The organism is Billgrantia sp. Q4P2 (assembly GCF_052806135.1).
Genome location: NZ_JBRBAI010000002.1, coordinates 281,415 through 506,562 on the forward strand (window position 1 = coordinate 281,415; position 225,148 = coordinate 506,562).

Here is a 225,148-nt window from a genome sequence, read left to right on the forward strand (position 1 = left end):
CTTAGCGAGGCCTACGACAAGGCGTTCGCCACCGATCCCACCAGCGCCTTCGGCGGCATCATTGCCTTCAACCAGCCGCTGGATGCCGATACCGCCCGCGCCATCATCGACCGCCAGTTCGTCGAGGTGATCATCGCCCCCGGAGTCGATGAGGCGGCTGCCGCCATCGTGGCCGAGAAGCAGAACGTGCGCCTGCTCGACGTCAGCGATAACTGGCCCGGCCAGCGCGAGCACGCCCACGACTTCAAGCGCGTCACCGGGGGGCTGCTGGTACAGGACCGCGACCTGGGCATGGTCGGCCGCGATGAGCTGACCGTGGTCACCGAGCGCGTTCCCTCCGAGCAGGAAATGCGCGACCTGGCCTTCGCCTGGAAGGTGGCCAAGTACGTCAAGTCCAACGCCATCGTCTATGCCAAGGACGGCCAGACCATCGGCGTCGGCGCTGGCCAGATGAGCCGCGTCTACTCGGCCAAGATCGCCGGCATCAAGGCCGCCGATGAAAACCTCTCCGTGCCCGGCTCGGTGATGGCCTCAGACGCCTTCTTCCCCTTCCGCGACGGCATCGACGCCGCGGCAGCGGCCGGCATCACCGCGGTGATCCAGCCCGGCGGCTCCATGCGCGACCAGGAAGTGATCGACGCCGCCAACGAGGCGGGAATCGCCATGGTGTTCACCGGCATGCGCCACTTCAGGCACTGACGCTCGCCGAGCCGCAAGGAGCAAGGAGCAAGGAGCAAGTCACACGCAAAACCCCACCTGGGCTAGACGCCCGTGTGGGGTTTTCGCGTTATGCTTCTCTACCTCGAGAAACGGTGCGAGCGACGGTCAGACAAGGCGAAAACTGGCGAAGAAGCGGAGCTTACTGTTGTAAGTGAGCATTCTAAGCCAGTTTTCAACGCCGTATGACCGAGCGCAGCCCGTTTATTAACCAAGATCGATGCAGAGGTACTTGGTTTCGAGAAACTCATCGATCCCCTGGTGGCCGCCCTCGCGGCCAAGGCCCGAGGCCTTGACGCCACCGAACGGCGCCGCGGTGTTGGAGATGAGCCCAGTGTTGATACCTACCATGCCGTACTCCAGCGCATCGGCGACGCGCCACACGCGCCCCAGGTCACGCGAGTAGAAGTAGGAGGCCAGGCCGTACTCGGTGTCGTTGGCCATCTGCACGGCGTCTTCCTCGTCCTCGAAGGGAAACACCGCCGCCAGCGGGCCGAAGGTCTCCTCCTGGGCCACCTTCATGTCGCCAGTGGCGAAGCTGATCAGCGTCGGGGTAAAGAAGTTCCCGCCCAGCGGATGGGGGTGGCCACCGAGCAGCAGCTCGGCCCCCTTGTCGACGGCATCGTGCACGTGCTCGCTGACCTTGGTTACCGCGTTCTCGTCGATCAGCGGCCCGATATTGATGTCCGGCTCGGTACCGTCGCCTACTTTCAACTCGCTATTCATCGCCACCGCCAGCTTCTCGCAGAAGGCGTTGATTACGCTCGACTGCACCAGGAAGCGATTGGTGCAGATGCAGGTCTGGCCGGCATTGCGGAACTTGGCGGCCATGGCGCCCTCTACCGCTGCGTCCAGGTCGGCATCCTCGAAGACGATGAACGGCGCGTTGCCGCCCAGCTCCAGCGAGATCTTCTGGATATGCTGGGAGGCCCGCGACATCAGCTCGCGGCCCACTTCGGTGGAACCGGTAAAGGTGATCTTGCGCACCAGGGGCGACTCGGTCATTGCCGCGGCGATCTCGCTGGCACGCCCCGGCACCACGTTGAACACGCCACGGGGTACGCCGGCACGCTCGGCCAGCAGCGCCATGGCGGTGGCCGAGAACGGCGTCTGGCTGGCCGGCTTGATGACGATAGTGCACCCCGCCGCCAGCGCCGCGCCGGCCTTGCGCGTAATCATCGCCGCAGGGAAGTTCCATGGCGTGATCGCCCCGACTACGCCGACCGGCTGCTTGGTGATCACGATGCGCTGGTTGGGCTTGGCTGCGGGAATGGTTTCGCCATAGACCCGCCGTGCCTCCTCGGCAAACCAGCGCAGGAAGCTCGCCGCATAGGCGATCTCGCCAGCCGCTTCCTTGAGCGGCTTGCCCTGCTCGTGGGTCATGATCATCGCCAGGTCGTCCTGATGCTCGAACATCAGGTCGTGCCACTTCATCAGGATGTCGGCACGCTCCTGGGCGGTGAGCGCTCGCCAGCCGACGAGCGCCGCATCGGCAGCGGCGATGGCGCGCTCGGTCTCGCCCCGGCCTAGCCTTGGCACCGTGCCGAAGGTCTCTCCTGTCGCCGGATTGATGACTTCGATCTGTTCGCCACTATCGGCCGCTACCCAGCTGCCGTCTATATAGGCGAAAGGACAATAGAGCTGTGTTTCCTTGAGGGCTTCCATGTTGTCTCTCCTGGCCTCAGCGTGGTCTGTACCGAGTGAAAGTGAAGTCGTGCCGAGTCCTGCCCAGTCACTGGGCCTCGACGTTGCGCTGCTCGGTTACGTTCTCGGGAATGCCTTCCTGTGTTGGCGGCTGAAGCATAGCGTTAAGTATGGCAAGTATCAGGACCAACGCGATGGCAATCCAGCAGAAGGCACGGCCGATGTAGCGTTCGGGCTGGCGCTGGACCTGACGCAAGCCCATCACGGCGAAGATGGCGGCAGCAAGATTCAGAGGCATCAGGCTGCCCTGGAACAGCAGGGCGATGAGCGCCGTGACGATGGCTGTCATGGCCCAGGGGGCATAGCGACGCCGCGGCGAATCCGGGGAGGAGCTGTCGCGTTCCAACGAATCGTCTCTCTCTGTCGGCTCAGCAGTAGGCACCCATGCTAAGCGCAAAGGCCGATTGCTACCAACCCCGAGCAGAAAGAGGCGAAGCTTTTCAGCGGTTTCGACGCGGTTCCCGGCTTGCCGAAAGGGTAATGGAAACCGAATCGGCAAAACGCAACGCGTGCGGCTTGTCGATCTCGACCTGCGCCGTGAGCACCTGTTCGTGGCTCATGATCAGATCGAGAACCTCCCGTGTCATGCGCTCCAGGAGCAGGAAGCGGCTCTCTTCCACCAGCTCGATCACTTCCTTGCTGATCGTACGATAGTTGAGCGCCTGCTCGATATGGTTGAACGCCACCGCCTTGTCGGCTCGATAGCGGATCACGGCGTTGATCACCACATCCTGGCGGTTGTTGATCTCATCATCCTTGATACCGATGAAGGTACGCAGGCGCAGGTTCTTGATGCGAATCGTGGCCAGGTCGTGATCGAGATGCTGATCGTCCAGGGCATGCAGCGTCATGGCGTTGGCTCCAGGGAGGAACGTCGTTGGCACGGGACACGCCCCGTCAGCGGCCGTTGACCAGGGTGAGGAATTCCTGACGTGTGGGCTGGTTATCGCGAAAGGACCCCAGCATCACGGAAGAGGTCATACTGGAATTCTGCTTCTCCACGCCGCGCATCATCATGCACAGGTGTCGCGCCTCGATCACCACCGCCACGCCGCGCGCGCCGGTGACACGCTGCACGGCCTCGGCGATCTGGCGCGTCAGGTTTTCCTGAATCTGCATGCGGCGGGCATACATGTCGACGATGCGCGCAAATTTGGAAAGCCCTAGCACCTTGCCGCTGGGCAGGTAGGCGATATGGCACTTGCCGATGAAAGGCAGCAGGTGGTGTTCGCACATCGAGTAGAGCTCGATGTCCTTGACCACTACCATTTCGTCGGTCTCGCTCTTGAAAACGGCGCCGTTGATGATCTCCTCGAGGGTCTGGGAGTAGCCACGAGTGAGAAACTGCATCGCCTTGGCGGCCCGTTTCGGCGTATCGCGCAGGCCTTCTCGCTCCGGGTCCTCACCCAGCTCGAGAATGATCTGGCGGTAGAAGTTGGCAAGCTCATCGTTCATGGTCAGGCCCTGCGACTCCGTGTACCGTTCGTCTCGCGATGGCCCGGCCATCGTCATGGATTCGTACAAATATTATGCGCAATATTTTCTTTGTACAGCTTTTTTACGCCTCTGGACGACATTCTACCGTAACCCGAGGTTTGCCGCAGGCGGTATACCTGAAAACGACATCCTGCGACATTCGTGCCACTACTACGCCTGGGCGGCTATGGTAAAATAACGGCCTTGAAAACTGCCGATACGCGCAGCCTGGTCCCTCCGAGAGCCCGATATGATCAAGATTCCAGACGCGATACTGACAGCCAGCGGACTGGCCTTTCTCCTCTTGCCCCTGCACGCCTTGGCAGACACCCTTACCGTGCCCGGGGATGCCGTCATCGCTGCCCAGGTCATCGATGAACTCGAGCTGCAAGGGGAGAGCGAACGCCACGACGACATCCTGCTTCGCCCCGTCAGCGGTATTGGCGATGCCGTCCATGAGCTGCCCGAATATTGCGTCGTGGTGGGCGATGCCCGCATGGATGGCGATCGCCTGCGCATCACTACCAAGGCGCTGACCTGCATCGAGACCGATGGCGGCGACAGCGACATCTACAGCGGCGAAATCTCCGCTGCCGCATACGAATTGGATGGCAGCTACGGGTTGGCAGTATGCGAAACCGGCCACTGCAAACTGTCGAGCGATCACGTCTTTCACCTCAAGCTGGCCAGTCGCCTGGAGATCGAAGAGCAGGACAACCCCTCTGCCCGAATCAACGAGCAGCGCCGCCAAGCCGAAGGTGCCGGCGTGGCCAACCCGATCCCCGCCGAGCGTCCCGACCCCGACAGCGACTGACCCCTCCTGCTTTGCGCACCCTGGGTGGGTGCGCGTCCTTCCACTTCAGGCCAGCCAGCGCGGCGACCGAGCCAACGCCAGGCGCTGCTGCTCCAGTTGGCGAATGTGTGCCTCCCAATAGCCGGCATCGGCGACCCAGGGAAAGGCCGGAGGAAAGGCCGGGTCGTCCCAGCGCGCCACCAGCCAGGCGCTGTGCCGCATCAGGCGCAGCGTACGCAAGGGTTCGATCAGCGCCAGCTCGCGGCGGTCGAACTCCCGGTGCTGTTCGTAGCCCTCCAGCACCTCCGAGAGCTGCATGTGCCACTCCGCTTCATGCTCGGCGGTGAGAAACATCCACAGGTCCTGTACAGCAGGCGCCATCAGGGCGTCGTCGAAATCGACCAGAGAAAAGGCGTCGTCGCGGCCGAGCAGGTTGCCGATGTGACAGTCGCCTTGCACCCGAATCGTCTGCTGCGGCGTCCAGGTATGGGCCTGCAACTCCTGATGCAACACCTCGGAGAGACGCTCGTAGGCCTGGCGCTGACGGCGGTCCAGCCAAGGCGCTGTCAGCACACGCTGCCGGGCCTCACGCACCATGCCATCCAGATCGAGACTCACGCGATGGCGAAAGGTAGAGCGCTCGCCAATGGCGTGCACGGCGCCGATCAGCTCGCCCAGCGCAAACAGGTGGGACGGATTCTCCAGCTCCGGCGCCTGCCCCGACAGCTGCGGGAACAGCGCCAGCCGAAAGCCCTCGGCATGATGCAGGCTCTGCCCCGCCGCGTTGCGCCAGGGTGCCGCCACGGCCACTCCCTCTGCTACCAGCTCATCCAGGAAATCGTGCTCTTCCTGGATCTGCGCATCGCTCCAGCGGGCCGGGCGATAGAACTTGGCCACCCAGCGCCGCCCCTCGTCGTCATGCAGCAGGAACACCCGATTCTCGTAACTGTTCAAGGTGAATGGCTCACCTGGCAACCAGAAGCCGAGCGACTCGATGGCCGCCACGACACGGGCAGGCGACAGGGCTGCGAAGGGATGTGGCGTGCTGTGCATGTGCTTCACCGGCTGAAGAAAGCCCCCATGGTAACAGCCTAGGCGCAGCAGCGGATCATTCGTCCAGCAGCGGCGTGCGGGCCACTGCCCAGGCCTCCACCTCACACGCACCGGCCGCCCGGCAAGCCTGCGCCAGCGCGTCCAGCGTGGCGCCGGTGGTCATTACGTCGTCCAGCAGCGCCACGCGCGACGGCAGCGTGCCCCTGATCTCGAAGCCGTCGCGCAGGTTGCGGTAGCGCTCGACGCGATCCAGGCCGCGCTGCGAGCGGGTGTGCTGCCGTCGCTGCGCCTGTGAAAGCCGCAGGCCATGGCGCGCCGCCAGGCGCTGGGCCAGCCAATCGGCCTGGTCGAAGCCGCGCTCCCGTGCTCGTGCAGGATGCAGCGGTACCGGAATCAGCGCCTCGGGCCAGGCCAGGGCCTCCCCCGGCAGCCCGAGCTCCAGGAGTTCGAGCAGCACGTTGCCGGCACGTGGAGAGGCATGGAACTTGAAGCGCTGGACCAGCCTTACCACCTCATCCTCGTAGCGCAGCGGCGCCCGCGCACGAACGAAAGCCGGCGGTCGGGTCAGGCAGTGGCCGCAGCGCTTGCCCGAAAGCGACCCGGAAGGCTGCGGTTCGGCACAGCTCGGGCAGGCCGGCAGGTTCCACGGCAGCGCCTCGAAGCAGGCCTGGCACCATGGGCGTTCCGGCTCGGCAGGCGCCAGGCAGAAGCCGCAGCGCCCCGGCAGGGCCCGGCGCAGGCCGCGGTCGATACCCTGCCACAGCGGCCGCAGCCAGCCGCTCAATCGTGCGAACCCTGGCGGCCCATCCCGCAGCGCATCGCGCTTCCGTTCCGATTGCATGGGTGGCTATCCCTGTCACTCCTTCTGTATTCGAAGAAGCTTATCATCTCCCTCATGCTGGCGTTCCTCATTCGCCGGTGCCATCTCGTCAACTCAGCCACCCCACCAGGTTGACAGAAAGCCAATTTCACGTACGCTCACAGTCAACGTTCAAGTACCACCAAGTTGACCAAGACGAGTCCCTCCATGTCCAACGCCCTGCATGCCAGCCTGAACGGCCAAGCCCAACGAGAAGCCGAGATTCGCCACGACTGGTCGCTGGCCGAGATCGAGGCGCTCTTCGCCCTACCCTTCAACGACCTGCTGTTCCGCGCCCAGCAGGTGCATCGTGCCCACTTCGACGCCAATGCCGTGCAGGTCTCCACCCTGCTGTCGATCAAGACCGGTGCCTGCCCGGAGGACTGCAAGTACTGCCCGCAGTCGGGCCACTACGCCACCGGACTGGACAAGGAGAAGCTGCTGGAGATCGAGAAGGTGGTGGCCCAGGCCAAGGCCGCCCAGGAGGCCGGCGCCAGCCGCTTCTGCATGGGTGCGGCCTGGCGCAGCCCACGCGAGAAGGACCTCGCCGTGGTGCTGGAAATGGTGAGCCGGGTCAAGGCGCTGGGGCTCGAGACCTGCATGACGCTGGGCATGGTCGACGGCGCACAGGCAAGCCGCCTGGCCGAGGCCGGCCTGGACTATTACAACCACAACCTCGACACCTCACCGGAATACTATGGTGAGATCATCACCACCCGCACCTACGCCGACCGCCTGGAGACCCTGGCCAACGTGCGCGAGGCGGGCATGAAGGTCTGTGCCGGCGGCATTCTCGGCATGGGGGAAGCCCCTCGCGACCGCGCCGCCCTGCTGCAGCAGTTGGCCCGCCTCGAGCCGCATCCCGAATCGGTACCGATCAACATGCTGGTCAAGGTGCCCGGCACGCCGCTGGAAGACGTGGAGGACCTCGATCCCATCGACTTCGTGCGCGCCATCGCCGTCGCCCGGATCTTGATGCCGGCAAGCCATGTGCGCCTCTCGGCCGGCCGTGAGCAGATGGATGAATCGACCCAGGCGCTGGCCTTCCTCGCCGGGGCCAACTCCATCTTCTACGGCGACAAGCTGCTGACCACCGGCAACCCGCAGGCCACCCGCGACCGGGCTCTGTTCGACAAGCTCGGGCTGCATCCCGAACGGCGCGATACCTGTCACGACGACGACCGGCAGCAAGCCGCGCTCGAGGGCGCCCTGGCGCGTCAAACGACTCAAGCCCGCAACGCCGGGCTGGCCTACGACGCCACCCAGGCCTGAACGCGATGTCGCCTCCCCCTCACGCCTGGCCCGAGCGTCTCAGTGAAGCTGCAGCCTGGCGCCGCGCCCAAGGGCTTTGGCGCGAGCGTCACACGCGCCAGGCCGGACTGATCGACTTCGCCGGCAACGATTACCTTGGCCTGGCCAGCGACCCTCGGTTGGCCGAAGCCCAGGCCGCAGGAGCACGCGAGTTCGGTGCCGGCGCCGGCGCCTCGCACTTGGTCAGCGGCCATCTGGAGGTCCACGAGGCCCTCGAACGGCGCCTGGCCGAACTCGTCGGGCGCCCCCGCGCCCTGCTCTTCTCCACCGGCTACATGGCCAACCTGGGCACCCTGCAGGCGCTGTGCGACAACGACACCCAGGTCTTCCAGGACCGCCTCAACCACGCCTCGCTGCTCGATGGCGCCGGGCTTGCCGGGGCGCGCTCGAAGCGCTTCCACCATCGCGACCTCGACGATCTCGACCGCTTGCTTGCTCGGTCGCCGACGGACTCGGCCAGGCTGGTGGTCAGCGACGGCGTGTTCAGCATGGACGGCGACGTGGCCAACATCGGCGGCCTGGCGGAAGTCAGTGCCCGGCATGCCGCCTGGCTGATGATCGACGATGCCCATGGGCTGGGCGTTCTCGGCGCCCATGGCGACGGCTGCGTCGGTCGAGCCCATGGAGTCGATCGCGTGCCGATACTGGTCGGCACCTTGGGCAAGGCGCTGGGTACCGGCGGCGCCTTCGTCGCCGGCAGCGAGGCATTGATCGAGTATCTGATCCAGTTTGCCCGCCCCTATGTCTATACCACGGCCCAACCGCCCGGCGTGGCCGCCGCCACCCTTGCGGCGCTCGACGTTCTAGCCACCGAGCCGGAGCGCCGCGGGCGCCTGCGGGACACCATCACGTACTTCCGCCACGAGGCATCGCTGCTCAACCTGCCGCTGGCCGACTCCTTCACCCCCATCCAGCCGCTGGTCCTGGGAGAGAGCCAGGGGGTAATGCGTTGGGCCGTTCGGCTGCGTGAAGCAGGCCTGCTGGTCGGCGCCATACGCCCACCGACCGTGCCGCGGGGCGAAGCCCGGTTGCGCATCACGCTGCGCGCCACCCATGGCCGGGAAGACCTGGATCGCCTGCTCGAGACACTGGCAGGCCTGCAACGGGAGGGCGTGCTTTGACGACGCTGGTTCTGCTCTCCGGTTGGGGGATCGATGCGCGCATCTGGCAATCGCTCGCCCCCTACTGGCCAGAGGGGGTCGCGGTACGCACTCCCGATTGGCCGGGCTACGGTGAAAGAGCCCACGATACCCTGCCGACGCCTCTCCCAGCCCTGGCCGGCAAGATGCGCGATGACCTGTCGTGCGATACCGTCTGGGTCGGCTGGTCGCTCGGAGGCCTGCTGGCCGGCGCGCTACTGTCTCATCTGCCGCCTCCCCGCGGCCTGGTGCTGGTGGGGACAGGACCACGCTTCTGCAGCGAGGACGGCGTCAGGCCTGCCGAGCTGGCTACCTTTCGCCGCGCCTTCGATCGTGATCCACGTGCGACTTGGCAGCACTTCCTGCGCTGGCAGCTGCAGGGAGAGCCTGCCCCACGGTTGGCACACCGCCGCCTGCTCGACCTTCAGGACCAGCACCCCAGCGCCTCCAGCCAGACCCTGGCCACGGGCCTCGATCAGCTGGCTCGTCTCGATCTCAGCGACCTGCTTGCCGCACCGCCCTGCCCGATCCATCGACTCGCCGGCGAGCGTGACAGGCTGATGGGAAAGGCAGCGCGGCAAACAGCCGATGTCATTCTCGCCGATAGCGGCCACTGCCCGATGCTGTCCCGTCCAGAGGCCCTGGCGAGCCTGCTCGTCGAGCTGGCACACAAGATCGACCTCGATCGCAGCGGACAGAGCGTGAGCGTCTCATGAGCCCCACTCTCGCGCCCACCGCCTGCCATGAGGCAAGCGCGCCAAGCGTATGGCGGCGACACGTTGCCAGGGCCTTTTCCCGGGCGTCGGGCCAGTACACCCGCCTGGCCCAGGCTCAGCAACAGATGGGCGAGGCACTCTGGCCACTGTTACCCGATCGGGCAGGTTGCGTGCTCGACCTGGGCTGCGGCCCAGGGCACTGGTGCCGCCGCCTGGCGGCCCGCTTTGGCCCGGGCTGCCGGGTGCTTGGGCTCGATTTGGCCCCGGGCATGCTCGATGTCGCTCGCCGAGAATCCCCGAGGGGCATCGGCTGGCTGTGCGCAGACGCCGACGCCCTGCCTCTCGCGGACCGACAGGCGGACCTGGCATTTTCCAACCTGGCCATCCAGTGGTGCCCGGACCTCGACGCCGTGATGGCGGAACTCTACCGGGTGCTGCGCCCCGGCGGTCGCGCAGTGATCAACACCCTGGGCCCAGGCACCTTGCACGAGGTCGCTCACGCTTGGTCGTCACCTGACGCCCTGCTCGAATTTCGCTCTCGGGAGCGACACCTGGCCAGCGCACGTATGGCCGGCTTCCCACATGCCCACTGCAGCGCCATCACCGAACGCTTCTTCTATCACGACCTGGCGGCGGTGATGGCCTCGATCAAGGGAGTCGGCGCCCAGACCCCGCGCCCCGCTGCCCGCCTCACCCGCTCCGACCTGGCCGATGCCAAGCGCCGCTACGAGTCGCTGCGTGAGCCTGCGGGGCTGCCGGTCAGCTATCAACGACTGACCCTGGTCCTCGACAAGGAGCCAGTAGCATGACCCGTTATTTCGTGACCGGCACCGATACCGATGCCGGCAAGACCCTCGTTACTGCCGGTATGCTGGCATTGGCCCGCTCACGAGGGCTGACCACCCTGGGGCTCAAGCCCATCGCTTCGGGGTGCCGCCGCACCGAGACCGGGCTGCGCAATGACGATGCCCTCGCCTTGCTGGCACGCAGCGTGCCGCCGGTGGCCTATGATCAGGTCAACCCTTTCGCCTTCGAGCCCGCCATCGCACCGCATCTGGCCGCCTGCCAGGCCGGTGTGGATGTCGATCTTGCCCAGCTCTGCGAGCACGTCGCGCCCCTGCTGGACGAGCCTCGTGACCTCATCCTCATCGAGGGCGCCGGGGGCTGGCGCGTCCCCCTCAACGACAGCGAGGACCTCTCGGGCCTGGCCCTGCGCCTGCGCCTGCCGGTGATCCTGGTGGTAGGCCTCAAGCTCGGCTGCCTCAGCCATGCACGGCTGACGGCAGAGGCCATACGCGCGGATGGTGTTCGACTGGCTGGCTGGGTGGGCAACTTGCTCGATGCCGACTTTGCGCGTGACGCTTCGCTCTATGCCGACAACCTGGCCACGCTGCAGCGCACCCTCGCGGCCCCCTGCCTGGGCGTGGTACCACGCTTGCGTCGAGTTGCCGCAGCCAGGCGACCCGACGCCACCGTCGCCCATCTCGTACTGCCCGAAGGCGATTGACTTGCGACCGAGGGTCCGTACAATGTGGACGCCTGCCCAACCCTGCGGATGTGGTGGAATTGGTAGACACGCCAGATTTAGGTTCTGGTGCCTTCGGGCGTGGGAGTTCAAGTCTCCCCATCCGCACCATCACGGCTCGCCTTCGTCGAGCTGCGTGACACTCCCGGTGACCTTACCTTCGCTTTTCCTTACGACGGCGCTTCATCTTTGCCGCGCCTACGCGTGCCTGCAGTGCAGGTTCGATAACTCACTCTTCGCACTCACGGAGGCATGATGGCATCCCCCGTCTGGCATCCCTATGCCCACCTGCTCACCCAGCAAGCCACCCCCAAGGTCGTCGGCGGCGAAGGCCCTCGCTTTACCCTCGAGAACGGTGAGACGCTGCTCGATGCCACCTGCTCCTGGTGGTGCATGATCCACGGCTACGCGCATCCGCGCCTGGTGAACGCCATCAAGGAGCAGGCCGACACTCTGTGCCACGTGATGCTGGGTGGCCTGACCCACGAGCCAGCCGACCGCCTGGCACGCGAACTGGTACGGATCACGCCACCCGGGCTCGAACATGTGTTCTTCTCCGACAGCGGCTCGGTGGGCATGGAAGTGGCCATGAAGATGGCGGTGCAGTACCACCACCTGCGTGGCAAACCCGGCAAACACCGCATGTTGTCGCTGATGAAGGCCTACCATGGCGACACCAGCGGCTGCATGGCGGTGTGCGACCCCGAGGAAGGCATGCACGGCCTGTTCGCCGGCTACCTGCCCAGCCACCATTTCGCCCCGGCGCCCACGGCCTCCTACGACGCCGAGCCTGAAGCCGTGGCACGGGATCTCGCCGCCCTGCGTGCGGTACTGGAGCAGCATCACCATGAGATCGCCGCACTGCTGATGGAGCCGCTGTTGCAGGCCGCCGGCGGCCTCAACATGACCTCGCCGCTCTATCTCAAGGGGGCGCGCGAGCTATGCGACGAGTTCGACGTGTTGCTGGTGTTCGACGAGGTGGCCACCGGCTTTGGCCGTACCGGCAAGCTGTTCGCCGCCGACCACGCCGCGATCACTCCGGACATCATGGTGCTATCCAAAGGGCTGACCGGCGGCTACCTGGGCCATGCGGCGACCCTTGCCACCGATCGGGTGCACGACGCCTTCATCGGCGACACGCCGCGGCATGCCTTCATGCACGGCCCCACCTTCATGGGCAATCCCCTGGCCTGTCGCGTGGCGCTGGAGAGCCTTGCCGTGTTCGAGGAGGAGAACTACCTGGAGAAGATCGCGGCCCTCAACCGCGTGCTGCGCGAAGAGCTGCTCGCAGACCCGGCGCTTCGTCGCCACCCTCGGGTGCGTGACGTCAGGGTGCTGGGCGCCACCGCCGTCATCGAGGTCAACGATGCTACCGACCTCGATGGCGTTGCGGCATTTGCACGCACCCAGGGCGTCTGGCTGCGTCCCTTCGGCCGCTGGCTCTACACCATGCCCGCCTATATCACGTCGCGCGAGGACATGCACAACATCACCCAGGCGATGAAAGCATGGTTCAACTGACGAAAAACGCCGCCCTCGTGGAGGGCGGCGCATTTCACTTCGTCATCGCGTCACTACAGGCAGCCAAGCAGCCAACCATCAAGCCTCAGGCCATGGCAGGCTGGGCGTAGGAGATCGGCGCCAGCTCGCGCTCGTTCTCGAAGGTGACGATTTCGTAGGCATCGGGCTGGGCCAGCAGCGCCCGGCACAGCTGGTTATTCAGCGCATGCCCCGATTTCACACCGCGGAACTCGCCGATCAGGCTATAGCCCAGCAGGTAGAGATCGCCGATGGCATCGAGCACCTTGTGCTTGACGAACTCATCCTCGTAGCGCAACCCGCCCTCGTTCACGATTCGGTAGTCGTCCACGACGATGGCGTTGTCGAGGCTGCCGCCCAAGGCCAGGTTGTTGGCACGCAGATGCTCGAGATCGCGCATGAAGCCAAAGGTCCTGGCGCGGGAGACTTCCTTGACGAAGGAGGTCGTGGAGAAGTCCACCACGGCGGTCTGCTTCTGGTCCTCGAATACCGGGTGATCGAATTCGATGGCAAACGACACCTTGAAGCCCTGATGCGGCAAGAAGCGTGCCTCCTTGCCGTCCTCCTGCACCACTATCTCACGCTTGATGCGGATGAATTTCTTGGGTGCTTCCTGTTCGGCGATACCCGCCGACTGGATCAGGAACACGAAGGGGCCGGCACTGCCGTCCATGATCGGCACTTCGGGCGCGCTGATATCGATATAGGCGTTATCGATCCCCAGGCCTGCCAGAGCAGACATGAGGTGTTCCACGGTCGCCACCTTGACGTTACCCCGCGAGAGCGCGGTGCACAGAGTCGTATCGGTAACCAGGGCGGCACTGGCCGGCACCTGCACCTCAGGATCCAGGTCCGTACGCACGAACACGATACCCGTGTTCACCGGCGCCGGACGCAAGGTCAGGTACACCTTCTTGCCGGAATGGAGGCCAACGCCGGTGGCGCGGATGGTGTTTTGCAGGGTGCGTTGTCTGATCATGGGCAGTAGCCAGGCCGTTGTAAGTTATCAAACACCGTTCACTATAACACCGAACGAGCGTTTCAACAAAAAAACATCTCCTGGCCCTGCCTATGCACGCAATAGCTTTTGTCAATCAGCCTGTCGACGCAGGAAGGCCGGGATATCGAGGTAGTCATCCAGTTCCTGGGGCGAGCGACGCTTCTCCGCCTGAGGCTTGACCGTTTCCTGGGGCTCGGCCTTGGCCGCCACACTCTGCTGTCGCATGGCCGGCTGCGCACGCTGGCGATATTCACTGCCTTCATTGCGCTTGACGGTCTCACGACCTGCAGCGGCGGCCTTGACCTGGCGCCCTTCGAGCCCTGCAGCCACTACCGTGACCCGCAGCTCGTCGGTCATGTCCATGTCGATGGAGGTACCCACGACGATGGTCGCGTCCTGCGAAGCGAACTCCTGGACCGTGGCGCCGACATCGTTGAATTCGCCGATCGACAGGTCCGGTCCAGCAGTGATGTTGACCAGGATGCCACGTGCGCCGTGCAGGTCGATATCTTCCAGCAACGGGCTGCGAATGGCCTTCTCGGCAGCTTCGCGGGCGCGGTTCTCGCCGGTGGCGCCACCGGTACCCATCATCGCCATGCCCATCTCGGACATCACGGTGCGCACGTCGGCGAAGTCGACGTTGATGATGCCCGGGCTGGTGATCAGTTCGGCGATCCCCTGCACGGCACCCAACAGCACGTCATTGGCGGCACTGAAGGCGGTCAACAGGCTGGCGTTCTTGCCCAGCACCGAGAGCAGCTTCTCGTTGGGGATGGTGATAAGGGAGTCGACATGTTCCGACAGCTCCCTCATGCCCTCTTCGGCCACGCGCATGCGCTTCGGCCCTTCGAAAGGGAACGGTCGGGTGACGACGGCCACGGTGAGGATGCCGAGCTCCTTGGCTACCTGGGCCACGACCGGCGCGCCGCCGGTGCCGGTACCGCCCCCCATGCCGGCAGTGATGAAGACCATGTCGGCACCGCTGATCAGCTCGGCGATACGCTCGCGGTCCTCCATGGCGGCCTGGCGACCCACGTCGGGGTTGGCGCCAGCGCCGAGCCCCTTGGTGATCTCGTTGCCGAGCTGGAGCACGGTCTTTGCGGCCACCCGCTTGAGCGCTTGGGCATCCGTGTTGGCGCAGATGAACTCGACGCCTTCGATATTGCTCTCGACCATGTGATTGACGGCGTTGCCGCCGCCGCCACCTACGCCGACGACCTTGATGACCGCACTGCTCGAGGGTGCGCTATCTACCAGTTCGAACATAAGCCCCGTCTCCTGGACCGCGCCGCGGCCCTATTAGAAATTTCCTTTCAACCAGCCCTTGAGTTTTGCCAGCGCCGGAATCCCTTCCCATCCTCCACGCTGGGAGACGTCGTCGCGCCTGGGTGGCGCTGCCACTACCCTACCCTCACGGCCATGCCCTTGCCGAGCCTCCTGAAGGGCGTAATGTAGCAAACCTACACCAGTGGAATAAATCGGGTTGCGCACCACGTCGGAAAGCCCACGCACGTTGTGGGGACAGGCGATACGCACCGGCATGTGAAAGATCTCCTCGGCCAGCTCGACGACCCCCTCCATGCGAGAGGTGCCGCCGGTAAGCACCACGCCGGCTGCCACCAGGTCCTCGTAGCCGCTGCGCCGAAGTTCATCGCGAATCAAGGTGAACAACTCCTCGTAACGCGGCTCTACCACTTCGGCCAGGGCCTGGCGTGAAAGATCGCGAGCAGGGCGATCACCGACGCTGGGTACCTTGATCATTTCATCGCTGGCAGCCAGTTGGGTCAGGGCGCAAGCGTACTTGACCTTGATCTCTTCGGCGTACTGGGTCGGGGTGCGCAGCGCCATAGCGATGTCGTTGGTGACCTGATCGCCGGCAATGGGAATCACCGCCGTATGGCGAATGGCCCCTTCGGTGAATACGGCGATGTCGGTGGTACCGCCGCCGATGTCGACCATGCAGACCCCGAGTTCGCGCTCGTCTTCGGTCAGCACCGCCATGCTGGAAGCGAGCTGCTCGAGAATGATGGCGTCGACCTCCAGGCCGCAGCGCCGTACGCATTTATCGATATTCTGCACCGCATTTAGCGCGGCGGTAACCAGATGAACACGCGCTTCGAGACGCACGCCGGACATGCCGAGCGGCTCACGAATGCCGCCCTGAGTGTCGATGGCGAATTCCTGAGGCAAAACGTGCAACACGCGCTGCCCTTCGGAGATGGCACGCGCTCGAGCCGAATCGATGACACGATCGATATCGGTAGACATCACTTCGCGCTCTTTTATCGCGACCACGCCGTCCGAGTTCATCGAACTGATATGGCTGCCCGCCACGCCGACATACACCGAATGGATGTCGCAGCCGGCCATCAATTCGGCCTCTTCCACGGCGCGCTGGATCGATTGAACCGTCGACTCGATGTTGATCACCACGCCCTTTTTCATGCCACGCGAGGGGTGCGATCCGATCCCGGCGATCTCGATACCGCCGTCATCGGTAGGCTGTCCGACGATGGCCACTACCTTGGACGTTCCGATATCCAGTCCGACTACCATGTTGGATGAGTTGGAAGTGACTGCCATGCGCCGGAGTGTCTCCTGAAACTAGACCTGCTGGGAATCCCATTATTCTGATAAATGGCCATTGCGCCCATTATAGAAACAACTTGCGTTAAACCACCAGTCCATTACGAAAAACCTGGTTCACGATACGGGTTATTGAGGACAAAGAAAATAGCGCAATGGCTGCAAGATGACGTCTGTACGTGACGAAAGGTTTCAACCCGTACCGTCATCCTCCTCCACGATGTCGGTTTCGCCATGCCAGGCCACGGCCACACCGTTGGGATAGCGCAGGTCGATGTAGCGAATGTGCGCCGCTTGCGGGCCCAACTGTCGCTGCCATGCGGCAGCCAGCCTGGCCAGCCGCGCTTCACGATCGCTGCGCCCCAGCATCACCCACACGCCATCGTCGAGCTGAAAGCGCCAGGCGCCACGAGGCTCCAGTCGCAGCTGGGTGATGGCCAGCCCCAGCGCTTCGAAGCGAGGAGCCAGCCGGTCGTGGTAAGCCAGAACCTCGGCACCGCTACCAACCGGCCCGGCCAGGTCCGGTAAGCCATCGGGCGGCTCCACCGGGGCAAAGGCAAACGGCTCGCCGTCAGGGTTGAGCAGGTAGTCGTCGTTCCAGCGCGCCACCGGTACCTGCTCGACCAGCTCGAAGGCCAGGGCATAGGGCCACTCCCGGGCCACCCGGACCTCGGCCAGCCAGTTGATGTTACGTGCGCGCCGGCGCAGCGCTGGGAGATCGGCCGACAGCCAGGTCTGGCCCTGCAGCAGGGGAGCCAGCTGCGAGCGCAGGTAGTCGGCGCTGACGTGATGCAACTCGCCGCGGATCGACACTCGCTCGATGGGTCGATCGAGCCAGGTCCACAGAGCGCGACCGCCAGCCCCCAACAGGATCAGCAGCAGCAATATGCCCAGCGTCGAGCCACGGGTGCTCATGCCTGGCGCGGCTCCAGCGTGGTGCCGAGGATGCGCAGCACCAGCTCATCGAAATCGATGCCGGTATGGGCAGCCGCCTGGGGCACCAGGCTGTGGTCGGTCATCCCTGGCGCGGTGTTGACCTCGATCAACCAGAAGCGCCCTTCGCCGTCACGCATCACGTCGACGCGCCCCCAGCCTTCACCGCCAACGGCTTCGAAGGCCTGGCGGCACAGCTCACCCAGCGCCGCCTCCTGCTCGGCGTCCAGGCCACACGGCAGGTGGTAGCGCGTATCGTTGGAGTTGTACTTGGCTTGGTAGTCGTAGAAGCCGCTAGGCACCTCGACGCGTATGGCCGGCAGCACGCGCTCGCCCAGCAGCGACACCGTGTACTCCTCGCCGTGGATGAAGCGCTCGGCCATGATCCGCGCGTCAAAGCGCGCCGCTTCCCGATAGGCCGACCTCAAGGCTTCCCTGCTCTCGACGATGCTGATGCCCAGGGTAGAACCCTCGTGCACCGGCTTGACGATCAGCGGCAGCCCCAGCCGAGCGACGATGCCATCCCAGTCGGCGTCTTCCGTCAGCATCAGCGATTCCGGGGTCGGCAGCCCCAGCGCCTGCCACACGAGCTTGGTGCGTTGCTTGTCCATGCCCAGCGCAGAGGCCAGCACGCCGCTGCCCGTATAAGGAATGCCCAGCAGTTCGAGGGCCCCCTGCAGGGTCCCGTCCTCCCCTCCGCGGCCATGCAGGGCGATGAAGACGCGGTCGGGAGCGAGCGCCTCGAGACCGACCAGACCATCGCCGGCCGGATCGTAGCCGATCACGTCGACGCCCCTGCGTTCGAGCGCCGCCAGTACCGCCGCTCCGCTTCGGAGGGAAACCTCGCGCTCAGCGGAATTGCCACCATACAGCACTACGACCCGCCCAAATTCGCTCGTCTGCGTCATAGCTCCACCTCATCGAGAATCAAACGGCTCTCGGCCAGCCCAAGCGCGATACCGCCCACGTCCCCTGCCCCCTGGGTGATCAGGATGTCGTCGGCACGCAACACCTTGGCCAGCAGCGCCGGCAGCTCGGACTTGTGCTGTACGAAAATCGGATCGAGAGTGCCGCGCTGACGGATGGAGCCCGCCAGGGTCTTGCCATCGGCACCGGGAATCGGGGTCTCTCCCGCACTGTATACGTCGAGCAGCAGCAGCACGTCGACCCCGGCAAGCACGCGCACGAAATCCTCGTAAAGGTCGCGGGTGCGGGTGTAGCGGTGCGGCTGGTAGATCATCACCAGTCGCCTGCTGGACCAGCCAGCCCGCACCGCCTTGATCACCATCTCCACTTCACGCGGATGATGCCCATAATCGTCCACCAGCATGACCTCGCCGCTGCCGCCAGGCGGCGCGAAGTGGCCATGCACCTGGAAACGGCGACCCACACCGGCGAAGCCCGCCAGGCCACGCAGGATGGCGGCATCGTCGACGCCGGCGTCGGTTGCCACGGCGATCGCCGCCAGAGCGTTGAGCGCATTGTGCCGCCCCGGCATGCCCAGGCGCACCTCCAATGGTGCCAGACCGTCGGGGCGCAGGGCGGTGAAGTGAACCTCGCCGGCCTGCTGGGTGAAATCGGCAATCCGATAGTCGGCATCCTCGCTGAAGCCGTAGGTGACGAACTGGCGATGGATGCGATCGAGCAGGCCACGTACGTGCTCGTCATCGATGCACAGGATGGCCAGCCCGTAAAAGGGCAGGTTGTGCAGGAATTCGATGAAGGTGCCCTTGAGCCGTTCGAAATCACCGCCGTAGGTGCTCATATGATCGGCGTCGATGTTGGTGACGATGGACACCATTGGCTGCAGGTGGAGGAACGAGGCGTCGGACTCGTCGGCCTCGGCGACGAGGTAGTCGCCCTCGCCCAGTCGGGCGTTGGTCCCGGCGCTGGTCAGCTTGCCACCGATGACGAAGGTCGGGTCAAGCCCACCTTCGGCCAGCAGCGTGGCCGTCAGGCTGGTGGTGGTGGTCTTGCCGTGAGTGCCGGCCACCGCGATGCCGTGGCGAAAGCGCATCAGCTCGGCAAGCATTTCGGCACGGCGCACCACTGGCACACGGTGCTCGTGGGCCCAGCGGATCTCGGGGTTGGCGGGGTCCACGGCGGTGGAGACTACCACCACGTCGGCACCCGCCACGTTGTCCTCGGCATGGCCGATGGTCACGCGAATGCCGTGTTCACGCAACCGGGTCACCACCGGCGAGGCCTTCAGGTCGCTGCCGCTGACCTGATAACCCTGGTTGGCGAGAACTTCGGCGATACCGCACATGCCGGCACCGCCGATACCCACGAAGTGGATGTGCCGAATACGGCGCATGCCCAGGCCCCGCCCGTGGCGGGGCAGCGCTGCCTGACCGGGAACCGGCCTCAAGGTGCTATCGCTCAAGTGCTGTCTCCTTGCAACCGGCCACCAGGCGTTCGACGGCATCGAGGTGCGCACAGCGGCGCGCCTGCCGGGCCATGGTGGCAAGAGTGTCGGGGTCGAGCAGCGTCGCCAGGCTCTCGGCCAGCGTCGCCGCGGTCATGTCTTGTTGCGGCATCAGTTGGGCCGCGTTCGCTGCCACCAGAGCGCGGGCATTGGCGGTCTGGTGGTCGTCGACTGCATGGGGCAAGGGCACGAACAGCGCCGGCTTGGCTGCGGCAGCCACTTCGGAAACGGTCAATGCCCCGGCCCGGCACACCACCAGGTCGGCCCAATCGTAGGCCGCCGCCATGTCGTCGATGAAGGCGCTCACCTCGGCTGCGACACCCTGTGCCGCATAGGTCTCGCGGGTGACCGTGTCCTTGTCGCGGCCGGCCTGGTGACGCACCTCGGGACGGCTCGCCTCGGGCAGCGACGCCAGCGCCTCGGGCAGGCGCTGATTGAGCGGCAGTGCTCCCAGCGAGCCACCCACCACCAGTAGCCTCAAGCGCCGCTCACGCATCGCCGCGGCCTCGCGCGGCGACTCACCCAGGGCGGCAATCTCGTCGCGTACCGGGTTGCCGACCACTTCTCCACGCGCGCCGAATGCCTGCGGAAAGGCGGCATAGACGCGTCGGGCCAGCCGGGCCAGGGCACGATTGGTCAAGCCCGCTACGGCGTTCTGCTCGTGGATCACCAGCGGCCGGCGCAAGAGCCAGGCTGCCAGGCCGCCAGGACCGCTGGCGAAACCACCGAGCCCCACCACCAGCACCGGATCCAATTGGCGAATGATGCGCGCCGCCTGCCACACGGCACGCGTGAGGTTGAACGGCGCCTTGAGCCAGCCGGCCAGGCCGTTACCACGCAGGCCGGCCACCGAAATGCGGTGAAGAGGCAATCCGGCCGCCGGTACCAGGTGGTTCTCGATGCCCCGCGGGCTGCCCAGCCAGTGCACTTCCAGCGCTTCGGCCTGTAGTCCATGAGCCAGCGACAGCGCCGGGATCACGTGCCCACCCGTGCCTCCTGCCATGATCAGCACCCGCGGTGTCCTGGCCTGCGTCACTTCACGACTCCTTGTCCGTTGATGCGCGGTTCGCGGCGCTCCGAGACCTCACGCGGTGCGGTCGGGGTGGCACGCCGCAGCGACCGGCGAGTATCGATGTCCGCACGCAGCAGCAGCCCCACCATCGCCGCACTTACCAGCAGGCTGGAACCGCCATAACTGAGCAGTGGCAGGGTCAACCCCTTGGTCGGCAGCATGCCGGTACTCACGGCGATGTTGATGAAGGCCTGGGCGCCGATCACCATGGCGATGCCATAGCTGATATAGGCGGCAAAGGCCAGCCCCGCCAGCTCGGCACGCCGCCCTACCGCCATCGCCCGCCAGATCAACAGCGCGAACAAGCCCACCACGCCGATGGCACCGAACAGGCCAAGCTCTTCAGCCAGTACGGCGAAGACGAAGTCGGTATGCGCTTCAGGCAGGTAGAAGAGTTTCTGCACGCTGTTGCCAAGCCCCATGCCCAGCCAATGCCCGCGCCCGAAGGCAATCAAGGCCTGGGTCAACTGGTAACCGCTGGCGAACTGGTCGGCCCAGGGATCGGAGAAGCTTGTCAGGCGCGCCAGGCGGTAGGGCTCTGCAATGGCCACGTAGAAACCGAGCAGGCCGACCGCCGCCAGGATGAAGACGAACCGCCCCCATGGGGCCCCCGCCATCAGCAGCACGCCCATCACGCAGCCGGTCATGACCACTACGGCACCGTAGTCGGGCTCGAGGATCAGCAGCACGGCGATGACGCCCATGACCAACAGCGGGCGCAGGAAGGCGCCCCAGCTGCGGCGTACCTCGGGCAGGAACCGTTCCAGGTACCCGGCGAGGTAGACGATAAGGCACAGCTTGGCGACTTCCGACACCTGCAGATTGAAAGGCAACAGCGGAATCGACAGCCAGCGCCGGCTGCCGTTGACCTCGCGCCCGATCAGCAGCACCAGCAACAGCAGCGCGATGCTGACCAGCAACAGCAGCGGTCCATTGGCGCGCCACCAGGCTAGCGGGGAGCGCAGCGTCGCGGCAGCCGCCAGTAACGCCATGGCGACGAACAGGGCATGTCGCTGGCTGAAGTACCACGGGTTACCGGTAAGACTGGCGGCCACCTCGGTGGAGGCCGAGGTAACCATGACCCAGCCGATCAGAATCAGTGCCAACGCGGCGAGCAGCAGCCAGCCATCGAACGGTTGGTCCCGGGTCGAGAGCCCCTCGCGCAGCCGACGCAAACGGGCAAACCTGCGCGCGGAAGGCGCTTTGGTCTTAGCCATGCCCACACTCCTCGACGAGTCGCTGGACCCACTGCCGAAACGCCTCGCCACGGGCCAGGTAGTTGGGAAACTGATCGAGGCTGGCACAGGCCGGAGAGAGCAGTACACAGTCGCCCGGCTCGGCTATCTCCCGCGCTCGCCGCATGGCGGTCTCGAGGTCGGCGACCCGGGTCACGGCCACGCTGTCTTGCAAGGCAGCTGCGAGACGAGCGGCATCGGTACCGAACAGGATCGCCTCGCGCCCATAGCGGGCCATGGGCTCGGCCAGCGGCGCAAAGTCGGCTCCCTTGCCCAGTCCGCCCGCCAGCAGCACGAGCCGCCCCGGAAGCGTAGGGCCAAGCCCTGCAATCGCGGCCAGCGTCGCACCGACGTTGGTGCCCTTCGAATCATTGATCCAGCAGATGCCGTCGTGTTCGGCGATCAGTTCGCTGCGATGGGCCAGGCCCTTGAAACGCCGCAGCACCTCGCACATGGCGTCGAGCGGAAAGCCGAGATGGCTGCCCATGGCCAGGGCCGCCAGCGCATTGGCCTGGTTGTGCCGCCCCGCCAGCCCTAGCTCGTCGGTCGCGATCAGCGCAGTGCCGCCATGCATCAGCCAGTCGCGGCCGGCCTGCCTGGCAATGCCCCACTCATCCGATTCGGGAGGCAGGGTCGTGAAGCGATCCATCATCGGGAGTGGCTCGAGCGGCCAGGTCATGGCGTCCTCGGCGTTGACCACGGCGTGCCTGGCACCGCGAAAGATCCCCAGCTTGGCAGCACGATACCCCGTCAAGTCGCCGTGCCGGTCGAGGTGGTCCTCGGAAAGATTGAGAAAGGCGGCGGTTTCGGCACCCAGGCAGGGCGTGGTCTCGAGCTGGAAGCTCGAGAGTTCGAGCACGTAGAGTTCCGCCTCGGGCACTTCGGCCAATAGATCGAGAGCTGGCGTGCCCAGATTGCCGCCGACTGCCACGCGCCTGCCGGCCGCTTCGGCCATGTCGCCGAGCAAGGTGGTCACGGTGGACTTGGCATTGGACCCGGTAATGGCGGCGATCGGCGCACGCGCTGCACGCACGAACAGGGCGATCTCCCCCACCACCAGCGGCTCCCCGCTGTCGCGGCGACGCTTCAGCATCTCGGCCAGGCCCGGGGTGTGCGGGTCGACGCCCGGGCTCACCACGATCTCTTCCGCTTCGCTCATGTCGAGCGCCGTGAGCGCTCCGCAATGCAGGGCCACGCCGGGGTGGGCGGCGCGGAATTCATCGAGCCCCGGCGGCGCCTCGCGGGTATCGGCCACCATGAAGGGCACCTTCTCCCGGGCCAGATGCCGGCAGATGGCCCGGCCCGATATGCCAAGCCCGACCACCAGTGTCTCCCCCTTCGCCACCTTGGGCATTGCAGCCTCCTCGCGCAGTGGGATCGGCGCCACCTGGCTCAGCGAACCTTCAGCGTGGCCAGGCCGACCAGCACCAGTACCACGGTGATGATCCAGAAGCGCACGATGACGCGCGGCTCCGGCCAGCCCTTGAGCTCATAATGGTGATGCAGCGGCGCCATGCGGAAGATGCGTCGCCCGGTCAGCTTGTAGGAGCCGACCTGAAGGATCACCGAAATGGTCTCCATCACGAAGATCCCGCCCATGATGAACAGCACGATCTCCTGGCGCACGATGACGGCGACCACGCCCAGCGCCGCCCCCAGCGCCAGGGCTCCGACATCGCCCATGAAGACCTGGGCCGGGTAGGTATTGAACCACAGGAAGCCGAGGCCGGCCCCGGCGATGGTGGCGCAGAACACTGCCAACTCGCCGGCACCGACGATGTTGGGAATCTGCAGGTAATTGGCGAATACCGCATTGCCGCTGGCATAGGCGAAGATCGCCAGGCCCATCGCGACCATGACGGTGGGCATGATGGCCAACCCGTCGAGACCGTCGGTGAGGTTCACGGCATTGGAACTGCCTACGATCACCAAGTAAGTGAGCACCACATAGAACACGCCCAGCGGGATCACGATATCCTTGAACAGCGGGACGATCAGGCTGGTTTCCACCGCACTCGTTGCCGTCAGGTAGAGCATCAGGGCGGTGCCCAGGCCAATCACCGACTGCCAGCAATACTTCCAGCGCGCCGGCAGACCGCGCGGGTTCTTCTCGACCACCTTGCGGTAATCGTCGACCCAACCGATCGCCCCGAAACCCAGTGTTACCACCAGCACGACCCACACGAAACGATTGGCCAGGTCGGCCCACAGCAGCGTGCTGACGGCAATCGCCATCAGGATCATTGCCCCACCCATGGTCGGCGTACCGGCCTTGGACAGGTGCGACTGCGGACCGTCGTCGCGTACCGCCTGACCGATCTGTCGCTCGACCAGGCGGCGGATCATCCATGGACCCAACCACAGGCACAGCAGCAGGGCCGTCATGGTGCCCAGGATCATGCGCAGGGTCAGGTAATTGAAAACGTTGAAGGCGCTCTGGTACTGCGCCAGGAAATTAGCCAGAAAAAGCAGCATGTGTTGCGTTCACCTTGATGCGTCAGCTCGTAGCGCCGCCACAACCCGTTCCATGCCAGCGCTGCGCGAACCCTTGATCAACACGCTGGCACCGGTGGGTAGATGGGTCAGGACATGGCGCGTCAGCGCCTCGTGATCGTTGAAATGATACCCGCCGTCGCCGAAAGCCTGGCTCGCGGCCAGTGCCGGCCCCCCGCAGGTCATCAGCACGTCGATCCCCAATTCCCGTGCATAGTGGCCGACTTCTTCATGCAGCCGGTCCGAATCCGCCCCCAGTTCTCCCATGGCGCCCAGCAGGCACCATCTGGGGCCGGGCAGCTCGGTCAACAGCGCAAGCGCCGCCTTGACTGCCCCCGGATTGGCATTGTAGCTGTCGTCCAGCAGGCGACACTCCCTGATGCCCTGTAGCGGGCTCAGCCGCCCCGGCATCGGTACCGCTGCTGCCAGTCCTGCCAGCACACGTTCGTCGTCCAGCCCCAGTGCGCATGCTCCCGCCGCGGCAGCCAGCGCGTTGGCGACGCTGTGCCGCCCCAGCAGGGCCAGTTGCACCCGGCCAACCCGACGGCCATCCACGACAAGCGTGAAAGCATAGCGCCCCAGAGCGTCGCAGGCCAGCTCGGTGGCCCGCACACGGCACCCCTCGGCAAAACCGAAGTCCAATACCTCCCGCGGTGCGGCCAGCCGCGCCCAGAACGGGAAATAGACGTCATCGCGATTGAGCACCGCCACCCCGTCGGCGCCAAGGCCGGCGAGGATCTCGGCCTTGGCCTGAGCGATCTGGCCCATACCGCCGAACTCGCCGACATGGGCACCGGTGACGTTGGTGATGATGGCCACCTGCGGCTCGGCCAGACCCGTGGTCCAGGCGATCTCGCCGAGATGATTGGCTCCCAGCTCGATGACCGCCTGACGATGTTCGCCGGTAAGGCCAAGCAGCGTGAGCGGCGCACCAATATCGTTGTTGAGGTTGCCCAGCGTGGCCAGGGTCTTGCCACGCTGGGCGAGCAGCCGGGCCAGCAGCTCCTTGACGCTGGTCTTGCCGCTGTTGCCCGTCACTGCCACCAGCGGGCCACCCCAGGCGCGGCGGCGTGCGCGCCCGAGCAGCCCCAGCGCCAGGCGGGTATCCGGCACCACCAGTTGCGGTAGCGGGTCATCGACAGGTCGCTCGACCAATGCCGCGACGGCTCCCGCCTCGCGCGCCTGGGCGATAAAGTCGTGAGCATCGAAGCGCACGCCGCGCAGCGCCACGAACAGGCTGCCGGGCGACAATCGGCGCGTGTCGCTGACGATGTCGCCAAGTTCGAGGTCACGATCGGGCGCCGCCACGCCGAGCGCCTCGGCCACGGCAGCCAGGGTCTGCAGGCCGGATCCGCTCATTGCCCCTCCTTGCGTCGCCCCAAGGCGGCTTCGGCTTCGGCGATGTCGCTGAAGGCATGGCGTACGCCGGCGATCTCCTGATACGGCTCATGGCCCTTGCCGGCGATCAGTATCACGTCCTCGTCCCCGGCTGCCTCCAGGGTACGGGCAATGGCTTCGCTTCGCCCGGAAATGGTCTCGGCATGCTGCTGCGCCTCGGCTGACAATCCGCTGAGAATCTGCTCGCGTATCTGCACCGGATCCTCACTTCTGGGATTGTCGTCGGTGATCACCAGCCGGTCGGCATACCGCTCGGCGGCAGCCCCCATCAGCGGACGCTTGCCGCTGTCGCGATCGCCACCGCAGCCGAACAGGCACCACAGTCGGCCATCCCCGGGCAGGTGCTCACGCAGCGCACCCAGGGCATTCTCCAGCGCTTCCGGAGTATGCGCATAGTCGACGATCACGGCCGGCCCGCCCGCGTGTCCCATCCGCTGCATGCGCCCCGGCACCGGGGTCAGCCGCGGGGCCGCATCGAACAGTGCATCGAGCGGCTCACCCAAGCCATGCAGGCTGGCGATGGCCAGCAGGACATTGTCGAGATTGAATCGGCCCATCAGCGGCAGCTCGAGCGAACGCTCCCCCTGTGGGGTCGCCACCAAGGCCAGCTGGCCGTTGCGGCTGGGCTGCCAGTCGATCACTCGCAGGGTTGCCGCCGGGTCGTCGCCGACCGCCAGCACACGCACGCCATTCGGCAGGCCAGCCAACATCAGGCGGGCCAAGGGGTCGTCGGCGTTGACCACCGCAAGCGCCAGTTCGGAGCGGCGAAACAGGCGCGCCTTGGCAGCAGCATAGGCCGCCATGCTGCCGTGGTAGTCCAGATGGTCGCGGCTCAGGTTGGTGAACACTGCCGCGGCGACAAAGCAACCATCGAGACGCCCCTGCTCCAGTGCATGGGAAGAAACCTCCATGGCCACTCGGTCGATCCCACTTGCCGCCATCTCACCGAGAGCCTCCTGCAACGCCAACGGCCCAGGTGTCGTCAGCCCGGCATCCTCGAGATGCCCCGGGCGTCCAACACCCAGCGTGCCGATGAGTCCGGCATCACGCCCCAGGGCCGCGCTCAGCTCAGCAATATAGTGGGTGACGGAGCTCTTGCCGTTGGTCCCAGTCACACCGATCAGCTCCATCGAATCGGGCACCTCGAACAGCAGGCGGCCCAGTTCGCCCAGGCGCTGGCGCAGGAACGGCAGACCGAGTACCGGCCTGCCCTGCGCCGAGTCGGGAAGCGTCTCGTCCGGCTCGAGGTGGTAGAGCACCTGGACGGCTCCCGCCTGGAGCGCCTCGGCCAGGTAGGAACGACCGTCGCCGTCCACCCCGGGGACGGCCACGAAGACGTCGCCCGGCGCGATCCGACGGCTGTCGAGCACCAGGCGAACCGACGCATCGCCGGTAAAGCCTGGTTCCGTCAGGCTGGGCCAGCAGTGGCGCAAGGCCGCCTGGAGACGAGAAGCACTCACCTGCATCGACACACCTCTGTCGTAGGAAAGGCAGGGTTCATCTGGCACGCTGGTCCGGTGGCACATCGAGCAGACGCAGGGCGCTGCCCGTGACGCGCGAGAACACCGGCGCCGCCACGGCACCGCCGAAATAGTCGCCGCCCCTGGGGTGATCGATCATGACGATGGTGACGATACGCGGGTCGGAGACGGGAGCGATGCCGGCGAACAGGCTGCGATAGGCATTCTCTTCGTAACCGTGCACCGACGTCTTGCGTACTGTACCGGTCTTGCCGGCCACTCGGTAGCCCGGCACCCCTGCGCGCCTCCCCCCGGTGGTAGGCTGGACGGATTGCTCCATGATGCGCAGCAGCTCGTGGGCCACCTGCGGATCGATGGTCGGCGTTCCTTGCGGAGCCTCATCCAGCTTGAGCAGCGAAGGCGGCATGCGCACCCCCCCGTTGGCCAGCGCGGTATAGGCGCTGGCCAGCTGCAGGGCGGAAACCGACAGGCCGTAGCCATACGAGAGCGCCGCCCACTGGCTGCGCGACCAGCGCACCGGGGCCGGCATGTGCCCTACGGCTTCGCCGGGGAAGCCGGTCTCGGTGCTCTGGCCGAAGCCGAGCCGCCGGTAGAGGTCGGGGACCAGCGGGTCGTCGAGTTCCAGTACCAGCTTGGACATACCGATATTGGACGACTTTTCCAGGATACCGGCCAGATCCAGCCTGCCGTAGTTGCGGATGTCGCGAATGGTGAAGCGGTCGATGCGCATCCAGCCTGGCGATGTGTCGACCACCACGTCGCTGTCGAAACGCCCGCTCTCCATGATCGCCGCCATGGCCAGCGGCTTCATGACCGAACCCGGTTCGAAGACGTCGACGATTGCCTGGTTGCGCAGGCCCCGCGGGTCCAGACCGGCGCGGTTGTTGGGGTTGTAGGAGGGCTGGTTGGCCATGGCCAGCACTTCGCCGGTGCGGGCGTCCATCATCACCACGACGCCGCCGTCGGCGTCGTGCTCGGCGACCGCGGCCTTCAGCTCACGATACGCCATGTACTGCAGGCGCTGGTCGATGGACAGGGTGAGTTCACCGCCCGGCTGCGCCTCGCGCAGAATCGCCAGGTCACGCACCAGGCGTCCGCGCCGGTCCTTGATCACCCGGCGCTGGCCCGGGGTGCCGGCCAGGTAGGGTTGGTAGGCCAGCTCCACCCCCTCCTGACCCGTGTCATCCACGTTCGTCACACCCAGCAGTTGGGCCACCACCTCGCCGGCCGGATAGTAGCGCTTGTACTCGTGCTGGGCGTAGACACCCGGCACCCGCAGATCGAGTACACGCTGGGCGGCCACGGGCGTCAGCTGACGCCGCAGGAACATGAATTCGCGTTCGGCGAAGCGCTCCAGCCGGGCGTCGAGATCGTCCAGGCCCATGCCCAGCGCCTGCGCCAGCATCAACCGCTGGATACGATCCTCCGGCAATTCCTGTGGATTGGCCCACAGGGTCACCACCGGCGTGGAAATGGCCAGCGGCTCACCGTTGCGGTCGGTGATCATGCCACGATGGGCCGTGAGCGACTCGGTGCGCAGGGTACGCGCATCACCCTGCCCCTGGAGGAAAGGACGGTCGACGACATGCAAGGTCACGATGCGGCCGGCCAGCAGTAGCATCGCTACCAGCACCAGGCCCAGCACCACCACATAGCGCAGCCCGCCCATCGGCGCCATGGGCGGTCGGCGACGCGGCGTCACACCGCCACGTACATCGGTACTCATGGCCGGATGACCTCGACTTCGTTGACGTGGGGCAGGCGCATGTCGAGCCGCTCGACGGCCAGGCGTTCGATGCGCGCCGGCGACGACCAGGCGCTCTCTTCGAGCAGCAGCTGCCCCCACTCCGTCTGCAGCTGATCGCGCTCACGCTCGAGCTGCTGTAGCCGAACATACTGCGTGCGGGTCTGGTGGCTGGCGTTGATCACTGCCGTGGCACTCGCCAGACAAGCCAGCAACAGACCCAGAACCAGCAGCAGACGCCAGCTCGGCAGCCGGGCGGGACGCCAGGCTGCGCGCAGCATTTGGGAAGACAACCGTCCTTGCGCCATGCCGTTCCTCAAGTCAGCTTGCGTGCCGCACGCATCACCGCGCTACGCGCGCGCGGGTTGGCCTCGACCTCGGCCGGGGTGGGCCGCTGCGCCTTGCCCAGCATCTCCAGACGCTTGGCGAGCTGCTCCTCTCGCACCGGCACGCCCCGCGGCAAGTCGGTATCGCCGCGCACATGTTCACGGATGAAGCGCTTGACCCGGCGGTCCTCCAGCGAGTGGAAACTTATCACCACCAGATGGCCGCCCGGCGCCAAGGCCTCCAGCGCTGCCGACAGCGCCTTGTCCAACTGCTCCAGCTCAGCGTTGACGTGGATGCGCAGGGCCTGGAAGGCGCGTGTCGCCGGGTGTTTGCCCTTCTCCCAGGCGGGGTGAGCCACCTTGAGCACTTCGGCAAGGTCGCCGGTGCGCAGGAAAGGGCGTTCGGTGCGGCGGGTCACGATGGCTCGCGCCAGACGCTTGGCGAAGCGCTCCTCGCCATAGGCCTTGAAGACATGAGCGATATCGGCCTCGCGGGCCCGGGCCAGCCAATCGGCGGCACTCTCGCCCTGGCTGGGGTCCATACGCATGTCGAGAGGACCGTCGCGCAGGAAACTGAAGCCCCGCTCGGGATCGTCCAGCTGCGGCGAGGATACGCCAACGTCCAGCAACACCCCGGCAAGGCGGCCATGCAGCCCATGGCGCCTAGCGATCTCGCCCAGTTGGGCGAATTCGCTCTGCTCGATGGAAAAACGCGGATCGACCAGGCTACGCGCCTCGGCAATGGCCTGGGGGTCGCGATCGATGGCCAGCAAACGCCCTTCAGGATTCAACCGTTCCAGGATGGCACGCGAGTGGCCACCACGCCCGAATGTGCCGTCCAGATAGACGCCGCCAGCGTCGTGAACGAGCGCATCCACGGCCCCGTCCAGCAGCACGCTGGCATGACGAAAGCCATGTCGGCTCGGTTCAGCTGCGGATGGCGGCATGCGCTTTCCTGATGTCTCGAATTCGAATGAATGCACCGGCCGCAGCCGGTAGCGGAGGGTATGTTTGGGGGAGTCGGCCGATAAGCCGGGTTCTGTCGAGGACAGCCATTCATCTAGGAGTCGCGTCACCGCGACCCTCCAGCAACCTACCCGAACCCGACGCGGGCCACGCCATTGGGTTCCTATTTGGTCTTGCTCCGGGTGGGGTTTACCGTGCCACGCACTGTTACCAGGCGCGCGGTGCGCTCTTACCGCACCCTTTCACCCTTGCCGGCCTCCCGTGGGAGACGTAGGCGGTCTGCTCTCTGCTGCACTTTCCGTCGGCTCGCGCCGCCCAGGCGTTACCTGGCACCCTGCCCTATGGAGCCCGGACTTTCCTCCCCCCGCAGCACTCGCAAGCGCTGCCGGCGGCGACTGTCTGGCCGACTCCGAGCGCAAGAATACCAGCGCGCCCGAGGCCTCTCAATGTCTTTCCGCAGCGGATCAGCGCGCTTCCTTCAGCGCCTGGGCCCGGCCATACCACACCTTCTTGGCACCGCCCAGCAGTCGCGCCGCCACCGCCGCGGCCTGCTTCACCCCAACACCCTCGGCGAGCAGCGCCTCGAGCACGGCATCGGCCTCCAGGCTGGCAGCATCGGTGCTTTCCCGTGCCTCGGCACCAGCCACCATGATCACGAACTCACCACGGGCCTGATCGGGGTCGGTCTCCATGCACGCCAGCAGCGCCTCGGCGCTGCCGTCGAGAAACGTCTCGAAGGACTTGGTCAGCTCCCTGGCCAGCACCAGGCGCCGCTCGCCGAATACCGCAGCGATGTCCACCAGGGTGTCGCGTATTCGGTGTGGCGATTCGTAGAAGACCAGCGTCTCCTGATTCGCCGCGAGCCCCTCGAGCCGTTGGCGCCGCGCTCCCGTCTTGGCCGGAAGAAAGCCCTGGAACAGGAAGCGATCGGTCGGCAGGCCTGCAGCGCAAAGCGCCGCCACCAGGGCACAGGCCCCCGGTACCGGCACGATGCGGCGCCCGCGCATGCGCAGCTCGCGCACCAGCACGAAGCCCGGGTCGCTGATCAATGGCGTGCCGGCATCGCTGACCAGGGCAATGCTCTCGCCACGCCGCAGCCGCTCATCGAGCTGCTCGACCCTGGCCGCCTCGTTGTGCTCGTGCAGCGAGAGCATGGGGGCCGATAGGCCGAGGTGACGCAACAGCCGAGAGGTATGGCGGGTATCTTCGGCGGCGACCAGTGCCACCTCGCCCAATAGCCTGGCCGCCCTGGGGCTCAAGTCCTCCAGATTCCCAATCGGTGTGGCGACCACGTACAATGTGCCCAGATCAGTGTCAGACATGGCGGTTCCTCAGGGAGACTGTCGGGCTTGGCCGAATGTGGTTGATCGTCGGGCCCAGAGACAGGCCTTTGCCTCTCCGAGCCTGCAGACAAGGAAGGATACATGCTGAAATTGCCCCGCGGCCTGCTGGCCATCGTGCTCTTCGCCCTCCTCATGGCCGGCTGCGCCCCTCCCGGTATCGTCGAGCGCGTGCCCGACGACGACCCCGGCCAGCTTCTCGAGCGAGCCGAGCAGCAAGCCCCCGAGCAGGCCGCACTCAGCCGGCTCGAGGCGGCGGATATCCTAGCACGACGCGGCCAGCGCACCCAGGCGCTGGAGATCGCCAGTGAGATCGACGATGCCCGGCTGCCTGCCGAGTACCGCTTGCATTGGGCCATGCTGCTGTCGGAACTCGGTGAAGAACTCGAGGAGCCCTGGGCCGTGGTCCAGGCCGGCCAACTGCTAGGCGAAATCGATATGCCACGCGACGCTGGCCTGATCCTGCGCGAGCGCATGGGGCGCGCCCTGGCACAGATCGACGAGCATCGTGCCGCAGCCGAGATGCTGATGTACGTCCAGGCACGCACCGACCGCGAAGCACTCAACGACGCCATCTGGACGTCGCTTTCACGACTCGAGGGCAGCGAGCTGGCCAGCCTGCGCGAGGGAGCCGACGAACTCACCCTCGGCTGGCTGGGACTTGCCAGCCTGGTGCGAGAAAGCGACGGTGACATCGAGCGCCTGTTCGCTCGCCTGGAGTCCTGGCGCGAACGCAACCCTCAGCACCCGGCAGCCCGCAGCGTGCCCGCCGAACTCCTGGCGCTGCGTGAACTGCGCGGCAAGGAAGTGCGTCATATCGCCGTTTTCCTGCCCAATAGCGGCCCTTTGTCCGGCGTTGCCGAATCCATTCGCGCCGGCATCCGCACCCATCACCTGCACAGCGCCGAGCGCAATGGCGGCGTGCGGCTCTCGTTCCTCGATGCCAGCCACGGCAACCTCGACGCGCTCTATAGCGAAGCGCGCAACATCGGCGCTCAGGTGGTCATTGGCCCGCTCGACAAGGATCAGGTCAGCGAACTCGAGACCCGCGACAGCGTTCCCCTCCCGACACTGGCCCTGAACTACGGTGCCGGCCCGGCAAACCAGGCCAGGGGACTGTTCCAGTACGGCCTGTCGGCCGAGGACGAAGCCCGCCAGGTCGCCCGGCGCGCCCGCGAGGATGGCCATCGCCGCAGCGCCCTGCTGGTACCAAACAACGAGTGGGGCGCCCGGGTCGGCCGCGCCTTCGAGGAGGAGTGGCGCAGCCGCGACGGCATCATCACCAACACTGTCACCTACGACCCCCGCGGCTCCGCCACCGAGAGCACTCGTCGGGTACTCAGCGGCGGCCGCCCCGACATGCTGTTCCTGCTGGCCCTGCCCAGCTATGCGCGCCAGGTACCGCCAACGCTCGACTACTACGATGCTGCCAACCTGCCCATCTACGCGACTTCACACCTCTACGAAGGACGCCCGCAACCGCTGCTGGACCACGATCTCGACGAGGTCAGCTTCGTCGACATTCCCTGGCAGATCCCGGATGCCGCCGTGGGCGGAGTGGAAGCACTACCCTACCTCGCCAGCTTTCGCGAGCTGCACGAGGATGCAGATCCCTCCACCTTCCGGCTGATGGCAATGGGCGTCGACGCCTACGAGCTGGCTCGCCGGCTGCCGCAGTTCCAACTGCTTCCCGAGAGCGAGATGTTCGGCGCCACCGGCTTGCTGGTGTCAGGGCGTGACGGTCGCATCGAGCGGCGGCTGCCCTGGGCACGCTTCGAGCGCGGCGTACCACGCCCCATCCTGACCTTTGATCTCCTCGACAATGGCCAGCTCCGCTGACGCTCGCGCCCGCGGCGCACGCATCGAGCGCCTCGCCGCCGAGTGGCTCTCGGCACGCGGCCTCAAGCTCATCGCCAGCAACCAGCAGTTCAAGGGCGGTGAGCTGGACCTGGTGATGGGCGATGGTGAAACCCTGGTCTTCGTGGAGGTTCGCCATCGCGCCGACGTGCGTCACGGCCATCCGCTGGAGACGGTTACCGGCTCCAAGCAGCGCCGGCTGGTCCATGCGGCGCGTTTTTATCTGGCGCGTAACCGGCTATCATGTCCCTGCCGTTTCGACGTGCTGGCCGTGACCGGCACCCCGCCCGCGCTCGACTTCGAATGGGTACAGGGCGCCTTCGAAGCGTTCTGACCAGCCTTATCGTTCGTTCCGCGACAGGATTCGACAGAATGGATTTTCAGCAACGTATACTCGGCCATTTCAACGCCAGCATCGACACCAAGACCTATGCCAGTGAGGTATTGCCTCCCTTCATCGAAGTCGCCAGCCAAATGATGGTTCAATGCCTGGTCAACGAAGGCAAGATACTGGCCTGCGGCAATGGCGGCAGTGCAGGCGACAGCCAACACTTCTCCTCCGAGCTGCTCAACCGCTTCGAACGGGAACGCCCCAGCCTGCCGGCCCTGGCGCTGACCACCGATACCTCGACGCTGACCTCGATCGCCAACGACTACAGCTACAACGAAGTCTTCTCCAAGCAGATCAGGGCACTCGGCCAGCCCGGTGACATCCTGCTGGCCATCTCCACCAGCGGCAACTCGGGCAACGTGATTCAGGCTATCCAGGCGGCCCACGATCGCGACATGGCCGTCGTCGCCCTGACCGGCCGTGACGGCGGCGACATGGCCTCCCTGCTTGGCCAGGACGACTGCGAAATACGCGTCCCGGCCACTTCCACGGCGCGCATTCAGGAAGTTCACCTACTGGTGATCCATTGCCTGTGCGACCTCATCGATGAACAACTCTTCGGCAGCAGCGAGTAACCCCACATGACCTCAACCAGACTGTTCGCTTGTCTTCTGGCCTCCCTGGTTCTGGCCCTCGGCGGCTGTACCACGGTCACCGGCGTCGCCAACCCCGGCACCATCGACGAAAACTATGGCAGGCGCACGCTTGGTGCCCAGGTGGAAGATGAAAGTATCGAGACCAAGATCGCCCACAACCTGCGACGTAGCGATGCACGTCTTGGCGATGCCCGCATCAACGTCGACAGTTACAACGGTATCGTGCTCCTCACCGGCCAGGTACCCAGTGAAGAGCTGAAGCAGAAGGCTAACGAAGTGGCACTGGAGGTTCGCAACGTCCGCGACGTGCATAACGAACTGTCCGTCGCCGCCAATCTGCCGGCAAGCCAGCGTCTCTCCGATACCTGGATAAACACTCGCATCCGCACGACCCTGGCAGCCGACCAGAGCATCGACACCGGCCGCCTGCGCTTCGTCACCGAGAATGCCACGGTCTACATCATGGGCATGGTCAGGCGGGCCGAGGCCGATCGCATCGTCAACGCCGTTGCCGACATCGGCGGCATACAGCGCATCGTCAAGGTTTTCGACTATCTCGACTGAACGCGCATCTCAGCGCAAAACGCATAACGGCAGGTCATTGACCTGCCGTTATGCGTTAGCGCCTACATGGTGACTCGATGAGCCAGCGGCTACTTGATCACCCGCAGCGAAGGCCGCTTTTTGGATGACGACACCTTGCCGGCAGAGGACGACTTCTTGTCGCGCTCTTGCTTCACGCCATCGTCATCCCGCCCTTCATCAACGTCGACGCTACTCAGCTCGGGCCTGTCCGCCGCAGCCCCCTCTTCCCGCTGAGGCATCGGCATGGTCGGCTCATGACCGAACACCATGCCCACCCCGTTCTCTCTTGCATAGATGGCCACCAGGGCCGGCATCGGCACGACGACCTGCATGGGCTGCCCGCCAAAGCGGGCATGAAAACTGACGGCGTCGTTCTCGATGCGCAGGTCCCGCACGGCGGTAGGTCCCACGTTCAGTACGATCTGGCCATTCTGCACGAACTGGCGCGGCACATTGACGCCGGGTTGCTCGGCATCGACCACGATGTAGGGAGTATGGTCATTGTCCAGGAGCCACTCGTAGAGGCCTCTGGCTAGATAGGGGCGGCTCGACAACATGGCGTTCTGCCCTCCAGTCTATTGGCGTCGGGCAGGCCCGACGCCAGGTTCAGGTACGCATCTCGCGCTCGTTCTCGCTCAATGACGACACGAAGGATTCACGCTCGAACAAGCGCTCCATGTAGGCAACGAGCGGCTTGACCTGCTTCTCCGGAAGCTCGATACCCAGCACCGGAAGGCGCCACAGTATCGGCGCGATGCAGCAGTCCACCAGCGAAAACTCCTCGCTCATGAAGAAAGGCACGTCCTCGAAAATCGGCGAGATGCCGACCAGGCTCTCACGCAATTCCTTGCGTGCCTTTTCCACTTCCTTCTTGCCGCCGCTCTCGATCTGCTCGACGAGGGGGCACCACTCACGCTCGATGCGATGCATCCACAGCCGGCTCTGGGCTCGCGCCACAGGGTATACCGGCAATAGCGGCGGATGGGGAAAGCGCTCGTCCAGGTACTCCATCATCACCTTGGATTCGTAGAGCGCCAGATCGCGATCGACCAGAGTCGGCACGCTATTGTAGGGGTTCAGGTCGGCGAGTTCCTCGGGACGCTGGTCACCATTGACCTCGACGATATCGACCGCCACGCCCTTTTCGGCGAGTACGATGCGTACGCGATGACTGAAGTGATCATCGCTTCCCGAGTAGAAGATCATCGACGACCGCTTGGCCACTACACCCATGTAACAATCCTCGCATCAATTCGAACCAGCATGATAGCACGCGCCCCCGGCTGCGGGGGGTGGCATGTACTCTTGGACTTGGAACAATACGCAGGGGGCGCATGGCATGATGGCCATACGCCCCCTGCGGCACAACGGACCGATTCGATCGAATCAGTGGATGTCGCGCCAGTACTCGCGCTTGAGCAGGTACGCCAGCACACCGAAGATGAAGATGAAGATCAGCACCTTCGGCCCCAGCACCTGGGCCTGCAGCTTGGACGGCTCACCCACGTAGGCCAGGAAGTTGGTCAGGTCATAGACCGCCTCCTCGAACTCGTCGGGCTCCATGCTCCCCGGCCGGGTCACCTGCAGTACCTCGCAGGACTGGTACTTTCCGGTCAGCGGATCGAGCTCAGCCCCTTCGACGGGACGATCCGTCTCGGCGCAGACCTTCTCCTGCACGCCCTGCAGCGACTCGAGCACGTTGGGCATGGCCACCATGGGGAAGACCTCGTTGTTGACCCCATTGGGACGACTCGGGTCGCGATAGAAGGTCAGCAAGTAGGAGTAGATCCAATCGGGGCCACGCAGGCGTCCGTGCAGGGTCAGGTCGGGTGCCGCCGAGCCGAACCAGTTGGCGGCATCGCCATGATCCATGGCGATGCGCATCTGGTCGTTGAAGGCCAGGCTGGAGGAGAAGATCAGGTTCTCCTCGACCAGGTCCTGCGGCATGCCGAAGTCCTCGGCGGCCCGCGCGAAGCGCTGGTGCTCCAGCGAGTGACATCCCATGCAGTAGTTGACGAAAAGCTGCATGCCGCGCTGCAGCGACTCCTCGTCGTGCAGATCCGGTGTCATCGAATAGGGCACGTCTGCCGCCGGCGCAGCCATCGCCGTGAAGGGCACCAGCGCGAAGAGCAGTGCGAACAGTTGCTTTTTCATTAGCCAGTCACCCTTTCCGGTAGCGGTTTGGTCTTCTCCATCCTGGTGTAGAACGGCATCAGCAGGAAGAAGGCGAAATAGACCACGGTGCAGAGCTGCGCCACTGCGGTACGCATCGGCGTGGCTGGCAGTGCCCCAAGCACCCCGAGGATCACGAAGCTGATGGCGAACAGCGCCAGCATCACCTTGGATAGCCAACCCTTGTAGCGCATGGAGTTGACCGGGCTACGATCGAGCCAGGGCAGCACGAACAGCACGGCAATGGCACCGCCCATGAACACCACGCCAAGGAACTTGGCGTCGAGCCCGAACAGGTCGAAGGTGATCGCCCGCAGGATGGCGTAGAAGGGGGTGAAGTACCACACTGGCGCGATGTGATCCGGCGTTACCATCGGGTTGGCCGGCTCGAAGTTGGGTCGCTCCAGGAAATAGCCGCCGCCCTCGGGGAAGTAGAACACCACCGCGGCGAACACGAACAGGAAGACCGCCACACCGAACACGTCCTTGACGGTGTAGTAGGGGTGGAACGGAATGCCGTCCAGCGGCTTGCCGGTCTCGTCCTTCTTGGCCTTGATATCGATACCGTCAGGATTGTTGGACCCGACCTCGTGCAGGGCGATCAGGTGCAATACCACCAGCGCCAGGATCACGATGGGCAGCGCCACCACGTGCAGGGCGAAGAAGCGGTTCAGGGTGATGCCGGAAATCAGGTAGTCACCGCGCACCCACTGGGCGAGGTCAGGACCGACGAACGGAATCGCCGAGAACAGCGAGATGATGACCTGAGCCCCCCAGTAGGACATCTGGCCCCAGGGCAGCAGGTAGCCCATGAAGGCTTCGGCCATCAGCAGCAGATAGATGGCCATGCCGAAGATCCACACCAGTTCGCGCGGCGCCTTGTAGGATCCGTACAGCAGGGCGCGGAACATGTGCAGATAGACCACCAAGAAGAAGGCGGAGGCACCGGTGGAGTGCAGGTAGCGGATCAACCACCCCCACTCCACGTCGCGCATGATGTATTCGACGGAGGTAAAGGCACCCTCGGCCGAGGGGTTGTAGCTCATGGTGAGCCAGACACCGGTGAGAATCTGGTTGACCAGCACCAGCAGCGCCAGCGAGCCGAAGAAATACCAGAAGTTGAAGTTCTTGGGCGCGTAGTACTTGGACAGGTGGTCCTGCCACATCTGTGTGGCGGGAAAGCGGTCATCCACCCAGCGCATGATGCCGCTTTCAGCCTTGGCACGATTCGGGTTACCCATCAGGCGGCCTCCTCATCTTCGCCAACGACGATCACGTCGTCGCCATCAAAGCGGTACGGCGGCACCTCGAGGTTGAGCGGCGCCGGCACATTGCGGAAGACACGGCCCGACAGGTCGAAATAGGAGCCGTGACAGGGACAGAAGTAACCGCCGGGCCAGGCCGTCATGTCGACGTCTTCCGGCTCGGGGCGGAACAGCGGCGAGCAGCCCAGGTGCGTGCAGATACCGATCAGCACCGAATACTCGGGCCGCACCGAGCGCAGCGGACCGGTCACGTAGCTCGGCTGCTGCGGCTCGCTGGAATCCGGGTCGGCCAGACGGGAAGGATCCAAGCTCTCGGTGCGCTCGATCATATCGGGCGTGCGCCTGACGACCCAGACCGGCCGTCCACGCCACTCGACGGTCATGCGCTGCCCTGGCTCGAGCTTCGAGACATTTGCACTCACTGGCGCGCCCGCCGCCCTTGCCCTGGCACTCGGCTGCCAGGAAGCCACAAAGGGAACCGCCACTCCCACGGCACCCACCGCTCCTACGACGGTGGTGGCACCAAGGAGGAGACGGCGCCGCCCTTTGTTCACGCCGTTGTCTGCCATTTTATGGTTTCTCCCATCAGCTTACCCGTTGATCCCGCACGGAATGAGTTCCGCGGCCACGGATACCAAATCCGCCATATCTTAAGGAATCGAGCCGCTACGCACAAGCCGAGGCGGCCCTGACCAAGGTGGAATTATTTTTGCAATTTCTTGAAATAGAAACCAAAAAACCCGGGCAAACGCCCGGGTTTTTGCCAGCGACTGAGCAGAAAATCAGCGCTTGGAGAACTGCGGGCGACGACGCGCCTTGCGCAGACCGACCTTCTTGCGCTCCACCTGACGAGCGTCACGAGTGACGTAGCCAGCGGCGCGAAGCGTCGGACGGAAGTCCTCGTTGTACTCCATCAGTGCACGAGTGATGCCGTGACGAATGGCACCCGCCTGAGCAGAACCGCCGCCGCCCTTGACGGTGACATAGACGTCGAACTGACCGGTCGTTTCAGTCAATTCGAGCGGCTGGCGAACCACCATGCGGCCGGTAACACGACCGAAATACTGATCCAGGTCGCGGTTGTTGACGGTGATCTTGCCGGTGCCCGGCTTGAGGAAAACACGAGCGGTGGAAGTCTTGCGGCGCCCGGTACCGTAATACTGCTGTGCCATGGTGATGATCCCCTCAGATGTTCAATTCTTGCGGCTGCTGGGCGGCGTGCGGATGTTCGGCGCCGGCGTAGACCTTGAGCTTGGAGTACATGGCGCGCCCCAGCGGTCCCTTGGGCAGCATGCCCTTCACGGCGGACTCGATCACGCGCTCGGGTGCGTGCGCGATCATCTTCTCGAAATTCATCGAGCGAAGACCACCCGGGTAACCGGTGTGACGGTAGTAGGTCTTGGCCTTGGCCTTGTTGCCGGTAACCTGCACTTTCTCGGCGTTGATCACGACGATGTAGTCGCCGGTATCCACGTGAGGGGTGAACTCGGGCTTGTGCTTGCCGCGCAGACGACGAGCGATTTCGGTGGCCAGGCGACCGAGCGTCTTGTCCGCCGCATCGACGACATACCAGTCGCGCTGCACGCTCTGCGGCTTAGCTGTGAACGTTTTCATGGAGAAATCACCACAAAATCAATCAAGTGTATTGGACCCCGCGCACCATCGTGCATCGGGATCATCCCTATTTTTCTTGGTTGTCGCCCCCAGAAGCAGCGACAACGGTCGAGAAGCGCGCATTCTACATGATTTACGCGCCCAGGTTAAAGCCTTATCGAGCCTGCCTCATGGCTTGTGCGGCAGGGCGAGATACTCGTGCGACTGCATCTCCTGCAGTCGCGACAAGGTACGCTGGAACTCGAATTCAAGACGCCCGCCGGCATAGAGCGACTCCGCCGGCGCCTCGGCCGACATCAGCAGCTTGACGCCGCGGTCGTAGAATTCATCGACCATATTGATGAAGCGGCGTGCCTGGTCGTCGGTCGCCGCTCCCATCCGGGTCACGCTGGAGACCAGCACGGTATGGAACTCGCGGGCCAGCTCGATATAGTCGTTCTGGCTACGTGGCCCGTCGCACAGTTCTCGGAACTCGAACCACACCACGTCGTCATGCAGGCGCCGCGCTCGCAGCACGCGGTGATTGATCTCGATTGGCACGTCGACCTCTCCATCGTGCCTGGCGATTTCACGAAAGCTACGCACCAGCTCCCGCTCCGCCGCATCGTCCAGCGGCGCATGGAATATCTCGGCACGCTCCAGGGCACGCAGGCGATAGTCGACGCCCGAGTCCACGTTGACCACGCGGCAGTGGCGCTTGATCAGATCGATGGCCGGCAGGAAGCGGGCTCGCTGCAGGCCATCCTTGTACAGTTCGTCGGGCACGATGTTCGAGGTGGCCACCAGCACCACGCCGCGCTCGAACAGCGCTTCGAGCAGGTTGGCCAGGATCATCGCATCGGTGATGTCCTTGACGAAAAACTCGTCGAAGCAAATGACCCGCGCCTCGGCGGCGAACTTGCCGGCAACCAGCGTCAGCGGGTTCTTCTCGCCCTTGTAATGCTCCAGCTCGTTGTGCACACGCTGCATGAAGCGATGAAAATGGGTGCGCATCTTGTCGGGAAAAGGCAGGGACTCGTGGAAGGTATCGACGAGATAGGTCTTGCCACGCCCCACCCCGCCCCAGAAGTAGAGCCCTTGGATCGTAGGCAAGACAGGCTCTTCGCCCCCCTTGTCGCGCTTGCCGAACAGCCCCGCCACCCGGGACTTGAGGCCGCGCCCCGTGGTCACCGCTCGCGGCTCGGTCCTGGGCGAGGCCACGAGCTGCTCGTAGAGACGCTGCAGGTGCTCAACGGCCTGCTCCTGAGCAGGATCGTAGTGAAAGTCGTCGCGCTCGAGGTCGGCCCGGTAGCGCGCCAGCGGTGTGCCGGCATCGGCCGAGTGGGACCCCGCAGGCGTCACGGTCGCGCACATGGAAGATTCCTTGCTGATCTTGGCTCGTATCGTTGCAGGCCCCGCATTATACGCATCCCACGCGCTGCGCGCAGAAAAATGGCTGGGCCACCCATTACCACCGATCGTTGACCCGCCGACGGCCAACGCTTCTATAATGGGCCGGCCAGCCATGACTCGAACCGGGAAACGGCACTGGCATCGGCGTGTATCTGTATCAGGAGAACTTCGTGGATTACGGCAATGTGAACTGGATCGTGGCTATCGTCAGCCTGCTGGCCGGCCTTGGTATCGGCGCCATCGGCTATCGCATGCTCGGCGCATCGGCAACCCGCACGCAGGAACTGCGTCGCCAGGCTGCCGAGCGCGAGCGCGAGCTGAACGTGCTCCGGGAGGGCATGAACGAACATTTCAGCCAAGTAGGCATGATGGTGAGCAATATCCAGCGCGAAATGCGCACCCTCGAGCACCGCCTCACCGAGGATGCCAGTACGCTGCACTGCGATACTCCCAGCAACCGCCAGCTCAAGTCGGCCGAGCAACTCACGACGGCCGACCGACCGGCCCTGACAGGCAACGATGACGACATACCGGCACCGCGTGACTATGCCGATGGTTCCGGCGGCACCCTGTCGGAGGATTTCGGCCTCAAGCCCAGCGACGACAAGAGCGAGGCCCCACAACCCCCGCGCTACTGATCGCCCATGTCCCGCAAGGTCAGGCCGGATTGTCGATATCGACGAAACGATGCTCGACGCCGTATTCCCGTTCGAGCCATGCACCCAGCGCCTGAACGCCGTATCGCTCGGTGGCATGATGCCCCGCGGCCAGATAGTGAATGCCGAGCTCACGCGCCAGGTGCGTGGTGCGCTCGGAGATCTCGCCCGAAATGAACGCCTCGGCGCCGGCCTCCCAGGCCTGGGTGATCATGTCCTGGGCACCGCCGGTGCACCAGGCGACACGACGAACCTCCCTCGCACCAGGTGCCTCGACGAGCAGCGGCTCTCGCCCCAGACGTTCGCCGACATGACGTGCCAACGCCGTGGGCGAAGTGGCATCGGGCAGACTGCCGAGCCAGATCAACCCCTGGCCCAGCTCGCCGTCGGCACAGCCCTCTACGCGCAGGCCGAGCCGCCGCGCGAGCATGGCGTTGTTGCCAAGCTCCGCATGGGCATCCAGCGGCAGATGATAGGCCAATAGGTTGATGTCGTTGAGCAGCAGCGTACGAATGCGCCGCTGCTTGATTCCGGTGATGGGCACCGGTTCGTTCTTCCAGAAGTAGCCATGGTGGACGAGCAGCAGGTCCGCCCCCCAGGCTACTGCCTCGTCGAGCAACGCCTGACAGGCGGTCACGCCGCTCATCACACGCTGGACCTCGTCTCGTCCTGCCACCTGCAATCCATTGACGGTGTAGTCCTTGAAGGCGGGCGCATCGAGCAGGGCATCGCAGGCTCGCACCATGTCGTTTCGTAATATCATCCTGCCTCCGGACAGCGCTTCGATGTCGATGTTACAATCGCTCTTATTGTAACGACTGAGCGGGCCACCATCGACTGCCCGCCGACCAGGAAACGCCGCATGCGTCGTTCTTTCATCGCCTATGCCCTGCCCGCCCTCATCGGCGTGCTGTTGGCCATTGTCTTGCTCAATACCTTTCCACAGCTGCTTCGTGGCCCTTCGGCGCCAGAGGGGACCACCCAGCCAGCGCTGCCAACCGAGGTGCAGCAGGTATCGCGCCCCTCCCCCGAGCTCCAGCAGGCCACGCCCCTGGCGCGCCAACAGGGCCCGGTCAGCTATTCGGCAGCCGTCGAAAAGGCCGCTCCAGCAGTCGTCAACATTTACTCGTCACGGGTCGTGGCGCGCGAGGAACATCCGCTGATGTCGGATCCTTTCTTCCGCCAGTTCTTCGCCGACGACCTGCCAACCCAGCAGCGCCTGCTGTCGAGCCTGGGCTCAGGCGTCATCGTCAGCGAGGATGGCTACGTGCTGACCAACCACCATGTCATCGATGGCGCCGACGAGATCCAGGTGGCCCTGCGTGACGGCAGGGAAACGCTCGCGGAGGTGATCGGCACCGACCCGGAGAGCGATCTCGCCGTGCTGCGCATCGACCTGGACCAGCTACCGGTGATTCATCTCGCCGATACCGAGGACGTAGCGGTAGGGGATATCGCCATGGCCATCGGCAACCCCTTCGGCGTGGGACAGACCGTCACCATGGGTATCATCAGCGCCACGGGGCGCAGCCACCTGGGCCTGAGCGCCTATGAAGATTTCATCCAGACCGATGCCGCCATCAACCCGGGCAACTCAGGCGGCGCCTTGATCAACGCCGAAGGTTCGCTAGTGGGAATCAATACCGCGATCTTTTCCCGCTCGGGTGGCTCCCAGGGGGTTGGCTTCGCCATCCCCACGCGGCTGGCCCGCTCCATTCTGGAAGCTCTGGTCACCCAGGGTCGCGTCATTCGTGGCTGGCTAGGCATCGAGGCGCAGGAAATGACGCAGGACCTGGCGGCGTCCTTCGGCCTGCAAGCGCCACGTGGCGTGGTCATCTCCGGCGTAGTGCCCGAAGGGCCGGCCGCCCAGGCCGGCCTGCGTCCTGGCGACGTGCTGCTGGAAGTCGACGGACGACCCATCCTCGATGCCCGCGCCGCCATGAGCGACATCGCGGCCATCGAACCCGGCGCCACGTTACCCCTGACCGTGGTACGCAGCGGCGAGAAGTTCACCGTCGACCTGGAAGTCGGCGAGCGCCCGCTGCCACCTGGCCGTCACCCCGGGCGCTAAAGGGAGGTTGCCACTACTCCTTGGTGCGGTACTCGTCCTTGATACGGTACTCGGCGGAGCGGGCATGTGCCGTCAGGGACTCCCCCCGCGCCAGCACCGAGGCCACCTTGCCCAGCGACGACGCCCCGGCTTCGGAGCAGTGGATGATCGACGAGCGCTTCTGGAAGTCGTAAACGCCCAGCGGTGAAGAGAAACGCGCCGTGCCGGAAGTCGGCAGCACGTGGTTGGGCCCGGCGCAGTAGTCGCCGAGCGCCTCGGCCGTGTAGCGCCCCATGAAGATGGCACCCGCGTGGCGAACCTCCGGCAATAGGGCGTCCGGGTCGGCCATGGAGAGTTCGAGGTGCTCCGGAGCGATGCGATTGATCAGGCGCACGGCCTCGCCGCGGTCGCGGCAGTGGATCAAGGCGCCGCGACGCGCCAGCGACTGGCGCACGATCCCCTCACGCTCCAGCGTCGGCAGCAGCCGGGCGATGGCCGCCTCGACCTCGGCCAGGTGGCGCTCGTCCCAGCTGACCAGCAGCGCCTGGGCATCCTCGTCGTGCTCGGCCTGGGAGAACAGGTCCATGGCCAGCCACTCCGGATCGGTAGCGCCATCGGAGACCACCAATATCTCCGAGGGGCCGGCGATCATGTCGATGCCCACCTGGCCGAATACCGCACGCTTGGCGGTCGCCACGTAGATGTTGCCGGGCCCCACGATCTTGTCGACCCGCGGCACGCTCTCGGTACCATAGGCCATGGCCGCCACCGCCTGGGCGCCACCCAGGGTGAAGACGTGATCCACTCCGGCCAGGTGGGCCGCCGCCAGCACCAGCTCATTGAGCACGCCATCGGGAGTGGGCACGACCATGACGATCTCCCGCACGCCTGCCACATGGGCAGGAATGGCATTCATCAATACCGAAGAGGGATAGGCCGCCTTGCCGCCCGGCACGTAGATGCCGGCCCGGTCCAGCGGCGTGACCTGCTGGCCGAGCACGCTGCCGTCCGCCTCGACATAAGACCAGGAAGTCGGTTTCTGTCGCTCGTGATAAATACGAATACGCTCGGCGGCCTGGGCCAGGGCATCACGCTGAGCGTCGGGTAGACCGTTGAACGCCTGCTCGAGCCGCGCCGCCCCCAGCGTCAGTTCGCTCATGCTCGCAACCGCGAGCCGGTCGAAGCGCTGGGTATACTCGATCAGGGCTGCATCGCCCCGCTCGCGAACCGCCGCGATGATCTCCGCCACCCGCTCCTGGACCTCGGCATCCGACACACCTTCCCAGGCCAGCAGCGCATCCAGGCGCGCCTCGAAATCGGCATCCTCGGTCGATAGCCGGGCAATATCGACGGATTCGACAGGGGTTTCGCTCATGATCGCCTACGCCTCCAGATGAAATAGTCTCGTTGCTGATACCGAGCAGAGTGGCTACCTAGCCGGCGCCTCGGCATTCTCCCGCCGGCGCTCCACCGCCTCGGCAAGGCGTGCAATCAGCGGCTTGAGACGCTCGTGCTTCATGGTCATGGCCGCCTTGTTGACCACCAGGCGCGTGCTGATCGACGCGATCAGTTCGCGTGGCGACATGCCGTTGGCACGCAGCGTGTTGCCGGTGTCGACGATATCGACGATCTCGTCGGCCAGGTTCATCAGCGGCGCCAGCTCCATGGCTCCGTAGAGTTTGATCACTTCGGCCTGGATGCCCTGCTCGGCGTAGTAGCGACGCGCCACGTCGACAAACTTGGTGGCCACCCGGCGTCGCGCACGCGCCGGCTTGGCGCCGTCGATGCCTGCCGTCATCAGCTTGCACTTGGCGATCTCGAGGTCCAGCGGCTCGTAGAGGCCCTCGGCGCCATGCTCTAGCAGCACGTCCTTGCCCGCCACGCCCAGGTCGGCAGCCCCCAACTGGACGTAGGTGGGCACGTCGGTGGCGCGAATGATCACCAGCTTGACGTCGTCGAGGTTGGTGTCGAAGAGCAACTTGCGGCTCTTGCCCAGGTCCTCGGCCGGAACGATGCCGGCGTCCGCCAGCAGCGGCAAGGTCTCGTCGAGGATGCGGCCCTTCGACAGGGCCAGTATCAGTTGCTTGCTCATGCTCTCGCCTAATGGTCGGAAGCTGCAGGCCCCGCGCTGCCCGTTCAACCGGGAATGCGGCGAATCCGGGCCCCCAGCAGCTGCAGTTTTTCTTCGATGCACTCGTAGCCGCGATCGATGTGGTAGATACGATCGACCAGGGTCTCGCCGTCGGCCATCATCGCCGCGATTACCAGCGATGCCGAGGCGCGCAGGTCGGTGGCCATTACCGGAGCGCCGGAAAGGCGCTCGACGCCGGTGATCATCGCGGTATTGCCCTCGAGTGCTATCTGCGCCCCCATGCGGTTCAGTTCCTGAACGTGCATGAAGCGATTCTCGAAGATGGTCTCGACCACGCGTGAGGTGCCGTCCGCCACGGCGTTGAGCGCCACGAACTGGGCCTGCATGTCAGTCGGGAAACCTGGGTACGGGGCGGTGCGAACATTGACCGGCCGCGGACGCCGCCCCTCCATGTCCAGCTCGATCCAGCCATCGCCGATGATTACCTTGGCACCGGCTTCCTCGAGCTTGGCCAGCACCGCCTCGAGGATATCGGCACGGGTATTGCGGACCCGCACGCGACCGCGAGAGAGCGCAGCGGCAACCAGGAAGGTCCCGGTTTCGATACGGTCCGGCATGACGTCGTGATAGGCGCCGTGCAGCCGTTCGACGCCTTCGATGATGATGTTGTTGCTGCCGTGACCGCGGATCTTGGCGCCCATCTTGATCAGGCACTCGGCCAGATCCACCACCTCGGGCTCTCGCGCGGCGTTTTCCAGCACCGTGGTGCCTTCCGCCAGGGCTGCCGCCATCAACAGGTTCTCGGTACCGGTGACGGTGACGGTATCGAAGAAGATGGTCGCCCCCTTGAGCCGGCCGTCCACCCGGGCACGGATATAGCCGCCCTCGACGCGAATCTCGGCGCCCATGGCTTCGAGACCGCGAATGTGCAGATCCACCGGCCGCGAGCCGATGGCACAGCCGCCGGGCAGCGAGACGTCGGCATGGCCGAAATGCGCCAGCAAGGGCCCGAGCACCAGGATGGAGGCACGCATCTTCTTGACCAGCTCGTAGGGGGCGTGGCAGTCACGCACCTGGGAGCCGTCGAGCTGGATGGTCATCTTCTCGCCCATCACCGGCTCGACGCCCATGCGACCCAGCAGCTCGAGCGTGGTGGTGATGTCCTGAAGATGCGGCAGGTTGCCGATGGTGACCGGCTCATCGGCCAGCAGGGTAGCGCACAGGATAGGCAGCGCCGCATTCTTGGCGCCGCTGGCCCAGACCTCGCCATCGACGGGTCCGTTGCCGGTAATGATCAACTTGTCCATGTATGCTCGACCGTCAGGCGCCCTGGCCAGGTGAAGCCGCATTTTCCGGCGCACTAGCCCACTGCGCCGGCGTGTAGGTCTTGAGGCTCACGGCATGCACGGCACCGGAAGCGATCTCCTCCGCGAGGGCGCCATAGATCAATTGCTGCCGCTTGACCGGCGACAGGCCGTCGAAGACATCGCCCACGGCGATGACCTGGAAGTTGCAGCCTTCGCCCTGGATGTAGAAATCGCAATCCTCGAGGCGCGCCTCGAGCAGCGCCTTGACGTCACTGGGTTGCATGAAAAACGGAACTCCTGTGGGACGAATGGAGCGGCACGCGGCCCCATCAAGGGGCGCTGCCAGGAACAAGAATTCCTACATGGTAAAGAAAAGCATCGCGCTTGGCGATGCCGGGACGAGGCTTTGCTGGCGCGGGTCAAGCCTCGTCGGCAAGCGGCAGGAGATCGTCGAGCTCTGCCACCCGTGTCAGCCGAGCGAGCGGCTCCGAGAGCCTGACTGCGCGAATCTTGACGCCAGCCGTGCGCGCCTGGCGCGTCCACTCGAGCAATACGCTGAGAGCTGCGCTGCTGACTTGCTCGACACCGCACAGGTCGAGCACCACGCGCGTCCCGGCGGGCTGCTCGACCAGCCAGGCGGTACCTGACTCGACCAGCGGCGCGGCGATCTCGAAATCGACGTCGCCACTCACGGCCAGCCCCTGCGGGCCGGCTTCCAGCCGCACGCCGCCACGCTCGAGCAGCCGACTCATGCGCCGCCGCCCTCCTCCAGCTCGTCGGCGGCAATCTCCGGCGACCAGTTGGCGATCACCGCATCGTAATCGCGCCCGTGGTCGCGCATGGACTGGTCGAACTGGTTGCGGAACGTCAGCCCCAGGTTGATGCCATTGACGATGACGTTGACCACTTTCCAATGGCCATCGCTCTGGCGCAGCGTATAGCTGACCGGATAGACGGTGCCATCCATCGCCACGACCTCCATGGCCACCGAAGCCTGGTCCTCGTGGCGCGGTTCGCGACGGCTTTCGAGCACGCGCAGCTCGCGATAGTCGAAGGTCACCAGCCCCTTGGTATAGGTATCGATCAGGGTCTGACGGAAGACATTGACGAACCGGGAGCGCTGCTGGGGAGTGGCGTTCTGGAAGTAGCGCCCCATTACGCTGGCGCCGATGTAGCGAAAGTCGGCGATATCGTCGAGGCTGTCGTCCACCAGCGCCTTGAGTTCATTGACGTTGTCGGCATAGTAGTCCTTGCGCCCATCGATCTGGCCCATCAGCTCGTCGATGCTGTCGCGAATGACCTGCTCGGGGCTACGCTCGGGAGCGGCCAGCACCGTCATGCTGGTCACGACCAGGCACAGGCCGAGCAACAGGCGGCGAAACAGAACGAAGGGAAGAGTCATCTGGCTCATGGTGCAACCTCTGAATAAAACGGTAACAAGGGGTGCGGCTCAATCGTTGACCATATTGGACACGAATTGCTGGATGAGTTCTTCCAACACAAGGGCAGACTGGGTGTCGCGGATGGTATCGCCATCGCCCAGCGTCTCGGGGTCGCCCCCGACTGTGAGCCCGACATACTGCTCCCCCAGCAAGCCCGATGTCAGAATGGCAGCCGTGGTATCGCGCGGAAGACGCTCCTCCAGCTCGGCATCGAGCTCCAGGATGACCCGGGCATCGTACCACTCGGTATCCAGCTCGATGGCGGTGACCCGTCCCACCGTGACGCCTGACATGGTAACGCGCGCCCGCGGCTTGAGGCCGCCGATATTGGCGAAATTGGCCTCGAGCTGGAAGGTGTCGCCTGGCACCGTGAAGGTCAACCCGCTGACCCGCAGCCCCAGGAACAGCAACCCCAGAATGCCGGCCAGCATGAACAGGCCGACACCCAGCTCCATCGTCTTGCTGCGCTTCATCCTGCCTCTCCATTAAGCGATAGGTACCCGCCAAACATCAGGAAAACCCTCCGAACATCAGCGCGGTAAGAACGAAATCGAGGCCCAGCACCGCCAGCGAGGAGTAGACCACCGTACGTGTGGTGGCGCGGGAGATCCCCTCCGAAGTCGGTATCAGGTCGTAGCCCTGGAACACCGCGATCCAGGTCACCACCAGGGCGAACACCAGGCTCTTGACCATGCCATTGCCGACATCGGCGATAAAATCGACACTGGACTGCATGTTGCCCCAGTAGGAACCTTCGAACACACCCAGCCATTCGACACCGACCAGGTAGCCGCCATAGACGCCGACCACGCTGAAACCGATGGTCAACAGCGGCAGCGCCACGAAGCCGGCCCACAGCCTGGGCGCCACCACCCGACGCAGCGGGTCGACGCCGATCATCTCCATGCTGGTGAGCTGTTCGGTGGCCTTCATCAGGCCGATCTCGGCGGTCAATGCCGAGCCGGCACGCCCGGCAAACAGCAACGCTGCCACCACCGGCGACAACTCGCGCAGTAGCGACAGCGCCACCATCTGCCCCAGCGCCTGCTCGGCGCCGAAGTCGACCAGGAGGGTGTAGCCTTGCAGCGCCAGCACCATGCCGATGAACAGCCCCGATACCAGCACGATGGCCAGCGACAGCACGCCGACGAAGTGCACCTGCCGCAGCCACAGGTACCAGCCCTCACGCGATGGAATGCCGACGCCGGACTGGGCGAGAAACAGGCCCGAGCGCCCCAAGGCCTCGAGCAAGTCGCAGCCACGCCGACCGAGGCTCAGAATGCGCCCGATCATGGCCGCCCCTCCAGGTTGAGGATGTCGCGGAAGTAATCCGGCGCCGGATAGTGAAAGGGCACCGGGCCGTCCGGTTCGCCGTGCACGAACTGGCTGACGCGGGGGTCGTCGTCGATGTCGAGACTATCGGGCGTACCGTGGGCCATGACCTGGCCATCGGCGATGACGTAGACATAGTCGGCAATCGACAGCGTCTCCTGGATATCGTGCGACACCACGATGGAGGTCAAGCCGAGCGCCTGGTTGAGCTTCTTGATCAACTGCACCAGCACACCCTTCGAGATCGGATCCTGGCCCACGAACGGCTCATCGTAGAGCACCAGGTCGGGGTCCAGTGCGATCGCCCGGGCCAGCGCGACACGCCTCGCCATGCCTCCCGAAAGCTCTGCCGGCATCAGCTCCCGCGCCCCACGCAGCCCTACCGCCTGCAGCTTCATCAGCACCAGGTCGCGGATCATCGCCTGCGGCAGGTCGGTATGCACACGCAACGGGAACGCCACGTTCTCGAACACGCTGAGATCGGAGAACAGCGCACCGCTCTGGAACAGCATGCCCATGCGTCGGCGCAGGGTGAACAGTGCCTTGCGCGACAGGGCATGCACGTCCTGTCCAGCGATCATGACCCGGCCGGCATCGGGTGCCAACTGCCCTCCTATCAGCTTGAGCAGGGTCGTCTTGCCGGTACCGCTGGGGCCCATGATGGCTGTGATCCGGCCACGGGGAATCTGCAGCTCGACGCCACTGAAGATGACCTTCTCGCCGCGCGAGAAATGTAGATTCTTCACCTCCACGAAGGGGGAATCGATCATGCCGCAAGATCCAGAAAAAAATTATCGAACATCGTATCCTAACTCCTCTGCCCGACGCCAGCCCGACCGGCACCGCCGCTTGCACCCGAACCACTGAAAGACGTCTAATGTGCGCCCTCATTCCGTCGTACTGATCGGTGCCATGCTGCTTCCTCTCATAACGGTCGCCCTGGGCCTTGTCGTGCTCACCTGGAGCGCCGACCGCTTCGTCAATGCCGCCGCCGCCACGGCCAGCCGCACCGGGCTGAGCGCAATGCTGATCGGCATGACCATCGTGGCGCTGGGCACTTCGGCCCCCGAGATGGTGGTCGCCGTGTTCGCCGCCCTGGATGGCCTGCCCGACCTGGCCACCGGTAACGCCGTGGGTTCCAACATCGCCAATATCGGGCTGGTGCTGGGCGTCACGGCCCTGGTCAGGCCGATTCCCATACGCTTCTCACTGGTGCGGCGCGAACTGCCACTGCTGCTCGGAGCCACCGGCCTGGCCGGCTATGCGCTGGCCAACGGCGTGCTGGGACGCTTCGACGCCCTCCTCCTCGGCCTGCTGCTGGTCTTCAGCCTGTGGTGGCTGATGCGCGCCGACACCCCCGACCCACGCCCCGCCGACGAGATACCCGGCCTTTCCCTACCCAAGGCACTGTGCTGGCTAGCAGGTACCCTGTTGCTCCTGGCACTGAGTTCCCGGGCACTGGTATGGGGCGCCAGCGAGATCGCCCGCGGCCTCGGCGTCAGCGATCTTCTTATCGGACTGACGATAGTCGCCATCGGCACCAGCCTGCCGGAGCTGGCCGCCTGCGTGGCCAGCGCCATCAAGCGTCATCATGACCTGGCCATCGGCAACGTGATCGGCTCCAATCTGTTCAATCTGCTGGCGGTACTGCCGATTCCCGGCCTGCTGGCACCGGGGCCGGTCGACCCAGCAGCAGCGCAGCGCGACTTTCCGATCTTGCTGTTGCTGACGCTGGGCATGGGCATGCTGTTGCTCTGGCACCGCCATGGCCGGCTGGGGCGGGTTCCCGGCGCCTTGTTCCTTGGTATCTATCTGGTCTACCTGACCTGGCTGGCCGCCTCAGCCAGCGGTGCCACTTGAGCGATTCCCCACAAAGGGCAACAATCATCGCCATGAACACAGACGACTCACCAGCTCAAGGCGCCGACTCCTCGCTACTGCGAGACAGCGCCCGCCGCACCCTGAAAATCGAAGAGCAAGCCATCGCCGCGCTGGCCGAACGCCTCGACAGCCACTTCGACCGTGCCTGCGAGCTGATGCTCGCCTGCCGGGGCCGCGTGGTGGTGACCGGCATGGGCAAGTCGGGCCACATCGCAGGCAAGATCGCTGCAACGCTCGCCAGCACCGGCACACCGGCGTTCTTCGTCCACCCCGGCGAAGCCAGTCACGGCGACCTGGGCATGATCACACCGGGCGACGTGGTAGTAGCGCTGTCGAACTCCGGCGAGACGGCCGAGGTCACCGCCCTGCTGCCGCTGCTCAAGCGCATCGGCACGCCGCTGATCAGCATGACCGGGCGCCCCGACTCGACGCTGGCCCGCCACGCCGATGCCCATCTCGATGCCGGCGTCGAGCGTGAGGCCTGCCCACTGGACCTGGCACCGACGGCCTCGACCACCGCCGCACTGGTGCTGGGTGATGCCCTGGCCGTGGCCCTGCTCGAGGCGCGCGGCTTCACCGCCGAAGACTTCGCCCTCTCGCACCCCGGCGGCAGCCTGGGCAAGCGCCTGCTGCTACGCGTCAGCGACCTGATGCATCAAGGCGAGCGGCTGCCCAGCGTGCCACTGGGCAGCCCCCTGCGCGACGCCCTGCTCGAAATCACCCGCCAAGGGCTCGGCTTCACCTGTGTCGTCGATGAGCAGAATCAGCTGATCGGTGTCTATACCGACGGCGACCTGCGCCGCACACTCGACCAGCATCAGGATCTCAGCCAGCTGACGGTGGACGACGTCATGACCCGCCCCGGCAAGCGCATCTCTCCCGACATGCTGGCCGCCGAAGCGGTGCGCATCATGGAAGACAACCTGATAACGGCGCTTGCCGTCGTTGACGAAGAGGGGCACCCGATCGGCGCCCTGCACATGCACGACCTGCTGCGAAGCGGCGTCATCTGACATCACCCTGACCAAGGAGAGCCCATGGCTCTGGCCACCCCTACCATCGACCCACGCCTTGTCGACCGCCTGCGCAAGGTTCGCCTGCTGGCGCTGGACGTGGACGGCGTACTCACCGACGGCCGACTCTATTTCCAGGCCGATGGCGTAGAGATCAAGGCGTTTCACACCCAGGATGGCCTGGGCCTCAAGCTGTTGCGGCGTGCCGGCCTCCAGGTGGCCTTCCTGACCGGACGCGAATCGCCCATGGTCAGCCACCGCGCCGCCGCCCTGGGCATCGATCACGTCTTCCAGAGCTGCGAAGACAAGCTCGCCACTCTGCGCGAACTGTGCACGCGCAAGGGCATCGAGCTCGAACAGGTCGCCTACTGTGGCGACGACCTACCCGACCTGGCAGCCATCCAGCGCGCCGGCATCGGCATTACCGTGCCCGGCTCCCCTTCCTACATGCGGGCACTGGCAGACTACGTCACCGAGCGCAACGGAGGACATGGCGCAGTGCGCGAGATCTGCGACATGCTGCTCGAAGCGCAAGGGCATCGCGACGCCCTGGTCGACACCTACCTCCACGGCAAGCGTTGAGGCCGCTCGGATATGTTGCGTCGGCTGCCACGCCCCTCGTTCCGTGCCTGGCTGTTCCTGCTGCTGCTCGGCCTTGGCGGCCTGATTGCCTGGCTGGATCCCTGGCAGGTGCCAACGCCCGGCCCGGTACCCACCGATGAAGCTGGGGAGCCCGACTATTTTCTGGAGCAGGCGCAGTTGACCCGCTTCGATGCCGACGGCCGGCCCCATCAGCGCCTGGAGAGCCCGCGCCTGGTGCATACGCCCCACGACGACGTCACCCGCGCCGTCACCCCGCAGGCCCATCTGATCGACCGCGAGGGCCGACTATGGGTGGCAAGCAGCACGGAAGGCCGCCTCGGCCCGGGCGGCAACCCGCTGACGCTCTCGGGTGACGCCCGGCTCTTCGCGCCCGAGGAGCGCTGGCAGCTCGACACCGAAACCTTGCACTTCGACGCCAACGTGGGGCATGCCTGGAGCGACACGCCCGCCCTGCTGCAGCAGCCGCCACAGCACATGCGTGGCGAGCGCTTCGACGCCTGGATCCATGACAATCGGGCACGTTTGACCGACAATGTGCGCGGCCATCACCCCCCGGAAGGCGCACAGCCGGGGCAGGCCGAAGCCGCCAACCTAGAGGATTTCACGCCATGAAGCGATGCAAGCTCCCGACCGTCCGAATGCCACTCACCCTGGCGCTGGTTGGCATGGCGTTGATCGGTCTTGCAGGTAGCGGTTCGGCCATGGCGCAGCAGCGTGACGCCGACCAACCCGTCGAGGTCGAGGCCGATCGACTCGACCTCGACGACCGCGCCGGCACCGCGGTCTATACCGGCGATGTCGACATCCGCCAGGGCACCATGCGGCTGACCGGCGACCGAGTCGAGTTTCAGCGCAATGCGGCCGGCGAACTCTCCCGCGCCACGGCCCGCGGCGAACGCGCCTACATCGAGCAGCAGCCCGACCCCGACCAACCCGTGGTCCGCGGCTGGGGCCGCACGATCGTCTATCACGTGGCCGAGCGGCGCGTGGAGCTGATCGACCGCGCCGAGCTGCACCAAGGGGGCGACACCTTCGACGGTGGCTACCTGGAGTACTTTCTCGACCGCCGCGTCGTTCAGGCCCGTGCCGAGGGGGAAGGCGTCGAGGGGCGCCAGCGTATCCGCATGACCCTGCAGCCGGAGCGCTGAAATGGCGAAGAAGACCCTGCAAGCCCGAAATCTGGCCAAGAGTTACAAGCGCCGCCGCGTGGTACACGACATCAGCCTCGCCATCGAACAGGGCTGCGTGGTCGGGCTGCTTGGGCCCAACGGGGCAGGCAAGACCACTTCGTTCTACATGATCGTCGGTCTGGTCAAGGCGGATGCCGGCGAAGTTCATATCGACGATCTGGATCTCTCGCACAGCGCCATGCACGAGCGAGCCCAAGCCGGAATCGGCTACCTGCCCCAGGAGGCGTCGATCTTTCGCAAGCTGTCGGTGGCCGACAACATCATGGCCATTCTCGAGACGCGCAAGGATCTCGACCGCCATGGGCGACAAGCAAGGCTCGAGCAGCTGCTGGAAGACTTCCATGTCACCCATATTCGCGACAACCTGGGCATGAGCCTGTCCGGCGGCGAGCGGCGGCGGGTCGAGATCGCCCGGGCGCTGGCCACCGAGCCGGCCTTCATCCTGCTCGACGAACCCTTCGCCGGGGTCGACCCAATTTCGGTGGGCGAGATCAAGGGGATCATTCGCCAGCTGAAGGCGCGCAACATCGGCGTACTGATCACCGACCACAACGTTCGCGAAACCCTCGACATCTGCGATTCGGCCTACATCGTCGGTGACGGCCAGATCATTGCCGAAGGTGACGCCGAGGCCATCCTTGCCAACAGGCGGGTACGGGAAGTTTATCTGGGCGAGGATTTTCGCCTGTAGCGCAATCCAGTGCATTATGCAAGCATTTGATCTTTATTTAAAATATTCTAATCAGGCATAAATATTGCCGATGGCATGCATATTGCAGTCAATTCTCTTGCAAGTCGCTGCCGACCGGTCTAGGGTAGAGTTTTCCGGCAGATGAGCCCGTTATTCTCATGGCCATGAAAGCATCCTTGCAACTGCGTGTCGGCACCCAGCTGACCATGACCCCCCAGCTGCAGCAGGCCATTGCCCTGCTGCAGCTCTCGACTCTCGATCTACGCCAGGAAATCCAGCAAGCCCTGGAATCCAACCCCATGCTGGAACTCGACGACGGCTTCGGCGAACAGGCCGTCGGCGAAGCCCAGAGCGATGACTGGGCCAGCGAAATACCCAGCGAACTCTCCACCGACAGTGACTGGACGGATACCTACCCCGATCATGGTTCGAGTTCCGGCGGCGCTACCGGCGAAGGACCGGATTTCGAGCGCCAGGCCTCGGAGCAGACGCTGGCCGGCCACCTGATCTGGCAATTGGCGATGACCGATCTGAGCGACCGCCAGCGCATTATCGCCGAGAGCCTGATCGATGCCGTCGATGGCGCCGGCTACCTGTCGCAGGCGCTGGAAGATATCCGCGACGGCCTGCGCCAGCAGGGGCTCGAAGGCCTACCCACCCGGGAGGTCGAACAGGTTCTGTTGCGCCTGCAGCAGTTCGAGCCCACCGGCGTGTTCGCCCGCGATCTGCGCGAGTGCCTGATGCTGCAGCTGGCCGCCCTGCCCGACGATACGCCGCTGCTGCCACAGACCCGTCGCCTGGTGCGCCAGTTCCTCGAGGCGCTGGCTGCCGACGACCGTCGCCTGCTCAAGCGCCGCCTGGGGCTGGACGACGATGCCCTGAATGAGGTCATTGCCCTGGTTCGCTCGCTGGACCCACGCCCCGGTAGCGCCTATGCCGAAGTGGGCAGCAGCTACGTCACCCCGGACCTGGTTGCCTATCACGACGAATCAGGCTGGCGCGTGGAACTCAACGCCGAGGCCCTGCCCCGGCTGCGCATACAGCCCGATTATGTCGCGCTGGTGCGGCGCGCGGACAAGAGCCAGGACAACCAGTTCCTCAAGGATCACCTGCAGGAAGCGCGCTGGCTGATGAAGAGCCTCGCCAGCCGCAACGATACCCTGCTGCGGGTGGGGCGGGAGATCATGGCACGCCAGATCGAGTTTCTCGAGCAGGGCGAAGAAGCCATGAAGCCCCTGGTGCTGGCCGACATCGCCCAGGCCGTCGAGATGCACGAGTCGACCATATCGCGCGTGACGACACAGAAGTTCATCCACACCCCACGCGGCGTGTTCGAGCTGAAGTATTTCTTTTCCAGCCACGTAGGTGGCAACGGCGACGGGGACGCCCACTCCAGCACGGCTATTCGTGCCCGTATCCGCAAACTGATCGCCGACGAGCCACCGCGCAAGCCTCTTTCCGACAGTCGCCTGGTGGATCTGCTGGCAGAGAGCGGTATCGAGGTGGCACGTCGCACGGTAGCCAAGTATCGTGAAGCTCTGGGAATTCCCTCCTCGAGCGAGCGCAAGCGTTTTCGCTGATGCCTCGACGTAACGCTGACGCTGGGCAATCGTCACTTTCGAGGGGGTTTGCAGGACAGCAAAAAGGGTTACAATCGAGCCACCACCCGAAGGACGAAGGAGCTTGTCATGCAAGTCAACATCACCGGCCATCATGTTGAACTGACCGATCCACTGCGTGACTACGTGAGCGAAAAGCTTAGCCGCGTCCAGCGCCATTACGACAACATCACCAACGTGCAAGTGACGCTCTCGATCGAAAAGGAGCGTCAGCAGGCCGCCTGCACGCTGCATGCCGCCGGCGCCGACCTTCATGCTGAAGCCTCCGATCCGGACATGTATGCCGCCATCGATGCGCTGACAGACAAGCTCGACCGCCAACTGGTCAAACACAAGGAAAAGGCCCAAGCGCGCGCCCAGGGCGCCGGCATTCGCTGAGCTGCCATGACACTGGAAACCATCCTGCCCCCGGAACGCGCGCTGTTCGACGTTCCCGGGGGCAGCAAGAAGAGGGTGCTGGAGTTCTTCAGCACCTTCATAGCGCAGAACACTCCTAGCCTCGACAGTCAGGAGGTCTTCGGCAGACTGGTCGGTCGTGAGAGACTGGGCAGTACCGGGATCGGCAATGGCGTGGCCATCCCCCATGCCCGTAGCCCCCACTGCCATAGCCCGGTGGCCGCCTTTCTCAAACTGGCCGAGCCCATCGACTTCGACGCCATCGACGGCGAGCCAGTCGATCTCGTCTTCGTGCTGCTGGTGCCCGAGGAGGCCGACGACACGCATCTGTCGTTGCTGAGCCAGGTGGCGGGCGTGATGAACGACGCCGATACGCGTGCGGGGCTGCGCAAGTGCGCGAGCCAGCGTGAACTCCACGAGCACCTCATCGAAGCGATCCGACGACAGTCCTCGGCCTGACTTTTTCTACTCGCCGTTCGGCCGGCCCCTGATCAGGAGAACCGTCATGCAGCTTGTGATCATCAGCGGCCGTTCCGGCTCCGGCAAGTCGATCGCACTGCAAGCGCTCGAGGACATCGGCTACTACTCCATCGACAACCTGCCGGCGATGCTACTCGGATCTCTGGTGGATGAACTGCGCAACTCCCCCACGATCCAGACCTCGATCGCCGTCAGCATCGACGCACGCAACCTGCCCCATGCCCTGGAGCGCTTCCCACGGCTGCTGGAAGAGCTACGCACCAAGCAGGTCGACTGCCAGATCATCTACCTGACCACCGATGCCCGCATTCTCCTCGAACGCTACTCCGCTACCCGACGTCGCCATCCGTTGACCCGTGGCCGGGACATGACCCTGGGCGAGGCCATCGAATCCGAAGACGCGACGCTGAGCGACATTCGCAACCTGGCGGACCTGATCATCGACACTTCGCGGTTGTCGGTTCATGACCTGCGCGGGCGCATCACCGAGCAGGTGGCCAGCCATCGCGCCGAGCAGTTGACCCTGACCGTGGAGTCGTTCGGCTTCAAGGGCGGCGTTCCTCTCGACGCCGACATCGTCTTCGACGCTCGCTGCCTGCCCAACCCCTACTGGGACCCGCGCCTGCGCTCGGCCACCGGCAGGGAGCCCAGTATCGTCGAGTTCCTGGAGCAGTATCCCATTGTCCAGGAAATGCTCGACGACATCATCGCCTGGGTCGAACGCTGGCTACCGGCCTACCGCGATACCCACCGCAGCTATCTGACTGTCGCCATCGGCTGCACCGGCGGCCAGCATCGCTCGGTTTACCTGGCCGAGCGCCTCGCCAAGCATCTGGCCCAGCAACAGCCCGACGTGCGCCTGCGCCATCGCGAACTCGGTATCCACACTCCGGTCACCGCCGTACAGGAAGAGACCGAAGAGACGTCTGAACGCAAGGAAACTTGAGCGTGCCCTGCCGCAAGCTGACCCTGACCAACAAACGCGGCCTCCACGCCCGAGCTGCCACCAAGCTGGTACAGTGCTGCCAGCCCTTTCGCGCCCGCGTATTCGTCAACCGTGGCCAGCAGCAGGCCGATGCCAGCAACATCATGGCACTGTTGATGCTGGGCGCCCCCTGCGGTACCGAACTCGAGGTCCGTGCCGAAGGAGATGATGCCGAAGCGGCGCTGGAAGCCATCGAGGCGTTATTCGATGCCCGCTTCGAAGAGGATAATTAGGGGAATGGCTGCGCTCGGCCATGCGGCGTTGAAGCCCTCCTCGCAGTGCTCATTCAGGTTCCCTAAACTCCGCCTGCTCATCGGGCTTCGCCTGGCCTGACCATCGCTCGCTCATTCCCGCGAACCTTGCGGTAAGGCCCATATCCGTTTCAGCTACCTGCCACTGTCATCTCGCCGACCAACCAACTGCCGGTGTGAATGCTGCCGCGGGTGTCGATGTCGCTGCCAACGGCCTGCAGCCCCTTGAACATCGCCTCGAGATTGCCGGCGATGGTGAACTCCTCCACCGGATACTGGATTTTCCCGTCCTCCACCCAGAAGCCCGCTGCACCACGCGAGTAGTCACCGGTTACGCCGTTGACGCCCTGGCCCATCAGCTCGGTGACCAGCACGCCGCGACCCATACGCGCCAGCAGCTCTTCGCGCGAGGCAAGCGGCGCCGTGATGCGCAGGTTGCGCGCGCCGCCAGCATTACCCGTGGTCTGCATGCCGAGACGTCGGGCACTGTAGGCCGACAGCATGTAGCTGGCCAGGCGGCCATCCTCGATGAAGACGTTGTCGCGGGTCTGCACGCCATCGTTGTCGAAGGGGGAACTGGCCATGGCGCCGCGCTCCATGGGACGCTCGCCGAGGGTGAACCAGTCGGGAAACAGCGCTTCTCCCAAGCGGTCGCACAGGAACGAGGCCTGACGATAGAGCGAACCACCGGCAATGGCACTCATCAAATGACCGACGAGGCCGCTGGCGACGGTGGCATCGAACAGCACCGGCAGGCGACCGGTGGCCGGGCGCCGGGCTCCCAGGCGCTGGAGGGTGCGCTCGGCCGCCTTCCTGCCCACCTCCTCGGCATCACGCAGATCCCGTGGGTCACGCGCGCTGGTGTAGTCGTAGTCGCGCTGCATGCCATTCTCGTCCTCGGCAATCAACATGCAGGAGAGCGAATGGCGGCTGCCGCGCTGACTGCCGACAAAGCCGTGGCTGTTGGCGTAGACCCGCACCCCTTCACCGCTGGAGAGCGAGGCTCCTTCCGACTGGCGGATACCGCTCTCGGCGCGGCCGGCCGCTTCGCAGGCCAGTGCCAGTTCGATGGCCTGCTCGGTGGAGAGCGGCCAAGGGTGGTGCACGTCGAGATCCGGCAGATCCGTGGCCATCAGCTCGGGATCGGCCAGCCCTGCGGCGGGGTCTTCACCGGTGTAGAGCGCGATGGCCACGGCCTTCTCCACGACCTCGCGGATCGAGGCTTCACCAGCATCGGTGGAAGAAGCGCTGCCCTTGTGTCCACGCAGGTAGACCGTCACGGCGATGCCCTGGTCGCGGGAAAGTTCGACGGATTCCACCTCGCCTTCGCGCACGCTGATACCGATCCCCTGATCGACGCTGGCCCCTACCTCGCAGGCATCGGCCCCCAGGTGTCTCGCCAGGGCCAGTGCCTGCTCGGCACGCGACTCCAGCAGCGCCTGCTGGGCGGCGGCATCGAAAGCCTTGCTCATGTGTCTCTCCCTCGTTCACCGGTCGTGCCGGTCTCCGTACGTGTCTGTTCCCGTCGTGGCACGACGGACTGATATACTGCTGTCATCGAACCTATTCATCTCCCGATGGCCAGGCTAGCGCTGACCCTCTCACTACTTGGATGCGGCATGACCCAGGATATTCCCTCCCCCTCCGACGAAAGACCCAGCAAGTCCCAGCTCAAGCGGGAAATGCACGCCTTGCAGGCGCTGGGCGAGCAGATCATCGCCATGAGCCCCGCCGAGCGGGCACGCTTCCCGTTGTCGGAAGACATGCTTGCCGCCGTCGAGGAAACCTCTCGCATCCGCTCCCACGAGGGGCGCCGGCGCCACATGCAGTACGTCGGCAAGCTGATGCGACGCGAGGACCTCGAAGCGATCCAGGCCGTGTTCGACGAAATCGAGCAAGAGAATCGCCACCGCGATCTCGCCTTTCATCGCCTCGAGAAGTGGCGCGATCGCCTGATCGAAGAGGACGACGGCGCCGTCGAGGCCTTTATCGAGGAGCATCCCGACGTCGATCGCCAGGCGCTGCGTCAGCTGATCCGCAACGCCAGGAGCGAGCGCGAACGCGGCAAGCCCCCCGCCAATGCGCGCAAGCTGTTCCGGCTGATCCGCGATACGGCCGGTTTGTGAAAGCGCAGGAGCAGGACACAGTCTGCGACCGACCGCCTGGCTTCACGGGGCCGCGGCGGCAGGCTTCCGAGGAGGCGCTGTAAACCCTTCCCTGGGCGCTACCTACGCCATCCATGGCGTAGGACCTCCTCTCCAGCCTACCCCCTGAGCCCCTTGCCCCATCGCTCCTCCAAAACTTTCCCCCCTCCCCGCAGAACGTCGCCGAGCGCAGGCACGTTCCTTCATGACGCGGTGCCGCCGACGGTGAGCTCATCCAGCTTGAGCGTCGGCTGGCCCACGCCCACCGGCACGCCCTGCCCCTCCTTGCCGCATACGCCAATGCCGGTGTCGAGTTCCAGGTCGTGGCCGATCATCGACACCCGGCCCATCGCCTCCGGCCCGTTGCCGATCAGCGTCGCGCCCTTGACCGGCACGGTGATCTTGCCGTCCTCGATCAGATAGGCCTCGCTTGCCGAGAACACGAACTTGCCCGAGGTGATGTCCACCTGGCCGCCACCGAAGCTGACCGCGTAGATGCCGCGCTTTACGCTTGAGATGATGTCGGCCGGATCGTCCTGGCCAGCCAGCATGTAGGTGTTGGTCATGCGCGGCATCGGCATATGGGCAAACGACTCGCGCCGGGCGTTGCCGGTGGGCTGCATGCCCATCAGCCGGGCGTTGAGCTTGTCCTGCATGTAGCCGGTGAGGATGCCATCCTCGATCAGCGGGGTGTACTGGCCCGGCGTGCCTTCGTCGTCCACGCTCATGGAGCCGCGCCGATCGGCCAGGGTGGCATCGTCCACCACCGTGACGCCGGGCGCGGCCACACGTTGCCCCATGCGTCCGGCGAAGGCCGAACTGCCCTTGCGGTTGAAGTCGCCTTCGAGGCCATGTCCCACCGCCTCGTGCAACAGGATGCCGGGCCAGCCGGGAGCGAGTACCACTGGCATCTGACCGGCAGGAGCATCGACCGCCTCCAGGTTGACCAGCGCTTGGCGCACGGCTTCCTTGGCAAAACGCTCGGCAACGTTCTCATCACGCAACCGCGACATGGCATAGCGGCCACCGCCACCGGCGCTACCACGCTCACGCCGGCCATTCTTCACGGCAATGACGCTGACGTTGAAACGCACCAGCGGCCGGATATCCGCCGCCAGCGTACCGTCGCTGGCCCGCACCAGGACGACCTCATGCACCCCGGAGAGCGATGCGCTCACTTGAGCGATGGTCGGGTCGGCGGCCCGCGCCACGCGATCGGCCTGCTTGAGCATGGCGATCTTGTCCTCGGCCGAGAGGCCCGACAGCGGGTCGACCGATGCGTAGCGCAGCACGCTTTGACTCACGACCCGCGAGCCGATCGGCAGGCTGGCGCCGCTACGCACGATGCCCGAGGCCGTACGCCCCGTTTCCGCCAGAGCGTCGACAGTGATCTGGTTGGAATAGGCGAAGCCGGTCTTCTCGCCCGCCATGGCACGCACGCCGACGCCGCCATCGATGTTGTAGCCGGCCTCCTTGACCTCGCCATCCTCCAGCACCCAGCTCTCGTGCCAGCTCCGCTGAAAATAGAGATCGGCATAGTCGATACCGGGTGTCAGCACATGACCGAGGCCGGCATCGAGAGCGTCGATGTCCAACCCACCGGGGTGGAGCAGGATCTCGGCGGCAGTATCGAGCAAGGCGGGTGAAGATGTCGTCATTCGGCGGTTTCCAGTGTGATGTCGGGCGAGGTCCAGGGGCCTCGCACGCGATAGTGAATTCGGGTGACCCGGTCGATGGCGCTGCCGAAGAGACGGTCGGCGAGGAATAGCGCGCCACCCACCACCGGTGCACCGGCGATCACCGCCGCCAGCGGCAGGCTGCTGCTGACGGGCACGGTGACGCCCAGGCGCTGATCCAGTTCCCGTCGGGCAAGATTGACGGTGCCGTCCAGCGTAAAGGAGGTTGCCGGGCCATCGATCGTTACCGGGCCGTTGGTCTCCAGTACTCCTCCATACAGGGTAGCAGCCCCGCTCACATGATCGAAGGCCGTGCCCTGGCCGGTCACGTCGGAGAAGTCCATGCGTAGCCGGCGCACCAGGTTGTCGACGTTGAGCAGGCCCACCAGCCGCGCCGTGGGCGACTCGAGATTGACGAAGCGGCCATTGCGCAATTCGACTTCAATGCTGCCACGCGAACGCGCCAGGGCGAATTGCCAGGGCGTCCCCGGCCAGGCCAGTTGGCTGCGCACATGGGTCTCGTTGCTGCGAATCGAGACCGGCTGACCAAGCCTTTCCAGCGCCGTCCCCAGGTCGCGCCCATCGAGATCGAGCCGCGAGCGGGTCAGGCTGTCGCCGGGCCCGGCAGACTCCCATACGATCTCTCCCCGCGCCGTGATCTGCCCCAGTGTCAACCCCAACGGCGCCACCCTGAGCCGCTGCGGCCCACCCTCCCAGTGGGCGGTGAGCGGGCCGATCGCACGCCCCTGGTAGAGAATATCGGCGATGCGCAGGCGGCCGTCGGGTAGCTCGGTGAGCCAGTCGGGCAGCGGCGTCGGATCGGGTGGCACGTCGAGTTCCTGGAGCAGGTTGCCGGCGCCTTCCGTCTGGGCCGGGAGCAGGCCATCGAGGGTCAAGCGCTCGAGCGCGATGTCCAGCGGGTCGGAGAGGGACGGTCGATAATCGAGGTAACCTTCGAGCAGGCCACCCTGCAGCCCGACACGCCAGCCGCCGCCGGCGTGCGGGCGCGCCTCGGCGGTCATGACGCCCAGGCAATCGTGCGGGCCAACGAGACAGGCGGTTTCCACCCGCAGGCGGCGCAGCGGCGAAGGGCCGCCAGCGGCACCCGATGTCCCACCATCGAGCAGCGGTACCAGTGCCTCGCCCCACGCCACCAGGTCGAGCCGGGATTGGAAGATCGTTCCCGACCAGCCCTCTTGCTCCGGCCAGCCAGGTGATTCCGGCAGCCGCCCCAGCCAGAACTGACCCTGCCCCAGGTCGGACCATGGCAGGCCCCGCCAGCGCAGCCGCGCGTCGCTACCGAGTTCGGCCTCCACGCGCTGCTGGTCGAGATCGGCCTGGACCCACAGTGGCCGTGCCTCGCCGGCCGACTTGCCCAGCGGCGGCGGCAGATCGATGGCCACGCCCTGCAAGTTGCTGTCGAAGCGGAAGCTATTGTTCGCTTCGCCGAGCGTGAAACGTCCCCGCCAGGGCAGGCGACCCGACACCCCGGCGCCAAGGGCGCCGGCATCGAACCGCTGCAGTATTCTCGCCACATCGGCGGCGCCATCGAGTTCGATATGACCGGCCAGGGTATCGATGCTGGCATTGACCGGGCCGCCGAACAGGCGTCCCTCCAGGCGCCCCTCCAGCCCCCCTTCTTCGTCGCGCTGGCGCCAGGCGAGCGGCCCACTGACGTCCTGCAACGGCACCTCGAGCGGCAGGTAGACGAGCCGTTCCATGGCCACGTCGGTGTCAAGGTCGAGCTGAAAGCCCTCCTCTTCGCCAAGCTTCGTGACCAATGCGATCTGGCCGGCCGCTCTCCCCTCGCCGCGCCAGTCGTCGACCTGCTCGATACCATCGACGGGCATGGCGCGCAGGTAACGGCGCAGGGCCTCGCCATCCGCCGCCAGGTCTCCCGTCACCCGCAACACGTCGTCTGCGATGACGACCCGCCCGTTGGTGCCTTCCACACCCAGGCTCTCGGCATGGCGCACCTCGGCATCCAGGGTACCGATGCCCACCGTGAGCTGCCCCTCGAGCGACTCGATCACCGGCCACTGCGGATCGAAGGGCAACCGGCCGTCCTCGATCTCCAAGTCGAGCTGCAGGCGTGGCTCGAGGCCACTCCCCCCACTCCGCAACGGCAGATGCAGCTTGAGTTCGCCCGACGGCACACGTCCGGCCACGCCCGCCGCCAGCCAGGCATCGAGTTCGTCGCCCAGCACGTCGGCCGGGAGCCAATCCACCAGCGGCCGCTCCAGGGCATCGACGTCGCGGAAGCGCAGGTCTAGCCCCAGGCCGCCATGCACGCCGCCGCCGATCGCCAGACCAAAGCTGCCCTCTACCTCGGCATCCTGCCAACCTGCCATGAGATGGCGTCCGCTGACGAAGGTACGTGGCCCCTCGTAGGTCCAACGCACTTCACCGCTGGCATGAGAGAGTTCCATCGGCGCCTGGTAGAGCCGAGGCAACTTCAGTGCCGGCTCACCGACGCCGACGAATTCGACACGCCCCGAGAGATCCCGCGCCTCGACCCAGGCATCCAGCGGGCCGCCTCCCGGTACTTCGTCCCAGGGCTCCACCTCGACCTGGTGGACGGCGGCCTGTGCGATCCAATGCCCATTGCGCCGCCCCACTGCGAGCCCCGACACCAAACCGCGAGGCTCCAGGGCGTCAATGGTGCGTACCAACCCTTCCGGCAGCAGGATGCGCTCACGCCAGGCGGCAAGCGAGGCCAGCTCGAAACGGCTGGTGGTCAGCCACCAGCCCTCATCGTCGCGGCGCATGTACCAGAAATGCGGCAACGCCGGCTCCCGTTCACGCTCGAGTTCGTCGGGCTCCGCCCAGTCGGCGGCCGAAGCATCGCCCTGTAGCCACGCCTCCCAGCCTTCGTCGCTGCGCAGCCACTGGCCGCGCGCCCTGAACGGTTCCAGCACGATCGGCTCGTCATCGCGGCGCAACGCCAAGCGAGGCACATCAACATCGATTCGTGCATCGGCCAATGCACCGCGGTGCCAACGTCCCCAGAGGGTGATGTCACCGCTGGCATCCTCGAGACGCAGGGGGTCGTCGGGTGTGAAGACCTCGACCAGGTCGATCAGCGTACCCAGCTTCATCTCGGCCTGAAGGGCGGCGCTGAAGTCGCGAAAGCCGGCAGGGCCGGGAAAGACTTCCAGGGCGGCCTCCAGCGATGCCTCTTCCTGCCCCTCCAGATGCACTTCGCCTTCGAGGTGTGCATGCCGCTCATCGCCGGTGAGTAACAGGCGCGGCGCCAGCATGTCGACCCGGCGCTCGCGCCCATGCAGCACCAACCGCACGTTCTCCACCCAGGCCCGCTGACGCAGTAGCAGCCCGATCCAGAAATCGAGTCGCTCGAGATCGAATTCGCCTTGCAGTAGCTCCGGAGGAATCCTGGCCGGGTCCGGCCAGTGCCAGCCACCTTGCTCGTCCTGATAGAGGTGAAGCGTGAGCCCGGTCAGGCGCGCATCCTCGACCACAGGCACGCCGCTGCGCAGGCTCGCGGCGGTGTCTAGCCGCAGGCGGGCATGCTCGACCTGAAGCAGCGGCAGGCCGGCCTCCCCTTCCTGGGTAGTAAGCGTGAGCCCTCGGCTCTCTACCATAGGGTCGAGCCGGGCAAGCCTGGCATCGAACTCGCGCAGCTCCACCGCAGCGCCCGTGCGTGCCTCGAGCAACCGCTCGACGCGCGGCGACAGTTGATCGACCTGGGACAAGGCCAGGCGCAACGCCAGCAGCAGTATGGCGACCAGCGCCAGCAGCACGGCCAGTAGGGTGAGCGTCCAGCGTCCTACCTGACGAAGAGGATGCATCGGCCGCTCACATCAGCACGATGTCGTACTGCTCCTGGGAGTAATGCCCCTCGACCTGGAAGCGAATGGTCTTGCCGATGAACGTCTCCAGGTCGGCGACTGCCGCGGACTCCTCGTCGAGCAACCGATCCACCACTGGCTGAGAGGCCAGCACCATATAGGTCTCAGCGCTGTAGGCGCGCTCCTCGCGCAGAATTTCACGAAAGATCTCGTAGCACACCGTTTCGGCAGTCTTCAGGGTGCCGCGACCGCCGCAAGTGGGGCACGCTTCACACAGGGTCTGCTCCAGGCTTTCGCGGGTCCGCTTGCGGGTCAACTGCACCAGACCCAGCTCGGTGACACCAGTGCACTTGGTCTTGGCGTGGTCGCGCTCCAGCGCCTTCTCGAGGACTCGAAGCACCTGACGCTGATGCTCCGGGTCCTCCATGTCGATGAAATCGATGATGATGATGCCGCCCAGGTTGCGCAGACGCAGTTGCCGGGCAATGGCATTGGCCGCCTCGAGGTTGGTCTTGAAGATGGTTTCCTCGAGGTTGCGATGGCCCACGTAGCCACCGGTATTGACGTCGATGGTGGTCATTGCCTCGGTGGGGTCGATCACCAGATAGCCGCCTGACTTCAACTGCACCTTGCGTCCCAGTGCCTTCTGGATCTCGTCCTCGACGCTGTAGAGGTCGAAGATCGGCCGCTCCCCCGGGTAGTACTCGATGCGCGCGCTGGAGTCGGGCATGAACTCCTCGGCAAACTCCAGCAGCTTGACGTAGTTCTCGCGCGAGTCGATACGCACCTTCTCGATCTCGTCGCGCATCAGGTCGCGCAGGGTACGGATGAACAGTGGCAGGTCGTCGTAGATCACACTGGGTGCCGGGGCGGTGACCTTGCGCTCGCTGACCTTGCGCCACAGACGCAACAGGAAATGCATGTCGGCAAAGAGTTCATCCTTGCCCACGTTCTCCGCCGCCGTGCGCACGATGAAGCCCCCGGTGATCTCGATCTCCTGCTCGCCCTGGCACAGCTCGAGCAACTCGCGCAGGCGCTCGCGCTCACGCTCGTCCTCGATGCGCTGGGATACGCCATGGTGGGGGGAGTCGGGCATGTAGACCAGGTAGCGTGACGGCACCGATAGGTGGGTAGTCAAACGCGCACCCTTGGAACCGATAGGATCCTTGGTGACCTGGACGACCAGGGCCTGGCCCTCGTGAAGCAGTTGACCGATGGAAGCCTGCTCCTCCGGCGGGGTGCCGGGCGGCATCACTTCGTGGGCATGTATGAAGGCCGCGCGGTCGAGTCCAATATCGACAAAGGCCGCCTGCATGCCGGGAAGTACCCGCACCACGCGGCCCTTGTAGATATTGCCGACGATACCGCGTCGGCGCGTGCGCTCGATCAGCGCTTCCTGCAGTACGCCGTTTTCCACCACCGCCACGCGGGTTTCCATCGGCGTCAGGTTGATCAGTACTTCGCCGCTCATGCGGAAATCCTTGTCCAATTCAGTCTTCGCCGCATTATGACATAGTGATGCGGCTAGACAGCATCATTCCAGATCGGCACGCCCTGTCGCGCCAGCAGTCGGGCCGTCTCGAACAGCGGCAGTCCGACCACCGCGGAGTAGCTGCCCTCGATGCGCTCGACGAAAATCGCCGCGAGTCCCTGTATGGCATAGCCGCCCGCCTTGTCGGCCGGCTCGCCGGTGGCCCAGTAGGCCGACATCTCCGCGTCGTTGATTTCGCGCATGGTGACTCGGGTCGTCACACACACATCGAGCAGACCGGCAGGTCCCGCCACGGCCACGGCGGTCAATACCTCATGGGTGCGACCCGACAGCAGGCGCAGCATGGCCGCGGCTTCAGTCCGATCCGCGGGCTTGCCGAGGATCCGGCCCTCGCATACCACGACGGTGTCCGACCCCAACGTCGGCAGCAGGGAACGGCACGCCCCCACCGCGGCCTTCTCGCGGGCCAGACGCGTGACATAGGCTGCGGGATTCTCGTCGCGGAGTGGTGTCTCGTCGACATCGACCGGCCGCACCTCGACGGCGACGCCGATACTGGCCAGCAGCTCGCGCCGCCGCGGCGAGGCCGACGCCAGACAAAGCACGACAGGGCTAGATGTATCGGTCATGGCCACCGCTCCGCTCAGTCGTGGTTCGCCAGGCGGCGCTCGAAGGCCTGGAACATGGTCACCAGCCACGGCCATAGCACCGCCCCGATCAGCGAAGGTAGCAGGAAGGCAAGGTGCATCGAGAAGGGGCCGAACAACGTACGCAGCCACTGCTCGACCAGTTGTACCAACCCCAGCAGCACCAGAATCAGCAGCGCCTGCTGCACAAGGGAGTAGGTGCGAAAGCGGGGGTAGACCAGCGCCGCGAGAAAGGCCAGCAGGGATAGCGTCAGCGCATTCTGGCCCAGCGGGGCGCCCTCGATGAGATCGAGCAGTATGCCGAGCACGAAACCATGGAAGACCCCCACCCGCTCGGGTGCGGCCATGCACCAGTAGATCAGCATCAGCCCCAGCCAGTCGGGCCGCCAGATCTGCCAGCCTTCGGCCAGTGGCATTACCTGCAGGCTCAATGCCAGCAGCAAGGTAAGCCACACCCAGGGCAGCGGCGTTTGCGGTGCGCTCGGCATCAGCCCGACTCCTCCGCAGCGGATGCCAGCGCGGCATCGATATCCGACTCATCGGGGAGCTCGCGATCCCACATCTCGTCGTCGGGGACCGGCGCCGGCTCGGGTGGGAAGAGCAGCAGGAAGTGGCGCGAGCGCTGCAGGCGCGCCACTGGCTCGGCCGTCACCCGCGCGAAGGGCTGCCCGGGGTCGTGGACCACCTCGGTCACCCTGGCCACCGGATACCCTGCCGGAAAGCGGCCCGCCAGGCCCGAGGTCACCAGCAGGTCCCCCTCACGAATATCGGCCGTGTCGGGCACGTGCACGACGCGCAGGGAGTCGTACTGGCCGCTCCCCTGGAGCACGAAGCGAAGCCCGTTGCGATTGATCTGGACCGGCAGTGCATGGCTGGCGTCCGCCACCATCAGCACCCGGCTGGAGTAGGCCGAAACCGCCGTCACCTGTCCCACCAGGCCCGAAGCATCCAGCACCGGCTGACCCACGAAGACGCCGTTGCGGCGCCCGCGGTCGATCACCATCTGATGGGTGAAGGGGTCGGCATCCAGGGAGAGCAGCTCGGCAGTGATGTACGGGGCCTCGAGACGCGCAGCGGCACCGAGCAGCTCACGCAGCCGTACGTTTTCCGCCGTCAGGCTCGACATGTGCTGCACCCGATGCGACAGGTGCAGGATCTGCTCGCGCAGGCGGCGATTCTCCTCCACCAGGGCACGCTGATCGGAAAGTGCCAACGAACCCCAGGCCAGCACGTCACTAGGCACGGCGACCAGCCACTGGATCGGCGCGACGACAGTGGTGAGCTGTGCACGCACCTCTTCCATGCGGGTAAAGCGGTGATCGACGAACATCAGAGCAGACGCGGCCACCGCACATATCAACATGCGGTAGCCAGGCACAGAACCGTGCGAGAACAGCGGTTTAATAGACGTTCCCCCCGCACCGGGCGCAGCACGGTAGCTGGCCGCGCCTGTTCATACGTCGATTCGCACTGGTAAGCGCCCTTGCGGCAACGTCAGTCGCTCGAGAGCAGCTCGAAGGTATGGCGGTCGATCATCTCGAGTGCCTTTCCGCCCCCACGCGCGACACAGGTCAGCGGATCCTCGGCGACGATCACCGGCAGGCCGGTTTCCTCGGCAATCAGCTTGTCGAGGTCGCGCAGCAAGGCGCCACCGCCAGTCAGCACCAGGCCGCGCTCGGCGATGTCGGAAGCGAGTTCGGGCGGTGACTGCTCCAGTGCGCTCTTGACCGCGGCTACGATCGAGGAAAGCGTCTCCTGCAGAGCATCGAGAATCTCATGGGAGTTCAGGGTGAAGCTCCGCGGGATTCCCTCGGCCAGGTTGCGGCCGCGCACGTCGATTTCGCGCAGCTCGCCACCGGGATAGGCGCAGCCGATCTCTTCCTTGATGCGCTCGGCGGTGGCTTCGCCGATAAGGCTGCCGTAGTGGCGGCGCACGTAGGCGGAAATGGCCTCGTCGAAGCGGTCGCCACCGACGCGAATCGACTCGGAGTAGACCACGCCGTTGAGCGAGATGATGGCAATCTCGGTGGTACCGCCACCGATGTCGACCACCATCGAGCCCTGGGCGTCATCAACCGGCAAGCCGGCGCCGATCGCGGCGGCCATGGGCTCCTCGATCAGGAACACCTCGCGGGCGCCAGCGCCCTCGGCGGATTCCTTGATCGCCCGGCGCTCGACCTGGGTCGACATGCAGGGCACACAGACCAGCACTCGCGGGCTCGGCGTCAGGAAGGTGCTCTGATGAACCTTGCGAATGAAGTGCTGCAGCATCTGCTCGGTAACGGTGAAGTCGGCAATCACGCCGTCCTTCATCGGGCGGATGGCGGTGATGTTGCCCGGCGTACGGCCCAGCATGCGCTTGGCATCGGCGCCAACCGCGGCCACGCTGCGCATGTTGCCGGACTGGCGAATGGCCACGACCGACGGCTCATCGAGCACGATACCGCGACCGCGAACATAAATCAGTGTATTGGCCGTACCCAGATCGATGGAAAGATCGCTGGAGAACAGCCCCCTCAAACGTTTGAACATGGACGTCGTTACCTAGTGCAGACCGGGACCAGTGCGGAGGCAAACGGTATCATCGTGGCCCCCGTGCAGCAAGCGACATGGTGCCGCCATGGGTGCGAGAAGAGTGCCCGCCACGCGTCGGATATGGTACCTTTTCCTGCTGTGCATAACACTCCATTCCGTGCGAGGACACTCAGCTCATGGCGCTTGAACACGCAGACGTGCAGCGGGCCGCCCACTTGGCCCGCCTCGGCCTGACCGACGACGAAGCCGCCCGCTACGTGGACGACCTAGGCCGTATTCTCGAGATGGTCGACATGCTTCAGGCTCTCGACACCGAAGGGGTCGCACCGCTGGCCCATCCGCTCGATGTCACCCAGCGCCTGCGCGCCGACGAAGTCACCGAGAGCGATCAGCGCAACCGCTTCCAGCGCTGTGCCCCGGCCGTGGAAAACGGACTCTACCTGGTCCCCCGCGTCGTCGAATGAGTCCTGGCCAGCGCCCTGGGGCCACCCGCCACCGCAGGATCCGCTTTCTCTACAACGGCACGCCTTCATGGAGCCATGCCGCATGCATGACAAGACCCTTGCCGAACTGACCCGTTCGCTCGACGCCGGCGAATTCTCCAGCCGCGAATTGACTCAGCACCTGCTGGGTCGCATCGACCGCCTCGACGGCCGATTGAACAGCTTCATCACCGTCACCTACGACCAGGCCCTGGCCGCCGCCGATGCCGCCGATGCCGCCCGCGCCGCGGGCAAGGCGGGCGCTCTCACCGGCCTGCCCCTGGCGCTGAAGGACATTTTCTGCACCCGCGACGTAAAGACCACCGCCGGCTCGCGGATGCTCGACAATTTCATCGCGCCCTACGACGCCACCGTGGTCGAGAAGCTCGCCGCCGCCGGCACCGTGAGCCTGGGCAAGACCAACATGGACGAGTTCGCCATGGGTTCGTCCAATGAGAACAGCCACTACGGCGCGGTGAAGAACCCCTGGGATCTCTCCGCCGTGCCCGGCGGCTCCTCGGGCGGCAGCGCCGCGGCGGTGGCCGCCGGCCTGGTGCCAGCTGCCATCGGCACCGACACCGGCGGCTCGATCCGTCAACCCGCCGCCTTCTGCGGCATTACCGGACTCAAGCCCACCTACGGCCGCGTATCGCGCTATGGCATGATCGCCTACGCCTCGAGTCTCGACCAGGCGGGCCCCATGGCCCGCTCCGCCGAGGACTGCGCCCTGCTGCTCAATGCCATGGCCGGCCACGACCTGCGCGACTCCACCTGCGTGCAGCGCGGCGTACCCGACTACACCGAGGAGCTCGGCACCGCCCTTAGCGGGCTCAAGATCGGGCTGCCCAGAGAGTATTTCGGCGACGGCCTCGACCCGCAGGTGGAAGCCGCCGTGCGCGAGGCGATCAAGGTCTTCGAATCGCTCGGTGCCAGCGTGCGCGAGGTGAGCCTGCCACACACCCACTACGCGATTCCGGCCTACTACGTCATCGCGCCGGCAGAGGCCTCGTCGAACCTGTCGCGCTATGACGGCGTGCGCTTCGGCCACCGCTGCGACAACCCGGCCGACCTGATCGACCTCTACAAGCGCAGCCGTGCCGAGGGCTTCGGTGACGAGGTCAAGCGCCGTATCCTGATCGGCACCCACACCCTCTCCGAAGGCTTCTTCGATGCCTACTACAAGAAGGCCCAGCAGGTACGCCGCCTGATCCGCCAGGACTTCCTCGACGCCTTCGAGGAGGTCGACGTGCTGATGGGCCCTGCTTCGCCCACCCCGGCCTTCGATCTCGGCGCCAACAAGGACCCGGTCTCGATGTACCTGCAGGACATCTACACCATTGCCGTCAACCTGGCTGGCATTCCCGGCATGAGCGTGCCGGCCGGCTTTGCGGGCAACCGTCCCGTAGGCCTGCAGATTCTGGGAAGCCACTTCACCGAAGCGCGCCTGCTCAACGTCGCCCATCAGTTCCAGCAGGCCACCGACTGGCACCGTCAACGCCCCGCCTTCGCCGAGGAGAACGCGTGATGCAATGGGAAACCGTGATCGGGCTGGAGGTGCACGTCCAGCTTGCCACTCGCTCGAAGATCTTCTCCGGCGCCTCCACCGCCTTCGGTGCCGAGCCCAATACCCAGGCCTGCGCCGTCGACCTGGGCCTGCCCGGCGTGCTGCCGGTACTCAACGAGGCCGCCGTGGCCATGGCGGTGAAGTTCGGCCTGGCAATTCATGCCGAGATTCCCGAGGTCTCGGTGTTCGATCGCAAGAACTACTTCTACCCCGACCTGCCCAAGGGCTATCAGACCAGCCAGATGTACCAGCCCATCGTCGGTGCCGGCGAGGTCGAGATCACCCTCGAGGATGGCACCACCAAGCAGATCCGGGTGCACCATGCGCACCTGGAAGAGGATGCCGGCAAGTCATTGCATGAGGACTTCCACGGCATGACCGGGGTCGACCTCAACCGCGCCGGCACGCCGCTGCTGGAGATCGTCTCCGAGCCCGACATGCGCTCGGCGAAAGAAGCCGCCGCCTACCTCAAGGCAATCCATTCGATCGTCACCTATCTCGGCATTTCCGACGGCAACATGGCCGAGGGTTCGATGCGCTGCGACGTCAACGTCTCGGTGCGACCCAAGGGGCAGGAAGCCCTCGGGACCCGCGCCGAGATCAAGAACGTCAACTCATTCCGCTTCGTCGAGCGCGCCATCGCCTACGAGGTGGAGCGCCAGATCGAGCTGCTGGAGGATGGCGGCAAGGTCGTGCAGGAGACCCGGCTGTTCGACCCCGAGCGCGACGAGACACGCAGCATGCGCACCAAGGAAGAGGCCAACGACTACCGTTACTTCCCCTGCCCCGACCTGCTGCCGGTGGTGCTCGACAAGGCCTATATCGATCACCTGCGTGACAATCTGCCGGAGCTACCCGCCGACAAGCGCACCCGTTTCGAGAACGAGCTGGGGCTTTCCGCCTATGATGCCAGCGTGCTCTCCGCCACCCGCGAGATGGCCGACTACTTCGAGGAAGTGAAGGATGTCTGCGGCGATGCCAAGCAGGCCGCCAACTGGGTGCAGGGCGAACTTTCCGGCGCCCTGAACCGTGAGAACCTGTCGATCGGCAACAGCCCCGTCTCGGCACGCCAACTCGGCGAGCTGGTGGCCCGGGTGATCGACGACACCATCAACGGCAAGGCCGCCAAGCAGGTATTCCAGGCGTTGTGGAACGGCCAGGGGGCGAGCGCCGACGCCATCATCGAGGCTCAGGGGCTCAAGCAGGTCACCGATACCGGCGCCATCGAGGCAATGATCGATCAAGTGATCAGCGAAAGCCCGGCCCAGGTGGCGCAGTACCGCGACGCCGAGCCGGACAAGCGCGGCAAGATGATCGGCTACTTCGTCGGACAGGTGATGAAGGCCTCACGGGGTACCGCCAACCCCCAGCAGGTCAATCAGCTATTGAAGGAGAAGCTGGACGCGCTCTGTTAGACCACAAGGCGCTGTCGCTTCCGCGAACAGCGCCGCTTCCCATGACGAGGAAACTGGCATGTCGGACGATGTAGGCACACGCCTGCGCGCCCTGCGCACCCTGCGTGGCATCTCCCAGCGCGAGCTGGCCAAGCGCTGCGGTGTCACCCACTCCAGCCTGTCACTGATCGAGCAGGGCAAGGTCAGTCCTTCGGTCAGCTCGCTGAAGAAGATTCTCGACGCCATCCCCATCAGTGTCGGCGACTTCTTCACCATGGACATGGAGAGCCGCGACCAGGTCTTCTACACGGCCGAGGAGCTGGTCGACATGGGCAGCGGCGAAGTCGTCTACAAGCTGGTAGGTGCCAACCGGGCCAGCCGTGCGCTGGCCTTCATGATCGAGACCTACCCTCCCGGCGCCGATACCGGTCGCGAGATGATCGCCCACCAGGGCGAAGAGGCCGGCGTGGTACTCGAAGGTGAGATCGAGATCACCATTGGCGCCGAATCCCGCCTGCTCGGCCCCGGCGAGGCCTACTACTTCGATACCAACGTGCCCCACCGTTTCCGCAACCCCGGCAGCGAGCCCTGCCGCCTTGTTAGCTGCTGCACACCGGCACGGGCGTTCTAGCCCCCTCTTTCTTGTCCTTTTGTACAAGTTTTTCATCACCCGCCCACGCGGCAGGCTTCTCTGCGTGCTCGACATATAGCGTATTGAAGGCGCCTCTACCGAGCCTATCGGCTGGATAGGCTCAAACCATTTGTACATTATTTGTATAAATTTTAGAGTATCTCTGTACAACAATGAATCTCATGCGGTCACGCCCCTCTACGCACAAGGAACGACAACCATGAAGGCACTCTCGGCCAGCCTTGCTCGCCTCGGCATCCGCACCCGTTTGCTTCTCGGCTTCTCCGCCGTACTCGCCCTGATCGTGCTGCTCACTGCCATCGGCATCGTGCAGGTCAACCGTATCGACCGCAGCCTCACCACCATCAACGACATCAATGGCGTCAAGCTGCGTCACGCCATCGACTGGCGCGGCAGCGTGCATGACCGCGCTATCCTGCTGCGCGACATGACCCTGGTGGTGACACAACCGGAATTGGTGGCGCTGCAGAGCGACTACCGGGCCTTGGCCGACGACTATCGACTCGCTGCCAGCGGCATGAGCGAAATGACGCGCGAAAGCGTCACGCCACGGGAGCAGGAGCTGCTGACTGCCGTGGAGCGCCAGGCCGAAACCACTCGACGCCTGGCCGGCGAGGTAATGGAATACCGTGAACAGGGCGATCTCATCGGCGCCCGCGAACACCTGTTGAATGCTGCCGGCCCGGCCTTCTTCGCCTGGCTCGACAGCATCAATTCCTTCATCGACCACCAGGAGGCCGAAAGTGCCGCCGACAGCGCCCTGGCACGCGATACTGCCGCCGGCTTCCAGATGCTGATGCTGGCCTTGTGCCTAGCGGCCCTGATCGTAGGTGGGAGCATCGCCTACCTGCTCGCGCGCCAGCTGCTGCGAGAGCTGGGTGCCGAGCCGCATGAGGTGCGCGCCTTCGCCGAAGCGATCGGTCGCGGCGAACTGGCCACGGCCGGGCGCCTGCGCAAGAACGACGAGCGCAGCATCATGGCCGCTCAGATAGGGATGGCGCACCAGCTGCAAGACATCGTGTCCCAGGTACGCGCCGCCGCCGAAGCGGTGGCCAGCAACAGTGAGCAAATTGCCGAGGGCAATACCGACCTCGCTTCACGTACCCAGCAGCAGGCCAGCGCCCTGACCCAGACCGCCTCGGCCATGGAGGAACTCAACGGCACAGTGGTACAGAACACCGAGAACGCCGGGCAGGCCAGCCGCGAGGCGGAGAGCGCCTCGCACACGGCACGTCAGGGCGGCATGGCGGTAGAGCAGATGGCGGCCACCATGAATGAGCTCGACAAGAGTGCCGGCGAAATCGCCAGCATCATCTCGACCATCGATGACATCGCCTTCCAGACCAATATCCTGGCGCTCAACGCCTCGGTGGAAGCGGCACGGGCAGGCGAGCACGGCCGCGGCTTCGCCGTGGTCGCCGCCGAGGTGCGCAAGCTGGCCCAGAATAGCGCCGATGCCGCCAGAGAGATCAATGAGCTGATCACCAGCAACGTGGAACGCGTAAAGAGCGGTAACGCACGGGCCGCCGAGGCTCGCCAGGCCACCGAGGAAATCGTCGAGGCCATCGCACGGGTCAGTCAGCTGATGCATGAGATCAGCCAGGCCAGCGTCGAACAGAGTGCCGGAGTGCAGGAAGCCGGTACGGCCGTGGCCGAGATGGATCGGGTGACCCAGCAGAACGCTACGCTAGTAGGGGAAAGTGCCACGGCCGCCGACAACCTGCGCCAGCATGCCCGTCAACTGATGAGCGCCATGGCGGCCTTCCAACTGCCAGCGAACGGCCATGCCACAGAACAGGCAGTGGGCTGGATGGAGGCAGCGCCCCGGCCCGCCACGCAGCCCGCCACGCAGCCCACCATGCGCCAGCTGCAGCTGACAGCCAGGGAACGCCAGCCGGAGTGGGCCAACTTCTGAGCCGCACATTCAGCTTGCAATCACTCAGTCCGCAGCGTCCCCGGTCGGCAACGCCGTACGGGGGCGCCCTGCATCCAGCTCCAGCCCCGCCCGCTCTACCAGCTCGGCGGGCAGTTCTTTCTTCACCGCCACGCCCAGCTCCTGGAACTCGGCGGCCTGCTTGATCAGGTTGCCGCGACCGTTGACCAGTTGGCCCATGGCGCGATCGTAGCTGTCACGGGCGCCATCGATCCGGGTCTGCACTTCCTGCATGCTTTCGAGGAACAGGCGCAGCTTGTTGTAGAACTTCTCGGCGCGGTTGGCCAGCTCGGCGCTGTGGCGGCTCTGGTCCTCGAAGCGCCATAGCTGGCGCACTACATTGAGACTGGTCAGCAGCGTGGTGGGCGTGGCGACCAGCACGTTGTGCTCGATGGCGCGCTGGTAGAGCGTCTCGTCGTGCTTGAGCGCCTCGACATAGGCCGACTCCACCGGGATGAACATGATCACCACATCCGGTGAGTTGAGCCCCGGCAGGTCGTAGTAGTGCTTGTCGGCCAGTTCCGCGATGCGTTCACCCACCGCCGTGGCGTGGGCGGCCAGGGCCAGCTCGCGCTCACGTTCGTCCTCGGCGTTGACGTAGCGCACGTAGGCGGCGAGCGAGGTCTTGGCATCGATCACCAGGTGCCGCCCCTGGGGCAGGTAGACCAGCGCATCGGGGCGTCGACGTCCCTCGGCTGTGGTAAAGCTCACCTCGCGCTGGTAGTCCTTGCCGGGGCGCAGGCCGGAGCCCTCCAGCACGTTCTCCAGCATCAGCTCGCCCCAGTTGCCCTGCACCTTCTTCTGCCCCTGCAGCGCCTGAGTCAGGCGCTCGGCCTGGTCGGTGATCTCGCGATTGAGTGCCTGCAGGTGGCGTAGTTCGGCGCGCAGACCGGCGCGCTGCTCGGTATCGTGGCGGTGGATCGTCTCGACCTTCTCGCGAAAGCCCTTCATCTCCGCCTGAATCGGCTGCAGCAGGCCGCTGATGCGCTGCTGGGAGAGTTCGGAGAAGGCGCGCCCCTTGCGCTCGAGAATTTCGTTGGCCAGGTTCTCGAATTCCTGGCGCAACTGGTCGCGGCTGTCGCGCAGCAGGGCCAGCTGCGCCTCGAAGTGCTGCTGCTTCTGTTCGAGAGTGGTGGCCAGGCGGGCTTCGCTCACCCGCACCTCGCCAAGCGTGCGCTGCAATTCATCGAGGCGTCGCTCACGCTCGGCGAGACGCTCGCGCAGCTCAGCCAGGGCCGCCTCGTGCCGCGCCGAATCGGCACGCTGACGCCGGGCAGCGAGCAGGCCGGCCAGGCCGAAGGCAAGCAGGAACGCCACCAGTGCAGCAGCCATCAGGACAATACCCTGGGGCAGGGAGGCCAGCAGCGTGGTGAGATCGGTCAAGGGCATTCTCCTGCTGCAGCAAAGGGATAGCTCGCCAGTCTCCTCAATACCGCCGAGTTTGTCACGGCCTGCATCGCGTCCAACCTGGCATCGTTCACCATTTCTTCGTCCGCTCAGCCATCAACGAACGGCGTCCAGGCGTCAACGCAGGGTCATGCTATCGTGAAAGCCAGGCTCTACTGACGCACCTACCCATGCTCGACTTCCTTGCTCGCCCCGAAAGCCATGCCTGGCACCAGCAGCTGGCTCGCCTGCTGCGCACGGCGGCAACCCCCGACCTGCCCGCCAGGCTCAACCAGACGCTGCGCGAGCTGGTAGGTCACGAAACCGTGCTGATCAACGCCTATCGTGGTCGTCGGCAACCGCTGCTGATCCACGACGACTACCCGCCACATCGCCACGAGCAGGGTGTCGAGCGCTACCTGAGCCAGGCCTATCTGCTCGATCCCTTCTTCGCAGCAGTGAGCAATGGCCTGGATCAAGGCGCCCATCGCCTGCGCGAGCTGGCCCCGGATCGCTTCGAAGCCAGTGAATACTACGCTCATTACTATCGTGCCTTGGGCCTGGTAGATGAAGTCGGCATTTTCTGCCGGGTCGAAGCGGAGGTGGTGATCGCCGTATCGCTCGGCTTCGGGACGAAGTCGCCGCCCTTGACCCGCCGTGCGCTGCAGGCATTGCGCTACGTGTCGCCCATTGCAGAGGCCCTGCTGACCGAGTACTGGAAATGGCAGGGAAGTCAGTTCCAGCAGCGCCTGGCGGAGCAGGAACCGGTGGAAGCCGCACTCGCCAGTTTCGGCGCCGCGGTGCTGACGGCAAGGGAACAGGAGATCGTGCGCCTGCTGCTGGCCGGCCATTCGACGAAGTCGGCCGCCCGGGAACTCGATATCAGCGATGGCACGGTCAAGGTACACCGCAAGCACATCTACCAGCGCCTGGAAGTCTCCAGCCAGTCGCAGCTGTTCCGCCTGTTCCTCGATCACGTGGCGCTGGTGTCGCGTCAGCAGTCGGTTTGACGAGCGAAAAAAGCCGGCGCCCCAGGCATGGGAAGCCGGTAAGTCGAGGATTATCTAGAAATCATGTCGCGAGTGATGGCATAGATGAGCGCCTAGGGAGCCAGCGCCATCCACACACTCTTGAGCTCGGAGTACTCCTCTAGGCTGTGGTGCGACTTGTCGCGGCCGTTACCCGACTGCTTGACCCCGCCGAAGGGCATGGTCTGGTCGCCGCCGGCCCAATTGTTGACGAACACCTGGCCCGACTGCAGCCGCCGCGTCACGCGCAGGATGCGATCGATGTCCTGACTCCACAGCCCCGCGGCAAGCCCGTAGGGCGTGTCGTTGGCCATGGTCACGGCCTCCTCTTCCGTGTCGAAGCCGAACACCGCCAGCACCGGGCCGAAGATCTCCTCGCGGCCGATGGTCATGGCCGGAGTTACGCCGTCGAAGATGGTCGGCGGGATGAACAGCCCCGGGCCGTCGATAGCCTGGCCACCGGCGCGCAGCCGTGCGCCCTCTTCCACGCCCTGGCGGATGTAGTCGAGGATGCGTCGATGCTGGGCCTCGTCGACGATGGCGCCCATGAAGCTCTGCGGGTCCAGCGGGTCGCCCGGCTGCATGCTCTCGGCGGCTTTCAGCACGCGCTCGACGAAGTCGTCGCGAATCGAATTCTCCACCAGCAGCCTGGAGCCGGCGATGCATACTTCGCCCTGGTTGTGGAAGATCGCCGCGGCGGCGTGGCTGGCCACCGTGTCGAGGTCCTTGCAGTCGGCGAAGACGAGATTGGGCGACTTGCCGCCGCACTCCAGGTAGACCCGCTTGAGGTTGGACTGCCCGGCGTACTGCATCAGCTGCTTGCCCACCGCGGTGGAGCCGGTAAAGGCCAGGCAGTCGACCTCGTGGGAGAGCGCCAGCGCCTTGCCCACGGTGTGGCCGAAGCCCGGCAGCACCTGGAACACGCCCTTGGGCAGGCCGGCTTCCTTGGCCAGTTGTGCCAGCCGCAGCGCGGAGAGCGGCGACTTCTCCGAGGGTTTTAGAATCACGCTGTTGCCGGCGGCCAGCGCCGGGGCGATCTTCCACGCGGTCATCATCAGTGGGAAGTTCCACGGCACGATGGCCGCCACCACGCCGATGGGCTCGCGTAGCACCAGGGCCAGGGTCTCTTCGCCGGTGGGCGCCACCTCGCCGTAGAGCTTGTCGATGCACTCGGCCTGGTAGCGGATGCAGGCGATGGCGCCGGCCATGTCGCCCAGCGAGCTCGAGATGGGCTTGCCCATGTCGAGGGTGTCGATCAGCGCCAGCTCGTGCTTGTGGGCCTCCATCAGATCGGCCAGGCGCAGCAGGGTCTTCTTGCGCTTGCCCGGCGCCAGCCGCGACCACTCGCCGCCGGCGAAGGCCTGGCGCGCCGCCGCCACGGCGCGCGCGGCGTCGGGTTCGTCACAGCTTGCCACCTGGGCGAGAACCTCGCCGGTGGCCGGGTTGCGCGACTCGAAGGTGTCTCCGCTCTCGGCAGCGACGAAGGTGTCGTCGATAAAGGCCCGCGACTCGAAAGAAAGCTCGGCGGCTCGGGCCTGCCAATCGGCCAGGGTGCGGGGGGATGGCGTACGGCTCACGATCGGGACTCCTCTATTGATGGCTGGATCATGATGGCTGGACCATCCGCCTGTTCGCGTGTGGCCAGTCGCCTTGCAGTCTCGTCCAGCGCCTCCCAGGCCAGGCGGACCAGCTCATCGATCTCGGCGCGGGTAATGACCAGCGGCGGCGAAATGATCATCGTATCACCCACCGAGCGCATCACCAGGCCATGATCGAAGCAGATGTCGCGACACAGGGTGCCGACGCCAAAGCCCTTGGGGAACCGCGCGTTGTCGAAGCGCTCGCCGGTGTCGGGGTCGATCAGCTCCAGTGCCCCGATCAACCCCAGCGAGCGCACCTCGCCCACCAGGGAGTGATCGGCCAGGGTGGCCCAGCGCTCGGCGAGATAGGGTCCCACGTCGTCACGCACCCGCTCGACGATGCCCTCGGCCTGCATCAGCTCGAGATTCTTCAGCGCCACGGCAGCGCACACCGGATGCCCCGAATAGGTGAAACCGTGGAAGAACTCGCCGCCGCGCTCGATCAGGGTCTCGGCGACTCGGTCGCCCACCAGCACGCCGCCGATCGGCAGGTAGCCGGACGAGAGCCCCTTGGCGATGGGCATCAGATCGGGTTTCAAATCGTAGTGGACGCTGCCGAACCACTCCCCCAGCCGGCCGAAGCCGCAGATCACCTCGTCCACTACCAGCAGGATGTCGTACCTGGCCAGCACCTCCTTGACGGCCGGCCAATAGCTTTGCGGCGGGATGATGGCGCCACCCGCACCCTGCACCGGCTCGGCGATGAAGGCGGCGACGTTCTCCTCGCCGAGTTCCAGAATCTTCGCCTCCAGGGCTGCGGCGCACTCGCGGCCGAACGCTTCCGGGCTGATATCGCACCCTTCTCCAACCCGCCCTTCTGCAAACTTTCCCTCACCAAACCAATAGGGCTGCCGCACATGGGCGATCTTGGGCACCGTCGGGCCGCCCTGGGCATGCATCGGCGCCATGCCGCCAAGGCTCATGCCAGCCACGGTGGAACCGTGATAGGCGTTCTCGCAGGCGATCACCCACTGCTTGTCGGGCTTGCCTTCGAGCGCCCAGTAGCGACGTACCATGCGCAGCACGGTGTCGTTGGCCTCGGAGCCGGAGCCGGTGAAGAACACCCGGTTCATGTGCGCCGGCGCCAGCCGACACAGCGCCTCGGCCAGCTTCACCGCCGGCGGATGGGTGCTCTTGAAGAAGTTGTTGTAGTAGGGCAGTTCACGCAGCTGTGCGGTGGCCGCCTCGACCAGCTCCTCGCGGCCGTAGCCCAGATTGACGCACCACAGCCCGGCCATGGCGTCGAGGATGCGGTTGCCCTCGCTGTCATGGATGTAGACGCCCTCGGCGTGGGTGACGATACGGCTACCCTCATCGCCCAGCGCCTTGAAGTCGGTGAAGGGGTGCAGGTGGTGCTCCCGATCCAACTGGCGGTAGGTCTCGGTATGCATGGCTCCCCCGATCAGCTCGTCAAGGCCAGTGAGCGCTCGTCACTGTGCTCGCGGCAGGCGCTGGCAAACCCTTCGAACAGCGCGTGGTAGAGCGGGTGCTCCTGTGTACGCCATTCGGGGTGCCACTGCACGGCCAGGGCGAAAGCCGAGGCTGCGGCCACCGATATCGCTTCGATCAGCCCGTCCGGCGCCACCGCCTCCACCTTCAGCCCGTCACCCAAGCGATCGATACCCTGCTGGTGCAGCGAATTGACCCTCGTTTGCGGTTCGGCATACAGCGTCGCCAGGCGGCCACCGGCGCGAATCTCGACGTCATGCGCGGGGGCATAGCGGGTCGCGTAGTCGGCCTCGGGCTCGCGGTGGTCGGAGAGTCCAGGCACATTTTGCACCGCCTGGTGCAGCGTGCCACCGTAGGCCACGTTGAGCTCCTGAAAGCCGCGACAGATCCCCAGCAGCGGCAGGCCGCGCCGAATGGAGGCGGGTATCCAGGCCAAGGCGGCGGCGTCACGATGCGGATCGTCGCGGGTGTTTTCCGGTGCCCGCTCAGCGCCATAACGCGCAGGCTCGACGTTGGAGTAGCTGCCGGTCAGCAACAGACCGTCCAGATGAGCAAGCAGAACGCCGTCCACGGCGTCCTGCCAAACCGGCAGCACCACCGGCGCCAGGCCATAGGTACGCAGCGCACTCAAGTACTTGTCGGTTACCACATGGGCGGGGTGCCCCTCCACCTCACGGCGACAGGCAATGACGCCAACCAGGGGTCGGCTCGGCATGGCGGCCTCCTCGAAAATCAGATTGGCGCAAATAGTGTTGATTAAACTTTCCACTATCGAGGAAAAAAAATCCAGCCCGCCCCTGCCCGACACTCAACCAAGCAATGAAAGACAGGACTCGTCTCGAACCAAGCAAGCGATTTTCCCCGGCCAAGCGTAAAGGATTTGACAACACTGACTCATCATCGAAAGATAGACGTCAATAACGACCCAGCGACACTCACAGGTGCCCCATGCCGCCGCTCAGCGCCGATCAGGCCCGGGAGTTTCTCGCGCGCCACCCTGACATCGACAGCATCGACCTACTGATCAGCGATCTCAACGGTGTCATGCGTGGCAAACGCATCCCGCGAGACAACCTAGACAAGGTCTGCCGGCAGGGCGTCAACCTTCCGGCATCGGTCTTCGCCCTGGATATCAATGGCCACACCATCGAAGCCACCGGGCTGGGACTCGCCATCGGCGACAGCGACCGGGTCTGCCGGCCCGTGGCGGGCTCCCTGATGCCGACGCCGTGGCTGCGCAATGGCCGCCAGGGGCAACTGCTGATGACCATGGTCGAGCCCGACGAGACCCCCTTCTTCGCCGACCCGCGCCAGGTACTGTCACGCCAGCTGGAACGGCTGCACAAGCGCGGCCTGACGCCCGTTGCCGCCGTGGAGATGGAATTCTATCTGCTGGATCGCGAGCGCACCGGGGACGGACTGATACAACCGCCGCGCTCGCCCCGCAGCGGCGAGCGCGCCAGCCAGAGCCAGCTCTACTCCATCGGCGAACTCGACGAATATGCCGACTTTCTCGAAGACGTGCAGCGGGCGGCCGAGTGCCAGGGCCTGCCGCTCGATACGGCGCTCAAGGAGTGCGCGCCGGGTCAGTTCGAGATCACCCTCGGCCACTGCGACGATGCGCTCAGGGCGTGCGACAGCGCCGTCCTGCTGAAGCGCCTGATCAAGGGCGTAGCGCTCAATCACGGCTTCGAGGCCACGTTCATGGCCAAGCCCTATGGCCTCGAGGCCGGCAACGGCACCCATGTGCACCTCAGCATGCTCGACGCCAGCGGCCGCAACGTGTTCGCCGCTCCCGACGGCGATCCGCTCGGCAGCGCCACCCTGCATCAGGCCGTTGCCGGGATGCTGGCGCTGATGCCGGCGTCGATGGCGATCTGTGCCCCCAACCTAAACTCCTTCCGCCGCTTCCAGCCAGGTCTCTACGTGCCCATGACGCCCACCTGGGGCTTCGACAACCGCTCGGTGGCGCTGCGTATTCCTTCGGGCAGCAACGACGCACGCCGTATCGAGCATCGTGTTGCCGGTGCCGACGTCAACCCCTACCTGCTGCTCGCCGTGCTGCTGGCCAGCATCGAGCACGGCATTGCGGAACGGCTGACGCCGCCCGCCCCTGTCACCGGCAACGCCTACGAGCAGTTCGAGCCCTCCTTGACCAACAGCTGGCATCGAGCCCTCGACCTGCTGGAAGCCAGCGAGCCGTTGCAGAATGCCCTGGGCCGCGATTTCGTCCACGTTTTCGTTGCCAATCGGCGCGCCGAGCGCGACCTGGCCATGCAGACGGTGAGTCAGTTGGAGTATGCCTGGTATCTCAGGCACGTGTAGTGGCGACTTACCGCAACTCTTCTTCTTGTATCTTCAAGCACGCCTGCCAGATTCGCTCCGCAATGGGCTGATCGTGTTCGGCATGTCGGAAGAGACAAATATCCAGTGGTGCGGTATGGGAGGCATCGCCGACAATAACCAGCCGTCCTGTCGATAACTCATCACGCACGGCACGCTCCGGTACCCAGGCAATCCCGCTGCCGGCGATTGCACCTCGCTTCAGCACGTCGGACATGGAGCATTCATAGCAAAACTGCAGTCGTGACGAGAGATTCTCACGCGCCAGGATCAGCGCCGTCATGCGGCCAAGATAACTGTCCGTGGAATAGCAGAGATAAGGCTGAGGTGTTGTGTCGTCATCGAGTGGGTATATTGCCTGTCCCGCTTTACCCACAGCGCTGACCGGCACCAGCCGCTCGGAGCCCAGTACTATCGAGGGATAACGTCCGATATCGGTCAGTGTCGGTAACAAGGGGCTGTTATAGGCAAGCATCAGGTCGCAGTTGCCGCTGATCAAAGCCTCGACGCATCCTGCCACGTGATCGGCCACGATCCTCGCCCTGATACTACCTAAACGACTTTGCAGCTGCTCATGCCAGTCCACGAAGAAGCTGACCGCCAGGGTATGCGAGGCGGAGATGGAGACGACCTCCTCGATCTGAGGCACAAACCCCAGCGCTTCCTCACGCCCGACGCGTAGCAACGAGAGAGCATCCTGTGCGGTGCGCTGAAAGGACTCCCCAACCGGGGTAAGAGCTACAGGGAAAACACTGCGATCGAACAAAGGGGCGCCGACCCAGTATTCGAGATTGCGAATACGGCGGCTGAAAGCTGGCTGAGTCACATTGCGCAGCGTTGCGGCGCGCGAGAAGTTGCGTGTGGCAGCCAAGGTGAGGAAATCTTCCAGCCAGTTCATTTCCACGGCATGGCCCAGAACGCAGGGAGACATGAGTCCCAGCATAACGTCAATGCCCTCCTCGCCGCCAGCCTCATGTTTCCCTGGGGAAGCAGCCGGTTACTGCGCCAGTGCCACACAGCTGTGAGCCAATATTTCAGTCGGGTCCAGAAGCGTTACGTGTTGACACCGCACTGGGTCAAGCTCGATCAGCGGCAGCTCAGTGCAGCCGAGAATGATGACCTCGGCACCGTTTTCCAGCAGGTGATCAATGGCGGCGTGCAGATGCTCGCTGCATTCACCCGATACATACCCGGCCTTTACCCCCCGGCTGCCATAGATGGCCTCCATGACACGCGCCTGAAACTCCGGCGCTGGAACCAGAGTTTCACGGCCTGAGGACGACATGATGTCATGGTAGACGCGACTCTCCACGGTACCACTGGTCGCCAGCAGCCCCACCCGGGTGAAAGATTCGTTGCCGGCACCGAGGTGGTCGACCACAGCGGTCAGCATGTTGATGATGGGTATGCCGATATAAGGTTGAATCCGTGCCACGAAAGCATGTGCCGTATTGCAGGGGATGGCTATCGCGTTGGCTCCCTCTGCTTCAAGACGCTGGCAGGTAGCCAGCATCGGAATACTCGGATCCTCGCCATTACCAATGAGATTGGCAGTACGATCAGGGATCTGAGGGTTTTGCTCTACGACTATCTTGAGGTGGTCCTGATCACGTTCGGCATGGGTCAGGCTGACCACCTTACGCATGAAATCGACCGTCGCCGCGGGCCCGACTCCGCCCAGCACGCCCAACTTGAAGGAGTGGCGTTCACGCTCACGGTCATGGCCTAGCGCATACTCGGCATAAATCAGATTCGAATCCAACAAGGGCACCGGCGTCAGGGACTGCAATGACGCCATCAGCACCGGTATCTCGCTCAGCCCCGGCACGATGATGTCGGCGCCCTTGGCGACGAGGTTATCGCAGGTCTCCAACAACAATTGCAGACACCCGCTCCCGTGATGACCGCTCTTGATGCCTGAAGGACCATAGATCGCTTGCATCAGGGCATCGCGCTGCACGACTTGATCCGGATACACGATCTCAGCACAGCCTTCGAAGCGCTGTTCAAAGAGACACGAAGCCCTCACATAGCTGGAAGTCAGCACCCCGATCTTGCGCGCCTCCGGATATTTTCCACGAATGTGATCCAGCAAAGCATCGAATATGTCGACAACGTTGTAGCTTATTTCTGGCGTGATTTCGGAAAGGAAGGTATGAGACAGGAAGCAAGGGACCAAGGCATTCTCAACCTTTCCCTGCATACCCTTTAGAACATCGTATACATAAAACTTTCGACGAATGGGATTGTAGTCTTCATCGGCAATGCCGGGGCCGTCGTCGAAGTGGCGCTGCTCGAAGGCAATATCGACACCACCGGTCGGCTTACAGTTCTGTGCGGCCCGCACTGTCTTGATCAGCACATCGGCACTGCCAAGCGCCCCTAGTCCACCCACGACTCCATAGCGAACTACCGGTCTGACGGAAGAGCTGTAACCGGATACTTCACGCCTCATGGCGGCTGTCTCCTTTGACGCCTACATCGATCCGTACCGGCAGCCACGATTCAGCGCTGCCAGTACGGATTTTTAGAGGTTCAGGTGAATGAGGACCGCATTACGTGAGGCGTGTTATAGACAGCCTCGTCCAGTTCGCCTTCGCTCTTGGCCACCAGACAGCTCACCGCACAATCTCCGGCTACGTTAAGTCCGGTACGTGCCATGTCGAGCACACGGTCGATACCCGCAATAATGGCAACACCCTCCAGCGGCAAGCCCACCGAGGTTAGAACCAGAGACAGCATGATCAGCCCCGCGCCCGGCACACCAGCCGTACCGATGGAACCCAAGGTTGCTGTCAGAATGATGGTCGCGTAAGCGCCGGCGCTCAGATCGACACCATAGGCCTGGGCGATAAACAACGCACAGACACCCTGATAAAGCGCAGTACCATCCATGTTGATCGTGGCACCCAGCGGAAGTACAAAGCTGGAAACTCCCCGCTTGACACCTAGATTCTGCTCAGCGGCCATCATGGTAACGGGAAGTGTGCCGGCACTTGAGGTGCTGGTAAAAGCCAGCATGATCGGCTCGATGCTGCCCTGGAAGTAGCGTAACGGATTCAGCCGCGCCAAGAAGCGAAGCATGCCACCATAAACCACCACGGCATGGACGATGCAGCCCAGGTAGACGATCCCGATCACCTTGGCTAACGGCAACAGCATCTCCAAACCATAGGTGCCAGCCACCCAAGTCATCAGAGCAAAGACGCCGTAGGGAGTGAACGCGATGATGATACTGGTCATGCGGTAGATGATTTCAGCAGCGGACTCGAAGAATTCACGCACAGGCCGCGCCTTCTCGCCAACCAGTGTGATGCAAAGGCCGAACAGGATGGCGAACACGATAATCTGCAGCACATTGCCTTCGGCGAAGGCTTCGACAGCATTGGTCGGCACCAGTCCCAATAGGGTTTCCACTGCCGTAGGCGCCTCAGGCACTGCTACTGCTGCAACTGTGCCAAGTTCAATCCCGACACCAGGCTGGAACACGCTTGCCAGCACCAACCCGATGGCAATGGCCACTGCCGTCATGCCTAGATATAGCAGCAGTGTCTTGAAACTCAGGCGGCCCATCTTGGATAAGTTGTTTAGCGACGCCACCCCGGTCACCAGGGAAACGAACACTAGTGGCACAATCAGCATCTTGATGCCGCGAATGAACAGATCACCCAACGGCTTGATGTCGGCAGCGAGGTCGGCGCGCCCCACCTGATTGAGCACGACCCCTAGACTTAGGCCGAGCACCAGGGCGATGAAGATTTGCTTCCATAGCGGAAGTCGGGTCCAGGGAGAGAGAAAACCTCGACGTGGTAGGGTTTGTGTGTCCGCCATAGTGAAATTCCTGCTTATCGTTATAGGGCCCTGCGCGTGAAACAGCCGGGGCGAGTGGTCATGGTCATACAGCACCTCAATGGGCGGCCAACTCTTTATTTTTATTTCTCATGCAAAGATTGCATGGAGCGGCAGGAAGCGGCGTGCGGCCGCACGTGGCAGGAGGTACGCCATGTCCATCGTCATGACGGAGCACATCAGCGCTGTTTTTCGGCAATCAAACCGAGAAATCCAAGCAAGCTAATAAGCCAGCTAAGAAATTGACCACTACCGAGGAAGGTGGTTAAGTTTTCCAATTGACTTGGATATGCCAATGATCGATTCGCAAGCATTTAGCATAAAGATAAATAAAACTGGCTTTCGTGAGGGCGTACGATTTCACACAACCTAACCTGGCCGTCGGCATTACTGCGAACAAGGAGCATTGCCGAGGAGTCCCTACAGAGCGGCCGAAGAGTGCTGGATCTCGTGCGCGAAGAATCATGCGAACTGAAAGTAACGCCCCGAACCGAGTCGGGGCGATGCATGAAGGAGAAAGAAAGTCAGCTGAAGGAGTATATCAGCCGTCCGCGCTGGCCAGCGGCAGGTCCCAGCGCGGCTGCCCCTCCTCGAGCAGCACGCGGTTTCCCTGGGGCTGGTGATCCAGTCGAGAAACCTCAGTGAGTTCGCCGTGGCGCCAGGTCACGTCATAGCCGACGGTTTCCTCGGAGCTATCCACGACGGTATGACACTGGCGCTGCGTGGTGGCATAGGTCTGGGTCTGGTTGGCCTCGATGCGCCCCTGAATCTCGCGCCCGGCGAAGCCGCCGCCGACCGCGCCTGCCACGGTGGCAAGCGTCTTGCCGCTGCCGCCCCCCACCTGGTTGCCGAGCAGGCCGCCCACCACGGCACCCGCCGCAGTGCCGGCGATACGATGCGGGTCGCGGCTAGGGGCCTGGGCCTGCTGGTGCACCACCACGTCCTCGCACACCTCACGGGGCGTCTCGACGCTGCGCGTCACCGGCTGCACCGCAACGACCTCGGCGAACTGAGGGCCGCTCTCGACCGGGTCCGCGCCTTGCTGTACCTGCCAAGCGCCGAAAGCCAAGCCACCCAGGCCCAGCACGCTCAACGTCGTTCCGATCACGACCGACTTGTTCATGACACTCCTCCTGCAGGGCGATATGTCGCCCCGGGCTTTATAAGGCTCGGCTCGATACGATGTGCAAGAGAAGAGACGTGGAGAGCGGCGATTCCGTGCCACCCGGTAGATGATCTCAGTATACGCTGCGACTGGCTTGGATTAAGCGCAGCGCAGCGGTTTCCACATTTTCTGACCCGGTGTCCTCCATTGGCGACACTTCACCAGCCGAGCCGATCCCGCGTCGCGTAGTACCAGGCGCCCAGCGCCGAAAGCGGCACGCGCAGCAGTCGCCCACCGGGAAACGGCAGGTGCGGCAGGCCGGCGAAGGCATCGAAGCGCTCGCTCTCCCCGCGCATCACCTCGGCAATCAATTTTCCGGCGAGGTGCGAGCAGGTCACCCCATGGCCCGAGTAGCCCTGGGCGTAGTAGACATTATCGTTGAGCCTGCCGAACTGGGGCAGTCGACTCAGCGTCATCAGGAAATTACCGCTCCAGGCAAAATCGATGCGCACGTCGCTCAACTGCGGAAAGGTCTTGAGCATCTTGGGGCGAATCACCGCAGCGATATCGGCCGGATCCTGGCCCCCGTAGTTGACCCCACCGCCGTAAAGCAGGCGGCCATCGGCAGTGAAGCGGTAGTAGTCGAGCAGGTAATTGCAATCCTCCACCGCCATGTCGTGGGGAATCAGCCCGCGGCGCAGCGCCTCCGGCAGCGGCTCGGTGGTGATGATCTGGGTGCCGCAGGGCATCGACTTGCTTTCCAGCTCCGGCAGCACCCCTTGCAGATAGGCGTTGCCGGCCATGACCACGCGCCGAGCGCGTACGCTGCCACGCGGCGTACGCAGCGTGACCGTCTCACCATGTTGCACACCGGTGACCGGCGTCTGTTCGTAGATGACGCCACCCAGCGACTCGCAGGCCGCCGCCTCGCCGAGCACCAGGTTGAGCGGATGCAGATGCCCGCCGGAGTGATCCACCAGCGCACCGACATAGCGATCGCTTGCGACCTCGCGCTTGAAAGCATCGCCCTCCAGCAGCTCCAAGTCGTGATGTCCGTAGCGTTCCCATAGCGCCTTGTGCTCGCGCAGCCCCTCGAGTTGCTTGTGATTGCAGGCGGCGAAGAGATTGCCCTCCTTGAGGTCGCAGGCGATATCGTACTGGGCGATGCGGCTGCGTATGATGCGGTTGCCCTCGAAGGCCATGTCGCCCAGCGACCGGGCAGTGTCGGCGCCGTATCGGGCCTCGATCACGTCCATGTCGCGGCTGTAGCTGTTGACGATCTGCCCGCCGTTGCGGCCGGAGGCGCCGAAACCCACCCGGGCAGCCTCCAGCACCACCACCTCATGGCCCTGCTCGGCAAGGTGCAGCGCCGACGAAATACCCGTGAAGCCCGCCCCGACCACGCACACCTCGCACTCGATGTCGCCTTGCAGGGCGGGACGCTGGGGCGACGGGTTGGCCGTCGCCGCATAGTAGGACGCCACATGCTCGGTGGCGGCACTGGTCGACATAGCGATACCTCGCACGCAAAAAGAACGAAAAATGGGGGTTAACGGCCTGCGGTCATATCTTGCAACATCGCCTGCCGCCGCCTCGCCTCGCTGCGCCGCATCAGATACCAGGCCAGGAACGTGGCCAATGACACCGCCAGGATGATCAGCGTGGCCAAAGCATTGATCTTGGGCGAAACGCCCAGACGCACCGAGGAGAACACCACCATGGGTAGCGTGGTAGCACCCGGCCCCGAGACGAAGCTGGCGATTACCAGGTCGTCAAGCGACAGGGTGAAGGCCAGCAGCCACCCCGCCGCCAGCGCCGGTGCGATCACCGGCAGGGTAATCTGGAAGAAGGTGCGCACCGGCCTGGCACCGAGGTCCATGGCGGCTTCCTCGATGGAGAGGTCCACCTCACGCAGGCGTGACGCGACCACCACCGCCACGTAGGCGCTGCAGAAAGTGGTGTGGGCGATCCAGATGGTGACCATGCCGCGGTCCGCCGGCCAGCCGATCAACTGCGCCATGTGTACGAACAGCAGCAGCAACGACAGGCCGGTGATCACCTCGGGCATTACCAGCGGTGCGGTGACCATGCTCGAGAGCGCTGTCTTGCCGCGGAAGCGGGCGAAACGCACCATCACGAAGGCAGCCAGCGTGCCCAGGCACACCGCCATGGAAGCGGAAAAGAAGGCGATCCGCAGGCTGGTCCATACCGCCGAGAGGATCTGCTGGTCGCGAAACAGCTCCACGTACCAGCGTGCAGAGAACCCCGCCCACACCGTCACCAGGCGCGACGAATTGAACGAGTAGATCACCAGGATGATCATCGGCAGGTAGAGAAACACCAGCCCGGCGATCAGCATCAGCGTGGTGAAGGATGGCTTGCGCATGGTCACTCCTCCAGCTCACGGGACTGGTAGCGGTGAAACAGGGCGATCGGCACGATCAGGATCGCCAGCATCACCATCGCCAGCGCCGACGCTACCGGCCAGTCGCGGTTATGGAAGAACTCCTCCCACAGCACCTTGCCGATCATCACCGTGTTGGGGCCGCCGAGCAGCTCGGGAATCACGTACTCCCCCACCGCCGGGATGAACACCAGCATCGAGCCGGCAATGATGCCGCCCTTCGACAGCGGCAAGGTCACGCGGAGAAAGGTATTGAACTTGCGCGAGCCGAGATCCGAGGCCGCCTCCAGCAGCGAGCCATCGAGCCGGGTCAGGTTGGCGTAGAGCGGCAGCACCATGAACGGCAGGTAGGCATAGACGATGCCCAGGATCACGGCGAAGTTGGTGTTGAGCATACGGATCGGCGAGTCGATCAGCCCTGCCCAGATCAGCAAATTGTTGACCAGGCCGTTGTTGCTGAGGATACCCATCCAGGCGTAGACCCGGATCAGGAACGAGGTCCACGACGGCAGCATCACCAGCAGCAGCAGCACCAACTGCCAGTGGGAAGGCGCTCGGGCCATGGCATAGGCCATGGGGTAGCCGATCGCCAGGCACAGCACGGTAGCCAGCAGGGCGATCTTCACCGAGCCCCAGTAGGCCGAGACATAGAGCGTGTCGGTGGTCAGGAACAGATAGTTGCTGAAGGTGACGACGACGTTCAGCGTCTCGTTGGCGTAGTCGAAGATGGCGCCGTAGGGCGGTATCGAGATGGCCGCCTCGGAGAGGCTGATCTTCAGCACGATACCGAACGGCAGCAGAAAGAACAGGGTCAGCCACAGCAGCGGTACGGCGATGACCCAGCCGCGGCCGGGCTTGAGCAACCGCCGCAGACGAACGGCAATATTGGACATGTGAATCTCCCCCCGGCGGGCCGCACGGGTGCTGGCCGGCCCGTACTCTCATTCAGTCGTGCAGGCCCGCTCAGTCGTGCAGGGTGATGGCGCTCTGGTCGTCCCAATGAACGAATACCGACTCGTCCCAGCGCGGTCGGTCGCCGCGACGCTCGGTATTGGCCATGCTGGCCTTGACCCGTTGGCCACTCTCGAGCCGCACGTAGTAAACCGAGAAGCCACCGAGGTAGGCGATGTCCTCGACGATGCCGGCCGCCCAGTTGAACTCGCCAGGCGGTCGCTCGCGGGTAAGACAGGTCTTTTCCGGGCGCACGGCGACCCACACCCGGCGCTCGTCGGCCTGGGTGCTGACGCCGTGGCCGATACGAATCGTGCGGCCAAGCGAGGTACTCTCGATGATGCAGTGGTCGGTCTCGTCGACCACGATCTCACCCTCGAACAGGTTCACCGTGCCGACGAACTCCGCCACCATGCGGTTGACCGGGCTCTCGTAGACATCAATGGGAGTACCCACCTGGACGATCCAGCCATCGGCCATGATCGCCACCCGGTCGGCCATGGTCATGGCCTCCTCCTGATCGTGAGTGACCATGATGCAGGTCACCCCGACCCGCTCGAGGATCTGGACCACTTCGAGCTGCATCTCGGTGCGCAGCTTCTTGTCCAGCGCCCCCATCGGCTCGTCGAGCAGCAGCAGCTTGGGCCGCTTGGCCAGCGAGCGCGCCAGTGCCACGCGCTGGCGCTGACCGCCGGAGAGCTGGTGCGGCTTGCGCCGGGCATAGGCCTCCATGTGCACCAGCTTGAGCATCTCGGCCACGCGCTCATCGATCTCGCGGCGCGGCAGCTTGTCCTGCTTGAGGCCGAAGGCGATGTTCTGCGCCACCGTCATGTGGGGAAACAGCGCGTAGGACTGGAACATCATGTTGATCGGCCGCTCATAGGGCGGCATGGCGGTGATGTCCTCTCCGTCGAGCACGATCTGCCCTTCGCTGGGCTTCTCGAAGCCGGCCAGCATGCGTAACAGCGTCGACTTGCCTGAACCGGAGCCACCCAGCAGCGCGAAGATCTCGCCGCGGCGAATCGACAGGCTGACGTCGTCCACCGCCAGCACGCCATCGAAGCGCTTGCTGACGCGGCGGATCTCCATCAACGCCTCGCCGTGGGCAGGGCGCGGCTTGCCCACCGTGGCGTCGACATCGGGTGGGCGCTCAACGGTTCGTCGCGCAGCATCGGCAGCTTGGATCTGGGATTGCGGCATCGCAGCTTCTCCTGTGGGCAAACAAGAGTTTGTCGGCGTCTCTGCCGGCCCCGCAGGGCCGGCGCGGAGAGGTCAGATGCCGGATTTCACGCGGTTCCACACGCGAGTGCGCACGCGCTGTACGGCCAAGGGCTTCTCTTCCTGCACGAACAGGTTATCCATCACTTCCTGGTCGGGATAGATCGCCGGATCGTTGAGAATGTCCGGGTCGAGGAACTCGTTGGCGGCAATGTTGGGGTTGGCATAGACCACGTATTCGGTGATGCCGGCGGCAATCTCGGGCTCGAGAATGAAGTTGATGAAGGCATGGGCGTTGTCCGGGTTGGGGGCATCCGCAGGAATCGCCATCATGTCGAACCACAGCGCCGCGCCCTCCTTGGGAATGGAGTAGGCAATGGTGAAGTCGCGCCCCGCCTCCTCGGCACGGTCGGCGGCCTGGAAGATGTCGCCGGAATAACCCGCCGCCACGCAGATGTCGCCATTGGCGAGATCCGAAATGTAGCGCGACGAGTGGAAGTAGGTGATGTTGTCACGCACCGCGGCAATCAGGTCGCCAGCCGCTTCGATATCCGCGGATTCGCTGGAAAGCGGGGACAGCCCCAGGTAGGCCATGCCGGCGGAAAGCATGTCGTCACCCGTGTCCAGCATGGCAATACCGCAGCCGCCCTCGTGCAGCGCGGCAGTGACCTCGGGATCGAAGATCAGCGCCCAGGAGTCGAGCGGTGCGTCCTCGCCGAGGATATCGGTGACCCGCTCGACGTTGTAGCCGATGCCGTTGGTGCCCCACATGTAGGGGATGGAATAGCGGCTACCGGGGTCGATCGACTCCAGGTCATCCATCAGCTCGGGATTGAGGTTCTCCATGTTGGGGATCTTGTCGTGATCCAGCTCCATGTAGACCCCGGCGCTGACCTGGCGGGTCAGGTAGTGATTGGAGGGCACCACCACGTCGTAGCCGGAGCGGCCCGAGAGCATCGCGGCATCGAGCACTTCGTTGCTGTCATAGACGTCGTAGATGACACGAATGCCGGTGGCTTCGGTGAACTTCTCCAGGGTATCCGGCGCGATGTAGTCCGACCAGTTGTAGACCCGCACCTCATTGGCCTGGGCGGCGGTGGCGACAATGGCCAGTGAGCCTAGCGCAATGGCCAGCGGCAGCTTGCGTTGACGTGACATGATGACACCTCTTGTTTGCGTTGTTGTCGTAAGTCCGGTCACGACGCCGGCCGGACATTCTCTCCCTGCCTTCAGCAATGGCCCATCGCAAAGTGCACCAGGCCTGGCGGTAAAGCACGCCGCCCAGGAGCCACCAGTGTCCTGAACCGGGGGTCTCCCCTCGCGGGCCCGGGCTCAGGAAACTAGACGCTCAACAGCAGGAACTCCCTCTCCCACGAGCTGATGACCTTCTTGAAATTCTCGTTCTCAACCCGCTTGACGGCGACGTAGCCGGTGACGAAACGGTGGCCCATGCAGCGCTCCAGCTCGCTGCAGTTCTCCATCCGCTCCAGCGCCTGCTCGAGGGTGAACGGCAGACGCAGATTGCGCCGCTCGAACGCACGCCCCTGCACCGGCGCAGAGGGGTTGAGCTGCTGTACCATGCCCAGGTAGCCGCACAGCAGGCTTGCCGCAATGGCCAGGTAGGCATTGGCATCGGCACCAGGCAGGCGGTTCTCGATACGCCGGTTCTGTGGCGAAGAGTCGGGTACGCGCAGGCCGCAAGTGCGGTTCTCCTCCCCCCACTCCACATTGACCGGGGCCGAGGTGTCGGGCAGGAAACGGCGGAAAGAGTTGACGTTGGGCGCCATCAGCGGCAGTGCCTCGGGGATGAAGCGCTGCATGCCGCCGATATGATGCAGGAACAGCTGGCTCATGGAGCCATCCTCGTTGGCGAACACGCTCTTCCCGGTCGTGGCATCCAGCACGCTCTGGTGGATGTGCATGGCGCTGCCGGGCTCGTTGGTGATCGGCTTGGCCATGAAGGTGGCCACGACATCGTGCTTGAGCGCCGCCTCGCGCAGGGTGCGCTTGAACAGGAATACCTGGTCGGCCAGCATCAGCGGGTCGCCGTGACGGAAGTTGATCTCCATCTGGGCGGTACCCTCTTCGTGGATCAGGGTGTCGATATCCAACCCCTGGACCTCGCACCAGTCGTACATGTCCTCGAACAGCGGATCGAACTCATTGGCCGCATCGATGGAGAACGATTGCCGCCCGGTTTCCTGTCGTCCGCTCCGGCCGATGGGGGGTAGCAGCGGCAGGTCGGGGTCCTCGCAGCGCTTGGTCAGGTAGAACTCCATCTCCGGCGCCACCACAGGTTTCCAACCCTGTTCGGCATACAGCGCCAGCACCCGCTTCAGTTGGTTGCGAGAGGAGAGTTCAATGGGATTACCCATCTTGTCATAGCAGTCGTGAATCACCTGGGCAGTGGGCTCGAGCGCCCAGGGTACTGGATAGACCGCGGAGATATCGGGCCGGCAGAGCATGTCGATATCGGCGGGATCGAGCAGCGAGTAATAGAGTTCATCCTCGACGTAGTCGCCGGTCACGGTCTGCAGCAGCACGCTTTCGGGAAGACGCATGCCCTTCTCGGCCATGAACTTCGAAACCGGCGTGATCTTGCCGCGGGCGATACCGGTAATGTCGCTGACCAGGCACTCCACCTCAGTGATGCGTCGCTCCTTCAGCCAGCTTTCCAGGTCTTTCATAAGAACCTCATTGCGGCCCGTCCCGGGCGTCACGTTCGTTATAGTCGGTCGCGCAGCTTGTAGAAAGTGGTCGCCAGTACCAGCAGCGGCGTGCGCAGTCGCTCGCCACCGGGGAAGCGACGATGTGGCATGGCGGCAAAGACGTCGAAACGCTCGCTCTGCCCGGCAATGGCCTCGCCGACCAGCTTTCCGGCCAGCCCGGCCAGCGCCATGCCGTGCCCCGAATAGCCCTGGGTATAGTAGACGTTGCTGCCAAGGCGGCCGAAGTCCGGCGCACGGTTGAGCGTGATCGCCACGTCACCGCCCCAGCGGTAGTCGATGCGCACGCCTTCGAGCGCCGGGAACAGGCGTGCGATCTTGGCGTCCATGCGCTGCTGCAGGCCGTGCGGTTCCCGGCCATCGTAGCTGACTTCACCGCCATAGATCAGCCGCTTGTCGGCTGAAAGGCGGTAGTAGTCGAGGACGAAGTTGGCATCGGACAGGGCGTCGTTGCGTGGCAGTACCTGAGCAGCCCGCTCTTCGCCCAGCGGCTCGGTGGCAACGATGTAGTTGGCCGCGCGCATGATGCGGCCTTCCAGCTCCGGCAACAGCCGGCCCAGGTAGGCGTTGGCCCCCACCACCACGAAATCTGCCGTGACCTCGCCCTGTGCGGTTACCACGGTGGCGGGCTGGCCGCGGCGAATGGTCAGGGCCGGGCTGTGCTCGTGAATCGTCACACCAGCCTGCTGGGCCGCCCGTGCCAGCCCCAGGGTGTAGTTGAGCGGGTGCAGGTGGCCACCCTCATTCTCGTAGAGTGCCCCCGGATAGACGTCTGTTGCCACGTGCTCGCGCAACGCCTTGCCCTCGAGCCAGGTGAGCGCCTCGTAGCCGTAATCACGAGCCAGACGCTCCTGCATCTGCTGCAACTCGCGTACATGGCGCGGCTTCACCGCGGCGTGCAGGTAACCCCAGGCGAGGTCGCAGGGAATCGCATGGCGTTCGATGAGTTCGGTAGTCAGGCGCACCGCCTCACGGCTCAACGCCCAGACTTCACGGGCACACTCGCGCCCCAGCGCCTGCTCCACGGTGGCGATATCGGTACCCAACCCGGGCAGGATCTGGCCACCGCTGCGGCCGGAAGCGCCGAACCCGATCTCATGGGCTTCGAGCAGCGCCACCGAGTAACCACGCTCGGCCAGGTGAAGCGCCGCGGAGCAGCCGGTGATACCGCCCCCGATCACGCACGCATCGACCCGTCGCGGCCCGGCAAGCGGCGGGCATGCTCGATCGAGCTGCACCGCGATCGAATCGCGGTAGTAGGATGCGGGGCTATCGGCCTGGGTGGCAGTGGACATGCGACGTATTCCTGAAGCGCTAAACCGGCTCAACGAATTCAATCAGTCTGGCATCAAACCGCCAAGACATGTCAAGTATTCAATAACGACTTTACTTGCTCCACCATGCCAAAGAAACCCTCGACAAGGAACGTGAAAGGCACAACCACGCCTAATCCCCCGTACACCATCGGCTCTCACCATGCCTTTTCACCCTGGCCATCAGGTCAAAAACGTCAATTAATAACCATCATCCGCAGCACGACAGCATCAACAGGCTGCCAGCTACGGCGCTCGTGGCAAACGGATCGAGGGAGCCCATGGCCACCAGATGAAGGTATGCCGCAGGCCGGGTAAGGGGAGGTGTCTGGTGCCCCTCAGCGCGAGGCGCAAACCGGGCAAGCGGGGTCACGCGGCACCTGATAGTGGCGCCATTGCCCCGCCAGGCCATCGAAGGTGGAAAGCCCACGATGGGGAGTGCCGGCACCGCTGAGCAGCTTGACCGCCTCTAGCGCCTGGAAGCAGCCGATCAGCCCTACCAAGGGCGCCACCACGCCGTTCTCGGCACAGCGCAGCTCCTCGTCGCCGCCCTCTCCCGGGGGGTAGAGGCAAGCGTAGCAGGGCGATGCCGCATCGCGTGGGTCGAACACGGCGAGCTGTCCCGAGAAGCGGATCGCCGCTCCCGAGACCAGCGGCACCCCGGCGCGCAGGCAGGCCGCGTTGATCGCGTAGCGACTGGAAAATCGATCGGTGCAGTCGAGTACCAGATCGACCTCCGCCACCAGCGCATCGAGCGCCTCGCCGGAGAGATGCTCCTCGACTACGCGAATTTCGCAGCCTGGGTTCAGCGCCATGGCGGAGTCGCGGGCGGAGCGCGCCTTGTTGCACCCCAGGTCGGCCATGCCGTGGGCGATCTGGCGCTGCAGGTTGGAGAGTTCCACCTCGTCGGCGTCGGCCAGGGTCAGGTGACCCACCCCGGCGGCGGCCAGGTAGAGTGCCACCGGCGAGCCCAGCCCACCGGCGCCCACCACCAGCGCACGCGAGGCCAGCAGGCGCTCCTGCCCCTCGATATCGATCGCCTCCAGCATGATCTGCCGGCTGTAGCGCAGCAGCGCCTCGTCGTTCATTGTCATTACTTGTCTTCCAGCTCCTCGATGTCGGGCACGTAGAGCGAAAACTCCTCCTTGACCTCCTCCATCACCACGTAGCTCTTCGACTCCTTGACCCCGGGCAGGGTCAACACCACGTCGCCGAGCAATTGGCGGTAGGCGGACATCTCGGGAATCCGGCACTTGAGAATGTAGTCGAACTGACCCGAGACCAGATGACACTCCTGGATCTGCGGCAGGCGGGACACGGCACGGCGGAACTCGTCGAACACCGCCGGCGACTGGGTCTCGAGGCTGATCTCGACGAATACCAGCAGGTTGGCCTTGAGCGAGCGGGGATTGAGTATCGCCTTGTAGCCGCGGATGACGCCGGACTTCTCGAGGCGCTTGACGCGCTCCAGACAGGGTGTGGTGGAGAGTCCGACCTGGGCGGCCAGGTCGACGTAGGAGATACGGGCGTTGTCCTGCAGGCAGCGCAGAATCTTGAGATCGATACGGTCGAGCGAGCGTGTCTTGGTTTTCATTATCGTGCCGTGGGAAGCCGAGTCATAGTGAGTGAAGCGTCGCCATGACAGCAGATCGACCTGAAAAAGCGCGGGAATCAGGCGTGCTGCTGGTGTTCGGTCACACAAACATGCCGACATTTGGAATTATTTCCTGAACAGATGTACCACAGCGTCCACTCCCCCTCCAATACGCCTCCCTCAACGCTGGCTTGGCCGCCGACCGAAGGTGACCCGCTGCTGCCCGCCCAGGTCCCGCCGGCTGGACACCTCCACATACCCCCTCTCCTCCAGCAGCTGGCGCACGGCAGTCGCCTGGTCGTGGCCGTGTTCCAGGGCCAGCCAGCCTCCTGGCAGCAGATGGACCATGCCCCGTTCAGCGATATGGCGCAGGTCGGCCAGCCCGGCATCCGCCGCCACCAGCGCGCTCCTGGGTTCGAAGCGCACGTCGCCCTGCGCCAAGTGCGGGTCCTGCGGATCGATATAGGGCGGATTGGCCGCGATCAGGATGAAACGTTCCTCCGCCAGGGCGGCAAACCAGTCGCTAGCCAGGAAGCGCGCATTGACGATGCCCAGCCGCTGGGCATTCGTCTCGGCCAGCGCCACCGCCTCGGGCATCCGGTCGACGCCGAGCGCTTCCCAAGCGGGACGCTCACTGGCAAAGGCCAGCGCAATGGCGCCGGTGCCTGTCCCCAGGTCGAGCAGGCGGCCCGATGGCTCGTCCGAGAGTTCGAGCAGCACTTCCACCAAGGTTTCGGTATCCGGGCGCGGAATCAGGGTATGTGGCGAGGTAGCCAGGGCAAGCCCCCAGAACTCCCGCTCACCGGTGAGGTAGGCCACGGGGCGACCCGCCGCCCGTGCGGCGACCAGCGCCTCGAAGCGGGCTCGCGGGAAGGTTTCTGCCGATCTGTCGCCCCAGGTATAGAGCCAGGTGCGGTCGACGCCCAGCACGTGGCACAGCAGCACTTCGGCATCGAGCCGCGGGCTGGCCGACCCCGATCGGGCCAAGCGCTCGGCCGCCCGCGCCAGCAGCAGGTCGAGACGCATCAGGCTTCCTGCTGCAGCGCCGCGAGCTGCTCGGCCTGGTGCTCGTGGATCAGGGGGTCGAGGACCTCGTCGAGCTCGCCGGCCATGACCTCGCCAAGCTTGTAGAGGGTGAGATTGATACGGTGGTCGGTCAGCCGCCCCTGGGGAAAGTTGTAGGTACGGATGCGCTCGCTGCGATCGCCCGAGCCGACCAGGCTGCGGCGCGTGTCGGCCTGCTCGCGCTGGCGGCTCTCCACGGCGTTCCGCTTGAGCCGGGCAGCCAGCAGCGACATCGCCTTGGCCCGGTTCTTGTGCTGGCTGCGCTCCTCCTGGCATTCGACCACCACCCCGCTGGGCAGGTGGGTGATGCGGATCGCCGAGTCGGTGGTGTTGACGTGCTGACCGCCGGCGCCGCTGGAGCGGAAGGTATCCACCCGCAGGTCGGCGGGATTGATGTCGACGTCGCCGACCTCGTCGGCCTCGGGCATGACCGCCACGGTACAGGCGGAAGTGTGGATACGCCCCTGAGACTCCGTCGCTGGCACACGCTGTACGCGATGCGCGCCCGATTCGAATTTCAGCCGGGCATAGACCCCTTCTCCCTTTACCCGCGAGATGAGTTCCTTGTAGCCGCCCTGCTCGCCGTGACTGGCACTGATCACCTCGACCTTCCAGCCCTGCTTCTCGGCGTAGCGTGAGTACATGCGGAACAGGTCGCCGGCAAATAGCGCCGCTTCGTCGCCGCCGGTGCCGGCGCGAATCTCGAGGAAGACGTTGCGGCTGTCGTCGGGGTCGCGCGGCACCAGCAACTGCTTGAGGCGCACCTCCAGCGCCTCCAGCCGCTCCTGCCCCTCTTCCAGCTCCATCTGGGCCAGCTCGCGCATCTCGGCATCGCTGTCATCGGCCAACTGCGCGGCGTCTTCGAGATCGCTCTCGACCGCTCGGTAGTCGCGCCAGGCCTCGACCAAGTATTCGAGTTCGGCATATTCCCGGGAATAGTCGCGGAAGCGAGGCTGATCGTTGATCACCTCGGGCTCCGCCAGCAAGGCGGCGAGCTCCTCGAAGCGCTCGACGAAGCCATCGAGACGCTGGCGCAGGGTCGCTTTCATGGCGTGTCCTGTCAGGGTTTCGTTGATGTGGAATCGAGCAGCAGCGCCTCGGCAGCGGTGAGCAGGTCGCGCCGCTCGCCGCCGGATGCCTCGCGCAGGGCCACCGTGGGCCGATGCAGCAGCCGGTTGGTGAGCTGATGAGCCAACAGGCGAATCACTTCTTCTGGATCCTCGCCTCGCGCCAGCTTTGCCAACGCCTGGCGCTCGGAGTATTCGCGCAGCTCGGCCGCCTGGTCGCGGTAGCGGCGAATCAGCTCCCCGCTACTGCGGATGCGTCGCTCGTGCAGCCAGACGTGCACGCCATGCTCGATCAGCGCTTCCGCCTGGTCGGCAGCCGCCTGACGATGACGGCGGTTCTCCTGGATCACCTCGTTGAGGTCGTCGACGGTATAAAGGAAGATGTCGTCCAGCTCGCCGACTTCGGGCTCGATGTCCCGCGGCACGGCAATGTCGACCATGAAGATCGGTCGATGGCGACGCTTCTTCAGCGCCCGTTCCACCATGCCCTTGCCCAGGATCGGCAGCGGCGAGGCGGTGGAAGAGATGACGATGTCGGCACGGGCCAAGGCGTCGGGGATCTCGTTGAGCGAGAGCGCCTCGGCGTTGAACTCGCCGGCCAGCACCTCGGCACGCTCCCGCGTACGGTTGGCCACGATCATGTTGCGCACGCCGGCCTCGCGCAGGTGCCGGGCCACCAGTTCGATGGTTTCCCCGGCGCCGACCAGCAGCGCCCGTGAGCGGCCGAAGTCATCGAATATCCGGCTGGCCAGGCTCACCGCGGCATAAGCCACCGAGACCGGGTTCTGACCGATCCCGGTGCGGGTACGCACCTGCTTGGCCACTGCGAAGGTATGCTGGAACAGCAGTTCCAGCTCACCGCCCAGCCCGCTCGCCTGGCGCGCCGACTGGTAGGCCTCCTTGAGCTGGCCGAGTATCTGGGGTTCGCCCAGCACCATCGAGTCCAGCCCGACGGCGACGCGCATCAGGTGGCGCGCGGCATCATTGTCCAGATAGTGGTAGGCGCAGGCAGCAAGCTCCTCGAATGCCAACCCATGGAAGTGGCTCAACCAGTCGAGAATGATCCGCTCGCCGCTGGGCTCCGTGACACAGTAGAGCTCCGTGCGGTTGCAGGTCGAGAGCACCGCCGCTTCGTGCACCTGCGGAAGCTGGCGCAGTTCGGTCAGCGCCGACTCCAGCTGAGCAGGGGTAAAGGCGACCCGCTCGCGCACCGCGACATTGGCCGTCCTGTGGTTGATTCCAAGGGCAAGGAGCGTCATGCGTTAAGCGTCTTCGGTGATGTCGGCCGGCGGCACCGTAAATGAAAAAAACGTCTCTGCGGCGCTGCATTCTATCACAGCCTTTCCAACTCAGCGCCAGGCACGCGGATCCGGCAATTGACGTGCGACAAGGCAGGGCACATTCATCGAGCCGCATCGTCGACGCAGCGATCCCTTTGCCCATGGGCTGCTAGCCGGTATGCTGGCAGCTCGGGACACCGGATGAGATACGCATGCCCTCGACGCTGATACGCTCCTCACGCCAAGGACTGGCAGTGCTTGGCCTGACCGTTCTGCTGGGCGGTTGCCAAGGCTTGGCCTCCTCCCCCTTCGGCACGATTCAAGAAGACCCCATGGCCTCGGCACCGCCCATCGAGCGCGGGCTGGACGCGGAGGGGCTGGCCACGCTGCTGACGGCTGAATTCGCAGGGCAGCGCGGCGATTATCGCCGCGCCACGCTGGGCTACCTGGCCATGGCCGAACGCTACAGCGCTGCGCAACTGGCGGAGCGCGGTACGCTGGCCGCACGCTTCAGCAACGACATCCTGCTGCTCGAGCAGGCCGTGAACACCTGGCACGAGATCGACCCCGTCGCGGAGGCGCCGTTGCGCCTGCTCGCCGGCTTGGCCCTGCAGCGCAGCGATTGGACCACGGCACTGGACAGGCGGCTGACCCTGGTGGAACAAGGGCTGCACGGCGAGCTGGCACTATTTGCCGAACTCGCCCTGGAGTCAGGCACCGACCCGATTCCCTTGCGCGAACGGCTGCGGGAGCATCTCGAGCGTACCGGGGCCGGGACCCACCCCCACTATTACGATGCCGTACTGGCCATGGCGATTCTCGAGGCAGCCACTGGCCAGCGCCAGCAAGCCGAAAGACGCCTGGATCTGCTTGCCCGCAATCACTCGGAGCTACCCGCGCTGTGGCTGACGCGAGCCCAATTGGCCCTGGAGGCCAACAGCCCACGCCAGGCCCGCGAGGCCGCCCGCCGCGGCCTCGAAGTTTCGCCTGGCGACCCGCGCTTCCTGCTGCTGTTGGCCCAGGCCGAGCTGATGCTGGGCAATGTCGCCGCCGCCGAGGAACACACCTCGACCCTGCTGAACGAACACGTTGGCAACCAGGAGCTGCAAATCTCGCTGGCCCGCCTCTATCTGGAGGACAATCACCTGGACGCGGCCCGGCGTCTGCTGCTGCCGCTGGTCGGCAGCGACGAACCCCCTCCCGCCGCCTTCTACCTGATGGGCACCATTGCCGAGGAAGAGGGCGAAGTCGACAATGCCCTGCTCTACTACCGTCAAGTGGCGCCCGGCAGCGATTTCCTCCGCGCCCGCCTGCGTGCCGCCCAGATGCTGATCGAGGACGACCGCCTGCTCGACGCCCGCGCCTTCCTGCGTATCGAGCGCCTGCGTCATGAATCGCGTTTCAGCGAACTGGTCGCGCTGGAGGTAGAGCTGCTCGACGGAGCCGGGCTGCGCACCGAAGCCGATGCCCTGCTCAACCGCGAGCTCGCACGCACCCCCAACGACGAGCCGCTACTCTATCTGCGCGCCATGCGCGCCTGGGAGCATGGCGACCTCGAAGCCATGGAGCGAGATCTGGGCCGTATCATCGAAGCCAACCCCGAGAACGCCTCCGCCCTCAATGCGCTGGGCTATACGCTGGCGGACCTCAACATCGAGGAGCGCCTGGAGGAGGCCCGCGAGCTCATCGAACGCGCCCATGAGCTCGAGCCCGGCAGCCCCGCCATCATGGACAGCCTGGGCTGGGTCTACTATCGCCTGGGCGACCCGGAGCGCGCCCTGCCGTGGCTGGAACGCGCCTATGCCAGCATGCCCGACCAGGAGATCGCCGCCCACCTGGCCGAGATCCTCTGGGCACTGGAGCGACACGAGGAGGCCAAGCGAGTCGTGGAGCAAACGCTGCGCCGCTACGACGAACATCCGCTGATCGATGAACTCCTCGAACGCATTCCCGAACTGGCCCCCTGATCACCCATAGTCAACGAGACGATGCCATGAGACGCCCCTCTTCCGCGATACGCTGGTTTGCCGTGAGTCTCAGCCTTGCCCTGCTGACCGGCTGTGCCACCCCGGGCACGGCACCGGACGGCGAGCGCGCGACCGACCAGTGGGAAGCCCAGCAAGAGCGCCTGGAAGCCCTGGACACCTGGATCCTGGTCGGCAAAGCCGGGCTGCGCACGCCACAGGAGTCGACCAGCGCCAATCTCGACTGGAGCCAGCACCCACATTATTACCGCATGCTCATCAGCGGCCCCTTCGGCAGCGGCCGCAACCTGCTGGAAGGTCGCGAGGGGCGCTTCTCGCTGACCAACGCCGAAGGACGCTTCGAGGCCGCAACCCCCGAGGCCCTCATGCAGCAGCAACTGGGCTGGTCGCTGCCGGTCAGTTCGCTGGCCGACTGGATCCGCGGCCTGCCCGCCGACCACAGCCGCTACCAGCTCGAGCATGACGAACGGGGCTTCCCCCAACAGCTCGAGCAGGATGGCTGGCAGATCGTCTATCGCGACTGGACCCAGGTCGAGTCGCTGTGGCTGCCGCGCCGCCTGATCATGGAGTACGACGACCTGCGCGTAACGCTGGTCGTCACGGAGTGGCGCCCCGTAGTCGATGACTGAGCCGTTGATGACTGAGCCGACGAATGAACCGATGACCGAGACGATGAGCGAGCTCGTCCTGCCGGCCCCGGCCAAGCTCAACCGCATGCTGCATATCGTCGGCCGCCGGGCAGACGGCTACCATGAGCTGCAGACGCTGTTCCAGTTCCTCGATCATGGCGACACCCTGCGGTTGCGCCGTAGAGAAGATGGAGAGATACGGCTGACCCCACCCATTGCCGGGCTGGCCGATAGCGACAATCTGGTCGTACGGGCAGCCAGGCTGCTGCAGGCCGAGACCGGCTGCCAACTGGGCGCCGATATTCACCTGACCAAGCGCCTGCCCATGGGTGGAGGCCTGGGCGGCGGCAGCAGCGATGCCGCTACGGCCCTGCTCGGGCTCGACCGCCTGTGGCAGCTCGACCTTTCGCTCGAGCGCCTCGCGGAGTTCGGCCTGCGCCTCGGCGCCGACCTGCCGGTGTTCATTCGCGGCCACTCCGCCTGGGCCGAAGGCGTGGGCGAGAAGCTCACGCCGGTCGCTCTCGATACCCCCTGGTTCGTGGTCGTCCACCCCGGTATCGAGGTCGCTACCGGCGCGGTGTTCGGGGCGGCACAATTGACACGTAACACGCCCCCGATTACCATGGCGCGCGCACTGCAGGGGGGAGCGCCCAGCTGGCACAACGACTGCGAGCCAACGGTCAGGTCACTCTATCCGCAAGTCGCCGAAGCGCTCGACTGGCTTGGCAGCCGGGCACCCGCCATGCTGACGGGAACCGGCGCCTGCATCTTCGCCCGGCTAGACTCGGAAGATACGGCAAGGCGCCTATTGGCCGACTTGCCAGGCCGCTATACTGCTTTCACGGCCCGCGGCCTGAACCTCTCCCCGCTACATGCTGCTCTAGGCCGATGAGCGAGGTGCCAGTGAGCGCCCGAATTGCTGCGCTTGCGGTATCCTGGCTCATCGCCGATTGAGCTCCCCAACACTGCATAGGTGGATGCGCGTGTCAAAATTGATGGTTTTTGCCGGGAATGCCAACCCCGAACTCGCCCAGAAGATCGCCGAGAGTCTCGATACTCGCATGGGGAATGCCACGGTCGGGCAGTTCAGCGATGGTGAAATCGCGGTCGAGATCAACGAGAACGTTCGCGGCAAGGACGTTTTCATTCTGCAGTCCACCTGCGCACCGACCAACGACAACCTGATGGAACTGATCCTGATGGTGGATGCCCTGCGGCGGGCCTCGGCTACCCGGATTACCGCCGTGGTGCCCTACTTCGGCTACGCGCGCCAGGACCGTCGGGTGCGTTCCGCTCGGGTACCGATCTCGGCCAAGGTAGTAGCCGACATGATGGTCAAGGCTGGCGTCGACCGGGTAATGACCATGGACCTGCACGCCGACCAGATTCAGGGCTTCTTCGACGTGCCGGTGGACAACGTATACGGCTCGCCGATCCTGCTCGACGACATCGAGCGCCAGAACTACGACGACCTGGTGGTGGTGTCGCCGGACGTGGGCGGCGTGGTTCGCGCCCGCGCCATCGCCAAGCAGCTCAACGCCGACCTCGCCATCATCGACAAGCGTCGCCCCCAGGCCAATCAGGCCCAGGTGATGCACATCATCGGCGAGATCGAGAACCGCACCTGCGTGGTGGTGGACGACATGATCGATACCGCCGGCACCCTGTGCAAGGCCGGCGACGCGCTGAAGGATCATGGCGCGCGCCGCGTGGTGGCCTATGCCACCCACCCGATCCTCTCGGGCCCGGCGGTGGAGAACATCACCGGTTCGGTTCTCGACGAGGTGGTGGTGACCGATACCATCCCGCTGTCCGACGTCGCCCGTCGCAGCGGCAAGATTCGTCAGCTCAGCGTGGCCGGCCTGATCGCCGAGGCGATCCGCCGCGTCAGCAACGAAGAATCCGTCAGCGCCATGTTCCACTGAGTCTCTCAACGACTCTCAGCAAGAACAGGGCGCCGGAGTAGCGCCCCCACGGGGGCTTTCGGGAGCGTCGCGATCAGGTCGCGGGTCGCACGTATCCCTTACATTCAGCAAGAGGCAACAACATGTCCGATTTCACTCTCAATGCCAGCGTTCGTAACGACCTGGGGAAAGGTGCGAGCCGCCGCCTGCGTCGTGCGAACCTCGAGGTACCCGCCATCGTCTACGGTGGCGAGAAAGCGCCCCAGCCGATCTCCGTCGAAAAGGCCGCGTTCTACAAGGCCATCGAAGACGAATCCTTCTTCTCTTCAGTGCTCAACCTGGTCATCGATGGCCAGAAAGAGCAGGTCGTGGTGCGTGACCTGCAGCGCCACCCGTACAAGCCACTGATCACCCACGCCGACTTCATGCGCGTGGATGCCACCCACGAAATCACCATCAGCGTACCGCTTCACGTGGTGGGCGAAGAGAAGTCCAAGAGCATCAAGGATCATGGCGGCGAGCTGCACGTGCTCTCCAACGAAGTCCAGATCAGCTGCCTGCCGAAGGACCTGCCGGACTTCCTGGAAGTCGACGTCAGCGACGTCGAGCTGGGCACCACCCTGCACCTCTCCGACCTCAAGCTGCCGGCCGGTGTCACTCTGGTCGAACTGACTCATGGCGCCGACCATGACAACGCCGTGCTGAGCATCACCAAGCCGAAAGTCCGCGGCGAAGCGGCCGAAGGCGAAGAAGGTGAGGAAGGCGAAAACAGCGCCGAGTAAACTGCGCTGTCGGGGCTGCCCTAGGGCAGCCCCCAACCCAATCAAGCGCTGCGGCGCTTGTTTTTGTTTGGAGGCCCCGCATGCCCCAGGTCAAGGCGATCATCGGGCTGGGCAACCCCGGTGACAACTACGCCGCCACGCGCCATAACGCTGGCGCCTGGCTGGTCGAGATCCTGGCTCGCCAGGCCGGCACCGAGCTGCGTCCGGAGAAGAAGTTCCTCGGCCTTTATGCCAAGGTGCTGCTCGACGGACACGAGCTACACCTGCTCGAGCCCACCACCTTCATGAATCGCAGCGGTGGCGCCGTCGCAGCCCTGTGCCAGTTCTACAAGATCGCTCCCGACGAGTTGCTGGTAGCCCACGACGAACTGGATATCCCTCCCGGCACCGCCCGCTACAAGCAGGGCGGCGGGCACGGCGGCCACAACGGCCTGCGCGACATCATCAGTGCGCTGGGTGACAAGGGTTTCAATCGCCTGCGCATCGGCATCGGCCACCCCGGCGACTCCCGCCAGGTGACGAACTACGTGCTGGGGCGCCCCGGCAAGGCGGAGCTCGTGGCCATCGGCGCCGCGCTCAATGAGTGCCTGGCGACGCTGCCTCTTGCCGCGTCGGGTGAATGGGCCCGCGCCATGAGCCGGCTGCACAGTTTCTCAGGCTGATCTAGAATAGCGCCCGTTCGCGAGCACCACTCGCCCTCTTATTCAGGACATCACCATGGGTTTCAACTGCGGTATCGTCGGCCTTCCCAACGTGGGCAAATCGACGCTCTTCAACGCCCTGACCAAGTCCGGCATCGATGCCGAGAACTTTCCCTTCTGCACCATCGAGCCCAACGTCGGCATCGTGCCGATGCCCGATCCGCGCCTCGACAGGCTGGCTGAAATCGTCAAGCCGCAGAAGGTGATCCCCACTACCATGGAGTTCGTCGACATCGCCGGACTGGTGGCGGGCGCCTCCAAGGGCGAGGGGCTCGGCAACAAGTTCCTGGCCAACATCCGCGAGACCCAGGCCATCGCCCATGTGGTGCGCTGCTTCGACAATGACAACGTCATCCACGTGGCCAACCAGGTCGATCCGCGCGCGGACATCGAGATCATCAACATGGAACTCGCGCTGGCCGATCTCGACACCGTCGAGCGCGCCATCCAGCGCCTGGTGCGCGTGGCCAAGGGCGGCGACAAGGATGCCATCGCCACCAAGGCTATCCTGGAGCGCATCCAGCCACACCTGGCCGAGGGCCAGCCGCTGAGAAGCTTCGGCCTCGACGACGACGAGAAGAAGCAGCTCAAGAGCTTCGGCTTCCTGACGCTCAAGCCGACCATGTACATCGCCAACGTCAACGAGGACGGCTTCGAGAGCAACCCCTATCTCGACATCGTCAACGAGATCGCCGCCGAGGAAGGCGCGGTGGTGGTGCCGGTATGCAACCAGTTGGAAGCCGAGATCGCCGAGCTGGACGATGACGAGCGCGCCATGTTCCTCAGTGAAATGGGCATGGAGGAGCCGGGACTCGACCGCGTGATCCGCGCCGGCTACAAGCTGCTCGGCCTGCAGACGTACTTCACCGCAGGCGTCAAGGAAGTCCGGGCCTGGACGGTCAGGGTCGGCGCCACCGCCCCCGAGGCCGCCGGCGTGATCCACACCGACTTCCAGAAGGGCTTCATCCGCGCCGAGGTCATCGCCTACGACGATTTCGTCGCCCTGGGCGGTGAACAGGGCGCCAAGGACGCTGGCAAGTGGCGCCTGGAAGGCAAGGAGTACGTGGTGCAGGACGGCGACGTGATCCACTTCCGCTTCAATGTGTAGCCAGAAACCTTGACCTCGAAGAGCCAAATCCGTAGACTTCGCCTCCGTTGATTGGCTACGTAGCTCAGTTGGTTAGAGCACATCACTCATAATGATGGGGTCCCCTGTTCGAGTCAGGGCGTAGCCACCAGAGATCGAAAAAACCCGGCGCCTCCTGGCGCCGGGTTTTTCGTGGTGGCGGCTCAGCCCAGTCGCGGGCGGTTGACGAAGGCCACCAGCGCTCGGGTCAGGTACTCCACGTCCTTGGCGCCTGCGGTTTCGCGGATCGAGTGCATGGCCCACTGCGGCACGCCCACGTCCAGCGTCGGCACGCCGAGTTCGGTGGCCGTGATCGGCCCGATGGTACTGCCGCAGCCCATGTCGGCGCGGGTGACGAAGGTCTGCACCGGCACGCCTGCCTCGCGGCACAAATCGCGGAACAGCGCCGAAGTCGCGCTGTTGGTGGCATAGCGCTGGTTGGCGTTGACCTTGATCACCGGGCCGCCGTTGAGGACCGGCCCATGGGCGGCATCATGCTTGTCGGGAAAATTGGGATGCAGGGCGTGGGCATTGTCGCAGGAGATCATCAGTGAGGCCTGGATCAGGCGAATGAAGCCCTCGTCGCCCGGCTCACCCAACTGGGCGTTGACACGCCGCAGCACGTCGCCGAGAAAGGGTCCCTGGGCACCGCAGGCGCTGGCGCTGCCGACCTCCTCGTGGTCGTTGGCGACCAACACCGCGCCCTGGCTGCCATCGCTCTCCAGCAGCGCTTCCAGCCCGATGAAGCAGGAGAGCAGGTTGTCCAGGCGCGCGCTGGCCACCAGCTCCCGCTCGACACCGACCAGCGCCGGCGGCTGCACGTCATGGAGCGCCAGCTCGAAGTCGAGGATCTCGGCTCCCGTGATGCCGTGCTGTGCTTCCAGCCACTCGAGCAACAGCCGCTGCAGGTCGGCTTTATCCCCGCCCTGCAGGAACACCGGCGGCATCTGGGTCTGGGCATTGATCGCCCGCCCGCTGTTGACCTCGCGATCGAGATGAATCGCCAGGCTGGGGATGATGGCAATCGGCCGGTTCACATGCAGTAGCACGCCTTCAAGGCGGCCGTCGGGATGTCTCACGTGCACTCGCCCGGCCAAGGCAAGGTCACGGTCGTACCAAGGGGCCAGCAGCACACCGCCATAGAGTTCGACACCAAGCTGCAGCCAACCGGCAGCTGTCTGGGCAGCATGCGGCTTGAGCCGCAAGCCGGGGCTGTCGGTATGGGCACCGATCATGCGCAGCGCCTCGAGTCCTTCGCGGGGCAGTTGCACGGCCACGATGGACGAGCCGTTGCGCGTGACGTAGACCCTCTCACCGGCCGAGAGCTGCCAGGCCTGGCTCTCGTCGAGCCGGCGAAAACCGGCGGCATCGAGCCGCTCCGCCATGGCCGACACGGCATGCCAGGGCGTAGGGGAACGGTATAGAAAGTCGAGCAGACGCTCGAGTCGGGCTTCCCGAGACATGAGGCTCCTCATAGGGGTCGTGGTTGACGCGAGAACTGCTACAATGCGATGTCTGCCTTGGCAACTCACAGGCCATACGCTTGTCTAGGGAAGGAAGTGTACACGAAACCAGGGGTGCTTCATTGATGAGCCAGTTTGTCGTTATTCGGCACACAGCGATCCTGACGCTGGTGCTGCTGTTGTCATGCACTCAACTGGCGCTTGCCCAGATCCAGCCCGGCGACGATCAGCGTCAAGCCGCAGTGGAAGTCGCCGAGTCGCTGCGCTATGGCCACTATGCCGACACCCCTCTCGATGACACCTGGTCACGGCTGGCCTTCGAGCGCTATCTCGACATTCTCGACGGCCAGCGCGCCTTTCTGCTCGAGAGCGATGTCGAGGAGTTTCGCCACCTCGAGGACCGCATCGACGACCTGCTCTTCGACGGTGACCTGGCACCCGTCTACCAGCTCTACCAGCGCTATCACGATCGCGCGGAAAGCCGCTTCGAGTGGCTGCTCGAGGCTCTCGACGAGGGCCTCGAGTTCACCTACGAGACCGATCAGCGTCTTGACCTGGACCGTCGTGAGGTACCCTGGCCCAGCAGTGAAGCCGAACTCGATGACCTGTGGAGCAAGCGCCTGAAGAACGCCGCCCTCACACTGGACATCAGCGGCCAGGATGAGGAGCAGGTAGAGAACAACCTGCGCCAGCGCTACGAAGGTCAGCTCTCGCGTCTGCGCCAGACCAACGGCGAGGACGTGTTCGGCCTGTTCATGGCAGCGGTGACCAGCAGTATCGACCCGCACACCGAGTATCTCTCTCCCCGCCAGGGCGAATCGTTCGACATCCAGATGCGGCTGTCGCTGGAAGGCATCGGCGCCATGCTGCAGTCCGACGGCGAGTACGTGAAGGTGACGAGCCTGGTGCCCGGCGGCCCGGCCGATCGTGCCGGCGTGCTCGAGCCCGCCGACCGCATCGTCGGCGTGGGCCAGGAGGACGAGGAAGACATCGTCAACGTCGTCGGCATGCGCCTGGACGAAGTGGTCGATCTGATCCGCGGCCCCAAGGGAACCGTGGTGCGCCTCGAGGTGGTCCCGGCCGAGGCGGTGGACATGACCCGCTCGCATACCGTCGAGATCACCCGAGACACCGTTGACCTCGAAGAGCAGGCGGCCAAGGGCGAGATCGTCGAAGTGGAGCGAGATGATGGCATCAAGCGCGTCGGCGTGATCACCATCCCGACCTTCTACGTCGACTTCGACGCCTGGCAGTCCGGCGCCGAGGAGTTCCGCAGCACCACCCGCGACGTGGCGCGCGAAGTCGAGCGGCTCAAGGCGGAAGGTGTCGACGGCATCATGCTCGACCTGCGCAACAACGGCGGCGGCGCCCTGCAGGAAGCCAACTCCCTGCTCGGCCTGTTCATCGACCGCGGCCCCACCGTCCAGGTACGCGACGCTCGCGGCCGCATCAGCCTGTATGGCGATACCGAAGCGGGAACCCTTTACGATGGCCCGCTGGCCGTACTGGTCAACCGCCTGTCGGCTTCGGCCTCCGAGATCTTCGCCGGCGCCATCCAGGACTACGGTCGCGGCCTGGTACTGGGCAGCGCCACCTTCGGCAAAGGCACCGTGCAGACCCTGAACGACCTGAGCCACGGCCAGATCAAGCTGACCCGGGCCAAGTTCTATCGCATCTCGGGCGAGAGCACACAGCATCGTGGCGTCGAGCCCGACATCCTGTTTCCCGACATGGTCGACCCGGAGCGAATCGGCGAGAGCAGCCTGGATAATGCGCTGGAGTGGGATACCGTCCAGGCGGTCCAGTACCGTCATTACGGCGAGCCCTGGGAGTATCTCGAGACGCTGCGCTCCCGACATCGCGAACGAGCCGACTCCCATCCCAACTTCGTCTACCTGAAGGAACGCGTCGACCTGGCGCGCCGCATGCGCGAAGAGCAAACCAGCGTCAGCCTCGATCGCGAGCAGCGCCAGCGCGAAGTGGAAGCCCGTGACGCCGAGCAGCTGGCCCTCGAGAATCGCCGCCGTGCAGCCCTGGGCCTGGAGCCGCTGGACGAACTGATCGATGCACGTGGTGAAGACGAAGAGGATAGCAGCGAGGACGAATCGGTAGATCGGGTGCAAGTGATCGAGGCCGCCGCCGTCCTTGCCGACTATGCCGAACTGACCCACCGACGCCTGGCCGGCCGCTTCTGAGGGCCGCCCCTCCCGGGGCGGGCCCTCGCAAGGGACCCGCCCCTCGTCGTCTCACAACCCCGTCCTTGAACTCACTCTCCCTGCACCCCACAGGATGCTTGAGCGATCGCCCAAGCATAATCATGAGATGCGTCATCAACTCTCTCCCGCTTCCCTAGTAGTATCAACCGGTATGGGAGGCTCGGCCTCCTTCACGATACGGAGCTTCGCGACAAGCTTGAGGGCAGCCCAACCGGGCGCGTCCAAGCTGCGTTGATGGCGTGAGGCGCCAGATCGATGAGAATGTCTATGGTAATGGCTGACGAGCCATTCGGCCGTCGCACAGGACCATCCGCCCGCTCCCGGCCCTCAAATCGCCAGCCTACGCCTCCATGGGAAGACTCCGTATGGTGATTCATCGGTTGGTTGGCTCGGCCCGAAGCGCAAGCCGTCACTGGGCGGGCTGGTTGCTGGCCTATACGGTGCTCTCGCTGGCGGCTTACGCACTGCGCAATCCGAGCCACGGATTCAGTTTGATGCTGCCGCAGGGAGGCATTCTGCTTGCTGCCTTGCTCGTGCTGCCACTCCCTCATGCCCGGGAACGGCTGCGTTTCTCGTGTACGGTCCTGCTGCTCGATCTCGGCCTGCGCATCGGTCTGTTGGGTATACCGCCCCTCACCGCCCTCTGGATCAGCTTGCCCCTGGTCGCACAGGCCTGGCTCGGCGCCCAGTTGCTGCTGCATTTCGCCCCCGAAGGACTTGGCCCCAGTACGCAACGTGGCATACTGCACTTCCTGCTATGGGGCTGCCTGCTGCCGGCAACGCTGTCGTCCGGCCTGACGGCGCTCGGCCTGTCCGACCCCGACGAATCTTTCATCTCCGAGTGGCTGTGGTGGTTCATCCAGCGCCTGAACGGCCTGCTTCTCTTCGCCCCCCTGTTGGTGCTGCTCTTCCAACTCCCCCGCCGCATTGCGCCCGAGTCTTGCGCCCACCCGTTCAACTGGGAATCGGTGACGCTCTGGGCGCTCACCTGCCTGGCATCGGCCTTGATCTTCAGCGTGAACAACCCAGCCGGTAGGACGTTGGCCACCTACAGTTTCCTGCTGACCCCTCTCCTGCTGATCGCCGCCATACGGCTCCCCCTGACGACCAGTCTGTTCGTGGTCATGTCGGCAAGCCTGGTCGCAGGCGTGGCCGATGCCCTGGGAGCCGGCGATACCCCCAGCAGCGCTCAGCGCAGCCTGACTGCCCTATCGGTGTTCCTGTTGATCAACCAGATGGTCGTTTGGCTGCTCGGCAGTCTGATCGACGAGCGCCGGCGCGTCCTGATCCGGGTGCAGAAGATGCGCGACATGTACGAGATGCTCAGCAACGCCAATCAGGCGCTGATCAACCTCAAGCTGACGCCGACCCAGCTTTATGAGCGAATGTGTGAAATCATCGTTGCCGAGAGCAGCTTCCGCCTGGCCTGCATCACGCCGGTACACGCCGCACGAGCGGGCGCCGGCGGCCAACCTGCCAACTCGATCTGCGCACGCAAGGGAAGCGGCGTGTTAGCGGCGGGATGCTGCCACCCCGACCATGACCTGGTACGTCAGGCGCTGGAGGATAACCGTCATGTCATTCGGCACGATTGGCGGCCAGATGCGTCCCCGGCTTCTCTGCAGAATGAGCCTGGCGCTATGGCCGCATTCCCCATCCAACCGGGGGGCAAGCCGGTCCAGGCCGTACTGACGGTATTCAGCCGGCAGCGCGATGGCCTCGATGACGACATGGTACGTCTGTTCGACGAACTGGCCAGTGACATCGCCTTTGCCCTGAACATGCAGGCGGATCGTCAACGCCTGAAGCTGGCCTCGGAAGTCTTCGAGCACAGCCACGAATCCATCATCATCGCCGACGCCAGTGGCCACATCCTCGACGTCAACCCCTCCTTTACGCGGATCACGGGCCATAGCCGACAGGAGGTCGTCGGTCGCAATCCCCGCATGCTCCAGTCAGGCCGGCAGGATAGCGCCTTTTACGAATCGCTGTGGCGCAGTCTGCTGACGGAGGGCCATTGGGCCGGGGAGTTCTGGAACGCCCGCAAGAATGGCGAGCACTACCCTCAGCGCGGCACCATCACCGCGGTACGGGGGGAGGACGGCCAGATCGAGCATTTCATTTCGGTAATGGAAGACGTCTCGGCACAGGTACGGGCCGAGCAGAAGATCCTCAATCTCGCCAACTACGATACCTTGACGGGACTGCCCAACCGTCTGCTGCTGGAGAATCGCTTCCAACACGCGGTCGAGCAGGCGGGAAATGGGCCGCTGACCCTCTCAGTGCTATTCGTGGATCTGGACGAATTCAAGCACGTCAACGATGCCATGGGCCACCAGCAGGGCGACCTCCTGCTGCAGCTGGTTTCCGCCCGACTGCGCGGCGAACTGCGCGATGGCGATACGCTGGCTCGCTTCGGCGGCGACGAGTTCGTCGTCCTGCTGTCCGGCTGTCGGCAGGAGGCACGCTCACTCGCCAAGCGTCTGATCAGAAGCGTGCGCAAGCCCTACCGGCTCGAGGAACAACCAGTGCACATCGGTTGCAGCATCGGTATCGCCGAGGCCCCTCGCGACGGCACCAGTCTCGATGAACTGATCCAGGCCGCCGACACGGCCATGTACCAGGCCAAGGCCCGTGGGCGCGGCATCTATGCGTTTTATTCCAGCGAGATGCAGCATCAGGCACAGAGTCGATTGACGCTACGGGTGGAACTCGACAGTGCCATGCAGCGCAATGAGCTACGGGCGCACTACCAACCCAAGCTCGGCATTGCCAGTGGCGAGGTGGTCGGCTTCGAGGCACTGGTACGCTGGCAGCACCCCGAGCGCGGCCTGGTGCCGCCGGGACACTTCATCCCCGTCGCCGAACTGAGCGGACAGATCGCCGCCATCGATCGCTGGATGCTCAAGGCGGTGATCGACCAGTTGGCGCGATGGCGTCGCGAGGGGCGTCGCGTACTGCCGGTGGCGGTGAACGTTTCGGCTTCACTGTTCTCGCGCTCCGATTTCGTCCTCGAACTGACGCGCTGGCTCAGCGAGCGGCAAGTACCGGCACAGGACCTCGAACTCGAGATCACCGAGCATGTGGCCATGTTCGACCTGGACTATACCCTGTCCACGCTGCAGGCACTGAAACGCCTCGGCGTAGCCCTGTCGATCGACGACTTCGGCACGGGCTACTCGGGGCTCGCCTACCTGCGCGACTTCCCCATCGATACCGTCAAGATCGACATGAGCTTCATCAAGCGGATACACGAAGACAGGAAGAACCAAGGCATCGTACGGGCCATCATCACATTGGCCGACACCCTGGGCCTGAAGACCATTGCCGAAGGTGTGGAGACCGAAGAGGAGCTGGAATTCCTACGTCATCAGGGGTGCGGGGGCTATCAAGGCTACCTATTCAGTCCCGCATGCGAAGCCTGCGAGATCGAGCGTCGCTACCTAACGTTCGAGACGCCACGAGGCACTCGGCACGCCCCGACCGAGACACGCTGAAAGGCAGGACAAGCAGTACCACACCAAGGGGAAACAATGCAGGGAAAATGCGGGGTGAGCGATAGACGTTGGCTCCCGGAGCAGGACTCGAACCTGCGACCCAGTGATTAACAGTCACTTGCTCTACCGACTGAGCTATCCGGGAACGATGCGGTCAGGAAGTGGGGCACTTCCTCTTGCGGGGCAACTGATGGCTTGCATCAACTAGCTGATGGCTCCTCGAGCAGGACTCGAACCTGCGACCCAGTGATTAACAGTCACTTGCTCTACCAACTGAGCTATCGAGGAATGACGAGCGTCAGGATCAGCTTGTGTTCTTGGCTCCCGGAGCAGGACTCGAACCTGCGACCCAGTGATTAACAGTCACTTGCTCTACCGACTGAGCTATCCGGGAATGGCCCTGAACACGGTGCGTAGTATACGGATCGCTCACATAAGGTCAAGGGCGGATTCTTGGCGCCCGACGCCGCGCCCAAACACGCCCCCCAGACGCACGACGCCCGCGCAATGGGAGTTGCGCGGGCGTCGCGTGGAGAGTCTGGTGGCTACGCCCTGATTCGAACAGGGGACCCCATCATTATGAGTGATGTGCTCTAACCGGCTGAGCTACGTAGCCTTTTCTGACAGGGAACAGTGCCCCTTCAACGCGGCAGGATTATGCACGAAGCGAGACGAGCAAGCAAGGTAAAAGCGATTCGGTCTTTTTATTGATTGAACGTTCAATAAAAAAATGCCATTCTCCGGAGTGTGCCAAAGGTGTTGCATCAAGAGGAGTCATTAGGTGCCCAAGACAGGTATGGAGCCGATCCGGCGTAGCCAGCTCATCAAGGCCACCATGGCCGCCATCGACGAAGTTGGCCTGGCCGATGCCACCGTGCTGCGTATCGCCCGGCATGCCGGCGTATCGGCCGGCATCATCAGCCACTATTTCGGCGGCAAGGACGGTCTGCTCGAAGCCACCATGCGCCAGATTCTCACCGACCTGGGCCAGGCCGTGGCGGCACGGCGTTGCAAGCTGGCCAACGGCTCCCCCCGCGACCACCTCGGTGCCATCATCGATGGCAACTTCGATCGTAGCCAGATTTCCGGTCCGGCAGCCAAGACCTGGCTCGCCTTCTGGGCCAGCAGTATGCACAAACCCCAGTTGCAGCGCCTGCAGCAGGTCAACGACCAGCGTCTCTACTCCAACCTGTGCTGCCAGTTCCGCCGGCTGATGCCACGCGACGCAGCACGCGATGCCGCCCGCGGCCTTGCCGCCATGATCGACGGCCTGTGGCTGCGTGGCACCCTCAGCCCCGAAGGGCTGGACACTGAACGCGCCCGTCGTGTCGCACACGGCTATCTCGACCAGCTACTGGCCGGTTACGACACCTCCCCTGCGTCCTCAAAGGAGACAGCATGACAGCTTTCGACACCGAGACCCTCTACATCGACGGCCGCCGGGAGCCAGCAACCTCCGGCGAATCGTTTGACGTCATCAACCCCTATGATGGCAGCCTGCTGGCCAAGGTCGGCCAGGCCAGCCAGGCCGACGTCGACCGCGCCGTCGCCACTGCGCGCGAGGGCCAGCGCCGCTGGGCCGTCATGACCGGCATGCAGCGCGGCCGCATTCTCAATCGCGCCGTGGCACTGCTGAGAGAGCACAACGACGAAATCGCCGAACTCGAGACACGCAACACCGGCAAGCCGATCAGCGAGACCGCCGCAGTGGACATCGCCACCGGCGCCGACGTGCTCGAATACTATGCCGGCCTCGCTCCGGCCATCGAAGGCGCCCAGATTCCCCTGCGCGCGTCGTCTTTCGTCTACACCCGTCGCGAGCCGCTGGGCGTGATCGGCGCCATCGGCGCCTGGAACTACCCGATCCAGATCGCCTGCTGGAAGGCGGCGCCGGCGCTGGCCGCGGGCAACGCCGTGGTGTTCAAGCCCAGCGAGGTGACGCCGCTGACCGCCATGAAGCTGGCGGAGATCTTCACCGAGGCGGGATTGCCCGACGGCGTGTTCAACGTCGTGCATGGCGACGCCCGGGTCGGCCAGATGCTGACCGCCCATGAAGGCATCGCCAAGGTGTCGTTCACAGGTGAAGTGGGCACCGGCAAGAAAGTCATGTCAGCGGCAGGTGGCTCGACCCTCAAGGACGTGACCATGGAGCTCGGCGGCAAGTCGCCGCTGATCGTCTTCGCCGACGCCGACCTGGACCGCGCCGCCGATGCGGCGATGATGGCCAACTTCTACTCCAGCGGGCAGATCTGCACCAACGGCACGCGGGTCTTCGTCGAGCGTTCGGTAAAGCATGACTTCGAGGAGAAGATCGCCGAGCGCGTGGCGCGCATCCGCGCGGGCGACCCGCTCGACCCCAGCATCAACTTCGGCCCGCTGGTGAGCTTCGAGCACCAGGCCAAGGTGCTCGACTACATCGAATATGGCAAGCAGGACGGCGCACGCGTGTTGATCGGCGGCGAGCCCTTGACCGAAGGTGACTTCGCCCATGGCGCCTGGGCGCCGGCCACGGTATTCACCGATTGCAGCGACGACATGCGCATCGTGCGCGAGGAGATCTTCGGTCCGGTGATGTCGATCCTCGCCTTCGACGACGAGGAGGAGCTGATCCGGCGTGCCAACGACACCCACTACGGGCTGGCTGCCGGCGTGTTCACCGAGAACCTCGCCCGCGCGCACCGCACCATTCATCGTCTCGAGGCCGGCATCTGCTGGATCAACACTTGGGGCGAGTCGCCGGCCGAGATGCCGGTGGGCGGCTACAAGCAGTCCGGCGTGGGCCGCGAGAACGGCATCGAGACCCTGGCCCACTATACCCAGACCAAGTCGGTGCAGGTGGAGATGGGCCCCTTCGAGTCGGTGTTCTAGAAGGCAGGAAAAAAAACATACGGGATCGCTCGGGGCTGATCCGTCGACAAGCCTGCGAGGAGGCGCTGTGAACCCATCCCTGGGCGCTACCTACGCCATCCATGGCGTAGGACCTCCTCTTCGGCTGTCCCCGGCGCCCCTCGCTACCGCCAGCCGCTCCTGCCTTGGGCCGACACTCCTTGCGCACAGGAGCAGGCCCGCTTCCGTCGCGTTATCAGTGAGAGATGTTATGTCCCAGATTCGTGAATTCGACTACGTCATCATCGGTGCCGGCTCGGCCGGCAACGTGCTGGCCACCCGCCTCACCGAGGACCCGGCGGTCAGCGTGCTGCTGCTCGAAGCCGGCGGCCCCGACTACCGCTTCGACTTCCGTACCCAGATGCCCGCCGCCCTGGCCTACCCGCTGCAGGGCAAGCGCTACAACTGGGCCTTCGAGACCGACCCGGAACCGTACATGAACGGCCGCCGCATGGAGTGCGGTCGCGGCAAGGGGCTCGGCGGCTCGTCGCTGATCAACGGCATGTGCTACATCCGCGGCAACGCCCTGGACTACGACAACTGGGCCGGCATGGCCGGCCTCTCGGATTGGCGCTATGCCGACTGCCTGCCCTACTTCCGGAAGTCAGAGTGCCGCGACAGCGGTGCCAATGCCTACCACGGCGGCGATGGCCCGGTCAGCGTCACCACGCCCAAGGAGGGCAACAACGAGCTCTACCGCGCCTTCGTCGATGCCGGCGTGCAGGCCGGCTACCCCGAGACCGAGGACGTCAACGGCTACCAGCAGGAGGGCTTCGGCCCCATGGACCGTTTCGTCACGCCCAAGGGGCGGCGCGCCTCCACCGCCCGCGGCTACCTCGACCAGGCCAAAGGGCGCGACAATCTCACCATCGAGACCCACGCCACCACCGACGTGATCGAGTTCGAGGGCAAGCGCGCCGTGGGCGTGCGCTACCTGCGCCGTAGCCAAACCCACCAGGTCCGTGCCCGCCGTGAGGTACTGCTGTGTGCCGGTGCCATCGCCTCGCCGCAGATCCTGCTGCGCTCGGGCGTGGGCAATCCCGAGCATCTTCGCGAGTTCGACATCCCGGTGGTGCACGACCTGCCCGGCGTCGGCGAGAACCTGCAGGACCACCTGGAGATGTACATCCAGTACGAGTGCAAGCAGCCGATCACGCTCTACCCGGCGCTGAAGTGGTTCAACCAGCCCAAGATCGGCGCCGAGTGGCTGCTGCGTGGTACCGGCATCGGCGCCAGCAACCAGTTCGAGTCGTGTGCGTTCATCCGCACCCACGACGAGGAGCCCTGGCCCAACCTGCAGTACCACTTCCTGCCCATCGCGATCAGCTACAACGGCAAGAGCGCGGTGCAGGCACACGGTTTCCAGGCCCACGTGGGCTCAATGCGCTCCGAGAGCCGCGGGCGCATTCGCCTGACCTCGCGTGACCCGGCCGCCGCCCCTAGCATCCTGTTCAACTACATGTCCACCGAGAAAGACTGGCAGGAGTTCCGCGACGCCATTCGTCTGACCCGCGAGATCATCGCTCAGCCGGCCATGGACGCCTACCGCGGGCGCGAGATCTCGCCGGGGCCGGAGGTCGAAACCGACGAGCAGCTCGACGCCTTCGTACGCGAACACGCCGAGACCGCCTACCACCCCTGCGGCAGCTGTCGCATGGGCGAAGGCGACGACGCGGTGGTCGATGGCCAGGGCCGCGTACACGGCCTCGAAGGGCTGCGCGTGGTGGACGCCTCGCTGTTCCCGGTTATACCCACCGGCAACCTCAACGCGCCGACCATCATGCTGGCCGAGAAGATCGCCGACCGTATCCGCGGCCGCGAGCCGCTGCCGCCCTCCGATGCGCCCTACTACGTATCCGGTGACAGCCCTGCCAGACGCGAGCCCCAACGCCGCCTGACCTAGGAAACACTGCACAAATGCCTGCGCGAGCGAATCGCTCGGCGATTTGTTCAGCGCTTCCCTAAGGCTCTTTGTCTCGCCACACAGCGCCCCGCCCTCGAGCGGGGCGCCTTCGTTCGTGCCTTTCACTGGGCTGGTCACCTGTCGCAAGATGGGCTAGGCTGACACATTCAAACAACTGTTCTAAACATGAACCAAGGGAGCGCTGAAGAAATGCTCACCCTGATACTCCTCATCCTCACCGTCGCCGGCCTGCTGGGATTAATGCGGCGCGAGGCCGGCGCCGTGCAGTTCCTGGTCATGCTCGGCGGCCTTGGCCTGGTGAGCCTGCTGGTCTCCCCCGTGCTTGGCGTACTGCTGCTGCTCGGTGCGGCGGCGGTTGCCGTGGCCGGCCTGCCGGCACTGCGTATCCAATGGCTCACGCCGCGCCTGTTCACCATGTTCAAGCGCGTCTCGCCCAAGGTTTCCGATACCGAGCGCACCGCGCTGGAGGCCGGCACCGTGGCCTGGGATGGCGAACTGTTCTCGGGCCGCCCACAGTGGGACAAGTTGATGGGCTATCACGATGACGGCCTGAGCGAGGAGGAGCGCGTCTTCATCGACCATCAATGCAGCGTGGCCGCCGGCATGTGCAACGCCTGGGAGATCGCCAAGGAGCGCGCCGACCTGCCCGAGGAGCTGTGGCAGTACCTGAAGAAGGAAGGCTTCTTCGGCATGATCATCCCCAAGGAGTACGGCGGCCTGGGCTTCTCGGCCAAGGCCCAGTCGCTGGTGCTGCAGAAACTCTCGATCAGCGAGACGCTGATGGTGACCGTCGGCGTACCCAACTCCCTGGGCCCGGGCGAGCTGCTGCTCAAGTACGGCACCCAGGCGCAGAAAGACCATTACCTGCCGCGTCTGGCCGACGGTCGCGACATCCCCTGCTTCGGTCTCACCGGCCCGCGCGCCGGCTCCGACGCCACCTCGCTGCCCGACACCGGCATCGTGTGCAAGGAGATGATCGACGGCGAGGAGGTGCTGGGCCTGCGCCTCGACTTCGAGAAGCGCTGGATCACCCTGGCACCGATTGCCACCGTGGTGGGCCTGGCCTTCCGCCTGTTCGACCCCGACCACCTCCTGGGCGAGGAGAAGGACCGCGGTATCACCCTGGCGCTGGTGCCGCGCAACACGGCCGGCATGGAAATCGGCCGCCGCCATCATCCCATCGGCAGCCCGTTCCTCAACGGCCCGATCAAGGGCAAGGACGTGTTCGTGCCGCTGGACACCATCATCGGCGGCACCGAGATGATCGGCCAGGGTTGGCGCATGCTGGTGGAGTGCCTCTCCATTGGCCGCTGCATCACCCTGCCCTCCGGCGCCAGCGGTACCTCGCGCTACGCGCTGGGCTGGACCGGCGGCTTCGCCCGTATCCGCCGCCAGTTCAACGTCCCGGTGGTGGAAATGGAGGGCGTGCAGGAGCCGCTGGCCCGCATGGCCGCGCTGGGCTACATCGCCCAGGCCGCGGTCTACCAGACCGCCAACACCATCGACCGCGGCGAGAAGCCGGCGGTACCCTCGGCGATCCTCAAGAGCCAGCTCACCGAATTCCAGCGCATCGTCCTCTCCGACGCCATGGACATCCACGGCGGCAAGGCGGTGACCCTGGGGCCACGCAACTACCTGGGCATCGGTTACAGCGCCAACCCGGTCTCGATCACGGTCGAGGGTGCCAACATCATGACCCGCAACCTGATGATCTTCGGCCAGGGCGCCATCCGCTGCCATCCCTTCGTGCTGGAGGAGCTGGCCGCCTCGGACAGCAACGATCTACCGGCCTTCGATCGCGCCTTCTTCGGCCACGTCGCCCTGGTCTTCGGCAACGCGTCGCGCGCCTTCACCATGGGACTCGGCATCGGCAAGCCGAGCGTACCCTTTAACGCTATCGCCGCTCCCTACGCTCGCGACATGGCGCGCCTGTCGGCCGGCTTCAGCCTGTGCGCAGATGCCGCCATGGCCAGTCTCGGCGCCGCCCTCAAGCAGCGCGAGATGATCTCGGCACGCCTGGGCGACGTGCTCTCCAACCTTTACCTCGCTTCGATGGTGCTCAAGCACTGGCAGGAGGGCGACAAGGTCGAGGGTGAAGCCGCCCTGCTGCACTACAGCTGCACCCACCTGCTGCAGCGCGCCGAACAGGCTTTCGACGAGCTGTTCGACAACCTGCCCAACCGGGCACTGGCCGGCGTGCTGCGGGCCGTGGTGATGCCGCTGGGCCGCCGCTGGAAGCGCCCCGCCGACCACCTGACCCGGGAGATCGCCCAGGCGGTATCGCGCGATACGGCTCTGCGCGCCAAGCTGCTCGAGGCGACCTGGCAGAACGACGATGGCGTCAAGGAAAACCCACTGGCGCACTACAACGCCCTGCTAGTCGACTACGACCGCGCCGAGGCGCTCTACCGCACGGTCAACAAGGCCTATGCCCAGGGCGAGCTGCCACGTCAGGCATTGCATCCCGAGGCACGCCTGGAGGCGGCGCGGGAGAAAGGACTCGTGAGCGAGCAGGATGCCGAGTTCATGCGCCGCTTCGAGGCCGAGGTGCTGGAACTGCTCAGCGTGGACGACTTCGAGTACGATGCATTCGCCACCGACAAGGCCAATATCCTGCGCCACAACGCCGCCTGATACACGCAATCCATCCATCGCGAACCAAGCGCCCCGCCCAATAAGCGGGGCGCTGTCATTAGAGCGGCCAGACAAGCAGGATCATGGGAATGGCCACGGCCACGACCACTATCTCCAGCGGCAAGCCCATTCGCCAGTAGTCACCGAAGCGGTAACCGCCGGGGCCCATGACCAGGGTATTGGACTGATGGCCGATGGGGGTCAGGAAAGCGCAGGAGGCGCTGACAGCCACAACCATGAGGAATGGATCGATCGATGCATCGAAACCATTGGCCAGGCTGACGGCTATGGGGGCCATCAGAACGGCAGCCGCGGCGTTGTTGATGACATCCGATAGCATCATGGTGATCACGAAGAGCACTATCAGGGTAACCACGGCGGGCCACTGCCCCCCCCATACCAGCATCGCCTCTGCGATCAGCGACGCGCCGCCACTGCTCTCCAGCGCCTGCCCCACCGGAATCATGGCGGCAAGCAGTACGATCACCGGACCGTCGATGGCCTGGTAGCCGTCACGCAGCGGCAGCACACCCACCAACAGCGAAACCACGGCCGCACACGATAGCGCTACCGCCGCGGGCAGGATCCCCAGCAGAATGGCCAGGATGGATAGCGCAAAGATGCCCAGCGAGACCAGCAGCATGCGCGGCTGACCCAGCGCCAGGTTGCGGCTCGCCAGTGGCAGACACCCCAGCGTCGCCAGGCTCTCGGAGAGTTCGCTCTCGCCGCCCTGTAGCAGCAGGACGTCGCCAGCACGAAAGCGGATATCGCGAAGGCGCTGCTTGAGCCGGCCCCCGTCCCGAGCTACCGCCACCAGGTGCAGCCCGAACTGGTTGTGCAGGCGTAACTGACTCACGGTACGATTAACCATCATGGAGTCGGTTCGCACCACCGCCTCGACCAGTTCGAGCCCCTCGGTATCGACCCGCTTCTTCTTTTCCTTTTTCTCCTTCTCCTTCTCCTTATCCCTCTTCTCCCCCCCCTTAGCCCGCTGGTCGTTACTGCCATCGCGTGGCTGATGCTGGACAGGATCGACACGCTCCCCGGCAACATCATCGGATGCTTCTGCCTGGTCCTCGGGCTCGACGCCGAGCGACAGCCCCGCCTTGTCCTCCAGCAGCTTCATCTCCTCCGGGCCCGCCTCCAGCAAGAGGATATCGCCCTCCCTGAGTGCGCCGAAGAAGGTGTGGCCGGCGCGGCGCTTGTCATCGCGTACTACCGCCAGCACCGGGATGGTTTCTTCCAGCTCCTGCTGCAGCTCACGCAGGGTCAGCCCGTTGGCCTTGGAGTCCTCGCCGACCTTGAGCTCGACCAGGTAGTTGGCGGTATCGAACATCGCCTCGGTGGACGCCTTGCCGGCGCGCAGGGGGACCAGCCGCCAGCCGATCAGCAGAATGAAGGCCAGCCCGGCCAAGGCCACTGCCACACCCACCGGCGAAAAAGAGAACAACCCGAAAGCCTCGCCAGAAACCGAGCGCCGATAGCTGGCGATGATGATATTGGGCGGCGTGCCGATCAGGGTGGTGAGCCCACCCAGCAGTGAGCCAAAGGCCAGCGGCATCAACAGCAGGGAGGGAGAGGTATCGTGCTCTCGCGCCAGGCGCATGGCCACGGGCAACAACAGCGCCAGGGCACCAACATTGTTCATGAAGCCCGAGAGAACCACGACGGTAACGCTCAGCGCCACCAGTTGCAGGAAGAGGCGGTCGCCGACCTTGAGCACCTGCTCGGCGATCACGTCGACCACCCCGGAACGCTCGAAGCCCCGGCTGAGCACCAGCACGGCAGCCACGGTAATCACTGCCGGATGGCCGAAGCCGAGGAAGGCCTCCTCGCCCGGTACCAGCCCCAGCATGACCGAGGCGAGCAGCGCGGTGAGCGCCACCAGGTCGTAGCGGAAGCGCCCCCAAACGAAGGCAACCAGCGTCAGGCCCAGCACGATGAACAGCAAGGTATGATCGGCCATTCCCGCCACTCCCTGTTGTGGCTCGTTCGCCTCAGCACAACAGTCGCACGCAAAAAAATCCAGCCTTTTCTATGACTTCGAGCCACTGCCATGAAAAACCCGGCCATGGCCGGGTCGGGACTGCTGGCAAGCTTTTACCGAAAGCTATTTCGCCATCTTCTCCAGCATGGCGTTGACCGCCTCGAGATGCTCCGGCTCGTTGTGGCACATGCCCTGGAACACCGCGCAGACATCGAGGAAGTCCTTGAGCTCGGTACGCTGGGCCATCTTCATCAGCCGCTTGGTCAGGCGGGTAGCCTTGGGCGGTTGGGCAGCGATGCGGGCCGTCAGCTCGCCGACCCGGGCCATGAGCGATTCGGGTTCGGTCACCTCGAGCACGATGCCGTACTCCCTGGCCTCCTCGGCGTCGATCACCCGCCCCGATAGGGTCAGCTCGAATGCGCGTTGATAGCCGATCAAGCGCTGCATGAACCAGGCACCTCCGTCGCCGGGGATGATGCCCAGGTTGAGGAAGGTCTCGCCGAACTTGGCCTTGCTCGAGGCGATGCGGATATCGGCCATGTTGGCGAGATCGAAGCCGGCACCGATGGCCGGGCCGTTGACCGCGGCGATCACCGGTACCTCCACCGCCTGCAGCGCCAACGGGATGCGCTGGATGCCGCGCCGGTAGCGCCCCGCCACCTCGGCGACGTCGCCGGCGAAGTCGCCGCCGCGATTGGCCATGTCCTTGACGTTACCGCCGGCGGAAAACGCCGAACCCGCGCCGGTGATGACCAGCACCGAGGCCTCGTCGCAGCGGTTGACCCACTCCGCCGTAGCCACGATGTCATCGGCCAGCGCCGTGCCGGTCAGGGCATTGCGTACGTCGTGCCGGTCCAGGGTCAAGGTCGCCACGCCCCCTTCCAGGGTGAGAAGCGCATCCTGCAGTACGGGCTGTGGAGAACGAATCGGGCTCGCGCTCATGCGGCGGACTCCTTGGCATCGGTAACGGCTTCGCGCTCCACGATAACGCGTGCGTCCACCACGGCATAGCCATCGGCATTGACGATCACCGGGTTGAGATCGAGCTCGGCGAGCTGCGGGTAGGCATCGGCGATGCGCGCTACCGTGAGCAGCAGCTCGACCAGCGCCTCCTTGTCGACGGCCGGCTCGCCGCGAGCACCTTCGAGAACCTTGCGCGCCTTGATCTGCTCCACCATGCTGCGTGCGTCGTGGCGCGACAGCGGTATCGAGCGGAAGGCGACGTCCTCCAGAATCTCGACGAAGATGCCACCCAGACCGAACATCAGCACCGGCCCGAAGATCGGGTCGCGGATCACGCCGACGATGACCTCGACGCCCTTCCTGGCCATCGGTGCGATCAGCACGCCCTCGAGATCGGCCTGAGCATCGTAGGCACGGCAGGAAGCGATGATTTCCTCCCGTGCGCGACGCAGTGCCGTCTCACCGATCAGGTTCAGCTTGACCCCACCGGCATCCGACTTGTGCAGGATGTCCTTCGAGACCACTTTCATTGCCAGCGGCGTGTCGCCGAAGGCGGCCGCCGCCTCGTCCAGCTCCGCCTCGCTGCGTGCCACGATTTCCCGCGGCACCTCGATGCCGTGCTCGCGCAGCAGCTGCTTGGCCTCGTATTCGAACAGGTCACGCCCCTCGGCCCGGGCGCGGGCGAACATCTCGCCAAGCCCAGGCTTGGGCGAGAGCGCCGGCTCACGGGGGTACGTCTCGGCGAGTGCCAGGTATTCGCCGCGCTCGCCAAGTGCGGCGAGCACTCGCACTGCGTGCTCGATGGAAGCGTAGATCGGCAGGCCGGCTTCGTGCAGGCGGCGCAAGGCCGGCGGCTTGATCGGCGTGTAAAGGCTGTAGATCACCAGCGGCTTGTCGGTGCTCTTCGACAGGTCGACCATCGCCTCGGCGCCGCGCATCTCGTCACCCAGCAGCGATTCGGCGAAGCGGATGCTGTAGCCGCCGAACATGCCCACCAGGAAGACGCTGTCGACGTTGTCGTCGGCGGCGACGATCTCCATGCAGGTGGCCAGCAGCGACGGATTGGCATCGGTGGAGCCGGCCACGTCAACGGGGTTGATCGTCGAAGCCTGCGGAAAGAGCACGTCGCGCAGCTTCTGGCGGGTCTCTTCGGAAAGCTTGGCCAGTTCCAGCCCCGCCTCGGCCAGGCGGTCGGAGGCGATGGTGGCCTGGCCGCCGCCGTCGGAGACCACCGCCACGCGCTTGCCACGGGCCTTCTGCAACAGGCCAAGGCCCTCGGCCACCGGCAGGATCTCGTCGGAGTGCTGCACCACGCTGACCCCGGCCTGGCGCAGCAGGTCCACGGTCATGGCGTAGCTGCCGGCCAGCGCCCCGGTGTGGGAACTGGCCGCCTGCTGGCCGGCCTCGGTGGAGCCGGACTTGTAGACCACTACCGGCTTCATGGCCGTGACGTCGCGCGCCACCTCGAGGAAGCGGCGCCCATCGCGGAAGCCCTCCACGTAGAGCGTGGCCACTCGGGTATGCTCGTCCTCGCCGAGGTAGCGCAGGTAGTCGTTGAAGCCGATGTCGCTCTGGTTGCCAGGCCCCACGTAGGTGGAAAAGCCGACCTGGCCGTTATGCTGCGCCTCCAGCGCCAAGGACAGCAGCATGTTGCCCGACTGCGAGACGATGCCCACGTCACCGGGCTTGACGTTGTCCAGCGCCAGCAGGTTGAGCCGATGATGCAGGTTGAAGACCCCGGAGGTATTGGGGCCGATGATGCGTACCCCGTGCGCCTCGGCCTTGGCCATCATCTCGCGCTCGAGTTCGGCGCCCTCCTCGCTCATCTCGGCAAAGCCGCTGGCGAGTATCACCGCCCCCTTGATACCGCGACGGCCGCACTCGGCGACCAGGCCCGGCACGCTGGCCGCCGGGGTACAGATCAGTGCCAGCTCCGGATTGCCGGGAATCTCGGCGATCGAGGGCCAGGCCTTGATGCCGAGGATCATGTCGGCCTTGGGATTGACCGGGTAGATGTCGCCATGGAAGCCATCCTTGATCAGGCCGACCATGGCCTTGTAGCCGCGCTTGGTGGGATCGCTGGAGGCACCCACCACGGCGATGCCAGTGGGCGCCAGGATGTCGTGCAGCGGGCTGCGCATGGGGAGATGTCCTTCGATCGGGTTCATGTCTCGCATCCTTGTCTCGGTCATTTGCCCTTGAACTCGGGGGCGCGCTTCTCGGCGAAGGCGTCGACCCCCTCCTGCCAGTCATGCGTGGTCGAGCAGGTGAAAACGGCGTCCAGCTCCTGCTGCAGTTGGCTTTCCAGCCCGGTATCGCTGCCCTGATTGACCAGCCGCTTGAGCATGGCGATGGACACCGGTGCCTGCCTGGCCAGGGTCTCGGCCAGGCGATGCGCCTCTTGCATCAGTTCGCCGCCTGCATGAGTAGAAGTCGCCAGTCCGATGCGCGCCGCCTCGCGGCCGTCGATGCGCCGCCCCGTATAGAGCAGCTGACGCGCCATGTTCAGCCCCACCAGTTGCGGCAGCAGTTTCGATACGCCGCCACCGACACAGGTGCCGATGCTGGTTTCGGGAAAGCCGATCTGAGCCTCCTCGGCCATGACGACGAAGTCGCAGCTCACCGCCATCTCGGCCCCGGCCCCCAGGGCGTAGCCGTTGACGGCAGCGATGACCGGCTTGGGGTGGCGCAGGATCGCCTCACACACTTCGTTGCCGAGCTGCAGGTACTGGCGACGCTGGAACAGCGTACGCTTGGCCCCGCCGTGCTCTTTCATGTCGGCGCCAACGCAGAAGGCGCGCCCTTCCCCGGTGAGTACCACGCAGCGCACGCTGGGGTCGGCCTTGGCATCGGCCAGGGCCGAAAGCAGCTCGGTGTAGAGGGTCTCCACCACCGCGTTGAGGCGGTGCGGCCGGTTGAAGCGGATCTCCATGACCGCGCCCTGGCGGTCAATGATGAGGGTCTCGGGGCTGGCGTGGGCTAGGTCCATGAGGTTTCGGGCGCTCTCGACACATCGTTGACTGGGGTTTCCATAACGTTCGGCATGGTTGACACCGAACAGAAACAAATGTGCCGTTATAAAAACTCAAATGGCACACTTGTTTTGTCCGGCATCCTAGCCAAGGCGTTGAATGACGTCAATACGTATGTACCGTCCGGAAAATAATCTAGAAACATTCGTTTCCTTCATTCACCATTGTCATGCGTTACAATGCGCCTCGCTCCCGGTCGCCCTGACATGTTGCTGGGCCATGATTCAACGAGGAGACCGCCGTGCTGGAACATGATCCGCAGACTGCCGAGCTGGAAGACGGCCAGGACTCCCCGCCTACTGGGCTGGATGCCGTGAATCAGCAACTGGCCGCTGCCTACCCTGAACTCAGTCCGCAATTGAAGCTCGCCGCCGGCTACGTACTGGAGCATCCGGTCGAGATCGCTTTCCAGTCGATTCGCAAGTCGGCCAGCGCGGCACGCGTGACCGCTTCGACCCTGGTGCGTCTGGCCAAACGCCTGGGCTTCGACAGCTACGAGCAGTTTCGCGAGGTGTTCCAATCAGCCGTGCAGGCCGGCCCGGTGGAACTCTCGGGCCGCGCCAGCGACCTGCGTACCCTGGCCAGCCAGACCGACGACCAGGTCTTTCTCGACGTGGGCGACGCCGCCTTCGACAACATCGGCCGCCTGTTCACGGCCGACAACCAGGCCCGGGTGCGCGATGCCGCCAGGCTGCTGCTGGAGGCCGAGAAGATCGCCGTGGTGGGCTTTCGCGATACCTTCGCCTGCGCCTACCACTTCGCCTACGTGGGCCGCATCGCCATGCCCAATGTCCAACTGATCCGCGGCCAGGAGGGCGGCCTGCTGACCGAGCTGGCGCCCTTCGGCGAGAATGACGTGGTGGTCGCCTTTGGCTTCGAGCCCTACTGCGCCGAGACCGTGCGCGCCCTGGATATCGCCCGCGCGGGCGGGGCGAGGGCCATCGTCATCACCGATACCCTGCGCTCGCCGCTGGTTCCCGGGGCGGCCATGACCTTCACCGTGGCCAATGCCACGCCGCACTTCTTCCCCTCGATCCTCTCCGCGATCACCTTGATCGAAGTCCTGCTGGCCGAATGCGTGGCCTTCGGCCCCGACGGCCTGGTCGACAACGTGGCACGCTTCGAATCGCGCATGCGTGACATGGGCGCCTACGTCAGCAACGAGTAATCTGCACCTGTGGCCCACAAACGACGATGCCCGCCTCGAGGAGGCGGGCATCACATCGTAGCGGAGGTCCTTTGGCTTACGGCAGCAGGATGGTCGAGCCGGTGGTCTTGCGCCCGGCCAGGGCATCCTGGGCCTGGCCGGCGTCGGCCAGGGCGAAACGCTGGCCGATGTCGACCTTGACCTTGCCGCTGTCCAGCATGTCGAACAGGTCGCGGCACATCATCTCCAGGCGCTCGCGGCTATCGGCATAGCCGTTGAGGCTCGGGCGGGTCACGAACAGCGAGCCCTTCTGATTGAGGATGCCGAGATTGACGCCCTCGACCGGCCCCGAGGCGTTGCCGAAGCTGACCATCAGCGAACGCGGCTTGAGGCAATCCAGCGAGGTGATCCAGGTGTCCTTGCCCACCGAGTCGTAGACCACGTCGCACATCTCGCCGTTGGTGAGCTCGCGGACCCGCTCCACCACGTTCTCGCGGGTGTAGTCGATGGTCGCCCAGGCGCCGTTCGATTGCGCCAGCTCGGCCTTCTCGGGGGAACTGACGGTACCGATCAGCTTCACTCCCAGCGCCTTGGCCCACTGGCAGGCAATGGAGCCGACCCCGCCCGCCGCGGCGTGCCACAGAATCGTCTCGCCACCCTCGAGCGGGCAGGTCTGGCGCAGCAGATACTGCACGGTCAGGCCCTTGAGCATGCTGGCCGCAGCGGTTTCCGCTTCGATGCCGTCAGGCAGTACCACGACCTTGTCCGCTGGCAGCACATGATATTCGGCGTAGGCGCCGAGCGGCCCTTGGGCATAGGCGACCCGGTCGCCCTCCTTGAGGTGGCTCACGCCTTCGCCCACGGCGTCGACCACACCGGCCCCCTCGGTGCCGAGCCCGGATGGCAGCCCCGGTGCAGGATAGAGGCCAGTGCGGAAATAGATATCGATGAAATTGAGCCCGACGGCTTCATTCCTGACCCGGACCTCGCCGGAAGCAGGATCGGCTGGCGTCACGTCGACGAACTCGAGCACCTCGGAGCCGCCGGTACGAGCAAACTGGATGCGTTTGGCCATGTCATTTTCCTTTGTTCGCTAACGATAGGTGTGCACCATCCAACCGCTGTTCGCGCATGCGGTCAAGCGGTGCAGCAGCACCACCAGCGGCGCTCAGCCGGGAAACGCCGCCAGCCGCTCGACGAAGCGCGCCTTCTCCTGTTCGAAGAAACGTGGATCGTGCTTGAAACGCCGCAGCACCGCTCCGTCATCGAAACCCAGCGGCGGTTCCAGCTCGTTCACACCACGCGCAGGGTGATGGGGGGAGAGGCCAACGCGCTTGCCGCCGGGGCCCGCGAACCAGCGCTCGATCCCACAACGGCGAAAGAACGCTTCTTCATCCTGGTCCACCGCATCGACCCTCAGCGGCGCTTTCTGGGCCAGTTCGCGGATCAATCGGCGCAGGCTCTCCCGGTCGCCACCGGGCGAGGCATGCAGCCACAGCGCCATGCCCGAGCCCGACGAGTCGAGCGCCAGCAGGGCCAGCGCACCAGGCCTGCCTTGATCGTCCACCAGCGCCCAGAGCCGAGCGGCCTCCTGGGAAAACAGCACCTGCCGCGTGCCGGTGAACGTGACCAACGGCGATAGCCCCGCTTCCCTTCCATAGATATCGGCGCACAGGCGGGCGAGCCAAGCATCGCGCTGCTCATCCCGCTCGGGGGTCATCACCTTCATGCCTTGCCTCGTTGCATCATCAAAGGCTGCAAGCCTAGCATAGTCGCGGTCGATTCCATGCGTGCCACTCGCTGGGTAATCGCCATCCTGTCATCACTATCGTTTACCCTGACCAGCCCCTCCACCGGAGCCCTGCCATGCCGCCATCGCACCCTGCTATCGCGCTGCCCAGACTGATCGCACACCGCGGGCTCTCCGCCCATGCCCCGGAAAATACGCTGACGGCCGTGAAGGCCGCGCACGATGCCGGCTATCAGTGGGTGGAACTCGACGTGCAGCTGCTCGGCGATGGCACACCGGTGATCTGGCACGATGCCACGCTCAAGCGTTGCTCCGATGGCCATGGCAGGCTCGCCACCCTGGATCTCGCCGCGGTGCGCAAGCTCGATGTCGGCGCCTGGTTCGGCGACGGTTTCCGCGGCGAGCGCATGGCCACGCTGAGTGACATGTTGGACTTGTTGGTGGAACTGGACATGGGCGTCAACATGGAGCTCAAGGTGACCAGCAAGCGCAGCGGCACCGAACTGGCCGAGGTGGTGGTCCCTCGCCTGCTCAAGGCACTGTCACCGGACCGGCTGATCCTCTCCTCCTTCGACCAGCCCGCCCTGCAACACGCTCGCACCCTGGCCGATGCTTCCTTGCTGCCCATCGGCGTGCTCACCGAAAGTGTCCCCGAAAAATGGCAGTCGCGCTGCGAGGCGCTCGATGCCTACAGCGTCCATACCGACTGGACTCGGCTCACCCCTCGCCGCGCCCGGGAGATCAAGGCCGCCGGCTATCGCCTGCTGTGTTATACCCCCAACGACCCGGCCGCCTTCGCCAACCGCTGGTCCTGGGGGGTGGACAGTGCCATCAGCGACGACCCACCCTTGTTTACCGGTATTGCCCCGCCGCCCAGTACCGCCCAAGCCTGAGAGGCGTCATCCGTTCAGCGAACGCGTCAAGTGCCGGCGGCGCAACGATGGCTAAACTGACCTAGGGTAAGGAGCAGGATTCAGTGCCGCCGGGCCTTCGGGCCAGCCGGCCATCGGGAGAGGAGGAGAAGCAATGGAACTGCTGGATCGCATTACGGATTACCTCATCGACAACGAACTCAAGCTCGCCACCGCCGAGTCCTGCACCGCCGGACTGATCGTCTCGGAGCTGGCTCGGGTGCCCGGCAGCGGCCAGAGCATTGACTGTGGCCTTGGCGTCTATTCGCCCCAGTCGAAGAACCGCTACCTCGGCGTCAGCTTCGATACCATCGAGCGCCATGGCCTGACCAGCGAGGCCGTGGCCTGCGAGATGGCCAGCGGTGCACTGAACAACAACGAGGCCGACGTGGCCCTGGCCAATACCGGCATCGCCGGCCCCAACCCCGGCGACGACGACACGCCCATCGGCACCGTCTGCTTCGCCTGGGCTTTTCGCCACAACGGCAACCATCACCACTACTGTGAGACTCGCCGCTTCGACGGCACGCGTAACGAAGTGCGCCTGGCCGCGGCCCACTACGCGCTGGAACGCTTGCCCCATTACCATAAACTGTGCCTCGACAGTGGCACGGTGAACGCGGAGGAGAAACGTTCGCGCCAGGCCGTTCAGCGCGCCATCGGCGTGCAGCTGCACGCCCAGACCGACATCGACGCCCAGCATGAGTTCGAGCGACGCCGCGACTTTCTCTGCAACGTCATGAACGAGAGCGGCCAAACGACCCTGGTGCTAGGCATCAGCGGCGGCGTCGACTCCACCGTGGCGGGCCGCCTGGCCCAGCTTGCCGTGGAAAGACGACGTGAACAGGGCGAACAGGCCACTTTCATCGCCATGCGTCTGCCCTATGGCGTACAGCAGGACGCTGATGATGCCGACAAGGCACTGGCCTTCATCCAGCCTGACGAAGTGCTCGATGTGAACATTCAGGCTGCCAGCGATGCGCTGCTGGAATCGCTGGAAAGCGGCGGCCTGGCGCTCAAGGATGCCGGCCAGCGCGATTTCGTGCTAGGCAACATCAAGGCACGCCAGCGCATGGTGGCCCAGTACGCCGTGGCCGGGACTCGCGGTGGCCTGGTCATCGGCACCGACCAGGCCGCCGAAGCATTGATGGGCTTCTTCACCAAGTACGGCGATGGGGCCTGTGACGTCGCACCCCTGACCGGCCTGAGCAAGCGCCAGGTGCGCCTGCTCGGTCAGCACCTCGGCTCTCCCCATGAACTCGTGAACAAGGCGCCTACCGCCGATCTAGAATCGCTGGCGCCGCAGAAGCTCGACGAGGTGGCCCTTGGCGTCACTTACGAGGAGATCGACGACTTCCTGGAGAACCGGGACGTTTCCAAAAGCGCCTATGACACCATCGTCACCACCTACCGCAAGACCCAGCACAAGCGGGAACTGCCGATCATGCCCGACTAGCGACAGCGCAGCGGGCCGAGACCTCCGGTCTCGGCCCGCTGCAGGGTGGTATCACCGCTTCACCGCCAGGCGCTAGCGTGTCGCGGGCTGTGGATCGACCCTCTCGTCGGGCTCGACCACCATATCGTCCTCGACATGGATCGGCTCCTGCTCTTCCGCCTCCCTGGCACCACGCGCACGATGCTCGATCAGGAAGTAGAGGATCAGGCCGATACCCAGCCCCCAGGCCGCGCCATGAGTCGCCAGCACGACGCCCATGATGCCCGCCACGCCCATGGCGGTGGCGTTCTTGATCTGCTCCACGGCGACCGCGATGCAGAGATAGCCGGTGATCAGCAGGGTGATGGAGAGCGCAATCGGCAGTACCGGGCGGAAGAAGGTCACCAGCGGCAGCAGGAAGAGCGCGAAGAAGCCAACGATCCAGAACACCCCGGTACCGGAATAGATGGTGTCCATGGTCTTGCGCCCATAGCGATAGCGCTCGGTCACCGTCGCCATGCCACCGGTGAACAGCGGCCCGGCCAGGCCGGGATAGGGGGCCAGCAGCGAGTGCATCAGGTTGCGGATGCCGGTGATCAGGTGTACCCGGTCGATATTCACCTCGATCTTCTCATCCGGGCGCAGGTGATCGACCCGCTTGAGCAGCGTCTGGCCCACCACGATGTCGCCGAAGGCAATGATGTAGGCGATGATCGCGGTGGGGATCGCCGCCACCATCAGCTCGATGCCCGGCGCACCGATGGAGAACGGCAGATAGGCCCAGATACCGGCGAAATCGGGCGCGGCAATACCCCACTCCACCGTCGGCATCGAGTACTCACCGACACCCCAGCCGATCGCCATGGTGATCAACATGCCCGGCACCATGCCGAAGGCAACGATATTGCGTGCCCAGCGATACTTCTCGGCCAGGTCACGGAAGGAGAGCGAAAAGAGAACGTAGAGCGTGATCAGCCCACCGATGCCCAGCGAAATCGGCGTGTTGTAGAGACGACCGCCCTCGACGATTTCCCCGCTGATCGCCGCGATACCCGCCCCGAGCAGAATCCCCGCCTTGATCGAGGCCGGCACGTTGTTGACCAGCTTGCTACCCAGCCGCGTGACGGCCATGAACAGGAAGATGGCGGTGACCATCAGCTGCAGCGCCACCATGGCGCGCATCGCCTCGGGGCCCGGCTCGAATTGACCGATGAACAGCAGCACCACGGGAATGGCCGGTGTGATCCAGCCGGCGATGAAGGGCACGCCCAGCAGCGGCGGCAGGATGAAGCCGATGCCGCATACCACCACGAAGGCCAGGCCGACCTCGTAGGGCACGCCCAGGTACTGCTCCAGCAGCGGGATCATGCCCAGGGAGATGACGAACATCACCATGGCCTGGATGGTTTCGGGAATGGCCCACTTGAAGTGGATGAAAGGCAGGCGGACCTTGAACGGTCCCAGAGGCCAGTAGGGATGTTCCTGGCCGTATTCGCGTTTGAGCAGCACGTCGACACCTCAGCGGTTCTGTTTGTTGAGCGGTCCTCATGGTCGGTTGTTGTTGTTCTTGGCTGAGCTTGGTTGTACGCGTGTCTGATGCAGTGCAACATTCGACCATGGAACGAGTGGACAGCGCAGTAAACAGGTGAAACTTGTCGACAACATGACACACCGATACTCGACCGAACTCCCTATTCAGACCCCTTCGTGTCATCAGATCACATAGTATCCAAGCGAGTTGTCGACAAAATGACGAAAAATCAGCGAAGTTTACGTTAACGTCAAGCAGTGATCCCGGCGTCGAGGGACCGCTGGCGAAGTCGCATTTACGCGAGTGATACAGAAGCAGCCTGGAGGCGTCTAGGACTAAAGAATAGTAATGCCGGTGGCCTACCCTAGAGCCCAAGCAGCCGATCGATGGCCGCCATGTCCAGGTGCGCTTCCAGGCAATCGGCCAGCCGGTCGAGTTCCTGCTGCCGATGAGCCTGGTAATCCACCGCAGCACCCTGTGCATTGAGTCCGCAGCGGGCCAACAGCGCCGCACACGCCTCGGGGCGGTCGAACAGGCCGTGCAGGTAGGTCCCCATGACCTGGCCATCCACACTGACGGCGCCGTCGGGTTTCCCCTCCAACTCGCACAGGGGGCGCGCCAGGGCACCCCCCTCGCTCACGCCGTTATGAATCTCGTAGCCGCTGATCGGCACACCTTCGGGTAGCAAGCGCCCACTCACGTTGCGCAGCTGCTTGCCTGCCACCATGCGCGTCTCGACATCGAGCAGGCCGATCCCCGGCGTCGAGCCGGCTGGTCCTTCCAACCCGTCGGGGTCGTGCACTGACCGCCCCAGCATCTGGAAGCCACCGCAGATGCCCAGCACCTTGCCGCCGTAGCGCAGATGGCGCTGTATCACCGCTTCCCAGCCCTGGGCACGCAGCCAGGCGAGGTCGTTGCGGGTGCTCTTGCTGCCGGGCAGGATGATCAGGTCTGCGGGGGGAAGGGACCGACCCGGCCCGACCTGATTCGGCCCGATAAAGCTGAGTTCGACCTGTGGATGCAGGCGCAGCGGGTCGAAGTCGTTGTGGTTGCTGATGCGCGGTAGCGCCGGCACCGACACCTTGAGGGTATCCCCCTGCCCCACCCGGCCGCTGCGGCCGATGCTGTCCTCGGCGTCGAGCAACAATCCCTGCAGATAGGGCAGCGTCCCATACACCGGCTTGCCGGTACGCTCGGCCAGCCATTTGAGGCCCGGCTCAAGCAGGGCGATATCGCCGCGGAAGCGGTTGACGATGAAGCCACGGGTACGTGAGCGCTCGCTCTCGCTGAGCAGTTCCAGGGTGCCGACCAGTTGCGCGAAGACCCCGCCACGGTCGATGTCGCCCACCAGCACGACTGGGCAATCCACCATCTCGGCGAAGCCCATGTTGGCGATGTCGTTCTGGCGCAGGTTGATCTCGGCAGGACTGCCCGCCCCCTCGGCAATGATCACGTCATATCGAGAAGACAGCGCTTGCCAGGCCGCCAGCACGCTTTCACGCGCCGTACGCTTGTAGGCGTGATAATCCAGCGCATCCATGTGGCCGTGCACCCGGCCACGCAGGATCACCTGAGCGCCGCGGTCGCTCTCGGGCTTGAGCAGCACAGGGTTCATGTCGCTGTGGGGCTCGACGCCTGCCGCCAGCGCCTGCAGCGCCGTAGAGCGACCGATCTCGCCGCCATCCATGGTCACCGCACTGTTCAGCGCCATGTTCTGGGGCTTGAACGGCGCCACCGACACGCCCCGCCGCGCCAGTACCCGGCACAGCCCCGCCACCACCGTGCTCTTGCCGGCGTCGGAGGTGGTGCCCTGGATCATCAGGGTGGTCATGGCTGAACGCTCCATTACAGTTTGTCGCGGCAGAAAAGTAGCACTATAGTATCACTCAACGCCCATTGACGGTGAGCAGCATGAAAGTCGAACTCGTTACCAACCTGAAGCGCCAGGCCACCAACATCCTTGCCGAGCTGCATGGCTCCAAGGAACCGGTGCTCATCACGGAGCATGGGAAGCCCTCCGCGTACCTTGTCGACGTGGAAGACTACGAACTCATGCAGCGTCGCCTGGCGTTGCTGGAAGGGCTCTCCCGCGGGGAGCGGGCCATTCTCGAGGGGCGCACCTATCGACAGGACGAAGCCAAGGAGAAGATGCGCAAATGGCTGAGGTGATCTGGGCAGAGCCCGCCCTCACCGATCTGGACGCCATTGCCGAATACATTGCCCTCGACAATCCTGCCGCCGCCAGTCATCTCGTCGAGGCCGTGTTCGACGCCACTGAGCGCTTGCACGCCTTCCCGCAATCAGGGCGAATACCGCCGGAGCTTCCCGAGAGCGTCTATCGGGAAGTCGTCGTGCCCCCCTGCCGTGTCTTTTACCGCGCAAGCGAGGAAGATGTGCTCATACTCCATGTTATGCGCGAGGAGCGGCAGCTGCGAACCTATCTACTGGAAGCCAGCCGCTCACGCTAGGCTGTTTGGCTACGGCTCGATGCCCTTGTGCACCTCTTGCAGTGCCTCGTGAAGCGCTTCGTCCTCCAGCGCCTGCCCCCAGCCATTGCCATGCACCAGCTCCGCCAGGGGAAGGCGCTGACGCCAACCTTTACGTGCCAGCTCGGGCTGCTCCAGGAACTCGCTGACATAGCCTAGGCACAGGTACGCCAGGGGATAGACCCTTTCAGGCAAGCCCAGCACCTCCGCCAGTTTTTCCTGATCGAGAATACTGACCCAACCCACCCCGATGCCCTCGGCGCGGCCCGCCAGCCACAGGTTCTGCACCGCCAGGCAGGTGCTGAACAGGTCCGTGTCGACGATGCTGTTGCGCCCCAGCACATGCTCGCCGCCGCGGGCCCTGTCGCAGGTGATGCACAGGTTGAGCGGGCTCTCCAGGATGCCCTCCAGCTTGAGGCGTCGATACAACTGCCCACGTTCACCGTCATGGTTTTCGGCCGCTCTGGCGTTCTCCCGCTCGAAGATGTCATGCACCCGGCGCCGCACCTCGAGGCTGTCGATCAGCAGGAAGTCCCAGGGCTGCATGAAGCCCACCGACGGCGCGTGATGGGCAGCCTCCAGCAGGCGTGCCAGTACCTCGGCGGGAATCGGGTCCTGCAGAAACTGGGCGCGCACATCCCGACGCTCAAAGATGGCGCGATAGAGGCCGGCCCGCTGCGCTTCCGGAAAGGCGTGATCGGCTCGCCCGCTATGTGCTGCCATGCGGCACTCTCCAGACAATTTGTATAGTGATCGTGGTTCCAAAGCTGCCGGAGTCCCTCTTTCATAGCTCGGTGGTGATGAGCTGTTCCGGCGCCAAGCCTCCGCGAGGGCGCTGTGAACCCATCCTTGGGCGCTACTTTTGCCATCCATGGCAAAAGACCCTCGCTGCGCCTTGCCCCCGGCGCTCATCTCTGGAGCACTGGGAGCTGCGTTCTACAGTTCAATGCCCTTCTGCGCCTTGATCCCCTGCTCCTTGAAGGCGTGCTTGACCACGCGCATCTCGGTGACGGTGTCGGCCAGCTCGACCAGCGCCTCCGGGGCGTGGCGGCCGGTGACCACCACGTGCTGCATCGCGGGGCGGGCCTGGAGGTCGTCGAGTACACGGTCTAGATTCAGATATTCATGGCGCAGGGCAATATTGAGTTCGTCGAGCAGCACCAGGTCGAAGCTGGCGTCGGACAGCATCCGGCTGGCCTCGGCCCAGGCGGCCTCGGCGGCCTGGACATCGCGCTCGCGATCCTGGGTGTCCCAGGTGTAGCCCTCGCCCATCACGTGGTATTCCACGCCAGGTTGCCGGCGAAAGAACGCCTCCTCGCCGGTCTGGAACTTGCCCTTGATGAACTGCACCACGCCCACCTTCATGCCGTGCCCCAGAGCACGGGCCAGCATGCCGAAACCGGAGCTGCTCTTGCCCTTGCCGGGGCCGGTGAGCACCAGCAGCACGCCCTGTTCCTTGTCGGCACGGGCGATGCGTTCGTTCATGATCTTCTGCTTGTGGGCCATGCGTTCGGCATGACGCTGGGGATCAACGTGCTTCATTTCACACTCCTTCGGTAGCGGTAGGGCTGTTCGATTGGCCCGGCATCAGCGGCTTCCGGGCCAACAAGTAGACGTCCATGATCCAGCCATGCTGCTCGCGCAGGGCGGCGCGGCGCTCGATGATCGTCGCGGCCACATCGGCCAACCAGCCGTGGATCAGGCTCTGCTTGTCCATGCCCAGGTAGGCGCCCCACCAGATGTAGAGGCCTTCGGGAGGCAGTGCCTCGAAGGCGCCTCCGCTGTCGAGCATCACCGCGACGCTGGCGGCATCGGCGGGCCAGCCGCGCTCGCGCAGCCGCCGCCCAGTGGTGATCTGCACCGGTTCGGCCAGCGCATTGAGGGGGATGCGGTGCTCGGCGGTGAGGACCTGCAGGCTGGTGATGCCCGGTACGATTTCCACCTGAAGATCCCCCCGCCGCTCCACCTCACCCTCTCTCCCGGCAGCGCTTTGCATAAACGATTTCAGGCGCTCGGCGATGCGCAGGCTGCTGTCGTATAGCGAGGGGTCGCCCCAGATCAGCATGCCGACTCGGCCGCCCTGGGGTAGATGGGTCGCCATCAGCTCCGCCCAAACCCCGGCGATGGCTCCGTGCCAGTCGTCCACCGCGCTCAGGTAGTCGGCGCAGGCATCGCGGCGCGGCAGGTCGAACTCCACGATTCGGGTGCGTGACGACACCTCCAGCAGATTGCGGCACAGCAGTCGGCGCAGGTCGACCAGGTCCGACTTGGCCTCCCCCTTGCGCGGCAGCAGGATGAGGTCCGCTTGATTCAGCGCCCGCACGGCGGCCAGGGTGACATGCTCGGGGTTACCCGTACCGATGCCGATCAGCGAGAGGTGGATCATGGCTCATTCCTCTTATCGGCCCTCTTCTCGACCCTCTCGTCTCCGGGTGTGTTAACGGCAAAGGGCGAGTCCGCCGACTGGGGCCGAAAGCGACGGTCATAGCCGACCGAGTAGAGGCAGCTCTCCTGGAAGTCCTCGCTGTCCAGCACCGGCCCCACCAGGATCAGCGCCGTGCGCTGCATGGCGTCGTCGACCTGGGAGGCCACCGTCGACAAGCGCCCCCGGACCACCCGTTCGTCGGGCCAGCTGGCCCGCCAGACGATGGCCACCGGGCAATCGGCGCCGTAGAACGGCACCAGGTCTTCCACCACCTGGGCCAGATTGTGGATGGAAAGGTGAATGGCCAGGGTGGCGCCGGTTGAGGCGAAATTGGCCAGGGTTTCGTCGCCCGGCATGGCACTGGCCCGCCCCGGCGTTCGTGTCAGCACGACGGATTGCGCCACCCCCGGCAGGGTTAGTTCCTGGCCCAGGGTAGCAGCCGCCGCGGCGAAGGACGGCACCCCAGGGGTAATGGTGTAGGGAATCGCCAGCTCGCGCAGCCGGCGCAGCTGCTCGCCCATGGCGGACCACACCGAGAGGTCCCCGGAGTGCAGCCGGGCGACGTCCTTGCCCGCGGCATGGGCGGCGTGCATCTCGGCGATGATCTCATCGAGCGATAACGGCGCGGTGTTGATGATCCGGGCACCTGCCGGGCAGTGCTCGAGCAGTTGCTCAGGCACCAGCGAGCCCGCATAGAGGCATACGGGAGAAGAGGCAATGAGATCCCGGCCCCGCAGCGTCAGCAGGTCCGGGGCGCCGGGGCCGGCGCCGATAAAGTGTATCGTCATGTTCGGTCTCCTATCAGGGCGCCTCTCGCCACCGCCGCAGTGGCCAATCGATCCGCTGAAATAAGCCGGGGGCCGAGCAATTCCGCACCCGGCCCCGCCGCCAGCAGGGCCACCGCCTCGGCGACGCTTCCCGTTCCCCGGGCCTGCAAGCTGTGCCGGGAATGAGTGATGGTGGTGACGGTTGGCAGCGCGGCATCTGCCACGGGGATCACCGCGAGGCCCCGCGCGCGCCCCAGTTCCTGCACCAGCGGCCACATCGCCTGCGTCACGGCCAGCCGGTCGACGCTACCATGCTGCGCCTCGAGCTGCTCCAGCGCATCGACCAGTGAGGCCAACTGCGCCTCGCGACGAAAGCCGAAACCCGCCACCCTCATCGGCTTACCCGCCACTGCACGATGGGATAGCCGGCCTTCCAGCCCCGCCGGGTGCCAAGGGCGGCGGCAGCGGCCAGCTCCAGGCGCAGCAGCTCACCGCCGGCCATCTGCTGCCAGTGGGCCAGCAGGGCCTCGGACTCAAGGGTCACCGCATTGGCCACCAGGCGAGCGCCGGCCGGCAGCCGCTGCCACAGCGCCTCCAGCAGCGCCTGCGACAGCCCGCCGCCGATAAAGACCGCATCGGGTGGCTGGCCGCTCAGCGCCTGATCATCCAGAACGTTAGGGGCACTGCCCTCCACTACCTCGAGCCAGTCGACGCCGAGGTTATCGGCATTGCGACGTGCCCGCGCCGCACGCTCAGCTTCACGCTCGAAGGCCACGGCGTGGTTATCCGGGTGGGCCAGCAGCCACTCGATGGCCACCGAGCCCGAGCCCGTGCCGATATCCCATAGCCGCTCCCCCGCCCTCGGGGCCAGGGCGGCCAGGGTCAGGGCGCGCACGGCCTGCTTGGTGATCTGGCCATCGTGTTCGAACAGCGCATCCGGCAAGCCAGGGGTCAGCGGCAACGCCGGCCCATCACCGGCCACGTCCAGACCCACCGCGACCGGGTGGGCGATATCGTCCGGCAGGGTGGCGTCGGCTTGCATGCTACGGATGCGTTCACCCTCTCCGCCCAACGCTTCCAGCATATGCAGCCGGGAGGCGCCAAAACCGAAATGCTTGAGCCAGCCGGCCAGCTCGATCACCGCGAGCCCGTCCTTCACCAGCACCAGCAAACGCCTGTCGCGCTGCAGATAGGGCCGGATGCGGGTCAGGGGCTTGGCATGCAGGCCCAGGCAGGTGCAATCCTGCAGCGGCCAGCCCAGGCGGGAGGCCGCCAGGCTGAAGGTGGAGGGCGATGGCAGGGCCCGCCACTCCTCGGCGGGCAGGTGGCGCGCCAGGGTGCTACCCGCGCCGAACCAGAACGGATCACCGGAGACCAGCATCACCACCCGGCGGCCGCGCTCGGCCAGCAGTTCCGGAATGCCGTCGGCGAAGGGCACCGGCCATTCGCGCACCTCGGCGGCTAGGGGCGGCAGCAGGCGCAGGTGGCGTCGGGCGCCGAACACCACCTCGGCGGCGTCCAGCACCTGCTGGCTTGCCGCCGTCAGGCCCGCTGTGCCACTCTCGCCCCAGCCGAGCAGCGTCAGCCAGGGAGCGTGTTCCTCAGCCATCATCTGAGCCCCGCTAAAAGAGATGAGCTGTTCCGGCGACAAGCCCCGAAGTGTCGGACCATCGCGAGGGCGCTGTGAATACATCCCTGTACGCTACTTCTTCCATCCCTGGAAGAAGACCCTCGCTGCGGCTTGTCCCCGGCGCTCATCTTGCCAACTGCTTGAATGGGAAAGGAGCTCAAGAAGCCCCAATGAACGTCCTGATCCTGGGAGGCACCACCGAAGCCAGTGCCCTGGCCAGCGCCCTGGCCGAACGATCGATCCCTGCCCTGTTCAGTTATGCCGGTCGGGTGGCAACACCCAAACCGCAGCCGTTGCCCACCCGCGTCGGCGGCTTCGGTGGTGTGGAAGGCCTGGCCGCCTTTCTGGCAGACAAGCGCATCACTCACCTGGTCGACGCTACCCACCCCTTCGCCGAACGGATGAGCCGTAACGCTATCTTGGCGGCGCAGCGCAGCGGCATCCGCTGCCTCGCCCTGACCCGGCCGCCCTGGGTGCCCCAGGCCGGCGACCACTGGCAGCGGGTTGTCGGCATTGAGGCCGCGGTGAACGCCCTGGCCGGCCCGCCCGAGTGTATCCTGCTGGCCATCGGGCGCCAGCACCTCGCTGCCTTCGCGGCTCAGCCCCAGCACCACTATCTGCTGCGCCTGGTCGACCGGCCCGAAGCGTCGCTGCCCCTGCCCCAGCACCGGGTGATCCTCGACCGCGGCCCCTTTACCCTGGAAGGCGACCTGGCGTTGCTGCGGGAGCACGGCATCCAGCGCCTGGTGTGCAAGAATTCCGGCGGCGAGGGCGCGGTGGCCAAGCTCACCGCGGCCCGCCAACTGGGGCTGCCGGTGGTGATGATCGAGCGGCCGGCGCTGCCGGAGCGCCGAGAAGTGCATTCGGTCGAAGATGTCCTGGCCTGGCTCGCATAGAGGACGTTTACAAATTACTGCGCTCGGCCATGCATCGTTGAAATCAGCCTTAAAATGCTCATTTAACACCTCGTAAACTCCGCTTTTTCGGCTAATTTCGCCTTGCCTGACCGTCGCTCGTGACATTTGTAAACGCCCTCTTATGAGCCCGCCCCTGAAACCGAGCGCGGCGTATAAACCCAGGGCGTGCTCTCACGCTCGGCACTCTCGGCACCTCCGGCATGGCGCTGGATGAGACGGGTCTGGCTGGAACCCACCATTACCAGGGTTCGCATATCGGCCATCTCCGCAGTGGCCTCGCCGAGGGTCGTGACCCGCAGGGACTCCTCAGGCGTGGAGACGGCCCGGGCGAACATGATCAAACGCTCTGGCCCGCAGGCCTCTCGTAGTACTTCCAAGGCGCGGGCGAACCCTTCCGGCCGTGCCCGGGAGCGGGGGTTGTAGAAGGCCATGGCAAAATCGGCCTCGGCGGCCAGCCGCAGGCGCTTCTCGATCAAGGCCCAGGGCTTGAGGTTGTCGGAGAGGTTGATACAGCAGAAATCGTGCCCCAGCGGCGCTCCAACCCGCGCGCTGGCGGCCAGCATGGCGGAGATGCCCGGCAGCACCTGGATATCCAGCGCCCGCCACTCGGGCTCGCCCGCCTCCAGCGCTTCGAAGAGGGCCGCGGCCATGGCGAACACGCCCGGGTCGCCCGACGAGACCACCACCACCCGCTGGCCATTGGCGGCCAACTGCAGCGCCTGCTCCGCCCGGCGGATCTCCTCGCGATTGTCCGAGCCGTGGCGCGTCAGCCCCGGCCGCGGCGCCACCCGTTCCACATAGGGCAAATAGCCCACCACATCGGTGGCCTCCGCCAGTGCGGCGGAGACCTCGGGAGTGATCAGCGCATCGCCGCCCGGGCCCAGGCCGACCACCTTTAACCAACCACTCATGGCCGCCTCCCGTTGCCATGAATCAGCAGAATGGAGAAGTACGGCACGCTGTCGCCCACTTCGTGCAGTGGCAGGATCCGCTGCTGGGGCATGGCGGCGTATTCGATCAGCCAGGCTTCATCCTCACGGCCGGTCTGGGCCAGGGCTCGCCTGACCTTGTCCAGGTTGCGGCCGATCTTCATCACCACCAAGGCATCGGTCTGGGCGATGCGCTCCACCAGCATCGCCTCCGGCAGGGTACCCATCAGCACGGTCAGGATGTCGTCGCCCCAGGTCACCGGCCGCCCGGTGGCGGTCCAGGCGGCAGACATGCCGGTGATGCCGGGTACTACCGCGACCGGCACCCGCCCCTGCAGCCGTGTATAGAGATGCATGAAGGAGCCGTAGAAGAACGGGTCGCCTTCGCACAGCACCACCACATCATGGCCGGCGCCGGCAATCTCGATCAGTTGGGTGACGTGGCGCTCATAGAAGGCTGCCAGTAGCTCGTTGTAGCGGGGGTCGTCGAACGGGATCTCGGTGGTGACCGGGTACTCCATCGGCAGCTCGATGGCCTCAGCCGCGATCATGCCTTCGACGATGCTGCGGGCATGGCCGGTGCGGCCCTTCTTGCGGAAATAGGCGACATGCGAGGCCCCGCGGATCAGCCGGTCGGCGCGCACGCTCATCAGGTCCTGGCTGCCGGGCCCGAGGCCGACCCCGTGGATGGTGCCCGGCTTCATGGTTGCGAGGCTCATTCGCTGCGATCCGCCATGGCATTGAGGGCGGCCACGGTGACCGCGCTACCGCCGAGTCGCCCCTCGACGACGACGCAGGGCGCCGCGGCACTCTCCCACAGGGCCTGCTTGGATTCGGCCGCACCCACGAAACCCACCGGGCAGCCGATGATGGCCGCCGGGCGCGGGCAGTCCGGGTCTTCCAGCATGTTCAGCAGGTGGAACAGGGCGGTGGGTGCATTGCCGATCGCCACCACAGCCCCCTCCAGGTGGGGCCGCCACAGCTCCACCGCCGCCGCCGAGCGGGTGGTGGCCAGTTCCCGGGCCAGCTCGGGCACCCGCTCGTCGTGCAGGGTGCAGAGGATGGCGTTGTCCGCCGGCAGGCGCTTGCGCGTAATGCCTTCGGAGACCATGCGCGCGTCGCACAGGATCGGTGCGCCCCGCTCCAGCGCCGCCCGGGCACGGTTCACCGCATCGCCGCGGAAATGGATATGCGCGGCGAGTTCCACCAGCCCGGCGGCATGGATCATGCGCACCGCCACCGGCTCCTCCTCCGGCGCGAAGCGCGACAATTCGGCCTCGCGCCGGATGATGGAAAAGGACTCCCGGTAGATGGCCGGACCATCCGTTTCATAGACGTGGGGCATTCGTTTTCTCCAGATACACCATCAGCGTTTTTCTCAACCGGGAGCTTTGCCGGCAACAAGCCCCGATGTGTCGGACCATCGCGAGGGCGCTGTAAACCCATCCCTGGGCGCTACTTTTGCCCTGCTGCGCTCTCGCATCCTGCTCCGCTTGCAGGACCGGTGCTGGCCATCCATGGCCAGCCCGTTCGGAGGAATCCTCCTCACCCATGGCAAAAGACCCTCGCTCCGCCTTGTCCCCGGCGCTCATCTAACCCACCGTCTTGAAACCATTTCCAGCACCTCGGACTCATCGAGGCCGGTGGCAACCGGCCTCCCATCGGCACGGCCGCCGACGATCAGGTCGAAGCGCCAGTCCCGCCCGCTCAGGCAGAGATCGGCCGGCGCCTGGCGGGCACAGCCCTTGGCACAGCCGGAGACATGCACGCTGCCCTCGATCCGGCCACTCAACCGCTCAGCCAGCGCCAAGGTCTCGACGCTCGCCTGCTCACAGTGGGGAGCGCCCGGGCATACATCCACGCCTAAGCGCGGGTCCCGTTCATCATCCAGCAGCCCGGGGACGGATGCCGGCGCCTCGCCCTCAAGCAGCAGGCGCCGCCAGGGCGTGACCCGCACGGCGCTGACCGACGCCGAATCGATCGCGGCACGCAGCACCGCGGCCGGGGCTCGCCCGAACGGCAGGCCAACCACCCTGCCCCATGCGCCCTTTCCTTCGAGATAGGGGCCCAAGGCCAGCCGGGGGCCAGCCTCGGCGGGGGCCATGACTGCCGGCGCCCAGGCCGGCAATAGCGCCGTGTGGCGACGCATTCGCCCGGCTTCACGCCCGCCGCTGTCGACGAACCAGTGCGCCAGCCGCACCAGCAGCTCGACGGCGGCGGCGGGCGAGTCCACCGGCGTACCCAATTCCCGCCCGTCGGCACGTACGAGCAAGGTCCCTTCCACCGAGCGCTCGATGCGCAGGTCCGCGGAAACCTCACCCAGCAGCGGCGCGGCACCGGCATCGATGGCCAGGCCCCACTTGGCCGGCAGTGCCGGTAATTCGTCGAGGCGGGCCTCCAGCAGCCGAACCGCCTCAAAGGTGGCGTCGCCCGCCTGCCAGTCCGGTGCCAGCAGCAGTTGGGGCCGGCGCTCGCTGTGGGGGTCCGGGTCGACCAGCCCATGCTCGACGAGGAAATCCATCAGGCCGGGCCAACTGGCCTCGGATACGCCGCGTAGCTGCAGGTTGGCGCGGCTGGTGAGCTCGATCAGGTCGCTGCCGAAGGTCTCGGCCGCCTCGCACAGCGCCAGCATCTGGTGGCGGCTGAGTCGCCCCAGCGGAGGGCGCACGCGTACCAGCAGCCCATCGCCGCTGGCCATGGGTCGCCACGCCCCAGGGCACCAGCCCTTGATGCGTGGTGCAACCGGTTTGTCCCGCTGGCCGGTCGTCATGGCGCGAACTCCCGGGTCTCGTCGATCTCAAGCAGCAGGTCCTGCAGGGCCGGGCCCTGCTCGCCGGGCTCCTGCCACAGGCCCCGCTGAACGGCCTCCAGCAGCCGCTCGGCCATCTCCTCCAGCGCCGCCGGGTTGTGCTCGCGCAGGAACGCCTGGTTGGCGCCATCCAGCACCAGCGCCTCGCTGACCTGGGCGTACTGGTAGTCGGCGACCAGATCGGTGGTGGCGTCATAGGCGAACAGGTAGTCGACGGTGGCGGCCATCTCGGCGGCGCCCTTGTAGCCGTGCTCGCGCATGGCGTCGATCCACTTGGGATTGAGAACCCGGGAGCGGATCACCCGCGCCAGCTCCTCCTTGAGGGTGCGCATGCGCGGCTGCGCCGGGTTGGCGTGATCGGCGTGGTAGATGGTCGGCGCCTGCCCACCGAGGGCCCGGCTGGCGTTGGCCATGCCACCCTGGAATTCGTAGTAGCCGTTGGAATCGAGGATATCGTGCTCGCGGTTATCCTGGTTGTGCATTACCGCGTCCAGGCCCTTGAGACGCTCCTCGAAAGCCCGTCGTGCGACATGCCCCGATTCCGGAAACTGGCCGTAGGCGTAGGCCCCGGCATCGAGATAGGCCTCGGCCAGGTCGTCGGCACCGTTCCAGGCACCACTGTCGATCATCCGGTTCAGGCCGGCGCCATACTCGCCGGGCTTGCTGCCGAAGATACGATATCCGGCCTCCTGGGCGGCGGCATCCGGGGCGAGCCCCTGGCCCTCGAGCTCCCGGCGGCGCGCCAGCACCGCCGTGCGAATGGTGTTGGCATCGCCGGGTTCGGCGTATTCGGCCACCGCCCGCACCGCGCGGTCGAACAGGCGGATGACGTTGGCAAAGGCGTCGCGAAAGAAGCCGGAGACCCTCAGGGTGACGTCCACCCGGGGGCGCTGCAGCAGCATGGCGGGAATCACCTCGACATCGATCACCCGCTGGGAGCCCAGCGACCAGACCGGGCGCACCCCCATCAGGGCGAAGGCCTGGGCGATATCGTCGCCGCCGGTGCGCATGGTGGCGGTGCCCCAGATCGACAGCCCCAGCCGGCGTGGGTAGTCGCCGTGATCCTGCAGGTAGCGCTCGACGAAGGCCTGGGCCGACTTCTCGCCCAACGTCCAGGCGGCGGGGGACGGAATCGAGCGGTTGTCGACGCTGAAGAAGTTGCGCCCGGTGGGCAGCACGTCCAGCCTCCCGCGGCTGGGGGCACCGCTCGGTCCGGGCGGTACGAAGCGGCCTTCGAGCCCATCCAGCAACGACTGGATCTCCATCGCGACGCCCTGCTGCATGGCGGCCCAGAGGTGCTCGCGGGCGTAACGGCACTGCTCGGCGGTGGCCGGATAGTCCCGGGCCAGGCTCTCCAGACAGCCCGGCTCCAGCACGTAGGCATCGATCAGCCGGTGGGCGAGCAGTTCCAGGCGCTCGCGGGTATCGGCGGCGCTGCGCCAGGCGGAGCTGTTCTGCTCGGCCAGGGCCAGCGGCCGCGAGCCGTGCCAGGCTTCGGCCCCGGCCGCCAGGGGGTCGAAGTCCGCCGGCAGCCCCAGGTCGGCGGCCAGGTTGTGCAGCAGGCCGCGCTGGGCCGGCGTCTCGCCCCGCGGCAAGCGCAGGATGGCCGCCAGGGTTCCCGCCTGCTTGTCCCGCGGCGGCAGCCTGCCCAGCACGTGCAGGCCGTGGCGGATCTGGGCCTCCTTGATATCGCACAGGTAGGTGTCCAGCTCGTTGAGCAGGCGCTCGTCATCGCTACCCTCAGCGTTATTCCCGCTTTGGGCCAACTCCTGGTCGATACCGGTGCGGCGCAGATGCGCGAGGATCCGCTCGCGCAGCAGCGTCTCGCGCCGCGGGTCCATGCCCAGGGCCTGATAATACTCGTCGGTCAGGGCTTCCAGTTCCGCCATGCCGCCGTAGAGTTCGGCGCGGGCTAGCGGTGGCATCAGGTGATCGATGATCACCGCCTGGCTGCGGCGCTTGGCCTGGGCGCCCTCGCCCGGGTCGTTGACGATAAACGGATAGAAGTGCGGCAGCGGCCCCAGGGCGATATCCGGCCAGCACTCGGCACAGAGCGCCGTGCTCTTGCCCGGCAGCCACTCCAGGTTGCCGTGCTTGCCCACATGCACCACCGCATCCACCCGGTAGTGCTCGCGCAGCCAGAGATAGAACGCCAGGTAGCTGTGGGGCGGCACCAACTCGGTATCGTGGTAACTCTTGGCCGGGTCGTCGATGCGCCAATGGCCTTCAGCGAAAGCACGCTCCGGCTGTATGCCGACGAAGGTCTCGCCGAGTCGAATCCCGGCAATCATCAGCCGGCCCTGGCGGCACTTGGGGTCCTCCGACGGCGCCCCCCAGCGGGTGGATACCGCTTCCTGCAGCGCTTCCGGCAGGGTCTGGAACCACGCCAGGTAGTCGTCGAGCCCGATGCTCTGCCAGCAGGCGCGCTGATCCAGCACCTCGTGGTCGTTGGTGACGCCGCCCTGCAGCAGGCGAATCAGGTCACCGCCGCTTGCCGGCACGTCGCCTACCGGATAACCCGCCTCGGCCAGTGCCTGCAGGATGCGTAGTGTCGAGGCCGGCGTATCCAGGCCAACGCCGTTGCCGATGCGCCCATCGCGGTTGGGATAGTTGGCCAGCACCAGCGCCAGGCGCTTATCGGCATTGGGCGCCTGACGTAACCGACAGAAGCGCCGCGCCAGTTGGGCGACGAAGGCGGCGCGCTCGGGATGCAGGACATGACGGATCACCGACAGCTGGCAGCGCTCGCTGTAGTGCGCCTCGCTCTTGAAGCCCACCGCCCGGGTGATGACGCGGCCATCCATCTCCGGCAGCACCACCTGCATGGCCACGTCGCGACTGTGCAGGCCGCCGGCCTTCGCCTGCCAATCCTCCTGGGTGCTGCTAGCCAATATGGCCTGCAGCACCACCGGCCGCCCGACGAAGAGGCTATCGGGCACCTCGAGGGCCTCCCGCTCGTCGGCGTTGCGGTTGACGGAAAACCCGGTGGTATTGACCACCAGCATGGCCCCGCTCTGCTCGATCAGGTGATTGACGAAGGCCACACAGGCCGCCTCCTTGAGCGACGCCACGGCTACTGCCAGCGGCTCGAGCCCTTGCTCCCGCAGCGCCTCGATCAGGCCATCCAGCATGGCGGTATTGGCGCCCTGCAGATGGCTGCGGTAGAAGAGCAGCAGGCAAACCGGGCGTTCGGGATCGCGCCGTGCCATCCACTCACAAACTACTGCGCTAGGCCATGCGGCGTTGAAACTAGTCTCAAAATGCTCATTTACAACCTCGTAAACTCCGCTTTTTCGGCTAATTTCGCCTTGCCTGGCCGTCGCTCGTGACGTTTGTCCTGTTCTCTTTGGAGAGGCTTCTTGCCCTGATGCCCGTTGAGTGTCGGCATGTGGCATGTAGAGCAGCGCCGCGGGAATCGTCTTCGGTTCCTGCCACGCCAGAGAGAGCCCCAGGCACTCGGTGCCGACAAAGCGCAGCAGCTGCTCGGCATTGTCGGTCCCGCCCTCGCGCAGGTAGCGCCACACCCGATGGGCCGAGGCGAAAGGCACGCTGGAGTCCTCCAGCAGGGCATCGTCCGGGGCGTCACAGCCCGGCACCAGGATCAGTTGGCGCCGTTTGTCCGCGGCGGCCCAGGCCAGCAGCCGCTCGTGGCCGTAGCGCCAGTAGCCACTGCCGCCCAGCAGCGAGACGATCACCAGGCGCGCCTTCTCCAGCACGCGGTCCTCGTAGAGATCGTAGGCGGCGGGCTTGACCAGGTTCATCCAGTTCGCCAGCCGCACCGTCGGGTAGTCGTCGCCGAGCGTCACGCCCAGCCGCTCGACCGCCTGGGCCAGCGCCGACAGGCTGCTGTCGGCGGCCGACAGGATGACGATCTCGGCGGGGCTCTGCTGCAGGTCGACGATACCCTCTTCCTCGACGAAGCCCCCGGGCTTGGCGGCGAACAGGTGCATCAGGCGGTCGCTTCGATCTCGGCGCTCGCCAGGGCCGCATGCAGGGCCTCGCTGTCCAGCCCCTTGCCGATGATGACGAGCTGGGTGCGGCGCGGCTCGTGCTGTCCCCAGAGCCGGTCGAAGTAGCCGTCCAGGCGCTCGCCGACGGCCTGGATCACCCGGCGCATGGGCTTGCCCGGAATCGCCGCGAAGCCCTTGGCGCGATAGATCTCGTGGCGCTTCAGCAGCTGCTGGAGCCTGACCGCCAGGGCGTCGCCATCGACTTCTCCCAGCCGGATCACGCAGGAGTCGAAATGGTCGTGGGCGTGGTCGTGGTGCGCCCCCTCGGCGTGATGGCGATCGTGGTGGTTGTCGATGCGGTCGATGTTTTCCTCGCTCGCCGCGCCGATGCCCATCAGGGCTTCCAGTTGAGTCGTATCCGTGGCCAGGGTCTGGTCGATGAACAGCGTCTTGACGGATGCCGGCACCCGCTGGGCCACCAGTTCCTCTACCCGCTTGCGGTCGGCCGGCTCGAGCAGGTCGGTCTTGGTGACCAGCACCAGGTCAGCCGCGCTCAACTGATCATCGAGCAGCTCGCGCAGGCTGGGGTCGTGGTCGAGGGAGTCGTCGGCCCGGCGCTGGGCCTCCACCTTGTCGACATCGCTGGCATAGCGGCCGGCGGCGACCGCCGGCCCGTCGACCAGGGTGATGATGGCATCCACGGTGCAGTGCTGGCGCACCTCCGGCCAGTTGAAGGCCTGCACCAGCGGCTTGGGCAGGGCCAGGCCGCTGGTCTCGATGAGGATATGGTCGATGTCGTCGCGGCGGGCCATCAGCTTCTTCATCACCGGCAGGAACTCCTCCTCCACGGTGCAGCAGATGCAGCCGTTGGCCAGCTCGAAGATGCCGCTCTCGGTTTCCATAGCGGTGGCGTCTTCTTCACAACCCTCTTCACAACTCAAGGCGCAGCCGCGCAGCAGGCTGGAATCGATGTCCTGCTCGCCGAACTCGTTGACGATGACGGCGATGCGCTTGCCGGTGACCTGGCGCAGCAGGCTGGCCAGCAGCGTGGTCTTGCCGCTGCCCAGGAAGCCGGTCACCACCGTGGCGGGGATCTTGTTCAGGTTCATCCGTGGAATTCCTGTGTGGTGATGGAGTGAGTCTCGCTGGCCTGGCCCGGCATGAACAGGCGGGCCACGGCGGCGGGGTTGTCGGGGAAGAACAGGTGCAGATAGGTCGCCGTCAGGCGGCGCTGGCGATAGATGGCCTCGCCCGGCGCGGGGTGGCGCTGGCGCCGGCCAAAGGCGATGGGCGCGGGCGTGTCCGCCGCCAGCGAACGGTGATGGGCATGGCCGCGGATCGGCCCCTCCGGCAGCTCGGCGGTCTGCATGCCCTGGCAGCCTCGCCGCCCGCGCATGGCGCCGTGGCCGGGCAGCAGCCCCAGCATGGCGTAGGTGCTGTCGTCATAGTCCGTCAGGGTTTCCAGGCAGTAGAGCATGCCGCCGCACTCGGCGAGAATCGGCTTGTCCGCGGCAAAGAAGCGGCGAATGTCCTCGCGCATGGCGTCATTTTCCGCCAGCCGTGCGGCGTGGAGCTCGGGGTAGCCACCGGGGAACCAGAGGGCGTCGCAGGACGGCAGGCCTGTGTCGGTCAGCGGCGAGAAGAAGCGCAGGGTCGCGCCCATCCCCTCCAGCAGGTCCAGGTTGGCCTGGTAGATGAAGCTGAAGGCCGCATCCCGGGCCACACCGATGATCTGGCCAGCAAGGGAATGCGTAAGCGACGACAAGGCCTGCGTCGCCTCCACGTCTGGCGCCGAAAACATGACCGGCGGCAGTTGCAACAGGGCCTCCGCCAGCCCCTCGGCCTCGAGCGCCGCGGCACCGGCCTCGAGGCGGGCCTCCAGCTCATCGCGGATCTCGTCGGCCTGCACCAGCCCCAGGTGACGCTCGGGCAGGGCCAGGGCGGTGTCCCGCGGCACCGCGGCCAGCAAGGGAATGGCGTCAGCCAGCGCCGCTTCGATCAGCTCGCGGTGGCGCCGCGAACCGCAGGCGTTGGCGATCAGCCCGGCGATGCGGATGTCGTCACGGAAGCCCGCGAGGCCGGCCACCAGTGCCGCCGCCGTCTGGGCCATGCCTTTGACGTCCATGACGATGACCAGCGGCAGGTCGAACAGGGCGGCGAGATCGGCGCTCGATGGCTCACCGTCGAACAGGCCCATGGCGCCTTCCACCAGGATCAGGTCCGCCTCGAGGGCGGCCTCGAACAGGCGCTGCCGGCAATAGGCCTCGCCGGCCATCCACAGGTCGAGCTGATCCACCGGCTGGCCTGAGGCCTGGGCCAGCACCAGGGGATCCAGGTAGTCCGGGCCGGTCTTGAAGACCCGCACCACCTTGCCCCGGTTGCGCAGCATCCGCGCCAGCGCGGCAGTTACCGTGGTCTTGCCCTGGCCCGAGGCCGGTGCGGCGATAAAGACCGCAGGGCAGGCGGCACTCGTCGGCGCCGCTCGGTTCGGATCATGCTCGGTCATGTGGCCTCCAGGCGGCGTTCCAGATGAGACAGGGGCCGGTACAGCGCACCCAACTGCTGGGCGATCTGCGTCCCCCGGCCCCGCTTGACTGCGGCCTGCTCGGTATCCACGACGATGCAGTCACCCAGCAGCGGCAGGCCATCCAGGGATTGGCGGGTACGGCCATCGGTGATGAGGTAGGTCCGCACATGCAGGCCAGGATCCTGTCGCCGCCATTGGCGAATCAGGCGCGCCGCCCGCAGGACGGCGTCGTGCAGCGGCGTGCCGCCGCCACCGTCTACGGCATCGAGCCGCTCACGCAGCGCCTTGGGGGCGCGGCGGCGTAGCAGGATAGGCGTGACGCCGCCATTGCCGAAGCTCAGCACCGCCATCTGCTGCCGGGCAGCATAGGCCTGCTGAGCCAGCCGCTCGACCAGGCCCTTGGCCCGGCCTAGCAACTGCCGGCCCAGGGTCGAAGCGGAGGTATCCAGCAGCACCAGATGCAACACCGGCTGGCCGCGGCGGGCCTTGCGATAGCGCAGCTCCCGCCAGGGCCAGCGGCCGCGGTTGGCGACCAGGGTGGCGAACCAGTCCGGCCGCCTTTCCTCGGCATGGGCCCGACGCTGGCCGGGCTGTTGCCCGCGGCGCACGGACGCGGAAGGCGCCGAGGTCGTCGGTTTCGCGCGTTTTATTGGGGAGATTTCCGGCAAATTCGCCGCCGGCACACTGACGCTTTTCTGGGTGACCGGCGGCATGGCGCCCCACTGCCCCTGCGCTTCCGAGGCCTCGGCATGATCGTCGCCGCCCCCCGGCGCCTGACCGTCGATGCCATTGCCTCCCCCGCCGGAGGGCGACGGTGGCGTGCCCGACGGCGGGGGCGGCGTATGATGCGGGGGGGAATTCGTCGTACGGCGGTGGGCCAGCACCCAGGGCTCGACGCCATCCAGGTCCTGCTGACTCACCGTGGTCGCGCCTCGCCAGGCGGCATGGGCCCGGGCGGCGCGGTGCCAGGTCACGTCTGCCCGCAGGCCCTCGACACCAGCGGCCTCGCAGCGCACCGCGATATGCTCGTAGACCCAGTTGCCGGTTGCGATCTCGGCCAGCAGGCGCTGCGCCTGGCGCAGGCGCCGGGTCAGCGCGGCCTGGGCCTCGGCATGGCTCGCCACGTAGCCCTGAGGGTCACGGTCGAAGGCCTCGCGCTGCTGCAGGATGGCCACCCGCTCCGGCACGCTCATCGCCGCGCCCTGCTCGAGACACAGGCCGAAGCGATCGAGCAACTGGGGGCGCAGCTCCCCTTCGTCGGGATTCATGGTGCCGATCAGGCTGAAGCGGGCGGGATGGGTATGGCTGATGCCATCGCGCTCGACGATGTTGGTGCCGCTCGCGGCCACATCGAGCAGCAGGTCCACCAGGGGATCCGGCAGCAGGTTGACCTCGTCGACGTAGAGCACGCCGCCATCCGCCTTGGCCAGCAGCCCCGGATGGAAAGTCGCTTCGCGCTCGGACAGCACCCGCTGCAGATCGAGGCTGCCGGTCAGGCGCTCCTCGCTGGCGCCCAGCGGCAGGGTGACGAACGGCGGACGGCGCCCTTCGGGGTCATCGGGCAGGATATCCGCCAGCGCCCGGGCCAGGGTGGATTTGGCACTGCCGCGCGGGCCGCTGATCAGCACACCCCCGACCCGGGGATCGATGGCGTTGAGCAGCAGCGCGGTCTTGAGCGCCTGCTGGCCGACCACCGCGACGAAGGGGAACTCAATCCGTGACATCATGGCCCCGGACATCATGACCACCAGGCGTGCCGACAAGCGACGTCGGAGCGAGGGCACACGAGCGCCCGGCCGATAGCCGGCAGGAACGGAAAGCTCCCGGGAAGGAGGAAAAAGGAATCATTGAGACACGCTATCCCCGATGCCCACCGCACCGTTGCTGGATGAAACGACATGACGGGCCGGTCTCCGGGCTCGAGGAGTGACGCGAATAATCGCGTCATCGCCTGCACCTTCCCGGCCTCGGAGGCTGTCCGACAGTCTCCTAAGCCAGTGGTTATCGCAGGCTACTCACTCATTACCGTTGCGGGGGCAGCGATGGGATGGGCGCAATGGCCGTACCATACTTCCCGATTATCCCCTAGGTACAGGGGCACCCGTCTCGAGTAGACCCATCCTAAAACAATTGCCGCAACAGGCGCAATTTGACCACCGGATGGCCCGACGTGGCGCGCAGGCACACCGGCCAGCAGGCTAGTCCGGCAGCGTGCTACACAAGGTTTCCCTTTAAATTGTTATGATATAACATATTAAATTCTTTCTCGCCCTGATGGCTGGCAATCGAGGCGCCGACATGCAAAATGCAGTGCTATGATCTCCGCCCACCAGGGTCAGATTGGCCAACACCCTCCCGCCACCCGGATATGACGCGATGAATTACGCTCGACGACTACTGGCAACTCTCGCTCTTTTTCCCGCAACCTTTGTCATGGCGGACAGCACCAATTACCCCCTGACATTGACGAATTGCGGCATGGAAATCAGCTTTCCATCCGCACCGGAAAGCACGGTCACCGTCGGACAATCGGCTACGGAAATTCTCTATGCACTGGGACTTTCCGAACGGGTTTCCGGGACATCCGTATGGTTCAATCCTGTGCTGCCTCAGTTCGACGAGGTCAATGCCGATATCGCACGTCTCGCCGACAACGACCCGAGTTTCGAGTCCGTCATAAGCCGCCGGCCCGACCTGGTCGCCGTCCAATACGAGTGGCACGTCGGCCCCACAGGAAGCGTGGCGAGCCGGGAGCAGTTCCATGAGCTGGGTGTCGCCACCTACATCATGCCGGCCGACTGCGACACCAAGGACAACAGCACCGGTGGCGACGGCACGCGCACCGCCGCCTTTTCGCCTGAACACGTCTATAAAGGCATCAACGAACTGGCGAGCATCTTCGATGTCCGCGAGGCCGGGGCTGCCCTGGTCGCCGACCTCCAGGCACGCGAGGCCGGCGCCATCGAGAGTGCCAGGCGCCTGGCGCTGCCGGAAGACCTGTCAGCGGTATTCTGGTTCTCCTCCCCCGCCGAGTCGGCGGATCCCTTCGCTGCCGGCCGCCTTGGCGCACCGGGCTATATGATGGACACGCTGGGCATCCACAACGTGGTGGAGTCCGATGAAGAGTGGCCAGTGGTCGGCTGGGAAACCATCGCCCGGGCCGATCCGGACATCATCGTGGTCGCCAGCATGAATCGCCGCCGCTTCCCTGCCGATGATGTCGCCAACAAACTCGAATTCCTGCATAGCGACCCCGTGACCCGCGAAATGTCGGCAGTAAAAAATGGACGCATCATCGAGATGGATGCCCATGCGATGAGCGCCACCATGCGCACGATCTTCGGTCTCGAAACGCTGGTCGAGGCCCTGTCGGCTATGCCCTTCGATCAGTGATCCTTCGACCAGTGATTTCGACCCTGACATTACGCCCGACGATACCTATTCGCTGGCACTGGGCCTGGCTGACGCCACTGATCCTGTTCGTGGCGATAATGGCCGGTACTGCCATCGGCGAAACGCCGATTTCACCGGACACGATCCTCAAGGTATTGGCCAACCGACTGTGGGGGGCGGAGCACGCGGTGGACCGGATCGACGCCGGCATCATCTGGAACTATCGCCTCAGTCGCGCCATTCTTGCCGCCTGTTGCGGGGCCGGACTGGCGCTGGCCGGTGTCGTCCTGCAGGCGCTGCTGCGCAACCCCCTGGCCGACCCCTTCCTGATGGGAATTTCCGCCGGCGCCTCCACCGGTGCCGTGGCGGTCACCATCGCCGGGCTCGGCGCCGGCGCGGTGACGCTCTCTCTCGGCGCCTTCGCCGGGGCGGGGCTGGCGTTCGGCCTGGTGGTGATGCTCGCCCATGCTGCCGGCAGTGGCACCGGTGGCGGACGCAGTACCCAGGCCGCAGGGGCTATCATCCTGGCCGGCATCGCCGGCTCGCAGCTGTTCAATGCCCTCACCGCCTTTATCATCGCCAGGTCGGCGAGCGCCGAGCAGGCGCGGGGCATCATGTTCTGGCTGATGGGCAACCTTTCCGGGGTGCGCTGGGAGGATGTCTCCCTGGGACTGCCCGCCGCCGTGGCCGGCCTGCTGGTCTGTCTCTGGTACCGGCGGGCGCTGGATGCCTTCACCTTCGGTGCCGACAGCGCCGCCTCGCTGGGCATCCCCGTGCGCCGCGTGCGCGGCATCCTGATTGCCAGCATGGCCCTGGTCACCGCGGTGATGGTCTCCATGGTCGGCGCCATCGGTTTCGTAGGCCTGGTGATTCCTCATGCCATGCGCTTTCTGGTCGGCAGTCGCCACACCCGGCTGGTGCCCGCCTCGGCGTTGGCCGGCGCGGTGTTCCTGATCGCTGCGGATATTCTCTCGCGCATCCTGGTGCCGGGGCAGGTACTGCCGATCGGGGTGGTCACGGCGCTGGTCGGCGCCCCGGCCTTCGCCATGATCCTGGTGCGTGGGACGAGGACGAAATGAGGCTGGCAGCGGAACGCATCGACTGGTCGATCCACGGCCACAAGCTGCTGGACGATGTCAGCCTCACGGTGACGCCCGGCGAGACCTTCGGTCTGATCGGCCCGAACGGCTCGGGCAAGACCACTCTGCTGCGGGTGCTGGCCGGACTGCGCAAGCCCAGGAGCGGTCGCGTACTGGTGGACGATGCGTCGATGTACGCGATGCGCCAGCGCGACATTGCCCGGATCATCGCCTTCGTCGAGCAGCAGGCCGAGACCCTCGACCGCATCGTGGTTCGCGAGGCAGTGGCCCTGGGCCGGACGCCCTTCCTCTCGGCGCTGCAGCCGTGGTCGGAGCAGGATGACGCCATCATTGCCCAGGCTCTTACCAATGTCGGCATGACCCATCTGGCGGAGCGACTCTGGCATACGCTGTCCGGCGGCGAGCGCCAGCGCGTCCACATCGCACGCGCCCTGGCCCAGCAGCCGAGGATCCTGCTGCTCGACGAACCCACCAACCATCTCGACATTCGTCATCAGCTGTCGATCCTGTCGTTGGTCCGGCAGCTGTCGGTCACGGTGGTCATCGCCCTGCATGACCTCAATCAGGCCATGGACTGCGACCGCATCGGCGTGATGGATGGCGGTCGCCTGGTCGATGTCGGCCCACCCAGCCAGGTACTGACGGCCGCGAGGCTGCGCCATACCTTCGGCGTGCATGCCGATTTCCTCGATGATCCCGTCGACCATCGCCGGATCATGCGCTTCCGCAGCGCCCTGTAAAGCCTCCGAAAGCCCTGCCCGCGAAGCCCGCCATTGATAGCGCTGGCAGGTCCACTTGACGCTATCTCACGGGTACGAACACAGGCGCACCGTCGATCTCGGCGGTGGCCAGGCGCTGGCCGTACAACGCCTCGAGCGCGGCGGGCTCCAGCATGGCGTCGCGCGGGCCCCAGCACGCCTCGCCGTCGGGATAGAGCAGCAGCAGGTGGTCGCACCAGCGCGCCGCCAGGTTGAGGTCGTGCAGGCACATCATCACCGCGCGCCCTTCTCCAGCCTCGGCGGCCTGCTCGGCGAGCAGCGCCATCACCGCGGTCTGGTGGTGCAGGTCGAGATGGTTGGTGGGTTCATCGGCGAGCCAGATCCGTGGTGCCTGGGTCAGCACCGTGGCAATGGCCAGGCGCTGCCTCTCGCCGCCCGAGAGCGTGCTCACCAGACGCTCGGCCAGGTGGTCGACATCGAGTCGCTCCAGTGCCGCCTCGGCCAGGCGCAGGTCCTCGCCGCCCTCCATCTGCCACGCCGAGAGCCAGGGATGACGGCCGATCAGGGCGGTCTCGCGCACCGTGGCGGGAAAGCCGTCGAGGCGCTCCTGGAACACCAGCCCCAGGAGGCGCGCCACCTGTCGCCGGCCAAGCGCTGCTAACGGCCGATCGTCGATGAGCACCTGGCCGCTACGTGGCGCGCGCAGCCCGGCCAGGGTATGCAGCAGCGTGGTCTTGCCGGCGCCATTGGGACCGAGCACGCCCCACACCTGCCCCGGTTCGATACTGAGCGACAGCGCTTGGCCGCTGCGCCGTCCCGGCACGTCGATGACCAGATCACGCAGCGCCAGGCGGTTCATCAGCGGCTCCGGTAGAGCAGGTAGAGGAAGGTGGGCACGCCGAGCAGCGCGGTGATCACGCCCACCGGCAGCTGCTCCGGAGCGATCAGGGTGCGCGCCAGGGTGTCGGCCAGTACCAGCAGGGTGCCGCCGGCCAGGGCGCAGGCCGGCAGGATCAGGCGCTGGTCGTTGCCCAGCACCAGGCGCAGCATGTGCGGCACCACCAGGCCGACGAAGCCGATGCTGCCGGCGGTGGTCACCGCCATGGCGGTGAGCGCGCTGGCGACAAGATAGATCGTCCACTCCAGCGGGCGCACGTTGACCCCCAGCGCCGCCGCCTGTAGCGGACCACGCGCCATGACGTTGAGGCTACGGCCCAGCGGCATCAGCAGCAGGCAGATCAGCAACAGCAGCGCCAGCGGCGGCCAGGGGGAGCGTGAATAGGAGAGATCCCCCATCAGCCAGTAGAGCATGCCGGGTAGACGCTCCGCTGGGCTCAGTGCCAGCATCAGAGTGATCACCGCGCCCCAGCCGGCCGCGATCACCACCCCGGTGAGAAGCAGCCGCGACGGCGTCCAGCTACCGGTGCCATGGGCCAGGCCGAAGACCAGCAGCGTGGAGAGAAAGGCCCCAGCAAAGGCCGAGCCGGTAATCACCGCTCCCCCCAGACCCGCCAGCATCGCCGCCAGCGCCCCCACCGAGGCGCCTCCGGAAAGACCCAGCACGTAGGGGTCGGCTAGCGGGTTGCGCAGCAGCACCTGCATCAGGGCGCCAGCCACGGCGAGCAGGCCACCCACGGCAAAGGCCGCCAGCGAACGCGGAACGCGCAGCTCGAGAATCAGCGTACGCGCCAGGGGGCTACCCTCGCCACGTACCACCGCCCACACGTCGGCAAGAGACAGCACGGCGCTGCCCTGGGTGACCGAGAACAGCAGTGCCGCCAGCCCCAGCAGGGCCAGCGCGGCCAGCGGCGGCCACAGCGAGCGACGCGCTCCCAATGCCATCGCCTCAGCGCTTGTCGCGGGCATGATCGAGCTTCTCGCAGAACAGGCGGCTGCCCTCCAGCAGCCGCGGCGTGGGCCGCTGGATCAGCGATGGCGGCACGAAGTAGAGATTCTCACGCTCTACTGCCGTCAGATTCGGGTACTGCTCCCAGTGGGTCAGCCAGTTGCGATTCTCCTCCCCCATGCCACCGGCGAGTATTGCCTCGGGATCGGCGGCGAGTACCGATTCGTCGTCGATACGCGGTACCAGACGCGACAGTTCGCCGAACGCATTGACGCCACCGCACAGTGTCAGCACCTTGCCAATCAGGTGCTCATCGTTGACGGTCATCAGCGGCTCGTCCCATACCTGATAGAACACCGTGACCGGCTCGGCATCTGCGTAGCGCTCGGCCAGCGCCGCCATGCCATCACGGTACTCGGTAGCGACGCGATCGCCCTCTTCGCGGGTATCGGCAAGCAGAGCCAGCCTCTCGACGGCGCTGGAAACGCTCTCGACATCGCGTGGCTCGATATAGAACACCGGCATGCCCAGCGCCTCGAGGGTCTCGAGCTGCTCGGGCGGATTGCCGGTGACCCAGCCGATCACCAGGTCCGGGCGCAGCGAGACCAGGGCTTCCAGATCCATACGGGTATGGCTGCCCACCGACGGCACCTCCTTCGCTTCAGGCGGATAGTCGCTATAGGCGACTACCGCAACCACCTTTTCTCCAGCCCCGGCAGCGTAGACCAGCTCGGTGGCGCCGGGCGAGAGCGCGGCGATGCGGGTGGCCGGTGCCTCGAGGCATACCTCGCGGGAACGATCGTCGGTGGCACAGAGCGCCTCGGCGTGCGCCGTGACAGTGCCCAGCCCCAGCAGAGCCAGGGCGAGTAAAGCGCAAATAACGCTAGCGGGGCCGCGTGCCCCGCTGAATCGGCGATTACTGGCCGAAGTGAACACTGACGAAGGCCGCACGGCCGGCATTGAGGTACTCACGGGTGGTTTCGTACTCCTTGTCGAGCGCGTTTTCTACCGTCAGCCGGGCCGACCACAGCGGCGCGAACTGCCAGCCGGCGCGCAGGTTGAGCAGGCCGAAACCACCAAGACGCGTGCTCTCCCCGGTGAAGTCATACTCGTAGCGGTGGCTCTGCACGATCCAGGAACTCCCCACGGACCAGTCACCCAGCTCACGATCGAGATCCAGGCGCAGGCTCTGGCTAGCCCGACGATTCAGGCGATTGCCGGTTTCCCGATCCTCCGGATCGGTATAGGTGAGGGCCGCCGCCAGGGTCCAGTCATCAACGTCGACACCTCCCGCAAGCTCGACGCCTCGAATACGTGCACTGTCTACCTGCTCGGGTGCCGAGGTGAAGTTACCTTGGTCTTTCCAGTCGATCAGGTCATCGATGTCCGTCTGGTAGAGGGCCAAGTCCCAGAAGAAGGCCTGATATTGACCGCGTGCACCCAGTTCGAAGCTCTGCGATTTCTCCGGCTTGAGGTCGGGATCCCCGAAGTTCCCCCACTGATCCCGATAATACAGATCATTGAAACTAGGTGCCTTGAAGGCGGTACCGTAGCTCGCCCGCAGGGTATGACGGGTATCCAGGTCATAGCCCAGCGCCAGACTGCCGGTCAACTCTTCGCCATAGGACTCATTGTCGTCGTAGCGCATACTGGCCTGTACCGAGTAAGGCGCGAAGTCGAGCATCCCTTGAGCGAAAACTGCAGCGTTGTCGCGGCTATCCACCAGATAGTCGTCGGTCGTCACGACCGAGTCCTTCAGGTACTCGGCTCCCAAGACGAGTTCGTGATTGCCCAGCATCAGGGTACTGTCCCAGCGGGCGGTGCGTGACCGCGTATCGAACCGGCTTTCCGAGGCGGTATAGAGAAATTCCTGTTCATCCCGCGACTCGCTAAGGGTCAGTCGGCTACGCCAGTTATTTCCCAAGGGTAATTCACCATAGATACCGACCACTTGCTGGACGAAATCGGTATTCGCCGGCATGCCAAAACTATCGAACTCGCTGCTCCCCGTGGCACGCAGGCCCAGCATCCCGACTTCAGCGCCGCCATCGAAGGTATGAGCGATACGCGCCAGAGCCGAGGTGTTGTCGTAGCCCTTGTCCTCACCATCGCGACGAACAGGCGTACCGTCGGTGGTTAAGTGACTGCCAGCGAAGCTGTAGCGGGTACCGCCGCTGCTGCCGGAGAGCCCAGCACTGTAGCGTTGGGTATCGAAGGAGCCGCCGCCTGCAGAAAAGCGCGGATGCGGGCCGCCCTCTTTCGCCTCATGGGTAAAGAGCTGTACTACACCACCCACCGCATCGGCGCCATACAGGCTGCCGCGCGGGCCGCGCACGATCTCGGCGCGCTGGAACATGCGCGGATCCAGGAACTGCCAGGCGGCGCCTCCGGCGGTGGCCGAACGCAGCCGGATGCCATCGATCATCAGCAGGCTCTGGTCGTTGGACGTGCCGCGGATGAAGACACTGCTGGTCTTGCCGAAGCTGCCGTTCGAGGTGACGTCCACTCCCGGCTGGCCACGCAACAGATCGGTCATACTGGTGGGGTCCTGCCGGCGCAGGGTGGCCTCGTCGAGCACGGTCACGGAGGAGAGCGTCTGGTCGGCGGTGCGCGGCGCCAGGGTGGCGGTGACCACCATCGGGTTGAGCGCAACGATCTCGGCGTTATCGGCGGTCGTGGCCTGTGCCTGCACGGCCAGGGGAAGGGCTGCCAGGCCGAAGGCGGCGAGGCCCTGCGCGGCCAGATGGTATTGGGTTTTCATTCGGATTCCCTTGCTGCTCGCCGTGCCTACCCGCACGGTCTTCTTTGCGGAGCCGGGGTGGCGTGAAGGGAACGAGAAAGGGAGAGAAAAGCGGCTTCTACCCTGTCTCGAGGTTACCCACCGCAACCCGACAATGTTCTCTCGGGCCGGTCTCCGGGCTGACGAGCGAAGCGGTCTCATATAGACGCACTTCGGGCCCATCGCCTTCCCATGCCGGGGCACAGTGGCGCGATGATGGACCCACACTCGATCACCGTTGCGGGGGCAGCGTCGGATTCTTCCACATGGGAAAGCACCGACTTCCCGTTTAACCTCGAACTACAGTGAGGCACCTGAGAGTGGGCGTAAACTAGCAATCTCGTGACAGGGCGTCAACGCAGGCTTACATGGAGTTTGAGGCAGATCAACAAGTTAGCGATTCAACAAGGCCATGCCGAACATACCAGACCCGCTCGCAGCGCGCCGCGGCATCCTGGGCCAGCCAACCGTTGAGGTCACGCAGGCGCCGTTTGTCGGCGCCGAGCGGCACGATACCGCGGCCCATTTCGAGCAGGATCAGCAGCGCTTCGCCGCCCTGCTCGGCTTCCCAGGCACACAGCGCGTCGAGTTCGCAAGCCATGGCCTGGCGCAGCCGGTCGTCGTCGGGTTCATCGGCGAGACGAGCGGCGATCCAGCGCTCCCAGCCTTCCAGCACCAGGCAGCGCGACGAGACGGCAGCCGCGTGCCACGCCTCGAGTTGACATCCCGCATAAGCCGAATGCCAACAGGCGGAGTCGAAGCGTTGCCTTACGACGTTACGTTTGCCGGCACAGGTACCGCCGATGAAGAGCTGCATTGCCAGCGCTCCTGGTCATGGATGAAGGTAAACAGGCGCCCCTCTGCCTGACTGACCCCGCCCTCCCAGAAGCCGATACCCTCGAAGCGACGGCGCAATTCGCGAATCACGCCGCCATGGGTGACGACCAAGGCACGGTGTTGGCCGTGCGGCGCGCAGCCGGCCAGCAGTTCAGCAAGCCAGTCGTCGAGCCGCTGGCGCAGCTCGGCAGTGGATTCCCCCCCGGGCGGGGCCTGCTCACCCGCACTGTCGATCCAGGCGCGATAGGCGGGTCGTGACTCGAGTTCGTCGTAGGTACACCCCTCGTAGTCGCCGAAGTCGAGCTCGCGCAGCCGCTCATCGAAGCGTGTCGGCCAGGCGGCCTCTCGCCCCTCGATGACATGCGCCAGGGTCTGGCGGCAGCGGGTCAGGTCGCTGCAGTGCACGGTGTCGAACTCGTGCGCTTCCAGCGCTACACGTAGCCGGTCGAGCCCCGCCACGGCTTGGGGCAGCAGCAGCGGGATGTAACGCTGCCCCTGGTAGCGACGCTCGCGATTCCACTGCGTCAGGCCGTGACGAACGACCACCAGCTCCAGGCGACCAGCAGCAGCCATAGCTCTCCTCCCTCGATGACGGTTCCGACGATATCGCCGTTGATTCCCTTGAACGCACGCAGCACCTCATAGGCATAGAGCGCCAGGAACGGCACCAGCGCCAGGCACAGCCACACGCCGCCCGGCACCAGTATGGCAAGCGGCAACAGCGGCAACGCCGCCAGCGCAAGATCGGACGGTGTCAGGTCGCGCTTCCAACCGGCAGCCATCCCCTCCGCGTGGGCAACTGGTGCCAGCACCAGCAATGCGACCGCCGCCAGGCGCCCCAGTGCCGGAATTGCCACCAGCAGGACCAGGCTCGCCCCGGCTTCCAGCAGCACGAACAGCAGCGCCACCTTCCACAGCAGCAGGAACACCAGCGCCAACATGCCGAAGCTGCCCACGTGCGGGTCCTTCATGATCGACCAGCGCTTCTCCAGCGGCGCGTTGCTGCCCAGTGCGTCGGCGACGTCCATCAGGCCATCAAGGTGCAATCCTCCGGTCAGCGCCACCCACAGCGTAAGCAGCGTCAGCACGAGCAGCGGCGCGGGCAGCACGCCTTCGAGCAATGCCGCCACTGTGACCAGCAGAGCGCCGATGAGCATACCCACCAGAGGGTAGCAGCGTATCGCCCAGCGCCGTGTGGTCGCGTTCCAGGGGCAGGCGAGCGGCAGCGGCAGGCGGGTCAGGAACTGCACGGCCAATACCAGGCCGTAGACCGCATCTCTCATGGCTGACGGCTCCCCTGGCACTTCCATACCTGAGGCAGGCCGGCGACGACCTGTATCACCTCGTCCGCCTCACGGGCGACCAGGCAGTGGACCTGCTGCAGGAAAGCGAGGTAGCGCCAGAGTTCGTCGTCATCGGGGGGTATGCCTTCGTTGACGTCGTTGGAGACGATGACCAACGCAATATCCTGCTGCCTGGCCGTGGCCAGCGTCCGCTCGACCATGGCGATACCCAGCGCCTCGTCGAGCGGGCTGGCGTATAACAACTGGCTGGCCCACAGCGTCAGGCAGTCGAGCAGCAGCGTGCTGCCAGGCGCTACCCGATCGAGGGCGGCCAGCAAATCGAATGGCTCCTCGATCGTGATCCATCCTTCTCCGCGTGCCTGCCGGTGGCGGCCGATACGCGCCTGCATTTCCGCATCGCCGCTGCTCCTGGCTGTCGCCAGGTAGTAGCGCTCCCCACCTCGCTCGGCCTGCCAGCGCCGCACCAGCGCTTCGGCATAGGTGCTCTTGCCGGAACGCGCCCCACCGCTGATGAAGGCGATCATGACGTTCTCCAGCGGGCGATGGCCTCGTTCAGCTGTTCGTTCTCCTGCCGGGTACGCACCGCGACGCGCAGCCAGGCGCCATCGAGGCCGATGAAGTTGTGGGTGTGGCGCGCCAGGATACCGCAGCGCGCCAGATGCTCCAGCAGCGCCGACATGGGCCGCGCCGCGCCATCCTGCAGCAGCAGGAAGTTGGTGCGGGAGGGCACCACCCGCAGCCCCAGCGCTTCCAGCTCACGCTGGAACCATGGCCGCTCGGCGTCGAGCCAGGACTGGGTCCGATGCAGGTAGTTCTGGTCTTCCAACAGCGCTCCGACCAGCGCTGCCGCCACCGAATTGACGCTCCACGGCAGCTGCAGCTCGGCAATGTGCCGTACTGTCGACTCCCCGCCTAGCAGATAGCCGAGCCGCAGGCCGGGAATGGCGTACAGCTTGGTCATCGAGCGCAGCAGCAGAAGGTTGTCGTAGCGGGCCAGCAGCGGCGTCAGCCGTTCGTTCGGTACGACGAAGTCGATGAACGCCTCGTCCACCACCAGCGTGGTACCGCGCCGCAGCCCCGCCGACAGCATGCGCTCGATCAGCCCGCGTTCGATCAGGGTGCCAGTGGGGTTGTTGGGTCGGCACAGGAACACCGCATCGGCCTCACCCATGGCATCGAGGGCACGCGACTCGTCCAGCTCGAAGCTCTCCTCCTCCAACCCAAGATGCTGCACGGCAATGCCGTAGTGGTGGCAGGCGCGTTCGTATTCGCAGAAGGTCGGCTGAACGACGACGGCCCGGCGTACACCGCGCCGGGCCAGCAGCGCAGCGGCGAGGAAGATCGCCTCGGCCCCGCCGTTGGTCAGGCGTACCTGCCCAGGCGTGAGCCCTTCGTGCCCGGCGATGGCTTGCCTGGCAGCGGTGTAGTCCGGGTCCGGATAGACGGAGAGTTCGGTCAGGCTGTCGGCAAGCCGTTCTGCCAGCCAGGGTGGCGGTCCCAGCGGGTTGAGATTGGCACTGAAATCAACGACTTGGACGTCGGGGGCCAACCCCAAGCGGTGCAGTACCTGTTCCGGCCGCCCGCCATGGCTCGGCCAATCGCTCATGTCTCCTCCCGTTCGTTCATGCGCCTGTACCCCATGTCCCTGCCAAGCCTGCCATCACCAGGAAAAAGACGATCCAGGCCCCATGCATATGGCGTACGGCACGATCGATATGCGCCACTCGCAGCGGCTCACGCGGCTCGCCCATTAGCGCTCGCTCGGAAATGCTTCCGCCATAGTGATTGATGCCGCCGAGCTGTACGCCCAGCAGGTGTGCCATCATCGCTTCGGTCCAGCCGGCATTGGGGCTGGGGTGGCCCGGCGCATCGTACCAGGTGCCGGCCAGTGCTCCCCGTGTGCGTGCCTCCGGCATCACCAGGGCAGCCAGCCACATCGCCAGCGCGGTCAGCCGGGCCGGCACCCAGTTGGCCAGGTCGTCGAGCCTGGCCGAGGCGTAGCCGAAATCGACGTAGCGCTCGCTGCGGTAGCCGACCATGGAATCCAGGGTATTCACCGCCTTGTAGGCCAGCGCCAACGGTGCCCCGCCGAGCAGCGCCCAGAACAGCGGTGCGGTGATGCCGTCGACGCTGTTCTCGGCCACGGTTTCGACGGTGGCCCGGGTGATGCCTGCCTCGTCGAGGGCCTCGGTGTCGCGCCCCACGATCATCGCCACGGCGTGGCGAGCCTCACCGAGATCGCCCCGCATCAAGGGTGTCGCCACGGCCATGGCGGCATCGCGCAAACCCTTGATCGCCAGAGCACTAGCCAGCAGCAGGACTTCGCCGGCAAGCCCCAGCCAAGGATGCAGCCAGGCAAGCGCAGCCAGCACGCCCCAGGCCATCGCGTAAACCAGCCCCACCACGCAGCCTGTCAGCAGAAAGCCCTTGAGGCGCCGGGCCCGTGGCGGGCCCCGGTTCCAACGGCGCTCCAGAATGCCGATCAACCGCCCCATGGCGACCACCGGGTGCGGCAGCCAGCGAGGGTCGCCGAGCACGAGATCCAGCAGGATGGCCCCGATGAGCAGCACGACCAAGGCCAGGCTCAGCGGTTCGGCGCTCATGCCTCCGTGCCACCAGACGCTACGCCCGCCGAAGCGAAGGTCGCCATCTCGGCCAGCATGCGGCAGGCGGCTTCGAGCAGCGGGAAGGCCAGGGCCGCGCCGGTACCCTCGCCCAGACGCAGCTCGAGATCGAGCAGCGACTCGGCCTCGAGCAGTTCGAGCGCCACGTCATGACCCGGCTCGCAGGAACGGTGGGCGAAAATGAGATAGCCGCGCAGCGCAGGCGCAAGCCGACAGGCCACGAGCGCCGCCACGGTGGCGATGAACCCATCGACCAGGATCGGCATGCGCCGGGCCGCCGCGCCCAGGTAGGCGCCGGCCATGGCGGCAATTTCCAGCCCGCCGAGCTTGGCCAGCACCTCGAGCGGTTGGGATGGGTCCGCGCCGCGGGCAGCCAGCGCCCCTTCGATCACTGCTGCCTTGTGAGCCAACCGTGCCGGTGCGATACCCGTCCCCAGTCCCACCAGGCGACTCGCCGGCAAGCCGCTCAGGGCAGCCAGTACAGCGCTGCTCGCAGTGGTATTGGCGATACCCATCTCGCCGACGATCAAGCAGCGGCAGCCCGCTTCGTGACTGCGCGCGGCGCCGCGGATGCCCACTTCGATGGCACGCTCGGCCTCGGCAAGGCTCATGGCGTCCTCACGGGCGAAGTTGGCCGTGCCGGGTCGCACCTTGTCGATAACGACGCCTTCACCCTCGACGCCCCCCTTCATGCCGACGTCGACGACCTCGAGCCGGGCACCGATCTGACGTGCGAAGACGTTGATGGCAGCACCGCCAGCCGCAAAGTTGGCTACCATCTGCACCGTGACCTCCTGGGGAAAGGCCGAGACGCCCTCCTCGGCCACGCCATGATCGGCGGCAAAGACGATCACGCCGGGCGGCGTCACCGACGGCTGCTCGCTCCCGCTCATACCGGCCAGTGCCAATGCCAGGGATTCGAGACGGCCCAGGCTGCCAGGGGGCTTGGTGAGGTTATCCAGCCGCGCCTGAACGGCGCTCGTCAGCGCATCGTCGACCGGCGAGAGTGAGGCCAGGGTATCGGCAAGCATGAGGGAGTCCTGATATCGCGAAGGCAGCCGCCATCTTAACAGGCTGGCCCGGTCTGTCACGGCACCGCGCCGAGCGCATCGGTCACGGGAGCGCTCGGCTGTTTCTGCCGAACCTCAGCATCGCTCCATGCCAGTCGCGCCGAGTTCGCCACCACGCTGAGCGAGCTGGCCACCATGGCCAGCACCGCCACCAGCGGCGGTATCGGCATGGCAACTGCCAGCCCCAGCGCCAGTAGGTTGTAAATGCCGGAGAGCAGCAGGTTCTGACGCATCACGCGCCGGGTACGCCGCGCCAGCTGCCAGGCGACTTCGACCCCTGACACTCCCGGTTGCAGCAGCGCCACGCCGGCCCCCTCCTGTACGGTGGAACTGGCTCCCAGCGGCGCCACGCCCACGCTGGCGGTCGCCAGCCCCAGCACATCGTTGATGCCATCGCCAACATAGAGCGAGGGCTGTGGCATGGCTGCCAGCAGCTTCGCCTTGGCTTCGGGGCTGCGCCCGGCGTAGCACTCCTCCGGCTGCAGCCCCACTTCGGTCCCCAGCCGCCGGACTGCCTGAGCCCTATCGCCGCTGATCAGCGCCAGCACGAGCCCCTGCCGACGCAGCCTGGCCAGGGTTTCGGCACTACCGGGCAGCGCCGCTTCACCCAGACTGAATTGCGCTAACCACTGGCCGTCGCAGGCCAGCAGCACTTCGCTTTCAGCCGGCTCCTCCAGGCCCTTCATGGAAACGCCCTGCTCGCCCAGCCAGGTGCGGCTACCCAGCAGTAGCCGGCGCCCATCGGCCAGGCGTACGCGACGGCCGCGGCCACCGGTCTCCTCGGCTTCCGCCACCTCGGCAACGGCGTCCTGGCCGGCATCCCGGGCATACCTGCGCACGGCCCGTGCCAGCGGATGCTCGCTGCCCTGCGCCGCCAGCGCGGTCAGCACCAGCACGGCCGCCTCGCCGTAACCGGGAGCAGGCCGCACGGCCAGCACCTCCGGTTCGCCTCGGGTCAGGGTGCCGGTCTTGTCGAACGCTGCGCTGCGGATACCCGCCAACGCTTCGAAAGCACTCGGGTCGCGTACGATCACGCCGCGCTCCAGCCCCTGCCCGCTGCCCGCCAGGCTCGCCAGCGGAATCGCCAGGCCCACGGCGCAGGGGCAGGCGACGACCAGTACCGATAGCGCCCTGACCCAAGCCTCCTCTGCCGGCACTCCGCTCAGCCACGTAGCCAACAAGGTGAGAGCCGCGAGTACCACCGCCAGGGGGCTGAGCCAGCCGGCAAAGCGATCGGCCAGGTGCTGCAATTCACCCTTGCGCGCCTGCTGCCACCACATCTGCTCGCGCAGCCGGTCCAGGCGGCATTCTCCTGCAGCCGCGTTGACCTCGAGCACCAGCGCCGCGCCCAGGTTGCGGCAGCCTGCCGCCACCGGCTCGCCGGGCAGGCAGCGTCGCGGGGCACTCTCTCCGGTGAGGGGCGAGAGGTCGAGCAAGGCTTCGTCGTTCTCCAGAACGCCATCAAAAGGCAGCGTCTCTCCGGGCTCGACACGCACCCGATCGCCTATCGCCACCGATTCCAGCGGGCAGGGCTGCCAGCTGCCCTGCCCCCACCGCCGTACTTCGGTGGGAGGCTCGTACAGAGCCTGCAGCGCCCGCAGCCCTCGGTGGCGGCACAGAGTTTCCACCAGCCGGCCCGCCAACAGCAGCGCGACCAGCATCACTGCGGTATCGAAATAGACCTCCGCCGAGCCGCGCAAAAGCAGCCATAGCGATACAGCCACCGCCGTCAGCGCACCCAGCGACACCAGCGCATCCATGCCGGGGCGCCGCGCTCGTGCCGTACGCCACCCGGCCCGATAGAACGGGAACGCCACGTAGGTAACGACAGGCAAGGCGAAGGCACCGGACACCCAGGCCATGACCAGCTCCAGCCGTGGGCTGGGCATGGCGCCGGCATAGATCAGCAGCGAGGCAAGCATGGTCCACATGCCGAAGGCGACTGCCGTCAGCAGGCGCAGGGTGAGATAGCGGCTTTCGGCTTCCAGTCGCGTTTCGGCATCGCCCACCGCCTCCGGCGGCCCGAGGCGGTAGCCGAGCCGCTTGACGGCGGCGGCCAGCCGGGTTTCCTCCAAAGCGTCCGGCCGCCCCTGCACCAGCAGGATAGCGCTGGGGTAGTGCACGCTGGCAGCTACCACACCGGATAGCCGCATCAATTGGGCCTCGACGGCCAGCGCACAGCTGGTACACCACAGCCCTTGGACCGAATAGAGCGCCTCATGGGCACGCGAAGAGTCGCGATGGGAAGTTGTCGTCATGCCTGAAGCGTACTCGCCCGTGGAGAGTTATCCAGCATTGGCGACTCGCCGAAGGCGTCATATACTGTACATAAATACAGTAAAAGGGATTGACCCATGCCTCGGTTCGATCAAAAGCAGCTACGCAAGGGGCGCGGCGCCACCTACAACCCCGACAACCGCTTCGCCCCGACCCACAGCGAGACGGAGGACGACGGCTGGTGGCAGGAGGAAATCCCGACGCGGCTGGCCACTGTCGTAAACGACGAACGAGCGCGCAGTGCGCTCTCCTGGAACGACTCGCCCGACCTCGCCTTCGACCGCTCGCTCAACCCTTACCGCGGCTGCGAGCACGGCTGCATCTACTGCTATGCACGACCCAGCCACGCCTACTGGGATCTCTCCCCCGGGATCGACTTCGAGACCCGCCTGATCGCCCGCAGCGGCCTGGTCGATCGGCTGCGAGAAGAGTTTTGCAAACGCAGCTACGTGTGCCGCCCCATCGCCCTTTCCGGCAACACCGACTGCTACCAGCCACTGGAAGCGGAGCGCGGCAGCACCCGAAAAATTCTCGCCTTTCTGCTCGAATGCCGCCATCCGGTTTCGATCATTACCAAGAGCGCGCTGATCCTGCGCGACCTGGACCTGCTTGCCGAACTGGCCGACATGCGCCTGGCCAGGGTGTCGATCAGCCTCACCAGCCTGGACACCGAACTCAAGCGCAGCCTGGAGCCGCGCACGGCTTCTCCCGGCGCCCGGTTGCGAACCATCGAGCAATTGAAAGATGCCGGTGTGCCGGTGGGCGTCATGGTCGCGCCGATCATTCCGGGATTGACCGACCACGAACTGGAACGCCTCCTACAGGCAGCCCGCGACGCCGGGGCGGAATCAGCCGGCTGGACGCTACTGCGCCTGCCCCGCGAGGTGGCACCGCTGTTCGAGGACTGGCTACAGGCTCACTACCCGGAGCGGGCCGGCAAGGTGATGAGTCTGGTGCGCCAGTGCCGCAGCGGAGCCGACTACGACAGTCGCTTCGGCAAACGCATGCGCGGCGAGGGGATATTTGCCGAGCTCATCGCTCAGCGCTTCGACAAGGCCTGCCGGCGCCTCGGCCTCAACGATCCCGTTAGGAGCGAGGCGCGCCAACTCGATACCACGGCCTTCAGGCCGCCCCGGGATCAGGGCGACCTATTCAGTTGACCCGGAGCGTGCCCCGGCGGCAGGAAAACAGCCCGAAGGAGTGTCAGGAAGGACGCCGCAGGTCCTCGACGACGGTGCCGTTCTCCTGCACCTCGGCTTCGTGCGCCGCCTCGCGCCACGGCTCGTCCAGCGCCGCCTCGTACCATTGCTGCATGGCGGGAAGTGCCAGCAGCCGTTCGACATATGCCATCGAGGGCGCACTCAGCTCGAGCCCAAAGCCCTGTACCCGGAACGCCACCGGAGCGAAGAAGGCATCCACTGCAGAGAAGGACTCCCCCGCCAGGAAGGGGCCGCCGAAACGCGTGAGGCCCTGCTGCCAGAGCTCATCGAGGCGAGCCAGGTTGCCTGCCAAGGCATCCGGCATATGGTGCAGCTTCACCCTGACGCCGCAGTTCATCGGACACAGGCTGCGCAGGGCGGAAAATCCGGCGTGCATCTCGCTGCTGGCGCAACGCGCCCAGGCGCGCGCCTCGTCGTCGATTGGCCATACGCCGGCATGTCGCTCGGCCAGGTATTCGACGATCGCCAGCGACTCCCACACGGCGCGCTCACCGTCCTCCAGGCAGGGCACCATTCCCGACGGTGAGAACTCGCGAAAGGCGGTCCAGTTCGATCCAGGCTCGAAAGGGGTCAGGCGCTCCTCGAACGGGATGTCCAGATGGCGCATCAGCACCCAGGGGCGTAGCGACCAGGAAGAGTAGTTCTTGTTGGCAATATGAAGGCGATACATGTCGAAACCTGTCGCATGGAAAGGGAAAAGACAGCATAGCCTGCCAATCTCTCTCCCTCCAGGCGAGCAATTCAATATCTTTGCCGTCGTTCACAGCATGAGCCCGAGTCTCAAGGAATCAGCACTGCGGCTCCCGTCAGCCTGCCCTCGCGCAGGTCGGTCAGGGCCTGATTGGCCTGTTCCAAGTGATAGGCGCGTGTCTCGGTGCGTATCGGCACCGTGGGCGCCAGCGCCAGGAACTCCTCGCCATCCTGGCGGGTGAGATTGGCGACCGAACGGAGGCTGCGCTCCTGCCACAGCAGACGATAGGGAAAGGTGGGGATATCGGACATGTGGATGCCGCCGGACACGACCGCTCCACCCGGGCGCACCTGGGCCAGTGCCAGCGGTACCAGCTCGCCCACCGGCGCAAACAGCAGCGCGGCATCGAGCGGCTCGGGTGGTACCTGGTCGGCATCACCGGCCCACACGGCACCGAGCCGCAGCGCGAAGGCCTGGGCCGCCTCGTCTCCCGGCCGGGTGAAGGCGTAGACCCGCTGGCCGCACGCCACGGCGAGCTGCACGAGGATATGGGCCGCGGCCCCGAAACCATAGATCCCCAGACGTCTATTCTGCTCCCCACCGGCCAGACGCCAGGTGCGATAGCCGATCAGCCCCGCGCAAAGCAGCGGCGCAGCAGCCTGGGCATCCTCCGCCATCATGGGAAAGCAGTAGCGGGCGTCGGCCACGCCGTACTCGGCGTAGCCGCCATCGAGGGTGTAACCGGTGAATTGCGCTTGAGCGCAGAGGTTTTCGCGACCGGCCACACAGGCCTCGCATTCACCGCAGGTCCAGCCCAGCCAGGGCACGCCGATGCGCATGCCGGGCGCCAGGTGGCCGACGCCTTGCCCCACCACCGTGATCTCGCCGACGATCTCGTGACCAGGCACCAGCGGCAGACGTGGCGAAGGCAGCTCGCCATCGACCACGTGCAGGTCGGTGCGGCACACGCCGCAGGCCAGCACACGGTACTGCACCTGGCCCGCCTCGGGCTCAGGCCGGGACACCCACTCCAGCTGCAGCGGCTGGCTCGGGCCATGCAACCGCATGGCGCGCATCTGGCTCATGGCAGCCCCCTTGGAAGAAGTCTCTCACGGGAGCATAGCGCAGCCTCTCGGCTACGCTCAGTTCAGCTCAGCTCAGCTCACGGCGACTTCATAGCCGGTGAACTTGCGCAGGTTGATCACGCCCGTGTCGAGGATCAGGTACTGCCCCTTGAGGCCCAGCAGGGTGCCGGCCACCTCGGGCTTCTTGTCGAAGTTGTGCGAAACGATCTTGCGCGGGAACTCCAGCACCGGATAGTCGAAGCTGACCGGCGCCTCGTCCAGCACGCGAATGGTATCGGCACCGAAACGCTCGCGCAGCTGGACGAGCCCGCCCTCGAGCCGGGCCAGCAGCCGGACACGCTCCGCCACCAGGTCGAGCGGCTCGACCTCGCCCTTGAGCATGGCGCGCCAGTTGGTGCGGTCGGCCACTTGTTCCTTGAACAGTACCTCGACCAGGCCGGACTGCTGGCGCGTCTCCACCGCCAGAATCGGCAGCGCCTGAATCGCCCCTTGGTCGAGCCAGCGCGTCGGTACCTGAGTACTCCTTGTAATGCCCACCTTGATGCCGGAGGAGTTGGCCAGGTAGATCACGTGGGGCTGGAAGCAGTGCTTTTCCGCCCACTCGGGTTCGCGGCAGGTGCCGGCATCGAAGTGACACGTCTCGGGCTTGACGATACAGGTATCGCACTGGGCCAGCTTCTTGAAGCAGGGGTAGCAATAGCCCTGGGCGAAGCTCTTCTTCGTCGCCCGGCCACAATGGGTGCAGGCTATCGCGCCGGTCCAGGTCAGCTGCAGGGGCTGGCCGAGGCGCGCATTGAGATCGAGCCGGTGCTCACCGGCACGTAGCGTATAGCGTACCGCAGCGCCCTGCTCGCCGGGGGCGATGGCCATCTTGCTCAGGCAGCCTTGCACGGTGGGCGCGACCTCGATCAGCCCGCTGTCAATCACGCGAGGCATCCCGGGCCAACCCCGCCAGCTCGGGCGGCACATCGGCACCGCTGCTGGCGCTACCGCAGGTGCGCTGCTGCAAGTAACCGACGCGCTGCTCCTCGGGCACGTTGTTCTCGTGTTCGTAGCGGATCACCGCCTCGAGGCAGAGTTCGGTCTGCTCCCCGGTCAGCATGCGCCCGTCGGGCCACTTGCGCAGCGCCACCGCCTGCTTGAGGCTGTCGTAGATGGCCGGCGTCATTTGCTGGATCATGCGCTCGAAGGTCATATCGCTCATTGCAGGAAATCTCTCAGTAACGGCGGCGGGCACGGGTGGAATAATACCACCCAAACAGCAGCCCCACGACCAGCCCGCCCAGGTGCGCCTCATTGGCCACGTTGCCGAACCCTACCGCACCAGCCATGTCGGTCATGGTAAAGACCATCCAGCCAAGCATGAACACCACCAGCATCTGCGGCACGAAGAAACCGCTGTGCGGCGCGCGGCGCGACATCAGCCAGACGTAGCCGAGCAAGGCAAAATCGACGCCCGACATGCCACCGAACAACACGGTGCCGGTGGCGTACTGGGCCAGGTTGGCGCCAATGCCGGCCACCAGCAGGATCGCCAGCATGCGCCCACTGCCCTGCAGCGTCTCGACCTGGCGACCGAAATACCACAACCACATCATGTTGAAGATCAGGTGCATCCAGCCAAAGTGAATAAAGGCCGGCGACAGCAGTCGCCATACCTGCCCCGAGGCCAACGCATCGGCCAGGTTGCCGAAGGCCAGGCTACCTCCGACGACGGCAACCGGCACGATGGTCAGCATGGCCACCACGATATCGCCGAGCACGTACATCAAGGCAAAGACCAGCAACGAGATACCCAAGGCCGCGGCCGTGACCGGCGCCTGGCGCAGGGCAGCGGCCAGGGAAGTGCCACTTGCCGGGCGGCGACGCCGCTCCGGCATGATGCGCTCGCCACGCTGCCAACGCGTCAGCAACTGCATCAGGGCGTCATGCTGCTCCGGATCGGCGAGCCACAAGACTTGGCCCTCCGCCTCCTCGGTGAAGCGGTGCCCGATCCGGTTGGCCCACAGCGCTCGACGAAGCTCGCGGGTGTCCATTTCGTGGGGAAACAGCATGATGCGGTACATGAAATCTTCCTGAACTATCCTCTAAGGTGCATCTTGCGCTGCGACGACTCTTTTCTCAAACCCCGGCCGGTGACAGGCATAAAAAATCCGGCGGAAGGGGGGCCGCCGGACAAGAGCAAGGGATCATTCAAGGGAACACCTATTCAGATGGGCGAAGCGAAAGGAAGTTCAGGGTCGCGACAAAAAAAGTTGTAAAACTTTGTAGCGCGCCGCGCCTCTCTCAATCAAAGTCGATTTCCCAGGGCCTAGGCCTGGCCGTTTCCTCCTGCGGCACCCTCACCCAGACGAAATGATTGGCATCCAGTCGCTGCTCACCGCTCCAGCGATAGGCCACCAGTCGCCCAAACTTCACGGCGCTGTAGTCGAGGCAGGCGATATTGGCCGTCGGCAAGGCCGGAATGCCCTCGCACCAATAGTGGCCGATGAACAGCGGCGGCTGGTCGAGCCCGTAATGGGACAGGCGAGCCCGTTCGGATGCGCTCAGTTCGCTCTCCTCCAGGCCATCGGGCAGGTTGTCGGGCTGGAAGATCACGTCACCCCAGGTGCGCGGTTCGCGCGCCCAGAAGTGCGCCCTGAAGCTGCGCCGGGAGAAGCCATCGCCGGAGTGGATCTCCACGCCTGGCGGAAGCGGCAGGTGCACGCCGCGGGTCAGCCGGTCGAGCACGCGAAAGGCGAGCGTATCCGGCACCACGGACTGCTGCAGGAACGGCTCGTCGATGACGCCGCCTGGACACTGGCACTCCAGCGCATCGATCAGCGCCTGGTCCCAACAGGCATGTACCACGCGGAAGTCGTCGAAATCGAGGTAGAGCGGGATGTCCATGAACCAGGCCAGGGTCTCGTCCCACTCCGCCGGGTGGTCGCGGTACTGGTCGAGGGTCTCCTTGATGATGCGGTTGTGTCGCGGGGAGTGTTCGCGCAGCCACTCGCGCCCCAGGCGACGCGGCGCATGATGGCTGTACGCCAGCGCGTTGTACTCGTGGTTGCCCATGACGATATGCGCCTCGCCCTCCTCCACCATGCGCCGGGCGATGCTGACGGCCAGACGAATCCGCGGACCGCGATCGATCAGGTCGCCAAGGAAAATTGCCTGGCGCCGCGGATGTCGGTAGACGCCGCCGCGCTGATGGTAGCCGAGCTTCTCGAGCAGCGCGCCGAGGGTTGCCCCGCAGCCATGCACGTCACCGATCAGATCGTAGCCTTCTATTGCCACCTGCCTCACGTCAATCCCCCAGCCGATTGCTCCAGCCCAGTTTGCTGCGCAGGACTTCGTAGAAGTTATGACCGAGGGGATGCACAAGTTGCACCCGCTGGGGCTTGCGCCTCACCACCAATATGTCGTCCGGCTTGGCCACGGCGCGTGTCTGACCATCACAGCTGATATGGGGGTAGGTCTGGTTGGTCTCGCCGATGTGCACGTGGATTTCGCTTGCGGCATCGATGACGATGGGCCGGCTGGACAAGGTATGGGGAAACATCGGCACCAATTCGATCACGTCCAGCTTGGGATGCATGATCGAGCCGCCCCCGGAAAGCGCGTAGGCGGTGGAGCCGGTGGGCGTGGCCATGATCAGGCCATCACTACGCTGACTGCAGACGAACTGCTTGTCGATGAACAGTTCGAATTCGATCATGCGAACTGCCTTGCCCGGGTGCAATACCACCTCGTTCAAGGCATCCCCGCTGCCCACCAAAGTGCCGTCGCGATAGAGTTCGGCATCGAGCAGGAAACGCTCCTCGACCTCGAACTGGCCATCCAGTACCTGGCCGACCCGCTCCTCGAGTTCGTCGGGGGAGATATCGGTGAGAAAGCCCAGCCGCCCGCGATTGACGCCCAGCATCAGGGTGCCGCTGTGACACAGCGTGCGGGCGGCACCGAGCAGACTGCCATCGCCTCCCACCACGACGACGAGGTCACAGAGTTCGCCGAGGGTACGCCGGCTGGCTTCGGGGTGGCCATGGTCGAGCAGCACGGTGGCGGTGCGGTCTTCGACGATGACATGGAGGCCACGCTCATCGAGAAAGCGCAGCAGGCGCTTGAGGGTCTCGACCACCTTGGTGCTACCCAGGCGGCCGATCAGACCGATGTTCTTGAACCCCTCGTGCTCTTTTTGCATGCCCTGGCCTCTCGGATCATCGGCGCTCATTATGGAGGCTGGGGTCAGGGCGGGCAAACACGCCTTAGACAGCGGCGACCGCCTGACGGCGCAGCCACCATTCGTTGAGCACCAGCGAACCCACGATGATCGCGCCGCCCAGTGCCAGCCGCACCAGGTCGGCATCGCGGTTCCAGATCACCAGGTTGACCGCGAGCCCGGCGGGGATCAGGGCGTTATTCATGATCGCCAACGCCCCGGCATCGACCCGGGTGGCGCCCAGGTTCCAGAAGAAATAGCCGAGGCCCGAAGCCACCAGGCCCAGCCAGGCCAGCACGGCCCAATGAACCCCCGTGGAGGGCAGCGCCGCGGCGTTACCGAGCAGGGCAAAGGCCGGCAGCACCACGACCAGGGCACCGAGGTAGAACCAGGCAAAGACGCTGTGTCGCGGCAGCTCGGCAGGCAGTGCCACGGAGAGGCGGCGATAGCCCACCTGGCCCAGCGCGAAGCAGAAGTTCGCCCCCTGTACCACCAGGAAACCCAGCCAGAAGCCGCTGTCGATACCGTCGTAGCGGATCACCGCCGCGCCCAGCACCGCCAGGGCGGCGGTGAGCAGGTAGAACGGTGTGAAGCGTCCGAACAGGGCATCGTCGAGCAGCGTGACGTAGAACGGTGTGAAGATGGTGAAGAGCAGGACTTCAGGTACCGACAGCAGCAGGAACGACTGATAGAAGAAGATATACATGATGCCCAACTGCACGGCACCCAGCCCCATCAGGGCCAGCCGCTGGCGCCCCACCAGCAGTCTCGGCCGCAGGAAGGGCAGGAACACCAGCGCGGCCAGGCCGACACGCATCAGCACCGCGAAATAGCTGTCCACCTGCCCGGCCAGGTAAACGCCGATCAGCGAGAACGAGAAGGCCCAGAGCGCGGTGACGCCGATGAGATAGCCCACGGTTAACCTCTTTGACTGTTTGAGTTGACGGGGGATTATACTGCCATCCCGCGGGGCATCAATGCGACTCTTGCCACCGAGACTCATTCACCGGGGGTCACCGAACGGGCTGACCCGAGCGAAGCGAGCGACTCATCTGCAGCGGCTTCGCCACGCTCGCGCCGCGTGGTGGCGAAGTACTCCTCCAGGCGGGCATCAGCTTCGTCGCCGAACAGGATCGTACAGGCCTCACGCAAGCCCGGGGATCGACGCATTGCCTCCTCATGCACCACCAGGGCGATCTTGGAGCGCCGCCGCAGGAAATCCTCCAGCCGTGTGATCATTTCGCGCCGCTTGGCATAGCGCAGTTCACAACGCAGGTACTCGGTGCCCTCGATCAACACCTCGGCCTGGAGCGGATCCTCGCGAATCTCCTCGAGCATCTCCAGCGCATGGGTACCGTAGCGCCGCCACAATCGGGTCGAAAGCGGCTCGGAGGCGTCGCTCGCTGTCATGGCGTCAAGTCGCATCAGCTTCGCCTGATGCAGGAACTCGCGGCGCACCTGATCGGGCGGCTCGCCGTACCAGCGATGCTTCGGATAGGGCACCTCGAGCCCCATGCTACCGACCGCGGCGACGATCTCCTCGCCCACGTTGAGACAGTCGGTGAGCTTGCCACCGAAGATGCTCAGGTGGGCATCGCGCTGATTGACGTCGATGGCATGCTTGCGCGAGAGCTGTAGGAAGTCGCGTTCACCGCTGCCTTCGGCCTTGACCGCCAGAGGCCGCACGCCGCAGCGGATGGAGATGATGTCCTCCTTGCCCAGCGGCTTGTCGAGTTCGAGGCGCTTGTTGATATTGTCGAGCACGAAGCGAATGTCCTCTTCGGACGCCACCACCTCGGGCCGTTCGACCCGGGTGTCGGTGGTACCGATGCAGGTCCGCGGCCCCATGGGAATCACGAAGAACAGCCGACCATCGTCGGCAAAGAATGCCAGCACGCGCTGACTGTCGGTCAGCCGCGGCACGATCAGGTGAATGCCCTTGGAGTAGAGGTGGCGATGATCCGTGGCCTGACCGGTGAGGCTGTTGTGCTCATCGACCCAGGGACCGGCAGCATTGATCAGCACCCTGGAGCGTACCTCCAGTTCCCGCCCGCTGATGACGTCGCGGGCTCGCGTAATCCAGCCCGCTCCTTCCCGGCGCGCTCCCAGCGACTCCACGTAGTTGACTGCCACTGCGCCGTAGTTGAGCGCACCGCGCACGAAGTTGAAGACGAAACGAGCGTCGTTGTCGTACAGGTAGGCATCGGAGTACTCGAAGCCACCGATGGCGTTGCGTGTGTCGATGATCGCTTCGCTGTCGCGAATCGCCGTCGGTGAGAGAAAACGCGGAATACGCGTAAAGCCGTTGCCGATCAACCAGTAGAGCCAGGCGCCGGCCCAGAGGTAGCGCGGGTGATAGCGAAATCCTCGCGTGATGGTGGTCAGGAATCGGATCTCCTGAACCGTGGCGGGATAGCTCTTGATCAAGTGGTTACGGCTCATGCAGAGCTTGCGTACCAGGGCGAAGTCGCGGCTCTCCATGTACTTGATACCGCCCCACACCAGGTTGGACGAGTGCATGCTGGTGCTGCCGGCGAAATCACCACGCTCGATCAGCGCGACCCGTACCCCCTTGCCGGCCAGAGCCGCCGCCGCGGAGGCGCCGTTGATGCCGCCCCCCACGATCAGTACGTCGAAATCCCCGTTATCCAACTTATTGATATTACTGCTACGCAGTTCCATGTGCGGACCTTTTGAAGCAAAAGCCCCATTCGGCGAGCGCCGAACGGGGCAAGGATGACCCGGACGGGCTACCGGAACACGGTGATGGTGTCTGGGCCCGGCGCAACGCGCCGGGCAACTTGGCTCGTCGGGTACGGCCCGACGCTTGCCTCAGCGTGTACCGGCAGCCATCCACTCCTCCATCATCTGGTCATAAGGCACGGTGGTACCCTGCGGCATCTCGTCATCGAGCTTGGCCTTGGGTGAGCCTTCCTGCGACAGCCAGTACTCCGGGTCGCGCTCATCGTTGAGCATCGGCGGGTAGGCCTCGAACACGTTGGCCCGCGCCAGGCGCGCCATGATGTTGTCCAGCGCACCGGCCAGGTTGTCGAGGGCCTCCTGGGGCGTGACCTCACCGCTGACGGCCGGGGCCAGGTTCTGCCACCACAGCGGCGCCATGCGCGGGTAGTCAGGTACGTTGGTGCTCGACGGCGTCCAGTTGGACTCGTTGGGGCTGCGGTAGAACTCGACCAGGCCACCCAGCTTCGGCGCCAGTTCGGTCATCTGGTCGGAGAAGATGTCGGACTCGCGGATCGGTGTCAGGCCGGCCATCAGCTTCTCCAGCGAAACCGTCTTGGCGGTGGCGAACTGGGCGAACAGCCAGGCCGCGGTGCGCCTGTCCTCCGGCGTGGAGTCGAAGAACGTCCAGGAACCCACGTCCTGGTAGCCGACCTTCATGCCCTCCTCCCAGTACGGCCCGGTGGGCGACGGCGCCATGCGCCACATGGGGTTGCCGTCGTCATCGGTGACCGGCAGGCTGGGGTCGGTCATGTCGGCGGTGAAGGCGGTGTACCAGAAGATCTGCTGGGCGATGTTGCCCTGGGCGGGTACCGGGCCTGCCTCGCCGAAGGTCATGCCCTGGGCCTCGGGCGGCGCGTACTTGTCCAGCCACTCGACCATCTTGGTCACGGCGAACACCGAGGCCGGCGAGTTGGTCGCCCCGCCGCGGCTGACGCTGGCGCCTACCGGACGGCTCTCTTCGTCGACGCGAATCCCCCAGTCGTCCACCGGGTTGCCGAACGGCACGCCGGGGCTGCCCATGCCGGCCATGGAGAGCCAGGAGTCGTGGAAGCGCCAGCCCAGCGACGGGTCGCGGCGGCCATAGTCCATGTGGCCGTAGACCCGCTGGCCGTCGATCTCTCCGACGTGTTCGGTGAAGAACTCGGCAATGTCTTCGTAGGCGGTCCAGTTGGTCGGCACGCCCAGGTCGTAGCCGTAGATCTCGCGGAACTGCTCCTGCAGGTCCTCGCGCTGGAACCAGTCGTAGCGGAACCAGTAGAGGTTGGCGAACTGCTGGTCGGGCAACTGGTAGATGCTGCCGTCCGGCCCGGTGGTGTACTGCAGGCCGATGAAGTCGTCGAGATCCAGGGTCGGCAGCGTATAGTCGGCCCATTCGTTCTCCATCGCCTGGGACAGGTTGATGGTGGAGCCGTAGCGAATGTGCGTGCCGATGGCGTCCGAGTCGTTGACGTAGCCGTCGTAGATGTTGCGCCCCGTCTGCATCTGGGTCTGCATGTTGTCCACCACATCGCCCTCACCGATGATGTTGTGGGTGACCCGGATACCGGTGAGTTCCTCGAACGCCGGAGCCAGCACGTCGCGCTCCCAGACGTGGGTGGTAAGACCCTCGGCAACGGTATTGATCTCCATGCCGCGGAACTGCTCGGCGGCCTGGGCGAACCACAGCAGCTCCTCGATCTGCTCCTCACGCGATAGCGTGGAATTCTGGAAATGCTGGTCGACCAGCCGTTCGGCGATCGCGCGGGCATCGTCGGATTGGGCGTGCAGCACGGTCGACGCAAGCAGCAGGCTGCCTGCGATGGCCGTCAGTTGGATCCTTTTATTCTTCATGTTGACCTCGTTCTGCGTGTGGTTGTCATCCATGACTCGGTTATCGTCCGTAGTGCCTTGGTTCAGCCCCAGCGCATCAGCACCAGTAACCAGAGGACGGAAGCCCCCAGGGCAAACCAAATCGAGAGTTCGGTGAAGCCGACCACGGCCAGGTGGATATAGGCCGCGGAGAGCAGTCCGATGAAGAGCCGGTCGCCGCGGGTGGTGGCGATCGGCAGAAAGCCACGCCGCTCCACCGTGGGAGACGCCAGCTCCCAGGCCGTCATGCCGAGCAGGATCGCAGCAATGACGGAGAAGAAGATTGCCGTAGGTAACGTCCAGACCATCCATTCCATCGTGGTTCCCTCCCCTTCAGGTCCGACCCAGGGCGAAGCCCTTGGCGATGTGGTTGCGCACGAAGTAGACCACCACGATGCCCGGAATGATGGTCAATACACCGGCGGCGGCCAGCGTGCCCCAGTCGATGCCCGATGCCGTCGAGGTCCGCGTCATGATCGAGGCGATGGGCTGGGCCTTGGTGGCGGTCAGGGTGCGGGAGAGCAGCAGCTCGACCCACGAGAACATGAACAGGAAGAACAGCGTCACGCCGATCCCCGAGCGGATCATCGGCAGGAAGATAGTGACGAAGAAGCGCGGGAAGCTGTAGCCGTCGATGTAGGCGGTTTCGTCGACCTCCTTGGGTACACTGCTCATGAAACCCTCGAGGATCCATACCGCCAGCGGGATATTGAACAGGCAGTGAGCCAGCGCCACGGCGATGTGGGTATCGAACAGGCCCACCGAGTAGTAGAGCTGGAAATAGGGCAGCAGGAACACTGCCGGCGGCGCCATCAGGTTGGTCAGCAGCCAGAAGAAAAGATGCTTGTCGCCGATGAACTTGAAGCGGCTGAAGGCATAGGCGGCGGGCAGCGCCACCGAAATGCTGATCAGCATGTTCATCAGCACGTAGGCCAGCGAGTTGACGTAGCCCATGTACCAGTTGGCGTCGGTGAAGATACCCACGTAGTTGCCCAAGGTGAAGTTCTGCGGCCAGAACGAGAAGGAGCCGAGAATCTCGCTGTTGGTCTGGAACGACAGGTTGAGCAGCCAGTAGATCGGCAGCATTACGAAGACCAGATAGAGCCCGAGCAGCGTGCGGCGACGCCAGCGAATGGTGGCGGAGCGTGCCCGCTTGCGGCGCTTGGCGGCGCTTTCGGCAGCCTGCTGGCGTACGCTTTCGGGCGTGGTCGGTACGGAGCGGGTCATGTCAGGCTCCCCCCTGATTGGCATTGTCTTTCTGCATATTCATGATCGCGGTGTAGAAGACCCAGCAGACCAGCAGGATGATGAGAAAGTAGATCAGCGAGAATGCCGCCGAGGGCCCCAGATCCTGTTGGCCGATGGCCATGGTGGTCAGCGACTGGCTGAGGAAAGTGGTGGAACTGCCCGGCCCGCCACCGGTGAGCACGAACGGCTCGGCGTAAATCATGAAGGAGTGCATGAAGCGCAGCAGTACGCCGATCACCAGTACATTGGTGAGCTTGGGCAACTGGATGTAGCGGAACACCGCCCACTTCGAGGCCCGGTCGATGCGCGCCGCCTGATAGTAGGCATCGGGAATCGAGCGCAGGCCGCTGTAGCACAGCAACGCAATCAGCGGCGTCCAGTGCCATACGTCCATGAGGATGATGGTGGCCCAGGCATCGGTGGGGTTGCGGGTAATATTGTAGGCGTAGCCCAGCTCACGGATGCCCACCCCCATCAGGCCGATGTCGCCGCGGGTGAAGAGCTGCCAGATGCTGCCCACCACGTTCCACGGAATCAGCAGCGGCAGCGTGATCAGGATCAGCACCGCCGAGGCCTGCCAGCCGCGCTTGGGCATCAGCAGTGCAATGCCTATGCCCAGCGGCACCTCGATCGCCAGGATGGTGAACGAGAAGGCGAACTGGCGCAGCAGTGCGGCCTGTAGCGCCCGGTCGTTGAGCATGGTCTCGAACCACTCAGTGCCGGTGAAGAAGCGCGTATTGGCATCGAACACGTCCTGCACCGAGTAGTTGACCACCGTCATCAGAGGCACGATGGCGGAGAACGCCACCAGCAGCAACATGGGCAGGATCAGGAACCACGCCCGGTTGTTGTAGACCTTGTTCATTACCCCACCTCCACGCGGAACTCGTCGATGTAAAGGTTCAACCACGCCTCGGGGAAGCGCACGAACGCCTGGCGCTCCGGCATTGGCTGGTCCTCTTCCAGGCGGGCGCGGAACGCCACGCCGGCAAACGAAAACGACACGATGCGGTAGGTGCCGAGATCCTGAACGTTGTCGATCTCGATGGGATAGGCGTCTGCAGTGGAAGCGGCCAGGATCTCGACGAACTCGGGCCGGATGCCCAACTTGATGTTGCGTGAGCGAGCCTGACGGATCGCACTCAGCAGCGCAGGCGGCAGGGTCAGGTCGACGGTCCCGGCGCGCGCTCTCCCATCGTCGGTTCGCGCCACCTCGACGAAGTTCATTCCAGGACTGCCGATGAAGTAGCCGACGAAGGTGTGGGCCGGGGCCTCGAACAACTCGCGCGGTGTGCCGAACTGCACCACCTGGCCTTCGTACATCACGGCGATCTTGTCGGCGAAGGTCGAGGCCTCGAGCTGATCGTGGGTCACGTAAATCATGGTGATATTGAAGCGCTCGTGGATCTCCTTGAGCTTGCGCCTGAGCCTCCACTTGAGCTGGGGATCGATCACCGTGAGCGGCTCGTCGAAGAGAATCGCCGAGACGTCGTCGCGTACCAGCCCGCGACCCATGGAGACCTTCTGCTTCTCGTCGGCGGTGAGGTTGCGTGCCTTGCGCCTGAGCAACGAGGTGAGATCGAGAATATCGGCCACTTCGGCCACGCGCTCGCGTACCTTGGCTTCGGAAGTACCTACGTTGCGCAGCGGAAAGGCCAGGTTGTCGAACACGGTCATGGTGTCGTAGACCACCGGGAACTGGAACACCTGTGCGATGTTGCGCTCCTCCGGCGGCAGCTCGTTCATCACCTGATCGTCGAATAGCACTTGCCCATCCGAGGGCGTGAGCAGACCGGAGATGATGTTGAGCAGCGTCGACTTGCCGCAGCCGGACGGCCCCAGCAATGCATAGGCGCCGCCCTGCTGCCAGACGTGTTCCATTTCACGAATGGCGTAGTCCTCGGGGCTCGCAGGGTTCGGCGAATAGCTGTGCGCCAGCGATTTGAGAGTGATCTGGGCCATCAGTGCGCTCCTGGCCGTGCCGGGATGTGCACGACGTCGCCATGCCGATCGAAGGCATAGATCTTGTGGGTCGGCAGGTAGACCTTGATAGGCTGGTCCACGCCGAATTCATGCACCCCGGCCAGGTGCAGCACCAGATGGAAGAGGTCGTTACGTACGTGCAGAAAGGTCTCCGAACCGCTGATCTCGGCGATATCGACCGTTACCTCCAGCTCGAGGTCATCTGCCGCCTGACGCTCGAGCCCGATGTGCGAAGCACGCACGCCGAGCTGATACTGGCCCGGTGACAGGCTGGCTAGATCGCGATTGAGCGGGAAATGCACGTTACGATCGAAGGTCACTTCGGAACCCGTGACGATTGCCGGCATCACGTTGATCGGCGGCTCCGAGAACATCTCGGCGGCCAGCACGTCGCGTGGACGATGGTAGACGTCCTCGGTGGGACCGTACTGCAGCAGGCGCCCCTCGTGGAGTACCGCGGTATGACCGCCCAGTGCCAGTGCCTCGTTGGGCTCGGTGGTGGCATAGACGGCAATGCAGTTGCGCGCCTTGAACAGTTCACGCAGCTCCTCGCGGAATTCCTCGCGCAGCTTGTAGTCGAGATTGACCAACGGCTCGTCGAACAGGATCAGATCGGCATCCTTGACCAGTGCCCGGCCCATGGCGGTGCGCTGCTGCTGGCCGCCGGAAAGTTCCGCCGGATAGCGATCGAGCAGGTGCTCGATATGCAACATGCTGGCCGTTTCCTGAACCCGCTGGCGTATCTCCTCCTTCGGCACCCGCGCCAGCTTGAGCGGCGAAGCGATGTTGTCGTAGACGGTGAGGCCCGGGTAATTGATGAACTGCTGGTAGACCATCGAGACGTTGCGCTTGCGTACCGACCTGCGCGTCACGTCCTCGCCATGCATCAGCACCCTGCCGCGCGTAGGCGGCTCGAGGCCGGCCATGATGCGCATCAGCGTCGTCTTGCCGGCCAGGGTTCGCCCCAGCAGGACATTGAAGGAGCCGGGCGCCAACTCGAGGTTGACCCCCTCGATATGGGTGGCTCCGTTGACCACATGGTCGATGTTTTCAAGTATCAGAGACATGCTGAACTCTTTGTCATCGTTATTGAGTCGTTGTGTGAACCGGCGCGTGAGCGTTACGAACTAGCCGGCCAGCGGTAAGGCGCGCGTCGGCACCGGTCAGGTGCTGCCGGTCAGTCGCCAGATCAGGTAGCTGTCGATGGTGCCGAAAGCCAGCTCGCCACGCTCGGCCCGTTGACGAGCCCCACTAACGTTGTCGAGTATCCAGGCCAGTTTGGTGGCAGAGAAATAGCGGTCGAGGAGCAGCCCGGTGCGCGCTCGTACGGCCTGGGTGAACTCCTGCTTAGCGATGGTCAGCGGCTGCAGCGAACCATCGAAGAGCAGCGCGCGCGAACTGGTCGTGCCTTGGTCGATGGAGAGTAGGTAAGACATGAGCCTCGCCCTGTTATTCTTGTCGGGTCGTAGACATTGAGGTCATGAAAGCGAACAACCGATCGACACCAATGTTCGTTTTCAAACAGAAATTCACCCCAAATGTTCGATTTACGATAGCGAGACTAGCGCAGAGGCTAAGAGCGAGCAATGATCGCGTTCGATCAATCGCTTATACTATAGTCTAGTTTCGAAGAAAAACGGCTTGATACGGCGCTTGCGCGTTACTGAAGCACATTCCAGCCCCACGCTTTCGTTTCCCATGAAACTGTTCGCTTCCGAAGACGGCTTGCTCAGCCCAACCGGCGCAGCAACCATGACCAAGCGTAGAGGCAACCTGGCACCCACCCCAGCAGCGTCAGGACCAGACTGACGATCACTCGCCGAGCTCCCCCTTGGGCGAGGCCAACGGCCAGGGGAGGCAGCAGCACGGCCAGCGCCTTGTAGGAGAGGCGCAGTGCCGTAGACTCCTGCCATGCCGGCGGCGAAGATGCTGGCTCCCGCGTACCGCTGATGGCTGGATCGGCTTCGGCCGGTGGTACGTATTCCTGTACCGCTGCGTTCGCCTCACGCTCCGCTTGAGCGAACTCCTGAGCCTGACGGTGCGCCTCGTGGTCGATCTTCTGGTCGATGGTTTCGGCACCTTCGGCCAACTCCTCGTGATAGCGCTCCCAGTCTTCCCAATCATACGGAGTGCCGGCGCGAGGCTGGTGCCCACCCGCCTGGCGCGCACGCTCCCACGCCTTCTCTTCCAGGGTATTGGGGCGCTCCTCGTCCCGGCTTCTATCGAGGCCTTTTCTTGCCAGGTATTCGCGCGCATCCATAACCGCCTCCTGCACTCGTCATGGCACCAGATTCACTGGGCCTGCCTTTCAAGCTAGACCAAGTCCTGCTGACTTGGAGCCGATCCGTCCTGGCCATGTTCCGTCGCCAGTCTTTACCTCATTCATGTCGGGGAACCGAGCGTTGGCCAGGTGTTGAAGACTTTCCTTATATCCAGGTCGACTCGGCTATGCTGAAAGTGTCCCGCCAAGAGCGTCCGGAACAAGGAGATGCGCCATGCTCAACAGGGCCCCCACCATCGTTCGCGAGATCATGTCCCGGGATTGCTACCGGGTCACTGGCAACACGTCGATCACCACCCTGGCCAAAGGCCTGGCTTTGCACCGTCTGCCTGGCGCACCGGTCGTCGATGACCACGATCACCTGATCGGCTTCATCTCCGAGCAGGACGTGCTGGGCAAGCTGCTCCAGAGCGCCTACCTGAATGACGAAGCTCCGCTGGTAAAGGAGCTGATGCGCAACGAGGTCTTGTCCGTTTCGCCCACCAAGAGCATCACCGACCTGGCCCAGGAGATGCTCGGCCAGAAACCCAAGGTCTACCCGGTGACCGAACAAGGCCGCCTGTGCGGCATCGTGACTCGTCGCGACGTGCTGACCGCCATTCTGCGCATGCGGCACAACTGAAACTGACCGGGGCCCTGCTGCCTGCCAGGTAGCAGGGCGAGACATCCTTGCTCGAGAACCGAACGAGCCCTGCCGAAGCAGGGCTCGTTCGCACCGTGGGCGCTTGCCACAGGCAGCACAAAAAAAACCGCCCATGATGGAGGTCATGGGCGGCAAGATCGAAACTGCGAGCCAGAACAACAGTGTTAGCGACTGCCATCGCGCTGTTGCCTGTATCAGATATGACAGCAGCAAGCAAAAAAGTTCGCCACTGTTCGATAATTTTTTTCTTCTCTTCTCCTGGCGCTACTTCCCGGGGCACGGCCAAGAGCGCGAGGCGCAGCATGCCAGGCCAGCAAAACAAGCACTTATCGGGCAGAAAAAGGGAAAATCACGAGACAGCTTGCAAAGCCCAAGCCCTTGGTTTTACTATCGAAACGCTTTGCGGGTGTAGCTCAATGGTAGAGCAGAAGCTTCCCAAGCTTAAGACGAGGGTTCGATTCCCTTCACCCGCTCCAGTTCTCGCAGCAAACCGATGCACCAGGCGGCTGCAGATCGCCGACCCGCTCGTCTCTCCCAGCGTGGCTTTCGCATGGCACTCTTCCTGCTCATTTTCGCCGTCTGTCTATTCGTCATTGGCGGCATGGTGCTGATTCTGATGTTCTCGCGTACGCCGCGCTATCGCACCGAGCCGGAGCAACTGCTGAAGCTGTTCGACAAGGCGTTGGCCAACCAGGTGGGAGAAACCGAGTGGAACGTCGTGATCAATTATCCGATTCGTCATGATGACTACCTTGATGGCGTGCGACGCCGTGCCCAGCGCCTGATGCAGGAACATGGACGCCCCTGGCAGGTGGCCCAGGGCAAGCCGCTGCTCGACAAGACCGGCCGTGAGGAGCTGGCCGCCCTGCGCAGCCACCTGGCTTCCCACCAGCGCCTGCGGGAACGGCAACGCAACCAGCCGTAGCGTTGGTCAGGCGTCGAGTGTGATATCCTGTGACACGATAGCCGCAGGCGGGAGGCCCTCATGTCCAGCGTCATACGCCAGATTCCGCTCGATACCGCTACCCAGAACCACGCACATGACTTTCACCAGATCGTCATCGGCCTACAGGGTCAGGCGGAATTCGAGATCGAGGGTCTGGGCGGTGCGATATCGGCGTTTTCCGGCTGCATCGTGCCCGCCAATCACATGCACTACTACATGGGCCAGGGCGAGAACCGTCAGCTCATTCTCGACCTGCCCGCCAATGCCCCATCGCTCACCGGCTACCACCACGAGCTGTCACGGCTGTTCGACGCCCCCCGCTTCTTCGCACTGGACAAGCCGCTCAAGCATTACCTCGATTTTCTTCTGCTCGAGCAGGCCGACAGCCAGCAAGACTTGAGCGCCGCGCAGAGCGACCGGCTGGCAGCTACCTTCCTCGGCTGCCTGCATGCCCGGCTTGGCGGGGCGGCTGCGCGACCGGCCATGCGCCAACTCGACTTGGCCAAGCTCGACCATTTCATCGACCGACACCTGTCCTGCCCGATCTCGGTGGCCGACCTTGCCGCACAAGCGTGTCTGAGCGAAGCGCATTTTCGTAGTCGATTCCGCGAGCAGACCGGCCTCTCCCCATGGCAGTACGTTCGCCGGCGGCGCCTGGAAGCGGCCCGGCGGCTGCTCGAGGAGAGCCGCATGCCGCTGTCGCAGATCGCCCTGAATACCGGTTTTGCTCACCAGAGCGCGCTGTCTCATGCATTTCGCAGCGCCTACGGCTGCCCTCCCAGCCAGTTGCGGCGCACCCTGCTGGACAGCTTCTCCACAAACAGGTTACGACATACGACTTAAGTCGTAATTACAATCCCCTCCCCCCCAACTCCCGCGAAATCAGCAAATCCTTCCGGGATTTTGACAAGCAGGTCAGCCGCTCGCCCCCTACAGTCAAGGAAGACACCCATGTTCGGGCGGAACGCCTAGTACATGGCTTTTGCCGTTTCAGGACGGGTGACATCCGGGGGATACCTATGCTCAATGCTAAAACAATGCTGGATGCTGCCTCCTGGCAGCAGGATCTTGATACCCTGTTCGCACGGATCAGCGACCATTACATCGTAGAAGAGGAAGCCTTCGTCCAGGAACTGGTCGACGTGCTCAGCGCCAACCCCGAAGACTTCCGCCGCATAGCAGGCAAGACCGCCGAACTCGTCCGCGAGGTTCGTGAGATGGACACCGCCGTGGATACCATCGACGAACTGCTCCAGCAGTACAGTCTCGATACCCATGAGGGCCTGATGCTGATGTGCCTGGCCGAGGCCATGCTGCGCATCCCTGACACGGCCACGGCAGACGCACTGATCGAAGACAAGCTGGGGCCTGCCGACTGGAAGGCGCACATGGGCCAGAGCGACTCCTGGCTGGTCAATGCCTCGACCTGGGGTCTGCTGATGACCGGCCGCGTGGTCACGCTCGACAAGCCCCGTGACGGCAAGCCCTCGGGCTTCATCAATCGTCTGGTCAATCGCATGGGCGAGCCGGTGATCCGCCGCGCCATGTACGAGGCGATGAAGATCATGGGCAAGCAGTTCGTGCTCGGTCGCGACATCGACGAAGCCCTGAAGCGCTCCCGGCCACTGTTCGACAAGGGTTACACCTACTCCTACGACATGCTGGGTGAGGCGGCCCGCACCCGGGCCGATGCCAAGCGTTACTTCGACGACTACGCTCGCGCCATCGAGCGGGTCGGCCTGACCAGCACCAAGCTCTCCGACCGCACTCCGGCGCCTTCCGTATCGATCAAGCTTTCGGCGCTGCACCCACGCTACGAGTTCGGCCGCCGCGAACAGGTTCTGCGCGAACTGGTCGGCAGCGTGCGCGAACTGGTCGACATGGCCCGTCAGCGCGATGTGGCCCTGACCATCGACGCCGAGGAAGTCGATCGCCTGGAGCTGTCGCTGGAAGTCTTCCGCGCGGTCTACCAGAGCGATGCCTGCAAGGGTTGGGGCCATTTCGGCCTGGTGGTCCAGGCCTACTCCAAACGCGCCCTGCCGGTGCTGCACTACCTCAACCGCCTGGCCGACCGCCAGGGCGACGAGATTCCCGTGCGTCTGGTCAAGGGCGCCTACTGGGACAGCGAAATCAAGGAGTCGCAGCAGCTCGGCGTCGAGGGCTACCCGGTCTACACGCGCAAGGCCTGCACCGACGTGGCGTACCTCGTCTGCGCCCGCTTCCTGCTCTCCGACCAGACCCGTGGCCGCATCTTCCCGCAGTTCGCCACCCATAACGCCCACACCATCAGCACCATTCTCGAGATGGCCAACGAGGCCACCCGCCCCTTCGAATTCCAGCGCCTGCACGGCATGGGCGAGGCGCTCTACGACGCGGCGCTCAACCGCGCGCCCAAGGGCACCTACTGCCGCATCTACGCTCCGGTGGGCGCCCACAAGGACCTGCTGCCGTACCTGGTGCGCCGCTTGTTGGAAAACGGCGCCAACTCCTCGTTCGTGCACCAACTGGTCGACCCCAAGGTGCCGGTGGAGTCGCTCTGCATCCATCCGGTGGAAACACTGGGCCAATACCGCACCTTCGCCAACCCGAGAATCCCCCTGCCCAAGGACATCTACGGCGAGAAGCGCCGCAACTCGCGGGGCGTCAACCTCAACGTGCGCAGCCAGTACGAGCCTTTGATGAAGGCCATGGCGGGCTTCATGGAACGTAGCTACGAAGTCGGCCCGCTGCTCGCCTTCGAGGTGACACGCGACCCGGCCAACGTGCACGAGGTGTTCAGCCCCTATGACCGACGCCAGCGGGTAGGCAGCGTGCAGTGGACCAGCCGTGATCAGGCCGCCCGTGCGGTGGATGCCGCCTGGGCCGCCTTCCCGCGCTGGGAGGCTACCCCGGTGGCCGAGCGCGCTGCCATCATTCGCCGCTTGGGCGACCTGATGGAAGAGAACATGGCCGAGCTGATGACGCTGTGCTCCCGTGAGGGCGGCAAGCTGCTCACCGACGGTGTCGACGAGATTCGTGAAGCGGTGGATTTCTGCCGCTACTACGCCATGCGCGCCGAAGAGCAGTTCGGCGAGCCGCTCGAATTGCCCGGCCCCACCGGCGAGTCGAATCGGCTGATGATGAACGGCAAGGGCGTGTTCGCCGCGATCAGCCCGTGGAACTTCCCGGTGGCAATCTTCTGCGGCCAGATGGTGGCCGCCGCCGTGGCCGGCAACAGCGTGCTGGCCAAGCCCGCCGAGCAGACCTCCATCGTTGCCCATCGGGTGGTAGAACTGCTGCATGAGGCCGGCATGCCGCGCGACGTGGTGCAACTGCTGCCGGGCGACGGCCCCACCGTAGGCAGCGTACTCACCTCCGACCCGCGCATCACCGGCGTCGCCTTCACTGGCGGTACCGATACCGCCCAGATCATCAACCGCGCCCTGGCAGCGCGCGAGAACGCCCCGCTGCCGGCGCTGGTCGCCGAAACCGGCGGCATGAACGCCTTGATCGTCGACTCCACCGCGCTGCCGGAGCAGGTCGTGGCCGATGTGGTCCAGTCTGCCTACCAGAGCGCCGGACAGCGCTGCAGCGCGCTGCGCGTGCTCTACCTGCAGGACGACGTTGCCGACCGGGTCATCGAGATCCTGCGCGGTGCCATGGACGAATTACATGTTGGCGATCCTCGCGACCTCGGTACCGACGTGGGGCCGGTGATCGACGAAGATGCGCGCAAGAACCTCATGGCGCATATCGAGAAGCTCAAGGGCGAAGGACGCCTGCTGGCCGAGACCCGCCTGGACCCGGCCCACACCGCTTCCGGCACCTTCGTGCCGCCGGCGGCCTTCAGCATTGACGCCATCGATGCCTTGGAACGGGAGCAGTTCGGCCCGGTACTGCACGTGGTGCGCTACAAGGCCAGCGAGATCGAGCAGGTGCTCGAGTCGATCAACGCCAAGGGCTACGGGCTGACATTTGGCGTACACAGCCGCAACGAATCCTTTGCTCAGCTCGTCGCACAGAGGATTCGTGTTGGCAATGTGTACATAAACCGGAATATCATCGGCGCCGTCGTGGGCGTTCAGCCGTTCGGAGGCCAGGGTCTTTCCGGTACCGGCCCCAAGGCTGGCGGACCGCACTACCTGCTGCGCTTCGCCACGGAAAAGACCGTGACCGTCAATACCGCCGCGTTGGGCGGCAACGCGTCACTGCTTGCGCTGGGAGACGAGTGACCGCACTCGTCATTCACCACAACAACATGTGAAGGAACCCCTCATGGTTCAGAATAATATGGCAATCGGCCTCACCTTCGTGGTGTATCTGCTGCTGATGCTTGGCATCGGTATCGTCGCGTACAAGCGCACGACCAACCTCTCCGACTATATCCTGGGTGGGCGTACACTGGGTCCCTGGACCTCGGCGATTTCCGCCGGTGCGTCGGACATGTCGGGCTGGCTACTGCTCGGCCTGCCGGGCGCCGCCTATGTCAGCGGCATCTCGGCGAGCTGGATCGCCGTGGGGCTGCTGATCGGCACCTGGCTCAACTGGCTGGTCGTGGCGCGCCGTCTGCGCCTCTACAGCTTCAAGGTCAGCGATGCCCTGACCCTGCCCGAGTACTTCGCCAACCGCTTCCGTGACAAATCGCAGCTGCTGCGGGTCATATCGGCGGTATTCATCCTGATGTTCTTCCTCTTCTATACCAGCTCCGGCCTGGTCGCCGGCGGTCGGCTGTTCGAGACGGTGTTCGGCTACGACTACTCCGTCGCGGTCACCATCGGCACCATCGCGGTGATCTCCTACACCTTCTTCGGCGGCTTCCTGGCGGTCTCCTGGACCGACCTGATCCAGGGCCTGATGATGGCCGCCGCACTCGCCATCGTGCCGATCATCGCCTTCGGCGACCTGGGAGGCACGACGGGGGCCGCCGCGGCACTGGCAGCGGAGAGCGAGCACATGCTGGCCTGGTTCCGCGACGCCTCCACCGGCGAGGCGCTGACCTTCATCGGCATCGTCAGCTCGCTGGCCTGGGGCCTGGGCTACTTCGGCCAGCCGCACATCCTGGCCCGTTTCGCCGCCATTCGCAGCGACCGCGACATTCCTGCCGCCCGCCGCATCGCCGTGACCTGGACCGCCATCGCCCTGGTCAGCTCCATCGCCGTGGGCCTGCTCGGGGTGGGCTTCGTCCAGCGCGACCTGGCCGATGGCGAAACCGTGTTCATGGTAATGGTCAACCTGATCTTCCATCCGGTGATCGCCGGCATCCTGCTCGCCGCCATCCTGGCCGCGATCATGTCCACCGCCGATTCGCAGCTGCTGGTGTCCTCTTCGGCGCTGACCGATGATTTCTACAAGGCGATCTTCCGCAAGGACGCCAGCCAGACCGAACTGGTGTGGGTGGGCCGCTTCGCCGTCATCGCCATTGCGGTGCTCGCCTACCTGCTGGCGCTCAACCCAGATGCCACCGTGCTCGACCTGGTTGCCTACGCCTGGGCCGGCTTCGGTGCAGCCTTCGGCCCGGCGCTGATCATGTCACTCTACTGGCGGCGCATGAACAAGTGGGGAGCGCTGGCCGGTATCGTGGTAGGCGGCGTGACCGTAGTGGTCTGGGCCGAGCTGTCGGGCGGTATCTTCGACCTCTACGAGATCGTCCCAGGCGTCATCCTGGCCTACCTCGCCATCATCGTGGCAAGCCTGGCCACCGAAGAGCCGGACCTGCGTGTGACCGCCGATTTCGATACCTTCGAGGAAGCGTAATCAGCCGGCCCAACGCAACTAGTAGCATCAACGAGAAAGCCGCCTGCGGGCGGCTTTCTCGTCGGTGCATGCCAAGCCTGTCCTCGGACCAATCTCGGCTCATGCCAACCAAAGGGCACGAGCGATCACGACCACGGCAAAGGCGCCCAGCGCCGCCAGGCTCACTGGCGGGCTGGTGGCACGCCGCAGCCAATGGCGGCGAAACTCGAGCCCAAGCGGCTGCATGAAGGCCGCGCCCAACGCCCAGACGCCAAGCCCAATGGCCGGCATGCGCAAGACCATCGGCAGCCCGCTGATCAGCTCGGGGCGAATCAACAACCCTAGCGCCAGGGCCGCCGCCGTCAGCATGGCTGCCAGCGTCAACCACATCGGGCAATCCTGTACCTCTGTCCGCATCACGACCTCTCCTGTGTGCTCCTACACAAGGCTTAGCCTCTCGTCCTTCCCTGCGCCATGCTGCGATACAGCAATAATTGTACATCGAGGTGCACATTCTTTGTCATATTCACGGCTTTGAAATTAGGCAACCATGCGATTGTGTCAATCAATCATGGCAATGGGGTCGATAACAAAACTAAACAGGACTTTTAGAAACAGTGTTCGTATACTGAAAGCCGTCCAATGCTGCCGGAACCTCCGGCGTTAGAAACCAGGAGGACGCTGTAATGAAACCTATCCGTCTGATTCCAGTGGTTGCTCTTGCAGCCAGCTCCCTCTTCGCCAGCCAGGCGGCCCTGGCCTATAGCGCCGGCGACACCTTCGTGCGCGGCGGCTTCGCCAAGTCCGATACCCGTTCCGACAATGGCATCGCCGAAGGCATCAGTAGCGGTGAGACAGGCTTCACTTTCGGTGCCGGCTATCTGTTCCATGACAAGGTGGGGGTGGAGCTGAACAGCTCCGAGAAGATCGAGCATGACGTAACACTCGGCGGTGAGACAGGCACCATCGACCGTATGCCAGTCAACCTGCTGGTGAACTACTACCCGCTCGGCGGGCTGGATTCACGTGTGCAGCCTTATGTCGGTGCAGGCCTCAACTACACTCGCTTCTCCGGCGAGCCGGAAGGCATCGAAGCACGCCGCTCCTATGGTGCCGTGGGTCAGGTGGGGATCGACCTGGCCGTGACCGACAACTTCATGCTCAACGGCTTCGCCAATTATGCCGATGTGGATTCTCGTCTCTCCGCTGATGGCGAGCGTATCGGCACAGCCAAGATGGATCCGATGACCATCGGCGGTGGTGTGACCTTCCGCTTCTGAGCCGAACGAAGCCGCAAACGCTTCGATACGCCGGGCCTCGTGCCCGGCGTTCTTCGTTCTGGACATGCCAGCCGCCATAAGAAGCATTATAAATGCCTATTTAGTTGTCGAAAGCAACCATTGCCGTAGGTCAATATTTCTCCGTCAGCCACTGAGTAGACTGGCTTCGTTCGAAAGCAGCCCAGGCTGCCCCTTTGCAAACGACAGGAGTCGACTCATGCGCAAGCAAGCCCTTCTCACTCTGATCACTGCTGGCCTCGCGGCCACTTCGGCCTTGGCCAGCAGCCAAGCGTTCGCCTATAACCAGGGCGACTTCATCACCCGCGTTGGCGTCGCTCATGTCGACCCCAAGAGCGATAATGGCAGTCTGGTGAATGGCGCTATTGATGTCGACGTTCGCAGCGATACCAACCTGGGCTTCACCCTGGGCTACCTGTTCCACGACAAGCTGGGCGTCGAGCTGCTGGCGGCATTGCCGTTCAAGCATGACATCCGCCTCGCAGATGGCGGCCTCCCGACTGCATCCACCAAGCACCTGCCGCCGACCCTGACCCTGCAGTACTATCCGTTGGGCGGCACCGGCACGCAGCTCCAGCCCTACGCCGGCATCGGCCTCAACTACACGCACTTCTTCGACGAGTCGAGCGAACTCGGTGATCTGGAGCTCGACAGCTCCTGGGGTCTGGCCGGGCAGCTTGGCCTAGACATGCGCCTGGACGACAACTGGGCCATCAACGCCGCCGCCTGGTACATCGATATCGATACCGATGTGAGCCTCGATGGCACGGACCTGGGCAAAGTGAGCATCGACCCTTGGGTCTTCATGGCCGGCATCAGCTACCGCTTCTGAGACCCAAGCGCTGAACGCCGAGGCCCACCTTACGGTGGGCCTCGCTGCACGCAAACCCCGATGACCCGGGCCACGTTCATGCCAGCTCAGTTCTCGGTCACCAAGCGGTCGATCTCCTCCACTGCCTTGCACAGCAGCAGGCGATCGGTGGCACGGGTGCCCTGTTGGGCCAGGTAGGTATCGACCACGGGCGCCACGTCGCACTTTGCCGGCATCGGCGCCTCGGCTTCGATCAATGCATCGAGCCTGGCGATGAACACGAAGCGCAGCCATTGCGGCAGCGTCATGGTATCGATACAGAACGGCTGCTGGCTCTCGTACGCTGCGGGCTTCGGCGCACTCATTCGCCACATGTTGGTGGCCTTCATCGTGGCCTCGAGACGGCGCAACGCTACGTCGAGCTCCTCGTGAACGGTCATGGAGTCTCCTGTTGGGCTATGCCCCCATTATCGCACAACTCGTCTGACCTCCAACTCTGACACAACGCCGTCCTGCCACCTCGGCTCGACCATCATGCAGGCTGGCCGGCCAGAATCTTGCGCAGGAAGTCGCGTGTGCGCGGATCCCGAGGCGCATTGAAAAGCTGTGAGGGAGGCCCCTGCTCGACAATGCGTCCGCCTTCCATGAACACGACGCGGTCCGCGACGTCCCTGGCGAAGCCCATCTCGTGAGTCACCACCAGCATGGTCTGCCGTTCCCGCGCCAGTTGCTTCATCAATCCAAGCACCTCTTCGACCCACTCCGGGTCGAGCGAGGAAGTCGGTTCGTCGAACAGGATAACCTCGGCCTGGGCGGCCATGGCCCGGCCGATCCCAACCCGTTGTTGCTGCCCTCCGGAGAGGGAAGCCGGATAAGCGTCCGCCTTGTCGGCCAGACCAATGCGCTGGAGGATCTCCCGGGCTCGGACATGCGCTTTGGCCTTCGGCCAGCGATTGACCACGATCAGACCCTCGGCGATGTTCTCGAGTGCGGTCTTGTTGGCGAACAGCGCATAATTCTGGAACACGAACGCCGTGCGTCGCCTGGCCGCCAGGATCTCGGCCCGGCTGGCCCGAGTCACGTCGACGTCCAGGTCACCGATGACCAGACGACCGGCATCCGGGCGCTCGAGGAAATTCAGGCACCGCAGCAGAGTCGACTTTCCGGTCCCCGAGGGCCCGATCACGACGATGATCTCGCCCTGCTCGATTTCTAGGTCGATGCCATCCAGCACGGTTGCGTTGCCGAAGCGCTTGACGAGGTTGGCGATCTTGATCATCTGCGATAAGCCCGGTTGAGTCGCACTTCCAGCCAGCCCTGGAACCAGGCCAGTAGCTCGACGATGATCCAGTACATGATGGCCACGGTGATGAAGGCTTCGAAGTAGAGGAAGCTGCCGGCGGCCTCCTTCTGGGTCGCCCCCATCAGTTCCGTCACCCCCAGGGTGAAGGCCAGCGAGGTGGCCTTGATCATGTCGATGAAATAGTTCATCAGCGTGGGCACGGCCACGCGTGTGGCCTGGGGCAGCACGATACGGCGCATCAGCTGGCCATTGGTCATGCCGATAGACAGCGCCGCCTCGGTCTGGCTGCGATCCACTCCGACGATGGCGGCGCGTATCGACTCGGCCATGTAGGCCGAAAAGTGCAGCGTCAGCCCCATGATGGTGGCGGTAATGCCGTTGATATGAGTCAGGAAGGCGAGCAGCTGCGGCAAGCCGTAATAGAACAGGAACAGCTGCACCAGCAGCGGCGTGCCGCGAAAGAAAGAGATGAACAGCATGGTCGCAGCGTTCAGCCCCGGGATCTTCAATACGCGGATCACCGCCAGACCGCAGGAGAGGACCAGGGCGAGCACCATGCCTGCCGTCGCCATCTGCAGCGTCAGCGGCAGATAGCGCAGCAGGATGGGAATCAGCCCCAGCATGTAGTCGATATCGAGGACGCGCATGGTGGGCACTCAGCGGATCACGGACGCGTGATGTCGGTACCGAACCAGCGCTCCGAGATAGATGTCAGGGTACCGTTCTCATGCAGCGCGGCGAGAGCTTCGTCGACCCTGTCGCGCAGGGCGCGATCCGCCTCGGTGTCGCGGAACGGAAGCGCATTGCGAATACTGGAGAAGGGCTCGCCGGCAAGCTGCAGGGGCAGCGGCTTCTCCTTGATCACCTGGCTGGCGCTGACGCGGTCCATGACGAAGGCATCGACGCGTCCCAGGGCGGTATCCTGCTCGATATTGCTGTCGTAGGTGCGAATATCGATTTCATTGGCATAGGGCAGTTCACGCAGCAACTGCTCGTAGTTCGAGCCGAGGTTGACGGCGACACGCTTGCCCCTGAGATCCTCGACTCCTTCGATCTCCTCGTTACCCGCCCTGACGACTACTTGCGCACCGTCATATACATAGGGCTCGGTGAAGAGATACTTCGCCTCGCGCTCCTCGGTAATGGTGATCTGGTTGGCTATGGTGTCGATACGGCCCGACTCGAGCATGCCGAACAGTCCCGAGAAATTGGCGGTCTCGAATCGGACTTCGATGCCCAGCTCTTCGCCAACCGCCTGCATGACATCCACTTCGAACCCCTTGAGCGTATCCTGCTCGACGAAAGTGAAAGGAAAATAACTACCCGACATCCCCACCCTGAGCACATCGTCCTGTGCCTGTACGTTGCTCGCGAAGGAGAGAACACTGGAGAAAAACGCTGCAACAAGAAACCGTGGTGTCATGATCGACCTCCATTAAGATCAATTTGGAATAGATATTTCTTCTGTTATTCGATTTTAGCAGATGATTGCAAAATAACCCATTATAGCCCCATGGCAATTTCCTATGTCAGCCATAGCGTAGCCGTGCGCCGGGAGGTCATGCACAGATTCACTGAAAGAGGCTGTGGATAAGCTATGGAAACCCGCCCCGGTAGCAGACAAGCCGGGGCTTTGCCAGGCATGGTCATTTCTTGATCAATCGTGATCGCTTGTACGCCGGAGAGTGGCTGACAACTCCCCAGCCATCACGGTAGAGTGCACGCTCAAAAAGGGAGCCCCCTATGCAGCCGATCCACACGCTTCATGACTTCTTCGCACGCACCGGTGCCGACGTCCGCCTCTACCACATGGGACGTCGGGTCGAACCCTGCCGCCTGGATGTCCTTTCCCGCTTCGAGGAAGACGCCAGTGCTTGGCCATCCCCCTGGCAGGGGCAGGCGCGCCTGGGGATCGTCTTTCGCTTCGGGGACCTCGCCGATCCACTGATCTGGTTCCTAGCCCTGCCGCTGGACGAGCAGGGGCAGTTGATACCGGCGCCGCGCGACGCCTTCCTGCAGCGTCTGCTGGTCATTTTGGGGCGCAACGTGGAGCGCGTGGGTCGCGAGACACAAGACGGCAGTGAGATCGAGAACCTGATGCACGACAATCCACTGGCCTTCACCCCGTCGTTACCCTTCCAGGCCATGCTGCATGCCCATGCCACGCATGACACCGGCAAACCGGCAAGTCAGCACCTGGAGCCGGTGGAAGCCTATCTCAGCGGCCAGCAGCCAGTAGACTGGCAATTCCTGGGACTGCAGGGCCTGGCGGATTTTGCCGTACGCCTGGACGACGATGCCGCCCGCCAACTGGCCACGACGCTGCCCAGCCTGCCGGACGAAGTGCTGAATTCTCTGTGCTACTGTCTAGAGCATGTCGCCGTACCCGCCCCGCTCGCCCAGGCGCTGCGCGACCGGGGCGAGCAGGCCGCAGCCATGGGTCGCCTGGAAACGCTGTGTGCTTGCGTGCGCGCCGTGAGCGGTGCCGACGGGGCAATCGCCGGCGCCTGGTTCGATGACTTGCTGGCCGATTCGGCGGCCTGCGGCCCCGATCTGCTGGCGGCGATTGCCGGGCGCGGCTGGGAGCACCTGGAAGACGGCGAACGCCTGCCCCGCTTCCTCGAACGGCTGGCCGAGCAGCCACAGGCGGATTTTGCCAGCGCAGCCCGCGACCTGGCCCTGATCCCGCGACTGCGGCTGCCGGTCCTGATGACGCTGCGCGAAGCCGGGCGGGATTCCGCCATCGGTCAACGCCTGGCCGGCCTGGGCCAAAGAGCCTGGTCCAAAGAGTAAGGACAGCTGGAAATGATGCGATGAAGGAACTGCCCTATATTCCCAAGGCCGTGATCGGTCGCCTGGAGATGGTCACCCTGCCGACCATCGGCATGACCGTCTGCGCCAAGATCGACACCGGAGCTCGCACCTCGGCACTGCACGCCGAGGACATCGAGATCTTCGAGGAGGAGGGTCATCTCTGGGTCAGCTTCACCACCCGCAGTGGAGGGCTGGAATCGCCACCGCACGCTTACCGCACCCACTTGCATGACCGTCGCAAGGTGACGAGCTCCAACGGCCACAAGGAGTGGCGCTACGTGATTCGTACGCCGATGAAGCTGGGCGAGCTGGAGGTCATGGTCGAGCTGACCCTGGCCGACCGCAGCGATATGCGCTACCCCATGCTGCTCGGCCGACGCGCACTGCGTCGTTTACTGGTGGCGCCCGGCGTCACTTTCCTGCACGGCGAACCCTGACCCACCCGGCCCTACTGCTCCGGAGCCCACGATGCATATCGCGCTGCTGTCCCGCAACCGCAATCTCTACTCCACGCGACGCCTGGTGGAAGCCGCCGAACAGCGCGGCCACAAGGCCCGAGTGATCGACACCCTGCGCTGCTACATGAGCATCGCCTCGCACCATCCCTCGATTCATTACAAGGGCGAGGAGATCGAACGCTTCGATGCAGTGATACCACGCATCGGCGCCTCCGTGACCTTCTACGGATGCGCCGTGCTGCGCCAATTCGAGATGATGGGCACCTATGTGCTCAACGACTCGGTCGCCATTACCCGCTCGCGCGACAAGCTGCGCTCGCTGCAGCTGCTTTCACGCAAGGGGCTTGGGCTGCCAATTACCGGTTTCGCCCATTCGCCGGATGACATCCCCGACTTGATCACCATGGTCAAGGGAGCACCGCTGGTTATCAAGTTGCTGGAAGGTACCCAGGGCATCGGCGTGGTGCTGGCCGAGACCAACCAGGCCGCCGAGTCGGTGATCCAGGCCTTCATGGGCATGAAGGCCAACATCATGGTGCAGGAGTACATCAAGGAAGCCCGCGGCGCCGATATCCGCTGCTTCGTGATCGGTGACAAGGTGGTCGCCTCGATGAAACGCCAAGCTGCCGAAGGCGAGTTCCGCTCCAACCTGCACCGCGGCGGCACGGCCAGCCTGATCCGCATTACGCCGGAGGAGCGCTCCACGGCGATCCGCGCAGCCAGGGCCATGGGGCTCAGGGTAGCCGGCGTCGACCTGTTACGGTCCAACCATGGCCCAGTGATCATGGAGGTCAATTCCTCACCGGGGCTACAGGGCATCGAGACCGCCACCGGCAAGGACATCGCCGGCATGATCATCGAACACATCGAGAAGAACGCCGTCGCTCCACGCAAGGTGCCACCCAAGCCCAAAGGGTAATTGCGAGAAAAGCGCCATAATTTGTAGAAAGGCTACATATTTTGCCTGCGGGGGTAGCAAAACAGTGTTTCCCCCGCCACAATCTGCGTCACCGGAGGAGGTGACCGCTCATGTTTCTCGACAATCGCCAGGTGGCGATGGACAGCGTTCTGGAAGCGCTGGCTGACAGCATCGATTATTTCCAGGACAACCTAGAGCGCCTGCGCCCTTCCCTGCGCGAAACGCTCAAGCCTCACTATGAAGCCCGCGCCAAGACGATGCAGAAGCTGCAGGAACTGGCCAGGCAGCACCTCAAGCTGCTTCCCCGGGATGCCGATGTCGAGCGGGACGATTACATGTGGCTATGGAGTCGCCTGAAGAGCTTTGTCGGCAACGAGAGCCAGGTGGTCATCGGCGAGCTGCTGGAACAGGAGCGCGTGCTGATGCAGGCCCTGGCCACCCTGTATACCCACCCTCTGCCCAATCCGCTCGAGCCGATCGTCGAGCAGTGCTGGAAAGATTGCCGGTCGCTGATTCGCGAACTCTACCGGCAGCAGAAGCCGCGTCGTCGCTGACCGGCGGCCCCGGCTAGTGGTATTCCAGCTCCGGTTCGATATCGAGCAGCTGGCGCCAGGTCGGCGGCGCAATCTGCAGGGGTTCCAGCGGCCCCAGGAAGTAGGGTTCGCGTCCCCAGAGATAGAGATCTCCCACGGTTGCCGCCCGCGCCATCCACTCCCGCGCCTGCAGCCGCCACAGCCCTGCTACCGGGCGTGATGGCGCGCTGCAGCCCCGCGCCTCGAGGCCGAGCGCATCGGCGATGAACAGTGCACGCGGCAGATGCCATGACTGTGTGACCAGCAACACCTGATCGACACCGAACACGTCCCGCGCCCGAGCCAGGGTATCGAAGGTACTGAAACCGGCATAATCCAGCGTCATGTCCTCATCGCGCACGTATTGGCTACGCAGGTCGCGCCACATAGTGATGGGCTCGTTGTACTGGCGCGTACGGTTGTCACCGGAAAGCAGCAGATGCTCGACCCGCCCCAGTCGAATCAGGCGGGAAGCGGCGTTGATACGAGCATCGAAATGCGGATTGCGCACCCCGCTGCGCGTCCAGTGCGAAGTGCCGAAGACGATGCCGACCCGCTCCGGGCCGCACAGCGGTAGCTCATGCTCGATACGCGAATGGGTCTGCCCCAGCACCCAGAGATTGGCACCGACGAACAACAGCAGCGCCAGCAGCAGCAGGGCGCCGAGCGACATCAGAAATAGCTTGAAGATTTTCCACAACAGCGCCTGCATTCACCGTCACCGGGCAAGAAATAACGAAGCCCGCCCCCCCGCCAGCGGTAGTGACAGGGCCCGGACTGCAGCTAGAACATGCCGAGCTCCAGCTTTGCTTCATCGCTCATCATCTCACGGCTCCAGGGCGGATCGAAGGCGATTTCGGTATGCACGCGACTGATCTGAGGCGCGCCGAGGATCTTGTTGCGCGCATCGGCAGCGATCACGTCACCCATGCCACAGCCTGGCGCGGTGAGCGTCATGCGAATGGTGACGATCCGCTCCCCGCTGATCAGCCGCTCGATGCGACAGCCATAGACCAACCCCAGGTCGACGATATTGACCGGGATCTCGGGGTCGAAGCAGGTACGCAGCTGATCCCAGACGAACTGCTCGATCTCCTCGTCGCTGGCGTCCTCGGGCAGGGTGGGTCGCGGCAACGGCTCCAGCCCCAAGGCATCGAGGTTGCTGCCTTCGATCAAATAGAGTCGCCCCTCGTAGCCCACACTCACCGAACTTCCCTTGGCCTGCATCACGTTGACCACACTGTCCTCGGGCAGGGTCACGGTCTTGCCGAAAGGGATCGAGATGGCCTCGACGTCACGCTGCAAGGGCAGCGTCTGCCCCCTCTCGAGACTGGCGATCTGTTCAATGCTCGACATGTTCAACGCACCATTCCGATAACGCGCTCCAGGGCGTCGGCGAAGGCCTCGACCTCCTCCAGCGTGTTATAGGCGGCGAACGAAGCACGACAGGTCGCCGTCACGCCGAAGTGCGCCAGCAGCGGCTGGGCACAGTGGTTGCCGGTGCGAATCGCCACGCCGAGCTGGTCGATCAGCAGGGCGATGTCCTGGGAGTGCGCGCCGTCGACGACGAAGGAGAGCACGCTGGCCTTGTTGGGCGCCGTGCCCAGCAGCTTCAGCCCGTCGATGCGTGACACGGCCTCCGTGGCCCGCTGAAGCAGCGACGCCTCCCAGGCACCGATACGCTCGATCCCCACGCCACTGACCCAGTCGAGGGCCACGCCCAGCGCAATCACCTCAGCGATGGCCGGTGTGCCCGCCTCGAACTTGTGCGGAATGTCGGCGAAGGTGGTCGGCACGTCAAAGGAGACGCTCTTGATCATCTCGCCGCCACCCTGCCAGGGCGGCATCGCCTCCAGCAGCTCGGCCTTGGCATACAGCGCGCCGGCCCCCGTCGGCCCATAGACCTTGTGCCCCGAGAAGGCGTAGAAGTCGGCATCGATGTCACGCACGTCAACGCGTTGATGAGGCACCGCCTGGGCGCCATCGATCAGGATCAGCGCGTCCCGCTCGTGGGCGATGGTCGCCATTTCACGCACCGGGTTGACGGTGCCGAAGGCGTTGGAGACATGGTTCACGGCCACCAGCCGCGTGCGCTCGGTGAAGAGTGCACGGTAGGCGTCGAGATCGAGCACGCCACGCTCGTCCACCGGGATCACCCTGACCTTGATGCCGAGCTGGCTGGCCAGCAGCTGCCAGGGCACGATGTTGGAATGGTGCTCCAGCAGCGAGACCAGCACCTCGTCGCCCGCCTTGAGATTGGCCCGGCCCCAGCTGTTCGCCACCAGGTTGATCGCCTCGGTGGTACCGCGGGTAAAGACGATCTCGCGGCGGTCCGCCGCGCCCAGAAAGGCACGCACCGTCTCGCGGGTCGCTTCATAGGCCGCTGTCGCCTCGTCGGCGAGGGTATGCAGGCCACGATGGATATTGGCGTTGTAGCGGCTGTAGTAGTCGCAGAAGCAGTCGATCACCGCCTGCGGCGTCTGGCTGGTGGCTGCATTGTCGAAGTAGATCAGCGGCCGGCCGTGGACCTGCCGCTCGAGGATCGGGAACTGAGCGCGAAGCCCGGCCACGTCCAGGGCCGGCGCGTTGAGCGAATGCTCGGTGGCCAGGTGGTTCATCGCTCTCTCCTCGCTTACTCGTCGTGCAGGGCCATGGAGGCTTCCACCAGCCCGGCCAGGTTGAAACGCTCCGGCAGCTTGCCGGCCACCGCCAGCTCCACCCGCTCGGAAATGGCGTCCAGGTCGACCTGCTCCAGCACTTCGCCGGCGAAGGCCAGGGTCAACAGGCCTCGGGCGGTCTGCTCGTCGATGCCACGGGTGCGCAAGGCGTAGACCGCCTCCTCGTCGAGCTGTCCGGTGGTGGTGCCGTGGGAGCACTTGACGTCGTCGGCGTAGATCTCGAGTTCCGGCTTGGCGTCGATCTCGGCGCGGTCGGAGAGCAGCAGGTTGGCGTTGCTCTGGAAGCCCTCGATCTTCTGGCTGTCACGCTTGACCACCACCTTGCCGTTGAACACGCCACGGGCACGGTCGTCGAGGATGCCCTTGTAGTTCTCGTTGGAGAAGGTGCGCGGGGCGTTGTGGTTGGCCAGGGTGTGGTTGTCGATGTGCTGACGGCCCTGGCCGTAGAACAGCCCGTAGAAGGTGGCCTCGGCCCCTTCCCCGTTGAGTTCGCTGATCAGGTCGTTGCGCACCAGGCCACCGCCCAGGTTCAGGTTGAACGAGGTGTAGCGGCTGTCGCGGCTCTGCTCGACGTGGATGCTGGCCACGTGCAGGTCGGCGAGCGGCGCTTCCTGTAGCTTGTAGTGAGTGAGGATCGCCCCGCGGTCGAGCAGCAGCTCGGCCACCAGGTTGGTGAAGTTGGCCGCCTCGCTCTCGCCGACGTGATGCTCTATCAGCGTGGCCTGGCTGCGCGCACCGGCCTCGACCAGGATGCGCGGATGGCTCATCACCGGCTGCGCCCCGCTTCTGGAAAGAAACTGCAGCAGGATCGGCTTCTCCACCACGCTGCCCGGCGCCAGGCGCACCACGGCGCCCTCTTCCATGAAAGCGGTATTGAGCGCCGAGAACGGCGAGAACTCGACGCCGGTCAGCCGACCCAACGGCCCCCCCACGGCTTCGTGGTTATCGGCCAGCGCCTGGGACAGTGGTAGCACCGCCACGCCGCCGGGCAGATCGCCCAAGTCGGAGAGCGCCGCCGAGAACACGCCATCGACGAAGGTCAGCCGGTGCGCCTCGATAGGCAGCGTCAGCGCCGCGGCAGAAGCTGGCGAGAACTCGGCGCTGTCGGTCAGGGCGAAGTCGCCCCGGGCGATGGCGCGCACGTCGGTGTACTTCCACGCCTCGTCGCGGCGGGTGGGAAAGCCGAGTGCCTCGAAGCGGGCCGCTCCGGCCTGGCGGCGTGCGGCAATCCAGGTCGGCTCGGCCCCGCGGCTCGCACTACGCTCTGCGAGGCGGTCGAGAAAGGTCTTCACCTCGCTTGACTGCTGTTCGACATCGCTCATGCGGCAGTTTCCTCCACCACCCAGTCGTATCCGCGGGATTCGAGTTCCTTGGCCAGCTCAGCGTCGCCACTCTTGGCGATGCGGCCGTCGACCAGCACGTGCACGCGGTCGGGCACGATGTAGTCGAGCAGACGCTGGTAGTGGGTCACCAGCAGGATGGCGCGCTTCTCGTCGCGCAGGGAGTTGACGCCATCGGCCACCACGCGCATGGCATCGATGTCGAGGCCGGAGTCGATCTCGTCGAGCATGGCGAGCTTGGGCTGCAGCACCAGCATCTGCAGGATCTCGTTGCGCTTCTTCTCGCCGCCCGAGAAACCTTCATTGACGGCGCGCTGCAGGAAGCTGGCATCCATCTTCATCTGCGCCAGCCTTTCCTTGACCAGCTTGAGGAATTCGGGCGCCGGGATCTCGCCCTCGCCGCGAGCTTCGCGCTGAGCATTGAGCGCCGCCTTGAGCAAGTAGATGTTCTTCACCCCAGGAATCTCCACCGGGTACTGAAAGCCCAGCAACAGGCCCGCCTGGGCACGCTCCTCGATCTCCATCTCCAGCACGTCCTGCCCCTCGAAGGTGACCGAGCCGGAGGTCACTTCATAACCTTCCTTGCCTGCAATCACCGCCGAGAGGGTAGACTTGCCGGCCCCGTTGGGGCCCATGATGGCATGCACTTCCCCGGCGTTGATGGTCAGGCTCAGGCCCTTGAGGATTTCCTTGCCTTCCACCTTGACGTGCAGATCCTTGACTTCGAGCATCTTGATTACCTTTTCGATTCTGGCGAGCCGCCACAGCGACCCGAAAAATGATTCAACCCGCCCAGAGAAACGAGCGAGCGGCGCCTGGACAAGGCGAGCGCGGAAGAGAGAAGCGGAGTTTACGACTGTAAATGAGCATTCTCGAATCCGCGCTCAACGCCGTACAGGCGTCGCGCAGCCGTTTCCTTAACCAACGGCGCCTTCCAGGGTGACATTGAGCAGCGCCTCGGCTTCTACGGCGAACTCCATCGGCAGCTCCTGGAACACGTCCTTGCAGAAGCCATTGACGATCATGCTCACCGCGTCTTCCTCGGAGATGCCGCGACTCTGGCAGTAGAACAGCTGGTCCTCGCCGATCTTCGAGGTGGTCGCCTCGTGCTCGATCGTGGCGGTACTGTTGCCGATTTCCTGATACGGGAAGGTGTGCGCTCCGCACTTGTCGCCGATCAGCAGCGAGTCGCACTGGGTGAAGTTGCGCGCACCCTTGGCCCTCGGGCCGATCTTGACCAGGCCTCGGTAGGACTGGTTGCTGCGGCCGGCGGAGATACCCTTGGAAACGATGTAGGAACGCGTTCCTTCACCGATGTGGATCATCTTGGTACCGGTATCGGCCTGCTGGCGTCCGTTGGTCACCGCCACGGAGTAGAACTCGCCGATGCTGTCCTTACCGCGCAGCACGCAGGAGGGGTACTTCCAGGTGATGGCGGAGCCGGTCTCGACCTGGGTCCAACTGATGCGCGAACGATCGCCTCGACAGTCACCACGCTTGGTGACGAAGTTATAGATACCGCCTTTGCCGTCCTCGTCGCCGGGGTACCAGTTCTGCACCGTGGAATACTTGATGTAGGCATCCTCCAGCGCCACCAGCTCGACCACCGCGGCATGCAGCTGGTTCTCGTCGCGCATCGGCGCGGTGCAGCCCTCCAGGTACGATACCTGGGCGCGGCTCTCGCAGATGATCAGGGTACGCTCGAACTGGCCAGTGTTGGCGGCGTTGATGCGGAAGTAGGTGGAAAGCTCCATCGGGCAGGTCACGCCCTCGGGCACGAACACGAAGGAGCCGTCGGTGAAGACCGCCGAGTTGAGCGCGGCAAAATAATTGTCGGCCACCGGCACCACCGTGCCCAGGTACTGCTTGATCAGCTCCGGGTAGTCGCGAATCGCCTCGGAAATCGAGCAGAAGATCACGCCCGCCTCGTGCAGCTTCTCCTTGAAGGTGGTGGTCACCGAGACGGAGTCGAACACCGCATCCACCGCCACGCCGGCCAGGGCAGCACGCTCGTGCAATGGAATACCCAACTTCTCGTAGGTCTCGAGCAGCTTGGGGTCGACCTCGTCAAGGCTCTGGGGACGGTCCTCCGGGCGTTTGGGCGCACTGTAGTAGGAGATCGCCTGGTAGTCGATGGGCGGGTAGTCCAGGTGCGCCCAGGACGGCGGCGTCATCTTCAGCCACTGATGATAGGCCTTGATACGCCACTCGAGCATCCACTCGGGCTCGCCCTTCTTGTTGGAAATGAAGGCGATGACGCTCTCGTCGAGCCCCGGCGGTACCGTCTCGCTCTCGATGTCCGTCACGAACCCTTCTTTGTATTCGCGGCGGACCAGCTGTTCCATTTCCTCACTTGCCATGGTCTCTCCCCTCCCGGGCTGTTGGGCCGGCGAGCGAACTCGCCTCGGGTAATGAATCCGGTTCGGTGGCTCAGGCCGTATCGGCGGCCAGGGTCACGCTCTGTATGGGTAGCTGCACCGGCAGCTTGATCGGTGCGGTGTCGGCCAGATGGGCCAGGGTCACGCTGTCGAGCAGGGTGCGAACGGCCAGCGACACACGCTGCCAGTTATCGGAGACCCCGCAGGTGGCGAGCAGGTCGCAGTCACCCTCGGCGTGGCTGCACTCCGTCATCGCCACCGGCCCTTCGATTGCGGTGATGATGTCGATGGCGGTGATACGCGATGCCGGCCGCGCCAGGGAGTAACCGCCCTGGGCGCCACGACGCGACTCCAGCAACCCTGCCTTGACCAGCATTTTCAGAGTCTTGCTGACCGTGGGATGCGGCAGCTGCACGGTCTCGGCCAGTTCCGCCGCCGCATGGGACTGCTCGGGATGCCGGGCAATTTGCGCCAGGATCACGGCGGCGTAGTCTGTCAGCCGGGAAAGCTTCAACATGCCTGACTCCTGAATGGCACGGACACGTGACGGAGGCCCTGCACTCCATTTGGGACCATTTTAGTCCTGTATGGATTCGATGTGAAGTCTCCTCAGTGGAAAGTCACCCTGAGCAGCAGGATGCCGGCACGTTCGGCGCCGTTTACATCAATAACGCCAATCATTCTCATTGCAAGCAGCTATCGAAGCGCACCCCTTGGAGCCAGGCACGACAGAAAAAAGGAAGGAAAGAAGGAAACGCCAGCTTCAGCGGGGCGGTACGTTTTGATACGCCTGATGGATGGAGAGCGAGTCGCCTTGTCGCAGAAGTCGTTCACGCTCATGGTGCCAGGCCAGCAGCTCCTCGACAGGCAGGGCCTTGGAGTAGAGGAAACCCTGGGCCTGGTCGCAGCCCAGCTTCTGGAGAATGTGATGCTGGCCCTGGGTCTCGACGCCCTCGGCGGTCACTTCCAGATCGAGCGCATGCCCCACGTCGATCAGGCACGCCATCAGCTTGCGTGCGCGCTCGTCCTGCTCGAGACCCTCGACGAAGGCCCGATCGATCTTGAGCCCGGTAATGGGCAGGTGGCGCAGGTACTCGAAGGAGGAGAAGCCAGTGCCGAAGTCGTCGATGCTGACCTGGATGCCGCAACCACGAATGCGCTCCAGCGCCTGCTTGGCCGCGAACAGGTCGAGCACCAGCGCACTCTCGGTCACTTCCACTTCCAGTTGCGATGGACTGATACCCGACTGCTTCACCAACTGGCCAAGCTCCTCCAGCAGGAGGTCATCCATCAGGTTGCGCGCCGAAAAGTTGATGCTGACCCTGCCTCCATGGCGACGAGCGAACTTGCAAGCCTCGCTCATGACGAAACGGGTCACCGGCGCGATCAAGGTGGTGTTCTCGACCTTGGGCATGAACAGCCCGGGGGCAATCAGATGGCCATGCTCGTCACGCCAACGAATGAGCCCTTCGAAGCCGCTGACCCGACCGTCCGCCAGACGCAGCTTGGGCTGGTAATGAAGCTCGAACTCGCCCTGCGCCAGCCCTCGACGCACGCGGGAGATCAGTTGGACGTTCTGTACGCTGCGTCTAGCGAAGGAGGGTTGGAAGTGACAGTAGACACGGTGCTTTTCGGAGGCGGCCAGCATGGCGATTCTCGCTTCGCGAATCAGGCTGCCGGGCGACGCGTTCCTGCCACCCTGCAGTGAACTGCCCAACACCAGTTGAACCCGAAGTGGGACTCCGAGTGCCATCAGGTTGTCCTCGCCCAGATCCGCTGCCTTGCGTGCGAGACGCTCGAGTTCATCGAGCCCAACAGGCCAGAACAGCAGTACCAGTTCGGCGCCGCCGACTCGGTAGCTGCCCTGTAGATTGGGCCCCAGCCGAGCCAGGCGCTGGCTGATCGCGACCATCAGTTCGTCGCATGCATCCGCTCCCAGGGCCTCCACGATCTCGCCGATGTCCTCGATACGGACCATTACCACGCCCACGCTGTGGGCATCCTGGCGCGTTGCTCGTTTGAGCCGGCGTGCCAGGTCCGCTTCCAGCGCAATCTCGTTGGGCAGGCCTGCCCGCGGGTCGGTACGCGATGCTCGCTCGACGCTGATGTAGCTCTGTCTCAGGCGCTCGAACAGCCCCCCGGCGAAACCACCGATGACCAGATACAGTCCAAGGCGAATCATCCAGTTGAGAGGCGTCTGGGACTCCCCGGTATCCACTGAGAGCGGCATCGCCGCCATCAGCAGGCCGGCCAGCAGCGCCACCAGCAGCGCGCCCCGCCAGGTATACCAGGCCCCCGCCAACAGTACCGGTATCAGCATCAAGTAAGGGTAAGCATATCGGGTACCGCCAGTGAGGTAGACGAGCCCCGTGCCCAGCGCCAGCAACCCCCCTAGCGCCAGGACTCGACAGGCGTGGCGTAAGCCGCGCGGCCAGGTTTGCCAGCGTCGCTCCACGGCACGCCAGGCGCGCAGCATACTGCTCATCCCGGCCATGTTCCCCCCTTCCCTGCCCTGGGTGTCAATCCCGCTAGAAAGCTCATTTTTTTTCAGTGTATACAAGATAAAGCAAGGATAGCTTAGCTGCTCTCAACGCTTCGCACCGCGCCGGCTCCCGGCCTTCCTCGACAGCACGCGACCCGCTGCAGGCTCGCATCAGCTTGAGAACTGGCGAGTACGAGCCGTATTCGCCAGACTTGCAGTCATGGTTAGCGGTATCGGCCAAGGAACCACTGAACGCCACATTGACGAGGCACCCCATGCGCAATCTCAAACTCGACCGCATCGACCGCATGCTGCTCGAAGCCCTTCAGCAGGACGCCCGTCTGACCACTGCCGAAATGGCTGAACTCGTAAGTCTCTCCCCCTCCCCTTGCGCTCGACGCATCCGTCGGCTCGAGCAGGCCGGGTTGATCACGCGCTACCGTGCCGAGCTGGACAAGGTTCGGCTCGGCCTGATGATTACGATCTTCGTACAGGTTCGGCTCGACCAGCATCAGCAGGAGCGGGTCGAAGAGTTCGAGGGAAACGTGCGCGACATGCCGGAAGTGGTGCAATGCCATAGCGTTTCCGGCCACTTCGATTATCTGCTGCAAGTGATTACTGCCGATATGGACGCCTTCGAGCAGTGGCTGCGACAATTCCGACAGTTGAAGATGGTCAGCGCCGTGGATAGCAGCTTCGCAATACGCGCGATCAAGGAGAACGCTCCTCTCCCCCTGCCGTCCCAGTGATATCAGGCGACGGCCAGACGGTTCCAGCACCAGCGAGCGTAGGGAGACAGCATGACGAAAGCCCCCATTACCGTATTCGGCGGGACTGGCTTTCTCGGTCGTCACGTTGTGCAAGAACTGTTCGATGCCGGCCATGCGGTTCGCATCGCGGCGCGCCGGCCTGCATTACCCGAATGGGCCGAACCCGGCGACTCCCTGGAGCCGATGAGTGTCGATATCCGCAGCGAAAGCGACGTGAGCCAAGCCCTCGAAGGAGCATGCGGGGCAGTCAACGCCGTGAGCCTCTATGTCGAGCGGCGCCAACTGACCTTCGATCAGGTGCACGTGGAAGGCGCCGGAAGGCTGGCTCGTCTGGCCCAGGCACATGGCGTCCAGACCTTTATCCAGCTCTCCGGCATCGGCGCCAGCCCCTCGTCGCGCTCGCGCTACGTCAGGGCACGGGGCCGCGGCGAGGCGGCCGTCATCGATGCCTATCCGAAGGCGGTCATCCTGCGGCCGAGCGTCATGTTCGGCCCCGATGATGCCTTCCTCAGCCGTCTGGCGGACTTGACCCGGCTTCCCGTCATCCCGCTCTTCGGACACGGTGACACGAACCTGCAGCCAGTGCATGTGGTGGATGTGGCAAGAGCGATCGCGCGACTTTTGGGGGCTACTCCGCCCGCGCGGCGGCTATTCGAACTGGGCGGCCTGGATATCCTGCGTTACCGCGAGGTGCTGGAACTGGTCATGGCTCACCTGAAGCGCGAGCGCACCCTGCTGTCTGTACCGTTCCCACTGTGGCACCTTGCCGCCCTGCTGGCTTCACCGCTGCCCGGGCCACCGCTGACCCGCGATCAGGTCACCATGATGGCCGCGGACAATACGGTCGGCGAAGGCGTGGGCACCTTCGCCGACCTCGACATCCTGCCACGTTCGCTGCGCGACGCCCTGCCCACCTGCCTGCCGGTTCAGAGTTCGGTTTCGTCCTCATCGGAGTAGAAGTCGAGATCCTCGAGGCGCCCCAACACGGCCGTGGCGATATTGGCCAGGTGCGCCGCCACGCGCTTGTAGTGCCGCGCCAGCAGCGAATAGGCCACGGCCTCATGGAACTCGACCCGGTCCTCATCGCGAAACAGTTCCTCGATCAGCCGGTCGCAGTGCGGCCGCACCTCACTGGCCCTGGCCAGGGCCGTGCGCGCCTGGGATTCGTCGGAGTCCCGGGCTGCCGTGATGACCATGCCGAACATCTCGGCGACTTGAGCGGCGATACGGTCGAGCGGCTCCTGATACTTGGTGACATGGAACCCTTCACGGTAGAAATGCCCTACCTCGAAGACGTTCTTGCAGTAGTCGCCGATGCGTTCGGCATCCTTGGCCACGCTCATCAGGGCCAGGCAGATCGCCACGTCGTGGCCCGGATTGACGGTCAGGTGACGCAGCACCTTGCGCCGGATCGAGCGCTCGAGTTCGTTGATGCTGCGATCGCGATCGTAGAGCGGCTGGCGCACCTCGTCGGCGGGCGCCGTGCTGTGCAAGACCTCGTTGGCCCGATCGAACATCCAGGCGCCGTGCTGCAGCATCTGGGTGAGGTCCTCGAAGGCCTGGTTGATGGTGTTCTCTGAAGTCAGGGCGCTGTATAGCTGACGAAACATGGAGGTAACTCCTGAAATACCGCGCTCAGCGCAGGCTGGTGAAAAGTTCGACGGCACCGATTCCCAACAGTGGTATCACCAGGAACACGCCGATCAGGAAGATGAAGGCATAGCGGGTCTGGCGCGCCGCCAGCTTGCCGTACCAGGTTGCCACCTTGAGCGGAACATAGCGCAGCGGCCACCAGATGGCGGTGCCGATCAGGTTGAACGTGACGTGGAAGAGCGCCACGGTCATGGCGGCAGCCACCGGGTTGGCGGTCGCGGCCAGCAGGCTGGTCACCGTGGTGCCCAGGTTCGCCCCCATCATGAACGGCAGCACGCGCCGCAGGCGGACCACGCCGGCGCCGGCCAAGGGGACCATAAGGCTGCTGGTGATGGTGCTCGACTGCACCAGCACGGTGGAAACCAGCCCCACGCTATAGGCCCGCAGGTCGCTACGGAAGAAATAGGTTCGAAACAGGCCGTCCATGTGTCGCAACAGGGCACCGCGCAGGTTCTGCACCATGAAGATCAGCGCAATGAACATCAGCAGCAGGCCCAGCCCGGCGACCAGCAGCCCTTGCCCGGCCAGGGTTGGCATCAGCCAGGCGCCGATGCCGTTGAAGAGGTCGACGACCGGCTGGGTGATGAGCTTGATGGGACTGTTGGGGCGTGCCACTTCCTCGAGCCCGATCAATTCGGCCACCCAGCCCGCCAGGCGCGAGAACATGCCGCGCCCCGCTTCATGGAACAGGCCGCTGATGAGCTCCAGCGGAAACACCACTAGTACGGTGAGAATATTGAAGAAGTCGTGCATCAGCGCGGCGGTGAAGGAGCGCCTGAAGTTGCGTCGGATGCGCACGTTGGCCAGCGCCACGATCACCCCGGTGACGGCGGTACCGATGTTGGCGCCCATGATGGCGAACACGGCCGTGCCCAGGGTCATCTCGCCGCTGGCCACCAGGGTCACGATCAGCGCCGAGGTGAACGAGGAGCTCTGCACGATCATGGTCACCAGCACCCCTGCCAGCAGCGCAACGAAGGGGTTCTCGCCGTAGGCGAAGAGCTGGGTCAGGAAGTCGCTGGCCCGGCCGAAAGTGCCCAGGCCAGAGCCCAGTACGTTGAGCGCCGCCAGGAAGAGGTACAGGCAGATGCCGGCATAGACGCCGCGCATCCAGGCCGGCACTTCGCGTACCGACTCGCGGGCCAGTGCTGCACGCTGTGCTGCGTTGGAGGAAAGGGGGGATTTCGACATGAGGGGACCGCTTGCTCCGTGCCTGTAATGTGACGAATGCATGACGCTTGCGTTACTGCGGGCGAACGGTAACCATCCTGTGTGACAGTTTCATGACACCGACACCCTACTCACCGATATCCTCGTTCCACAGTTCCGGGGAAGTCTCGATGAAGCGGGTCATCATGTCGATACACTCATCGAGCTGGAGGACTTCGACCTCGATGCCCCTGGAGCGCAGCAGCTCCTCTTCACCCAGAAAGGTCCTATTTTCGCCGATGACGACGCGCGGAATGCCATACAACAGTATCGCCCCGCTGCACATGGGGCACGGCGACAGCGTGGTATAGAGCGTGCAGTTACGATAGACCGATGCGAGTTGACGACCCGCATTCTCGAGTGCATCCATCTCGCCATGCAGCACGGTGCTGTCCGCCTGGACCCGGCGGTTGTGGCCGCGCCCGAGGATCTGCCCGCGATGCACCAGCACCGAACCGATGGGAATCCCTCCCTCGGCCAGCCCCTTGCGGGCTTCTTCGATTGCCGCTTGCATGTAGTGGTCCATCAATGAAGTCTCCCGCTGTCATGGCATGCCTGGCCTCGCCGTGACCATAGCAGATGCCCGCATGAGCTGCCCGTCTGACCCTTACTGCCAACGCCAGCCATGCCGCTCCCACCACTCCAGCGCAATGGCCCGGTTCTCCTCGTTGGCGCTTTCATCGAGCGTTTCGGTGAGGCGGACATAGTCGCCACCGGTCTGTGCCATCAGCCGAGGGTCTTGGGTGGCCAACTGCAGCGCGTACAGCACCAGCATCAGTTCATACTCGTTACGGGTATCGATCAGCGCAAACAACAGCGGGATGGCAGGCTCACCGATCTGCCCCAGGCGCTCCGCGGCGATATACCAGACTCGTGGATGCTCATCACCACCGTAGACATCAATGAAACGCCTGTCGGCCAGGCGGCTGATGTAATAATGCGCCTCGTCCTCTTCCGATGCGAAAAGCGGTGGGACCCAGTAGCGATCATGCTGGGTGGTGGCCACCTGGGGCGACATCGGCTCGGTCGGCGAGACCTGCTCGGACTCGGCAGTGGCTGGCTCGGCCTCCGGCGCCGAGCGGCCGGCACAACCGCTCGCAATAATCAGGGCGAACAGAATCGGGACGAATCTCAGGTCGTTCGGAATCACCGGGGTACCACTCCTCTTGAACGTATGCTGCGTGGCGCCGCGCACGGATGCGAACGGCATTGTGGCCGCCACGGGGTTCTCATGGTAAGAACAAACATCGGCCTGGGCGAGGGAAAAGATGCCACGACGACTTCCGCCATTGAATACGCTGCGGCTGTTCGAATCCGCAGCACGACTCGGTCAGCTCAAGGCGGCCGCCGAAGAGCTGTCGTTGACCCCGAGTGCGGTAAGCCATGGCATTCGCTCGCTCGAGCAGTGGCTCGGCATCGCCTTGTTCCAGCGTACCCGTCAGGGCCTGCGACTTACCGCAGAGGGTCAACGCTACGCCGCGATCGTGCGAGAGTCATTGACCCTGCTCGGCGAGGGTACCGAACGATTACTGGGCATCCCCCAACCGCGTCGATTGGCGATCAGCGTGCCACCCTTCTTTGCCGTTCGCTGGCTGCTGCCCCGGCTCGGTGAGTTCCGTGCTCTGCATCCCGAGGTCAGCGTGTTGATCGACACCTCACAGCAGCACGTCTCACTGGAAACGGGCGAGGCCGACATGGCAATTCGCATGGGCAAGGGAGAAGAGTGGTCTGGACTCGCCTGCGACCTGCTGTTCCGTGAACGCCTGGTACCGGTATGCGCCCCCTCGCTATTGGACCAGGTGCGGGCCGATCCGCATGATCTTTGCCCTATCCAAATGCGCTCGGTCAAGGAGGATTGGCCGCGCTGGTGCGAGGCCACCGGCCATCCCCGGCCTTCGCCTGCCAAGGCCTTCATCGTCGATACGCTGCAGCTGGCCTACGAAGCCGCTGCCAGCGGCTTTGGCGTCGCCATGGGTCGGCGTCCACTGGTCGACGCCGAACTCGAACGCGGCCGGCTCGTCCTGCCCTGGCAGGAAACCGTGGCCATCGATACTGGCTATTGGCTCGTGGTGCCGCAACGGCGCCGGGAGGAGCCGATGATCGCCTTGTTTCGCGATTGGCTGACACGGCAGGTGGCCACGCCGTAGGGCGACAAAAAACGTTCAACCCGGGGCGAAAATGTTTCGTTTGAGCCACCCGCTCGACTGGGCTGGAATGCGGTCATGCCTTCGGCACGTCCACGGGAGAACCCAGCCATGACCGCTTCCACCATCACGCCCTCTTCACCACGCACGACACCCCCGCTACTGGTGCTGATCGGGTGCGCCTGCACGATTTCGCTGATCACCTTCGGCGTCCGCTCGATCTTCGGCCTGTTTACCGACCCCGTGGTCGCCACCCATGGCTGGACGCGAGAAACCTTCGCCTTTGCCATCGCCCTGCAGAACCTCATGTGGGGGCTGACCCAACCCTTTGCCGGTGCCCTTGTGGACCGCTATGGCCCCGTGCGGGTACTGGTGACGGGAGCTACCTGCTATGCGGCGGGGTTGGCCTTGATGGCGATCAGTACCTCGCCGCTGACCCTGACGCTAAGCGCCGGCGTGCTGGTGGGGCTCGGCATGGGCGGCGCCTCCTTCGTTACCGTATTGGGCGCGCTGGGTAAGCTGGTGCCAGCCACGCACCGGGGCTGGGCACTGGGTATGGGCACGGCGGCTGGGTCGCTCGGCCAGTTCCTGTTCGCTCCGCTGGGTCAGGCCTTCATCGCCGGGTACGGCTGGCAAACGGCCGCGCTGCTGCTTGCAGGCGGGGTCGCGCTGGTCGTGGGCCTGGCGTTCGGCGTACGCGGCACACCGCAAGCGGCTCCTGCCGATCAGGGGCCCGAGCTGACACTCAGCCAGACGCTGCGCCTGGCACTGCGCCATCCCAGCTATGTCTATCTTCTGCTCGGCTTCTCGGTCTGCGGTTTCCAACTCGCCTTCATCACCGTGCACCTGCCGCCCTATCTCAATGATCAAGGTGTCGATGCGACGATCGCTGGCTGGGCCATCGGCGCCATCGGCCTGGCCAACGTGCTGGGGGCTTATACTGCGGGCATGATGAGTGCCAGGTTCAGCCAGCGCGGGCTGCTCTCCTTCATCTACTTCGCTCGGGCTCTGGCCATCGTCCTGTTCGTGACTTTCCCCATCTCGTCCACCAGCGTGATGCTGTTCGCCACCGCCATGGGCCTGCTGTGGCTATCGACCGTCCCGCTGACGTCCGGCCTGGTTGCCTTGATGTTCGGCACGCGCTTCATGGCCACCCTGTTCGGCTTGATCTTCCTGAGTCACCAGGTCGGCTCTTTCTTCGGCGTCTGGCTGGGAGGGAGGCTGTTCGAAATGACAGCCAGCTACGAACTCGTCTGGTGGCTCACCGCTGCGCTTGGGGTGGCAGCCGGTCTGGTGCATCTGCCAATTCGTGAACTGCCTGCCCCCCGACCGGCTACTATTGTGGGAGCAGAGGGCTGACCCATGACGACACAGGCCCTGAACCGCCACGCCTTTGCCCTCGGCTTCGTCGGGCTGGCCCTGCTGTTGGGCCTGTCACTCACCCTGCTGCCCGCTCGCCAGGCAGCCCTCAGCTTCGAGGCGCCCCAGCCCCTCGTGGGAGTGTTTCCCCCCGGCACACCCGCCCGCATCAGTCGCGAGGCCATCCGTGAGGTCGGTGCGATGCCGCGGCGAGAGTTGCTGGGAGGCACACTGGTCAGCTTCATCGCCTGGCATCCACAGCAAGTCGAACGACTGGAGCGGGGCGGAGCGTTGGCCTTGGCCCTTCCCTCCCGCACGGATTTCACACTGGGCTGCAGCGTCAGCGTTCAGCCATGACCCCGACCAGCGCCTCGGCCAACACCGACGCCATGAACACGGTATTGCTCTCATGGCCGATGGTGTCGGTACTCCACACCTCTCCCACCCCGGCTTGGCGAATGACACCAAGGGCATCGCCGACAAACAGCGCGTGGGTCACCGCCACGTCCACGCTGGCCGCCCCGGCGGCCAGCACTCGCTCAGCGGCCTGGGCCAGGGTGCGGCCGGAGCTGGCGACATCGTCCAGTAGCACCACCCGCCGGCCGGCAATGACAAGGTCGGGCAACGCAATCTCCACGTCGCGATCCCCGTGACGCTTCTTGATACACGTGCCGTACTCTAGCCCCGCTATTCGGGCCGCACTCTCAACCCACTGCTGCGACTCCGAATCAGGCCCCAAAAGCAAGGCATCGCCGCGTCTCGTGACGATCTCCTCTGCCAGCCTCGGAGCTGCGGAAAGCGTAACGGCATGACGTAAGGGCACCGCTTGCTCGAGGCGCTCGATGCGATGCAGGTGAGGATCGACTGTAATCACCGCGTCGAACAGCTCGGCAAGAAAGCCGCCAACCAGCCGCTGGCTGACCAGCTCTCCGGGGTTGAAGGCGATGTCCTGGCGCATGTAGGCCAGGTAAGGAGCCACCAGCACCAGGCGCCCGACGCCCTGCTCGCGCGCGTGACGAGACAGCAGC

The 225,148-nt window shown here is 64.9% G+C and carries 210 protein-coding genes, 7 tRNA genes, 1 other RNA gene, 1 pseudogene and 2 riboswitches (2 of these 221 only partly in view); of the genes and pseudogenes, 76 read left to right on the forward strand and 143 right to left on the reverse strand.

Annotation, left to right across the window (positions count from 1 at the left end; translation table 11 throughout):
* Positions 1-699: the end of a bifunctional phosphoribosylaminoimidazolecarboxamide formyltransferase/IMP cyclohydrolase gene (gene purH / locus ACUY1T_RS04130; protein WP_446020458.1), read on the forward strand. The gene continues 882 nt to the left of window position 1, outside the view; the window shows 699 of its 1,581 coding nt (coding positions 883-1,581); its start codon lies beyond the left edge, outside the window; it ends in the stop codon at positions 697-699.
* Positions 700-924: 225 nt separating this feature from the next.
* Here the strand turns inward: purH and ACUY1T_RS04135 are convergent, their stop codons facing one another.
* From ACUY1T_RS04135 to folE, 4 genes are all read right to left on the reverse strand, one after another.
* Positions 925-2,382: an NAD-dependent succinate-semialdehyde dehydrogenase gene (locus tag ACUY1T_RS04135; protein WP_446020459.1), complete on the reverse strand. Its 1,458-nt coding sequence runs from the start codon at positions 2,380-2,382 to the stop codon at positions 925-927.
* 67 nt (positions 2,383-2,449) lie between these two features.
* Positions 2,450-2,767, reverse strand: a complete 318-nt coding sequence (locus ACUY1T_RS04140) for a hypothetical protein (protein ID WP_446020460.1) — start codon at positions 2,765-2,767, stop codon at positions 2,450-2,452.
* Between the two features lie 94 nt (positions 2,768-2,861).
* Positions 2,862-3,272 carry a dihydroneopterin triphosphate 2'-epimerase gene (gene folX, locus ACUY1T_RS04145; RefSeq protein WP_446020461.1) on the reverse strand — a complete coding sequence of 137 codons (411 nt, stop codon included), beginning with the start codon at positions 3,270-3,272 and terminating at the stop codon, positions 2,862-2,864.
* Between the two features lie 46 nt (positions 3,273-3,318).
* The gene (gene folE / locus ACUY1T_RS04150; protein ID WP_446020462.1) at positions 3,319-3,876 is read right to left on the reverse strand and encodes a GTP cyclohydrolase I FolE; all 558 of its coding nucleotides are present in this window, start codon (positions 3,874-3,876) and stop codon (positions 3,319-3,321) included.
* A gap of 271 nt (positions 3,877-4,147) precedes the next feature.
* On the opposite strand from folE, the gene ACUY1T_RS04155 reads away from it, so the two are divergent.
* Positions 4,148-4,711 (forward strand): hypothetical protein, encoded by a 564-nt coding sequence (locus tag ACUY1T_RS04155; RefSeq protein ID WP_446020463.1) that lies wholly within the window; start codon positions 4,148-4,150, stop codon positions 4,709-4,711.
* Positions 4,712-4,756: 45 nt separating this feature from the next.
* Here ACUY1T_RS04155 and ACUY1T_RS04160 read toward each other — a convergent pair whose 3' ends face one another.
* Positions 4,757-5,743 (reverse strand): serine/threonine protein kinase, encoded by a 987-nt coding sequence (locus tag ACUY1T_RS04160; protein ID WP_446020464.1) that lies wholly within the window; start codon positions 5,741-5,743, stop codon positions 4,757-4,759.
* A 55-nt stretch (positions 5,744-5,798) separates the two neighbouring features.
* Positions 5,799-6,584, reverse strand: a complete 786-nt coding sequence (locus tag ACUY1T_RS04165) for a double zinc ribbon domain-containing protein (protein ID WP_446020465.1) — start codon at positions 6,582-6,584, stop codon at positions 5,799-5,801.
* 186 nt (positions 6,585-6,770) lie between these two features.
* On the opposite strand from ACUY1T_RS04165, the gene bioB reads away from it, so the two are divergent.
* The 7 genes from bioB (at position 6,771) to bioA (ending at position 12,814) form a co-directional block, all read left to right on the forward strand.
* Positions 6,771-7,874 (forward strand): biotin synthase BioB, encoded by a 1,104-nt coding sequence (gene bioB / locus ACUY1T_RS04170; protein WP_446020466.1) that lies wholly within the window; start codon positions 6,771-6,773, stop codon positions 7,872-7,874.
* A gap of 5 nt (positions 7,875-7,879) precedes the next feature.
* The gene (gene bioF, locus ACUY1T_RS04175) at positions 7,880-9,034 is read left to right on the forward strand and encodes an 8-amino-7-oxononanoate synthase (RefSeq protein ID WP_446020467.1); all 1,155 of its coding nucleotides are present in this window, start codon (positions 7,880-7,882) and stop codon (positions 9,032-9,034) included.
* Positions 9,031-9,768 (forward strand): alpha/beta fold hydrolase, encoded by a 738-nt coding sequence (locus ACUY1T_RS04180; protein WP_446020468.1) that lies wholly within the window; start codon positions 9,031-9,033, stop codon positions 9,766-9,768. The genes bioF and ACUY1T_RS04180 overlap by 4 nt, the downstream gene beginning before the upstream one ends.
* Entirely contained in the window at positions 9,765-10,577 is an 813-nt protein-coding gene (locus tag ACUY1T_RS04185; RefSeq protein WP_446020469.1) for a methyltransferase domain-containing protein, read from the forward strand. The genes ACUY1T_RS04180 and ACUY1T_RS04185 overlap by 4 nt, the downstream gene beginning before the upstream one ends.
* Positions 10,574-11,275 carry a dethiobiotin synthase gene (bioD, locus tag ACUY1T_RS04190; protein WP_446020470.1) on the forward strand — a complete coding sequence of 234 codons (702 nt, stop codon included), beginning with the start codon at positions 10,574-10,576 and terminating at the stop codon, positions 11,273-11,275. Before ACUY1T_RS04185 ends, bioD begins: the two co-directional genes overlap by 4 nt.
* Positions 11,276-11,319: 44 nt before the next feature.
* Positions 11,320-11,404 (forward strand) — tRNA-Leu (locus ACUY1T_RS04195).
* Between the two features lie 144 nt (positions 11,405-11,548).
* Entirely contained in the window at positions 11,549-12,814 is a 1,266-nt protein-coding gene (gene bioA / locus ACUY1T_RS04200) for an adenosylmethionine--8-amino-7-oxononanoate transaminase (protein WP_446020471.1), read from the forward strand.
* A gap of 85 nt (positions 12,815-12,899) precedes the next feature.
* On the opposite strand, the gene lpxC is transcribed toward bioA, so the two are convergent.
* The 17 genes from lpxC to rsmI all read right to left on the reverse strand — a co-directional run bounded on the left by lpxC (position 12,900) and on the right by rsmI (position 31,816).
* Positions 12,900-13,811, reverse strand: coding sequence for a UDP-3-O-acyl-N-acetylglucosamine deacetylase (gene lpxC, locus ACUY1T_RS04205; RefSeq protein ID WP_446020472.1), 912 nt, complete (start codon positions 13,809-13,811; stop codon positions 12,900-12,902).
* A gap of 111 nt (positions 13,812-13,922) precedes the next feature.
* Complete coding sequence (gene ftsZ / locus ACUY1T_RS04210) at positions 13,923-15,098, reverse strand: cell division protein FtsZ (protein WP_446020473.1); 1,176 nt, start codon at positions 15,096-15,098, stop codon at positions 13,923-13,925.
* 33 nt (positions 15,099-15,131) lie between these two features.
* The gene (gene ftsA / locus ACUY1T_RS04215) at positions 15,132-16,415 is read right to left on the reverse strand and encodes a cell division protein FtsA (protein WP_446020474.1); all 1,284 of its coding nucleotides are present in this window, start codon (positions 16,413-16,415) and stop codon (positions 15,132-15,134) included.
* Positions 16,416-16,610: 195 nt separating this feature from the next.
* Positions 16,611-17,333: a cell division protein FtsQ/DivIB gene (locus tag ACUY1T_RS04220; protein WP_446020475.1), complete on the reverse strand. Its 723-nt coding sequence runs from the start codon at positions 17,331-17,333 to the stop codon at positions 16,611-16,613.
* Positions 17,330-18,259 (reverse strand): D-alanine--D-alanine ligase, encoded by a 930-nt coding sequence (locus ACUY1T_RS04225; protein ID WP_446020476.1) that lies wholly within the window; start codon positions 18,257-18,259, stop codon positions 17,330-17,332. The genes ACUY1T_RS04220 and ACUY1T_RS04225 overlap by 4 nt, the downstream gene beginning before the upstream one ends.
* The gene (murC, locus tag ACUY1T_RS04230; protein WP_446020751.1) at positions 18,256-19,668 is read right to left on the reverse strand and encodes a UDP-N-acetylmuramate--L-alanine ligase; all 1,413 of its coding nucleotides are present in this window, start codon (positions 19,666-19,668) and stop codon (positions 18,256-18,258) included. The genes ACUY1T_RS04225 and murC overlap by 4 nt, the downstream gene beginning before the upstream one ends.
* A 58-nt stretch (positions 19,669-19,726) precedes the next feature.
* Positions 19,727-20,782, reverse strand: coding sequence for an undecaprenyldiphospho-muramoylpentapeptide beta-N-acetylglucosaminyltransferase (gene murG / locus ACUY1T_RS04235; protein ID WP_446020753.1), 1,056 nt, complete (start codon positions 20,780-20,782; stop codon positions 19,727-19,729).
* A 29-nt stretch (positions 20,783-20,811) separates the two neighbouring features.
* Complete coding sequence (gene ftsW / locus ACUY1T_RS04240) at positions 20,812-22,068, reverse strand: putative lipid II flippase FtsW (RefSeq protein ID WP_446020477.1); 1,257 nt, start codon at positions 22,066-22,068, stop codon at positions 20,812-20,814.
* Entirely contained in the window at positions 22,061-23,440 is a 1,380-nt protein-coding gene (murD, locus tag ACUY1T_RS04245; protein WP_446020478.1) for a UDP-N-acetylmuramoyl-L-alanine--D-glutamate ligase, read from the reverse strand. Before murD ends, ftsW begins: the two co-directional genes overlap by 8 nt.
* A gap of 38 nt (positions 23,441-23,478) precedes the next feature.
* The gene (mraY, locus tag ACUY1T_RS04250; protein ID WP_446020479.1) at positions 23,479-24,561 is read right to left on the reverse strand and encodes a phospho-N-acetylmuramoyl-pentapeptide-transferase; all 1,083 of its coding nucleotides are present in this window, start codon (positions 24,559-24,561) and stop codon (positions 23,479-23,481) included.
* 9 nt (positions 24,562-24,570) lie between these two features.
* Entirely contained in the window at positions 24,571-25,938 is a 1,368-nt protein-coding gene (locus ACUY1T_RS04255; RefSeq protein ID WP_446020480.1) for a UDP-N-acetylmuramoyl-tripeptide--D-alanyl-D-alanine ligase, read from the reverse strand.
* Complete coding sequence (locus ACUY1T_RS04260) at positions 25,935-27,443, reverse strand: UDP-N-acetylmuramoyl-L-alanyl-D-glutamate--2,6-diaminopimelate ligase (protein ID WP_446020481.1); 1,509 nt, start codon at positions 27,441-27,443, stop codon at positions 25,935-25,937. The genes ACUY1T_RS04255 and ACUY1T_RS04260 overlap by 4 nt, the downstream gene beginning before the upstream one ends.
* 31 nt (positions 27,444-27,474) lie before the next feature.
* Positions 27,475-29,184, reverse strand: coding sequence for a peptidoglycan D,D-transpeptidase FtsI family protein (locus ACUY1T_RS04265; RefSeq protein ID WP_446020482.1), 1,710 nt, complete (start codon positions 29,182-29,184; stop codon positions 27,475-27,477).
* A complete protein-coding gene (ftsL, locus tag ACUY1T_RS04270; RefSeq protein ID WP_446020483.1) occupies positions 29,181-29,483 on the reverse strand; it encodes a cell division protein FtsL in 303 nt (100 codons plus the stop codon). The genes ACUY1T_RS04265 and ftsL overlap by 4 nt, the downstream gene beginning before the upstream one ends.
* Positions 29,484-29,518: 35 nt before the next feature.
* Positions 29,519-30,475 carry a 16S rRNA (cytosine(1402)-N(4))-methyltransferase RsmH gene (gene rsmH, locus ACUY1T_RS04275; RefSeq protein ID WP_446020484.1) on the reverse strand — a complete coding sequence of 319 codons (957 nt, stop codon included), beginning with the start codon at positions 30,473-30,475 and terminating at the stop codon, positions 29,519-29,521.
* Positions 30,476-30,540: 65 nt separating this feature from the next.
* Positions 30,541-30,905, reverse strand: an RNA gene (rnpB, locus tag ACUY1T_RS04280) — RNase P RNA component class A.
* A gap of 53 nt (positions 30,906-30,958) precedes the next feature.
* Positions 30,959-31,816: a 16S rRNA (cytidine(1402)-2'-O)-methyltransferase gene (rsmI, locus tag ACUY1T_RS04285; RefSeq protein ID WP_446020485.1), complete on the reverse strand. Its 858-nt coding sequence runs from the start codon at positions 31,814-31,816 to the stop codon at positions 30,959-30,961.
* A gap of 102 nt (positions 31,817-31,918) precedes the next feature.
* On the opposite strand from rsmI, the gene ACUY1T_RS04290 reads away from it, so the two are divergent.
* The 4 genes from ACUY1T_RS04290 to ACUY1T_RS04305 are packed head-to-tail and all read left to right on the forward strand — an operon-like array spanning position 31,919 to position 35,242.
* The gene (locus tag ACUY1T_RS04290; RefSeq protein WP_446020486.1) at positions 31,919-33,673 is read left to right on the forward strand and encodes a penicillin-binding protein activator; all 1,755 of its coding nucleotides are present in this window, start codon (positions 31,919-31,921) and stop codon (positions 33,671-33,673) included.
* On the forward strand, positions 33,657-34,025 hold the full coding sequence (locus ACUY1T_RS04295) for a YraN family protein (protein WP_446020487.1): 369 nt from the start codon (positions 33,657-33,659) through the stop codon (positions 34,023-34,025). Before ACUY1T_RS04290 ends, ACUY1T_RS04295 begins: the two co-directional genes overlap by 17 nt.
* A 38-nt stretch (positions 34,026-34,063) precedes the next feature.
* Complete coding sequence (locus tag ACUY1T_RS04300) at positions 34,064-34,657, forward strand: phosphoheptose isomerase (RefSeq protein WP_411795144.1); 594 nt, start codon at positions 34,064-34,066, stop codon at positions 34,655-34,657.
* A 6-nt stretch (positions 34,658-34,663) separates the two neighbouring features.
* Positions 34,664-35,242 (forward strand): BON domain-containing protein, encoded by a 579-nt coding sequence (locus tag ACUY1T_RS04305; RefSeq protein ID WP_446020488.1) that lies wholly within the window; start codon positions 34,664-34,666, stop codon positions 35,240-35,242.
* A gap of 89 nt (positions 35,243-35,331) precedes the next feature.
* Here the strand turns inward: ACUY1T_RS04305 and ACUY1T_RS04310 are convergent, their stop codons facing one another.
* The 8 genes from ACUY1T_RS04310 to zapE all read right to left on the reverse strand — a co-directional run bounded on the left by ACUY1T_RS04310 (position 35,332) and on the right by zapE (position 41,667).
* Positions 35,332-35,820, reverse strand: coding sequence for a ClpXP protease specificity-enhancing factor (locus ACUY1T_RS04310; protein WP_446020489.1), 489 nt, complete (start codon positions 35,818-35,820; stop codon positions 35,332-35,334).
* Positions 35,821-35,869: 49 nt separating this feature from the next.
* Positions 35,870-36,496, reverse strand: a complete 627-nt coding sequence (sspA, locus tag ACUY1T_RS04315) for a stringent starvation protein SspA (RefSeq protein ID WP_434233300.1) — start codon at positions 36,494-36,496, stop codon at positions 35,870-35,872.
* Between the two features lie 153 nt (positions 36,497-36,649).
* Complete coding sequence (locus ACUY1T_RS04320) at positions 36,650-37,417, reverse strand: cytochrome c1 (RefSeq protein ID WP_446020490.1); 768 nt, start codon at positions 37,415-37,417, stop codon at positions 36,650-36,652.
* Positions 37,417-38,676, reverse strand: a complete 1,260-nt coding sequence (locus ACUY1T_RS04325; RefSeq protein WP_446020491.1) for a cytochrome b — start codon at positions 38,674-38,676, stop codon at positions 37,417-37,419. Before ACUY1T_RS04325 ends, ACUY1T_RS04320 begins: the two co-directional genes overlap by 1 nt.
* Complete coding sequence (gene petA, locus ACUY1T_RS04330) at positions 38,676-39,269, reverse strand: ubiquinol-cytochrome c reductase iron-sulfur subunit (RefSeq protein WP_446020492.1); 594 nt, start codon at positions 39,267-39,269, stop codon at positions 38,676-38,678. The genes ACUY1T_RS04325 and petA overlap by 1 nt, the downstream gene beginning before the upstream one ends.
* Positions 39,270-39,482: 213 nt before the next feature.
* Positions 39,483-39,872: a 30S ribosomal protein S9 gene (rpsI, locus tag ACUY1T_RS04335; RefSeq protein ID WP_434233670.1), complete on the reverse strand. Its 390-nt coding sequence runs from the start codon at positions 39,870-39,872 to the stop codon at positions 39,483-39,485.
* A 13-nt stretch (positions 39,873-39,885) separates the two neighbouring features.
* A complete protein-coding gene (rplM, locus tag ACUY1T_RS04340; RefSeq protein ID WP_167111123.1) occupies positions 39,886-40,314 on the reverse strand; it encodes a 50S ribosomal protein L13 in 429 nt (142 codons plus the stop codon).
* 168 nt (positions 40,315-40,482) lie between these two features.
* Complete coding sequence (gene zapE, locus ACUY1T_RS04345) at positions 40,483-41,667, reverse strand: cell division protein ZapE (protein WP_446020493.1); 1,185 nt, start codon at positions 41,665-41,667, stop codon at positions 40,483-40,485.
* A 209-nt stretch (positions 41,668-41,876) separates the two neighbouring features.
* Here zapE and ACUY1T_RS04350 point away from each other — a divergent pair, with 209 nt between their 5' ends.
* Positions 41,877-42,344: a YhcB family protein gene (locus ACUY1T_RS04350; RefSeq protein ID WP_446020494.1), complete on the forward strand. Its 468-nt coding sequence runs from the start codon at positions 41,877-41,879 to the stop codon at positions 42,342-42,344.
* A 19-nt stretch (positions 42,345-42,363) separates the two neighbouring features.
* On the opposite strand, the gene ACUY1T_RS04355 is transcribed toward ACUY1T_RS04350, so the two are convergent.
* Positions 42,364-43,125: a Nif3-like dinuclear metal center hexameric protein gene (locus tag ACUY1T_RS04355; protein WP_446020495.1), complete on the reverse strand. Its 762-nt coding sequence runs from the start codon at positions 43,123-43,125 to the stop codon at positions 42,364-42,366.
* A gap of 99 nt (positions 43,126-43,224) precedes the next feature.
* On the opposite strand from ACUY1T_RS04355, the gene ACUY1T_RS04360 reads away from it, so the two are divergent.
* Positions 43,225-44,433: a Do family serine endopeptidase gene (locus tag ACUY1T_RS04360; protein WP_446020496.1), complete on the forward strand. Its 1,209-nt coding sequence runs from the start codon at positions 43,225-43,227 to the stop codon at positions 44,431-44,433.
* A 13-nt stretch (positions 44,434-44,446) separates the two neighbouring features.
* Here ACUY1T_RS04360 and hisD read toward each other — a convergent pair whose 3' ends face one another.
* The 9 genes from hisD to ACUY1T_RS04405 form a co-directional block, all read right to left on the reverse strand.
* The gene (gene hisD / locus ACUY1T_RS04365; protein ID WP_446020497.1) at positions 44,447-45,787 is read right to left on the reverse strand and encodes a histidinol dehydrogenase; all 1,341 of its coding nucleotides are present in this window, start codon (positions 45,785-45,787) and stop codon (positions 44,447-44,449) included.
* 54 nt (positions 45,788-45,841) lie between these two features.
* Complete coding sequence (gene hisG / locus ACUY1T_RS04370; RefSeq protein ID WP_446020498.1) at positions 45,842-46,504, reverse strand: ATP phosphoribosyltransferase; 663 nt, start codon at positions 46,502-46,504, stop codon at positions 45,842-45,844.
* 44 nt (positions 46,505-46,548) lie between these two features.
* A complete protein-coding gene (gene murA / locus ACUY1T_RS04375; protein ID WP_446020499.1) occupies positions 46,549-47,811 on the reverse strand; it encodes a UDP-N-acetylglucosamine 1-carboxyvinyltransferase in 1,263 nt (420 codons plus the stop codon).
* 13 nt (positions 47,812-47,824) lie between these two features.
* Positions 47,825-48,094, reverse strand: a complete 270-nt coding sequence (locus ACUY1T_RS04380; protein ID WP_197447799.1) for a BolA family protein — start codon at positions 48,092-48,094, stop codon at positions 47,825-47,827.
* 136 nt (positions 48,095-48,230) lie between these two features.
* Positions 48,231-48,563: an STAS domain-containing protein gene (locus tag ACUY1T_RS04385; RefSeq protein WP_446020500.1), complete on the reverse strand. Its 333-nt coding sequence runs from the start codon at positions 48,561-48,563 to the stop codon at positions 48,231-48,233.
* Positions 48,560-49,222, reverse strand: coding sequence for an MlaC/ttg2D family ABC transporter substrate-binding protein (locus tag ACUY1T_RS04390; RefSeq protein ID WP_446020501.1), 663 nt, complete (start codon positions 49,220-49,222; stop codon positions 48,560-48,562). Before ACUY1T_RS04390 ends, ACUY1T_RS04385 begins: the two co-directional genes overlap by 4 nt.
* 39 nt (positions 49,223-49,261) lie before the next feature.
* Positions 49,262-49,726: an outer membrane lipid asymmetry maintenance protein MlaD gene (mlaD, locus tag ACUY1T_RS04395; RefSeq protein WP_446020502.1), complete on the reverse strand. Its 465-nt coding sequence runs from the start codon at positions 49,724-49,726 to the stop codon at positions 49,262-49,264.
* Between the two features lie 37 nt (positions 49,727-49,763).
* Entirely contained in the window at positions 49,764-50,546 is a 783-nt protein-coding gene (mlaE, locus tag ACUY1T_RS04400) for a lipid asymmetry maintenance ABC transporter permease subunit MlaE (RefSeq protein WP_446020503.1), read from the reverse strand.
* The gene (locus ACUY1T_RS04405; RefSeq protein WP_446020504.1) at positions 50,543-51,355 is read right to left on the reverse strand and encodes an ABC transporter ATP-binding protein; all 813 of its coding nucleotides are present in this window, start codon (positions 51,353-51,355) and stop codon (positions 50,543-50,545) included. Before ACUY1T_RS04405 ends, mlaE begins: the two co-directional genes overlap by 4 nt.
* A gap of 142 nt (positions 51,356-51,497) precedes the next feature.
* On the opposite strand from ACUY1T_RS04405, the gene ACUY1T_RS04410 reads away from it, so the two are divergent.
* From ACUY1T_RS04410 to ACUY1T_RS04460, 11 genes are all read left to right on the forward strand, one after another.
* Complete coding sequence (locus ACUY1T_RS04410; protein WP_446020505.1) at positions 51,498-52,445, forward strand: calcium/sodium antiporter; 948 nt, start codon at positions 51,498-51,500, stop codon at positions 52,443-52,445.
* A 32-nt stretch (positions 52,446-52,477) separates the two neighbouring features.
* Positions 52,478-53,479: a KpsF/GutQ family sugar-phosphate isomerase gene (locus tag ACUY1T_RS04415; protein WP_446020506.1), complete on the forward strand. Its 1,002-nt coding sequence runs from the start codon at positions 52,478-52,480 to the stop codon at positions 53,477-53,479.
* Between the two features lie 24 nt (positions 53,480-53,503).
* Positions 53,504-54,061 (forward strand): KdsC family phosphatase, encoded by a 558-nt coding sequence (locus tag ACUY1T_RS04420; protein WP_446020507.1) that lies wholly within the window; start codon positions 53,504-53,506, stop codon positions 54,059-54,061.
* A 12-nt stretch (positions 54,062-54,073) separates the two neighbouring features.
* Positions 54,074-54,694, forward strand: a complete 621-nt coding sequence (gene lptC, locus ACUY1T_RS04425; protein WP_446020508.1) for an LPS export ABC transporter periplasmic protein LptC — start codon at positions 54,074-54,076, stop codon at positions 54,692-54,694.
* 26 nt (positions 54,695-54,720) lie between these two features.
* Positions 54,721-55,230: a lipopolysaccharide transport periplasmic protein LptA gene (gene lptA / locus ACUY1T_RS04430; protein ID WP_446020509.1), complete on the forward strand. Its 510-nt coding sequence runs from the start codon at positions 54,721-54,723 to the stop codon at positions 55,228-55,230.
* A 1-nt stretch (position 55,231) separates the two neighbouring features.
* Complete coding sequence (lptB, locus tag ACUY1T_RS04435) at positions 55,232-55,963, forward strand: LPS export ABC transporter ATP-binding protein (RefSeq protein WP_446020510.1); 732 nt, start codon at positions 55,232-55,234, stop codon at positions 55,961-55,963.
* Between the two features lie 158 nt (positions 55,964-56,121).
* A complete protein-coding gene (locus tag ACUY1T_RS04440) occupies positions 56,122-57,543 on the forward strand; it encodes an RNA polymerase factor sigma-54 (protein ID WP_446020511.1) in 1,422 nt (473 codons plus the stop codon).
* Positions 57,544-57,651: 108 nt separating this feature from the next.
* Entirely contained in the window at positions 57,652-57,960 is a 309-nt protein-coding gene (gene hpf, locus ACUY1T_RS04445; RefSeq protein WP_446020512.1) for a ribosome hibernation-promoting factor, HPF/YfiA family, read from the forward strand.
* Between the two features lie 6 nt (positions 57,961-57,966).
* The gene (gene ptsN, locus ACUY1T_RS04450; RefSeq protein ID WP_446020513.1) at positions 57,967-58,437 is read left to right on the forward strand and encodes a PTS IIA-like nitrogen regulatory protein PtsN; all 471 of its coding nucleotides are present in this window, start codon (positions 57,967-57,969) and stop codon (positions 58,435-58,437) included.
* Between the two features lie 46 nt (positions 58,438-58,483).
* On the forward strand, positions 58,484-59,404 hold the full coding sequence (gene rapZ, locus ACUY1T_RS04455; protein WP_446020514.1) for an RNase adapter RapZ: 921 nt from the start codon (positions 58,484-58,486) through the stop codon (positions 59,402-59,404).
* Positions 59,405-59,406: 2 nt separating this feature from the next.
* Complete coding sequence (locus tag ACUY1T_RS04460; RefSeq protein ID WP_263580436.1) at positions 59,407-59,676, forward strand: HPr family phosphocarrier protein; 270 nt, start codon at positions 59,407-59,409, stop codon at positions 59,674-59,676.
* A 149-nt stretch (positions 59,677-59,825) separates the two neighbouring features.
* Here ACUY1T_RS04460 and pmbA read toward each other — a convergent pair whose 3' ends face one another.
* A complete protein-coding gene (gene pmbA / locus ACUY1T_RS04465) occupies positions 59,826-61,166 on the reverse strand; it encodes a metalloprotease PmbA (protein ID WP_446020515.1) in 1,341 nt (446 codons plus the stop codon).
* A gap of 147 nt (positions 61,167-61,313) precedes the next feature.
* On the opposite strand from pmbA, the gene yjgA reads away from it, so the two are divergent.
* Positions 61,314-61,820: a ribosome biogenesis factor YjgA gene (yjgA, locus tag ACUY1T_RS04470; RefSeq protein WP_446020516.1), complete on the forward strand. Its 507-nt coding sequence runs from the start codon at positions 61,314-61,316 to the stop codon at positions 61,818-61,820.
* Between the two features lie 221 nt (positions 61,821-62,041).
* On the opposite strand, the gene tldD is transcribed toward yjgA, so the two are convergent.
* From tldD to ACUY1T_RS04505, 7 genes are all read right to left on the reverse strand, one after another.
* Complete coding sequence (gene tldD, locus ACUY1T_RS04475; protein ID WP_446020517.1) at positions 62,042-63,496, reverse strand: metalloprotease TldD; 1,455 nt, start codon at positions 63,494-63,496, stop codon at positions 62,042-62,044.
* Positions 63,493-67,323 (reverse strand): YhdP family phospholipid transporter, encoded by a 3,831-nt coding sequence (locus tag ACUY1T_RS04480; protein WP_446020518.1) that lies wholly within the window; start codon positions 67,321-67,323, stop codon positions 63,493-63,495. The genes tldD and ACUY1T_RS04480 overlap by 4 nt, the downstream gene beginning before the upstream one ends.
* A gap of 7 nt (positions 67,324-67,330) precedes the next feature.
* The gene (rng, locus tag ACUY1T_RS04485; protein ID WP_446020519.1) at positions 67,331-68,794 is read right to left on the reverse strand and encodes a ribonuclease G; all 1,464 of its coding nucleotides are present in this window, start codon (positions 68,792-68,794) and stop codon (positions 67,331-67,333) included.
* Between the two features lie 53 nt (positions 68,795-68,847).
* On the reverse strand, positions 68,848-69,444 hold the full coding sequence (locus ACUY1T_RS04490; protein ID WP_446020520.1) for a Maf family protein: 597 nt from the start codon (positions 69,442-69,444) through the stop codon (positions 68,848-68,850).
* Between the two features lie 14 nt (positions 69,445-69,458).
* On the reverse strand, positions 69,459-69,950 hold the full coding sequence (mreD, locus tag ACUY1T_RS04495) for a rod shape-determining protein MreD (RefSeq protein WP_446020521.1): 492 nt from the start codon (positions 69,948-69,950) through the stop codon (positions 69,459-69,461).
* Complete coding sequence (mreC, locus tag ACUY1T_RS04500; protein WP_446020522.1) at positions 69,950-70,825, reverse strand: rod shape-determining protein MreC; 876 nt, start codon at positions 70,823-70,825, stop codon at positions 69,950-69,952. Before mreC ends, mreD begins: the two co-directional genes overlap by 1 nt.
* Positions 70,826-70,956: 131 nt before the next feature.
* Positions 70,957-71,994, reverse strand: coding sequence for a rod shape-determining protein (locus tag ACUY1T_RS04505; RefSeq protein WP_104201758.1), 1,038 nt, complete (start codon positions 71,992-71,994; stop codon positions 70,957-70,959).
* Between the two features lie 179 nt (positions 71,995-72,173).
* Here ACUY1T_RS04505 and gatC point away from each other — a divergent pair, with 179 nt between their 5' ends.
* The 5 genes from gatC to ACUY1T_RS04530 all read left to right on the forward strand — a co-directional run bounded on the left by gatC (position 72,174) and on the right by ACUY1T_RS04530 (position 78,004).
* The gene (gatC, locus tag ACUY1T_RS04510) at positions 72,174-72,461 is read left to right on the forward strand and encodes an Asp-tRNA(Asn)/Glu-tRNA(Gln) amidotransferase subunit GatC (protein ID WP_446020523.1); all 288 of its coding nucleotides are present in this window, start codon (positions 72,174-72,176) and stop codon (positions 72,459-72,461) included.
* A gap of 82 nt (positions 72,462-72,543) precedes the next feature.
* On the forward strand, positions 72,544-74,004 hold the full coding sequence (gene gatA, locus ACUY1T_RS04515) for an Asp-tRNA(Asn)/Glu-tRNA(Gln) amidotransferase subunit GatA (RefSeq protein ID WP_446020524.1): 1,461 nt from the start codon (positions 72,544-72,546) through the stop codon (positions 74,002-74,004).
* Complete coding sequence (gatB, locus tag ACUY1T_RS04520; RefSeq protein WP_446020525.1) at positions 74,004-75,458, forward strand: Asp-tRNA(Asn)/Glu-tRNA(Gln) amidotransferase subunit GatB; 1,455 nt, start codon at positions 74,004-74,006, stop codon at positions 75,456-75,458. The genes gatA and gatB overlap by 1 nt, the downstream gene beginning before the upstream one ends.
* Before the next feature lie 58 nt (positions 75,459-75,516).
* Complete coding sequence (locus tag ACUY1T_RS04525; RefSeq protein ID WP_446020526.1) at positions 75,517-76,068, forward strand: cupin domain-containing protein; 552 nt, start codon at positions 75,517-75,519, stop codon at positions 76,066-76,068.
* A 220-nt stretch (positions 76,069-76,288) separates the two neighbouring features.
* Entirely contained in the window at positions 76,289-78,004 is a 1,716-nt protein-coding gene (locus ACUY1T_RS04530) for a methyl-accepting chemotaxis protein (RefSeq protein WP_446020527.1), read from the forward strand.
* A gap of 24 nt (positions 78,005-78,028) precedes the next feature.
* On the opposite strand, the gene ACUY1T_RS04535 is transcribed toward ACUY1T_RS04530, so the two are convergent.
* Positions 78,029-79,405 (reverse strand): DNA recombination protein RmuC, encoded by a 1,377-nt coding sequence (locus ACUY1T_RS04535; protein WP_446020528.1) that lies wholly within the window; start codon positions 79,403-79,405, stop codon positions 78,029-78,031.
* 194 nt (positions 79,406-79,599) lie between these two features.
* On the opposite strand from ACUY1T_RS04535, the gene ACUY1T_RS04540 reads away from it, so the two are divergent.
* On the forward strand, positions 79,600-80,418 hold the full coding sequence (locus tag ACUY1T_RS04540; RefSeq protein WP_446020529.1) for a LuxR C-terminal-related transcriptional regulator: 819 nt from the start codon (positions 79,600-79,602) through the stop codon (positions 80,416-80,418).
* A 92-nt stretch (positions 80,419-80,510) separates the two neighbouring features.
* On the opposite strand, the gene ACUY1T_RS04545 is transcribed toward ACUY1T_RS04540, so the two are convergent.
* From ACUY1T_RS04545 to ACUY1T_RS04555, 3 genes are read right to left on the reverse strand one after another with little or no spacing between them, the layout of a single operon-like run.
* Positions 80,511-82,016: an aldehyde dehydrogenase gene (locus ACUY1T_RS04545; RefSeq protein ID WP_446020755.1), complete on the reverse strand. Its 1,506-nt coding sequence runs from the start codon at positions 82,014-82,016 to the stop codon at positions 80,511-80,513.
* Complete coding sequence (locus ACUY1T_RS04550; protein ID WP_446020530.1) at positions 82,010-83,467, reverse strand: aspartate aminotransferase family protein; 1,458 nt, start codon at positions 83,465-83,467, stop codon at positions 82,010-82,012. Before ACUY1T_RS04550 ends, ACUY1T_RS04545 begins: the two co-directional genes overlap by 7 nt.
* 11 nt (positions 83,468-83,478) lie before the next feature.
* A complete protein-coding gene (locus ACUY1T_RS04555; RefSeq protein ID WP_446020531.1) occupies positions 83,479-84,240 on the reverse strand; it encodes a gamma-glutamyl-gamma-aminobutyrate hydrolase family protein in 762 nt (253 codons plus the stop codon).
* 233 nt (positions 84,241-84,473) lie between these two features.
* Here ACUY1T_RS04555 and ACUY1T_RS04560 point away from each other — a divergent pair, with 233 nt between their 5' ends.
* Entirely contained in the window at positions 84,474-85,850 is a 1,377-nt protein-coding gene (locus tag ACUY1T_RS04560) for a glutamine synthetase family protein (RefSeq protein ID WP_446020532.1), read from the forward strand.
* Positions 85,851-85,857: 7 nt separating this feature from the next.
* On the opposite strand, the gene ACUY1T_RS04565 is transcribed toward ACUY1T_RS04560, so the two are convergent.
* From ACUY1T_RS04565 to hemA, 16 genes are all read right to left on the reverse strand, one after another.
* A complete protein-coding gene (locus ACUY1T_RS04565; RefSeq protein WP_446020533.1) occupies positions 85,858-86,811 on the reverse strand; it encodes a LysR substrate-binding domain-containing protein in 954 nt (317 codons plus the stop codon).
* Positions 86,812-86,865: 54 nt separating this feature from the next.
* Positions 86,866-88,323 (reverse strand): amino acid racemase, encoded by a 1,458-nt coding sequence (locus ACUY1T_RS04570; protein ID WP_446020534.1) that lies wholly within the window; start codon positions 88,321-88,323, stop codon positions 86,866-86,868.
* Between the two features lie 80 nt (positions 88,324-88,403).
* Positions 88,404-89,699: a dicarboxylate/amino acid:cation symporter gene (locus ACUY1T_RS04575; RefSeq protein WP_446020535.1), complete on the reverse strand. Its 1,296-nt coding sequence runs from the start codon at positions 89,697-89,699 to the stop codon at positions 88,404-88,406.
* A 559-nt stretch (positions 89,700-90,258) separates the two neighbouring features.
* Complete coding sequence (locus ACUY1T_RS04580) at positions 90,259-90,840, reverse strand: glycine zipper 2TM domain-containing protein (protein ID WP_446020536.1); 582 nt, start codon at positions 90,838-90,840, stop codon at positions 90,259-90,261.
* Positions 90,841-91,040: 200 nt separating this feature from the next.
* Positions 91,041-92,333, reverse strand: coding sequence for an NAD(P)/FAD-dependent oxidoreductase (locus tag ACUY1T_RS04585; RefSeq protein WP_446020537.1), 1,293 nt, complete (start codon positions 92,331-92,333; stop codon positions 91,041-91,043).
* 38 nt (positions 92,334-92,371) lie between these two features.
* Entirely contained in the window at positions 92,372-93,208 is an 837-nt protein-coding gene (locus tag ACUY1T_RS04590) for an ABC transporter permease subunit (RefSeq protein WP_446020538.1), read from the reverse strand.
* 2 nt (positions 93,209-93,210) lie between these two features.
* Positions 93,211-94,119, reverse strand: coding sequence for an ABC transporter permease subunit (locus ACUY1T_RS04595; RefSeq protein WP_446020539.1), 909 nt, complete (start codon positions 94,117-94,119; stop codon positions 93,211-93,213).
* Between the two features lie 70 nt (positions 94,120-94,189).
* Complete coding sequence (locus ACUY1T_RS04600) at positions 94,190-95,266, reverse strand: ABC transporter ATP-binding protein (RefSeq protein WP_446020757.1); 1,077 nt, start codon at positions 95,264-95,266, stop codon at positions 94,190-94,192.
* Between the two features lie 183 nt (positions 95,267-95,449).
* A complete protein-coding gene (locus ACUY1T_RS04605; protein ID WP_446020540.1) occupies positions 95,450-96,553 on the reverse strand; it encodes a polyamine ABC transporter substrate-binding protein in 1,104 nt (367 codons plus the stop codon).
* Between the two features lie 182 nt (positions 96,554-96,735).
* Positions 96,736-98,082 carry a glutamine synthetase family protein gene (locus tag ACUY1T_RS04610; RefSeq protein ID WP_446020541.1) on the reverse strand — a complete coding sequence of 449 codons (1,347 nt, stop codon included), beginning with the start codon at positions 98,080-98,082 and terminating at the stop codon, positions 96,736-96,738.
* Between the two features lie 38 nt (positions 98,083-98,120).
* Positions 98,121-99,416: an NAD(P)/FAD-dependent oxidoreductase gene (locus ACUY1T_RS04615; RefSeq protein ID WP_446020542.1), complete on the reverse strand. Its 1,296-nt coding sequence runs from the start codon at positions 99,414-99,416 to the stop codon at positions 98,121-98,123.
* Positions 99,417-99,772: 356 nt separating this feature from the next.
* Positions 99,773-100,522 (reverse strand): HesA/MoeB/ThiF family protein, encoded by a 750-nt coding sequence (locus ACUY1T_RS04620; protein ID WP_446020758.1) that lies wholly within the window; start codon positions 100,520-100,522, stop codon positions 99,773-99,775.
* Between the two features lie 5 nt (positions 100,523-100,527).
* On the reverse strand, positions 100,528-101,028 hold the full coding sequence (locus tag ACUY1T_RS04625; RefSeq protein WP_446020543.1) for an Lrp/AsnC ligand binding domain-containing protein: 501 nt from the start codon (positions 101,026-101,028) through the stop codon (positions 100,528-100,530).
* A 180-nt stretch (positions 101,029-101,208) separates the two neighbouring features.
* Complete coding sequence (gene prmC / locus ACUY1T_RS04630; protein ID WP_446020544.1) at positions 101,209-102,054, reverse strand: peptide chain release factor N(5)-glutamine methyltransferase; 846 nt, start codon at positions 102,052-102,054, stop codon at positions 101,209-101,211.
* The gene (prfA, locus tag ACUY1T_RS04635; protein WP_446020545.1) at positions 102,054-103,142 is read right to left on the reverse strand and encodes a peptide chain release factor 1; all 1,089 of its coding nucleotides are present in this window, start codon (positions 103,140-103,142) and stop codon (positions 102,054-102,056) included. The genes prmC and prfA overlap by 1 nt, the downstream gene beginning before the upstream one ends.
* A gap of 11 nt (positions 103,143-103,153) precedes the next feature.
* Positions 103,154-104,419 (reverse strand): glutamyl-tRNA reductase, encoded by a 1,266-nt coding sequence (hemA, locus tag ACUY1T_RS04640; protein WP_446020546.1) that lies wholly within the window; start codon positions 104,417-104,419, stop codon positions 103,154-103,156.
* Between the two features lie 233 nt (positions 104,420-104,652).
* On the opposite strand from hemA, the gene ACUY1T_RS04645 reads away from it, so the two are divergent.
* The 8 genes from ACUY1T_RS04645 (at position 104,653) to ACUY1T_RS04680 (ending at position 111,679) form a co-directional block, all read left to right on the forward strand.
* Positions 104,653-106,407, forward strand: coding sequence for a tetratricopeptide repeat protein (locus ACUY1T_RS04645; protein ID WP_446020547.1), 1,755 nt, complete (start codon positions 104,653-104,655; stop codon positions 106,405-106,407).
* A 26-nt stretch (positions 106,408-106,433) separates the two neighbouring features.
* The gene (lolB, locus tag ACUY1T_RS04650; protein WP_446020548.1) at positions 106,434-107,054 is read left to right on the forward strand and encodes a lipoprotein insertase outer membrane protein LolB; all 621 of its coding nucleotides are present in this window, start codon (positions 106,434-106,436) and stop codon (positions 107,052-107,054) included.
* 43 nt (positions 107,055-107,097) lie between these two features.
* Positions 107,098-107,946, forward strand: coding sequence for a 4-(cytidine 5'-diphospho)-2-C-methyl-D-erythritol kinase (gene ispE, locus ACUY1T_RS04655; protein WP_446020549.1), 849 nt, complete (start codon positions 107,098-107,100; stop codon positions 107,944-107,946).
* Positions 107,947-108,037: 91 nt separating this feature from the next.
* On the forward strand, positions 108,038-108,979 hold the full coding sequence (locus ACUY1T_RS04660) for a ribose-phosphate pyrophosphokinase (RefSeq protein ID WP_010629229.1): 942 nt from the start codon (positions 108,038-108,040) through the stop codon (positions 108,977-108,979).
* A 122-nt stretch (positions 108,980-109,101) separates the two neighbouring features.
* Positions 109,102-109,740: a 50S ribosomal protein L25/general stress protein Ctc gene (locus ACUY1T_RS04665; protein ID WP_446020550.1), complete on the forward strand. Its 639-nt coding sequence runs from the start codon at positions 109,102-109,104 to the stop codon at positions 109,738-109,740.
* Positions 109,741-109,820: 80 nt separating this feature from the next.
* Positions 109,821-110,402: an aminoacyl-tRNA hydrolase gene (gene pth, locus ACUY1T_RS04670; protein WP_446020551.1), complete on the forward strand. Its 582-nt coding sequence runs from the start codon at positions 109,821-109,823 to the stop codon at positions 110,400-110,402.
* Between the two features lie 55 nt (positions 110,403-110,457).
* Complete coding sequence (gene ychF / locus ACUY1T_RS04675; RefSeq protein WP_446020552.1) at positions 110,458-111,549, forward strand: redox-regulated ATPase YchF; 1,092 nt, start codon at positions 110,458-110,460, stop codon at positions 111,547-111,549.
* Between the two features lie 53 nt (positions 111,550-111,602).
* Positions 111,603-111,679 (forward strand) — tRNA-Met (locus ACUY1T_RS04680).
* A gap of 52 nt (positions 111,680-111,731) precedes the next feature.
* Here ACUY1T_RS04680 and ACUY1T_RS04685 read toward each other — a convergent pair.
* The gene (locus ACUY1T_RS04685) at positions 111,732-113,030 is read right to left on the reverse strand and encodes a M18 family aminopeptidase (RefSeq protein ID WP_446020553.1); all 1,299 of its coding nucleotides are present in this window, start codon (positions 113,028-113,030) and stop codon (positions 111,732-111,734) included.
* A gap of 125 nt (positions 113,031-113,155) precedes the next feature.
* On the opposite strand from ACUY1T_RS04685, the gene ACUY1T_RS04690 reads away from it, so the two are divergent.
* On the forward strand, positions 113,156-115,225 hold the full coding sequence (locus tag ACUY1T_RS04690) for a carboxy terminal-processing peptidase (protein ID WP_446020554.1): 2,070 nt from the start codon (positions 113,156-113,158) through the stop codon (positions 115,223-115,225).
* A gap of 386 nt (positions 115,226-115,611) precedes the next feature.
* A complete protein-coding gene (locus tag ACUY1T_RS04695; protein ID WP_446020555.1) occupies positions 115,612-118,743 on the forward strand; it encodes an EAL domain-containing protein in 3,132 nt (1,043 codons plus the stop codon).
* Positions 118,744-118,812: 69 nt separating this feature from the next.
* Here the strand turns inward: ACUY1T_RS04695 and ACUY1T_RS04700 are convergent.
* The 4 genes from ACUY1T_RS04700 to ACUY1T_RS04715 form a co-directional block, all read right to left on the reverse strand.
* Positions 118,813-118,888, reverse strand: a tRNA-Asn gene (locus ACUY1T_RS04700).
* 67 nt (positions 118,889-118,955) lie between these two features.
* A tRNA-Asn gene (locus tag ACUY1T_RS04705) sits at positions 118,956-119,031 on the reverse strand.
* Positions 119,032-119,061: 30 nt separating this feature from the next.
* Positions 119,062-119,137: transfer RNA gene (locus ACUY1T_RS04710), tRNA-Asn, on the reverse strand.
* Between the two features lie 145 nt (positions 119,138-119,282).
* Positions 119,283-119,359, reverse strand: a tRNA-Met gene (locus ACUY1T_RS04715).
* A gap of 165 nt (positions 119,360-119,524) precedes the next feature.
* Here ACUY1T_RS04715 and betI point away from each other — a divergent pair.
* The 4 genes from betI to ACUY1T_RS04735 all read left to right on the forward strand — a co-directional run bounded on the left by betI (position 119,525) and on the right by ACUY1T_RS04735 (position 126,187).
* Entirely contained in the window at positions 119,525-120,145 is a 621-nt protein-coding gene (gene betI, locus ACUY1T_RS04720) for a transcriptional regulator BetI (RefSeq protein ID WP_446020556.1), read from the forward strand.
* Positions 120,142-121,611, forward strand: a complete 1,470-nt coding sequence (gene betB / locus ACUY1T_RS04725; protein ID WP_446020557.1) for a betaine-aldehyde dehydrogenase — start codon at positions 120,142-120,144, stop codon at positions 121,609-121,611. The genes betI and betB overlap by 4 nt, the downstream gene beginning before the upstream one ends.
* A gap of 229 nt (positions 121,612-121,840) precedes the next feature.
* Positions 121,841-123,532, forward strand: a complete 1,692-nt coding sequence (betA, locus tag ACUY1T_RS04730; RefSeq protein ID WP_446020558.1) for a choline dehydrogenase — start codon at positions 121,841-121,843, stop codon at positions 123,530-123,532.
* A gap of 210 nt (positions 123,533-123,742) precedes the next feature.
* Entirely contained in the window at positions 123,743-126,187 is a 2,445-nt protein-coding gene (locus ACUY1T_RS04735) for an acyl-CoA dehydrogenase (protein ID WP_446020559.1), read from the forward strand.
* A gap of 58 nt (positions 126,188-126,245) precedes the next feature.
* Here the strand turns inward: ACUY1T_RS04735 and ACUY1T_RS04740 are convergent, their stop codons facing one another.
* The 4 genes from ACUY1T_RS04740 to ACUY1T_RS04755 form a co-directional block, all read right to left on the reverse strand.
* The gene (locus tag ACUY1T_RS04740; protein ID WP_446020560.1) at positions 126,246-128,153 is read right to left on the reverse strand and encodes an SLC13 family permease; all 1,908 of its coding nucleotides are present in this window, start codon (positions 128,151-128,153) and stop codon (positions 126,246-126,248) included.
* A gap of 144 nt (positions 128,154-128,297) precedes the next feature.
* Positions 128,298-129,116 carry an enoyl-CoA hydratase-related protein gene (locus tag ACUY1T_RS04745; protein WP_446020561.1) on the reverse strand — a complete coding sequence of 273 codons (819 nt, stop codon included), beginning with the start codon at positions 129,114-129,116 and terminating at the stop codon, positions 128,298-128,300.
* On the reverse strand, positions 129,113-131,305 hold the full coding sequence (locus ACUY1T_RS04750) for an acetate--CoA ligase family protein (RefSeq protein ID WP_446020562.1): 2,193 nt from the start codon (positions 131,303-131,305) through the stop codon (positions 129,113-129,115). Before ACUY1T_RS04750 ends, ACUY1T_RS04745 begins: the two co-directional genes overlap by 4 nt.
* 20 nt (positions 131,306-131,325) lie before the next feature.
* The gene (locus ACUY1T_RS04755; RefSeq protein ID WP_446020563.1) at positions 131,326-132,126 is read right to left on the reverse strand and encodes an enoyl-CoA hydratase/isomerase family protein; all 801 of its coding nucleotides are present in this window, start codon (positions 132,124-132,126) and stop codon (positions 131,326-131,328) included.
* Between the two features lie 284 nt (positions 132,127-132,410).
* Between ACUY1T_RS04755 and ACUY1T_RS04760 the strand changes: the two genes are divergently transcribed.
* Positions 132,411-133,337: a MurR/RpiR family transcriptional regulator gene (locus ACUY1T_RS04760; protein WP_446020564.1), complete on the forward strand. Its 927-nt coding sequence runs from the start codon at positions 132,411-132,413 to the stop codon at positions 133,335-133,337.
* A gap of 76 nt (positions 133,338-133,413) precedes the next feature.
* On the opposite strand, the gene ACUY1T_RS04765 is transcribed toward ACUY1T_RS04760, so the two are convergent.
* Together ACUY1T_RS04765 and ACUY1T_RS04770 are read right to left on the reverse strand one after the other, a co-directional pair.
* On the reverse strand, positions 133,414-134,391 hold the full coding sequence (locus tag ACUY1T_RS04765; RefSeq protein ID WP_446020565.1) for an NADPH:quinone reductase: 978 nt from the start codon (positions 134,389-134,391) through the stop codon (positions 133,414-133,416).
* Between the two features lie 93 nt (positions 134,392-134,484).
* Positions 134,485-135,045 (reverse strand): hypothetical protein, encoded by a 561-nt coding sequence (locus tag ACUY1T_RS04770; protein ID WP_446020566.1) that lies wholly within the window; start codon positions 135,043-135,045, stop codon positions 134,485-134,487.
* Positions 135,046-135,182: 137 nt separating this feature from the next.
* Here ACUY1T_RS04770 and ACUY1T_RS04775 point away from each other — a divergent pair, with 137 nt between their 5' ends.
* On the forward strand, positions 135,183-135,959 hold the full coding sequence (locus ACUY1T_RS04775; protein ID WP_446020567.1) for a glycerophosphoryl diester phosphodiesterase: 777 nt from the start codon (positions 135,183-135,185) through the stop codon (positions 135,957-135,959).
* Between the two features lie 133 nt (positions 135,960-136,092).
* Positions 136,093-137,433, forward strand: coding sequence for an ammonia-dependent NAD(+) synthetase (nadE, locus tag ACUY1T_RS04780; RefSeq protein WP_446020568.1), 1,341 nt, complete (start codon positions 136,093-136,095; stop codon positions 137,431-137,433).
* Between the two features lie 72 nt (positions 137,434-137,505).
* On the opposite strand, the gene ACUY1T_RS04785 is transcribed toward nadE, so the two are convergent.
* Both ACUY1T_RS04785 and ACUY1T_RS04790 read right to left on the reverse strand, forming a co-directional pair.
* Complete coding sequence (locus ACUY1T_RS04785) at positions 137,506-138,921, reverse strand: xanthine/uracil/vitamin C permease (protein WP_446020569.1); 1,416 nt, start codon at positions 138,919-138,921, stop codon at positions 137,506-137,508.
* Between the two features lie 386 nt (positions 138,922-139,307).
* Complete coding sequence (locus ACUY1T_RS04790) at positions 139,308-140,774, reverse strand: cobyric acid synthase (RefSeq protein ID WP_446020570.1); 1,467 nt, start codon at positions 140,772-140,774, stop codon at positions 139,308-139,310.
* Positions 140,775-140,854: 80 nt separating this feature from the next.
* Between ACUY1T_RS04790 and ACUY1T_RS04795 the strand changes: the two genes are divergently transcribed.
* Both ACUY1T_RS04795 and ACUY1T_RS04800 read left to right on the forward strand, forming a co-directional pair.
* On the forward strand, positions 140,855-141,112 hold the full coding sequence (locus tag ACUY1T_RS04795; RefSeq protein WP_446020571.1) for a type II toxin-antitoxin system Phd/YefM family antitoxin: 258 nt from the start codon (positions 140,855-140,857) through the stop codon (positions 141,110-141,112).
* Entirely contained in the window at positions 141,100-141,411 is a 312-nt protein-coding gene (locus ACUY1T_RS04800; RefSeq protein WP_446020572.1) for a type II toxin-antitoxin system RelE/ParE family toxin, read from the forward strand. Before ACUY1T_RS04795 ends, ACUY1T_RS04800 begins: the two co-directional genes overlap by 13 nt.
* A gap of 9 nt (positions 141,412-141,420) precedes the next feature.
* On the opposite strand, the gene bluB is transcribed toward ACUY1T_RS04800, so the two are convergent.
* The 6 genes from bluB to cbiE form a co-directional block, all read right to left on the reverse strand.
* Positions 141,421-142,152, reverse strand: coding sequence for a 5,6-dimethylbenzimidazole synthase (gene bluB / locus ACUY1T_RS04805; protein ID WP_446020573.1), 732 nt, complete (start codon positions 142,150-142,152; stop codon positions 141,421-141,423).
* A 213-nt stretch (positions 142,153-142,365) separates the two neighbouring features.
* The gene (gene cobO, locus ACUY1T_RS04810) at positions 142,366-142,971 is read right to left on the reverse strand and encodes a cob(I)yrinic acid a,c-diamide adenosyltransferase (RefSeq protein WP_446020574.1); all 606 of its coding nucleotides are present in this window, start codon (positions 142,969-142,971) and stop codon (positions 142,366-142,368) included.
* A 1-nt stretch (position 142,972) separates the two neighbouring features.
* A complete protein-coding gene (gene cobF, locus ACUY1T_RS04815) occupies positions 142,973-143,815 on the reverse strand; it encodes a precorrin-6A synthase (deacetylating) (RefSeq protein WP_446020575.1) in 843 nt (280 codons plus the stop codon).
* Positions 143,812-144,642, reverse strand: a complete 831-nt coding sequence (cobM, locus tag ACUY1T_RS04820; protein ID WP_446020576.1) for a precorrin-4 C(11)-methyltransferase — start codon at positions 144,640-144,642, stop codon at positions 143,812-143,814. The genes cobF and cobM overlap by 4 nt, the downstream gene beginning before the upstream one ends.
* Positions 144,639-145,016 carry a cobalamin biosynthesis protein gene (locus tag ACUY1T_RS04825; RefSeq protein WP_446020577.1) on the reverse strand — a complete coding sequence of 126 codons (378 nt, stop codon included), beginning with the start codon at positions 145,014-145,016 and terminating at the stop codon, positions 144,639-144,641. Before ACUY1T_RS04825 ends, cobM begins: the two co-directional genes overlap by 4 nt.
* Positions 145,013-146,230 carry a precorrin-6y C5,15-methyltransferase (decarboxylating) subunit CbiE gene (gene cbiE, locus ACUY1T_RS04830; RefSeq protein WP_446020578.1) on the reverse strand — a complete coding sequence of 406 codons (1,218 nt, stop codon included), beginning with the start codon at positions 146,228-146,230 and terminating at the stop codon, positions 145,013-145,015. Before cbiE ends, ACUY1T_RS04825 begins: the two co-directional genes overlap by 4 nt.
* A gap of 191 nt (positions 146,231-146,421) precedes the next feature.
* On the opposite strand from cbiE, the gene ACUY1T_RS04835 reads away from it, so the two are divergent.
* A complete protein-coding gene (locus ACUY1T_RS04835; protein ID WP_446020579.1) occupies positions 146,422-147,147 on the forward strand; it encodes a cobalt-precorrin-6A reductase in 726 nt (241 codons plus the stop codon).
* 140 nt (positions 147,148-147,287) lie between these two features.
* Here the strand turns inward: ACUY1T_RS04835 and cobJ are convergent, their stop codons facing one another.
* The 8 genes from cobJ to ACUY1T_RS04875 form a co-directional block, all read right to left on the reverse strand.
* Complete coding sequence (gene cobJ / locus ACUY1T_RS04840) at positions 147,288-148,079, reverse strand: precorrin-3B C(17)-methyltransferase (RefSeq protein WP_446020580.1); 792 nt, start codon at positions 148,077-148,079, stop codon at positions 147,288-147,290.
* Positions 148,076-148,801, reverse strand: a complete 726-nt coding sequence (locus ACUY1T_RS04845) for a precorrin-2 C(20)-methyltransferase (RefSeq protein ID WP_446020760.1) — start codon at positions 148,799-148,801, stop codon at positions 148,076-148,078. The genes cobJ and ACUY1T_RS04845 overlap by 4 nt, the downstream gene beginning before the upstream one ends.
* A gap of 11 nt (positions 148,802-148,812) precedes the next feature.
* Entirely contained in the window at positions 148,813-149,442 is a 630-nt protein-coding gene (locus tag ACUY1T_RS04850; RefSeq protein ID WP_446020581.1) for a precorrin-8X methylmutase, read from the reverse strand.
* 243 nt (positions 149,443-149,685) lie between these two features.
* Entirely contained in the window at positions 149,686-150,867 is a 1,182-nt protein-coding gene (locus ACUY1T_RS04855) for a cobalamin biosynthesis protein CobG (protein ID WP_446020582.1), read from the reverse strand.
* Positions 150,864-154,856: a cobaltochelatase subunit CobN gene (gene cobN, locus ACUY1T_RS04860; RefSeq protein ID WP_446020583.1), complete on the reverse strand. Its 3,993-nt coding sequence runs from the start codon at positions 154,854-154,856 to the stop codon at positions 150,864-150,866. The genes ACUY1T_RS04855 and cobN overlap by 4 nt, the downstream gene beginning before the upstream one ends.
* Entirely contained in the window at positions 154,856-155,965 is a 1,110-nt protein-coding gene (cobW, locus tag ACUY1T_RS04865) for a cobalamin biosynthesis protein CobW (RefSeq protein WP_446020584.1), read from the reverse strand. The genes cobN and cobW overlap by 1 nt, the downstream gene beginning before the upstream one ends.
* Positions 155,962-157,362, reverse strand: coding sequence for a cobyrinate a,c-diamide synthase (locus ACUY1T_RS04870; protein WP_446020585.1), 1,401 nt, complete (start codon positions 157,360-157,362; stop codon positions 155,962-155,964). Before ACUY1T_RS04870 ends, cobW begins: the two co-directional genes overlap by 4 nt.
* Positions 157,359-159,110, reverse strand: a complete 1,752-nt coding sequence (locus ACUY1T_RS04875) for an ATP-binding protein (protein ID WP_446020586.1) — start codon at positions 159,108-159,110, stop codon at positions 157,359-157,361. The genes ACUY1T_RS04870 and ACUY1T_RS04875 overlap by 4 nt, the downstream gene beginning before the upstream one ends.
* A gap of 160 nt (positions 159,111-159,270) precedes the next feature.
* A riboswitch (cobalamin riboswitch) is annotated at positions 159,271-159,503 on the reverse strand.
* 313 nt (positions 159,504-159,816) lie between these two features.
* Between ACUY1T_RS04875 and ACUY1T_RS04880 the strand changes: the two genes are divergently transcribed.
* Genes ACUY1T_RS04880 through ACUY1T_RS04890 form a run of 3 tightly spaced genes read left to right on the forward strand, consistent with a single transcriptional unit; the run spans position 159,817 to position 162,616 of the window.
* Positions 159,817-160,776: an ABC transporter substrate-binding protein gene (locus ACUY1T_RS04880; protein ID WP_446020587.1), complete on the forward strand. Its 960-nt coding sequence runs from the start codon at positions 159,817-159,819 to the stop codon at positions 160,774-160,776.
* Positions 160,777-160,787: 11 nt separating this feature from the next.
* Positions 160,788-161,855, forward strand: a complete 1,068-nt coding sequence (locus ACUY1T_RS04885) for a FecCD family ABC transporter permease (RefSeq protein WP_446020588.1) — start codon at positions 160,788-160,790, stop codon at positions 161,853-161,855.
* Positions 161,852-162,616, forward strand: a complete 765-nt coding sequence (locus tag ACUY1T_RS04890; protein ID WP_446020589.1) for an ABC transporter ATP-binding protein — start codon at positions 161,852-161,854, stop codon at positions 162,614-162,616. The genes ACUY1T_RS04885 and ACUY1T_RS04890 overlap by 4 nt, the downstream gene beginning before the upstream one ends.
* A gap of 61 nt (positions 162,617-162,677) precedes the next feature.
* Here the strand turns inward: ACUY1T_RS04890 and ACUY1T_RS04895 are convergent, their stop codons facing one another.
* The 12 genes from ACUY1T_RS04895 to ACUY1T_RS04950 form a co-directional block, all read right to left on the reverse strand.
* Positions 162,678-163,454 carry an ABC transporter ATP-binding protein gene (locus ACUY1T_RS04895; protein ID WP_446020590.1) on the reverse strand — a complete coding sequence of 259 codons (777 nt, stop codon included), beginning with the start codon at positions 163,452-163,454 and terminating at the stop codon, positions 162,678-162,680.
* Positions 163,454-164,461, reverse strand: a complete 1,008-nt coding sequence (locus ACUY1T_RS04900; protein WP_446020591.1) for a FecCD family ABC transporter permease — start codon at positions 164,459-164,461, stop codon at positions 163,454-163,456. The genes ACUY1T_RS04895 and ACUY1T_RS04900 overlap by 1 nt, the downstream gene beginning before the upstream one ends.
* On the reverse strand, positions 164,442-165,413 hold the full coding sequence (locus tag ACUY1T_RS04905) for a cobalamin-binding protein (protein ID WP_446020592.1): 972 nt from the start codon (positions 165,411-165,413) through the stop codon (positions 164,442-164,444). The genes ACUY1T_RS04900 and ACUY1T_RS04905 overlap by 20 nt, the downstream gene beginning before the upstream one ends.
* The gene (locus tag ACUY1T_RS04910) at positions 165,358-167,202 is read right to left on the reverse strand and encodes a TonB-dependent receptor domain-containing protein (protein WP_446020593.1); all 1,845 of its coding nucleotides are present in this window, start codon (positions 167,200-167,202) and stop codon (positions 165,358-165,360) included. Before ACUY1T_RS04910 ends, ACUY1T_RS04905 begins: the two co-directional genes overlap by 56 nt.
* A gap of 127 nt (positions 167,203-167,329) precedes the next feature.
* Positions 167,330-167,553: riboswitch (cobalamin riboswitch) on the reverse strand.
* 52 nt (positions 167,554-167,605) lie between these two features.
* Entirely contained in the window at positions 167,606-168,037 is a 432-nt protein-coding gene (locus ACUY1T_RS04915) for a bifunctional adenosylcobinamide kinase/adenosylcobinamide-phosphate guanylyltransferase (protein WP_446020594.1), read from the reverse strand.
* Positions 167,989-168,630 (reverse strand): histidine phosphatase family protein, encoded by a 642-nt coding sequence (locus ACUY1T_RS04920; protein WP_446020595.1) that lies wholly within the window; start codon positions 168,628-168,630, stop codon positions 167,989-167,991. Before ACUY1T_RS04920 ends, ACUY1T_RS04915 begins: the two co-directional genes overlap by 49 nt.
* Complete coding sequence (gene cobS, locus ACUY1T_RS04925) at positions 168,582-169,340, reverse strand: adenosylcobinamide-GDP ribazoletransferase (protein WP_446020596.1); 759 nt, start codon at positions 169,338-169,340, stop codon at positions 168,582-168,584. Before cobS ends, ACUY1T_RS04920 begins: the two co-directional genes overlap by 49 nt.
* Entirely contained in the window at positions 169,337-169,885 is a 549-nt protein-coding gene (locus ACUY1T_RS04930) for a bifunctional adenosylcobinamide kinase/adenosylcobinamide-phosphate guanylyltransferase (protein ID WP_446020597.1), read from the reverse strand. Before ACUY1T_RS04930 ends, cobS begins: the two co-directional genes overlap by 4 nt.
* Positions 169,882-170,967, reverse strand: coding sequence for a threonine-phosphate decarboxylase CobD (cobD, locus tag ACUY1T_RS04935; RefSeq protein WP_446020598.1), 1,086 nt, complete (start codon positions 170,965-170,967; stop codon positions 169,882-169,884). Before cobD ends, ACUY1T_RS04930 begins: the two co-directional genes overlap by 4 nt.
* A gap of 16 nt (positions 170,968-170,983) precedes the next feature.
* Positions 170,984-171,964, reverse strand: a complete 981-nt coding sequence (gene cbiB, locus ACUY1T_RS04940; protein ID WP_446020599.1) for an adenosylcobinamide-phosphate synthase CbiB — start codon at positions 171,962-171,964, stop codon at positions 170,984-170,986.
* Complete coding sequence (gene cobT / locus ACUY1T_RS04945; RefSeq protein ID WP_446020600.1) at positions 171,961-173,016, reverse strand: nicotinate-nucleotide--dimethylbenzimidazole phosphoribosyltransferase; 1,056 nt, start codon at positions 173,014-173,016, stop codon at positions 171,961-171,963. Before cobT ends, cbiB begins: the two co-directional genes overlap by 4 nt.
* A gap of 56 nt (positions 173,017-173,072) precedes the next feature.
* The gene (locus tag ACUY1T_RS04950) at positions 173,073-175,313 is read right to left on the reverse strand and encodes a heavy metal translocating P-type ATPase (protein ID WP_446020601.1); all 2,241 of its coding nucleotides are present in this window, start codon (positions 175,311-175,313) and stop codon (positions 173,073-173,075) included.
* 96 nt (positions 175,314-175,409) lie between these two features.
* Here ACUY1T_RS04950 and ACUY1T_RS04955 point away from each other — a divergent pair, with 96 nt between their 5' ends.
* Entirely contained in the window at positions 175,410-176,492 is a 1,083-nt protein-coding gene (locus ACUY1T_RS04955) for a PA0069 family radical SAM protein (RefSeq protein WP_446020602.1), read from the forward strand.
* Positions 176,493-176,535: 43 nt separating this feature from the next.
* Here the strand turns inward: ACUY1T_RS04955 and ACUY1T_RS04960 are convergent, their stop codons facing one another.
* The 17 genes and pseudogenes from ACUY1T_RS04960 to ACUY1T_RS05040 all read right to left on the reverse strand — a co-directional run bounded on the left by ACUY1T_RS04960 (position 176,536) and on the right by ACUY1T_RS05040 (position 192,610).
* Positions 176,536-177,222, reverse strand: a complete 687-nt coding sequence (locus tag ACUY1T_RS04960) for a glutathione S-transferase family protein (protein WP_446020603.1) — start codon at positions 177,220-177,222, stop codon at positions 176,536-176,538.
* A gap of 110 nt (positions 177,223-177,332) precedes the next feature.
* Positions 177,333-178,328 carry a zinc-dependent alcohol dehydrogenase family protein gene (locus ACUY1T_RS04965; protein ID WP_446020604.1) on the reverse strand — a complete coding sequence of 332 codons (996 nt, stop codon included), beginning with the start codon at positions 178,326-178,328 and terminating at the stop codon, positions 177,333-177,335.
* A 72-nt stretch (positions 178,329-178,400) separates the two neighbouring features.
* Complete coding sequence (locus ACUY1T_RS04970) at positions 178,401-179,264, reverse strand: DUF2797 domain-containing protein (RefSeq protein WP_446020605.1); 864 nt, start codon at positions 179,262-179,264, stop codon at positions 178,401-178,403.
* A complete protein-coding gene (locus ACUY1T_RS04975) occupies positions 179,248-179,532 on the reverse strand; it encodes a YeaC family protein (RefSeq protein WP_263580514.1) in 285 nt (94 codons plus the stop codon). The genes ACUY1T_RS04970 and ACUY1T_RS04975 overlap by 17 nt, the downstream gene beginning before the upstream one ends.
* A gap of 13 nt (positions 179,533-179,545) precedes the next feature.
* Positions 179,546-180,394 (reverse strand): rhomboid family intramembrane serine protease, encoded by an 849-nt coding sequence (locus ACUY1T_RS04980; protein ID WP_446020606.1) that lies wholly within the window; start codon positions 180,392-180,394, stop codon positions 179,546-179,548.
* A gap of 220 nt (positions 180,395-180,614) precedes the next feature.
* Positions 180,615-181,601: a metallophosphoesterase gene (locus ACUY1T_RS04985; RefSeq protein ID WP_446020761.1), complete on the reverse strand. Its 987-nt coding sequence runs from the start codon at positions 181,599-181,601 to the stop codon at positions 180,615-180,617.
* Between the two features lie 16 nt (positions 181,602-181,617).
* A complete protein-coding gene (locus ACUY1T_RS04990) occupies positions 181,618-182,511 on the reverse strand; it encodes an NAD(+) kinase (protein WP_446020607.1) in 894 nt (297 codons plus the stop codon).
* 64 nt (positions 182,512-182,575) lie between these two features.
* On the reverse strand, positions 182,576-183,445 hold the full coding sequence (locus ACUY1T_RS04995; RefSeq protein WP_446020609.1) for an EamA family transporter: 870 nt from the start codon (positions 183,443-183,445) through the stop codon (positions 182,576-182,578).
* A gap of 83 nt (positions 183,446-183,528) precedes the next feature.
* Positions 183,529-185,211: a glycerol-3-phosphate dehydrogenase/oxidase gene (locus ACUY1T_RS05000; RefSeq protein WP_446020611.1), complete on the reverse strand. Its 1,683-nt coding sequence runs from the start codon at positions 185,209-185,211 to the stop codon at positions 183,529-183,531.
* A 150-nt stretch (positions 185,212-185,361) separates the two neighbouring features.
* The gene (locus tag ACUY1T_RS05005) at positions 185,362-187,101 is read right to left on the reverse strand and encodes an ABC transporter substrate-binding protein (RefSeq protein WP_446020613.1); all 1,740 of its coding nucleotides are present in this window, start codon (positions 187,099-187,101) and stop codon (positions 185,362-185,364) included.
* A gap of 62 nt (positions 187,102-187,163) precedes the next feature.
* Positions 187,164-187,436 (reverse strand): DUF2160 domain-containing protein, encoded by a 273-nt coding sequence (locus ACUY1T_RS05010; RefSeq protein WP_446020614.1) that lies wholly within the window; start codon positions 187,434-187,436, stop codon positions 187,164-187,166.
* Between the two features lie 16 nt (positions 187,437-187,452).
* Positions 187,453-188,346, reverse strand: coding sequence for a carbohydrate ABC transporter permease (locus ACUY1T_RS05015; RefSeq protein ID WP_446020615.1), 894 nt, complete (start codon positions 188,344-188,346; stop codon positions 187,453-187,455).
* 1 nt (position 188,347) lies between these two features.
* Complete coding sequence (locus tag ACUY1T_RS05020) at positions 188,348-189,232, reverse strand: carbohydrate ABC transporter permease (RefSeq protein ID WP_446020617.1); 885 nt, start codon at positions 189,230-189,232, stop codon at positions 188,348-188,350.
* Entirely contained in the window at positions 189,232-190,329 is a 1,098-nt protein-coding gene (locus tag ACUY1T_RS05025; protein WP_446020618.1) for an ABC transporter ATP-binding protein, read from the reverse strand. The genes ACUY1T_RS05020 and ACUY1T_RS05025 overlap by 1 nt, the downstream gene beginning before the upstream one ends.
* Positions 190,329-191,417: an ABC transporter ATP-binding protein gene (locus tag ACUY1T_RS05030; protein ID WP_446020620.1), complete on the reverse strand. Its 1,089-nt coding sequence runs from the start codon at positions 191,415-191,417 to the stop codon at positions 190,329-190,331. The genes ACUY1T_RS05025 and ACUY1T_RS05030 overlap by 1 nt, the downstream gene beginning before the upstream one ends.
* A gap of 105 nt (positions 191,418-191,522) precedes the next feature.
* A pseudogene (locus ACUY1T_RS05035) lies at positions 191,523-191,786 on the reverse strand (FGGY family carbohydrate kinase); the annotation flags it as partial.
* 293 nt (positions 191,787-192,079) lie between these two features.
* The gene (locus tag ACUY1T_RS05040; protein ID WP_446020622.1) at positions 192,080-192,610 is read right to left on the reverse strand and encodes a YqaE/Pmp3 family membrane protein; all 531 of its coding nucleotides are present in this window, start codon (positions 192,608-192,610) and stop codon (positions 192,080-192,082) included.
* A 235-nt stretch (positions 192,611-192,845) separates the two neighbouring features.
* On the opposite strand from ACUY1T_RS05040, the gene ACUY1T_RS05045 reads away from it, so the two are divergent.
* The 7 genes from ACUY1T_RS05045 to putP all read left to right on the forward strand — a co-directional run bounded on the left by ACUY1T_RS05045 (position 192,846) and on the right by putP (position 199,953).
* Entirely contained in the window at positions 192,846-193,253 is a 408-nt protein-coding gene (locus ACUY1T_RS05045; RefSeq protein ID WP_446020624.1) for a CBS domain-containing protein, read from the forward strand.
* A 145-nt stretch (positions 193,254-193,398) separates the two neighbouring features.
* Positions 193,399-193,686: a hypothetical protein gene (locus ACUY1T_RS05050; protein WP_446020625.1), complete on the forward strand. Its 288-nt coding sequence runs from the start codon at positions 193,399-193,401 to the stop codon at positions 193,684-193,686.
* A tRNA-Gly gene (locus ACUY1T_RS05055) sits at positions 193,677-193,750 on the forward strand. The genes ACUY1T_RS05050 and ACUY1T_RS05055 overlap by 10 nt, the downstream gene beginning before the upstream one ends.
* A gap of 74 nt (positions 193,751-193,824) precedes the next feature.
* The gene (locus ACUY1T_RS05060; protein ID WP_446020627.1) at positions 193,825-194,199 is read left to right on the forward strand and encodes a hypothetical protein; all 375 of its coding nucleotides are present in this window, start codon (positions 193,825-193,827) and stop codon (positions 194,197-194,199) included.
* A 60-nt stretch (positions 194,200-194,259) separates the two neighbouring features.
* Complete coding sequence (locus ACUY1T_RS05065; protein WP_446020629.1) at positions 194,260-195,063, forward strand: AraC family transcriptional regulator; 804 nt, start codon at positions 194,260-194,262, stop codon at positions 195,061-195,063.
* A 176-nt stretch (positions 195,064-195,239) separates the two neighbouring features.
* Positions 195,240-198,431 (forward strand): bifunctional proline dehydrogenase/L-glutamate gamma-semialdehyde dehydrogenase PutA, encoded by a 3,192-nt coding sequence (gene putA, locus ACUY1T_RS05070; RefSeq protein ID WP_446020631.1) that lies wholly within the window; start codon positions 195,240-195,242, stop codon positions 198,429-198,431.
* A 43-nt stretch (positions 198,432-198,474) separates the two neighbouring features.
* A complete protein-coding gene (putP, locus tag ACUY1T_RS05075; protein WP_446020633.1) occupies positions 198,475-199,953 on the forward strand; it encodes a sodium/proline symporter PutP in 1,479 nt (492 codons plus the stop codon).
* A 99-nt stretch (positions 199,954-200,052) separates the two neighbouring features.
* Here the strand turns inward: putP and ACUY1T_RS05080 are convergent, their stop codons facing one another.
* Positions 200,053-200,349: a hypothetical protein gene (locus tag ACUY1T_RS05080; protein ID WP_446020634.1), complete on the reverse strand. Its 297-nt coding sequence runs from the start codon at positions 200,347-200,349 to the stop codon at positions 200,053-200,055.
* Positions 200,350-200,618: 269 nt separating this feature from the next.
* Here ACUY1T_RS05080 and ACUY1T_RS05085 point away from each other — a divergent pair, with 269 nt between their 5' ends.
* Entirely contained in the window at positions 200,619-201,212 is a 594-nt protein-coding gene (locus ACUY1T_RS05085) for an OmpW/AlkL family protein (RefSeq protein WP_446020636.1), read from the forward strand.
* Between the two features lie 217 nt (positions 201,213-201,429).
* Positions 201,430-202,062 carry an OmpW/AlkL family protein gene (locus tag ACUY1T_RS05090; RefSeq protein ID WP_446020638.1) on the forward strand — a complete coding sequence of 211 codons (633 nt, stop codon included), beginning with the start codon at positions 201,430-201,432 and terminating at the stop codon, positions 202,060-202,062.
* 86 nt (positions 202,063-202,148) lie between these two features.
* Here ACUY1T_RS05090 and ACUY1T_RS05095 read toward each other — a convergent pair whose 3' ends face one another.
* From ACUY1T_RS05095 to ACUY1T_RS05110, 4 genes are all read right to left on the reverse strand, one after another.
* Positions 202,149-202,481: a YqcC family protein gene (locus ACUY1T_RS05095; protein ID WP_446020639.1), complete on the reverse strand. Its 333-nt coding sequence runs from the start codon at positions 202,479-202,481 to the stop codon at positions 202,149-202,151.
* Between the two features lie 92 nt (positions 202,482-202,573).
* The gene (locus ACUY1T_RS05100; RefSeq protein WP_446020641.1) at positions 202,574-203,320 is read right to left on the reverse strand and encodes an amino acid ABC transporter ATP-binding protein; all 747 of its coding nucleotides are present in this window, start codon (positions 203,318-203,320) and stop codon (positions 202,574-202,576) included.
* The gene (locus tag ACUY1T_RS05105) at positions 203,317-203,991 is read right to left on the reverse strand and encodes an amino acid ABC transporter permease (RefSeq protein WP_446020643.1); all 675 of its coding nucleotides are present in this window, start codon (positions 203,989-203,991) and stop codon (positions 203,317-203,319) included. Before ACUY1T_RS05105 ends, ACUY1T_RS05100 begins: the two co-directional genes overlap by 4 nt.
* Positions 203,992-204,008: 17 nt before the next feature.
* The gene (locus ACUY1T_RS05110) at positions 204,009-204,767 is read right to left on the reverse strand and encodes an amino acid ABC transporter substrate-binding protein (protein WP_446020645.1); all 759 of its coding nucleotides are present in this window, start codon (positions 204,765-204,767) and stop codon (positions 204,009-204,011) included.
* Positions 204,768-205,087: 320 nt separating this feature from the next.
* On the opposite strand from ACUY1T_RS05110, the gene ACUY1T_RS05115 reads away from it, so the two are divergent.
* The 4 genes from ACUY1T_RS05115 to ACUY1T_RS05130 all read left to right on the forward strand — a co-directional run bounded on the left by ACUY1T_RS05115 (position 205,088) and on the right by ACUY1T_RS05130 (position 208,089).
* A complete protein-coding gene (locus tag ACUY1T_RS05115) occupies positions 205,088-206,137 on the forward strand; it encodes a DUF3549 family protein (RefSeq protein WP_446020647.1) in 1,050 nt (349 codons plus the stop codon).
* A gap of 20 nt (positions 206,138-206,157) precedes the next feature.
* The gene (locus tag ACUY1T_RS05120; RefSeq protein ID WP_446020649.1) at positions 206,158-206,595 is read left to right on the forward strand and encodes an ATP-dependent zinc protease family protein; all 438 of its coding nucleotides are present in this window, start codon (positions 206,158-206,160) and stop codon (positions 206,593-206,595) included.
* A 31-nt stretch (positions 206,596-206,626) separates the two neighbouring features.
* Complete coding sequence (gene rimK / locus ACUY1T_RS05125) at positions 206,627-207,535, forward strand: 30S ribosomal protein S6--L-glutamate ligase (RefSeq protein WP_446020650.1); 909 nt, start codon at positions 206,627-206,629, stop codon at positions 207,533-207,535.
* 110 nt (positions 207,536-207,645) lie between these two features.
* Positions 207,646-208,089 carry a hypothetical protein gene (locus ACUY1T_RS05130; protein WP_446020652.1) on the forward strand — a complete coding sequence of 148 codons (444 nt, stop codon included), beginning with the start codon at positions 207,646-207,648 and terminating at the stop codon, positions 208,087-208,089.
* Between the two features lie 13 nt (positions 208,090-208,102).
* Here ACUY1T_RS05130 and ACUY1T_RS05135 read toward each other — a convergent pair whose 3' ends face one another.
* From ACUY1T_RS05135 to ACUY1T_RS05170, 8 genes are all read right to left on the reverse strand, one after another.
* The gene (locus tag ACUY1T_RS05135; protein ID WP_446020654.1) at positions 208,103-208,819 is read right to left on the reverse strand and encodes a SanA/YdcF family protein; all 717 of its coding nucleotides are present in this window, start codon (positions 208,817-208,819) and stop codon (positions 208,103-208,105) included.
* Between the two features lie 71 nt (positions 208,820-208,890).
* Positions 208,891-209,463: a putative Fe-S cluster assembly protein SufT gene (gene sufT / locus ACUY1T_RS05140; RefSeq protein WP_446020656.1), complete on the reverse strand. Its 573-nt coding sequence runs from the start codon at positions 209,461-209,463 to the stop codon at positions 208,891-208,893.
* Between the two features lie 2 nt (positions 209,464-209,465).
* Positions 209,466-210,725 carry an aminotransferase class V-fold PLP-dependent enzyme gene (locus ACUY1T_RS05145; protein ID WP_446020658.1) on the reverse strand — a complete coding sequence of 420 codons (1,260 nt, stop codon included), beginning with the start codon at positions 210,723-210,725 and terminating at the stop codon, positions 209,466-209,468.
* A gap of 14 nt (positions 210,726-210,739) precedes the next feature.
* Complete coding sequence (sufD, locus tag ACUY1T_RS05150) at positions 210,740-212,107, reverse strand: Fe-S cluster assembly protein SufD (RefSeq protein ID WP_446020660.1); 1,368 nt, start codon at positions 212,105-212,107, stop codon at positions 210,740-210,742.
* Positions 212,104-212,856, reverse strand: a complete 753-nt coding sequence (sufC, locus tag ACUY1T_RS05155; RefSeq protein ID WP_263580548.1) for a Fe-S cluster assembly ATPase SufC — start codon at positions 212,854-212,856, stop codon at positions 212,104-212,106. The genes sufD and sufC overlap by 4 nt, the downstream gene beginning before the upstream one ends.
* Positions 212,857-213,042: 186 nt before the next feature.
* Positions 213,043-214,485, reverse strand: a complete 1,443-nt coding sequence (gene sufB / locus ACUY1T_RS05160; RefSeq protein WP_446020662.1) for a Fe-S cluster assembly protein SufB — start codon at positions 214,483-214,485, stop codon at positions 213,043-213,045.
* Positions 214,486-214,555: 70 nt separating this feature from the next.
* Entirely contained in the window at positions 214,556-215,020 is a 465-nt protein-coding gene (locus tag ACUY1T_RS05165) for an SUF system Fe-S cluster assembly regulator (RefSeq protein WP_446020664.1), read from the reverse strand.
* Positions 215,021-215,266: 246 nt separating this feature from the next.
* Positions 215,267-216,988, reverse strand: a complete 1,722-nt coding sequence (locus ACUY1T_RS05170; RefSeq protein WP_446020666.1) for a putative bifunctional diguanylate cyclase/phosphodiesterase — start codon at positions 216,986-216,988, stop codon at positions 215,267-215,269.
* Positions 216,989-217,260: 272 nt separating this feature from the next.
* On the opposite strand from ACUY1T_RS05170, the gene ACUY1T_RS05175 reads away from it, so the two are divergent.
* Both ACUY1T_RS05175 and ACUY1T_RS05180 read left to right on the forward strand, forming a co-directional pair.
* Positions 217,261-217,734, forward strand: coding sequence for an Lrp/AsnC family transcriptional regulator (locus tag ACUY1T_RS05175; RefSeq protein WP_446020667.1), 474 nt, complete (start codon positions 217,261-217,263; stop codon positions 217,732-217,734).
* A 51-nt stretch (positions 217,735-217,785) separates the two neighbouring features.
* Positions 217,786-218,712, forward strand: coding sequence for a complex I NDUFA9 subunit family protein (locus ACUY1T_RS05180; RefSeq protein ID WP_446020669.1), 927 nt, complete (start codon positions 217,786-217,788; stop codon positions 218,710-218,712).
* Here the strand turns inward: ACUY1T_RS05180 and ACUY1T_RS05185 are convergent.
* The 4 genes from ACUY1T_RS05185 to ACUY1T_RS05200 all read right to left on the reverse strand — a co-directional run bounded on the left by ACUY1T_RS05185 (position 218,682) and on the right by ACUY1T_RS05200 (position 221,827).
* Positions 218,682-219,365: a phosphate signaling complex PhoU family protein gene (locus tag ACUY1T_RS05185; protein ID WP_446020671.1), complete on the reverse strand. Its 684-nt coding sequence runs from the start codon at positions 219,363-219,365 to the stop codon at positions 218,682-218,684. The genes ACUY1T_RS05180 and ACUY1T_RS05185 overlap by 31 nt on opposite strands.
* A gap of 25 nt (positions 219,366-219,390) precedes the next feature.
* The gene (locus tag ACUY1T_RS05190) at positions 219,391-220,599 is read right to left on the reverse strand and encodes a Na/Pi cotransporter family protein (protein ID WP_446020673.1); all 1,209 of its coding nucleotides are present in this window, start codon (positions 220,597-220,599) and stop codon (positions 219,391-219,393) included.
* Between the two features lie 106 nt (positions 220,600-220,705).
* Positions 220,706-221,143: a nucleoside deaminase gene (locus ACUY1T_RS05195; protein WP_446020675.1), complete on the reverse strand. Its 438-nt coding sequence runs from the start codon at positions 221,141-221,143 to the stop codon at positions 220,706-220,708.
* Positions 221,144-221,224: 81 nt separating this feature from the next.
* Entirely contained in the window at positions 221,225-221,827 is a 603-nt protein-coding gene (locus tag ACUY1T_RS05200) for a hypothetical protein (RefSeq protein ID WP_446020677.1), read from the reverse strand.
* A 58-nt stretch (positions 221,828-221,885) separates the two neighbouring features.
* Between ACUY1T_RS05200 and ACUY1T_RS05205 the strand changes: the two genes are divergently transcribed.
* From ACUY1T_RS05205 to ACUY1T_RS05215, 3 genes are all read left to right on the forward strand, one after another.
* Positions 221,886-222,764, forward strand: coding sequence for a LysR substrate-binding domain-containing protein (locus ACUY1T_RS05205; protein WP_446020679.1), 879 nt, complete (start codon positions 221,886-221,888; stop codon positions 222,762-222,764).
* Positions 222,765-222,872: 108 nt separating this feature from the next.
* A complete protein-coding gene (locus ACUY1T_RS05210; RefSeq protein ID WP_446020681.1) occupies positions 222,873-224,120 on the forward strand; it encodes an MFS transporter in 1,248 nt (415 codons plus the stop codon).
* A gap of 3 nt (positions 224,121-224,123) precedes the next feature.
* The gene (locus ACUY1T_RS05215) at positions 224,124-224,477 is read left to right on the forward strand and encodes a hypothetical protein (protein WP_446020683.1); all 354 of its coding nucleotides are present in this window, start codon (positions 224,124-224,126) and stop codon (positions 224,475-224,477) included.
* Here the strand turns inward: ACUY1T_RS05215 and ACUY1T_RS05220 are convergent.
* On the reverse strand, positions 224,461-225,148 hold the 3' portion of the coding sequence (locus ACUY1T_RS05220) for a ribose-phosphate diphosphokinase (protein WP_446020685.1). Its footprint extends 206 nt past the window's final position; only the last 688 of its 894 coding nucleotides appear in the window; the start codon falls outside the window, past its right edge; it ends in the stop codon at positions 224,461-224,463. The genes ACUY1T_RS05215 and ACUY1T_RS05220 overlap by 17 nt on opposite strands.

Bases quoted from the DNA above. Each gene is read 5' to 3' on its own strand.
- ACUY1T_RS04750 (WP_446020562.1), bottom strand. From the start codon at position 131,305: ATGAACCCGATCGAAGGACATCTCCCCATGCGCAGCCCGCTGCACGAC.
- sufT (WP_446020656.1), bottom strand. From the start codon at position 209,463: ATGTCGAGCATTGAACAGATCGCCAGTCTCGAGAGGGGGCAGACGCTG.
- ACUY1T_RS05015 (WP_446020615.1), bottom strand. From the start codon at position 188,346: ATGACCCGCTCCGTACCGACCACGCCCGAAAGCGTACGCCAGCAGGCT.
- cobT (WP_446020600.1), bottom strand. From the start codon at position 173,016: ATGCTTGCCGATACCCTGGCCTCACTCTCGCCGGTCGACGATGCGCTG.
- ACUY1T_RS04665 (WP_446020550.1), top strand. From the start codon at position 109,102: ATGTCCGATTTCACTCTCAATGCCAGCGTTCGTAACGACCTGGGGAAA.
- hisG (WP_446020498.1), bottom strand. From the start codon at position 46,504: ATGAGCAAGCAACTGATACTGGCCCTGTCGAAGGGCCGCATCCTCGAC.
- hisD (WP_446020497.1), bottom strand. From the start codon at position 45,787: ATGAGCGAAACCCCTGTCGAATCCGTCGATATTGCCCGGCTATCGACC.
- ACUY1T_RS04920 (WP_446020595.1), bottom strand. From the start codon at position 168,630: ATGGCTGCTGCTGGTCGCCTGGAGCTGGTGGTCGTTCGTCACGGCCTG.
- ACUY1T_RS04385 (WP_446020500.1), bottom strand. From the start codon at position 48,563: ATGAGTCGGCTGCTCGAGCGTGGCGGCGTGCGGCTGGAAGCCGGCCCG.
- ACUY1T_RS04890 (WP_446020589.1), top strand. From the start codon at position 161,852: ATGAGGCTGGCAGCGGAACGCATCGACTGGTCGATCCACGGCCACAAG.
- ACUY1T_RS04955 (WP_446020602.1), top strand. From the start codon at position 175,410: ATGCCTCGGTTCGATCAAAAGCAGCTACGCAAGGGGCGCGGCGCCACC.
- ACUY1T_RS04895 (WP_446020590.1), bottom strand. From the start codon at position 163,454: ATGAACCGCCTGGCGCTGCGTGATCTGGTCATCGACGTGCCGGGACGG.
- ACUY1T_RS04930 (WP_446020597.1), bottom strand. From the start codon at position 169,885: ATGATCGCCTTCATCAGCGGTGGGGCGCGTTCCGGCAAGAGCACCTAT.
- ACUY1T_RS05110 (WP_446020645.1), bottom strand. From the start codon at position 204,767: ATGACACCACGGTTTCTTGTTGCAGCGTTTTTCTCCAGTGTTCTCTCC.
- zapE (WP_446020493.1), bottom strand. From the start codon at position 41,667: ATGTGCGCGACCGTGACGCCTGCGGGGTCCCACTCGGCCGATGCCGGC.
- ACUY1T_RS04410 (WP_446020505.1), top strand. From the start codon at position 51,498: ATGCTGCTTCCTCTCATAACGGTCGCCCTGGGCCTTGTCGTGCTCACC.
- prfA (WP_446020545.1), bottom strand. From the start codon at position 103,142: ATGAAAGCGACCCTGCGCCAGCGTCTCGATGGCTTCGTCGAGCGCTTC.
- ACUY1T_RS05180 (WP_446020669.1), top strand. From the start codon at position 217,786: ATGACGAAAGCCCCCATTACCGTATTCGGCGGGACTGGCTTTCTCGGT.
- ACUY1T_RS04610 (WP_446020541.1), bottom strand. From the start codon at position 98,082: ATGAAAGACCTGGAAAGCTGGCTGAAGGAGCGACGCATCACTGAGGTG.
- ACUY1T_RS04990 (WP_446020607.1), bottom strand. From the start codon at position 182,511: ATGCAAAAAGAGCACGAGGGGTTCAAGAACATCGGTCTGATCGGCCGC.
- ACUY1T_RS05000 (WP_446020611.1), bottom strand. From the start codon at position 185,211: ATGGAACTGCGTAGCAGTAATATCAATAAGTTGGATAACGGGGATTTC.
- ACUY1T_RS04530 (WP_446020527.1), top strand. From the start codon at position 76,289: ATGAAGGCACTCTCGGCCAGCCTTGCTCGCCTCGGCATCCGCACCCGT.
- ACUY1T_RS04910 (WP_446020593.1), bottom strand. From the start codon at position 167,202: ATGAAAACCCAATACCATCTGGCCGCGCAGGGCCTCGCCGCCTTCGGC.
- rpsI (WP_434233670.1), bottom strand. From the start codon at position 39,872: ATGGCACAGCAGTATTACGGTACCGGGCGCCGCAAGACTTCCACCGCT.
- cobJ (WP_446020580.1), bottom strand. From the start codon at position 148,079: ATGAGTGGTTGGTTAAAGGTGGTCGGCCTGGGCCCGGGCGGCGATGCG.
- petA (WP_446020492.1), bottom strand. From the start codon at position 39,269: ATGGCAGACAACGGCGTGAACAAAGGGCGGCGCCGTCTCCTCCTTGGT.
- bioB (WP_446020466.1), top strand. From the start codon at position 6,771: ATGTCCAACGCCCTGCATGCCAGCCTGAACGGCCAAGCCCAACGAGAA.
- sufD (WP_446020660.1), bottom strand. From the start codon at position 212,107: ATGAGCGATGTCGAACAGCAGTCAAGCGAGGTGAAGACCTTTCTCGAC.
- ACUY1T_RS05195 (WP_446020675.1), bottom strand. From the start codon at position 221,143: ATGGACCACTACATGCAAGCGGCAATCGAAGAAGCCCGCAAGGGGCTG.
- ACUY1T_RS04305 (WP_446020488.1), top strand. From the start codon at position 34,664: ATGACCTCAACCAGACTGTTCGCTTGTCTTCTGGCCTCCCTGGTTCTG.
- ACUY1T_RS04965 (WP_446020604.1), bottom strand. From the start codon at position 178,328: ATGAGCCAGATGCGCGCCATGCGGTTGCATGGCCCGAGCCAGCCGCTG.
- ACUY1T_RS04255 (WP_446020480.1), bottom strand. From the start codon at position 25,938: ATGAGCGGATCCGGCCTGCAGACCCTGGCTGCCGTGGCCGAGGCGCTC.
- hpf (WP_446020512.1), top strand. From the start codon at position 57,652: ATGCAAGTCAACATCACCGGCCATCATGTTGAACTGACCGATCCACTG.
- lolB (WP_446020548.1), top strand. From the start codon at position 106,434: ATGAGACGCCCCTCTTCCGCGATACGCTGGTTTGCCGTGAGTCTCAGC.
- ACUY1T_RS04960 (WP_446020603.1), bottom strand. From the start codon at position 177,222: ATGTATCGCCTTCATATTGCCAACAAGAACTACTCTTCCTGGTCGCTA.
- ACUY1T_RS04685 (WP_446020553.1), bottom strand. From the start codon at position 113,030: ATGTCTCGGGAAGCCCGACTCGAGCGTCTGCTCGACTTTCTATACCGT.
- ACUY1T_RS05095 (WP_446020639.1), bottom strand. From the start codon at position 202,481: ATGACCGTTCACGAGGAGCTCGACGTAGCGTTGCGCCGTCTCGAGGCC.
- ptsN (WP_446020513.1), top strand. From the start codon at position 57,967: ATGACACTGGAAACCATCCTGCCCCCGGAACGCGCGCTGTTCGACGTT.
- cobS (WP_446020596.1), bottom strand. From the start codon at position 169,340: ATGAGAGATGCGGTCTACGGCCTGGTATTGGCCGTGCAGTTCCTGACC.
- ACUY1T_RS05085 (WP_446020636.1), top strand. From the start codon at position 200,619: ATGAAACCTATCCGTCTGATTCCAGTGGTTGCTCTTGCAGCCAGCTCC.
- ACUY1T_RS04550 (WP_446020530.1), bottom strand. From the start codon at position 83,467: ATGCATACCGAGACCTACCGCCAGTTGGATCGGGAGCACCACCTGCAC.
- ftsW (WP_446020477.1), bottom strand. From the start codon at position 22,068: ATGGCTAAGACCAAAGCGCCTTCCGCGCGCAGGTTTGCCCGTTTGCGT.
- putA (WP_446020631.1), top strand. From the start codon at position 195,240: ATGCTCAATGCTAAAACAATGCTGGATGCTGCCTCCTGGCAGCAGGAT.
- ACUY1T_RS05025 (WP_446020618.1), bottom strand. From the start codon at position 190,329: ATGGCCCAGATCACTCTCAAATCGCTGGCGCACAGCTATTCGCCGAAC.
- ACUY1T_RS04575 (WP_446020535.1), bottom strand. From the start codon at position 89,699: ATGGCGGACACACAAACCCTACCACGTCGAGGTTTTCTCTCTCCCTGG.
- tldD (WP_446020517.1), bottom strand. From the start codon at position 63,496: ATGACGACATCTTCACCCGCCTTGCTCGATACTGCCGCCGAGATCCTG.
- sspA (WP_434233300.1), bottom strand. From the start codon at position 36,496: ATGGGTGTAGTGGCCAAGCGGTCGTCGATGATCTTCTACTCGGGAAGC.
- betB (WP_446020557.1), top strand. From the start codon at position 120,142: ATGACAGCTTTCGACACCGAGACCCTCTACATCGACGGCCGCCGGGAG.
- putP (WP_446020633.1), top strand. From the start codon at position 198,475: ATGGTTCAGAATAATATGGCAATCGGCCTCACCTTCGTGGTGTATCTG.
- sufC (WP_263580548.1), bottom strand. From the start codon at position 212,856: ATGCTCGAAGTCAAGGATCTGCACGTCAAGGTGGAAGGCAAGGAAATC.
- ACUY1T_RS04625 (WP_446020543.1), bottom strand. From the start codon at position 101,028: ATGAAAACCAAGACACGCTCGCTCGACCGTATCGATCTCAAGATTCTG.
- ACUY1T_RS05010 (WP_446020614.1), bottom strand. From the start codon at position 187,436: ATGGAATGGATGGTCTGGACGTTACCTACGGCAATCTTCTTCTCCGTC.
- ychF (WP_446020552.1), top strand. From the start codon at position 110,458: ATGGGTTTCAACTGCGGTATCGTCGGCCTTCCCAACGTGGGCAAATCG.
- ACUY1T_RS04735 (WP_446020559.1), top strand. From the start codon at position 123,743: ATGCTCACCCTGATACTCCTCATCCTCACCGTCGCCGGCCTGCTGGGA.
- ACUY1T_RS04795 (WP_446020571.1), top strand. From the start codon at position 140,855: ATGAAAGTCGAACTCGTTACCAACCTGAAGCGCCAGGCCACCAACATC.
- rplM (WP_167111123.1), bottom strand. From the start codon at position 40,314: ATGAAAACGTTCACAGCTAAGCCGCAGAGCGTGCAGCGCGACTGGTAT.
- bioA (WP_446020471.1), top strand. From the start codon at position 11,549: ATGGCATCCCCCGTCTGGCATCCCTATGCCCACCTGCTCACCCAGCAA.
- cobO (WP_446020574.1), bottom strand. From the start codon at position 142,971: ATGAAGCACGTTGATCCCCAGCGTCATGCCGAACGCATGGCCCACAAG.
- ACUY1T_RS05045 (WP_446020624.1), top strand. From the start codon at position 192,846: ATGCTCAACAGGGCCCCCACCATCGTTCGCGAGATCATGTCCCGGGAT.
- cobW (WP_446020584.1), bottom strand. From the start codon at position 155,965: ATGAACCTGAACAAGATCCCCGCCACGGTGGTGACCGGCTTCCTGGGC.
- ACUY1T_RS04260 (WP_446020481.1), bottom strand. From the start codon at position 27,443: ATGCAGGTGAGTGCTTCTCGTCTCCAGGCGGCCTTGCGCCACTGCTGG.
- ACUY1T_RS05145 (WP_446020658.1), bottom strand. From the start codon at position 210,725: ATGAACCACCTGGCCACCGAGCATTCGCTCAACGCGCCGGCCCTGGAC.
- ACUY1T_RS04490 (WP_446020520.1), bottom strand. From the start codon at position 69,444: ATGACCGATACATCTAGCCCTGTCGTGCTTTGTCTGGCGTCGGCCTCG.
- cbiE (WP_446020578.1), bottom strand. From the start codon at position 146,230: ATGGCTGAGGAACACGCTCCCTGGCTGACGCTGCTCGGCTGGGGCGAG.
- ftsA (WP_446020474.1), bottom strand. From the start codon at position 16,415: ATGGCAGTCACTTCCAACTCATCCAACATGGTAGTCGGACTGGATATC.
- ACUY1T_RS04570 (WP_446020534.1), bottom strand. From the start codon at position 88,323: ATGAGGCGTGAAGTATCCGGTTACAGCTCTTCCGTCAGACCGGTAGTT.
- ACUY1T_RS04360 (WP_446020496.1), top strand. From the start codon at position 43,225: ATGCGTCGTTCTTTCATCGCCTATGCCCTGCCCGCCCTCATCGGCGTG.
- ACUY1T_RS04440 (WP_446020511.1), top strand. From the start codon at position 56,122: ATGGCCATGAAAGCATCCTTGCAACTGCGTGTCGGCACCCAGCTGACC.
- mreD (WP_446020521.1), bottom strand. From the start codon at position 69,950: ATGCCGAGCGCACCGCAAACGCCGCTGCCCTGGGTGTGGCTTACCTTG.
- sufB (WP_446020662.1), bottom strand. From the start codon at position 214,485: ATGGCAAGTGAGGAAATGGAACAGCTGGTCCGCCGCGAATACAAAGAA.
- ACUY1T_RS04975 (WP_263580514.1), bottom strand. From the start codon at position 179,532: ATGAGCGATATGACCTTCGAGCGCATGATCCAGCAAATGACGCCGGCC.
- ACUY1T_RS05080 (WP_446020634.1), bottom strand. From the start codon at position 200,349: ATGCGGACAGAGGTACAGGATTGCCCGATGTGGTTGACGCTGGCAGCC.
- murC (WP_446020751.1), bottom strand. From the start codon at position 19,668: ATGCGCCGTATTCGGCACATCCACTTCGTGGGTATCGGCGGTGCCGGC.
- gatC (WP_446020523.1), top strand. From the start codon at position 72,174: ATGGCGCTTGAACACGCAGACGTGCAGCGGGCCGCCCACTTGGCCCGC.
- ACUY1T_RS05165 (WP_446020664.1), bottom strand. From the start codon at position 215,020: ATGTTGAAGCTTTCCCGGCTGACAGACTACGCCGCCGTGATCCTGGCG.
- ACUY1T_RS04355 (WP_446020495.1), bottom strand. From the start codon at position 43,125: ATGATATTACGAAACGACATGGTGCGAGCCTGCGATGCCCTGCTCGAT.
- yjgA (WP_446020516.1), top strand. From the start codon at position 61,314: ATGACCCAGGATATTCCCTCCCCCTCCGACGAAAGACCCAGCAAGTCC.
- ACUY1T_RS04265 (WP_446020482.1), bottom strand. From the start codon at position 29,184: ATGAGTACCGATGTACGTGGCGGTGTGACGCCGCGTCGCCGACCGCCC.
- ACUY1T_RS04855 (WP_446020582.1), bottom strand. From the start codon at position 150,867: ATGACGACCGGCCAGCGGGACAAACCGGTTGCACCACGCATCAAGGGC.
- ACUY1T_RS05185 (WP_446020671.1), bottom strand. From the start codon at position 219,365: ATGTTTCGTCAGCTATACAGCGCCCTGACTTCAGAGAACACCATCAAC.
- ACUY1T_RS04690 (WP_446020554.1), top strand. From the start codon at position 113,156: ATGAGCCAGTTTGTCGTTATTCGGCACACAGCGATCCTGACGCTGGTG.
- bioF (WP_446020467.1), top strand. From the start codon at position 7,880: ATGTCGCCTCCCCCTCACGCCTGGCCCGAGCGTCTCAGTGAAGCTGCA.
- ACUY1T_RS04645 (WP_446020547.1), top strand. From the start codon at position 104,653: ATGCCCTCGACGCTGATACGCTCCTCACGCCAAGGACTGGCAGTGCTT.
- ACUY1T_RS04565 (WP_446020533.1), bottom strand. From the start codon at position 86,811: ATGCTGGGACTCATGTCTCCCTGCGTTCTGGGCCATGCCGTGGAAATG.
- ACUY1T_RS04600 (WP_446020757.1), bottom strand. From the start codon at position 95,266: ATGGAGATCCGCCGCGTCAGCAAGCGCTTCGATGGCGTGCTGGCGGTG.
- ACUY1T_RS05215 (WP_446020683.1), top strand. From the start codon at position 224,124: ATGACGACACAGGCCCTGAACCGCCACGCCTTTGCCCTCGGCTTCGTC.
- ACUY1T_RS05170 (WP_446020666.1), bottom strand. From the start codon at position 216,988: ATGAGCAGTATGCTGCGCGCCTGGCGTGCCGTGGAGCGACGCTGGCAA.
- ACUY1T_RS04740 (WP_446020560.1), bottom strand. From the start codon at position 128,153: ATGGCCGATCATACCTTGCTGTTCATCGTGCTGGGCCTGACGCTGGTT.
- ACUY1T_RS05175 (WP_446020667.1), top strand. From the start codon at position 217,261: ATGCGCAATCTCAAACTCGACCGCATCGACCGCATGCTGCTCGAAGCC.
- mreC (WP_446020522.1), bottom strand. From the start codon at position 70,825: ATGTTGATATGTGCGGTGGCCGCGTCTGCTCTGATGTTCGTCGATCAC.
- gatB (WP_446020525.1), top strand. From the start codon at position 74,004: ATGCAATGGGAAACCGTGATCGGGCTGGAGGTGCACGTCCAGCTTGCC.
- rimK (WP_446020650.1), top strand. From the start codon at position 206,627: ATGCATATCGCGCTGCTGTCCCGCAACCGCAATCTCTACTCCACGCGA.
- ACUY1T_RS04310 (WP_446020489.1), bottom strand. From the start codon at position 35,820: ATGTTGTCGAGCCGCCCCTATCTAGCCAGAGGCCTCTACGAGTGGCTC.
- ACUY1T_RS04560 (WP_446020532.1), top strand. From the start codon at position 84,474: ATGCCGCCGCTCAGCGCCGATCAGGCCCGGGAGTTTCTCGCGCGCCAC.
- murD (WP_446020478.1), bottom strand. From the start codon at position 23,440: ATGCCCAAGGTGGCGAAGGGGGAGACACTGGTGGTCGGGCTTGGCATA.
- lptC (WP_446020508.1), top strand. From the start codon at position 54,074: ATGTTGCGTCGGCTGCCACGCCCCTCGTTCCGTGCCTGGCTGTTCCTG.
- pmbA (WP_446020515.1), bottom strand. From the start codon at position 61,166: ATGAGCAAGGCTTTCGATGCCGCCGCCCAGCAGGCGCTGCTGGAGTCG.
- ACUY1T_RS04835 (WP_446020579.1), top strand. From the start codon at position 146,422: ATGAACGTCCTGATCCTGGGAGGCACCACCGAAGCCAGTGCCCTGGCC.
- ACUY1T_RS04295 (WP_446020487.1), top strand. From the start codon at position 33,657: ATGGCCAGCTCCGCTGACGCTCGCGCCCGCGGCGCACGCATCGAGCGC.
- ACUY1T_RS04765 (WP_446020565.1), bottom strand. From the start codon at position 134,391: ATGGCCAAACGCATCCAGTTTGCTCGTACCGGCGGCTCCGAGGTGCTC.
- ispE (WP_446020549.1), top strand. From the start codon at position 107,098: ATGAGCGAGCTCGTCCTGCCGGCCCCGGCCAAGCTCAACCGCATGCTG.
- ACUY1T_RS05060 (WP_446020627.1), top strand. From the start codon at position 193,825: ATGGCACTCTTCCTGCTCATTTTCGCCGTCTGTCTATTCGTCATTGGC.
- ACUY1T_RS04800 (WP_446020572.1), top strand. From the start codon at position 141,100: ATGGCTGAGGTGATCTGGGCAGAGCCCGCCCTCACCGATCTGGACGCC.
- ACUY1T_RS04540 (WP_446020529.1), top strand. From the start codon at position 79,600: ATGCTCGACTTCCTTGCTCGCCCCGAAAGCCATGCCTGGCACCAGCAG.
- ACUY1T_RS04290 (WP_446020486.1), top strand. From the start codon at position 31,919: ATGCTGAAATTGCCCCGCGGCCTGCTGGCCATCGTGCTCTTCGCCCTC.
- ACUY1T_RS04390 (WP_446020501.1), bottom strand. From the start codon at position 49,222: ATGAGCCAGATGACTCTTCCCTTCGTTCTGTTTCGCCGCCTGTTGCTC.
- ACUY1T_RS04745 (WP_446020561.1), bottom strand. From the start codon at position 129,116: ATGAGCGCGAGCCCGATTCGTTCTCCACAGCCCGTACTGCAGGATGCG.
- ACUY1T_RS05020 (WP_446020617.1), bottom strand. From the start codon at position 189,232: ATGAACAAGGTCTACAACAACCGGGCGTGGTTCCTGATCCTGCCCATG.
- ACUY1T_RS04850 (WP_446020581.1), bottom strand. From the start codon at position 149,442: ATGCCCCACGTCTATGAAACGGATGGTCCGGCCATCTACCGGGAGTCC.
- ACUY1T_RS04695 (WP_446020555.1), top strand. From the start codon at position 115,612: ATGGTGATTCATCGGTTGGTTGGCTCGGCCCGAAGCGCAAGCCGTCAC.
- ACUY1T_RS04605 (WP_446020540.1), bottom strand. From the start codon at position 96,553: ATGTCACGTCAACGCAAGCTGCCGCTGGCCATTGCGCTAGGCTCACTG.
- lptA (WP_446020509.1), top strand. From the start codon at position 54,721: ATGCCACTCACCCTGGCGCTGGTTGGCATGGCGTTGATCGGTCTTGCA.
- ACUY1T_RS05105 (WP_446020643.1), bottom strand. From the start codon at position 203,991: ATGCGCGTCCTCGATATCGACTACATGCTGGGGCTGATTCCCATCCTG.
- ACUY1T_RS04420 (WP_446020507.1), top strand. From the start codon at position 53,504: ATGGCTCTGGCCACCCCTACCATCGACCCACGCCTTGTCGACCGCCTG.
- mlaE (WP_446020503.1), bottom strand. From the start codon at position 50,546: ATGATCGGGCGCATTCTGAGCCTCGGTCGGCGTGGCTGCGACTTGCTC.
- ACUY1T_RS04585 (WP_446020537.1), bottom strand. From the start codon at position 92,333: ATGTCGACCAGTGCCGCCACCGAGCATGTGGCGTCCTACTATGCGGCG.
- ACUY1T_RS04870 (WP_446020585.1), bottom strand. From the start codon at position 157,362: ATGACCGAGCATGATCCGAACCGAGCGGCGCCGACGAGTGCCGCCTGC.
- nadE (WP_446020568.1), top strand. From the start codon at position 136,093: ATGGAACTGCTGGATCGCATTACGGATTACCTCATCGACAACGAACTC.
- ACUY1T_RS05115 (WP_446020647.1), top strand. From the start codon at position 205,088: ATGCAGCCGATCCACACGCTTCATGACTTCTTCGCACGCACCGGTGCC.
- ACUY1T_RS04755 (WP_446020563.1), bottom strand. From the start codon at position 132,126: ATGGACCTAGCCCACGCCAGCCCCGAGACCCTCATCATTGACCGCCAG.
- rsmH (WP_446020484.1), bottom strand. From the start codon at position 30,475: ATGCCGCCATCCGCAGCTGAACCGAGCCGACATGGCTTTCGTCATGCC.
- murG (WP_446020753.1), bottom strand. From the start codon at position 20,782: ATGGCAGGAGGCACGGGTGGGCACGTGATCCCGGCGCTGTCGCTGGCT.
- ACUY1T_RS04880 (WP_446020587.1), top strand. From the start codon at position 159,817: ATGGCGGACAGCACCAATTACCCCCTGACATTGACGAATTGCGGCATG.
- cobD (WP_446020598.1), bottom strand. From the start codon at position 170,967: ATGAGCGATTGGCCGAGCCATGGCGGGCGGCCGGAACAGGTACTGCAC.
- hemA (WP_446020546.1), bottom strand. From the start codon at position 104,419: ATGACGCTCCTTGCCCTTGGAATCAACCACAGGACGGCCAATGTCGCG.
- ACUY1T_RS05040 (WP_446020622.1), bottom strand. From the start codon at position 192,610: ATGGATGCGCGCGAATACCTGGCAAGAAAAGGCCTCGATAGAAGCCGG.
- mraY (WP_446020479.1), bottom strand. From the start codon at position 24,561: ATGCTGCTTTTTCTGGCTAATTTCCTGGCGCAGTACCAGAGCGCCTTC.
- ACUY1T_RS04525 (WP_446020526.1), top strand. From the start codon at position 75,517: ATGTCGGACGATGTAGGCACACGCCTGCGCGCCCTGCGCACCCTGCGT.
- ACUY1T_RS05065 (WP_446020629.1), top strand. From the start codon at position 194,260: ATGTCCAGCGTCATACGCCAGATTCCGCTCGATACCGCTACCCAGAAC.
- ACUY1T_RS04775 (WP_446020567.1), top strand. From the start codon at position 135,183: ATGCCGCCATCGCACCCTGCTATCGCGCTGCCCAGACTGATCGCACAC.
- cbiB (WP_446020599.1), bottom strand. From the start codon at position 171,964: ATGAGCGCCGAACCGCTGAGCCTGGCCTTGGTCGTGCTGCTCATCGGG.
- ACUY1T_RS04380 (WP_197447799.1), bottom strand. From the start codon at position 48,094: ATGCAACCCAGTGACGTCAAGGCGCTGCTCGAGGCGCGCCTCGAGGAT.
- ACUY1T_RS05120 (WP_446020649.1), top strand. From the start codon at position 206,158: ATGAAGGAACTGCCCTATATTCCCAAGGCCGTGATCGGTCGCCTGGAG.
- ACUY1T_RS05050 (WP_446020625.1), top strand. From the start codon at position 193,399: ATGGGCGGCAAGATCGAAACTGCGAGCCAGAACAACAGTGTTAGCGAC.
- ACUY1T_RS04620 (WP_446020758.1), bottom strand. From the start codon at position 100,522: ATGAACGACGAGGCGCTGCTGCGCTACAGCCGGCAGATCATGCTGGAG.
- ACUY1T_RS04875 (WP_446020586.1), bottom strand. From the start codon at position 159,110: ATGATGTCACGGATTGAGTTCCCCTTCGTCGCGGTGGTCGGCCAGCAG.
- ACUY1T_RS05090 (WP_446020638.1), top strand. From the start codon at position 201,430: ATGCGCAAGCAAGCCCTTCTCACTCTGATCACTGCTGGCCTCGCGGCC.
- ACUY1T_RS05030 (WP_446020620.1), bottom strand. From the start codon at position 191,417: ATGTCTCTGATACTTGAAAACATCGACCATGTGGTCAACGGAGCCACC.
- rng (WP_446020519.1), bottom strand. From the start codon at position 68,794: ATGAGCGGCGAAGTACTGATCAACCTGACGCCGATGGAAACCCGCGTG.
- ACUY1T_RS04480 (WP_446020518.1), bottom strand. From the start codon at position 67,323: ATGCATCCTCTTCGTCAGGTAGGACGCTGGACGCTCACCCTACTGGCC.
- ACUY1T_RS05005 (WP_446020613.1), bottom strand. From the start codon at position 187,101: ATGAAGAATAAAAGGATCCAACTGACGGCCATCGCAGGCAGCCTGCTG.
- mlaD (WP_446020502.1), bottom strand. From the start codon at position 49,726: ATGAAGCGCAGCAAGACGATGGAGCTGGGTGTCGGCCTGTTCATGCTG.
- ACUY1T_RS04185 (WP_446020469.1), top strand. From the start codon at position 9,765: ATGAGCCCCACTCTCGCGCCCACCGCCTGCCATGAGGCAAGCGCGCCA.
- ACUY1T_RS04845 (WP_446020760.1), bottom strand. From the start codon at position 148,801: ATGAAGCCGGGCACCATCCACGGGGTCGGCCTCGGGCCCGGCAGCCAG.
- ACUY1T_RS04135 (WP_446020459.1), bottom strand. From the start codon at position 2,382: ATGGAAGCCCTCAAGGAAACACAGCTCTATTGTCCTTTCGCCTATATA.
- ACUY1T_RS04615 (WP_446020542.1), bottom strand. From the start codon at position 99,416: ATGTCCACTGCCACCCAGGCCGATAGCCCCGCATCCTACTACCGCGAT.
- cobF (WP_446020575.1), bottom strand. From the start codon at position 143,815: ATGATCCACCTCTCGCTGATCGGCATCGGTACGGGTAACCCCGAGCAT.
- ACUY1T_RS04225 (WP_446020476.1), bottom strand. From the start codon at position 18,259: ATGACGCAGACGAGCGAATTTGGGCGGGTCGTAGTGCTGTATGGTGGC.
- cobM (WP_446020576.1), bottom strand. From the start codon at position 144,642: ATGACGATACACTTTATCGGCGCCGGCCCCGGCGCCCCGGACCTGCTG.
- ftsL (WP_446020483.1), bottom strand. From the start codon at position 29,483: ATGCTGCGCGCAGCCTGGCGTCCCGCCCGGCTGCCGAGCTGGCGTCTG.
- ACUY1T_RS04415 (WP_446020506.1), top strand. From the start codon at position 52,478: ATGAACACAGACGACTCACCAGCTCAAGGCGCCGACTCCTCGCTACTG.
- murA (WP_446020499.1), bottom strand. From the start codon at position 47,811: ATGGACAAGTTGATCATTACCGGCAACGGACCCGTCGATGGCGAGGTC.
- ftsZ (WP_446020473.1), bottom strand. From the start codon at position 15,098: ATGTTCGAACTGGTAGATAGCGCACCCTCGAGCAGTGCGGTCATCAAG.
- rapZ (WP_446020514.1), top strand. From the start codon at position 58,484: ATGCAGCTTGTGATCATCAGCGGCCGTTCCGGCTCCGGCAAGTCGATC.
- rsmI (WP_446020485.1), bottom strand. From the start codon at position 31,816: ATGTCTGACACTGATCTGGGCACATTGTACGTGGTCGCCACACCGATT.
- ACUY1T_RS04320 (WP_446020490.1), bottom strand. From the start codon at position 37,417: ATGAAAAAGCAACTGTTCGCACTGCTCTTCGCGCTGGTGCCCTTCACG.
- ACUY1T_RS05210 (WP_446020681.1), top strand. From the start codon at position 222,873: ATGACCGCTTCCACCATCACGCCCTCTTCACCACGCACGACACCCCCG.
- prmC (WP_446020544.1), bottom strand. From the start codon at position 102,054: ATGCGTCTCGACCTGCTGCTGGCGCGGGCGGCCGAGCGCTTGGCCCGA.
- ACUY1T_RS04220 (WP_446020475.1), bottom strand. From the start codon at position 17,333: ATGAGCACCCGTGGCTCGACGCTGGGCATATTGCTGCTGCTGATCCTG.
- ACUY1T_RS04790 (WP_446020570.1), bottom strand. From the start codon at position 140,774: ATGACCACCCTGATGATCCAGGGCACCACCTCCGACGCCGGCAAGAGC.
- ACUY1T_RS04155 (WP_446020463.1), top strand. From the start codon at position 4,148: ATGATCAAGATTCCAGACGCGATACTGACAGCCAGCGGACTGGCCTTT.
- lpxC (WP_446020472.1), bottom strand. From the start codon at position 13,811: ATGATCAGACAACGCACCCTGCAAAACACCATCCGCGCCACCGGCGTT.
- ACUY1T_RS04595 (WP_446020539.1), bottom strand. From the start codon at position 94,119: ATGTCCAATATTGCCGTTCGTCTGCGGCGGTTGCTCAAGCCCGGCCGC.
- folE (WP_446020462.1), bottom strand. From the start codon at position 3,876: ATGAACGATGAGCTTGCCAACTTCTACCGCCAGATCATTCTCGAGCTG.
- ACUY1T_RS05135 (WP_446020654.1), bottom strand. From the start codon at position 208,819: ATGCAGGCGCTGTTGTGGAAAATCTTCAAGCTATTTCTGATGTCGCTC.
- ACUY1T_RS04900 (WP_446020591.1), bottom strand. From the start codon at position 164,461: ATGCCCGCGACAAGCGCTGAGGCGATGGCATTGGGAGCGCGTCGCTCG.
- pth (WP_446020551.1), top strand. From the start codon at position 109,821: ATGCCCCAGGTCAAGGCGATCATCGGGCTGGGCAACCCCGGTGACAAC.
- ACUY1T_RS04950 (WP_446020601.1), bottom strand. From the start codon at position 175,313: ATGACGACAACTTCCCATCGCGACTCTTCGCGTGCCCATGAGGCGCTC.
- ACUY1T_RS04770 (WP_446020566.1), bottom strand. From the start codon at position 135,045: ATGAAGGTGATGACCCCCGAGCGGGATGAGCAGCGCGATGCTTGGCTC.
- ACUY1T_RS04590 (WP_446020538.1), bottom strand. From the start codon at position 93,208: ATGCGCAAGCCATCCTTCACCACGCTGATGCTGATCGCCGGGCTGGTG.
- ACUY1T_RS04505 (WP_104201758.1), bottom strand. From the start codon at position 71,994: ATGTTCAAACGTTTGAGGGGGCTGTTCTCCAGCGATCTTTCCATCGAT.
- ACUY1T_RS04555 (WP_446020531.1), bottom strand. From the start codon at position 84,240: ATGCCGAGCCGACCCCTGGTTGGCGTCATTGCCTGTCGCCGTGAGGTG.
- cobN (WP_446020583.1), bottom strand. From the start codon at position 154,856: ATGCACCTGTTCGCCGCCAAGCCCGGGGGCTTCGTCGAGGAAGAGGGT.
- bioD (WP_446020470.1), top strand. From the start codon at position 10,574: ATGACCCGTTATTTCGTGACCGGCACCGATACCGATGCCGGCAAGACC.
- ACUY1T_RS04970 (WP_446020605.1), bottom strand. From the start codon at position 179,264: ATGCCTCGCGTGATTGACAGCGGGCTGATCGAGGTCGCGCCCACCGTG.
- ACUY1T_RS04160 (WP_446020464.1), bottom strand. From the start codon at position 5,743: ATGCACAGCACGCCACATCCCTTCGCAGCCCTGTCGCCTGCCCGTGTC.
- betA (WP_446020558.1), top strand. From the start codon at position 121,841: ATGTCCCAGATTCGTGAATTCGACTACGTCATCATCGGTGCCGGCTCG.
- ACUY1T_RS04580 (WP_446020536.1), bottom strand. From the start codon at position 90,840: ATGAACAAGTCGGTCGTGATCGGAACGACGTTGAGCGTGCTGGGCCTG.
- ACUY1T_RS04405 (WP_446020504.1), bottom strand. From the start codon at position 51,355: ATGATCGATTCCCCCTTCGTGGAGGTGAAGAATCTACATTTCTCGCGC.
- ACUY1T_RS05205 (WP_446020679.1), top strand. From the start codon at position 221,886: ATGCCACGACGACTTCCGCCATTGAATACGCTGCGGCTGTTCGAATCC.
- ACUY1T_RS04980 (WP_446020606.1), bottom strand. From the start codon at position 180,394: ATGTACCGCATCATGCTGTTTCCCCACGAAATGGACACCCGCGAGCTT.
- ACUY1T_RS04825 (WP_446020577.1), bottom strand. From the start codon at position 145,016: ATGAGGGTGGCGGGTTTCGGCTTTCGTCGCGAGGCGCAGTTGGCCTCA.
- lptB (WP_446020510.1), top strand. From the start codon at position 55,232: ATGGCGAAGAAGACCCTGCAAGCCCGAAATCTGGCCAAGAGTTACAAG.
- ACUY1T_RS05200 (WP_446020677.1), bottom strand. From the start codon at position 221,827: ATGCCGTTCGCATCCGTGCGCGGCGCCACGCAGCATACGTTCAAGAGG.
- gatA (WP_446020524.1), top strand. From the start codon at position 72,544: ATGCATGACAAGACCCTTGCCGAACTGACCCGTTCGCTCGACGCCGGC.
- ACUY1T_RS04325 (WP_446020491.1), bottom strand. From the start codon at position 38,676: ATGGGTAACCCGAATCGTGCCAAGGCTGAAAGCGGCATCATGCGCTGG.
- ACUY1T_RS04915 (WP_446020594.1), bottom strand. From the start codon at position 168,037: ATGCAGCTCTTCATCGGCGGTACCTGTGCCGGCAAACGTAACGTCGTA.
- ACUY1T_RS04300 (WP_411795144.1), top strand. From the start codon at position 34,064: ATGGATTTTCAGCAACGTATACTCGGCCATTTCAACGCCAGCATCGAC.
- ACUY1T_RS05190 (WP_446020673.1), bottom strand. From the start codon at position 220,599: ATGTCGAAATCCCCCCTTTCCTCCAACGCAGCACAGCGTGCAGCACTG.
- ACUY1T_RS05100 (WP_446020641.1), bottom strand. From the start codon at position 203,320: ATGATCAAGATCGCCAACCTCGTCAAGCGCTTCGGCAACGCAACCGTG.
- folX (WP_446020461.1), bottom strand. From the start codon at position 3,272: ATGACGCTGCATGCCCTGGACGATCAGCATCTCGATCACGACCTGGCC.
- bluB (WP_446020573.1), bottom strand. From the start codon at position 142,152: ATGGCAGCACATAGCGGGCGAGCCGATCACGCCTTTCCGGAAGCGCAG.
- ACUY1T_RS05130 (WP_446020652.1), top strand. From the start codon at position 207,646: ATGTTTCTCGACAATCGCCAGGTGGCGATGGACAGCGTTCTGGAAGCG.
- ACUY1T_RS04165 (WP_446020465.1), bottom strand. From the start codon at position 6,584: ATGCAATCGGAACGGAAGCGCGATGCGCTGCGGGATGGGCCGCCAGGG.